This is a genomic window from Stenotrophomonas sp. KH_052, from assembly GCF_057838755.1.
On the sequence record NZ_CM174475.1, the window covers coordinates 3,291,121 to 3,519,364 of the forward strand.

At 66.4% G+C, this 228,244-nt stretch carries 203 protein-coding genes, 8 tRNA genes and 2 pseudogenes (2 of these 213 running past the window's edge); 89 read left to right on the forward strand and 124 right to left on the reverse strand.

Annotated elements, in window-relative coordinates; all coding sequences use genetic code 11:
• From AC3ITW_RS15200 to AC3ITW_RS15210, 3 genes are all read right to left on the reverse strand, one after another.
• Positions 1–1,444 carry the 5' portion of a putative bifunctional diguanylate cyclase/phosphodiesterase gene (locus AC3ITW_RS15200; RefSeq protein ID WP_489389696.1) on the reverse strand. Its footprint begins 683 nt before the window's first position, so 1,444 of the gene's 2,127 nt are visible here — the first part of the coding sequence; it begins with the start codon at positions 1,442–1,444; its stop codon lies beyond the left edge, outside the window.
• Positions 1,441–2,343, reverse strand: coding sequence for a phosphate/phosphite/phosphonate ABC transporter substrate-binding protein (locus tag AC3ITW_RS15205; protein WP_012511651.1), 903 nt, complete (start codon positions 2,341–2,343; stop codon positions 1,441–1,443). The genes AC3ITW_RS15200 and AC3ITW_RS15205 overlap by 4 nt, the downstream gene beginning before the upstream one ends.
• 76 nt (positions 2,344–2,419) lie before the next feature.
• Positions 2,420–3,190: an RNA methyltransferase gene (locus AC3ITW_RS15210; protein ID WP_012511652.1), complete on the reverse strand. Its 771-nt coding sequence runs from the start codon at positions 3,188–3,190 to the stop codon at positions 2,420–2,422.
• 120 nt (positions 3,191–3,310) lie between these two features.
• Here AC3ITW_RS15210 and AC3ITW_RS15215 point away from each other — a divergent pair, with 120 nt between their 5' ends.
• On the forward strand, positions 3,311–4,138 hold the full coding sequence (locus AC3ITW_RS15215; protein WP_012511653.1) for an inositol monophosphatase family protein: 828 nt from the start codon (positions 3,311–3,313) through the stop codon (positions 4,136–4,138).
• A gap of 684 nt (positions 4,139–4,822) precedes the next feature.
• On the opposite strand, the gene htpX is transcribed toward AC3ITW_RS15215, so the two are convergent.
• Complete coding sequence (gene htpX / locus AC3ITW_RS15220) at positions 4,823–5,689, reverse strand: protease HtpX (protein ID WP_006379846.1); 867 nt, start codon at positions 5,687–5,689, stop codon at positions 4,823–4,825.
• 93 nt (positions 5,690–5,782) lie between these two features.
• Here htpX and gluQRS point away from each other — a divergent pair, with 93 nt between their 5' ends.
• The 3 genes from gluQRS to phaR all read left to right on the forward strand — a co-directional run bounded on the left by gluQRS (position 5,783) and on the right by phaR (position 8,189).
• On the forward strand, positions 5,783–6,703 hold the full coding sequence (gluQRS, locus tag AC3ITW_RS15225) for a tRNA glutamyl-Q(34) synthetase GluQRS (RefSeq protein ID WP_100469049.1): 921 nt from the start codon (positions 5,783–5,785) through the stop codon (positions 6,701–6,703).
• Positions 6,704–6,720: 17 nt separating this feature from the next.
• Complete coding sequence (locus tag AC3ITW_RS15230; RefSeq protein WP_006379851.1) at positions 6,721–7,461, forward strand: beta-ketoacyl-ACP reductase; 741 nt, start codon at positions 6,721–6,723, stop codon at positions 7,459–7,461.
• A 182-nt stretch (positions 7,462–7,643) separates the two neighbouring features.
• Positions 7,644–8,189, forward strand: coding sequence for a polyhydroxyalkanoate synthesis repressor PhaR (gene phaR, locus AC3ITW_RS15235; RefSeq protein WP_012511655.1), 546 nt, complete (start codon positions 7,644–7,646; stop codon positions 8,187–8,189).
• A 74-nt stretch (positions 8,190–8,263) separates the two neighbouring features.
• On the opposite strand, the gene AC3ITW_RS15240 is transcribed toward phaR, so the two are convergent.
• The 6 genes from AC3ITW_RS15240 to AC3ITW_RS15265 all read right to left on the reverse strand — a co-directional run bounded on the left by AC3ITW_RS15240 (position 8,264) and on the right by AC3ITW_RS15265 (position 15,823).
• Entirely contained in the window at positions 8,264–9,220 is a 957-nt protein-coding gene (locus tag AC3ITW_RS15240; RefSeq protein ID WP_006379885.1) for a TraB/GumN family protein, read from the reverse strand.
• A gap of 1 nt (position 9,221) precedes the next feature.
• Complete coding sequence (locus tag AC3ITW_RS15245; RefSeq protein WP_489389697.1) at positions 9,222–10,151, reverse strand: DUF1684 domain-containing protein; 930 nt, start codon at positions 10,149–10,151, stop codon at positions 9,222–9,224.
• 11 nt (positions 10,152–10,162) lie between these two features.
• Positions 10,163–12,067, reverse strand: a complete 1,905-nt coding sequence (gene mutL, locus AC3ITW_RS15250) for a DNA mismatch repair endonuclease MutL (RefSeq protein WP_006379887.1) — start codon at positions 12,065–12,067, stop codon at positions 10,163–10,165.
• 144 nt (positions 12,068–12,211) lie between these two features.
• Positions 12,212–13,777 carry an N-acetylmuramoyl-L-alanine amidase gene (locus tag AC3ITW_RS15255; RefSeq protein ID WP_100435021.1) on the reverse strand — a complete coding sequence of 522 codons (1,566 nt, stop codon included), beginning with the start codon at positions 13,775–13,777 and terminating at the stop codon, positions 12,212–12,214.
• A gap of 82 nt (positions 13,778–13,859) precedes the next feature.
• Complete coding sequence (gene tsaE, locus AC3ITW_RS15260; RefSeq protein ID WP_012511659.1) at positions 13,860–14,342, reverse strand: tRNA (adenosine(37)-N6)-threonylcarbamoyltransferase complex ATPase subunit type 1 TsaE; 483 nt, start codon at positions 14,340–14,342, stop codon at positions 13,860–13,862.
• Positions 14,339–15,823, reverse strand: a complete 1,485-nt coding sequence (locus tag AC3ITW_RS15265) for an NAD(P)H-hydrate dehydratase (RefSeq protein WP_489389698.1) — start codon at positions 15,821–15,823, stop codon at positions 14,339–14,341. The genes tsaE and AC3ITW_RS15265 overlap by 4 nt, the downstream gene beginning before the upstream one ends.
• A 23-nt stretch (positions 15,824–15,846) precedes the next feature.
• Between AC3ITW_RS15265 and queG the strand changes: the two genes are divergently transcribed.
• Both queG and xseA read left to right on the forward strand, forming a co-directional pair.
• Positions 15,847–16,917, forward strand: a complete 1,071-nt coding sequence (queG, locus tag AC3ITW_RS15270; protein ID WP_489389699.1) for a tRNA epoxyqueuosine(34) reductase QueG — start codon at positions 15,847–15,849, stop codon at positions 16,915–16,917.
• A gap of 44 nt (positions 16,918–16,961) precedes the next feature.
• Entirely contained in the window at positions 16,962–18,293 is a 1,332-nt protein-coding gene (xseA, locus tag AC3ITW_RS15275; RefSeq protein ID WP_100435023.1) for an exodeoxyribonuclease VII large subunit, read from the forward strand.
• Positions 18,294–18,841: 548 nt separating this feature from the next.
• Here the strand turns inward: xseA and AC3ITW_RS15280 are convergent.
• Positions 18,842–19,738 (reverse strand): M48 family metallopeptidase, encoded by an 897-nt coding sequence (locus AC3ITW_RS15280; protein WP_065724304.1) that lies wholly within the window; start codon positions 19,736–19,738, stop codon positions 18,842–18,844.
• A gap of 88 nt (positions 19,739–19,826) precedes the next feature.
• Positions 19,827–21,713, reverse strand: a complete 1,887-nt coding sequence (locus tag AC3ITW_RS15285; protein WP_489389700.1) for a formylglycine-generating enzyme family protein — start codon at positions 21,711–21,713, stop codon at positions 19,827–19,829.
• Positions 21,714–21,797: 84 nt separating this feature from the next.
• Between AC3ITW_RS15285 and rnd the strand changes: the two genes are divergently transcribed.
• Both rnd and AC3ITW_RS15295 read left to right on the forward strand, forming a co-directional pair.
• The gene (gene rnd / locus AC3ITW_RS15290) at positions 21,798–22,877 is read left to right on the forward strand and encodes a ribonuclease D (RefSeq protein WP_100435026.1); all 1,080 of its coding nucleotides are present in this window, start codon (positions 21,798–21,800) and stop codon (positions 22,875–22,877) included.
• 90 nt (positions 22,878–22,967) lie between these two features.
• On the forward strand, positions 22,968–24,041 hold the full coding sequence (locus AC3ITW_RS15295; RefSeq protein WP_100435027.1) for a hypothetical protein: 1,074 nt from the start codon (positions 22,968–22,970) through the stop codon (positions 24,039–24,041).
• Positions 24,042–24,116: 75 nt separating this feature from the next.
• Here AC3ITW_RS15295 and AC3ITW_RS15300 read toward each other — a convergent pair whose 3' ends face one another.
• Entirely contained in the window at positions 24,117–26,447 is a 2,331-nt protein-coding gene (locus AC3ITW_RS15300; protein ID WP_032971731.1) for a TonB-dependent receptor, read from the reverse strand.
• Positions 26,448–26,646: 199 nt separating this feature from the next.
• Positions 26,647–27,249, reverse strand: coding sequence for a TetR/AcrR family transcriptional regulator (locus AC3ITW_RS15305; protein WP_448123243.1), 603 nt, complete (start codon positions 27,247–27,249; stop codon positions 26,647–26,649).
• A gap of 101 nt (positions 27,250–27,350) precedes the next feature.
• Here AC3ITW_RS15305 and AC3ITW_RS15310 point away from each other — a divergent pair, with 101 nt between their 5' ends.
• From AC3ITW_RS15310 to AC3ITW_RS15325, 4 genes are all read left to right on the forward strand, one after another.
• Positions 27,351–28,406 carry a sugar phosphate isomerase/epimerase family protein gene (locus AC3ITW_RS15310; protein WP_006380253.1) on the forward strand — a complete coding sequence of 352 codons (1,056 nt, stop codon included), beginning with the start codon at positions 27,351–27,353 and terminating at the stop codon, positions 28,404–28,406.
• 20 nt (positions 28,407–28,426) lie between these two features.
• The gene (locus tag AC3ITW_RS15315) at positions 28,427–29,320 is read left to right on the forward strand and encodes an alpha/beta fold hydrolase (RefSeq protein WP_100435030.1); all 894 of its coding nucleotides are present in this window, start codon (positions 28,427–28,429) and stop codon (positions 29,318–29,320) included.
• Positions 29,310–30,236 (forward strand): alpha/beta hydrolase, encoded by a 927-nt coding sequence (locus AC3ITW_RS15320; RefSeq protein WP_489389701.1) that lies wholly within the window; start codon positions 29,310–29,312, stop codon positions 30,234–30,236. Before AC3ITW_RS15315 ends, AC3ITW_RS15320 begins: the two co-directional genes overlap by 11 nt.
• Positions 30,237–30,325: 89 nt before the next feature.
• A tRNA-Ala gene (locus tag AC3ITW_RS15325) sits at positions 30,326–30,401 on the forward strand.
• Between the two features lie 61 nt (positions 30,402–30,462).
• Here the strand turns inward: AC3ITW_RS15325 and AC3ITW_RS15330 are convergent.
• Positions 30,463–30,636: a hypothetical protein gene (locus AC3ITW_RS15330; RefSeq protein WP_202908194.1), complete on the reverse strand. Its 174-nt coding sequence runs from the start codon at positions 30,634–30,636 to the stop codon at positions 30,463–30,465.
• A 160-nt stretch (positions 30,637–30,796) separates the two neighbouring features.
• On the opposite strand from AC3ITW_RS15330, the gene AC3ITW_RS15335 reads away from it, so the two are divergent.
• Positions 30,797–31,282 carry a hypothetical protein gene (locus AC3ITW_RS15335; protein ID WP_100435031.1) on the forward strand — a complete coding sequence of 162 codons (486 nt, stop codon included), beginning with the start codon at positions 30,797–30,799 and terminating at the stop codon, positions 31,280–31,282.
• Between the two features lie 6 nt (positions 31,283–31,288).
• Here AC3ITW_RS15335 and AC3ITW_RS15340 read toward each other — a convergent pair whose 3' ends face one another.
• The gene (locus AC3ITW_RS15340) at positions 31,289–32,050 is read right to left on the reverse strand and encodes an SDR family oxidoreductase (RefSeq protein WP_100435032.1); all 762 of its coding nucleotides are present in this window, start codon (positions 32,048–32,050) and stop codon (positions 31,289–31,291) included.
• Positions 32,051–32,182: 132 nt separating this feature from the next.
• Here AC3ITW_RS15340 and AC3ITW_RS15345 point away from each other — a divergent pair, with 132 nt between their 5' ends.
• Positions 32,183–33,022, forward strand: coding sequence for a bifunctional transcriptional activator/DNA repair enzyme AdaA (locus AC3ITW_RS15345; RefSeq protein WP_100435033.1), 840 nt, complete (start codon positions 32,183–32,185; stop codon positions 33,020–33,022).
• 45 nt (positions 33,023–33,067) lie between these two features.
• Here AC3ITW_RS15345 and AC3ITW_RS15350 read toward each other — a convergent pair whose 3' ends face one another.
• Positions 33,068–34,093 carry an NADP-dependent oxidoreductase gene (locus AC3ITW_RS15350; protein WP_489389702.1) on the reverse strand — a complete coding sequence of 342 codons (1,026 nt, stop codon included), beginning with the start codon at positions 34,091–34,093 and terminating at the stop codon, positions 33,068–33,070.
• A gap of 336 nt (positions 34,094–34,429) precedes the next feature.
• Here AC3ITW_RS15350 and AC3ITW_RS15355 point away from each other — a divergent pair.
• The 7 genes from AC3ITW_RS15355 (at position 34,430) to dxs (ending at position 40,930) form a co-directional block, all read left to right on the forward strand.
• A tRNA-Phe gene (locus AC3ITW_RS15355) sits at positions 34,430–34,505 on the forward strand.
• 73 nt (positions 34,506–34,578) lie between these two features.
• Positions 34,579–34,654: transfer RNA gene (locus AC3ITW_RS15360), tRNA-Phe, on the forward strand.
• A gap of 159 nt (positions 34,655–34,813) precedes the next feature.
• A complete protein-coding gene (locus AC3ITW_RS15365) occupies positions 34,814–35,365 on the forward strand; it encodes a lipocalin family protein (RefSeq protein WP_489389703.1) in 552 nt (183 codons plus the stop codon).
• 162 nt (positions 35,366–35,527) lie between these two features.
• Positions 35,528–36,004 carry an LEA/WHy family protein gene (locus tag AC3ITW_RS15370; RefSeq protein WP_485617151.1) on the forward strand — a complete coding sequence of 159 codons (477 nt, stop codon included), beginning with the start codon at positions 35,528–35,530 and terminating at the stop codon, positions 36,002–36,004.
• A gap of 60 nt (positions 36,005–36,064) precedes the next feature.
• Entirely contained in the window at positions 36,065–37,855 is a 1,791-nt protein-coding gene (locus tag AC3ITW_RS15375; protein WP_012511679.1) for an acyl-CoA dehydrogenase C-terminal domain-containing protein, read from the forward strand.
• A gap of 396 nt (positions 37,856–38,251) precedes the next feature.
• Entirely contained in the window at positions 38,252–38,917 is a 666-nt protein-coding gene (locus AC3ITW_RS15380; RefSeq protein WP_006380400.1) for an HNH endonuclease, read from the forward strand.
• 105 nt (positions 38,918–39,022) lie between these two features.
• Complete coding sequence (gene dxs, locus AC3ITW_RS15385) at positions 39,023–40,930, forward strand: 1-deoxy-D-xylulose-5-phosphate synthase (RefSeq protein WP_489390369.1); 1,908 nt, start codon at positions 39,023–39,025, stop codon at positions 40,928–40,930.
• A gap of 71 nt (positions 40,931–41,001) precedes the next feature.
• On the opposite strand, the gene AC3ITW_RS15390 is transcribed toward dxs, so the two are convergent.
• From AC3ITW_RS15390 to AC3ITW_RS15400, 3 genes are all read right to left on the reverse strand, one after another.
• Positions 41,002–41,205 carry a hypothetical protein gene (locus AC3ITW_RS15390; protein WP_005417823.1) on the reverse strand — a complete coding sequence of 68 codons (204 nt, stop codon included), beginning with the start codon at positions 41,203–41,205 and terminating at the stop codon, positions 41,002–41,004.
• A 166-nt stretch (positions 41,206–41,371) separates the two neighbouring features.
• A complete protein-coding gene (locus AC3ITW_RS15395; RefSeq protein WP_153675988.1) occupies positions 41,372–41,926 on the reverse strand; it encodes a DUF3011 domain-containing protein in 555 nt (184 codons plus the stop codon).
• 133 nt (positions 41,927–42,059) lie between these two features.
• Positions 42,060–42,263, reverse strand: a complete 204-nt coding sequence (locus AC3ITW_RS15400) for a hypothetical protein (protein WP_012511682.1) — start codon at positions 42,261–42,263, stop codon at positions 42,060–42,062.
• 396 nt (positions 42,264–42,659) lie between these two features.
• Here AC3ITW_RS15400 and AC3ITW_RS15405 point away from each other — a divergent pair, with 396 nt between their 5' ends.
• From AC3ITW_RS15405 to AC3ITW_RS15420, 4 genes are all read left to right on the forward strand, one after another.
• A complete protein-coding gene (locus AC3ITW_RS15405; RefSeq protein WP_100469066.1) occupies positions 42,660–42,944 on the forward strand; it encodes a hypothetical protein in 285 nt (94 codons plus the stop codon).
• A 12-nt stretch (positions 42,945–42,956) separates the two neighbouring features.
• Positions 42,957–43,190 carry a DUF1653 domain-containing protein gene (locus AC3ITW_RS15410; RefSeq protein ID WP_032971752.1) on the forward strand — a complete coding sequence of 78 codons (234 nt, stop codon included), beginning with the start codon at positions 42,957–42,959 and terminating at the stop codon, positions 43,188–43,190.
• 86 nt (positions 43,191–43,276) lie between these two features.
• Entirely contained in the window at positions 43,277–43,849 is a 573-nt protein-coding gene (locus AC3ITW_RS15415) for a TetR/AcrR family transcriptional regulator (RefSeq protein WP_100435039.1), read from the forward strand.
• Between the two features lie 13 nt (positions 43,850–43,862).
• Positions 43,863–44,195, forward strand: coding sequence for an SMR family transporter (locus tag AC3ITW_RS15420; RefSeq protein WP_012511687.1), 333 nt, complete (start codon positions 43,863–43,865; stop codon positions 44,193–44,195).
• Positions 44,196–44,217: 22 nt separating this feature from the next.
• On the opposite strand, the gene AC3ITW_RS15425 is transcribed toward AC3ITW_RS15420, so the two are convergent.
• From AC3ITW_RS15425 to AC3ITW_RS15445, 5 genes are all read right to left on the reverse strand, one after another.
• Positions 44,218–44,391 (reverse strand): DUF1328 domain-containing protein, encoded by a 174-nt coding sequence (locus tag AC3ITW_RS15425; protein ID WP_006380555.1) that lies wholly within the window; start codon positions 44,389–44,391, stop codon positions 44,218–44,220.
• Between the two features lie 94 nt (positions 44,392–44,485).
• Entirely contained in the window at positions 44,486–45,127 is a 642-nt protein-coding gene (locus AC3ITW_RS15430) for a LysE family translocator (protein ID WP_100435040.1), read from the reverse strand.
• 98 nt (positions 45,128–45,225) lie between these two features.
• Positions 45,226–45,834: an ATP-dependent Clp protease proteolytic subunit gene (locus AC3ITW_RS15435; protein ID WP_100469069.1), complete on the reverse strand. Its 609-nt coding sequence runs from the start codon at positions 45,832–45,834 to the stop codon at positions 45,226–45,228.
• A gap of 37 nt (positions 45,835–45,871) precedes the next feature.
• Entirely contained in the window at positions 45,872–46,222 is a 351-nt protein-coding gene (locus AC3ITW_RS15440) for an SRPBCC family protein (RefSeq protein ID WP_006380558.1), read from the reverse strand.
• Positions 46,222–46,533: an ArsR/SmtB family transcription factor gene (locus tag AC3ITW_RS15445; protein WP_012511690.1), complete on the reverse strand. Its 312-nt coding sequence runs from the start codon at positions 46,531–46,533 to the stop codon at positions 46,222–46,224. The genes AC3ITW_RS15440 and AC3ITW_RS15445 overlap by 1 nt, the downstream gene beginning before the upstream one ends.
• Before the next feature lie 86 nt (positions 46,534–46,619).
• Between AC3ITW_RS15445 and AC3ITW_RS15450 the strand changes: the two genes are divergently transcribed.
• Positions 46,620–47,312, forward strand: a complete 693-nt coding sequence (locus AC3ITW_RS15450) for an aspartate/glutamate racemase family protein (RefSeq protein WP_006380560.1) — start codon at positions 46,620–46,622, stop codon at positions 47,310–47,312.
• 24 nt (positions 47,313–47,336) lie between these two features.
• Here the strand turns inward: AC3ITW_RS15450 and AC3ITW_RS15455 are convergent, their stop codons facing one another.
• Positions 47,337–47,732: a hypothetical protein gene (locus AC3ITW_RS15455; protein WP_012511691.1), complete on the reverse strand. Its 396-nt coding sequence runs from the start codon at positions 47,730–47,732 to the stop codon at positions 47,337–47,339.
• Positions 47,733–47,973: 241 nt separating this feature from the next.
• Here AC3ITW_RS15455 and AC3ITW_RS15460 point away from each other — a divergent pair, with 241 nt between their 5' ends.
• From AC3ITW_RS15460 to AC3ITW_RS15470, 3 genes are all read left to right on the forward strand, one after another.
• Positions 47,974–48,483: a DUF3011 domain-containing protein gene (locus tag AC3ITW_RS15460; RefSeq protein ID WP_197584978.1), complete on the forward strand. Its 510-nt coding sequence runs from the start codon at positions 47,974–47,976 to the stop codon at positions 48,481–48,483.
• Positions 48,484–48,569: 86 nt separating this feature from the next.
• Positions 48,570–48,923 (forward strand): DUF6713 family protein, encoded by a 354-nt coding sequence (locus AC3ITW_RS15465; protein WP_006380564.1) that lies wholly within the window; start codon positions 48,570–48,572, stop codon positions 48,921–48,923.
• Positions 48,920–49,360 (forward strand): GNAT family N-acetyltransferase, encoded by a 441-nt coding sequence (locus AC3ITW_RS15470; RefSeq protein ID WP_006380566.1) that lies wholly within the window; start codon positions 48,920–48,922, stop codon positions 49,358–49,360. Before AC3ITW_RS15465 ends, AC3ITW_RS15470 begins: the two co-directional genes overlap by 4 nt.
• Before the next feature lie 65 nt (positions 49,361–49,425).
• Here AC3ITW_RS15470 and AC3ITW_RS15475 read toward each other — a convergent pair.
• The 9 genes from AC3ITW_RS15475 to thrS all read right to left on the reverse strand — a co-directional run bounded on the left by AC3ITW_RS15475 (position 49,426) and on the right by thrS (position 57,233).
• A tRNA-Pro gene (locus AC3ITW_RS15475) sits at positions 49,426–49,502 on the reverse strand.
• 68 nt (positions 49,503–49,570) lie between these two features.
• Positions 49,571–49,927: a MerR family transcriptional regulator gene (locus AC3ITW_RS15480; protein WP_005410431.1), complete on the reverse strand. Its 357-nt coding sequence runs from the start codon at positions 49,925–49,927 to the stop codon at positions 49,571–49,573.
• Positions 49,908–50,207 (reverse strand): integration host factor subunit alpha, encoded by a 300-nt coding sequence (locus tag AC3ITW_RS15485; RefSeq protein WP_005410432.1) that lies wholly within the window; start codon positions 50,205–50,207, stop codon positions 49,908–49,910. Before AC3ITW_RS15485 ends, AC3ITW_RS15480 begins: the two co-directional genes overlap by 20 nt.
• Before the next feature lie 27 nt (positions 50,208–50,234).
• A complete protein-coding gene (gene pheT / locus AC3ITW_RS15490) occupies positions 50,235–52,616 on the reverse strand; it encodes a phenylalanine--tRNA ligase subunit beta (protein WP_489389704.1) in 2,382 nt (793 codons plus the stop codon).
• Between the two features lie 83 nt (positions 52,617–52,699).
• Positions 52,700–53,695, reverse strand: a complete 996-nt coding sequence (locus tag AC3ITW_RS15495) for a phenylalanine--tRNA ligase subunit alpha (RefSeq protein WP_012511694.1) — start codon at positions 53,693–53,695, stop codon at positions 52,700–52,702.
• 192 nt (positions 53,696–53,887) lie between these two features.
• Positions 53,888–54,247, reverse strand: a complete 360-nt coding sequence (gene rplT / locus AC3ITW_RS15500) for a 50S ribosomal protein L20 (RefSeq protein ID WP_006380762.1) — start codon at positions 54,245–54,247, stop codon at positions 53,888–53,890.
• An 11-nt stretch (positions 54,248–54,258) separates the two neighbouring features.
• A complete protein-coding gene (gene rpmI, locus AC3ITW_RS15505) occupies positions 54,259–54,456 on the reverse strand; it encodes a 50S ribosomal protein L35 (RefSeq protein WP_005410436.1) in 198 nt (65 codons plus the stop codon).
• A gap of 283 nt (positions 54,457–54,739) precedes the next feature.
• Positions 54,740–55,282, reverse strand: a complete 543-nt coding sequence (gene infC, locus AC3ITW_RS15510; RefSeq protein ID WP_006380763.1) for a translation initiation factor IF-3 — start codon at positions 55,280–55,282, stop codon at positions 54,740–54,742.
• A 49-nt stretch (positions 55,283–55,331) separates the two neighbouring features.
• Positions 55,332–57,233 (reverse strand): threonine--tRNA ligase, encoded by a 1,902-nt coding sequence (gene thrS / locus AC3ITW_RS15515; RefSeq protein WP_012511695.1) that lies wholly within the window; start codon positions 57,231–57,233, stop codon positions 55,332–55,334.
• 429 nt (positions 57,234–57,662) lie between these two features.
• Between thrS and AC3ITW_RS15520 the strand changes: the two genes are divergently transcribed.
• From AC3ITW_RS15520 to AC3ITW_RS15530, 3 genes are read left to right on the forward strand one after another with little or no spacing between them, the layout of a single operon-like run.
• Entirely contained in the window at positions 57,663–57,959 is a 297-nt protein-coding gene (locus AC3ITW_RS15520; protein ID WP_005410439.1) for a hypothetical protein, read from the forward strand.
• Entirely contained in the window at positions 57,959–58,222 is a 264-nt protein-coding gene (locus AC3ITW_RS15525; protein WP_012511696.1) for a hypothetical protein, read from the forward strand. Before AC3ITW_RS15520 ends, AC3ITW_RS15525 begins: the two co-directional genes overlap by 1 nt.
• Positions 58,223–58,232: 10 nt before the next feature.
• Positions 58,233–59,792, forward strand: a complete 1,560-nt coding sequence (locus tag AC3ITW_RS15530) for a PepSY-associated TM helix domain-containing protein (protein WP_153675991.1) — start codon at positions 58,233–58,235, stop codon at positions 59,790–59,792.
• A 36-nt stretch (positions 59,793–59,828) separates the two neighbouring features.
• On the opposite strand, the gene AC3ITW_RS15535 is transcribed toward AC3ITW_RS15530, so the two are convergent.
• Positions 59,829–61,019: a glycoside hydrolase family 18 protein gene (locus tag AC3ITW_RS15535; protein WP_489389705.1), complete on the reverse strand. Its 1,191-nt coding sequence runs from the start codon at positions 61,017–61,019 to the stop codon at positions 59,829–59,831.
• A 205-nt stretch (positions 61,020–61,224) separates the two neighbouring features.
• On the opposite strand from AC3ITW_RS15535, the gene AC3ITW_RS15540 reads away from it, so the two are divergent.
• A complete protein-coding gene (locus tag AC3ITW_RS15540) occupies positions 61,225–62,208 on the forward strand; it encodes a hypothetical protein (protein ID WP_489389706.1) in 984 nt (327 codons plus the stop codon).
• 127 nt (positions 62,209–62,335) lie between these two features.
• Here AC3ITW_RS15540 and pnp read toward each other — a convergent pair whose 3' ends face one another.
• From pnp to AC3ITW_RS15675, 27 genes are all read right to left on the reverse strand, one after another.
• Positions 62,336–64,444, reverse strand: a complete 2,109-nt coding sequence (gene pnp, locus AC3ITW_RS15545) for a polyribonucleotide nucleotidyltransferase (protein WP_012511700.1) — start codon at positions 64,442–64,444, stop codon at positions 62,336–62,338.
• A 151-nt stretch (positions 64,445–64,595) separates the two neighbouring features.
• The gene (gene rpsO / locus AC3ITW_RS15550) at positions 64,596–64,856 is read right to left on the reverse strand and encodes a 30S ribosomal protein S15 (RefSeq protein WP_005410445.1); all 261 of its coding nucleotides are present in this window, start codon (positions 64,854–64,856) and stop codon (positions 64,596–64,598) included.
• A gap of 173 nt (positions 64,857–65,029) precedes the next feature.
• Positions 65,030–65,938, reverse strand: a complete 909-nt coding sequence (truB, locus tag AC3ITW_RS15555; RefSeq protein ID WP_489389707.1) for a tRNA pseudouridine(55) synthase TruB — start codon at positions 65,936–65,938, stop codon at positions 65,030–65,032.
• Between the two features lie 109 nt (positions 65,939–66,047).
• Positions 66,048–66,431 carry a 30S ribosome-binding factor RbfA gene (gene rbfA / locus AC3ITW_RS15560; RefSeq protein ID WP_012511702.1) on the reverse strand — a complete coding sequence of 128 codons (384 nt, stop codon included), beginning with the start codon at positions 66,429–66,431 and terminating at the stop codon, positions 66,048–66,050.
• A 161-nt stretch (positions 66,432–66,592) separates the two neighbouring features.
• On the reverse strand, positions 66,593–69,244 hold the full coding sequence (gene infB, locus AC3ITW_RS15565) for a translation initiation factor IF-2 (protein WP_012511703.1): 2,652 nt from the start codon (positions 69,242–69,244) through the stop codon (positions 66,593–66,595).
• A 92-nt stretch (positions 69,245–69,336) separates the two neighbouring features.
• Positions 69,337–70,848, reverse strand: coding sequence for a transcription termination factor NusA (nusA, locus tag AC3ITW_RS15570; protein ID WP_006381058.1), 1,512 nt, complete (start codon positions 70,846–70,848; stop codon positions 69,337–69,339).
• A 4-nt stretch (positions 70,849–70,852) separates the two neighbouring features.
• Positions 70,853–71,443: a ribosome maturation factor RimP gene (gene rimP / locus AC3ITW_RS15575; RefSeq protein WP_006381060.1), complete on the reverse strand. Its 591-nt coding sequence runs from the start codon at positions 71,441–71,443 to the stop codon at positions 70,853–70,855.
• Between the two features lie 401 nt (positions 71,444–71,844).
• Positions 71,845–71,921 (reverse strand) — tRNA-Met (locus tag AC3ITW_RS15580).
• Between the two features lie 82 nt (positions 71,922–72,003).
• Positions 72,004–72,080, reverse strand: a tRNA-Met gene (locus AC3ITW_RS15585).
• Positions 72,081–72,207: 127 nt separating this feature from the next.
• Positions 72,208–73,668 carry an NADH-quinone oxidoreductase subunit NuoN gene (gene nuoN, locus AC3ITW_RS15590; protein WP_012511704.1) on the reverse strand — a complete coding sequence of 487 codons (1,461 nt, stop codon included), beginning with the start codon at positions 73,666–73,668 and terminating at the stop codon, positions 72,208–72,210.
• Positions 73,669–73,683: 15 nt separating this feature from the next.
• Entirely contained in the window at positions 73,684–75,192 is a 1,509-nt protein-coding gene (locus AC3ITW_RS15595) for an NADH-quinone oxidoreductase subunit M (protein WP_006381122.1), read from the reverse strand.
• A 23-nt stretch (positions 75,193–75,215) separates the two neighbouring features.
• A complete protein-coding gene (nuoL, locus tag AC3ITW_RS15600; protein ID WP_006381124.1) occupies positions 75,216–77,390 on the reverse strand; it encodes an NADH-quinone oxidoreductase subunit L in 2,175 nt (724 codons plus the stop codon).
• A gap of 7 nt (positions 77,391–77,397) precedes the next feature.
• Positions 77,398–77,703 (reverse strand): NADH-quinone oxidoreductase subunit NuoK, encoded by a 306-nt coding sequence (gene nuoK / locus AC3ITW_RS15605; RefSeq protein ID WP_006381125.1) that lies wholly within the window; start codon positions 77,701–77,703, stop codon positions 77,398–77,400.
• Positions 77,700–78,356 carry an NADH-quinone oxidoreductase subunit J gene (locus tag AC3ITW_RS15610; protein WP_006381127.1) on the reverse strand — a complete coding sequence of 219 codons (657 nt, stop codon included), beginning with the start codon at positions 78,354–78,356 and terminating at the stop codon, positions 77,700–77,702. Before AC3ITW_RS15610 ends, nuoK begins: the two co-directional genes overlap by 4 nt.
• A 9-nt stretch (positions 78,357–78,365) precedes the next feature.
• Positions 78,366–78,854, reverse strand: coding sequence for an NADH-quinone oxidoreductase subunit NuoI (gene nuoI, locus AC3ITW_RS15615; protein WP_006381128.1), 489 nt, complete (start codon positions 78,852–78,854; stop codon positions 78,366–78,368).
• 3 nt (positions 78,855–78,857) lie between these two features.
• Positions 78,858–79,952: an NADH-quinone oxidoreductase subunit NuoH gene (nuoH, locus tag AC3ITW_RS15620; RefSeq protein WP_012511706.1), complete on the reverse strand. Its 1,095-nt coding sequence runs from the start codon at positions 79,950–79,952 to the stop codon at positions 78,858–78,860.
• Positions 79,949–82,183 (reverse strand): NADH-quinone oxidoreductase subunit NuoG, encoded by a 2,235-nt coding sequence (gene nuoG, locus AC3ITW_RS15625; RefSeq protein WP_100435049.1) that lies wholly within the window; start codon positions 82,181–82,183, stop codon positions 79,949–79,951. Before nuoG ends, nuoH begins: the two co-directional genes overlap by 4 nt.
• Positions 82,180–83,520, reverse strand: a complete 1,341-nt coding sequence (nuoF, locus tag AC3ITW_RS15630) for an NADH-quinone oxidoreductase subunit NuoF (RefSeq protein WP_012511708.1) — start codon at positions 83,518–83,520, stop codon at positions 82,180–82,182. Before nuoF ends, nuoG begins: the two co-directional genes overlap by 4 nt.
• Positions 83,521–83,524: 4 nt before the next feature.
• Positions 83,525–84,052: an NADH-quinone oxidoreductase subunit NuoE gene (nuoE, locus tag AC3ITW_RS15635; RefSeq protein ID WP_012511709.1), complete on the reverse strand. Its 528-nt coding sequence runs from the start codon at positions 84,050–84,052 to the stop codon at positions 83,525–83,527.
• 97 nt (positions 84,053–84,149) lie between these two features.
• A complete protein-coding gene (locus tag AC3ITW_RS15640) occupies positions 84,150–85,457 on the reverse strand; it encodes an NADH-quinone oxidoreductase subunit D (RefSeq protein ID WP_100435050.1) in 1,308 nt (435 codons plus the stop codon).
• Positions 85,454–86,203: an NADH-quinone oxidoreductase subunit C gene (locus tag AC3ITW_RS15645; RefSeq protein WP_005410462.1), complete on the reverse strand. Its 750-nt coding sequence runs from the start codon at positions 86,201–86,203 to the stop codon at positions 85,454–85,456. The genes AC3ITW_RS15640 and AC3ITW_RS15645 overlap by 4 nt, the downstream gene beginning before the upstream one ends.
• 33 nt (positions 86,204–86,236) lie before the next feature.
• Positions 86,237–86,791 (reverse strand): NuoB/complex I 20 kDa subunit family protein, encoded by a 555-nt coding sequence (locus tag AC3ITW_RS15650; protein WP_005410463.1) that lies wholly within the window; start codon positions 86,789–86,791, stop codon positions 86,237–86,239.
• Positions 86,782–87,138, reverse strand: a complete 357-nt coding sequence (locus AC3ITW_RS15655) for an NADH-quinone oxidoreductase subunit A (protein WP_008265012.1) — start codon at positions 87,136–87,138, stop codon at positions 86,782–86,784. Before AC3ITW_RS15655 ends, AC3ITW_RS15650 begins: the two co-directional genes overlap by 10 nt.
• A 111-nt stretch (positions 87,139–87,249) precedes the next feature.
• Positions 87,250–87,334 (reverse strand) — tRNA-Leu (locus tag AC3ITW_RS15660).
• Positions 87,335–87,385: 51 nt separating this feature from the next.
• Positions 87,386–87,823, reverse strand: a complete 438-nt coding sequence (gene secG / locus AC3ITW_RS15665) for a preprotein translocase subunit SecG (protein WP_012511711.1) — start codon at positions 87,821–87,823, stop codon at positions 87,386–87,388.
• A gap of 31 nt (positions 87,824–87,854) precedes the next feature.
• Positions 87,855–88,610 (reverse strand): triose-phosphate isomerase, encoded by a 756-nt coding sequence (gene tpiA, locus AC3ITW_RS15670; protein WP_012511712.1) that lies wholly within the window; start codon positions 88,608–88,610, stop codon positions 87,855–87,857.
• 866 nt (positions 88,611–89,476) lie between these two features.
• On the reverse strand, positions 89,477–90,412 hold the full coding sequence (locus tag AC3ITW_RS15675) for an isopenicillin N synthase family dioxygenase (protein ID WP_012511713.1): 936 nt from the start codon (positions 90,410–90,412) through the stop codon (positions 89,477–89,479).
• A gap of 202 nt (positions 90,413–90,614) precedes the next feature.
• Between AC3ITW_RS15675 and AC3ITW_RS15680 the strand changes: the two genes are divergently transcribed.
• The 4 genes from AC3ITW_RS15680 (at position 90,615) to galE (ending at position 95,597) form a co-directional block, all read left to right on the forward strand.
• Positions 90,615–92,492, forward strand: coding sequence for a DUF3413 domain-containing protein (locus AC3ITW_RS15680; protein WP_012511714.1), 1,878 nt, complete (start codon positions 90,615–90,617; stop codon positions 92,490–92,492).
• An 18-nt stretch (positions 92,493–92,510) separates the two neighbouring features.
• Positions 92,511–93,656: a glycosyltransferase family 4 protein gene (locus AC3ITW_RS15685; RefSeq protein ID WP_489389708.1), complete on the forward strand. Its 1,146-nt coding sequence runs from the start codon at positions 92,511–92,513 to the stop codon at positions 93,654–93,656.
• Positions 93,649–94,506, forward strand: coding sequence for a polysaccharide deacetylase family protein (locus AC3ITW_RS15690; RefSeq protein ID WP_006381146.1), 858 nt, complete (start codon positions 93,649–93,651; stop codon positions 94,504–94,506). Before AC3ITW_RS15685 ends, AC3ITW_RS15690 begins: the two co-directional genes overlap by 8 nt.
• A gap of 68 nt (positions 94,507–94,574) precedes the next feature.
• Positions 94,575–95,597: a UDP-glucose 4-epimerase GalE gene (galE, locus tag AC3ITW_RS15695; RefSeq protein ID WP_012511716.1), complete on the forward strand. Its 1,023-nt coding sequence runs from the start codon at positions 94,575–94,577 to the stop codon at positions 95,595–95,597.
• 220 nt (positions 95,598–95,817) lie between these two features.
• Here galE and glmM read toward each other — a convergent pair whose 3' ends face one another.
• From glmM to trpB, 5 genes are all read right to left on the reverse strand, one after another.
• On the reverse strand, positions 95,818–97,179 hold the full coding sequence (gene glmM / locus AC3ITW_RS15700) for a phosphoglucosamine mutase (protein WP_065724335.1): 1,362 nt from the start codon (positions 97,177–97,179) through the stop codon (positions 95,818–95,820).
• Complete coding sequence (gene accD, locus AC3ITW_RS15705) at positions 97,179–98,054, reverse strand: acetyl-CoA carboxylase, carboxyltransferase subunit beta (protein ID WP_100435054.1); 876 nt, start codon at positions 98,052–98,054, stop codon at positions 97,179–97,181. The genes glmM and accD overlap by 1 nt, the downstream gene beginning before the upstream one ends.
• A 219-nt stretch (positions 98,055–98,273) precedes the next feature.
• Positions 98,274–99,083, reverse strand: coding sequence for a tryptophan synthase subunit alpha (gene trpA, locus AC3ITW_RS15710; RefSeq protein ID WP_065724336.1), 810 nt, complete (start codon positions 99,081–99,083; stop codon positions 98,274–98,276).
• Position 99,084: 1 nt separating this feature from the next.
• Positions 99,085–99,765 (reverse strand): hypothetical protein, encoded by a 681-nt coding sequence (locus tag AC3ITW_RS15715; RefSeq protein WP_012511718.1) that lies wholly within the window; start codon positions 99,763–99,765, stop codon positions 99,085–99,087.
• Positions 99,762–100,979 (reverse strand): tryptophan synthase subunit beta, encoded by a 1,218-nt coding sequence (gene trpB / locus AC3ITW_RS15720; RefSeq protein ID WP_006381255.1) that lies wholly within the window; start codon positions 100,977–100,979, stop codon positions 99,762–99,764. The genes AC3ITW_RS15715 and trpB overlap by 4 nt, the downstream gene beginning before the upstream one ends.
• Before the next feature lie 97 nt (positions 100,980–101,076).
• Between trpB and AC3ITW_RS15725 the strand changes: the two genes are divergently transcribed.
• Positions 101,077–101,964 carry a LysR family transcriptional regulator gene (locus AC3ITW_RS15725; protein ID WP_100435055.1) on the forward strand — a complete coding sequence of 296 codons (888 nt, stop codon included), beginning with the start codon at positions 101,077–101,079 and terminating at the stop codon, positions 101,962–101,964.
• Positions 101,965–102,041: 77 nt separating this feature from the next.
• Here the strand turns inward: AC3ITW_RS15725 and AC3ITW_RS15730 are convergent, their stop codons facing one another.
• From AC3ITW_RS15730 to prmB, 13 genes are all read right to left on the reverse strand, one after another.
• On the reverse strand, positions 102,042–103,151 hold the full coding sequence (locus tag AC3ITW_RS15730; protein WP_012511721.1) for a toxic anion resistance protein: 1,110 nt from the start codon (positions 103,149–103,151) through the stop codon (positions 102,042–102,044).
• 43 nt (positions 103,152–103,194) lie between these two features.
• Positions 103,195–103,902, reverse strand: a complete 708-nt coding sequence (locus AC3ITW_RS15735) for a hypothetical protein (RefSeq protein ID WP_006381261.1) — start codon at positions 103,900–103,902, stop codon at positions 103,195–103,197.
• Positions 103,899–109,271 carry a DNA repair ATPase gene (locus AC3ITW_RS15740; RefSeq protein ID WP_489389709.1) on the reverse strand — a complete coding sequence of 1,791 codons (5,373 nt, stop codon included), beginning with the start codon at positions 109,269–109,271 and terminating at the stop codon, positions 103,899–103,901. The genes AC3ITW_RS15735 and AC3ITW_RS15740 overlap by 4 nt, the downstream gene beginning before the upstream one ends.
• An 85-nt stretch (positions 109,272–109,356) precedes the next feature.
• Complete coding sequence (locus tag AC3ITW_RS15745; protein WP_012511723.1) at positions 109,357–111,375, reverse strand: flotillin family protein; 2,019 nt, start codon at positions 111,373–111,375, stop codon at positions 109,357–109,359.
• Positions 111,372–112,046 (reverse strand): OB-fold-containig protein, encoded by a 675-nt coding sequence (locus AC3ITW_RS15750; RefSeq protein WP_006381308.1) that lies wholly within the window; start codon positions 112,044–112,046, stop codon positions 111,372–111,374. Before AC3ITW_RS15750 ends, AC3ITW_RS15745 begins: the two co-directional genes overlap by 4 nt.
• Before the next feature lie 167 nt (positions 112,047–112,213).
• On the reverse strand, positions 112,214–112,870 hold the full coding sequence (locus AC3ITW_RS15755) for a phosphoribosylanthranilate isomerase (protein WP_489389710.1): 657 nt from the start codon (positions 112,868–112,870) through the stop codon (positions 112,214–112,216).
• Complete coding sequence (truA, locus tag AC3ITW_RS15760; RefSeq protein ID WP_006381351.1) at positions 112,867–113,637, reverse strand: tRNA pseudouridine(38-40) synthase TruA; 771 nt, start codon at positions 113,635–113,637, stop codon at positions 112,867–112,869. Before truA ends, AC3ITW_RS15755 begins: the two co-directional genes overlap by 4 nt.
• Positions 113,638–113,669: 32 nt before the next feature.
• Positions 113,670–114,032 (reverse strand): VOC family protein, encoded by a 363-nt coding sequence (locus AC3ITW_RS15765; RefSeq protein WP_006381353.1) that lies wholly within the window; start codon positions 114,030–114,032, stop codon positions 113,670–113,672.
• A 26-nt stretch (positions 114,033–114,058) separates the two neighbouring features.
• Entirely contained in the window at positions 114,059–116,098 is a 2,040-nt protein-coding gene (locus AC3ITW_RS15770) for a FimV/HubP family polar landmark protein (protein ID WP_012511724.1), read from the reverse strand.
• Positions 116,099–116,270: 172 nt separating this feature from the next.
• Entirely contained in the window at positions 116,271–117,299 is a 1,029-nt protein-coding gene (locus tag AC3ITW_RS15775; RefSeq protein WP_012511725.1) for an aspartate-semialdehyde dehydrogenase, read from the reverse strand.
• Positions 117,300–117,391: 92 nt separating this feature from the next.
• On the reverse strand, positions 117,392–118,429 hold the full coding sequence (locus AC3ITW_RS15780) for a 2-hydroxyacid dehydrogenase (RefSeq protein ID WP_012511726.1): 1,038 nt from the start codon (positions 118,427–118,429) through the stop codon (positions 117,392–117,394).
• Positions 118,422–119,525 (reverse strand): chorismate synthase, encoded by a 1,104-nt coding sequence (aroC, locus tag AC3ITW_RS15785; RefSeq protein ID WP_032971846.1) that lies wholly within the window; start codon positions 119,523–119,525, stop codon positions 118,422–118,424. The genes AC3ITW_RS15780 and aroC overlap by 8 nt, the downstream gene beginning before the upstream one ends.
• Positions 119,522–120,451, reverse strand: coding sequence for a 50S ribosomal protein L3 N(5)-glutamine methyltransferase (prmB, locus tag AC3ITW_RS15790; protein ID WP_489389711.1), 930 nt, complete (start codon positions 120,449–120,451; stop codon positions 119,522–119,524). Before prmB ends, aroC begins: the two co-directional genes overlap by 4 nt.
• A 122-nt stretch (positions 120,452–120,573) precedes the next feature.
• On the opposite strand from prmB, the gene AC3ITW_RS15795 reads away from it, so the two are divergent.
• Both AC3ITW_RS15795 and asd read left to right on the forward strand, forming a co-directional pair.
• The gene (locus AC3ITW_RS15795; protein ID WP_012511729.1) at positions 120,574–121,224 is read left to right on the forward strand and encodes an SCO family protein; all 651 of its coding nucleotides are present in this window, start codon (positions 120,574–120,576) and stop codon (positions 121,222–121,224) included.
• Positions 121,221–122,063, forward strand: a complete 843-nt coding sequence (gene asd / locus AC3ITW_RS15800; protein ID WP_006381472.1) for an archaetidylserine decarboxylase — start codon at positions 121,221–121,223, stop codon at positions 122,061–122,063. The genes AC3ITW_RS15795 and asd overlap by 4 nt, the downstream gene beginning before the upstream one ends.
• A 111-nt stretch (positions 122,064–122,174) precedes the next feature.
• Here asd and AC3ITW_RS15805 read toward each other — a convergent pair whose 3' ends face one another.
• Positions 122,175–122,522, reverse strand: coding sequence for a ribonuclease E inhibitor RraB (locus AC3ITW_RS15805; RefSeq protein WP_006381474.1), 348 nt, complete (start codon positions 122,520–122,522; stop codon positions 122,175–122,177).
• 24 nt (positions 122,523–122,546) lie between these two features.
• On the reverse strand, positions 122,547–124,151 hold the full coding sequence (locus AC3ITW_RS15810; protein WP_006381476.1) for a transglycosylase SLT domain-containing protein: 1,605 nt from the start codon (positions 124,149–124,151) through the stop codon (positions 122,547–122,549).
• 122 nt (positions 124,152–124,273) lie between these two features.
• On the opposite strand from AC3ITW_RS15810, the gene AC3ITW_RS15815 reads away from it, so the two are divergent.
• Both AC3ITW_RS15815 and greB read left to right on the forward strand, forming a co-directional pair.
• Complete coding sequence (locus AC3ITW_RS15815; protein WP_489389712.1) at positions 124,274–125,779, forward strand: helicase HerA-like domain-containing protein; 1,506 nt, start codon at positions 124,274–124,276, stop codon at positions 125,777–125,779.
• Positions 125,780–125,867: 88 nt separating this feature from the next.
• Positions 125,868–126,374 carry a transcription elongation factor GreB gene (gene greB, locus AC3ITW_RS15820; RefSeq protein WP_012511731.1) on the forward strand — a complete coding sequence of 169 codons (507 nt, stop codon included), beginning with the start codon at positions 125,868–125,870 and terminating at the stop codon, positions 126,372–126,374.
• Between the two features lie 67 nt (positions 126,375–126,441).
• Here the strand turns inward: greB and AC3ITW_RS15825 are convergent, their stop codons facing one another.
• Positions 126,442–127,284, reverse strand: a complete 843-nt coding sequence (locus AC3ITW_RS15825; protein ID WP_065724344.1) for a DUF3025 domain-containing protein — start codon at positions 127,282–127,284, stop codon at positions 126,442–126,444.
• On the reverse strand, positions 127,281–128,642 hold the full coding sequence (gene rimO / locus AC3ITW_RS15830; protein ID WP_012511733.1) for a 30S ribosomal protein S12 methylthiotransferase RimO: 1,362 nt from the start codon (positions 128,640–128,642) through the stop codon (positions 127,281–127,283). The genes AC3ITW_RS15825 and rimO overlap by 4 nt, the downstream gene beginning before the upstream one ends.
• A gap of 203 nt (positions 128,643–128,845) precedes the next feature.
• On the opposite strand from rimO, the gene AC3ITW_RS15835 reads away from it, so the two are divergent.
• The 3 genes from AC3ITW_RS15835 to AC3ITW_RS15845 are packed head-to-tail and all read left to right on the forward strand — an operon-like array spanning position 128,846 to position 130,118.
• The gene (locus AC3ITW_RS15835; protein WP_012511734.1) at positions 128,846–129,517 is read left to right on the forward strand and encodes a dienelactone hydrolase family protein; all 672 of its coding nucleotides are present in this window, start codon (positions 128,846–128,848) and stop codon (positions 129,515–129,517) included.
• On the forward strand, positions 129,514–129,936 hold the full coding sequence (locus AC3ITW_RS15840; protein WP_006381641.1) for an HIT domain-containing protein: 423 nt from the start codon (positions 129,514–129,516) through the stop codon (positions 129,934–129,936). The genes AC3ITW_RS15835 and AC3ITW_RS15840 overlap by 4 nt, the downstream gene beginning before the upstream one ends.
• A 14-nt stretch (positions 129,937–129,950) precedes the next feature.
• Positions 129,951–130,118: a LiaI-LiaF-like domain-containing protein gene (locus AC3ITW_RS15845; RefSeq protein ID WP_005418011.1), complete on the forward strand. Its 168-nt coding sequence runs from the start codon at positions 129,951–129,953 to the stop codon at positions 130,116–130,118.
• Positions 130,119–130,216: 98 nt separating this feature from the next.
• Here the strand turns inward: AC3ITW_RS15845 and dcd are convergent, their stop codons facing one another.
• Entirely contained in the window at positions 130,217–130,789 is a 573-nt protein-coding gene (dcd, locus tag AC3ITW_RS15850) for a dCTP deaminase (RefSeq protein ID WP_012511735.1), read from the reverse strand.
• A 78-nt stretch (positions 130,790–130,867) separates the two neighbouring features.
• Positions 130,868–131,722: an iron-sulfur cluster carrier protein ApbC gene (gene apbC, locus AC3ITW_RS15855; protein WP_006381643.1), complete on the reverse strand. Its 855-nt coding sequence runs from the start codon at positions 131,720–131,722 to the stop codon at positions 130,868–130,870.
• 213 nt (positions 131,723–131,935) lie between these two features.
• On the opposite strand from apbC, the gene AC3ITW_RS15860 reads away from it, so the two are divergent.
• From AC3ITW_RS15860 to AC3ITW_RS15880, 5 genes are all read left to right on the forward strand, one after another.
• Positions 131,936–134,743 (forward strand): TonB-dependent receptor plug domain-containing protein, encoded by a 2,808-nt coding sequence (locus tag AC3ITW_RS15860; RefSeq protein WP_032971866.1) that lies wholly within the window; start codon positions 131,936–131,938, stop codon positions 134,741–134,743.
• A 395-nt stretch (positions 134,744–135,138) separates the two neighbouring features.
• Positions 135,139–138,111 (forward strand): TonB-dependent receptor plug domain-containing protein, encoded by a 2,973-nt coding sequence (locus AC3ITW_RS15865; RefSeq protein WP_100435065.1) that lies wholly within the window; start codon positions 135,139–135,141, stop codon positions 138,109–138,111.
• Between the two features lie 95 nt (positions 138,112–138,206).
• A complete protein-coding gene (locus AC3ITW_RS15870) occupies positions 138,207–140,237 on the forward strand; it encodes an alpha/beta hydrolase family protein (RefSeq protein ID WP_006381693.1) in 2,031 nt (676 codons plus the stop codon).
• A 170-nt stretch (positions 140,238–140,407) separates the two neighbouring features.
• Positions 140,408–142,510 (forward strand): M13 family metallopeptidase, encoded by a 2,103-nt coding sequence (locus AC3ITW_RS15875; RefSeq protein ID WP_100435066.1) that lies wholly within the window; start codon positions 140,408–140,410, stop codon positions 142,508–142,510.
• 203 nt (positions 142,511–142,713) lie between these two features.
• Positions 142,714–144,720, forward strand: coding sequence for a M13 family metallopeptidase (locus AC3ITW_RS15880; RefSeq protein ID WP_012511740.1), 2,007 nt, complete (start codon positions 142,714–142,716; stop codon positions 144,718–144,720).
• A gap of 139 nt (positions 144,721–144,859) precedes the next feature.
• Here the strand turns inward: AC3ITW_RS15880 and AC3ITW_RS15885 are convergent, their stop codons facing one another.
• On the reverse strand, positions 144,860–147,883 hold the full coding sequence (locus AC3ITW_RS15885; RefSeq protein ID WP_032971886.1) for a TonB-dependent receptor: 3,024 nt from the start codon (positions 147,881–147,883) through the stop codon (positions 144,860–144,862).
• Positions 147,884–148,200: 317 nt separating this feature from the next.
• Here AC3ITW_RS15885 and AC3ITW_RS15890 point away from each other — a divergent pair, with 317 nt between their 5' ends.
• Both AC3ITW_RS15890 and AC3ITW_RS15895 read left to right on the forward strand, forming a co-directional pair.
• Positions 148,201–148,695: a VOC family protein gene (locus tag AC3ITW_RS15890; RefSeq protein WP_006381700.1), complete on the forward strand. Its 495-nt coding sequence runs from the start codon at positions 148,201–148,203 to the stop codon at positions 148,693–148,695.
• Between the two features lie 76 nt (positions 148,696–148,771).
• A pseudogene (locus AC3ITW_RS15895) lies at positions 148,772–150,354 on the forward strand (phytoene desaturase family protein).
• A gap of 229 nt (positions 150,355–150,583) precedes the next feature.
• Here the strand turns inward: AC3ITW_RS15895 and AC3ITW_RS15900 are convergent.
• From AC3ITW_RS15900 to AC3ITW_RS15925, 6 genes are all read right to left on the reverse strand, one after another.
• Complete coding sequence (locus AC3ITW_RS15900; protein ID WP_005410509.1) at positions 150,584–151,258, reverse strand: rhomboid family intramembrane serine protease; 675 nt, start codon at positions 151,256–151,258, stop codon at positions 150,584–150,586.
• Between the two features lie 93 nt (positions 151,259–151,351).
• Complete coding sequence (locus AC3ITW_RS15905) at positions 151,352–151,780, reverse strand: MGMT family protein (RefSeq protein WP_428993423.1); 429 nt, start codon at positions 151,778–151,780, stop codon at positions 151,352–151,354.
• Positions 151,687–152,607 (reverse strand): DMT family transporter, encoded by a 921-nt coding sequence (locus AC3ITW_RS15910; protein WP_489389713.1) that lies wholly within the window; start codon positions 152,605–152,607, stop codon positions 151,687–151,689. Before AC3ITW_RS15910 ends, AC3ITW_RS15905 begins: the two co-directional genes overlap by 94 nt.
• A gap of 149 nt (positions 152,608–152,756) precedes the next feature.
• Positions 152,757–154,115 (reverse strand): glutathione-disulfide reductase, encoded by a 1,359-nt coding sequence (gorA, locus tag AC3ITW_RS15915; protein ID WP_012511745.1) that lies wholly within the window; start codon positions 154,113–154,115, stop codon positions 152,757–152,759.
• 215 nt (positions 154,116–154,330) lie between these two features.
• Complete coding sequence (locus AC3ITW_RS15920; protein ID WP_012511746.1) at positions 154,331–155,575, reverse strand: DUF418 domain-containing protein; 1,245 nt, start codon at positions 155,573–155,575, stop codon at positions 154,331–154,333.
• Between the two features lie 99 nt (positions 155,576–155,674).
• A complete protein-coding gene (locus AC3ITW_RS15925) occupies positions 155,675–156,157 on the reverse strand; it encodes an FKBP-type peptidyl-prolyl cis-trans isomerase (RefSeq protein ID WP_012511747.1) in 483 nt (160 codons plus the stop codon).
• Between the two features lie 111 nt (positions 156,158–156,268).
• On the opposite strand from AC3ITW_RS15925, the gene AC3ITW_RS15930 reads away from it, so the two are divergent.
• Positions 156,269–156,808, forward strand: a complete 540-nt coding sequence (locus AC3ITW_RS15930; RefSeq protein WP_012511748.1) for a C40 family peptidase — start codon at positions 156,269–156,271, stop codon at positions 156,806–156,808.
• A gap of 130 nt (positions 156,809–156,938) precedes the next feature.
• Positions 156,939–157,712: a C40 family peptidase gene (locus AC3ITW_RS15935; protein WP_041864571.1), complete on the forward strand. Its 774-nt coding sequence runs from the start codon at positions 156,939–156,941 to the stop codon at positions 157,710–157,712.
• A 259-nt stretch (positions 157,713–157,971) separates the two neighbouring features.
• Here AC3ITW_RS15935 and AC3ITW_RS15940 read toward each other — a convergent pair whose 3' ends face one another.
• Positions 157,972–159,306 (reverse strand): dicarboxylate/amino acid:cation symporter, encoded by a 1,335-nt coding sequence (locus tag AC3ITW_RS15940; RefSeq protein ID WP_006381938.1) that lies wholly within the window; start codon positions 159,304–159,306, stop codon positions 157,972–157,974.
• A 154-nt stretch (positions 159,307–159,460) separates the two neighbouring features.
• Here AC3ITW_RS15940 and AC3ITW_RS15945 point away from each other — a divergent pair, with 154 nt between their 5' ends.
• From AC3ITW_RS15945 to AC3ITW_RS15965, 5 genes are all read left to right on the forward strand, one after another.
• Positions 159,461–161,167 (forward strand): alkaline phosphatase, encoded by a 1,707-nt coding sequence (locus AC3ITW_RS15945; protein WP_100469124.1) that lies wholly within the window; start codon positions 159,461–159,463, stop codon positions 161,165–161,167.
• Positions 161,167–161,709 (forward strand): WG repeat-containing protein, encoded by a 543-nt coding sequence (locus AC3ITW_RS15950; protein ID WP_428993424.1) that lies wholly within the window; start codon positions 161,167–161,169, stop codon positions 161,707–161,709. Before AC3ITW_RS15945 ends, AC3ITW_RS15950 begins: the two co-directional genes overlap by 1 nt.
• 613 nt (positions 161,710–162,322) lie before the next feature.
• Positions 162,323–163,609: a tRNA lysidine(34) synthetase TilS gene (tilS, locus tag AC3ITW_RS15955; protein ID WP_489389714.1), complete on the forward strand. Its 1,287-nt coding sequence runs from the start codon at positions 162,323–162,325 to the stop codon at positions 163,607–163,609.
• A 36-nt stretch (positions 163,610–163,645) separates the two neighbouring features.
• Positions 163,646–163,906, forward strand: a complete 261-nt coding sequence (locus tag AC3ITW_RS15960; protein ID WP_010482975.1) for an exodeoxyribonuclease VII small subunit — start codon at positions 163,646–163,648, stop codon at positions 163,904–163,906.
• Positions 163,896–164,774, forward strand: a complete 879-nt coding sequence (locus AC3ITW_RS15965) for a polyprenyl synthetase family protein (protein ID WP_489389715.1) — start codon at positions 163,896–163,898, stop codon at positions 164,772–164,774. The genes AC3ITW_RS15960 and AC3ITW_RS15965 overlap by 11 nt, the downstream gene beginning before the upstream one ends.
• 110 nt (positions 164,775–164,884) lie before the next feature.
• Here the strand turns inward: AC3ITW_RS15965 and AC3ITW_RS15970 are convergent, their stop codons facing one another.
• Together AC3ITW_RS15970 and pmbA are read right to left on the reverse strand one after the other, a co-directional pair.
• Complete coding sequence (locus AC3ITW_RS15970; RefSeq protein WP_012511754.1) at positions 164,885–165,256, reverse strand: DUF4870 domain-containing protein; 372 nt, start codon at positions 165,254–165,256, stop codon at positions 164,885–164,887.
• A gap of 87 nt (positions 165,257–165,343) precedes the next feature.
• Positions 165,344–166,711, reverse strand: coding sequence for a metalloprotease PmbA (gene pmbA / locus AC3ITW_RS15975; protein WP_485618116.1), 1,368 nt, complete (start codon positions 166,709–166,711; stop codon positions 165,344–165,346).
• Positions 166,712–166,779: 68 nt separating this feature from the next.
• Here pmbA and yjgA point away from each other — a divergent pair, with 68 nt between their 5' ends.
• Positions 166,780–167,370, forward strand: coding sequence for a ribosome biogenesis factor YjgA (yjgA, locus tag AC3ITW_RS15980; protein WP_012511756.1), 591 nt, complete (start codon positions 166,780–166,782; stop codon positions 167,368–167,370).
• A 41-nt stretch (positions 167,371–167,411) separates the two neighbouring features.
• Here the strand turns inward: yjgA and tldD are convergent, their stop codons facing one another.
• From tldD to AC3ITW_RS16000, 4 genes are read right to left on the reverse strand one after another with little or no spacing between them, the layout of a single operon-like run.
• Positions 167,412–168,857: a metalloprotease TldD gene (gene tldD / locus AC3ITW_RS15985; RefSeq protein WP_006382111.1), complete on the reverse strand. Its 1,446-nt coding sequence runs from the start codon at positions 168,855–168,857 to the stop codon at positions 167,412–167,414.
• 59 nt (positions 168,858–168,916) lie between these two features.
• Positions 168,917–172,768 (reverse strand): YhdP family protein, encoded by a 3,852-nt coding sequence (locus AC3ITW_RS15990; RefSeq protein ID WP_489389716.1) that lies wholly within the window; start codon positions 172,766–172,768, stop codon positions 168,917–168,919.
• 30 nt (positions 172,769–172,798) lie between these two features.
• Positions 172,799–174,286, reverse strand: coding sequence for a ribonuclease G (rng, locus tag AC3ITW_RS15995; RefSeq protein WP_100435072.1), 1,488 nt, complete (start codon positions 174,284–174,286; stop codon positions 172,799–172,801).
• Positions 174,279–174,887 (reverse strand): Maf family nucleotide pyrophosphatase, encoded by a 609-nt coding sequence (locus AC3ITW_RS16000; protein ID WP_012511758.1) that lies wholly within the window; start codon positions 174,885–174,887, stop codon positions 174,279–174,281. The genes rng and AC3ITW_RS16000 overlap by 8 nt, the downstream gene beginning before the upstream one ends.
• Positions 174,888–175,016: 129 nt before the next feature.
• On the opposite strand from AC3ITW_RS16000, the gene AC3ITW_RS16005 reads away from it, so the two are divergent.
• The 4 genes and pseudogenes from AC3ITW_RS16005 (at position 175,017) to AC3ITW_RS16020 (ending at position 181,222) form a co-directional block, all read left to right on the forward strand.
• Complete coding sequence (locus AC3ITW_RS16005) at positions 175,017–175,754, forward strand: SIMPL domain-containing protein (RefSeq protein WP_046983566.1); 738 nt, start codon at positions 175,017–175,019, stop codon at positions 175,752–175,754.
• A gap of 217 nt (positions 175,755–175,971) precedes the next feature.
• Entirely contained in the window at positions 175,972–176,628 is a 657-nt protein-coding gene (locus AC3ITW_RS16010) for an energy transducer TonB (protein WP_065724414.1), read from the forward strand.
• Positions 176,629–176,828: 200 nt separating this feature from the next.
• Positions 176,829–179,662: pseudogene (locus AC3ITW_RS16015) on the forward strand (TonB-dependent receptor).
• A 138-nt stretch (positions 179,663–179,800) separates the two neighbouring features.
• Entirely contained in the window at positions 179,801–181,222 is a 1,422-nt protein-coding gene (locus AC3ITW_RS16020; protein WP_100435074.1) for a basic amino acid/polyamine antiporter, read from the forward strand.
• An 83-nt stretch (positions 181,223–181,305) separates the two neighbouring features.
• On the opposite strand, the gene AC3ITW_RS16025 is transcribed toward AC3ITW_RS16020, so the two are convergent.
• The 9 genes from AC3ITW_RS16025 to AC3ITW_RS16065 all read right to left on the reverse strand — a co-directional run bounded on the left by AC3ITW_RS16025 (position 181,306) and on the right by AC3ITW_RS16065 (position 189,249).
• Complete coding sequence (locus tag AC3ITW_RS16025) at positions 181,306–182,331, reverse strand: alpha/beta hydrolase (RefSeq protein WP_489389717.1); 1,026 nt, start codon at positions 182,329–182,331, stop codon at positions 181,306–181,308.
• Positions 182,332–182,354: 23 nt separating this feature from the next.
• Positions 182,355–182,431: transfer RNA gene (locus AC3ITW_RS16030), tRNA-Asn, on the reverse strand.
• Between the two features lie 22 nt (positions 182,432–182,453).
• Positions 182,454–182,924, reverse strand: coding sequence for a 23S rRNA (pseudouridine(1915)-N(3))-methyltransferase RlmH (gene rlmH / locus AC3ITW_RS16035; protein WP_012511763.1), 471 nt, complete (start codon positions 182,922–182,924; stop codon positions 182,454–182,456).
• A 64-nt stretch (positions 182,925–182,988) separates the two neighbouring features.
• A complete protein-coding gene (gene rsfS / locus AC3ITW_RS16040) occupies positions 182,989–183,402 on the reverse strand; it encodes a ribosome silencing factor (protein ID WP_012511764.1) in 414 nt (137 codons plus the stop codon).
• A gap of 58 nt (positions 183,403–183,460) precedes the next feature.
• On the reverse strand, positions 183,461–184,126 hold the full coding sequence (gene nadD, locus AC3ITW_RS16045) for a nicotinate-nucleotide adenylyltransferase (RefSeq protein ID WP_012511765.1): 666 nt from the start codon (positions 184,124–184,126) through the stop codon (positions 183,461–183,463).
• A 4-nt stretch (positions 184,127–184,130) separates the two neighbouring features.
• Positions 184,131–185,168: a DNA polymerase III subunit delta gene (holA, locus tag AC3ITW_RS16050; RefSeq protein WP_489389718.1), complete on the reverse strand. Its 1,038-nt coding sequence runs from the start codon at positions 185,166–185,168 to the stop codon at positions 184,131–184,133.
• Positions 185,169–185,177: 9 nt separating this feature from the next.
• Complete coding sequence (locus AC3ITW_RS16055; protein WP_012511767.1) at positions 185,178–185,762, reverse strand: LPS-assembly lipoprotein LptE; 585 nt, start codon at positions 185,760–185,762, stop codon at positions 185,178–185,180.
• A gap of 136 nt (positions 185,763–185,898) precedes the next feature.
• Complete coding sequence (leuS, locus tag AC3ITW_RS16060) at positions 185,899–188,541, reverse strand: leucine--tRNA ligase (RefSeq protein WP_012511768.1); 2,643 nt, start codon at positions 188,539–188,541, stop codon at positions 185,899–185,901.
• Positions 188,542–188,646: 105 nt separating this feature from the next.
• On the reverse strand, positions 188,647–189,249 hold the full coding sequence (locus AC3ITW_RS16065) for a DUF998 domain-containing protein (protein WP_489389719.1): 603 nt from the start codon (positions 189,247–189,249) through the stop codon (positions 188,647–188,649).
• 124 nt (positions 189,250–189,373) lie between these two features.
• Here AC3ITW_RS16065 and trxA point away from each other — a divergent pair, with 124 nt between their 5' ends.
• The 5 genes from trxA (at position 189,374) to AC3ITW_RS16090 (ending at position 194,958) form a co-directional block, all read left to right on the forward strand.
• A complete protein-coding gene (trxA, locus tag AC3ITW_RS16070; protein ID WP_012511770.1) occupies positions 189,374–190,231 on the forward strand; it encodes a thioredoxin in 858 nt (285 codons plus the stop codon).
• Positions 190,232–190,338: 107 nt separating this feature from the next.
• Positions 190,339–192,039: a FecR family protein gene (locus AC3ITW_RS16075; protein ID WP_100435077.1), complete on the forward strand. Its 1,701-nt coding sequence runs from the start codon at positions 190,339–190,341 to the stop codon at positions 192,037–192,039.
• The gene (locus AC3ITW_RS16080; protein ID WP_032971966.1) at positions 192,036–193,667 is read left to right on the forward strand and encodes a CHASE2 domain-containing protein; all 1,632 of its coding nucleotides are present in this window, start codon (positions 192,036–192,038) and stop codon (positions 193,665–193,667) included. The genes AC3ITW_RS16075 and AC3ITW_RS16080 overlap by 4 nt, the downstream gene beginning before the upstream one ends.
• A 74-nt stretch (positions 193,668–193,741) precedes the next feature.
• Positions 193,742–194,194, forward strand: a complete 453-nt coding sequence (locus AC3ITW_RS16085) for a DUF4442 domain-containing protein (protein WP_006382368.1) — start codon at positions 193,742–193,744, stop codon at positions 194,192–194,194.
• A 47-nt stretch (positions 194,195–194,241) separates the two neighbouring features.
• Positions 194,242–194,958, forward strand: a complete 717-nt coding sequence (locus AC3ITW_RS16090; protein ID WP_489389720.1) for a hypothetical protein — start codon at positions 194,242–194,244, stop codon at positions 194,956–194,958.
• An 8-nt stretch (positions 194,959–194,966) separates the two neighbouring features.
• On the opposite strand, the gene AC3ITW_RS16095 is transcribed toward AC3ITW_RS16090, so the two are convergent.
• Positions 194,967–196,280, reverse strand: a complete 1,314-nt coding sequence (locus AC3ITW_RS16095; protein WP_100435078.1) for a hypothetical protein — start codon at positions 196,278–196,280, stop codon at positions 194,967–194,969.
• Between the two features lie 76 nt (positions 196,281–196,356).
• Between AC3ITW_RS16095 and AC3ITW_RS16100 the strand changes: the two genes are divergently transcribed.
• The 9 genes from AC3ITW_RS16100 to rnfB all read left to right on the forward strand — a co-directional run bounded on the left by AC3ITW_RS16100 (position 196,357) and on the right by rnfB (position 205,469).
• Entirely contained in the window at positions 196,357–197,040 is a 684-nt protein-coding gene (locus tag AC3ITW_RS16100) for a DUF502 domain-containing protein (RefSeq protein WP_006382401.1), read from the forward strand.
• Positions 197,037–197,822: a queuosine precursor transporter gene (locus tag AC3ITW_RS16105; RefSeq protein WP_006382403.1), complete on the forward strand. Its 786-nt coding sequence runs from the start codon at positions 197,037–197,039 to the stop codon at positions 197,820–197,822. The genes AC3ITW_RS16100 and AC3ITW_RS16105 overlap by 4 nt, the downstream gene beginning before the upstream one ends.
• Before the next feature lie 95 nt (positions 197,823–197,917).
• Positions 197,918–199,858 carry a DUF885 domain-containing protein gene (locus AC3ITW_RS16110; RefSeq protein ID WP_489389721.1) on the forward strand — a complete coding sequence of 647 codons (1,941 nt, stop codon included), beginning with the start codon at positions 197,918–197,920 and terminating at the stop codon, positions 199,856–199,858.
• 13 nt (positions 199,859–199,871) lie between these two features.
• Entirely contained in the window at positions 199,872–200,942 is a 1,071-nt protein-coding gene (locus tag AC3ITW_RS16115) for a serine hydrolase domain-containing protein (RefSeq protein WP_489389722.1), read from the forward strand.
• The gene (gene gloA2 / locus AC3ITW_RS16120) at positions 200,939–201,343 is read left to right on the forward strand and encodes an SMU1112c/YaeR family gloxylase I-like metalloprotein (RefSeq protein ID WP_012511778.1); all 405 of its coding nucleotides are present in this window, start codon (positions 200,939–200,941) and stop codon (positions 201,341–201,343) included. Before AC3ITW_RS16115 ends, gloA2 begins: the two co-directional genes overlap by 4 nt.
• 389 nt (positions 201,344–201,732) lie before the next feature.
• Complete coding sequence (locus AC3ITW_RS16125) at positions 201,733–202,176, forward strand: DUF2147 domain-containing protein (RefSeq protein WP_032971981.1); 444 nt, start codon at positions 201,733–201,735, stop codon at positions 202,174–202,176.
• A 103-nt stretch (positions 202,177–202,279) separates the two neighbouring features.
• Positions 202,280–204,361: a methionine--tRNA ligase gene (gene metG / locus AC3ITW_RS16130; RefSeq protein ID WP_012511780.1), complete on the forward strand. Its 2,082-nt coding sequence runs from the start codon at positions 202,280–202,282 to the stop codon at positions 204,359–204,361.
• Between the two features lie 78 nt (positions 204,362–204,439).
• Complete coding sequence (locus AC3ITW_RS16135; protein WP_006382522.1) at positions 204,440–205,030, forward strand: HAD family hydrolase; 591 nt, start codon at positions 204,440–204,442, stop codon at positions 205,028–205,030.
• A gap of 25 nt (positions 205,031–205,055) precedes the next feature.
• On the forward strand, positions 205,056–205,469 hold the full coding sequence (gene rnfB / locus AC3ITW_RS16140) for an Rnf electron transport complex subunit RnfB (RefSeq protein ID WP_489389723.1): 414 nt from the start codon (positions 205,056–205,058) through the stop codon (positions 205,467–205,469).
• A gap of 151 nt (positions 205,470–205,620) precedes the next feature.
• On the opposite strand, the gene AC3ITW_RS16145 is transcribed toward rnfB, so the two are convergent.
• Entirely contained in the window at positions 205,621–205,968 is a 348-nt protein-coding gene (locus tag AC3ITW_RS16145; RefSeq protein WP_005418155.1) for a RidA family protein, read from the reverse strand.
• A gap of 192 nt (positions 205,969–206,160) precedes the next feature.
• Here AC3ITW_RS16145 and mprF point away from each other — a divergent pair, with 192 nt between their 5' ends.
• The gene (mprF, locus tag AC3ITW_RS16150) at positions 206,161–208,725 is read left to right on the forward strand and encodes a bifunctional lysylphosphatidylglycerol flippase/synthetase MprF (RefSeq protein ID WP_489389724.1); all 2,565 of its coding nucleotides are present in this window, start codon (positions 206,161–206,163) and stop codon (positions 208,723–208,725) included.
• 120 nt (positions 208,726–208,845) lie between these two features.
• On the opposite strand, the gene AC3ITW_RS16155 is transcribed toward mprF, so the two are convergent.
• The 4 genes from AC3ITW_RS16155 to AC3ITW_RS16170 all read right to left on the reverse strand — a co-directional run bounded on the left by AC3ITW_RS16155 (position 208,846) and on the right by AC3ITW_RS16170 (position 211,710).
• A complete protein-coding gene (locus AC3ITW_RS16155; RefSeq protein ID WP_006382568.1) occupies positions 208,846–210,192 on the reverse strand; it encodes a virulence factor family protein in 1,347 nt (448 codons plus the stop codon).
• A gap of 78 nt (positions 210,193–210,270) precedes the next feature.
• On the reverse strand, positions 210,271–210,888 hold the full coding sequence (locus AC3ITW_RS16160) for a DUF998 domain-containing protein (RefSeq protein ID WP_006382569.1): 618 nt from the start codon (positions 210,886–210,888) through the stop codon (positions 210,271–210,273).
• Entirely contained in the window at positions 210,885–211,058 is a 174-nt protein-coding gene (locus tag AC3ITW_RS16165; RefSeq protein WP_032971996.1) for an oxidoreductase-like domain-containing protein, read from the reverse strand. Before AC3ITW_RS16165 ends, AC3ITW_RS16160 begins: the two co-directional genes overlap by 4 nt.
• A gap of 49 nt (positions 211,059–211,107) precedes the next feature.
• Complete coding sequence (locus AC3ITW_RS16170) at positions 211,108–211,710, reverse strand: HD domain-containing protein (protein WP_489389725.1); 603 nt, start codon at positions 211,708–211,710, stop codon at positions 211,108–211,110.
• A 229-nt stretch (positions 211,711–211,939) separates the two neighbouring features.
• Here AC3ITW_RS16170 and AC3ITW_RS16175 point away from each other — a divergent pair, with 229 nt between their 5' ends.
• Complete coding sequence (locus AC3ITW_RS16175; protein ID WP_006382571.1) at positions 211,940–213,091, forward strand: transglutaminase-like domain-containing protein; 1,152 nt, start codon at positions 211,940–211,942, stop codon at positions 213,089–213,091.
• Between the two features lie 7 nt (positions 213,092–213,098).
• Here the strand turns inward: AC3ITW_RS16175 and AC3ITW_RS16180 are convergent, their stop codons facing one another.
• Complete coding sequence (locus tag AC3ITW_RS16180) at positions 213,099–213,434, reverse strand: zinc ribbon domain-containing protein YjdM (protein WP_006382572.1); 336 nt, start codon at positions 213,432–213,434, stop codon at positions 213,099–213,101.
• 180 nt (positions 213,435–213,614) lie between these two features.
• Here AC3ITW_RS16180 and AC3ITW_RS16185 point away from each other — a divergent pair, with 180 nt between their 5' ends.
• From AC3ITW_RS16185 to AC3ITW_RS16195, 3 genes are all read left to right on the forward strand, one after another.
• Complete coding sequence (locus tag AC3ITW_RS16185; RefSeq protein ID WP_006382573.1) at positions 213,615–214,976, forward strand: Hsp70 family protein; 1,362 nt, start codon at positions 213,615–213,617, stop codon at positions 214,974–214,976.
• Positions 214,977–215,242: 266 nt separating this feature from the next.
• Entirely contained in the window at positions 215,243–215,500 is a 258-nt protein-coding gene (locus tag AC3ITW_RS16190) for a YkgJ family cysteine cluster protein (RefSeq protein WP_032971993.1), read from the forward strand.
• A gap of 11 nt (positions 215,501–215,511) precedes the next feature.
• Entirely contained in the window at positions 215,512–215,694 is a 183-nt protein-coding gene (locus tag AC3ITW_RS16195) for a hypothetical protein (protein WP_012511788.1), read from the forward strand.
• A gap of 49 nt (positions 215,695–215,743) precedes the next feature.
• Here the strand turns inward: AC3ITW_RS16195 and AC3ITW_RS16200 are convergent, their stop codons facing one another.
• Genes AC3ITW_RS16200 through AC3ITW_RS16210 form a run of 3 tightly spaced genes read right to left on the reverse strand, consistent with a single transcriptional unit; the run spans position 215,744 to position 217,746 of the window.
• On the reverse strand, positions 215,744–216,625 hold the full coding sequence (locus tag AC3ITW_RS16200; protein ID WP_006382648.1) for a DUF4097 family beta strand repeat-containing protein: 882 nt from the start codon (positions 216,623–216,625) through the stop codon (positions 215,744–215,746).
• Between the two features lie 12 nt (positions 216,626–216,637).
• Complete coding sequence (locus tag AC3ITW_RS16205) at positions 216,638–217,171, reverse strand: hypothetical protein (protein ID WP_489389726.1); 534 nt, start codon at positions 217,169–217,171, stop codon at positions 216,638–216,640.
• Positions 217,168–217,746 (reverse strand): RNA polymerase sigma factor, encoded by a 579-nt coding sequence (locus AC3ITW_RS16210; RefSeq protein WP_012511790.1) that lies wholly within the window; start codon positions 217,744–217,746, stop codon positions 217,168–217,170. Before AC3ITW_RS16210 ends, AC3ITW_RS16205 begins: the two co-directional genes overlap by 4 nt.
• Positions 217,747–217,871: 125 nt before the next feature.
• Here AC3ITW_RS16210 and AC3ITW_RS16215 point away from each other — a divergent pair, with 125 nt between their 5' ends.
• Complete coding sequence (locus AC3ITW_RS16215; protein ID WP_006382703.1) at positions 217,872–218,051, forward strand: hypothetical protein; 180 nt, start codon at positions 217,872–217,874, stop codon at positions 218,049–218,051.
• Positions 218,052–218,086: 35 nt separating this feature from the next.
• Entirely contained in the window at positions 218,087–218,680 is a 594-nt protein-coding gene (locus AC3ITW_RS16220) for a mechanosensitive ion channel family protein (protein WP_081307622.1), read from the forward strand.
• Positions 218,681–219,212: 532 nt separating this feature from the next.
• Here the strand turns inward: AC3ITW_RS16220 and AC3ITW_RS16225 are convergent.
• Complete coding sequence (locus AC3ITW_RS16225) at positions 219,213–219,479, reverse strand: DksA/TraR family C4-type zinc finger protein (RefSeq protein ID WP_012511791.1); 267 nt, start codon at positions 219,477–219,479, stop codon at positions 219,213–219,215.
• A gap of 160 nt (positions 219,480–219,639) precedes the next feature.
• A complete protein-coding gene (locus AC3ITW_RS16230; RefSeq protein ID WP_032969603.1) occupies positions 219,640–220,197 on the reverse strand; it encodes a DUF2058 domain-containing protein in 558 nt (185 codons plus the stop codon).
• A gap of 61 nt (positions 220,198–220,258) precedes the next feature.
• Between AC3ITW_RS16230 and AC3ITW_RS16235 the strand changes: the two genes are divergently transcribed.
• The 3 genes from AC3ITW_RS16235 (at position 220,259) to AC3ITW_RS16245 (ending at position 223,243) form a co-directional block, all read left to right on the forward strand.
• Entirely contained in the window at positions 220,259–220,759 is a 501-nt protein-coding gene (locus tag AC3ITW_RS16235; protein WP_012511793.1) for a M48 family metallopeptidase, read from the forward strand.
• 47 nt (positions 220,760–220,806) lie between these two features.
• A complete protein-coding gene (locus AC3ITW_RS16240; RefSeq protein ID WP_012511794.1) occupies positions 220,807–221,505 on the forward strand; it encodes an RNA pseudouridine synthase in 699 nt (232 codons plus the stop codon).
• A gap of 148 nt (positions 221,506–221,653) precedes the next feature.
• Entirely contained in the window at positions 221,654–223,243 is a 1,590-nt protein-coding gene (locus AC3ITW_RS16245; protein WP_154354795.1) for a phospholipase D family protein, read from the forward strand.
• Between the two features lie 3 nt (positions 223,244–223,246).
• Here the strand turns inward: AC3ITW_RS16245 and AC3ITW_RS16250 are convergent, their stop codons facing one another.
• Complete coding sequence (locus AC3ITW_RS16250; RefSeq protein ID WP_489389727.1) at positions 223,247–224,323, reverse strand: HDOD domain-containing protein; 1,077 nt, start codon at positions 224,321–224,323, stop codon at positions 223,247–223,249.
• 278 nt (positions 224,324–224,601) lie between these two features.
• Between AC3ITW_RS16250 and AC3ITW_RS16255 the strand changes: the two genes are divergently transcribed.
• Positions 224,602–225,699, forward strand: coding sequence for a Glu/Leu/Phe/Val dehydrogenase dimerization domain-containing protein (locus tag AC3ITW_RS16255; protein ID WP_004153019.1), 1,098 nt, complete (start codon positions 224,602–224,604; stop codon positions 225,697–225,699).
• A 44-nt stretch (positions 225,700–225,743) separates the two neighbouring features.
• Here the strand turns inward: AC3ITW_RS16255 and AC3ITW_RS16260 are convergent, their stop codons facing one another.
• A protein-coding gene (locus AC3ITW_RS16260) for a S8 family serine peptidase (RefSeq protein WP_489389728.1) crosses the window boundary here: on the reverse strand, positions 225,744–228,244 show its 3' portion. It continues 343 nt past the right edge of the window; 2,501 of the gene's 2,844 nt are visible here — the last part of the coding sequence; its start codon lies beyond the right edge, outside the window; it ends in the stop codon at positions 225,744–225,746.

Sequence of the window (228,244 nt, forward strand, 5' to 3'; positions counted from 1 at the left end):
GGTCGCGCATGCGGAAGATCGGCTGGTAGGCCAGGCGCAGCTCGCCTCGCTCCCAGGCACCGCGCAGCTCCTGCTCCATGTGCACGCGGCGCTCGACCGCATGGTCCATCGCGCGGCTGTAGTAGCGATAGCAGTTCTTGCCGGCCATCTTCGCCTGGTACATGGCGATGTCGCCGTTCTTCAGCAGCGTGGTCGCATCGGCCGCATCGTCGGGGAACAGGGTCACGCCGATCGAGGTGCCGAGGAACAGCTCCCTGCCCTGCACCACCAGCGGCTTGCCCAGCTCGCGCACCAGCACTTCGGCCAGCAACCGCGCGTTGGCAGCCACGTCACCGTCGCCGACCAGGATCACGAATTCGTCGCCACCGAACCGCGCCAGCAGCGTCTCATCGCCACCGGCATCGGTCACTGCGCGGCCGATGCGCTGTGCGAACTGCAGCAACGCCTCGTCGCCTGCCTCGTGGCCAAGGGTATCGTTGACCCGCTTGAAGTCGTCGATGTCGGCAAACAGCAGGCCCAGCCGATGGTTGGAGGCGCGCGCGGCCATCAACCGGTGATCCAGCGCCTCGCGGAACGCCAGCCGGTTGGTCAGCCCGGTCAACGCATCGGTATAGGCCATGCGCCGCACTTCGCGATCATGGCGGGCGATCGCATCACGCATGCTGGCAAAGCCGCGCACCAGCTCACCGACCTCGTCATCGCGACTGTTCTCGGCCAGCGGTGCCTGGTAGTCCCCGGCTTCGATACGGCGTGCCGCCGCAGCCAGGTCGCGGATCGGCGCCACCAGCGTGCGCTGCACGTAGAGGATCACCACCACGCCAATCACCACCAGCAGGCCCAGCATCAGCAGCAGCCAGCCCAGATGGCGGCTGCCGACCTGCTGCAGGCGCTCTCCGAGCGTGGCGTTGGCAGCCTGTTCGCGCTGCTGTACCTCGTCCAGCGCCATGCCGACGCGAACCCCACCGATACGCTGGTTGCCGACCATGATCGGCATTGCATTGTCGAGCACCTTCGGCGATTCCTGCACCACCAGCGCCCGTGCGGCCACAGCCCTGGGCGCCAGTGGGTCGGCCATGGGCTGCCCGAAGCCAGCGACCTCGACCGTACCGTCATGTACCAGCCGGCCATGGTCATCGAACACCAGCACGTAGCGCACCACCTGCTGGCGGGCGGTATTGCGCACCAGCGCGCCGACCTGGTCCAGGTCGCGGTAGTACAGCGGGTTGGCCAGCGCATCGGACAACTCGCGCGCCATCGCCTCGCCACGGCTGCGCACGCCGCGGTCGAACAATTCATGGATGACGCTGCCACTGAGGTTGCGCACCTCGCTCTGCATTGCCGTCTGCCGCCCAAGCAGTACCGCCAGGATCGCCACGACAACGATCATCGCCCCGCCCATCGCGAGCAGGAACCGGGCCTGCATTCCCGAGCCGAGCCACTTCATTCCACTTCCATCCGCACGCGCGTCAATCCTTGTTTCAATTCATCCAGCCGCTGCTGCGCATGCGCATCGACGCGGTGGAAACCGGAAGTGCCAAAAAACCGATGCAACGCCCCCTGCGCCCGCGGATCGCTGGCCGCCTCCAGCAGCACCTGCTGCAGGCGGTCACGCACCTTCGGATCGAGGTCGGCGCGCACCATCTCCACCGCACGCGGGTACGGCTCGGTGCGCAGCAGCTCGCGGAAATCGCGCCGGAACGCCGCCGGCACCCGCCGTTCGTCACTCCAGTCCACGCTGCTCACCGCCCCCACATCGGCCATGCCCTTGTGCACATAGGTGGCGATGTTCAATTCACTGCGTACGAACATGTAACCCACGCTGTCCCGGCCCGGCATGTCCCAGGCCCCGGCCAGGATCTGTGGCGACAGCCCGTCCTGCAGCAGGGTCATCACCGGCACCAGGTAGGCACTGGTGGAGGCGGTGTTCTGCAGGGCCAGGCGATGGCCGCGCAGATCCTGCACGCGCTGGATCGGGCTGTCGTTGCGCACGAAGAACACCGTCTGGTATTCGCGCACGCCATTGCGCTCGGTCAACAGCAGCGGACGAGCGCCGCTGCGCTGGCCCAGCGCCATGGCCGTGCCCGATGTTTCGGTGACCCAGTCGACCCGTCCCCGCCGCAGATAGCTGGCCATCTGCTGGGGATCACGCGCCATCAGGATCCTCCCCTCCTTGATGCCAACGTCGTGCATGCGCGCCACCACATAGTCCAGCAAGGGCTGCAGCTGCTCGTAATGAGCCTTGGGATCATCGCTGATCCGGCCCAGCACCAGCACCGGGTCCGTTGCTGCACGCACCGTCCCGGCCAGCAGGACCATGGCCAGGCTCAGCAGTCCCCCCTGCATTGCCTTTCGAAGACCCGACACAGGCTTCATCCCCCCTGGGTATCCGGACAGACTACCCGAAAAAATGAGAACGTCGTCAGCTGTCCTTGTTGCCCGCCTGGGCCAGCCGCGCCATGCGCTGGGTGTCGGCGAGGATGCCGCGCAACAGGCGCACTTCCTGCTCGCTCGGCTCGCTGCGCAGGAACAGGCGGCGCAGCTTGCGCATCGCCGATTCGGGCGCGCGGCCCTTGTGGAAATCGATCTCGTCCAGGGTGTCGCCGAGCTGGGCGAAGAAGCTCTCCATCTGCTCATGGCTGGCCACCGGTTCGCGGACGCCGGTCCCGGACTCAACCACCGGCTGTGCGCCAAGCAGCTGCATGCGGGTTTCATAGGCCAGGACCTGTACGGCCGCCGCCAGGTTGAGCGAGCTGAACTCCGGATCGGACGGGATGTGCACCGCCGCGTGGCACAGCTGCAGCTCTTCATTGGTCAACCCGGTGCGCTCGCGACCGAATACCAGCGCCACCTCGGCGCCTTCACCGGCTTTGGCCACCGCGCGGGCAGCGGCGTCGGCGGGCAGGTATTCCTCCAGCTGGACGCGGCGGGCACGGGCAGTGCAGCCCAGCACCAGGCGGCAGTCGGCCACGGCCTCGGCCAGGGTGGCCACCACCGGGGCGTCACCGAGTACGTCTTCGGCACCGGCCGAGCGGCGGAAGGCCTCCTCGTCCAATGGCTTTTCGGGCGCGACCAGCACCAGGCGGGCCAGGCCCATGGTCTTCAGGGCACGGGCGGCGGCGCCCATGTTGCCGGGGTGCTGGGTGCCGACCAGGACGAATCGGAGGCGGGTGGCGACGGGAAACTGGGACATGAACAGGGAAAATGTCGAGCTGGACGAAGACCAATGGTAAACTGTGCGGCCGGCCACTGCGCCGGACCCGCTCTTTTCCCCCGCCAGCCCTTCTCTTCTGCCTTTCCGGGAGCCCACGCCATGCAGAAACCCGCCGTAACCGTCATGGTCAAGGCCGCCCGCCTCGCCGGCAACGTCCTGTTGCGCAACATCAACAAGCTCGAGGCGCTGAATGTGGTGCAGAAGGGCCGGATGGACTACGCCAGCGAAGTGGACGCGGACGCGGAAAAGGTCATCGTCAAGGAACTCAAGCGCGCCTATCCCGAATACGGCATCTTCGGCGAAGAAGGTGGCGTGCAGGGCGAGCGTCGCCAGATGTGGGTCATCGACCCGCTCGATGGCACCAGCAATTACCTGCGCGGCGTGCCGCACTACTGCGTGTCGATCGCCCTGGTCGAGAACGGCGAGCCGACCGATGCAGTCATCTTCGATCCGCTGCGCAATGAACTGTTCACCGCCAGCCGTGGCGCTGGTGCCGTGCTGAACGACCGCCGCATCCGCGTTGCCGACCGCAAGGACCTGGAAGGCACCATGATCCACACCGGCTTCGCCCCGCGTGAGCGCGCCCGCGCCAGCGCCCAGCTGAAGTCGGTCGACACCCTGCTGGTCCAGGCCGAGGACATCCGCCGCACCGGTTCGGCCGCGCTGGACCTGGCCTACGTGGCCTGTGGCCGCGCCGATGCCTACTTCGAAGCCGGTGTGAAGGCGTGGGACATCGCCGCTGGCCTGCTGCTGGTCCGCGAGGCCGGTGGCAAGGTCTGCGACTTCAAGGGCGCGACCCTGGGCCGCATGGACAACCGCGGCCCGGACACCCACCAGATCGTGGCCGGCAACCTGAAGGTGGCCGAGTCGCTGCAGAAGGTGCTGGTGAACACTGGCTACGCGGCGGAGTTCGACGCGAAGTTCTGAGGTTCCGTGTAAAGCGGTTCATGGAGACGGCACCTGCGAAGGTGCCGTTTTTGTTTGCGCGCCCGCGCATAGGTAGCGCCGGGATCATTTCCGCGACCGCGGAGGGGTGTCACTTTCTTTGTGCGCAAAGAAAGTAACCAAAGAAACGCTCCGCCAGCCGCGAGCCGTCGCTACGCGCCGGTACCCTGCGCTTCTCGGCGAATCAGGGGACGGCGCCGAACTCGCTGCGCTCAAACACCGGCGCCTCTTCGCCCCTGATTCCCCTGCGATGCTCGGCTCGCTCAAGGCGGACTGGAAGGTCAAGATCAACAGCAACAGCATCCACGCGTGGCGTGGATCAACCGGGTGCGGCTGTGGCATTTGACCTTGGTTCCGCCTTGAGCGAGCCGAGCACCGCAGGTCCGGCGAGGGCGAAGAGGTGCGGGTGTCTGAGCGCAGCGAGTTCCCGCACCGTCCCTCGACGGACCGAGGAGCGCAGGGTACCGATGTGCAGCATCGGCTCGCGCCCCGGCGGCGTGTTTCTTTGGTTACTTTCTTTGCACGAGCAAAGAAAGTGACACCCCTCCGCGGTCGCGGAAACGACTCTCGCCGGGTCCTGCCCGGCGTCACCAATGCGTGGGCGCGCAAACAAAAACGCCCGGCGCGAGGCCAGGCGTTCCTGCACTACCGTGGAAGTACGGAGGCTTACGCCACCGTCGACGCCCGCAGCGCGGCGATGCGCTCTTCCAGCGGCGGGTGGCTCATGAACAGCTTCTTCGCCGTCGAACCGGCAATACCGAACGCCGCGATCTGGGTCGGCAACGTGCTCTGGCCGTGGTTGAGCTGGAGGCGCTCCAGCGCGGCGATCATCTTCTGGCGGCCGGCCAGCGAGGCACCACCGGCATCGGCGCGGAATTCGCGGTGGCGCGAGAACCACATCGAGATCATGGTGGCGAACAGGCCGAACACCATCTCCAGCACGAACACGATGATGAAGTAGGCGAAGCCACGGCCGCCGCCTTCGCGATTGCCCGACAGCGCGCTGTCGATGATGCCGCCGACCACGCGGGCCAGCACGATCACGAAGGTGTTCAGCACACCCTGCAACAGCGCCATGGTGATCATGTCACCGTTGGCGACGTGGGCGATCTCATGGCCCAGCACTGCTTCGGCCTCGTCTTCACTCATGTTGTGCAGCAGGCCGGTGGACACCGCCACCAGCGCATTGTTGCGGTTGGCACCGGTGGCGAAGGCATTGATCTCCGGGCCTTCGTACACGGCCACTTCAGGCATGCCGATGCCGGCGGCCTTGGCCTGACGCTCGACGGTGGCCAGCAGCCAACGCTCGGTCTGGTTGCGCGGCTCGGTGATGACCACCGCACCGGTGGAGCGCTTGGCCATCCACTTGGACAGCAGCAGCGAGATGAAGGAGCCACCGAAACCGAAGATACCGGCCATGACCAGCAGGCCGCTCATCGAACGCGAATCCACGCCCAAGAGTGACATCACGATGCTGGCCAGGATCAGCACCGCGAGGTTGGTCGCTAGAAAGAGGGCAATACGGGTGAACATGGGAAATTCCGGCTCGGAAGGGGTCGATATCGATCAATTTGCGGTGCGGTCAGCTTGAATTCAAGCGCCAACCTGACCGACGATTCAGCCAGCATGACCTCCCCCATTCCCTGCGGCCGCTTCGCACCCTCGCCCACCGGCCTGCTCCACCCCGGATCCCTGCTCGCCGCCTTCGGCAGCTGGCTGCTTGCCCGCCATCATGGCGGCCTGTGGCGGCTGCGCATCGAAGACGTCGATCCACCACGCACCGTGCCCGGTGCGGCGGAATCACAGCTGCAGGCGCTGGCCGCGTTCGGCCTGGTCCATGATGGCCCGATCCTCTGGCAGAGCGCCCGCAGCGAGGCCTACCAGGCCGCGCTGGATGTACTGCTCGCCAGCGACCAGGCCTTTGTCTGCCACTGCAGCCGCAGCGACCTTGCCGCCAGCGGCGGCATCCATCATCGCTGCGTCGCCCGGCAACCACGACCGGACCCAGCCGTCCGCTTCCGCGTGCCGCCCGGCAGCCTCGTGCACTTCGACGATGGCCTGCGCGGCCCGCAGCAGCAGGACGTGCAGGCCGAGGTCGGCGACTTCGTGCTGCGCCGTGCCGACGGCTGCTGGGCCTACCAGCTGGCGGTGGTGGTCGATGACGCCGCGCAGGGGGTGACCGAAGTGGTGCGCGGTGCCGACCTGCTCGATTCCACCGCGCGGCAGATCCTGCTGCAGCAGGCATTGGGGCTGGCGGTACCGCGCTACTGGCACCTGCCGCTGCTGCTCGATGCGCCGGGCCACAAGCTGTCCAAGTCCCTGGCGGCGCTGCCGGTGGACAGCGCACGCCCGCTGCCGGTGCTGCGCCAGCTCTGGCAGCTGCTCGGCCAGGCCCCTGAGGCGCTGGCGCAGGCACACGACCTGGACGCGCTGCTGGCCACCGCTCGACGGGCCTTTGACCCCGCCCAACTGCCGCGCACCGACATCCTGCTGCCGGGCGGCGCACTTTCCGCGCCGATGTTGCAGAATCCCCCTTCCCCCACCTGATTCCCGGACAGCATTCCATGACATCTCGCGTCGCACTGGTCACCGGCGGAACCGGCGGCATCGGTACCGCCATCTGCCAACGCCTGGCCGACCAGGGCCACCGGGTCGCCACCAATTACCGCGATGAAGCCAAGGCCCGGGCCTGGCTGCAGGCGATGACCGAACGCGGCTACAGCGTGTCGATCTTCCCGGGTGATGTCTCTGATCCAGACAGCGCCGAGGCGATGGTGCGCGCAGTCGAGGCCGAGCTCGGTCCGGTCGAGATCCTGGTCAACAACGCCGGCATCACCCGCGACACCACCTTCCACCGCATGCGTGCGGACCAGTGGCACGATGTGATCAACACCAACCTCAATTCGGTGTTCAACGTCACCCGCCCGGTCATCGAGGGCATGCGCCGCCGCGGCTGGGGCCGGGTCATCCAGATCAGCTCGATCAACGGCCTGAAGGGCCAGTATGGCCAGGCCAACTACGCAGCGGCCAAGGCCGGCATGCACGGCTTCACCATCTCGCTGGCCCGCGAGAATGCCGGCTTCGGCATCACCGTCAACACCATTTCTCCGGGCTATGTCGCCACCGACATGGTGATGGCAGTACCGGAGGAAGTGCGCGCCAAGATCATCGCCGACATCCCCACCGGGCGCCTGGGCAAGCCGGAGGAGATCGCCTACGGCGTGTCGTTCCTGGTGGCCGACGAGGCCTCATGGATCACCGGCAGCAATCTGGACATCAACGGCGGCCACCATATGGGCTGGTAAGGCGCGCACGGGCGGTTGCAGCGCGCGTTGCCGCCCCCTGCCGAGAGTCATGCTGCGCAGCACGCAAACCCTTGTTGCGCAACATGATCGTCGCCGAAAGCCAAGCCTGGCGGGGGCTGAGGCGGTTGCAACGGCTGCTGCACTGCGCCATGCTGCGCGTCTACTGTGACGAGTACCGCTTCATGGCTGCGACCCGCATCATCAAGAAGTATCCGAACCGCCGTCTCTACGACACCGAGATCTCCAGCTACATCACCATCGAGGACGTGCGCCAGCTGATCCTGGACGGTGAAGACTTCGAAGTCCGCGACGCCAAGAGCGGCGACGACCTCACGCGATCGGTCCTGCTGCAGATCATCGCCGACCAGGAACAGGACGGCGAACCGATGCTGTCCACCCAGCTGCTGAGTCAGCTGATCCGCTTCTACGGCGATTCCCTGCAGGGCTTCATGGGCAATTACCTGGAGCGCAGCATGCAGGTCTTCCTCGACCAGCAGCAGCAGTTCCGCCAGCAGATGGGCAACCTGCTGGGCCAGACCCCGTGGGCGATGATGAACCAGCTGACCGAGCGCAACCTGGAGCTGTGGCAGGAGTTCCAGCGCAACATGGGCACCGGTTTCGGCGGCCCGCGCCCGGGTGGTACCGGAACGGGTACCGGCACCAGCACGGGTAACAAGCCGAATGAACCCGGCACCGGTACGGGTACCGGCGGCAAGACGCGCCGCTGAGCCATTGCTCCGGCTGGAACGAAAACGGCGCGCCCCTGGCGCGCCGTTCTGTTTTGCAGTCCAGCCGCGAAACGTCAGCGTTTCGCCTTGCACCCCGTGCACACGCGCTCGACCTTGTAGCCCTTCGCCTTCAGCTTCTCGACCACGCCATCGTTGCCGAGCAGATGAAGCGTGCCGACCACGACCAGCGTACCGCCCTGCCCGGCCTGCAGGTACGGCAGCAGCTTGGGCACCCAGGCATCATTGCGACCGGTGTTGATGCGCTGGTACAGCTGCGGATACTGCTGGCGCATCTCCGCCGCCATTCTGTTCCAAAGCACGCGCTCATCGCCGCGCCGCCAGGCGTCGTGCAACTGGCGGGCCTGCTCATCACCCTTGCCGGCCTGGTCCAGCGCCTCGGACAGCATCTGACGCTGCTCCTGCACCGTCATGCCGTCGAGCATGCCGATCTGGGTATCGATATCTTCCAGGCCAGCGGTCTTGCGGCCAGTCTTCTGCGCGCGCTCCATGAAGTGGCGATCCAGGCCCAGCGCCGGGTCCAGCCCCATCTTCTGCATCTGCCCGACCGAAATGCTCAGACCGACAAACCACGGCTTCATGCCCTGCATCTGCGCCAACGGCAGCTTGTTCTCGGTGGCGAACACCTGCAGTTTCTGCCAGGTGGCGGCATCAAGATCACGCTTGAGTTCGCTGCCATCGGTGCGCACCGCGGCCTGCACCATGCGGCTGGCCAGCTGTGGCGACTGCATGTCTTCGGGCGACAGCTCGAACACCACCCGCTGCGACGCCTCGAAGGCCTGTTCCACATCGGGTGACAACGGATAGTCCTGCGGCTTCAGCAGGTGGAACGAACCGAGCAGGTACACGCGTGCATCGCCGGGGCCGGTTACCTTCCACAGCAGGGGTACCGGCGGCTTGGCGGTACCGGCAGCAGTATCGTCAGCCGCGGGTGCATTGCGCGCCAGCGCCAGCGGCGCGATCGCACAGGCCGCCAGCAGCAGCGTGGCGCGGAACAGCAATCTGATGGGCATTTCAGCCTTCTCCTTCAGGCAGGTGGTAGGCCTTCTCGCCCGCTTCCACGCGCAGGTCCAGCCGGTTTTCCGGTGGCGCCAACGGGCAGGTCGCATAGGCGGTGAACGCACACGGTGGGTTGTAGGCGTGATTGAAATCGATGCGTACCGTGCCGTCGGCGCCGGGCGCATCGGTGTCCAGGTAGCGGCCGGCCGGATAACTGCCACGGCCGCTGGTGCGGTCGGCGAAGATCAGGAACAGCGGCTGCCCGGGAGCACCGATCGCCTCCAACCGCCAGGCGCGTCCATCGCGCTCGAACTCGACCGCACCGGCATTCGGCATCTCGGTGGTCAGGCCGGTGATATCGACGATCGGCAAGGTCTTGCCCGGCGGATGCGCGATGAAGCGCGCCTGCATTTGCCAGTCCGGACCACCAGGCCAGTACTCCAGGCCGGCGAAATCGCGGCGTGCCGGTGCGTCGGCGTGCTTGACCCGCAGCGCATCGCGCGGGCCGCGACGGATGATGCCGAGCTGGCCCTTGCCACCATCGAAGGCCAGCAGGGTCGGCTGCGGATCCTTGTCGGTGTCGATGCGGATGCGGCCGCGCACCGGCTGGCCGTCATGGCTGATCTCGGCGCCCGCTTCCGGGGTGAACCACCATTGGCTGCCTTCGCGACGCAGCAGGCCCAGCTTGTCCGGCCCAACCGCCAGGCGGATGCCGTTGGTGGCGCCGCTGCCGACGAAATGCGATTTGTTCGGCAGCCAATGCAGGCCAACCAGTGCTGTCCAGCCATCGGGCCGGGTCAGGTCCTGGTAACGCGCCACGCGCCACTGCTGCTGCGCGGTGGCATAGGCTGGATCTTCAGCAACGGCCGGTGCCGGCGGCGTCGCCGGGCTGCAGGCCGCCAACAACAAGGCGGCCAGCAGGCCGCCCATTCCCCGATAACGCATCGATGCTCCCCTCAACGTCCGCGCAGGAACCAGCGGTCAATCTCCGCCAGCGAAAAACGGGCCCAGGTCGGTCGGCCGTGGTTGCACTGGCCGGACCGCTCGGTGATTTCCATGTCGCGCAGCAACGCGTTCATTTCCGGCACGGTCAACCGCCGGTTGGCACGCACCGCGCCGTGGCAGGCCATGGTCGACAGCAGCTCGTCACGTGCAGTTGCCACGCGGCGGCTCTGGCCGTGCTCACGCAGGTCGGTCAGCACGTCGCGCAGCAGGCCTTCCGGTTCGGCGTGGGCCAGCAGCGCCGGAATACTGCGTACATGCAGCGAGCCGGGGCCGGCGCGGGTCACTTCGAAGCCGAGTGCGGCCAATGTATCTGCCTCGCTCTCGGCGGTATCCGCCTCGCGCTCCCCCACCGCCAGCGTGATCGGCACCAGCATCGGCTGCGACTGCAGGCCGATGCCGTCGTGCGCGTTCTTCAGCCGCTCGTAGCCGATGCGTTCGTGCGCCGCATGCATGTCGACCACGATCAGGCCCTCAGCATTCTCGGCCAGAATATAGATGCCGTGCAGCTGCGCGATCGCATAGCCCAGCGGCGGCACGCCGGCGTCGGCGCTGGTCACCGGCAGCCCGTTCTCTGTCGGCATCGGCGGTAACGCCGCCCCGCGTTCTGCACCTGAGGGTGCGGCATACAGCGCAGCATAGGCAGCCGGAGCATCGGCAACCTGCAGCCCCAGTGGCTGTTGCGGGCGCCAGCCTGAGAATCCGCCACCACCACCACCGGAGCCAGCGCCGGGTGCGGGACCGCGCACCAGTCCGAAACCGGAGGCGCCCGCGGTTGATGCCACCGGTGCAGCGGCCGCATCCACCGGATGCACGGCGCCAGCACCGATCTCCTGCGCCGACATGCCGGCGCGGGTATCGGCCAGCGCATCCTTCAGCGTGCGGTAGACGAAGTCATGGACCAGCCGCGAATCACGGAAGCGCACTTCGTGCTTGGCCGGATGCACGTTGACGTCGACGCGGGTCGGATCCAGCTCCAGGAACAGCACGTAAGCCGGCTGGCGGCCGTGGTACAGCACATCGCCGTAGGCCATCTTCACCGCGTGGGCGACGCTGCGGTCGCGTACCGAACGGCCATTGACGTACAGGTACTGCTGGTCGGCACTGGCCCGCGAATAATGCGGCTGCGCGATCCAGCCGTGCAGGCGCAGCCCGGCACCGCTATGGTCCACGCGCACCGCCTGGTTGGCGAAGTCCTCGCCCAGTGTTTCAGCCAATCGCGTATCGGAGTACAGGTCGCCCGGCTTGTAACGGCGTGACGCCTTGCCGTTGTGCGACACGCGCAGTTCGACATCCGGCCGCGCCAGCGCCAGCGAACGCAGCCACTCTTCGATATGGCCCAGTTCGGTGCGCTCGGCGCGCAGGAACTTGCGTCGTGCCGGCACGTTGTAGAACAGCTCGCGCACTTCCACGGTGGTGCCCGGCGCATGCGCGCGCGGGGTCACTTCGCCGATCTTGCCGCCTTCGATCTGCAGCGCCGAGCCATGCTCGTCATGCGCGCGGCGCGAGGACAGGGTGAAGCGGCTGACCGAAGCGATCGACGGCAGCGCTTCACCGCGGAAGCCCAGCGTGGCCACCGATTCGAGATCGTCGAGGTCGGCGATCTTGCTGGTGGCGTGGCGTGACACCGCCAGCGGCAACTGCTCCGGCGCGATGCCGCTGCCGTTGTCGCGGATGCGGATCAGGCGCACGCCGCCCTCTTCCAGGTCGATATCGACGCGGCTGGCGCCTGCATCGATCGCGTTCTCGACCAGCTCCTTGACCACCGACGCAGGACGCTCGACCACTTCGCCGGCGGCGATCTGGTTGATCAGGATGTCCGGCAACGGCCGGATCGGGCGCGGACCGGGCGCGCTCATGGGATGGAATGGGCAGCAGACTTCATGGGTTGATGATAGCGGAGCAGCCCGTCGTCCGCCGGGCATGACCCGGCGCTACCGTAACCTATTGCGCGATCCCATCCGCCGGGCGTGGCCCGGCGCTACCGTAACCCGCTGCGCGGGTTACTTGCTGCCGCCAGCCATGGTGCCGGCGGCGTCGATCTCGGCCTGGGCGCGGGCCGCGTAGAGCGTGCCCGGCGGCGGCTGCCGGCTGAAGAAGGTGTGCACGCCATCGAGCACCGCACCGGCGATCTTGCGCTGGTAGGCCGGGTCGATCAGGCGGCGCTCTTCATCCGGATTGGAGATGAACGCGGTTTCCACCAGCATCGCCGGCATGTCCGAAGTACGCAGCACCGCGAAGTTGGCGCGCTCGATGTTCGGCTTGTGGTTGTTGCCGATCCGCTTCAGCCCGCCCAGCACGTGGCCGGCCGCGTCCTCGGACGCCTTCATGTAGCCGCTCTGGGCCAGGTCCAGCAGTACGTTGGCCAGGGTGCCTTCGGTCTGCTGCAGGCGCACGCCGCCAACCAGGTCGGCGGCATTTTCCTTGTCCGCCAGCCAGCGGGCGCGCTGCGAGGAGGCGCCCTTGGTCGACAGCACGTACACCGACGAACCGGTGGCCGAACGGTTCTCGGCAGCGTCGGCGTGGATCGAGATGAAGATGTCGGCCTTGTTCGCACGCGCCTTCTGCGCACGCATCGGCAGCGGAATGAACACGTCGCTGTCGCGGGTCAGGTAAGCCTTCAGGCCCGGCGTCGCGTTGACCTGGCGGGCCAGCTCACGCGCCACGGCCAGGGTGACGTCCTTCTCGCGCTTGCCGGTCGGGCCGATCGCGCCTGGATCCTGGCCGCCATGGCCCGGATCAATGGCCACCACCAGGTGGCGCATGCCAGCCTGCATGCGGATGCGCGAGGCATCGCTGGGCATGACCGGGCGCGGCGGCACAACCGTCGTCGATACCGGCGCGGGGGCCGTAGCCGGCGGATTGGTCACTATCGCAGCGGTGCGCTGGCCGGCAAGGATCGCGGCCGGCGAGGAAGAAGGCGTGCTGCTGGCGGTGGTGCCGGCGGCGGCGACCTGGGCCGGCGCGGTGGACGGTGCCGGCGTCGGCGTAGCCGGTGCGGCAGCGGCAGCGCTGGCCTGCTGCTGCACCTGCGCGGTCAGCAGCGCCGTGGCACGCGCGGCGTCTGAACGCGACTGCGCGCTTTCGGCCGGCGTCGGCGCCGGTGCGGCAACCGGTGCCTGCTGCGGCGGCACGGTCGGCGTCGCCGCCGGACGGCTGGCGGCCACGGCGGGGCCATCACCCGGCCATTCGATCACCAGCTTGGATTCATTGCCCTCGCGCTGCATCTGCGGGCGGAACGGCGCCACCGATTCAGCGAGGTCGAAAACGACACGGAAGGTACCCGGCACCGGCTGTCCGGTACGCACCGCCGTGACCACGCCCTGCGCAGCCGGCATCTTCAGGTTGCGAATGGCGCTGGAGTCCGGGAAATCGACCACCAGCCGGTTCGGTCCCGCCAGCGACAAGGTCTTGTAGCCGCCGCTGCCAACCAGCGAGATTTCGGCGCGGGTGCCGGTGGCGCCCGTGTTCAGCAGGACCTGGCGGACTTCGCCGGCCCACGCACTGACGCTCGCCAGACTCAGTCCGACGGCGGCACAGATGGCAATGAGACGGTTCCCCGGGCGCATGGCTCAGGATTCAATCACCGCGCTGAACGGAATGCAACACCTTTTTCCTTAATAATCCGTAACCTGCCGGTGTTTGTTCTCGTCAGCCGACAGAAATGGCCTGCAAGTCGCCCCCTTGGGGGAGCCGTTTCAGCCATTCATGTCCGACGTCGCTGGCTCCAGTGAGACGGACGCGACGCCCCTGCCCCTCGATCTCCAGCGCCACAACCAGGTCAGTCGGCGGCAGCGCGCCAGCGCCACGCTCGGGCCATTCCACCAGCCACAGCACTGCACTGCCCTCGTCCAGCCCGAGAAAATCGAGCTCGCCGGCCTGGCCGATCCGGTACAGGTCCAGATGCCAGGCCTCGCCACCGCTGGCCAGCGGATAGCGCTCGACCAGGGTGTAGGTCGGGCTGCGGATCGCCCCCTGCACGCCCAGTGCGCGCAGCAGTGCGCGGGCGGTGGTGGATTTGCCGGCGCCCAGGTCGCCGCGCAGTTCGACCAGCGCCTGCGGCGGTCGGGTGGCGGCCAGCCACTGCCCGAGCAGTTCGGTGGCATCGCTGTCGGCAAGGAAGAAATCGATCATCGAGAAAGTTCCGGGTTGGCCAGTCGCCGCAGCGGCGACAGCAGATCAGTAGGAAGCAGGCCGCGCGCACCGTCGGCGGCAGCGATATCGCCGGCGAGCGCATGCAGCAGCGCGCCAGTGGCGGCGGCGTCGAAGGCGCTCAGGCCCTGCGCGCGCAGGCTGGCGATGATGCCGGTCAGCAGGTCCCCCATGCCACCCACAGCCATGCCGGGATTGCCGGCGGCAATCAGCCGTGGCCCGTGTCCAGGGGCGGCCACGATGCTGCCGGCCCCTTTCAGCACCACCACCGCGTGGAAACGTTCGGCCAGTGCCTGTGCGCTGGTGAAGCGGTCGGCCTGGATGTCAGACGTGCTGCAGCCGAGCAGACGCGCAGCCTCGCCCGGGTGCGGCGTGAGAATGGCTTCGGGCAATGCGCGCGGGTCCTGCGCCAGCAGGTTCAGGGCATCGGCATCGATCACCAGCGGCTTGCCGCATGCCAGCACCCGCGCAAACAATGCACGTGCCCACTCGTCCTGGCCCAGCCCGGGCCCGATCGCCACCACCCTGGCCTTGTCCAGCAGCGCCGGCAGTGCGTCACCATCTTCCAGTGCATGGGTCATGGCCTCGGGCAGCCGAGCCAGCAACGGGCCAACGTGGTCGCGGCGGGTGCCGAGGCTGAGCAGGCCCGCGCCTGCCCGCAGCGCCGCTTCGGCGGCCATCGCGATGGCGCCGCCGCTGCCGTGGTTGCCGCCCACGCACAGCACATGGCCGGATTCACCCTTGTGGGTATTGGCACGGCGCGGCCGCAGCAGGGCCGGCAAGCGCGGCTGCGTCCAGTGCTCCGCCGCTGGCGCCACGCCCAGCCATGCCGCCGTTGGCAGTTGCAGCGGCGCCAGCTGCTTCTGTCCGCAATGATCCAGCGCGTCACCGGTATACAGGCCGCGATGCGCCACGATGAACTGCAGGGTCAGCGCGGCCCTGACCGCCACGCCGGGTACGGCGCCGCGGTCGGCATCGACGCCACTGGGGACGTCCAGCGCCAATACCGGTGCCACCTGCGCGTTGAGCGCGACAATCATGGCCTGCGCCGCGCCCTCCGGCGCGCGGTCGAAGCCCAGCCCGAACAGGCCATCGACCCAGATGTCGGCCTCGGGCAGCGTGCCGTCGAATGCGGTAACAGTGCCCCCCGCGCGGGCGAAGTCCGATGCCGCACGCCGCGCCAGTGCGGTCGACGGCAGCTTGCCCGGCAAGCTGATCACCTTCAGCGGCCGCCCGGCCTGCAGCGCATGGCTGGCCAGCACGTAGCCATCGCCGCCGTTGTTGCCCGCGCCGGCCACCACGCCGATCCGTTGCGCCTGCGGCCAGCGCTGCAGCAGGCACTGCCAGGCCGCCTGGCCGGCCTGCGCCATCAGGTCCCAGCCGCCATCGGCAGCCAGTGCCGAGGCCTGCGCATCGAGCGCACGCGCGGCAGCGGAATCGAACAGATCGGCAAGGTTGGCCATGCAGGGATTTTATACTGGTGCACATGTCCCCCGTCCCCGCCCCTGTCGATCCGGCCCAGGCCGTGCAGCGCATCCGTGAACTGGCCCGTGCGCATGGCTTCCAGCGCTGCGGCATTGCCGGCATCGAACTGGGCGAGGATGAAGCGCATCTGGCCGACTGGCTGGGCCAGGGCCTGTACGGCACGATGGACTGGATGGCGCGCCACGGCACCCTGCGCGCACGCCCGGCCGAGCTGCTGCCCGGCACCGTGCGGGTGATCTCGCTAGGCATGGATTACAGCCACAAGGACGACACCGAAGCCTGGGCAACCCTGGCCGATCCCGGCCGCGCCTACGTGGCCCGTTACGCGCTGGGCCGCGACTACCACAAGCTGATGCGCAACCGCCTGCAGAAGCTGGCCACGCAGATCAACGATGAAGTGGCACCGCTGGGCTACCGCGTGTTCGTCGATTCGGCACCGGTGCTGGAACGCGCACTGGCGCGCAACGCCGGGCTCGGCTGGATCGGCAAGCACACCTGCCTGATCGACCGCCACGGCGGCTCCTGGTTCTTCATCGGCGAGATCTACATCGATATCCCGCTGCCGATCGATGCAGCGGCCACAGCACACTGCGGTACCTGCACGCGCTGCATCGATGTCTGCCCGACCCAGGCCATCACCGGCCCGCAGCGGCTGGACGCGCGGCGCTGTATCTCCTACCTGACCATCGAACACGATGGCGCCATCCCCAAAGACATGCGGCCGCTGATCGGCAACCGCATCTACGGCTGCGATGACTGCCAGCTGGTCTGCCCTTGGAACAAGTTCGCCAAGCGCACCGACGAAGCCGACTTCCGTGCACGCAACAACCTCGATACCGCGCGACTGGACCAGCTGTTCGCCTGGGACGAAGCAGAATTCCTGCGCCGCACCGAAGGCAGCCCGATCCGCCGCAGCGGCCATGAACGCTGGCTGCGCAACATCGCCGTGGCGCTGGGCAACGCACCGGCCTCGGCCGAGGCGTTGGCCGCGTTGCATACCCGCGTCGATGATCCCTCGCCGCTGGTGCGTGAACACGTGCAGTGGGCACTGGCCCAGCACGGCGCCCGCTGACGTGCGATCCTGAGCCCCCGTTCCACCCGCCGCACGCCGTTCCCATGCAGCCACGCAACAACGACATCCTCACCCCCAGCCAACTCAACACCCTGGCCCGCGACCTGCTGGAAGGCAGCTTCCCGGCGATCTGGGTCGAGGCCGAACTGGGCAACGTGGCGCGGCCTTCCTCCGGGCACCTGTATTTCACCCTGAAGGACGCACGTGCGCAGCTGCGCGCGGCGATGTTCCGGATGAAGGCGCAGTACCTGAAGTTCGTGCCGCGCGAAGGCATGCGCGTGCTGGTGCGCGGCAAGGTGACGCTGTACGACGCCCGTGGCGAGTACCAGATGGTGCTGGACCACATGGAAGAAGCCGGCGAAGGCGCACTGCGCCGCGCCTTCGAGGAGTTGAAGGCACGGCTTGAAGCCGAAGGCCTGTTCGATCCGGCGCGCAAGCGCCCGATGCCGGCGCACGTGCGGCGCCTGGCGGTGATCACCTCACCCACTGGCGCTGCCGTGCGCGACGTGCTGAGCGTGCTCGGCCGCCGTTTCCCGCTGCTGGAAGTGGACCTGCTGCCGACCCTGGTCCAGGGCAACAGTGCCGCGGCGCAGATCACCCGCCTGCTGCAGGCCGCCGATGCCAGCGGCCGCTACGACGTGATCCTGCTGACCCGAGGTGGTGGATCGCTGGAAGACCTGTGGGCGTTCAACGATGAAGCGCTGGCCCGTGCGATCGCCGCCAGCCGCACCCCGGTGGTGTCGGCAGTGGGCCACGAAACCGACTTCAGCCTCAGCGATTTCGCCGCCGACCTGCGCGCACCCACGCCGTCGGTCGCCGCCGAGCTGCTGGTGCCGGACCAGCGCGAACTGGCGCTGCGCCTGCGCCGCAATGCCGCGCGCATGGTGCAGCTGCAACGGCATACGATGCAGCAGGCCATGCAGCGCGCCGACCGCGCCCTGCTGCGTCTGAACGCCCAGAGCCCGCAGGCCCGGCTGGACCTGCTGCGCCGCCGCCAGGTTGACCTGGGCCGGCGCCTGCACGCTGCCTTCAACCAGCAGCAGGAGCGCCGTGCTGCGCGCCTGCGGCATGCGGCTGCGATCCTGCGCGGGCACCATCCGCAGCGCCAGCTCGACGCGATGCAGCGCCGCCTGGCTGCCCTGCGCGGGCGCCCGCAGATTGCGATGCAGCGCCTGCTGGAACGCGATGCACTGCGCCTGCGCGGGCTGGCGCGTTCGCTGGAAGCGGTCAGCCCGCTGGCGACCGTGGCCCGTGGCTACAGCATCCTGACCCGCAGCGATGACGGCACACTGGTACGGCAGGTCGACCAGGTGCAGCCGGGTGACGCCCTGCAGGCTCGCGTCGGTGACGGCGTGATCGACGTGCAGGTCAAGTAAAGGGTTGTTCGGCAGGGCTGCGCCCTGCACCTGCTGAGGCTTCAAGCCAAGGCAACGTCAACGTCAAAATCGAGCATTCCGTGGGATGGCGGGGCGGTGTCGGAGTGCGGGGACGCTGCAAGTACGTCCCTGTAAGCTTGGCAGCCGCATCCATGCGGCTGACACCCCGCACTCAGACACCGCCCCACCTCTGACAGATTCCGAAGGCTGTTGGTAGGTGTCGACCTTGGTCGACACGGTAGATCCACGCATGCGTGGATGAATCTCCATCGGAATCAAATATTTCGATATCGGAACGATTTGAGCCGAGCATGGCTCGGCTCTACAGAAGAGCGAAGAAATCGCGAGAATCTGTCGAAGGCGGGGTGGGTCCGGTTGTGGGAGTGTCCGCGGCATGGATGCCGCGGCCAAGCCCCCATGGACGGGTTTACGGCGTCTCCCGCAACCGGACCCACACCGCCATCCCACGGAATGCACGCTGTTGCAGTTGCTGTTGCTGTTGCTCTGGCTTGTAGCAGGTGCAGGGCGCAGCCCTGCCGAACAACCCCCTACTTTGCCTGCTCGCAGAACTTCTGCCGGTACTCGAGCGCCTTCGGCATCAGCGCCTGCAGGTTCTGGATGCGGGTACCCGGGTTGGGATGGGTCGAGGAGAATTCCGGTGGTGCCTGGCCACCGCTGGCCTGGCCCATGCGCTGCCACAGCGGCACCGCCTCGCGTGGATCGAAGCAGGCCGCCGCCGCCAGCATCAGCCCCACCTCGTCAGCCTGGGTCTCGTGGCTGCGCGCGTAGGGCAGCAGGTAACCGTAGCCCATCGCCGACATCATCATCTGTTGCTGCTGCGCGTCCATGCCGCTGGCAGCGCCAGCCACCTGCCCGATCTGGGTCAGCTTCTGCTGGGCCATGCGCTGTGCACCGTGGCGCAGCAGCGCATGGGCGATTTCATGGCCCATCACCACTGCCATCGCATCGCGGGTGCGTGCCACCGGCACCAGGCCGGTGTAGACCGCCATCTTGCCGCCAGGCAGGCAGAACGCATTGGCCTGCTCGGACGGGATCACGTTCACTTCCCACTGGAAATCACGCGCGAAATGCGCCGGCTGCACGCCGTGCTCCTGCGCCAGCGCGGTCTCCACCACGTCCACCTTGGCGATCAGGCGCTGGGCGATGTCGCGCACGTCGCGTGCGATCGGCGCATTCGGGTCCATCGGCCGTTCCTGCGACAGGATCTGCTGGTAGGCCTGCAGCCCCAGTGCGGTCTCCTGGCGCGCATCCAGGCTGCTGTCGATCATCACCTTCTCGCCGGTGTAGGGGTCGACCGTGCGGTTGGAGAACCAGTAGAACGCGGCGTAGCCGGCGGCCAGCAGCAGCACCCACCACCGGATGTTGCCGAACAGGCCGCGTCGCTGCGGGCCCTGCTGCGAGCGGGAGAAGGGATCGTTGCTCATCGGGAGATCTTCCAGCAGCCCCGCCGGCTGGCGGGTACGGCGCAATCTTAGTGCGCCGATGCCCGTAGCGGGTGAAGCCGGACGCCGATCAGATGCCGCGCACCAGGCGGAAGCCGATGCGCGCGTTGGTGGTGTCCGAGTCCTGTGATTGCCGCCAGGCCGCGCGGGTCTGCTCGGGCGCGTTGGCCCAGTTGCCACCACGGATCACCCGTGCCCGGCAGCCCGGGTTGAACCAGGCCGCGCCATCGGAGGGCGCACGCCGGTAGCTGGCGTGCCAGCAATCGGCCACCCACTCGCTGAGGTTGCCGCCCATGTCGTGCAGGCCGTACGCATTGGCCCGGAAGCTGGCCACCGGTGCCGGCCCCCACCAGCCGTCGCCATAACCGACGAAGGCGTTGTGCCAGTGCCGCCCGGAGGGCGACACATCCTTGCTGCCGGTGAAGTTGCCACTGCCCGGCGGCGGTATGCCGGCATCGCCCCACGGATAGCGGCCACTGCTGCCGCCACGCAGCGCGTACTCGAACTCAGCCTCACTGGGCAACCGATAGCTGCGACCGGTCTGCTCGGACAACCAGACCGCATAGTTCTCGGCGTCCCGCACGCTGACATGCATCACCGGGGCATTGCCCATCGCGCGGCCACCGTCGTAATCCGAGCGCCAGTCCACGCCGCTGCGGCGGATGAAGTTGCCGCTACGTTCGTCATAGACCACCGAATGACCGCGACGGCTCGCACGTGGCCGCGCATTGGTCGCCTTCACGTAGCGCTCGAAATCGCCAACCGTGACCTCGGTGATCGCCATCGCGAAGCCACGATCGAAACGCACGTAATGCGAGGGCCGTTCGGAATCAGTGGAGCCCGGCTCCGCATCACCAGCGCCCATCTGGAAGCCACCATGCGGCACCACCACCATCTGCGGCCCGCGTCCGCCATCGCGCATGGCGTCGCTGAACACCTGGCCCGGGCGGAAGCTACCGTAGTGCGTGGCCAGGTCGATGCGCTCTCGCAGCTGGGCGACCACCGGGTCACCCGGCAGGGCGATGCGCAGGGCTTCGCCCAGCTTCTCGCGCGCCGGCTTCAAGCCCTGCGGCGTGGCCAGGTCCCGCAGGCCGTCGTCGCGCAGCTGCAGCAATACGGTCGCCCGGATCTGCTCGATGCGCTCGAATGCATCGGCAATGGTCGGCGACGAGTCGCGGACCTTGCTGGCCTCGGCCAACCAGCTGCCGGCACTGGCGAAATCACGCGCACGCGCGGCCTCCTCGGCACGCCGGATCAGCCCGCTCTCGGCCGCTGCCAGGCCCTGGTGCGCCCGGCTGTTTTGTTCATCCAGCGCCAGCGCCTCGCGGAAATTGCCGATCGCACCGTCGCCGTCCTCGCCAATCCGGTCGGCGCGCAGGTCCTCTTCGCCGGCACGGTTGTAGGCCACCACCCGCTGCGCGTTCTCCACCCGGCCCTGCAGCGCCCGCACGGTCTCGTCCTTGGGCGCCAGGGTCAGCAGCACCAGTGCCTGTCGGCTGGCCTCGGCCAGTGCTTCGCGCTGTTTCAGCGGCCGTACCAGCAGCGCATCGGTCTGCTGCTGCAGGCGCTGGCGCGCGCGCTGCAGGCCCAGTCGCGCCTGGCGGTCATCCGGGTCTTCTTCCTGGACAGCCAGCCACAGCGGGATGGCCGCGTCGGCGTCCTCGTACAGGCGGCCATCGGCGTACGCCTGCGTTGCGGCACGGCGCAACTGGGCCAGGCTGCGGCCCTGCCGGTCCACCCGTGGCGGCGTCCACTGCTGCACGTCCTCTGCGGCATCCTCGCCGGCGATGGTCACACTGCCCAGGGCCGGCTGCGGGCTGTCATCGGCGCCCTTGCCCGCACCTGGACGCAGGTCATCGGCTGCCGTCCGGTCCGCCGTCGCGGGGGGCGACGGCGTGCAACCGGCCAGGGCCACGGCCAGGGCGGTGCACAGCACGGACGACAGCGGAAAACGCAAGCGGGATCTCCTTCGGCACGGACGCGGACCGACGTTAGGCTATTCTCCCCTGCCTGAGCAAACCCGAGTAGTAGGCCCTGACCCGTGGCAACCTGGATCACCACCCCCACCGAGCTGGATGCGTACTTCCAGCAGCGCCCCTCCCGCATCGGCCTTGACACCGAATTCATTCGTGAGCGCACCTTCTGGCCGCAGCTGGCACTGGTGCAGATGGCGGTCGGCCAGGACATCCTGCTGATCGACCCGCTGATTCCCGGCATGACCGAGGCGCTGGCGCCGTGGCTGGCCGATGAATCGATCATCAAGGTGATGCACAGCGCCAGCGAAGACCTGGTCGCCTTCAAGTGGGCCTGCGGCGTGCTGCCACGACCGCTGTTCGACACCCAGATCGGCGCGTCGCTGGCCGGCATCGGCGGCGGCATGGGCTACCAGAAGCTGGTGGCGGAGATCACCGGCGTGGCATTGGCCAAGGGCGAGACCCGCTCGGACTGGATGCGCCGGCCGCTGTCGGAGTCGCAGCTGCAGTACGCCGCCGACGACGTCGAGCATCTGTTTGCGATGCATGACGCCATCGATGCCAAGCTGCAGGCGCTCGGCCGCCAGCAGTGGCTGCATGACGACGGCGAGCGCCTGCTGGCCAGCGTCGCCAATGACGAGGACCGCTGGCCGCACTTGTCGATGCGCTCGGCGCAGTTCCTTGATGCCGCCGCGCAGCACCGCCTGCTGCGCCTGCTGCGCTGGCGCGATGTGCAGGCACGCAGCAGCGACCGCCCGCGCAGCTGGATCCTGGACAACGAACTGGCGGCGACCCTGGCGCGTACGCCACCGGCCGACGCCGACGCGCTGGCCAAGCTGTTCGAGCAGTTCCCCAAGGCACCGCGCAAGCTCGCCGCTGCGGTGTGGCAGGCGCTGGACACACCGCTCGCCGACGAAGCCGAAGCGCCGCTGGCGCTGCCGGCCAACGACAGCAACAAGCAGGCGCTGAAGAAGCTGCAGGATGCGGTGGCCGAACGCAGCCGAGAGCTGGGCCTGCCCGATGGCATCCTTGCCTCGCGCAAGCACCTCGAAAGCTATCTGGAGCGTCGCCAATGGCCCGCCGCACTGGCCGGCTGGCGCCAGCAGGAACTGGAATCGCGGCTGCAGGCACTGCTGCCGGCACGTTGATGGCACAAGGCGCCGGACCACGCCGGCGCCGTGCACCTCAGGCCTGCAGGGGCCGTGCTAGGGTTTGCCGGTACTGACAAGGAGACGTCGATGCAGACCCTCAAGATCGCGACCGCCTGCGCACTGCTGCTAACCCCGTTGGTCCTGGCATGCGCTGGGCAGGCCGCACCGCTTTCCTATGCACAGGAAAAGGAGAACACAGCCAAGCTGGTGGACATCATTGACGGTGCCACCCGCGATGGTCTGGTTGCCGTGCTGGTGCCGGCCCCGTATGTCGTGCACAACGGTGGGCCAGGCGTCGGCTCTCCGGTCCCCGGCTTTCATCTGGGCAACCGCTCGACCGACCTGCCCGGGTTCTCGACGCGGGTGTCCTTCCAGCACAAGGACATTCCCTCCCAGGGCTATGTGCAGCTGTTCAACACCAACGAACTGGAAACCGGCCCGCAGCGGACGGTGTTGATGGACGTGTTCGAGGTGCATCTGATTCCGCCGGGCACCTATCTGCTGAACGGTGCGGAGAACTACCGCCTGAACACCCGCGTGGCCAAGCTGAAGCCGCTGGGGACCATGGACGAAGTATCGAAGGACATCGGCGCCACCCGCCTTGCCGACGTCGACTACCGTTTCTATTCCTGGAAGAAGGTCTGGGTACCACCGGGCGTCCTGACCGATCAGCACTCCCAGCAGGTCTGCATCTCGGTGCACGTGGCTTCTGGCAACTGCGTGGCATGGGGCACCCAGAACTACGAAACCTCGCGCCCGACCGAAGGCTACTGGGATGACAGGATCGTCCCTGAAGACATCCCTGCCGTACGCATCCAGGCGGTCATCGCCAAGGCCCACGCGCCACTGGCCTTCACTGCCCACGAAGGGCAGATCCTGCTCAGCCCCTTCATTGTTGCCGCCGACGGCGATATCGATTTCAACGCGAACGACTGCGCACCGGTCGACAAGCTGACGGGCTGCGCCCTGCGCCGCTTCAGGGTGCACTACCAACCCGCGCCGTTGGACGCTGCACGCAAGCACATCGCAATCACCTCGCGCGGCCTCAACGGCAAGCAGCGCGAGGTACTGGAGCGGATGGAGGCGATGCAGCTGCAGGTGCTGGGCCCCAGTGCGCCGTCCGATGCAGCGCTGGGCAAGGGCGTCAGCGCCACTCCTTGAGCACGGATGATGCCTGGCCAGCAACGAAAAACGGCGCTCGATGAGCGCCGTTTCCGTTACACGACGGGGTAAGGCTTACCAGTTCATGTTCAGCGAGACACCCACGGTGCGCGGCTCGTTGTAGACCGCAGCCATGTAGTTCTCGATCACACCCTTGAGGTTCTTCTCGTTGGTGATGTTGCGCGCGAACAGCGCCACTTCGTAGGCACCGTAGTTGCCGGAGTAGCCGATCTTCAGGCCGCCTTCGAAGTCACCCTTGGAGTTGAATTCCTTGCTGTCGTACAGCACGAAGCTGGTGTAACCCTGCTTGTTCCAGTCAGTGGAGACGAACATGGTGCCTGCGTCGCTGACCGGGAAGTCGTAGCGGGCGGCCAGGTTGACGTTGTACTTCGGCGCGTTCGGCAGCGGGTTGCCATCGATCTGCGCGAAGGTGTTGGCGCCGACCTTGATGGTCGGGTCGCCGACGGTGCAGACCACCTGGCCGTTGAGGCCGCAGACCTGCGCGTACACGCGCTTGTCCTTGATCTCGCTGTGCAGCAGGCTCAGGCCGGCGCTCAGGGTCAGGTTCGGGATCGGGCGCAGCTCCATGTCCGCTTCGAAGCCGTATGCCTTGGCCTTGTCGGCGTTGAACAGCACGCCGTTGCCGTCCGAATCGTTGCCGTTGAGCTGGATGTCGTTGACGGTGTAGGTGAACGCGGTGGCGTTCAGGCGCAGGCGGTTGTCCCACAGGCTGCTCTTCACGCCCGCTTCCCAGGACAGGATCGTCTCGGAATCGGCGGTGGTGAAATCGGCATTGAACACCGCCGAACGGCCCTGGATGGTCGGGCCGCGGAAGCCGCGTGCGACCTTGGCGTAGACGCTCACGTCCGGCGTGATCTGGTACATCGCGCTCAGATCCCAGCTCGGGGTGGTGTCGGACATCTTGACGTCGGTGCGGCCCTTGTAGGTGACCACGCCGGCAGCGGTGTCCGCGGTCTTCAGCAGGCGCGTGTGCTTCTCGTCCTTGGTCTGGCGCAGGCCAGCGGTGACGGTGAACTTGTCGGTGAACGCGTAGCTGAGCTGGCCGAAACCGGCCCACGAGGTGTTCTTGTTGCGCAGGCGCACCCAGTTGTTCGGGTTGCGTGCGGCACCGTTGAGGAACCAGGCGCGCTGGTAGAAATCGGTGGTGTCGCTGCCGTTGAAGTAGAACGCACCAGCTTGCCACTGCAGGGCGCTGTCGTCATGGCTGGCCAGGCGGAATTCCTGGGTCCACTGGTCCAGATCACGGATGCGGCCCATCGACTGGCCGTAACCGTTCGGCACGCCGTTGACCGGGAAGTTCACCGCAGCGCCGCCGTCGGTGTCGCCACGGCTGTAGCCGGAGGTGGTCTCGTAGGCGGTGATCGAGGTGAAGTCGATCGCGCCGAAGTCGTAACGCGCCTTCACCGAGCCGCCGTAGGTCTTGTACGCCTGCGGGTTGTTGCCGGCTTCGTCGTAGGCGACCTTGTCGCGCGGCACGTCGGTCTTGTTCGAGCCCTTGGTCAGCGCACCGCGCAGGAACAGGGTCGAGGTGCCTTCGTAGTCACGGGCGTGGGCCGAGGCCAGGATCGAGAACTGGTCGCTCGGGGTCAGCAGCAGCTGGGCGCGCACGTTGCGGTCATCGAAGCCGCCCATGGCGTTCTTCTTCGGGCTGACCGTGCCGTCGGCGCTCGGGCCCTTGTAGGTGTTGTCGACGTAGTCGTCGCGGTGCTGGTACAGGGCCGACACGCGGAACGAGGCGATGTCGTTGATCGGGCCGCCGAAGCCGCCGTCGATCGACACGCTGTTGTAGGTCGCATAGCTGGCGCTGACACGGCCGGTGTAGTCCTGGGTCGGCTTCAGCGTGTCGAACTTGATGATGCCGGCGGTGGTGTTGCGGCCGAACAACGAGCCCTGCGGGCCGCGCAGCACTTCCACCTGGTCCACGTCATAGACCGGGTTGGACTTCAGCACCACGTGCTCCAGCACCACATCGTCCTGGATGATCGACACTGGCTGCGAAGCACCCAGGTAGAAGTCGATGTTGCCCAGGCCGCGGATGTAGAAGCGCGGGAAAATGCGGCCGGTGGTGGTTTCCGCATACAGGCTCGGCACGCGGCCGGACAGCGCCAGCAGGGTGTCGTCGCCGCCAGCGGTGAAGTCGCGCATGCGCTCGCCCTGCACCACGCCGACCGAGACCGGCACTTCCTGCAGGTTCTGCTCACGGTGTTCGGCGGTCACGGTGATGGTGTCCAGCCCGGTCGGGGTCGGCGCACTGTCCTGCGCCGAGGCGCCGAAGCTGGCAGCCAGGGCCACGCCGGCACAGGCCAGCGCCAGCGGGTGGCGGCGGAAGGAAACGAAGGAAGACGACATACCCGACAGGCGGCGGGAATCGGTATGGGAGGGCATGGAATGCTCTGAGGAGGCGTCCGTGCGGCCTGCGCGAGCCGGGCGGCAAAAAGGAGGAAAACTGCGCAAGCCGTCATTATCCCCCAAATTGTTACGATTTCGTTGCGCGGCACCCAAACCCGGCGAAACAAGCGGTTTCGGCACAGTCACCCGGCACTTCGCGGGCCCAGCGCATTACCTGGGGTCAGATCCGTTTTCCTCAGGAAAAAGGATCTGACCCCGAATTGAGAGTCATCAATGCCACGTCGACCATCGCCAGCAGCCGCTCACGGCTGATGCCGTCACGGGCCTGCACCGAAATGCCGTGCAGCACGGTGGCAAAATGGTCGCCCAGCGCCTGCACCGCGACCCCGGCAGGAAGTTCGCCGGCGGCCTGCGCCTGCTGCAGGCGCGCGATGATCGCCGCGGTGCGCTGGCGGCGATGGCTGGCCAACCAGTCCCGTACGCCCTCGCCATCGGGCGACACGCTGCTGGCCGAGGACACCACCAGGCAGCCATGCGGTCGGCCACGGCGGGTGTAGGTCAGCACCGCATCGCGCAGCATGCTGCCAATCGCCTCGCGCAACGATGCCTGTTCCAGCGCGCGTGGCGCGAAACCGCCCTCGCCGTCCTCGTACAGCGCAACGGCTTCGCGGAACAACTGCTCCTTGCTGCCGAACGCGGCATAGATGCGCGCCGATGCAATGCCCAGCGCTTCCACCAGCGCTGACATCGAGGTGCCTTCATAGCCGTGCTGCCAGAACAGCAGCATCGCCTTGCGCAATGCCTGGTCCCTGTCGAATTCGCGCGGTCGCCCTGCCATCTGCCTGCCTGCCGTTCTGAGGCGCGCAGTGTAACGCGGGTGTTGACCGCATCGATGGTCGCGCCTATTCTTTGTTGATCGACCAACAATTGGAGCAGCACATGCAGACCCTCAAGGGCCCCAGCCTGCACCTGGCGCAGTTCGCCGGCGACCAGGCCCCGTTCAACTCGCTTGCCGGCATTGCCGCGTGGGCGGCCGGCCACGGTTTCAAGGCGCTGCAGATTCCGGCCTGGGATGCACGCCTGTTCGACCTGTCCACCGCCGCCGACAGCCAGGACTACTGCGACGACATCCGCGGCACGCTGGCCGAGCACGGCCTGCAGGTCAGCGAACTGACCACCCACATCCTCGGCCAGCTGGTGGCTGTGCATCCGGCCTACGATGAACTCTGCGACGGCTTCGCCCCCGAAGCGCTGCGTGGCAATCCGCAGGCGCGTACCGAGTGGGCACAGCAGCAGCTGCACCTGGCCGCCCGCGCGTCGCGCCGCTTGGGCCTGCAGGACATGGGCACCTTCTCCGGCTCGTTCGCCTGGCCCTACCTGTTCCCGTTCCCGCAGCGTCCGCCGGGCCTGATCGATGCAGCCTTCGATGAACTGGCACGTCGCTGGCGGCCGATCCTCGATACCTGCGAGGACAACGGCATCAACCTCTGCTACGAGATCCATCCCAGCGAAGACCTGCACGATGGCACCAGCTTCGAGCGCTTCTTCGAGCGTGTCGGCCAGCATGAACGCTGCCGCATCCTGTTCGATCCCAGCCACTTCGTGCTACAGCAGCTGGACTACCTGCAGTACCTGGACATCTACCACCCACTGATCCGCATGTTCCATGTCAAGGACGCGGAATTCCGCCCCAGCGGGCGCCAGGGCATCTACGGCGGTTACGCCGACTGGACCGAGCGGGCGGGCCGTTTCCGCTCGCTGGGCGATGGCCAGGTCGACTTCAAGTCGATCTTCTCCAAGCTGGCCCAGTACGACTACCAGGGTTGGGCAACGCTGGAATGGGAGTGCTGCCTGAAGGACCAGGAAGCCGGTGCACGCGAAGGCGCCGCCTTCATCCGCGACCACATCATTCCGGTCACCGACAAGATCTTCGACGACTTCGCCGGCGCGCCGATCAGCACCGCACAGATGCAGCAGATGCTCGGCATCGCCTGAGCCCCAACGGAGCAACCCCCATGAACACCCTTTCTTCCGCTGGCACTGCCGGCGACGATGCCCTGCGCCATCACTACCTGCGTATCGACGGCCAGCGCGTGCATTGCGTGTCGGCAGGCAGCGGCCAGCCCGTACTGCTGATCCCTGGCTGGCCGCAGACCTGGTATGCCTGGCGCCATGTGCTGCATGCGCTGGCAGCCGCCGGTTTCGAGGCCATCGCGGTCGATCCGCCTGGCATTGGAGAATCCGATCGCCCCGTGCATGGCTACGACACAGGCAGTGCCGCCGCAGTACTGCACCAGACCATGCAGGCGCTGGGTCACGAACGCTACCAGGTGGTCGGCCACGACATCGGCATGTGGATCGCCTATGCGCTGGCCAGCGACCAACCGCAGGCCGTGCAGCAGCTGGCCGTCACCGAAGCGGTCATCCCCGGGCTGGCGCCGGAGCCGGGCATCTTCGCTGCGCCGGCCGACAACATCTTCCTCTGGCACTTCATGTTCAACCAGGTGACCGACCTGCCGGAAGCACTGATCACCGGACGCGAGCGCGCCTATCTGGAATTCATGTTCGACCGCTGGTCATACCGCCGTGATGCTGTTGCCGCCGATACCTACATTGCCGCTTACAGTCGGCCCGGTGCACTGCGCGCCGGCTTCGCCTGGTACCGAGCGATTCCGGAAACGATCCGCCAGAACCAGCTGCGTGCGCAACGCCGCCTGGCCATGCCGGTGCTGGCGATCGGCGCCGAGCATGCCACCGCCGATGCACCGATGCTGACCCTGCAACCACACGCCGATGACCTGCGTGGCAGCATCGTGCCGGGCTGTGGCCACTTCATCATGGAGGAAGCACCGCAGGCGTTCCTGGAACAGCTGCTGCCGTTCCTGCTGGAGGCGCGTCATGCCGCTTGAACCCACACTGCAGCAGTTCGTCGATGCGGTCGCCGCACATCCGCTACCGGAGGACCTGCGCGAACTGCGCGCGATAAGCGAGACCGCGCTGCCGCAGCTGCAGGGTGCAGTGCAGCCGGTCGCACACGTGATCGAACACAGCGTGGTCGCACGTGACGGGCAGGCGCTGGAAGTGCGCCTGTATACCCCCGAAGGGCTGCCTGACGGACCGGCGCCGGCCCTGTTGTTCGCGCATGGCGGCGGCTGGTTCCAGTGTTCGCTGGCAGTCTATGACGGTCCCTGCCGCGCGATGGCCAATGCCAGTGGTTGCGTTGTGGTGGCGGTCGGCTACCGGCTGGCCCCGGAGCATCCGTTCCCGGTGCCGCTGCATGATGTCGCTGACGCCTGGCAGTGGCTGCAGATCAACGCCGCAGGCCTGGGCCTGGACCCGCAACGACTGGCGATCGGGGGCGACAGTGCCGGTGGCAATCTCGCTGCCGCCTGCTGCCTGCTGCTGCGTGATCTCGGCCTGCCGCAGCCGCGCCACCAGTTGCTGCTGTACCCCGCGCTGGATGCCGGCATGGGCAGCGATTCCTACCGCGAGTACGCCAGCGGCTACTACCTCAGCGCCGAACTGATGCAGCGCTGCTGGCAGGCTTATCTGGGTGACATGGATCCGCCGCCTGCACTCGCTTCGCCGGCCCACGCAACGGACCTGTCCGGCCTGGCACCGGCTTCCGTGCTCAGCTGCGAGCACGACCCGCTGCGTGATGAGGCCAAGCACTACGCGGCGCGCCTGCAGTCTGCGAACGTGGCGTGCACGCTGGAGCGGTTGCCCGGGATGATCCATGCCTGCATCCATCTGCATGGAATAGCGGCCTCCGCGGACGTGGCTGTACAGCGCGCGGGGGCCCGGCTGCGTCAGGCACTGGCCTGAACAGGTGGGCCAGTGGCGGGGCCTAACACCGCCACCCTGCCCTCCGCTTGGCAAGCCCCACAGGCAGCGCTACACTGAAAGCCTGCCGTGGGGCCATAGCTCAGCTGGGAGAGCGCGTCGTTCGCAATGACGAGGTCAGGAGTTCGATCCTCCTTGGCTCCACCACTATTCGGAAGAACCCGCAGATCCTGGTGATCTGCGGGTTTTTTCTTTCCTGCATCCCGGTTCAGGCCGGCTCCTCGCCGCCGTCCTTGCGGTGCGGGCTGCGCGAGTGCGCATCGCGCAGCTGTTGATCGCGCTGCCCCGGCCGCTGCTTGGCCACGTCGTCCTGCTTCCTGTCCTGGCGGCTTTCCTGCACGCCCTGCTTCGGGTCGCCGTGATCTTTATCGTGCTCGCTCATCGAAAACTCCCTCGTCGGCAGAGGCCGACGCTGCCTCCACGCTAGAGCGGATCGGGTAAGTCGCCAGTCAGTTCGGTGCGAACGCTGTGTGCAGCCCGCGGCTTGCAGCCATCGGCAAGGTACATCCAGAATCCGACGCACTATGCATATCGGGTGCACCATGCCCTCTTCTGCCCAGCACGCAGCACACGCCGTGCCGATGATCTTCGATGCGACCGACGGCAGCCTCCGGCTCGGCAATATGTCGGCCTTGATCTGCCCCACCCTCTCACTGGATGAAGCGCGCATCGCCTTTGCCACCTTGGCAAGTGGGGAGCGTGATGTCGGCACCGGCTATCGCTGGTTGAGCCTGCACCGGCTCAGCCTGGGCGGTGCGCCCGCTGGCATCAGCCTGTGCTTCCACGGGCAACAGCTCGACATGGTGACGATGGGCGTCAGTCTGCCTGGTGCGACGTTGGAAGACGGCTGGCCGACCCAGGTGGCGATCGACGCCGAGGTCGCCTTCATGCGCCGCACGCTGGGCGCGGCGTTGGGTCGCAAGCTGAGCGGCGGCCACGCCCGGTTCGACTGGGGCGAAGCCTGGGCCCGTTTCGATCCGAAAGGCTTCATGGCCAGCAGCGGCATTCGCTACTCACCACGCACGTAACCGCGCTCAGGTACGGGTGATCGACACGCCACCCTCCACGCGCATCGCGGTACCGGTGACGAAACTGCTTTCATCGCTGGCCAGGAACAGCGCCGCATTGGCGATTTCTTCCGGTTCGGCCAGGCGCTTGAGTGCGTGCAGCGAGCGCACGAAATCACGCGCATCGCCCGTAGGCGCCGCCTGCCGCCCCATCTCGGTATCGGTGCCACCGGGCAGCAGCACGTTGCTGCGCACGCCACGCGCCCCGTATTCGGCGGCGATCACCTGGCTCAGGCCGATCAGCCCGGCCTTGCTCGACGCATAGGCCGCCATGCCCGGGAAGCCCACGGTGTGGCCGACAAAGGTGCCGACAAACACCAGCGAGCCACCGCCGCGTGCCAGCAATGCCGGCAACTGCGCGCGTGCGGCATGGAAGGCCGCATCGAGATTGGTGGCCATCACCTCGCGCCAGGCATCCACCGGGAACTCCGCTGCCGGTACACCGGGGCCGAGCATGCCGGCATTGTTGAGCGCGATGTCCAGACCACCGAAGGACTGCTGGGCCAGATCGACCAGCGCCTGCGCCGTGCCCGGATCAGCCACATCCGCCGCATGCACCACCACCTCGCCACCAGCGGCGCGGATCTGTTCGGCCAGTCCCTGCAGCGGCTCCGGCCGCCGTGCGTTGAGCACCAGCTTTGCTCCTTCGGCAGCGAAGCGCAGCGCGCTGGCGCGACCGATGCCGGCACTGGCACCGGTGATGAGAGCGATCTTGTTGTTCAGGCGCATGGTCGTGGTACCGGTTGTGAAGTGGCCGCCACGATGCCGTGCCTTCGGCCCGCCAACACTCCGTTTCCGGGCCTCACAGATGAGTGCAGGAAACGGAGTTTCCGCAGCACCGGCACGTGCCAGAATCCGGCCATGGACAGTACCGCCACCACCCTCGATGCCCGCGTCGAACGGGTCTGCCGCCACCTGCAGACCAGCCTCGACGAACCCTCGCTGCAGGAACTGGCGGACATCGCCGGCTGCAGCCCGACCCGTCTGCATCGCCTGTTCAAGCAGGCCACCGGATTGACCCCCAAGCAGTACGCCGCCGCGCTGCGCGCCGACCGCCTGCGCACCGGGCTGGAACAACAGGAACGCATCACCGACGCCTTCCACGATGCTGGCTTCGGTTCCAGTGGACGCTTCTACGAGAACGCACCGAAGTTGCTGGGCATGACGCCCAAGCAATGGCGCGCAGGGGGGCGCGGCGAAGTCATCCACTTCGCGCTTGCCGAAAGTTCACTGGGCAGCGTGCTGGTGGCCAGCAGCGGGACCGGCGTGGTCGCGATCCTGCTCGGCGACGATCCGGAGACGCTGCTGCAGTCATTGCAGCAACGCTTTCGCCAGGCCGAACTGGTCGGCGCCGACCAGGGCTACGAGCAACTAGTGGCACAGGTCGTAGGCCTGGTCGAGGATCCTTCGCGAGGCGCCACGCTGCCGCTGGATATCCGCGGCACCGCCTTCCAGCAACGGGTGTGGCAGGCGCTGCAGCAGATTCCGCGCGGGCAGACCGCGTCGTATGCGGATGTTGCCGCGCGCATCGGCGCGCCGCGCTCGAGCCGTGCGGTGGCACGCGCATGCGCAAGCAACCCGCTCGCGGTGGCAGTCCCCTGCCACCGCGTGGTCCGCCGCGATGGCGACCTGTCCGGCTACGCCTGGGGCGTGGCCCGCAAGCGTGAACTGCTGCGCCGGGAAAAGGCAGCCAACGGCTGATGCAACCGGGTAGCTGCCGACCTTGGTCGGCACACCGCCAAGTCCTCAATCCAGCTTCACCACCAGCTTGCCGAAGTTGCGCCCCTGCAACAGCCCGAAGAACGCCTCCGGTGCATTCTCCAGCCCTTCCACCACATCCTCGCGGTACTGGATGCGGCCGTCGCGCAGCCACTGCGGCATCTCGCGTTCGAAGTCCGGCCACAGGTGGTTGAAGTCGTGCACGATGAAACCACGCACGGTCAGGCGCTGGCGCAGGATCTGGCTGAACAGTGCGGGCAACCGGTCCGGGCCGGGCTGCTCGACGCCCCGCTCGTTGTAGGTCGCGATGGTGCCGCACACCGGAATGCGGGCGAAGTCGTTGAGCAGCGGCAGCACTGCATCCAGCACATGCCCGCCCACGTTCTCGAAATACACGTCGATACCCCTGGGCACCGCCGCGCGCAGCTGCGCGGCGAAATCAGCGGCGCGATGATCCAGCGCCACGTCCACGCCCAGTGTCTGCAGATAGGCACGCTTGGCTTCGCCACCGGCGATGGCGACCACGCGCGCGCCCTGCAGCTTCGCCAGCTGCGCCACAGTCGCGCCGACCGGCCCGGTCGCGGCTGCCACCACCAGCGTCTCGCCCGGCTTCAGGCGGGCGATTTCATGCAGGCTGGAATAGGCGGTGAAACCGGGCATGCCATACACGCCCAGCGCCGTACTCAACGGCAGGCCGGCCGGATCCAGCCGACGCCCCAGCGCCTTGGCCGGCAGCACCGCGTGGGTCTGCCAGCCACCCGGCGCCAGCACCAGATCACCTGCGGCTACACCCTCGGCGTGGGACTGCAGCACCTCGGCCACGGTCTGCCCTTCCATCACCGCGCCCACCGCCACCGGCGCGGCATACGAGGGGCCCTCGTCCATGCGTCCACGCATGTACGGGTCCAGCGACAGATAACGGTTGCGCAGCAGCACTTCGCCCGGCCCGGGCGCCGGCAGCGTGGCCTGCTCCAGACGGAAATTGCCGGCGGTCGGTGCGCCCTGTGGACGCGAGGCGAGCACGATGCGGGAGGTGGTCGAGGAATCGGACATGGCCAGGTCTCTGCTGTTGCCAGCATCAGGAGAAAGGAGTGCCGACACTACGCCGCAGCGATCCCCGATGGCGGCCATGAAAACAGCGTTCCATTGCCCGGACCGGCGCGGGTCCGGCACGGCCCTTGCCCTTGCAGCATTGGCGCTTGCGGCGACCTGCTGATTTCCATCGCAGACGATGATCGGTTGACCATGCCCCGCCCCACGACGGAGGATCAAGCACTTGCGAGCGCGCAGACGGCAATGTGAAGAAATCTTGGCAAAACGCTTGCCGAAGGCAGCCGACCTCCGTAATATACGCGTCCTTGGCAGCGACCTCGCTGCAACGAAACATGTGGCCGAGTAGCTCAGTTGGTAGAGCAGGGGATTGAAAATCCCCGTGTCGGCGGTTCGATTCCGTCTTCGGCCACCACTTTCGAAGGCCTGCAGAAATGCGGGTCTTTTTTTTCCGGAAACCGGGTTTGATCACGGTTGCCGCACAATTTGGCCGAGTAGCTCAGTTGGTAGAGCAGGGGATTGAAAATCCCCGTGTCGGCGGTTCGATTCCGTCTTCGGCCACCATCTTCAGAGACCTGCAGAAATGCAGGTCTTTTTTTGTCTGCGATCTGCCATCCACGCAAGGCCTGGATCCATGCCAGGCCAGCGCCGCCTGGTTGACGAAACGTTTACACCACCGCGCGCCGTGCCACCTACGCTCCAGACTCCTGCTTGGAGCCGCCCATGCATCTTCGCCCCGCCCTGCTCGCCTGCCTGCTGCTGGCCGCCTCCCCGGTGATCGCCGCCGAACCGGTACGCGCAGTCGACACGCTGGACATCGATCGCTACGCAGGCCAGTGGCACGAGATCGCGCATCTTCCGGTGTCGTTCCAGAAGCAGTGCGTTGGCGAAATCACCGCCAACTACGGGCTGCGCCGCGATAGCCGCATCAGTGTCACCAATGCCTGCCGCAACGGCGACGGAGAACGCGTGGTTGCTGAAGGCGTGGCACGCCCGGTTGCCGGCCATCCCGGCCAACTGCAGGTGCGCTTCGTGCCGGACTGGCTGAGCTGGGTGCCACTGGTCTGGGCGGACTACTGGGTCCTGGCACTGGACCCGGACTATCAGTGGGCGTTGGTCGGTGAGCCGGACCGTAAGTACCTGTGGATCCTCTCGCGCCTGCCGGAAATGGATCGCGCCCGGTTCGAACAGTTGAAAGAGAAAGCCGAGACGATGGGCTACGACCTCGGCCCACTGCGCCTGATGGCTCCGATTCGCGACACGCCCGCCGACTGAACCGCGCCGCATCCGGCGCACCACGCGCGCGCCATCCGGCGCCGCGCACGCCCGGCCGCCATCTTCACGCGCTACCCTCTGCGACGGGTCGCCACAGGCGATCCAAACGACCATACGCCGTAGTATGCTTATCCAACGCACCCCTCCAGAGGACCTGCGCCCATGCTCCACCGTTTCCGTATCGCCTTGATCGTCCTGTGCACCCTCGCCCTTGTTGCCTGCAACAACGGCATCGTCAAGCGTGTTTCGGAACCGGCGGCCAGCCTGCAGCAACTGACCGTGCGCGCCGACGGCAACTGGACCGTAGCCCTGCGCCTGCAGAACTACAGCTCGATGCCGATGACCTTCGATGATGTCTCCCTGGCCCTGACCGTCGGCGACACCGAAGCCGGCACCCTGCAGGCCAAGCCCGGCATCTCCATCGGCGGCACCTCGGCCGACGTCATCAATGTCGACCTCGTGCCCAGCTCGGCCGCACGCCTGGTGGTGGCCGACGCACTGGCCGGCAATCGCACCCTCGCTTATGGCCTGAAGGGTTCGGTGGCGGCCACGCCGCAGGAAAAGAAGCAGCGCAGCTTCGACATCATCAGCCGCAGCACCCTCAACCAGGCCCCGGGCCTGCCCGGCGTGCTGCGCTGACTCCACTTTCCGCCGCGGCGCCTGCCGCCGCTCCCCCTGTCCCTGATCGAGACGTACCTGATGAGCAGCTACACCGCCCCGCTTTCCGACCTCCGTTTCGGCCTGCACGACGTGCTCAAGGTCGAACCCCTGTTCGCCCGCCTGGGCTTCACCGACGCCACCGCCGACGTGGTCGATGCCGTGCTGGAAGAAGCCGGCCGTTTCAGCGCCACCGTGCTGGCACCGCTCAACAGCGTCGGCGATGAGATCGGCTGCGTGCTCGACCAGGCCAGCGGCGAAGTGACCACCCCGCCCGGCTTCAAGCAGGCCTATGACCAGTTCGTGGACGGCGGCTGGACCGGCCTGACCGCCGCACCGGAGCTGGGCGGCCAGGGCCTGCCGCACACTCTGGGCGTGCCGCTCAACGAAATGATCAATGCCGCCAACCTCGCCTGGGGCAACTTCCCGCTGCTCTCGCACGGCGCCATCGAAGCCCTGAAGCAGCACGGCGAAGCGTGGCAGCACGAGGCCTTCCTGAAGCCACTGATCGAGGGCCGCTGGACCGGCACCATGTGCCTGACCGAACCGCATTGCGGCACCGACCTGGGCCTGCTCAAGACCAAGGCCGAGCCGAATGCCGACGGCAGCTATTCGATCACCGGCACCAAGATCTTCATCACCGCCGGCGAGCACGACCTGACCGGCAACATCGTGCACCTGGTGCTGGCCAAGCTGCCTGACGCGCCCCCGGGTGCGAAGGGCATCTCGCTGTTCGTCACCCCGAAATTCAAGGTCGACCGCGATGGCAATGTCGGCGAGCGCAACGCGCTGCGCTGCGGCTCGATCGAGCACAAGATGGGCATCAAGGGTTCGGTCACCTGCGTGATGAACTTCGATGGTGCGCAGGGCTACCTGGTCGGCCAGCCGCACAAGGGCCTGCAGGCCATGTTCACCATGATGAACACTGCGCGCCTGGGCGTCGGCCTGCAGGGTATCGGCCTGTCCGAGCGCGCCTACCAGAACGCGCTGAAATACAGCCGCGAGCGCCTGCAGTCGCGTTCGCTCAGCGGCGCCAAATTCCCGGACAAGCCGGCCGACCCGATCCTGGTGCACCCGGACGTGCGCCGCATGCTGCTGACGATCAAGTCGCTGGTCGAAGGCAGCCGTCTGCTGGCACTGCACGCGGCCACCCTGATCGACGTCGCCCACCACGCCGACGATGCCGCCGAGCGTGAGCGCGCCGACACCCTGGTGAGCTTCCTGACCCCGATCTCCAAGGCCTGCCAGACCGAATGGGGTATCGAGAACACCTACAACGCCCTGCAGTGCTTCGGCGGCCACGGCTACATCCGCGAACACGGCATGGAGCAGTTGGCCCGCGATGCGCGCATCACCACGCTGTATGAAGGCACCACCGGCATCCAGGCGCTGGACCTGATCGGCCGCAAGACCGCCTCCAGTCAGGGCGCCGGCCTGAAGCTGATGCTGGCCGAGATCGAGGCGTTCGCCAAGGCCAACGAGGGCAACGAAGCGCTGGCCGAGTTCATCGGCCCGCTGCGCGCCAAGGCCGCCGAATGGGGCAAGCTGACCATGGATGTGCTGCAGCGCTCGGCCGCCAATCCGGACGAACTCGGCGCGGCCAGCTACGACTACCTGTTCTATTCGGGTTACGTGGTGCTGGCCTACTGGTGGGCCCGCAGCGTGGCCGCCGCCGATGCCAGCGCGCATGGCGCCGCCTTCGCCCAGGGCAAGCGCGAGACCGCACGGTTCTACTTCGCCCGCGTGTTGCCGCGCACGCTCAGCCACGCCGCCGCGATCCAGGCCGGCGCCGCCCCGCTGATGGCGATGGACGACGAGCGCTTCGGCGCCTGAGCCGGGCGGCGCCCGGCACCCGCGGTAGTGCCGGCCGCTGGCCGGCAACCGCAACAGCAACAGCTGCATCCCGGTGGATGGCGGGACGGTATGGGCTGGCAGGACACGCCGTAAACCCATCCTTGGGGGCTCGATGGCGCCATCCATGGCGCCAACGGTCCTGCCAACCCACACCGCCCCGCCTCTGACAGTCCCCCGCGATCTGCCGTAGATCCACGCCACGCGTGGATGGAAACCACCGAAATCCATCTGGAGAAAAGCCCCCCCTTTGTTAAGGGGGGCGCACCGACAGGTGCGGGGGATAGGAGGAATGCGCGGACCTGAATCTTGCGATTTGGGTATCGCCCTCCAGGCGATACCCAAATCGCAATGATTCAGGTATAAGCTGTTCTCCCGATGGAGACAGACACTACACGCTTGGGTCTGATCGAAGCCGGAGCCCCGATTTCTGCTCCGGGCGCCGAAGCATCGCCCAACGCCACGACGCTGCATCGCCCCGGTTCGGTCCGGCTGCTCTCGCTTGATGCCCACGGACGCGTACTGGACTGGATCACCTGGCAGGATGCCGCCTGCCTCTACGCCCGCGAAGCGGTGGCCTGGACACTCGGCGACCCCTGCCTGCACATCCACGGCGGCATCAACCGCTTCAGCGGCCTGCAGAGCGGGATGGACCTGCACCCGATCATCGCCGCGCGTGGCCATGCCCGCTCCCGTGCGATCGACCCCACACCGAACCTGACCAACCCGGCCCTGTTCGCCCGCGACGCCCACCTGTGCATGTATTGCGGCCAGCAGTTCGGCCGCCCCACGCTCACCCGCGACCACGTCATGCCGCTGTCCAAGGGCGGCCTGGACTGCTGGGAAAACGTGGTCACCGCCTGCTTCCACTGCAACTCGCGCAAGAGCGACCGCACGCCCCAGCAGGCCGGCATGCCACTGCTGGCGGTGCCCTACCGGCCCAGCTGGATCGAGCACCTGATCCTGTCCAACCGCAACATCCTGGCCGACCAGATGGCCTTCCTGAAGGCGCAATTGCCCAAGCGGTCAAAACTGAGCACCTGAATCGCCGAAAATGCAACCCTCACCGTCCTGTCACGGACGGCGGCGTTTGCTTGCCCCACCCCCGTTTGAGGGCGAAAATGGGCGTTCAGAACAAGTGCGAACATGATGATCGACTCTGCCCGCTATCCCCGCCTCGCGCGCATCCAGACACCGGATGACCTGCGCACGTTCGACGAATCCGAATTGACGGCGGTCGCCGATGAACTGCGCGCCTACCTGATCGAATCGGTGGGCAAGAGCGGCGGCCACTTCGCCGCCGGCCTGGGCGTGATCGAACTCACCGTGGCCCTGCACTACCTGTACCAGACCCCGGTCGATCAGCTGGTCTGGGACGTCGGTCACCAGACCTATCCGCACAAGATCCTGACCGGTCGCCGCGACGAGATCCATACCGTCAAGCAGAAGGACGGCGTCGCGCCGTTCCCGAAGCGCGAGGAAAGCGAATACGATACCTTCGGCGTTGGCCACTCTTCGACCTCGATCTCGGCCGCGCTCGGCATGGCCATCGCCCGCCAGTCCGAAGGCGACGACCGCAAGGTCGTGGCGGTGATCGGTGACGGCGCGATGACCGCCGGCATGGCGTTCGAGGCGCTGATGCACGCCGGTGGCATGGAGCCCGAGCCGAACCTGCTGGTGATCCTCAACGACAACAACATGTCGATCTCCGAAGCGGTTGGCGGCCTGACCAAGATGCTGGGCCGCGCCACCGGCAGCCGCACGCTCAACGCACTGCGCGAAGGCGGCAAGAAGATCCTGGGCGACAAGAAGAACAATCCCGCGCGCTTCGTGAAGCGCTGGGAAGAACACTGGAAGGGCATGTTCGTGCCGTCCACGATGTTCGAGGAAATGGGCTTCCACTACACCGGCCCGATCGACGGCCATGACCTGCCGGCGCTGCTGTCCGCGCTGAAGACGCTGCGCGCCTCCAAGGGCCCGAAGCTGCTGCACGTGATGACCACCAAGGGCAAGGGCTACGAGCCGGCCGAAGGCGACCAGATCGGTTACCACGCGGTGGGCCCGTTCGATCCGGACAAGGGGCTGGTAGCCAAGGCCGGTGCCAAGAAGCCGACCTACACCGATGTATTCAGCGACTGGCTGTGCGATGCCGCCGCCGTCGAGCCGCACCTGTACGGCATCACCCCGGCGATGCGCGAAGGCTCCGGCCTGGTGCGTTTCAGCAAGGAATACCCGCAGCGCTATTTCGACGTGGCGATCGCCGAGCAGCACGCGGTTACCCTCGCCGCCGGCATGGCTACCCAGGGTGGCAAGCCGGTGGTGGCGATCTATTCCACCTTCCTGCAGCGCGCGTACGACCAGCTGGTGCACGACGTGGCGATCCAGGACCTGGACGTGCTGTTTGCGATCGATCGCGCCGGCGTGGTCGGCCCGGACGGCGCAACCCACGCCGGCAACCTCGACCTGAGCTTCCTGCGCTGCGTGCCGAACCTGGTGGTGATGGCACCGTCCAATGAAGCCGAGTGCCGGCAGATGCTCAGCACCGGCCTGCAGCACCCGGGCCCGGCCGCCGTGCGCTACCCGCGTGGTACCGGCACCGGCGTGGCCGCCGGCAGCGACCTGTCCACGCTGCCGATCGGCAAGGGCGAGCTGCGCCTGCAGGGCAGCCGTATTGCCCTGCTGGCCTTCGGCAGCACCGTCGCCGCGGCCGAACAGGTCGGCCGCGAACTGGGCCTGAGCGTGGTCAACATGCGCTTCATCAAGCCGCTTGACCGCGAGCTGGTGCTGGCTGTCGCCGCCGAGCACGAGGGCCTGGTGACGATCGAAGACAACGTGGTGGCCGGTGGTGCCGGTTCCGGTGTCGGCGAGCTGCTCAATGCCGAGGGCGTGCTGCGCCCGATCCTGCACCTGGGCCTGCCCGACAGCTACCAGCACCACGCCAGCCGCGAGGACCTGCTGGCTGAAGCCGGTATTGATGCCGCCGGCATCCGCGCGGCAGTGCTCAAGCGCTGGCCGCAACTGGCAACCGGCACCCCGCCGCTGAGCGCGGCCGGCTGAGGCCGGTCAGCACCACCCAGTGGATCCACGCCATGCGTGGATGGCGGAACCCCGAAAACGCGCCCCGGCCGTCAGCCGTAGCTGACCGCCTCCACGAAGGCACCACTGGCCTCCACGCGCACCGCCGCACGCTGCCCGGTATCGACAAAGTGCAGGCGTGCGAGGGTTTCGGCGAAATCGTAGGCACGGGCGCCATCGCGGAACTCGATAGGCTCCGGCCTGTCCGGGTGCAGCACGCGCCATTGGCGCTGTTCGCATTGCAGGCGGATCAACATGCGGCTCACTCCTTGAGGCAGCGTATCGACGTTGGCGTACGACCGAGCCGATACCGGCACGGACTGTCGTTGCAGATCAGGGACACCCGAGGGCGCCCTGATCGCAGAAGATACGTTGTTCAAAATGTGAGCTGTATCAGATTATTCTGATTTTCGAGGGGGACGCTCAGTTCACCTGGAACTGCGCCCGGCAGCCGTTGCTGACCCAGATGCCCCGACGGTCCCAACCCCAGGTCTGGCCTTCGATGCAGGCGCTGCGCGAATCCTGGCGGACCATGCGCACGCCACGGCGGATGCGGGCTTCGCAGTACTCCTGGCGGTGGCCGTTGGAATGACAGGTGACGACCTCGCCACCACCCCAACCGTTGCCGTTGCCCCAACCGCCCCCATTGCCCCAGCCACCACCGCGGCGGTATTCACCGACAAACTCGGCACGGCAGCCCTGGGTGACCCAGACCCCGTAGCGCGACTGCCCCCAGGTTTCGCCCTCGACGCACGGCGAACCCGACAACTGGCGGATCATCCGCGCCCGGCCTTCCAGGCGGCACTCATTGCTGCGGTTCTTGATCGACTCGCAGCGCACGATGCCGCTGCCTTCACGACCGCCATAGCGATCATCGTCATAACCGTAGCCATAGCTCTGTGCCTGTGCGCCACCGGCGGCTGCCAGCATCGGCAACAGGGTGCAGGCCAGGGTGCGCCAGGGGAGTGCCTTGCCCATCGATATCTCCAGATGAATACGATGGCGCAAGCATCAGTGATTCCCGACGCGGCGCACAGGGGGCGTGCAACGACGGTTCTTTCCCCATTCAAACAACCCAACCGTGGCTGACCGCGCCACCGTCGGCAGCGCGTCACCCGACGATGAGCGCGTCCACGGCATTTCCGAGCGCCTCAACCCGTACCCGGCTGGGCTGGCCGGTACGACGGTGGTGCTCCAGCGCCAGTGCGGCGGCGGCGTCGAACGCGTCGGCACCGCGCGCATAGCGGGCGGCATCATCCGCGTGCGGGTCCAGCACGGACCAGTGCTGGGTGTTGCATCGGACAGTAAAGACCATGGAAGGCTCCTGTGGGTTCGAAGATTCGTCGGCGGGTTCCGCCGCCAGTACCCCGTCAGGCTAGCCAGCGCCTCAGGAGAGGCCTATCAGATTTGTACGAAAATGCCTCGTCATTCGGTCGGCCACCCCCTGCCCTCACATCGCTGAGTCCGTTTACCGAATTCATTTCGTGATCCTTGTCACGGAGTCAGCACGGCTTCACACTACTGTCACCAACAGGGGCCCCCTCCACATGCGCACCTTCTTTTTCCAGCAGCGTTCAACGCTTCTGAAGTTCTACTTCGTGGCTTGCTATCTGGTGCTGATCGAGGAACTGATCCGCGCCGTCGTGTAGAGAGCGCTTGCTGAAGGGTTATTTGCGACAGACACTGTCGCTTTAGGCACGGAGCCGGCCCGATGAAAGCGTTTCTCCTGATTCCCCTCCTGATGCTCCTGACCGCCTGCGCGAGCCAGGACAAGGCAGCTGCGCGCGCTGACGCGGCAGCGGCTGCGCCGGCCACACCGATGGTCGGCGGTGACCGCGACGCCCACGGCTGCATCGGCTCGGCCGGCTACCAGTGGTGCGAACACAGCCAGCGCTGCGAGCGTCCGTGGGAACTGGCACAAGCCCAGGGCCTGGCCAATACCGCCGAGGCCATTGATGCGTACTGCGCGAAGCCGGCCAGCCCGGCACGAAAGTGAGGCGCGCACACCATGGCTGAGCTGAGCCCGCTACCCACCCTGGGCCCGGGTCGCTACCGCCACTTCAAGGGCGGCGAGTACGAAGTGCTCGATATCGTCCGCAGCAGCGAGACGCTGGAGCCACTGGTGCTGTATCGCGCGCTCTATGGCGAAGGTGGCCTGTGGGTGCGCCCGTACGCCATGTTCGTCGAACAGGTACCGGGCGAACACGGACCGCAGCCGCGTTTTGCCCGCATCGACGCATGACGGTTCCGCTGCCGGCCCTGGCCGGCAGCGCGGTACCGCCACGGGCCTGCGTTACAATCGTACCGTCCAGTCGGTTTCTTCCCGCCATGTCCGCATCCCCCTCCCGTTCGCGCCGCAAGGCGCCCGACAGCGTGCGCCAGTCATTGCTGCAGGCAACCATTGAAGTGATCGGCCGTCATGGCCTGGCCGCGCTGACCGTGCAGGACGTCGCGCAGGCCGCCGGTGTCAGCAAGGGTGCGCTGTTCCATCATTTCAGCAGCAAGCAGGCACTGGTGGATGAAGCCATCGGCGCACTTATTGGCGAATTCGAAGCACGCGTGCGCGCCCTGCTGCTGCAGAACGCACCTGGCCATGGCTGCTTCAGCCGTGCCTATGTGCAGGCCAACTTCGAGCACTTGCTGCAGCAGGAAGAAGACAACGACATCGGCCTGACCCTCGGCAATCTGATGGAACCGGCCCTACTGGCGCACTGGCGCACCTGGAAGCGCGCGATGCTGGCCGAATTCCCTGACGAAGCCAACGACGCACGGTTGTATGCCGCGCGCTGTGCCGCCGACGGCTACTGGGCCACCGCCTATGGCCGGCCGCTGGATGAAGAGGAGCGCCTCAACGCCCTGGCCATGGCCGAGCAGGCCCTGAAGCTGTGCGACCCGTTGTGAGCCGGAGCCTGTAATGAACCCCTACGCCTATCTCGCCGCTGCGATCGTGCTGGAAGTGATCGCCACCTCGCTGCTGAAGGCGTCCGATGGCATGAGCCGTCTGGCACCGACACTGGGCGCATTGGTCGGTTACGGCCTGTGCTTCTACCTGCTGTCAGTGACGATGAAGTCGATCCCGACCGGCATCGCCTATGCGATCTGGTCCGGTGTCGGCATCGTGCTGATCTCGCTGATCGGGCTGGTAGTCTTCAAGCAGCGCCTGGATGCACCGGCGCTGATCGGCATCGGGCTGATCTGTGCCGGCGTGCTGGTGATCAACCTTTTCTCGCACAGCAGCGCACACTGAGCACACTGCTGCGCGGTCAACGCTAGCTGACCTTCTTCGCTACGGTCATGCCGAGCAGGAACAGCACCACGGCGATGATGATGCCGGCCCAGAACAGGAACTTGGCGATGCCGACCGCGGCGCCAGCAATGCCGCCGAAGCCGAGCACGCCCGCAATGACGCCGATGATGGCGAAGATGATGGCCCACTTGATCATGTCAAACCTTTCCCCGTGGGGACTGCGTACTGGATGATCAGGCTAGGGCGTAGCCGATGCGGCAGTCGTGAACAGGCCGCGTGCACGGCGTGAATCAGCGCGGGCGGAAACGCAGAAGGGCCACCGCAAAGGCCAGGAACACGCTGCCCACCAGCCGCTCGAACCAGCGCCGCGCGAAGGGTTTGGCCAACCATCGGCGCAGGCCATGGCCACCGGCGGCATACATCACGTACCAGAACAACTCGCAGGCAGCGAAGGTGGCAACCAGCACGCTGTACTGCAGCGCCTGGCCACGCGACGGGTCGACGAACTGCGGCAGGAACGCCGCAGCGAACAGCAGCAGCTTGGGATTGCTCAGGCCCACCAGAAGGCCACCACGGAACACCTTCCACGCGCCCAGCGACGCCGCAATCGGCAGCGCGGCATCGACCGTCACCGGTGGTGCCGGCCGGCAACTGTCACGCCATGCCTTCAGGCCCAGCCAGGCCAGATAGGCCACGCCAAGATAGCGCAGCACCTCAAACAGCATCGGCGAGGAATGCAGCAGCGCACTCAGGCCTGCTGCGGAGGCCGCCAGCACCAGCAGCATCGCCAGCAGGCAGCCAGCCATCGCCGGCACGCTGCCGCGAAAGCCGAGCCCGACGCTGCGACCGAGGATATGCAGCATGTTCGGCCCCGGCGTACCACACAGAACGAACACCGTGGCGAGGAACCACCACCAGGTATGCAGGGCCATATCGGACATCCACTTCAGAAGATCCCACCAGCATAGAGTGCGCCGGCCTGGCGCGGCACACACAGCGCAGCATGGATGCGGTGGTTACAGAGGCAGGCTCAGGCCGCGAGCGCGTCGCGCCGTAACAGTACCTGGTCGATCAAGCCCCATTCGCATGCCTGCTCGGCACTCATGAAACGATCGCGGTCCAGGGTCTGCTCGACCTCCTCGACACTGCGTCCGCAATGCTGCGCATACAGCCGGGTGATGCGCTGCTTGGTGCGCTGCATTTCCTCGGCGTGGATGAAGATGTCCGACGCCTGGCCCTGCACCCCGCCCAGCGGCTGGTGCACATGCAGACTGGCATTGGCCAACGCCGCGCGGTGACCGGGCTCGCCGGCCATCAACAGGAACGAACCCATCGACCGCGCGGTGCCCATGCACAGCGTATGCACCGGGGCCGCGATGTATTGCATGGTGTCGTACATCGCCAGGCCGCTGGAGATCACCCCACCCGGCGAGTTGATGTACAGATGGATCGGCTTCTCCGGGTTTTCCGATTCCAGGAACAGCAGCTGCGCGCAGACCAGCGCCGACACAGTGTCATCGACTTCGCCGTTGAGAAAGATGATGCGCTCACGCAGGAGCCGCGAGTAGATGTCATAGGAGCGCTCACCGCGCTCGCTGCGTTCCACCACCATCGGTATCAGCTGCATTCTGTCCCGCATGTGCCTGCTCCCTGTAGCGTTCGATCCAGGCGCCGCCTCAGGCCGCGCGCATCATGGTGCGATGATCGTCGTTGGCGGCCAACGGCAGCAGCGCGCGCAGGTCGGTGAGCCGATGCACGATGGTCAGCACCGTCCCTCCACCGTCATCCGCGCGCAGCCGGAAACACACCAGGCTGTGCAGATGCGGGGGCTGCGCATCGCGCAGGTGGAACCCCAGCTCCCGCCCCTCCTCGCACAGGCAAGGCTGCGGATCGGCAAGATCGGCCGCCGGCAACCAGCGCTCACGCAGCGCCGGATCGAACAGTGCGCGCCAGACCCGTTCCGGTGGCGCTGGCAGCCACTGCTCCATCACCAACGCGGGAGCCGCTTCGTGCAGAACATCGTCCATCAGTCCATCTCCTTCAGCAGATCCTGCAAGGCATCCATCCGCGCGGGCCAGTAGGCCCGGTAGCGCTGCAGCCAGTTGCCGATGTGCGCCAGCCCGCGCGGATCGACCTCGTAGTGGACGAAGCGGCCCTGGCGCTGTTCGCTCACCAGCCCGGCATCGCGCAGCACCGCCAGGTGCTGGGACATCGCAGACTGACTGATCGCCATGCCCTCGCGCAGCGCGCTGGCATGCTGCCCGCCCCCGGCCAGCTTTTCGAAGATGTGGCGGCGGGTGGGGTCGGCCAGCGCCTTGAACAGAGCGTTCTCGATCATGACCAACACATTAGCAACTACTAATGTGTAGTGCAACTCCCGCATCGGCTGTGCTGCAATGACGGCTCCCCGGCATGGAGCTGTGCATGAAGACCCTTGGCCTGATCGGCGGCATGAGCTGGGAAAGCTCGGCTCAGTATTACCGGCTCATCAACGAGGACGTGCGGCAGCGCCTCGGTGGCGCACATTCGGCGCAGCTGCTGCTGTGGTCGGTGGACTTCGCCGACATCAAGCAGCTGCAGCATGAAGGCGACTGGAATGCGCTGGGCGACCATATGGCCGACGCTGCACGGCGCCTGCAGGCCGGTGGCGCCGATCTGCTGTTGATCTGCACCAACACCATGCACAAGCTGGCCGACCGCATCGAGGCGGTCTGCCCACTGCCGCTGCTGCATATCGCCGACCCCACCGCTCAGGCCATCGTGCAGTCGGGCATGCGCAGGGTGGGCCTGCTCGGCACCGCCTTCACCATGGAACAGGACTTCTACCGCGGCCGGCTGCAGGATCGCTTCGGCCTGGAGGTACTGGTCCCAGATGCCGATGATCGTCGCAGCGTGCACGACATCATCTACCAGGAACTGATCGCCGGCGTGGTCAGTGATCGCTCGCGACAGGTCTATGTCGACGTGATCGCACGCCTGGTCGAACGCGGTGCCGAAGCGATCATCCTCGGCTGCACCGAGATCATGCTGCTGGTGCGCGACGAGGACAGCGCAGTGCCGCTGTTCGACACCACCACCCTGCATGCGCGGGCCGCGGTGGACGCGGCACTGGCCTGATCCTGCCTGCGATGCAGCGCGGAATCAGTCCGCGCCCTGCACTTCCAGCGCGGTGATCAGCCACTCGACCACCGCCTGTGAATCGCACAGGAAGAAGATGGCATCGCCGGAGCGCGCCTCGGTAAGCAGGCGATAGACCGTGATCGCCACCGCTGACTGGTTGGCGATGAACACTTCCGGGCTGCGCGGCCCCTCGCTGTGGCCGGCAACCGCGTGCAGCGCCTTGCGTGCGGCCACGGTGGCAGCCGGGTCCGCGCTGCGGGTCAGTTCCGGCCCGCGCAGGCCCCAGGCAATGAACACATGCTTGCCCTTGAACGTGGTGTCCAGGACTCGCACCTCGGCGCCACCTGCGTCGGCCGAGCGATGAATGACGGTACTGCTGATCAACGCAACCCCCTGTGGTCGTCGTGGTCCGCGCATCGTCCTCCACGCGCCGGCCGCATGCCAGTGACAACAGCCACAGGCTGTGCCGACCGGCGTGGGAGACATGTAAGAGGGTGTAAACCGATGCGATCGGATGTGCAGCGATGATACGGGATGTAAGCCCCTGCATGGGCTCGTGCGCACTACTAAATCCCCACTGAGCCATCGCCGGAACGATCCGTTCCGGCAGCCCCGGCCTGGGCCATTCTTGCCGCCCGTTCCCCACCCGAGACTCCCCATGACCCATCGCCTGCTGCTGCCGATCGCCGGTACCGCCCTTGCCCTGTTGTTGGCCGCTACTGCCGTGGCCGCCCAGGACTACGACGCCGATCACATTCCCGTGCTGCGCTGCGAATCCCAGTTCAACAAGACCCAGCAGTGCCCGATCGAGGGCCGCATGCGCCTGGCAAAGCAGCTCTCGGTCACCCGCTGCGTCGAGGACAGGAACTGGGGCCAGAGCCGTCGCATGCTGTGGGTGACCGACGGCTGCCGCGCCGAGTTCGTCGCCGACGGCTATGGGCGCGGACGCTGGCCGGGCCGCGGCCGGAACCGTGACGATGATGGTGAGCGCCTGGTCTGCGAGTCCTACGAAAAGAAGGACAAGGAATGCCGTATCCGTGTGCGCCACGAGGTGCGCCTGGTCAAGCAGAAATCGGTAACGGCCTGCATCGAGGACCGCAACTGGGGCTGGGACCGCCGCGGTGTGTGGGTCAGCGACGGCTGCCGGGCCGAGTTCCGGGTGTATTGACTGCCGAACACGCTCTGGCTGCAACGAGTAGGCGTGCGTGCAAGGCGGAGCCGATAGACTATGGCCCGCATGGCAGGGAGCACGACATGGAACGATGGTATCTGGCGACACTGCTGGCGTTGATCCTGCATCAGATCGACGCTGCGTTCTGGCAGGAATGGGCCATGTTCCATGTCCCCGGTGGCATCCAGGGCTTCCTGCTGTTCAACCTGTTCGCTGTCGGCGCTGTGCTTTGGGGTTATCGCCAGATCCTGCTGGGCACATCCACGGCACGCGGCTATGCACTGGTGTGTGGCGCGCTCGGCATTGGCACGGCACTGGTCCACCTGGCGTTTGCCCTGCTCGGCCGCAATGAATTCGATCTGCCGCTGTCGATCGCCATCCTGCTCGCCTGCTTTATGTCGGGTGGCGGCCTGTTGCTGAAGCTGCGCCCGCGATGAACCGGACTTCCCACTTCCCACACCTGCGTGACGGCAGCATCCAGGACGCCAATGCCTTGATCGCGCTCGACAGCGTGGCGGCCATCGATCCAGGCCGGGCCCTGCAGATCGGCGACTGGCTGGCACGCGGCGGCGTGCAGGTTGCCGAGCAGAACGGCAGGGCCGTCGGCTACCTGGTCATTCATCACCACTTCTTCGGCGAAGCCTTCATCGAAATGCTGATGGTGGCGCACGCACAGCGCGGCCAAGGCATCGGTACCGCACTGCTGCGCCAGGCCATCGCACTGCATGGCCGGCGCAAACTGTTCACCTCGACCAATGCCTCCAACATCGGCATGCAGCGCCTGCTGGATGCCAGTGGCTTCATCGACAGCGGCATCGTGCACGGATTGGACGAAGGCGACCCGGAACTGATCTATCGCTTCGCAGGCGCATGAGCCGGACACATCGCACGCACAAAAAAGCCCACGCATCGCTGCGCAGGCTTCTTGATTCATCACAGTGGTCGGGACGGCCGGATTCGAACCGACGACCCTCTGCCCCCCAGGCAGATGCGCTACCAGGCTGCGCTACGCCCCGACTGATGCTGCGATGTGCCCGCCAGTGCGGCGGGCCGTGAAGTATAGCGGATTACAAGGGAAATGGGGTCAGCGACGCAGCAACTGCAGCACTTCTTCCAGCTCCATGCGCACCTGCTTGATGATCTGGTTGCTCAGCGCCGATTCCTCGCGGGCATCGGGGCCATCCAGACGCAGGCGTGCACCACCGATGGTGTAGCCCTGTTCGTACAGCAGGCTGCGGATCTGCCGCACCATCAGCACGTCGTGGCGCTGGTAGTAGCGGCGGTTGCCTCGGCGCTTGGCCGGCTCAAGGCTGGGAAACTCGGTTTCCCAGTAGCGCAGGACGTGCGGCTTGACGTCGCACAGCTCGCTGACCTCACCGATGGTGAAGTAGCGCTTGGCCGGGATCGGCGGTAGTTCGCGGTTACTGCCCGGATCCAGCATAAGCTTCCACCCTCTCCTTGAGCTTCTGGCCCGGACGGAAGGTGACCACCGTACGGGCGGAAATCGGAATTTCCTCGCCGGTCTTGGGGTTGCGACCCGGGCGCTGGTTCTTGCGCCGCAGATCGAAATTGCCGAAGCCCGACAGCTTCACCTGACGTCCCTGTTCCAATGCTTCACGCAGCACATCGAAAAACGCGTCGACGAATTCCTTGGCTTCCCGCTTGTTCAGACCGACTTCGTCGAACAGCTTTTCCGCCATCTCCGCCTTGGTCAATGCCATTGCCTGCTACCCCCGAGTGCTGCCCGCTCAGCCGCGGATCCGGGCGTGGTGTTCACGCTCGATGGCAGTGACCGCCTCGGCCACTACCGCATCCACGTCGCGGTCCGTCAGAGTGCGCGACTTGTCCTGCAAAATCAAGCCCATAGCGAGACTCTTGAATCCCGGCTCGACGCCCTGCCCGACATAGCGGTCGAACAGGTTCAGGTCGCGCAGCAGTGGACCGGCAGCCTGGCGGACAGTCGCCGCCAGCTCGGCCCAGGCCACCTGCTCAGGCACCAGGAACGCCAGGTCGCGGCGCACTGCGGGGAAGCGCGACAGCTCGCCGGCACGCGGCAGGCGGCGGGCGGACAGCGGCTCCAGGTCCAGTTCAAAGGCATAGACGTCGGCTTCGATGTCCATCGCCTTGGCCAGGCGCGGGTGGATCTGGCCGATCCAGCCGATCGCCACGCCGTCGCGGAACACCTCGGCCGAACGCGCCGGGTGACCGTAGGCACGGTCCGAGGGGCGGAACTCCAGGACCGCGCCACTGGCGGCGGCCAGCGATTCCAGGTCGCCCTTCAGGTCATGGAAATCGGCCTTGCGGGTCGGCAGGCCCCACTGCACCGCCTGCGCTTCACCGCAGACCGCAGCGGCCACGCGCGGGGTTTCCAACGGTGCCGGCTGGCCATCACCAACCTGCTGGGCGAACACGCGGCCGATCTCGAACAGGCGCACGCGACCCAGCTGGCGGGCTGCGTTGCGACCGAGCGTGGCGACCAGGCCCGGCAGCAGCGACGGACGCATCACCGCCAGTTCGGCCGACAGCGGGTTGGCCAGCGGCACCAGGTTGTCGCGCAGCTGCCACTGGGTCAGCAGCGCATCGTCGACGAAGGCGAAGTTGACGGTTTCCTGCTGGTCACGGGCGACCAGCTGGCGACGCACGCTCAGCGTGTCCAGCTGGGTCTCGCTCGGCATCGCCACGCGCGAGGCACCGCCCGGCAGCGTGGTCGGAATCTGCTCGTAGCCGTGGATGCGGGCCAACTCTTCGATCAGGTCTTCTTCGATGGCGATGTCGAAGCGGCGGCTCGGCGCCGTGACCTGCCAGCCGTCGGCGGTGGCAACCACGTCCATGCCCAGCGCGCGCAGGATGCGTTCGACTTCGGCATCTTCGATGGTGATGCCGAGCACGCGGGTGATGCGGGCGCGGCGCAGCACGATGGTTGCCGGCTGCGGCAAGTCAGCCTCACGCACGGCCTCGGTGACCGGCGCCGGGGTACCGCCGGCCAGGTCCAGCACCAGGCGGGTGGCGTACTCGATGGCGGTACGCGGCAGTGCCGGGTCGACACCGCGCTCGAAGCGGTGGCCGGCATCGGTGTGCAGGCCCAGCTTGCGGCCACGGCCCATGATCGCGGCCGGCGCGAAGTGCGCGGCCTCCAGGAACACAGCGGTGGTGGTATCGGTGACTCGAGTGTCGAAGCCGCCCATCAGGCCGGCCAGACCGACCGCACGATCGGCGTCGGTGATCACCAGGAAGCTGTCGTCCAGCGCAGCATCGCGGCCGTCCAGCAACTTCAGGGTCTCGCCGGCGCGCGAACGGCGCACGGCGATGCTGCCCTGCAGAGTACCGAGGTCATAGGCGTGCATCGGCTGGCCCAGCTCCAGCATCACGTACTGGGTGATGTCGACCAGCAGCGAGACCGGGCGCACACCACTGCGGCGCAGGCGCTCGGCCATCCACAGCGGCGTCTTGGCGGCGGCGTTGACGCCCTCGATGACACGACCGAGGTAGCGCGGCGCCTCAGCGCCGGCATCGAGCTGGATCGCCAGCTCTCGGCTGCCGACGGCGGGAATCGCCTCGGCGGTGAAATCCAGCACGTCGCTGCGGGTGGCTGCGGCGACGTCGTAGGCGATACCGCGCAGGCTGAAGCAGTCGGCGCGGTTCGGGGTCAGCTTGATCTCGATGCTGGCGTCCGGCAGGCCCAGGTACTCGACCAGGGTCTGGCCGACCGGGGCGTCGTCCGGCAGCTCCAGCAAGCCGGAGGCATCGTTGTCCAGGCCCAGCTCCTTGGCCGAGCACAGCATGCCATTGGACTCCACGCCGCGCAGCTTGGCCGGCTTGATCTTCAGCTCACCGATCTGCGCACCGACCATCGCCAACGGCGCGACCAGGCCCGGGCGTGCGTTCGGTGCACCGCAGACGATCTGCAGCAGCTCGCCCTGCCCGGCATCGACCCTGCACACCTGCAGGCGGTCGGCTTCCGGGTGGCGCACCGCTTCGACGATGCGTGCAACGACCACGTGATCAAGGCCTTCGCCCAGCGCGGTCACTTCTTCCACTTCCAGGCCGATGGCCGTCAGCACCGCGCTCAGTTCTTCGCGCGATGCAGTGGTCGGGACGTGGCTGCGCAGCCAGTTTTCGGAGAATTTCATGGTGTCACCCTGGTGGGCCCGGCGCATGCGCCTGGGCCTGCGTTGTTGAGTCCGCCGGGCATGGCCCGGCGCTACCTGGTGGTTTACGCGAACTGTTTCAGGAAGCGCACGTCGTTCTCGAAGAACGCGCGCAGGTCGTTGACGCCATAGCGCAGCATCGCGAAGCGCTCCACGCCCATGCCGAAGGCAAAGCCGGTGTAGCGCTCCGGATCGATGCCGACGTTACGCAGCACGTTCGGATGGACCATGCCGCAGCCGAGCACTTCCAGCCAGCGGGTGCTGCCATCGGGCTGCTGCCAGGCGATGTCCACTTCCGCGCCGGGTTCAACGAACGGGAAGTAGCTGGGGCGGAAACGCATTTCGAAATCGCGCTCGAAGAACGCGCGCACGAACTCGGCCAGCGTGCCCTTCAGGTCGGCGAAGGTCGAATGCTCATCGACCAGCAGGCCTTCCACCTGGTGGAACATCGGCGAATGGGTCTGGTCGCTGTCGCTGCGGTACACCTTGCCGGCGGCAATCATGCGCAGCGGCGGCGCGTGGTCGCCCATGTAGCGCACCTGCACACCGGAGGTGTGCGTGCGCAGCAGACGGCCGTCGCCGAAGTAGAAGGTGTCGTGCATGGCGCGCGCCGGGTGGTGCGGCGGGAAGTTCAGCGCCTCGAAGTTGTGCCAGTCATCCTCAATCTCCGGCCCTTCCGACAGCTCGTAGCCCAGCCGGCCGAAGATGCCGGTGATGCGCTCAAGGGTGCGGGTGATCGGATGCAGGCCAGCGCGCTCGGCGCTGCGGCCCGGCAGGGTGATGTCGATCGATTCGGCGGCCAGGCGCGCGTCCAGTGCGGCGTCTTCCAATACCGCCTTACGCTCGCCCAGCGCGTGACTCAGCGCGTCGCGGGCCTGGTTGATGGCTTCACCGGCAGCCTTGCGCTCGTCAGCCGGCAACGCGCCGAGCTGCTTGAGCTGCGAAGTGATGCTGCCGCTCTTGCCAAGCAGGGCCACGCGCAGCTGTTCCAGCACGTCGGGGCTCTGTGCGGCGGCCACATCGGCCAGCGCCTGGGTGGTGAGGGATTGGATGTCGCTCATGGGGGGCCGGAACTCCAGTCGATCTGCCATCGCGATGCGCGAAGGGCCGACCCCTGTCGCCACCGCCGTCCCCGCGCTGCCGCTGTGGCCACGCCGGGACCCAAAAAAGAATGGGGAAGGACTTGCGCCCTTCCCCATGCATTGCCTTGACCTGACACCGTTCCGAGGAACGGTTACGGCATCGGGAAGGACTTATGCCGCCAGCGCGCCCTTGGCCTTTTCGGCCAGTGCGGTAAAGCCGGCTGCGTCGTGCACGGCGATGTCAGCCAGGACCTTGCGATCCAGGGTGATGCCGGCCTTCAGCAGACCGTTCATGAAGCGGCTGTAGCTCAGGCCATTGATGCGGGCAGCCGCATTGATGCGGGTGATCCACAGCGAACGGAAGTTGCGCTTCTTCTGCTTACGGCCGATGTAGGCGTACTGCTGTGCCTTGATGACCGCCTGCTTGGCAACGCGGAAGACCTTGCGACGGGCGTTGTAATAGCCCTTGGCGAGATCCAGAATTTTCTTGTGGCGGCGACGCGCCTGTACGCCACGCTTAACTCGTGCCATTTTTCAGTTCCTCAGAGGTAAGGGAGCATGCGGTCCAGACGGCCGGCGTCTTCTGCACGGACATGGCCCGTCTGACGCAGATTACGCTTACGCTTGGTCGCTTTCTTCGTGAGGATGTGGCTACGGTTGGCGTGGCCGCACTTGTACTTGCCCGAGGCGGTCTTGCGGAAACGCTTGGCCGCTGCCCGGTTGGTCTTGATCTTGGGCATTGCAATGTCCTTGATGGGATATGACCCTGGTTTCTGACTGATCTGGCGGCGGCCTGGGCCGCTCTTTCCATCCTGCCATGATCGGCGTACGACCCGTCCTGGGTGGGTCGAGCCGGGCATGATACAGGCAAATCGGGACCATCACCAGCCCCTGCTGCCCTTTTCACGCCCGTCTTCACATCGCCGGCGGCCGTGCCGCCCGCACAAAGGCAAAGGACGCCAGCGGCGTCCTTTCACCTTTCCATTCAGCCGCCAGGCGCCCCGGAAGGCAGCCCGTCAGGCCTCAGGTCTTCTTCTTCGGCGCGATCATCATCACCATCTGACGCCCTTCCAGGCGCGGACGGGATTCAATGACGATGTCCTCGCCCAGATCGGTCTCGATCCGGTTGGCCATTTCGCGACCCAGTTCCTGGTGGCTCATTTCACGGCCACGGAAACGGATGTTGACCTTGATCTTGTCGCCTTCTTCAAGGAAACCGCGCATCTTGCGCAGCTTGATCTGGTAGTCGCCCTCGTCCGTGACCGGACGGAACTTCACTTCCTTGATCTCGACCTGCTTGGTCTTCTTCTTGGCCTCGCTGGCCTTCTTCTGCGCTTCGAACTTGAACTTGCCGAAGTCCATGATCTTGCAGACCGGCGGGTCGGCCTGCGGCTGGATCTCGACCAGGTCCAGGCCTTCATCTTCGGCCATGGACAACGCTTCGTCACGCGTCAACACGCCGATCATTTCTCCGTCGCTGCCGATCACGCGGACGCGCGGCACACGGATTTCCTGATTCTTGCGGTTCTGTTTGTTGTCAGGGGTACTGATATTGCGATCTCCCAAGGGTGTCGAACCCGGCCCGGGCGCCAATGCGCACGGGCCGGACCTTTGCTTACGCGCCCTCGGCCTGGAGCCGCTCGATGAAGGCCTGGAGGCTCATGCTGCCGAGATCTTCGCCAGAACGCGTACGCACCGCCACAGCGCCGTTTTCCTTCTCGCGGTCACCAATGACCAGCAGGTACGGCACGCGCTGCAGCGTGTGCTCGCGAATCTTATAGCCGATCTTCTCGTTACGCAAATCCGCGCTGACGCGGAAGCCTTGATCCGCAAGGGTTTTGGTCACGTCCGAGACGTATTCAGCCTGGGCGTCGGTGATATTGGCCACCACCACCTGGGTCGGAGCCAGCCAGGCCGGGAACTGGCCGGCATGGTGCTCGATCAGGATGCCCAGGAAGCGCTCCATCGAGCCGACGATGGCCCGGTGCAGCATGACCGGGTGCTTCTTCTGGCTGTTCTCGTCCACGTACTCGGCGCCGAGGCGGCCCGGCATCATGAAGTCGACCTGCATCGTGCCCAGCTGCCAGGTACGGCCGATGGCGTCCTTCAGGTGGTACTCGATCTTCGGGCCATAGAAAGCGCCCTCGCCCGGCAGCTCCTGCCACTCCACGCCGTTGCTGGACAGGGCCGAGCGCAGCGCGCCCTCGGCCTTGTCCCAGGTTGCGTCATCGCCCAGGCGCGATTCCGGGCGCAGCGCGATCTTGACCTGGATCTCATCGAAGCCGAAGTGCTGGTAAACCGCCAGCGCCTGCTGGTGGAACGCGGTCACTTCCGCCTCGACCTGGTTCTCGGTGCAGAACACGTGGCCGTCGTCCTGGGTGAAGCCACGCACGCGCAGGATGCCGTGCAGCGCGCCGGACGGCTCGTTGCGGTGGCAGGCACCGAACTCACCGTAACGGATCGGCAGATCGCGGTAGCTGTGCAGGCCCTGATTGAACACCTGCACGTGGCCGGGGCAGTTCATCGGCTTGAGCGCATAGGTACGCTTCTCCGATTCGGTGAAGAACATCGCGTCCTGGTAGTTGTCCCAGTGACCGGATTTCTGCCACAGGCTCACGTCCAGGATCTGCGGGCAGCGCACTTCGCCGTAGCCGGTCTTGCGGTAGACCTTGCGCATGTACTGCTCGACCACCTGCCACAGCGCCCAGCCCTTCGGGTGCCAGAACACCAGGCCCGGTGCCTCTTCCTGCAGGTGGAACAGGTCCTGCTGCTTGCCGATGCGGCGGTGATCGCGCATTTCCGCTTCTTCGATGCGCTTGATGTACGCCTCGAGCTGCTTCTTGTCGGCCCAGGCAGTGCCGTAGATGCGCTGCAGCTGTTCGTTCTGCGCGTCACCACGCCAGTAGGCACCAGAGATGCGGGTCAGCTTGAAGGCCTTCAGGAAGCGCGTGTTCGGCACGTGCGGGCCACGGCACATGTCCACGTACTCCTGGTGGTAGTACATGCCCATGGCCTGGATGTCGTCGGACATGTCCTCGATCAGGCGCAGCTTGTAGTCCTCGCCACGGGCCTTGAAGATCTCGATCACTTCGGCGCGCGGCGTCACCTTCTTGATGACGTCGTAGTCCTGGGCGATCAGCTCGCCCATGCGCTTCTCGATCGCCGCCATGTCTTCCGGGGTGAACGGGCGCTCGGAGTAGATGTCGTAGTAGAAGCCCTCGGCAATCACCGGGCCGATCACCATCTTCACGTCCGGGTACAGCTGCTTGACCGCATGGCCAACCAGATGGGCGCTGGAGTGGCGGATGATCTCCACGCCCTCCTCGTCCTTGGCAGTGATGATGCGCAGGCTGGCATCGTGGTCGATGACGTCGCTGGCATCGACCAGCACGCCATCGACCGAACCGGCGATGGTGGCCTTGGCCAGGCCGGCACCGATCGACTGGGCAACGTCCATGACGCTGACGGGGTTTTCGAATTCGCGGCGGCTGCCGTCGGGAAGAGTAATGTTGATCATCGCAGTGGCTTCGTGCGGGGCCCGCGCGGGCGGGCTGGAAAGCGGTTCCGGGCCAGCGCCCGGGCAATAAAAAAGCGCCGCGAGGGCGCCGGGAACTCGGGCCTTCGGGGGCAGGTCAACAGTGGGCGGTGGTAGTGCTCATGTCGCACGCTCGGCCGGCGCTGGGCGCGGGCCACCTTGTTCCAGTGAGGATTCAACAATGATTTTAAACCAGCGCACGGGAAAGCCCAAGGGCTACCGTACGGCCCGCTGAATGGGCTTCGCTGGCGGCGTCAAATTGCAATGATTACCATGTCGGCGCAGGTCGCCCCGTGCCAGCCTGCCCGCTTTCCCCCAGGACCCTGTGATGCGCCACCCGCTCCGACCGGCTCCCGCCGGCCCCGCCCGTGCCCCGCGTTCGCCAGCCTGCAGCCGCGCAGGTCGCGCGCAATGATCACCGTCGGCCTTTCCACGCTCGGCTTCTGCAGCCTGGGCATGCTGGCGGCGATGTTCTCGGCGCTGGCGTTCTATGCCGCCTCGCCGCACTGCCGCTGGCCGCGCCTGCGCCGTGCCGGCCGCCTCGGGCGGCAGATCGGCCTGGTCGCCGCCGCTGCCGCGCTGTGGCTGTGGATGGCCGAGCTCGGTTTTGCCGCCGGCCTGGTGGCGATGCTGTGCACCTGGATGCTGGCGGCGATGCTGCTGCCGGCACTGGCCGCCTGGCATCGCCCCGGCACGGAGTCGCCGTGATGTGGCCGCGCGCCTTCGCCGGCATCGTGGCCGGCTTCCTCCTGGCCGCCGCCGCGACCGGACTGGTGACCTGGTTGCCGCCCGGGCCATGGCAGAACGCGCTGGTGCCCAGCCTGATCACCTTCATCCCGCTGTGGATGCTGGCCGCCCTGTGGGCGTTCAGTTTCCGCAGCGCGCTGCGCGCCTGGCTGGTGCTGGCGGGCAGTGGCGCCGCCGGCTTCGCCGTGCTCGCGCTGCTGCGCCTCACCGGCGCGGTGCAATGAGACCCGCCGCATGAAGTTCAGTTCGCAGACCCTGCGCACATTCACCACCCTGCACACCTGGGTCGGCCTGGTCGCCGGCTTCGGCCTGTTCGTAGCCTTCTATGCCGGTGCACTGACCCTGTTCCACCACGACCTGCCGCTATGGCAGACCCCGGGTGCAGCCAGCGCATTGCCGGCCGGCCTGGACGACGCACAGTACCTGCTGGAAGACGTTCTGGCCGCGCATCCGGAGGCGCGCCGCCACATCGGCATGACCTTCCCCGGCACCGAACACCCGCAACCGCTGGCGTACTGGCAAGCCGACGACGGCAGCTGGCGCTACGCCTGGCCAGGGCAGATCGCCGGCAGCCCGACGCCGCCGCAGATCGGGCTGGCCGAACTGGTCAACGAACTGCATTACAGCCTCGGCCTGCCGGTGGCCGGCATCTACGTGATGGGCATCGTCAGCCTGCTGTATGGCATGGCCCTGCTCAGCGGCCTGGTGATCCACCTGCCGAAGCTGTTCGGTGACCTGTTCGCACTGCGCCCCGGCCGCAATCTCAAGCAGTTGTGGCAGGACGCGCACAACGTGATCGGCGTGCTCAGCCTGCCCTTCCACCTGATGTTTGCGGTGACCGGCGCCCTGCTCTGCCTGGTGTTCGTACAAATGGCCCTGCTCAATCCGTTGATCTACGACGGCAAGGCGCTGCAGGCGGTGCCGACGGCGATGGACACCGCGCCGGTGCGCGACGCCAGTGGCATTCCCGCGGCGCCGGGCAGCCTGCGCGTGCTGCATGCACGTGCGCTTGAAGTCGCCCGTGCACAAGGCGTGGCCAACTTCGAGCCGGCCTACCTGAAGCTGGCCAACGCCGGCGATGCCAATGCCACCATCGAGATCACCGGCGAATCCACCGGCACGCTCGGCCCACTTGGCGCGGTGGCGCTGGACGTGACCACCGGCAACGTTCTGGCCTCGCAGCTGCCAGGCCAGCGCGACGCCAACCACGCCACGCTCAGCGCCGCCTACGCGCTGCACTTCGGCGAATTCGGCAACGGCGTGGTGGTCTGGCTGTACTTCCTGCTCGGCCTCGGCGGTGCCTTCCTGTTCTACTCCGGCAACCTGTTGTGGATCGAGTCGCGGCGCAAGCGCCGCCAGCCGCAGCAGCCGCGTGCCGGTGTGAACATGGCGCGGGCCACGGTCGGCGTCTGCATCGGCCTCTGCGTAGCGATCTCGGTCGCCTTCGTCACCGCTTTGGTGCTGGAGCGGTGGGCACCGTCCGCGGTCGACCAGGGCATCCGCTGGGCCTGCTTCGGCAGCTGGGTGTTGTGCGCGTTGTGGGCGGCGCTGCGACGCCCGGCACAGGCCGCACGCGAGCTGCTGTGGGCCGCAGCGATCAGTACCGCGCTGGTGCCGGTCGTGCACGGCGCGCTCAATGGTGACTGGCTGTGGCGCGCGGCCGCACGCGGCCACTGGCCGCTGTTCTGGGTCGATGCGATCGCGCTGGCCATGGCCTTCGGCTTCGCCCGCCTGGCGGTGGCCAGCCAGCGCCGTGCCCGCCACGGCGATCCGAACAGCGTCTGGGCCGATTGAGCCAACGCCGGGCACGGCCCGGCGCTACCGAAGCGGTCAATCGCCGATGCGCGCCTTCTGCCAGGGGCCCAGCATGGCGTTGAGCAGGCTGGCCTGCTCGTCGTCGCCGGTCAGCTCCCACATGAACACCCCGGCCAGGCCCTGCTCACGGGCGAACTGCGCACGCAGCCCGATCGAACGCGGGTCTTCGTAGCTGATGAAGACCTTCTGCTCCGCGTTGTACAGCCAGGGGCTCTGCGCCTGCGGCTGCCAGTGCTTCGTCCAGCCGGGCTGGTCGAGATAGCGCGCCTTGATCACCCGCCAGTCACCGGCATCGGACGGGGCGCTGTAGGCCTGGTACAACCCGTCGGCAGCCTCGCCGGTGACCTTGAAGCCGCGTCCGTAGAACGGCACGCCCAGCACCAGCTTGTCGGCCGGTACGCCGTGCTCACGGTAGTACTGCACCGCGCCGGCCACGTTGTTCCAGCGCCGCAGTTCCGGCGCCAGCGGATCGGCTGGCACCTCATGCAGCGGCGCGTTGAAGGTCGACACCGCCGAGAAGCCGGTGCCCATGTCGTAGCTCATCAGGTTGATGAAATCGAACAGCCTGGCCAGCGCCGGCAGGTCGTAGCTCGCCGCGGGATCGTAGGGGCCGTCGGTCTGCAGGCGGCCGGCGGCCAGCGCAGCAGTCAGCAGCATCGGCTGGCCCGCCTTGCGGCCGCGCGCATCAAGGGCCACGCGGAAGGCCTGCGCAAGCCGGGTCAGGTTGGCGCGATCCTGCGGGCGGTGTGCCAGCTCCTTCGGCCCGCCACTGACCGGGAACTCCCAGTCGATGTCGACACCGTCGAAGCTTCCAGCATGGCGCTCGAAGAACAGCGCCATGCACGAGTCGACCAGGCGCTTGCGGCTGGCCTCGTTCAACGCTGCATCGGAGAATCCGCCGGCGCCCCAGCCACCGATCGAAATCAGCGTGCGCAGGTGCGGGTGCGCCTTTTTCAGCTCAGCCAGTGCAGCGAAATTCTTCGGCGCTTCCGCACCGATCGTGCAGCGCCCGTCCTCGATGGTGGAGAACGCATAGAACAGATGGGTCAGGCGCTCGGCCGGAATGCTCGACACCGGGTAGCGCTCGGCCGAACCACCGGGGTAGTAGGCACCGAAGATCGGCGGCTGCGCCGGCGCGGCGTGCGCGGCGATGGGCAAGGCACCGGCAATCAGCACGGCAAGAACGGCCACGGTCTGGCGGAACATGGGAACTCCCGGGTCAAAGGCGCAGCCACGTTAGCAAACAGAAGCGGCAGCGGCATGGATGTCCGCGCATGTCGTCCCGTGGACAGGCACCGGCCGTTGCAAGCTGCCATGGGCCTGGCCAACCCATGTCGAAAGCAGGTCGCTGCAAGACAACATGCGGCCTGCCTGGGCTATGGTGTCGCTGGATTTTTACCGGCACACGGACATGACCACAGACCACGACACAGATGGCGAACTGCTTGACGACGAGACCCTGGAAAAGCTGCAGGCTCTGGAGGCGCGCGCCTATGCGGCATTCGACGAGGGCGATCTGGTCGATGCAGCCGATCTGTTCGGCGAGCTGGTCGAACTGACCCCTTGCATCCCCCACCTGCACTACATGCGCGGATTGGCACACAAGTACCTGCGTGACTGGCCCGCTTCACTGCAGGACAACCTGCGCTCGGAACAGCTGCGCAACGAATTCGACGTCGCTACCGCGTGGAATGCCGGCATTGCCGCCACCGGCGCGGGTGACTGGGTGGAAGCACGCAGGCAGTGGAACCGATGCGGCATCGCCGTGCCGGGAGGTGAAGGCCCGATCGAAGGCAATTTCGGCGTCGCCTGTATACGCCTGAATCCGTGGTCAAGTGGCGAAACCGTCTACATGCGCCGGCTGGACCCGGTGCGTGCACGGGTAGAGAACGTGCCGTTGCCCGAGAGCGGATTCCGCTTCGGCGACATCGTGCTGCACGACGGTGCCTCCACTGGGCAACGCCTCTACGGTGAGCGCCAGGTACCGGTGTTCAATGCCATGCAACGCCTGCAGCAATCGGACATGGCCACCTATGCGGTATTCGTGCAATGCGATGCGGCCGAGGACATCACCGCGCTGCGGGCGCTGAGCCTGCCCGGCATCGGCCTGGTCGAGGACTGGACCCATTCGGTGCGCCACCTCTGCCTGCGCTGCAGCTATGGCACGCCGCACCAGGATGATGATGGCGACGCAGATGACGACGAAGGCTGGGTACGCGATCGCAACCTCGGTATTGCCGCACAAGGCCGGGCTGCGGTGGAGAAGTTGATGGCGGTGTGGACGGCGGCCGGCGCTGGCCGGGTGCTGGAGGCCATCGAACAGCGCGAGCACCCGTTGAGCGACCCGAAGCCAGGCCAGGTCTGGTGGCTGGGGGAAGAGGAAGAAAGCGCGTAAGTGCAAGGACCAACGGTCCTCACCCACAGGATTCCAGGCAAAGAAAAAGCGGGCCGAAGCCCGCTTTTTCATCTGCGAAAGCGTGAGGACCAACGGTCCTCACCCACCGCACAATCGGCAATGCCGATTATTCGGCGCTGGCGCCTTCGCCTTCTTCAACGGCCTTCATCGACAGGCGGATACGGCCCTGCTTGTCGACTTCCAGCACCTTGACCTTGACCACATCGCCTTCCTTCAGCACGTCGCCGACCTTCTCGACGCGGTCGCTGGAGATCTGCGACACGTGCACCAGGCCATCCTTGCCCGGCAGGATGGTGACGAACGCACCGAAGTCCATGATCTTGGCGACCTTGCCTTCGTAGATGCGGCCCGGCTCGACGTCCGAGGTGATCTGCTCGATGCGGGCCTTGGCGGCCTGCGCAGCGATGGCATTGACCGAAGCGATGACGATGGTGCCGTCATCCTGGATGTCGATCTGGGTGCCGGTTTCCTTGGTGATGGCCTGGATGGTCGAACCACCCTTGCCGATCACTTCGCGGATCTTGTCCGGGTGGATCTTGATGGTCAGCAGACGCGGCGCGTAGTCCGACAGCTCTTCGCGCGGAGCGGTCAGGCCGTGGGCCATTTCGCCCAGGATGTGCAGACGGCCAGCCTTGGCCTGCTGCAGTGCCTGCTTCATGATCTCTTCGGTGATGCCTTCGATCTTGATGTCCATCTGCAGGGCGGAGATGCCCTCAGCGGTACCGGCCACCTTGAAGTCCATGTCGCCCAGGTGATCTTCGTCACCCAGGATGTCGGACAGGACGACGAAGCGATCGCCTTCCTTGACCAGGCCCATGGCGATACCGGCAACCGGCGCCTTCACCGGCACGCCGGCGTCCATCAGGGCCAGCGACGAACCGCAGACCGAGGCCATCGACGAGGAACCGTTCGACTCGGTGATTTCCGAGACAACGCGGATGGTGTACGGGAACGACTCCAGCGACGGCATCACTGCCAGCACGCCGCGCTTGGCCAGACGGCCGTGACCGATCTCGCGACGCTTCGGGCCCATCATGCGGCCGGTCTCACCCACCGAGTACGGGGGGAAGTTGTAGTGGAACAGGAAGTTTTCCTTGTACTCACCGGAGACGGCATCGATGACCTGGCCATCACGGGCGGTGCCCAGGGTGATGGTCACGATGGCCTGGGTCTCACCACGGGTGAACAGCGAGGAACCGTGGGTACGCGGCAGCACGCTGGTCTTCACCGCGATCGGGCGGACGGTGTCCAGCGCACGGCCGTCGATGCGGACCTTGGTGTCCAGCACCGAGTTGCGCATGGTGCTGTATTCCAGCTCGCCGAATTCCTTCGACAGTTCGGCCGGGTTCCAACCTTCGGCGGCAACGCGGCCGGCCAGCGACTCGACCACGTCCTTCTTGATCGCCGAGATGGCGTCACGGCGCTGCAGCTTGTCACGCACCTGGAAGGCTTCGCCCAGGCGCGGGCCGACCGCTTCCTGCACGGCGCTGATCAGCGCGGTGTTCTTGGCCGGGGCTTCCCAGGTCGACGGCTTGGTGCCGGCTTCGACGGTCAGCTCGTTGATGGCGTTGATGACCTTCTGCATTTCGCGGTGACCGAAGGTCACGGCGCCCAGCATCACGTCTTCGGACAGCAGCGCGGCTTCGGATTCCACCATCAGCACGGCGTTGGCGGTACCGGCAACGACCAGCTCCAGCTGCGATTCCTTCAGCTCGGATACGGTCGGGTTGAGGATGTACTCACCGTCCTTGTAACCGACCTTGGCGGCAGCGATCGGGCCCTTGAACGGGGTACCGGCCAGCGACAGCGCGGCCGAAGCACCGATCAGCGCCGGGATGTCACCGTCGATCTCCGGGTTCAGCGACATCACCGTGGCGATGATCTGGACTTCGTTCTTGTAGTCTTCCGGGAACAGCGGACGGATCGGACGATCGATCAGGCGCGAGATCAGGGTTTCCTTCTCGGTCGCGCGGCCTTCGCGCTTGAAGAAGCCACCCGGGATGCGGCCACCGGCGTAGAACTTCTCCTGATAGTCGCAGGTCAGCGGGAAGAAGTCCTGGCCCTCACGCGCGCTCTTGGCGGCAACGGCGGAGACCAGCAGCACGGTGTCGTCGAACTTGACGATGACGGCGCCACCGGCCTGGCGGGCGATTTCGCCAGTCTCAAGCGTGACGGTGTGCTTGCCGTACTGGAAGGTTTTGGTGATTTTTGCCACGGATGGATGTCCTTGGGGATGCTGTCTGCGAATTGGACCGTCGGCGACCCTTGCCGCCAGCGGGTGACCGGATCGTTCCGGCCTGAATCGGGGATTGCGGTGCTACAAAACAAAACCGCGGCGCATCGCTGCGCCGCGGGGGATTCGTTGCTTAGCGACGCAGGCCAAGCTTCTCGATCAGGGCCTTGTAACGCTCGACGTCCTTCTTCTTCAGGTAGTCGAGCAGGCTGCGACGGCGGTTGACCATCTGCAGCAGGCCGCGGCGGCTGTGGTGGTCCTTCTTGTGGGTCTTGAAGTGGCCGGTCAGCAGTTCGATGCGGGCGGTCAGCAGTGCAACCTGGACTTCCGGGGAGCCGGTGTCAGCCGAGCTGCGCTTGTTGTCTTCAATGACCTTCTGGGTGTCGATCGACATTTCTTTTTTCTCAGTGATGCGTGGCCGGCAGGAACGCGCTTCGCGCACCGCCAGGCTCGCCGTGGACTACGAGGATGAAACCTGCGCAAGGCAGGCTGCCGGAAAACGGCCGCGAAATTGTAACGGGCAGGGGCCTCCGGGACAAGGTCCGGGGCTGAACCGACCTGCCCGGGTCAGAGGTTGAAACGACGCTGCGGCGCCAGCAGCCCGCTGTCATCGACCTGGCCCAGCCCCTGGACAACCGCGTCCGGACCAAACACGGCAACCAGCCCGCGTGGCCAGGACGGATCGCGCTGGCGCTGGCCGACACAGAAGCGGTGGACCTGGTCGGCATCCAGCTCGACCCGTGGGTATTCAGCCAGGCCGGCCGCCAGCGGCAGCAGCAGCGCGTCCATGCCGGCCTCATCGCCCGCCTCGACCATCGCCCGCAGCTGGTCCAGGGTGACCATGGCCGGCTGGTGGAAGGGCTCGACCCAGAGCCGGCGCAGCGCACTGATATGGGCACCGCAGCCCAGGCTTTCACCGAGGTCACGGGCCAGGCTGCGGATGTAGGTGCCCGAGCCGCAGGTCACGCGCAGGCGCAACTGCTCCGGCTGCTGCTCCAGCACCTCGATGGCATGGACCCGGACCTCGCGCTCGGGTGCCTCGATGGCATCCCCACGGCGGGCCTTCATATACAGCGGTTCACCGCCCTGCTTCAGCGCCGAATAGATCGGGGCACGCTGGCGGATGCTGCCGGTCAGCGGCGCCAGCGCGGCCTGCAGCGCCTCGGCACTGATCTGCGGCACCGGGCGCTGCAGCAGCACCTGGCCCTCAGCATCGTCGGTGTCGGTGGTCTGGCCGAGCACGATCTCGGCGTCATAAGCCTTGGCCGAGCCCAACAGCAGGCCGGCGATCTTGGTCGCCTCGCCGAAGCACAGCGGCAACAGGCCGGTGGCCAACGGATCGAGGCTGCCGGTGTGGCCGCCCTTCTCGGCACGGAACAGGCGGCGGGCCACCTGCAGTGCGGCGTTGGAGCTCATGCCGGCGGACTTGTCGAGCAGCAGGATGCCATCCAGGCGGCGGAACTGAATTCGGGTCATGACAGGTACGGGTAGCGCCGGGCCATGCCCGGCGAGCGCGCAGCGCGGTCTGCATCAGACATCACGTTGCCGGAATGCAACAACGCCGGGCATGCCCGGCGTCGCGCGGTTATTCGTCGTCGCCTTCGCGACGCTTCTCCGCGGCCAGCGTATCGGGCAGGTCGCGCAGGATGTTGTCGATATGCTCACCGCGATCGACCGAGTCGTCGTAGTGGAAATGCAGCTCCGGCACGTGGCGCAGCTTCATCGCCCGGGCCAGGTCCATGCGCAGGCGATAGCCCAGCTCCTTCAGGCCGGCGACGGCTTCGGCCGAACGCTCGGGCATCAGTGCGGTGACGAACACCTTGGCATGGGCCATGTCGCGGGTGATTTCCACGTCGGACACGCTCACCGAGGGCAACCCATGCTCGCGCACGGCGTTGTGCACCAGGGTGCCGAGTTCACGGCGCAGCTGGGCGGAGACACGGTCGGTTCGGTGGAAAGTCTTGGGCACGAGGGACTCTTGGTTCAGTTGTCGCCCGACCAACGGTCGGGCGCTACTCTTGATTCAATGGTCGCCCGACCAACGGTCGGGCGCTACTACATGGTACCCGACCGTTGGTCGGGTTCTACATCATGGTAGGGCCCGACCGTTGGTCGGGCCACTGCACAGCATTACAGGGTGCGCGGCACTTCAATACGCTCGAAGCACTCGATCTGGTCACCCGGCTTGACGTCGTTGTAGGCCTTCACCGCGATACCGCATTCGGTACCGTTGCGGACTTCCTCGACGTTTTCCTTGAAGCGGCGCAACGATTCCAGCTCGCCTTCGAAGATCACCACGCTGTCGCGCAGGACGCGGATCGGCTTGTTGCGCTTGACCACGCCCTCGATGACCATGCTGCCGGCCACGGCGCCCAGCTTGGAGCTGCGGAACACGTCACGGACCTCGGCGATACCGATGATCTCTTCGCGGATCTCGACGCCCAGCAGACCGGAGGCCACCTGCTTCACCTGATCGATCACGTCATAGATGATCGAGAAGTAACGCAGGTCCACGCCGTTGGATTCGATGATGCGGCGGGCCGAAGCATCCGCACGCACATTGAAGCCGATGACGGTGGCCTTCGAAGCGGCCGCCGAATTGGCGTCCGACTCGGTGATGCCGCCCACGCCGGAGTGGATCACGTTGATGCGGATGTCTTCGTTGGACAGCGCGACCAGTGCCTGGCTCAGTGCCTGCACCGAACCCTGCACGTCGGCCTTGATGACCAGGTTGAGGACCTGCTGGCCCTCGCCCTTGCCCAGGGTCGCCATGATGTCTTCCATGCGGCTGCCAGCGGTGGCGACCAGGCGCGATTCACGGCGCTTGGTTTCACGCTGCTGGGCAACGTCCTTGGCCAGGCGCTCGTCGTCGACGACGACGAAGTCGTCACCGGCTTCCGGCACGCCGGACAGGCCCAGGACCTGTACCGGGATGGACGGCCCGGCGAACTCCGGCTGCTTGCCGGTTTCGTCGAACAGGGCACGCACGCGGCCGTACTGGATGCCGCACACCAGGTAGTCGCCCTTCTTCAGGCGGCCCTGCTGCACCAGCACCGTCGCGACCGGGCCGCGGCCCTTGTCCAGCGAGGATTCGATGACCACACCATTGGCGCGACCTTCGTCGACCGCCTTCAGTTCCAGCAGTTCGGCCTGCACCGACACCGCGTCCAGCAGGTCGTCGATGCCCAGGCCGGTCTTGGCCGAGATCTCCACCATCTGGATGTCACCACCGAAGTCTTCGGCCACGACCTGCTCGGAGAGCAGTTCGTTCTTGACCCGCATCGGGTCGGCACCGGACTTGTCGATCTTGTTGATGGCCACGATCAGCGGCACACCCGCCGAACGGGCGTGCTGGATCGCTTCCTTGGTCTGCGGCATGACGCCGTCGTCGGCTGCAACCACCAGCACCACGATGTCGGTCAGCTTGGCACCGCGGGCACGCATCGAGGTGAACGCGGCGTGGCCCGGGGTATCCAGGAAGCTGATGACGCCCTTCGGCGTATCGACGTGGTAGGCACCGATGTGCTGGGTGATGCCGCCGGCTTCGCCGGTGGCGACCTTGGTACGGCGGATGTAATCCAGCAGCGAGGTCTTGCCGTGGTCGACGTGGCCCATGATGGTGACCACCGGCGGACGCTGCACGGCTTCGCCCTGGTTCTCGCCAGCGGAGGCGAGCAGTGCGTCTTCGGCATCGTTGTCGTTGGCACGGATGGCCTTGTGCCCCAGCTCTTCGGTGACCAGCGCGGCGGTGTCATGGTCGATGGACTGGGTGATGGTGGCCATCACGCCCATCTTGAACAGCGCCTTCACCACCTCGCCACCCTTCAGCGCGAGCTTCTGCGCCAGGTCGGCCACGGTGATGGTCTCGCCGATCGCCACTTCACGCACCACCGGCGCGGTCGGACGTTCGAAGGCGTGCGGACCAGCGTTGTTGCCACCACGCGACATGTCGCGACGGCCACCGCTCTGGTTGCGGCCACCCGGACGACCACGGTTGTTGCTGTTGTTGCTGTTGCCACGACGCGCACGGTCGGCAGCCGACAGATGCATCTGGCCGGCGAAACGGTCGCCCGGGCCACGCTCGTTGCGCGGCGCGCTGCGGTTGTTGCGGTCGTCGCTGCGCGGCGGCGGCGGCGGAGCACCACGCGGCGCAGCCGGGGCGGCAGCCGGGGCGCGCGGCGGGCGCGGCGCGGTTTCGTCGATCGGAGCGCGTACCTTGGGCTTGCTGGCAGCCAGCGCCTCGGCAGCCTTGGCAGCAGCCGCAGCCTCCTCGGCAGCCTTCTTCTCGGCTTCAGCACGCTCCTTGGCGGCAACCTCTTCCTCACGGGCACGGACGATGGCCTCGTCGCGCAGACGATCCTTCTCGGCCAGGGCCTGCTGTTCGGCAAGGTTGCGGGCACGCGACTCTTCCAGCTTGCGCAGGATGTCGGCGCGCTCTTCGTCCGGAGTCATGGCGCGAGCACCATCCTTGACGTAGGTACGCTTCTGGCGCACCTCGACATTCACGGTCGTCTTGCTACGACCGGAATTGACCGTCACTTCCTGCTGCTTCCGGCGGTTGAGCGTGATCTTCTTTGCAGACTGATCGGTCTCTTCCGGGGCCTGCTCGGGCTTGCCGTGCGAACGACGAAGGAAGCCCAGGAGCTTTACCTTCTCGGAGCTGGTCACGACCTGGTCGGGACCGCTGAACTTCATGCCGGCACCGGCCAGCTGTTCCAGCAGTTTTTCGACCGGCGTGTTGACCAGTTCGGCAAGCTTGCGGATGGTGGTTTGCTGCGACATTCGGATCCTATGATCTTGTGGGCGCCCCCCCGCATGTGGAGGTGGCGCGGATTCTACGCCCTGAGCGGCTCAGGGCCCTGTTCATTGCCGGCTCATTCGCCGCGTTCCAGTCGGGCGATCTCCTCGGCACGGGCGGCCAGGATCAGCGCAGCGGCGCGCGCCTGATCCAGTCCTTCGATGCCGAAGTCCATGACCTCGTCGGCGGCCAGGTCGGACAACTCCTCGCTGGTGCGCACGCCGTGGCCGGCCAGCGCATACGCGGTGGCTTCGTCCATGCCCTTCAGGGACAGCAGGTCCTGCGCCGGCTGGCCGTCTTCAAGGCCTTCCTCGACTGCCAGGGCCTCATTGAGCAGCGCATCGCGGGCACGAGCGCGCAGCTCTTCGACGATGTCTTCGTCGAAACCTTCCACGGCCAGCAGTTCGCCGACCGGTACATATGCGATTTCCTCGACGGTGCCGAAGCCTTCGCTGACCAGGATGCCGGCGATTTCCTCGTCCACTTCCAGCTTGTCCATGAACAGCTGGCGGGCCGAAGCCTGCTCGGCCTCCGACTTGGCGGTGACCTGGTCCTGGGTCATCACGTTGAGCTGCCAGCCGGTCAGGCGGCTGGCCAGGCGCACGTTCTGGCCGCCCTTGCCGATCGCCTGGGCCAGGCGGTCTTCGGCAACGGCCAGGTCCATCGAATGCTTGTCTTCATCGACGATGATCGACTGCACTTCGGCCGGCGCCATCGCATTGATGACGAAGTTGGCCGGGTTGTCGTTCCACAGCACGATGTCCACGCGCTCGCCATTGAGCTCGTTGGACACGGCCTGCACGCGCGAACCGCGCATGCCGATGCAGGCGCCGATCGGATCGGTGCGCTGGTCGTGGGCGAGCACGGCGATCTTGGCGCGGTCACCCGGATCACGGGCACAGGCCTTGATTTCCACCAGGCCCTGGCCGACTTCCGGCACTTCCAGCTTGAACAGCTCGATCATGAATTCCGGGGCGGCGCGGCTGATGAACAGCTGCGGGCCACGCGGCTCCGAGCGCACTTCGGCCAGGTAGCCGCGCACGCGGTCACCCGCGCGCAGCACGTCGCGCGGAATGCCCTTGTCCTTCGGAATGAAGCCTTCGGCGTTGCCGCCCAGGTCGACATAGATGTTGCCGCGCTCGGCGCGCTTGACCACACCGGTGATCAGCTCGCCAACGCGGTCCTTCCATGCATCCACGACCTGCTGGCGCTCGGCTTCGCGCACGCGCTGCACGATCACCTGCTTGGCAGCCTGGGCGGCGATGCGGCCGAAATCCGGGTTTTCGATCTGCTCTTCGATGTAGTCGCCGACATCCACGCCTTCGGCTTCGTCGACGGCATCCATCAGGCGGATCTGACGGTCCGGCGATTCCATGACCACGTCATCGGCCACCACTTCCCAGCGGCGGAAGGTTTCGTAGCTGCCATCCTTGTGGTCGATGACCACGCGGGTCAGCACTTCCTCGTCGGGATAGCGCTTCTTCGCTGCCGAGGCCAGGGCGGCCTCGATGGCATCGAAGATCACTTCACGCGGCACGCCCTTCTCGTTGGCGACTGCGTCGACTACCAGCAACAGTTCCTTGCTCATTGGCTCACTCCGCGCGCGGCTTCTTTGCCGCCGGCTCGTTGGAAGAAGAATTCGTTTTCGGCTTCGGACGCTTCGGTGCCGGACCGGTCGGCTTGCTCGGGGCGAGCCCCAGCGCGACCCAGTCGGGCATGATCCGTGCCTTGTCGATGTTGTCCGCCGACACGACCACTTCGGCCTTGTCGACGATGAAGGTGATGGCGCCTGCGGCTTCGTCGATCGCCTCGATGCGGCCCTGCAGGCGACGACGGTTGTCCTGCGGCAGCTTCAGCGTGACCTTGGCCGACTCGCCGAGGTGACGGCCGAACTGCTCCAGGTTGAACAGCGGACGATCGACACCCGGCGAAGACACTTCCAGCGTGTAGTTGCCGCTGATCGGGTCTTCGACGTCCATCTGTGCCGACACTTCGCGGCTGACCCGCTCGCAGTCGTCGACATTGATGATGCGCTCCGGCTGCTCAGCCAGCGGCACGTCGATGTAAAGGCGCAGGGTCGCACCGCCGGGGGCCGGCAGATACTCAACGCCCAGCAGCTCCAGGCCCAGCGACACAACGGTCGGGGCGAGCAGATTCGCGATGTCGGTTGCCTTGTCGCTCACAGCCTGCCTTGATCTCTTGGTTGGGTGCCGGCCTTGGCCGGCGTGGAAACATGACGCCCCGGAAACGACAAAGGGCCCGCTGGGCCCCTTTTCCGGAAAGACTCCGGTGACTGGATTCCGGTTGCAACCTGCATTGCCTGCCGGTTGCGGCCCTCCTTCCGGGTGTGGACTCCCGCTGGGAGGCCGCCTTCAGGGGTACTGCTAGGCCGCTGATGATAGCGACTGCACCGCGCTGGTGCAAGGCTTGGACCACCCTTGAACCTGCCGCTGCGCTCGCCGGGCATGGCCCGGCGCTACCGGCACGCCGCGCGGTGGTAGCGCCGGGCCATGCCCTGCGGATCGAGCGGAAGCGCAAAAGAAAAACGCCCTCGAAGCAGGACTTCGAAGGCGCATTCTTTACTTGGTAGCGGGGGCAGGATTTGAACCTGCGACCTTCGGGTTATGAGCCCGACGAGCTGCCAGACTGCTCCACCCCGCATCAGAAGCGGAATTATGAGGCATGGCTTCAAAACATGCAAGCTTTTCCTCATACATCAAACCGGTTGGCGCCGATATGAAGTTGGTAGCGGGGGCAGGATTTGAACCTGCGACCTTCGGGTTATGAGCCCGACGAGCTGCCAGACTGCTCCACCCCGCACCGGAAGTGTTTGAACTGCTGCCCCACTCTTTCGAGGAGGGCTACCGCAACGATGTTCTGGCTGAACCGCTGCAGTGACAACTCAGGCTGCGCATATTACACGAATCGCGCAGCTTTGTGTCAACTTTTATGCAATATGCGCAAATGCCTGCTGGCACCAGACCATGATCGGGTTCCAGGCCAGGCCCAGCGCCAGCAGCGCCAGTGCATTCACGCCCAGCACCAGGCCCAGCACGCGGTCGTTGCTGCGCGGCATGGCCTCGCCCACCGGCTCATCGAAGTACATGACCTTGATGACGCGCAGGTAGTAGAAGCAGCCGACCACGGCACACAGCACGCCCAGGATGGCCAGCCACAGCAGGCCACCGTTGATGGCTGCGCCCAGCACCGCCAGCTTGGTCCAGAAGCCCAGGAACGGCGGAATGCCAGCCAGCGACGCCATGATGCACAGCACCAGGCCGGCCATCCACGGGTTGCGGGCATTCAGACCCTTGAAGTCTTCGATGTTCTCGGCTTCGAAGCCGGCACGCGACAACGCGATGATCGCGCCGAAGGCCGCGGTCGACATGATCGCGTACGCCAGTGCATAGAACAGCGCGGCGGCATAGCCCTGCGAACCGCCACCGGCGATGCCCATCAGCAGGAAGCCGATGTGCGAGACCGTGGAGAACGCCAGCATGCGCTTGAGGTTGCTCTGCGCGATGGCCATCAGGTTGCCGATCACCAGCGAGACCGCGGCCAGGCCGGCAATCAGCAGCTGCAGCTCGGTCGACAGCGGGCCCACGCCCATCTCCAGCAGCCGGTAGGCCATGCCGAACGCGGCCAGCTTCGGTGCCGAGCTGATGAACAGCGCGATCGGTGCCGGGGCCCCCTGGTAGACGTCGGGCAGCCACATGTGGAACGGCGCGGCACCCAGCTTGAAGGCGACGCCGGCAATCATGAACACCGCACCGGTGATCAGCAGCACGCGCTCTTCCGAGTGCGGGATGGCCTCGCGGATGACGTCCAGGTGCAGGCTGCCGGTGGCGCCGTAGATCAGCGACATACCGTACAGCAGCAGGCCCGAGGCCAGCGAACCCAGCACGATGTACTTCATCGCCGCTTCCGAGGCCAGGCCGTTCTCACGGTTGCTGGCAACCAGCGCGTACGAGCACAGCGCCAGCAGTTCCAGGCCCAGGTAGACCATCAGCAGGCTGCCGGCCGAGACCAGGATCATCATGCCGGCGGTGCCGAACAGGATCAGCACCGGGATCTCGCCCTGGAACAGGTTGCGGTCACGCAGGTAGCGCCAGCCATAGACCAGGGTCAGGCCGCTGAGCAGCACGATCCCGGTCTTCATCACGTCCGCGGCGGTATCGCGCACGAACATGCCATGGAAGACCTCCCCCTGCCCGCCCACGCCGGTGGCCAGCATGAACAGCACCACGGCCAGCGCAGCGAGCGAGAACAGGTGGGTGACGAGCTTGTTCCGGTTGCTGACGAACAGGTCGAGGATCATCAGGGCGAAGGCGCTGCCGATCAGCACCAGCTCGGGGGCGAGCGGTGGCAGGTCAGCGGCGGTCAATGGCAGCAGCGGCGAGGTGGTCATCATCAAATCCTGGAATTACAGCAGCTTGCTGGATGCGATCTGCATCGCCAGCTTCGCGATCGAGGGCTCCATCAGGTCGGTCAGCGGCTTGGGGTAGATGCCCAGGGCCAGCACGCCGATGGCGAACACGCCCAGCACCAGCCATTCGCGGCCGTTGATGTCCTTCAGTTCGGCGACATGGCTGTTGGCCACTTCGCCGAAGAAGATGCGCTTGTACAGCCAAAGGGTGTAAGCGGCGCCGATGATCAGGGTGGTGGCCGCGCCCAGCGCGATCCACGGATTACGCTGGAAGGCCGCGAGGATGACCATGAACTCGCCGACGAAACCGCTGGTGCCCGGCAGGCCTGCGTTGGCCATGAAGAACAGCATGGCGAAGGTGGCAAACCAGGGCATCACGTTGACCACGCCGCCGTAATCGGCGATGCGGCGGCTGTGCATGCGGTCGTACAGCACGCCGACGCTGGAGAACATCGCGCCGGACACGAAGCCGTGCGAGATCATCTGCACCATCGCGCCCTGTAGGCCCAGACGGGCCGCATCGGCGTTGCCGGCTTCGCGCACCAGCCACAGGGCGATGAAGGTACCCAGGGTGACAAAGCCCATGTGCGCGATCGACGAATAGGCGATCAGCTTCTTCATGTCGTCCTGCACCAGCGCGACCAGGCCGACGTAGATCACCGCGATCAGCGACAGCGCGATCACCAGCCAGGCCCATTCCTGCGACGCGTCCGGGACGATCGGCAGGTTGAAGCGCAGGAAGCCGTAGCCACCGATCTTCAGGGCGATGGCAGCCAGGATCACCGAACCGGCGGTCGGCGCTTCCACGTGGGCGTCAGGCAGCCAGGTGTGGACCGGGAACATCGGCACCTTGACCGCGAAGGCGATCAGGAAGGCGAAGAAGATCCAGGTCTGTTCCTTGGCCGACAGCGGCAGCGCGTACAGGTCGGCCAGCTGGAAGCTGCCGCCCTTCATGTACAGGTAGATCAGCGCCACCAGCATCAGCACCGAGCCGAGGAAGGTGTACAGGAAGAACTTCAGCGCGGCGTAGATGCGGCGCGGGCCGCCCCAGACACCGATGATCAGGAACATCGGGATCAGCATCGCTTCGAAGAACACGTAGAACAGCATCGCGTCCGTTGCGGCGAAGATACCGACGGTGACACCTTCCAGAATCAGGAAGGCGGCCACGTACTGGTTGACGCGCTTGTCGATCGCGCTCCAGGCACCGATCAGGGCAAGCACGCTGACCAGTGTGGTCAGCAGGATCAGCGCCACGGCAATGCCGTCCACGCCCAGGTTGTAGCCGATCTTGTACGCCGGGATCCAGGCATGGGTCTCGACGAACTGCATGCCGTCGACACCCGCGTTGTAGCCGCTCAGCAGCGAGAGGCTCGCCACGAAGGTCAGCACGGCGACGCCCAGGGACGCCCAGCGGGCGGTCTGCGCATCACGGATCGCAAGGATCAGGGCACCACCGATGATCGGCAGCCAGATGAGGACACTGAGTAGAGGCCAGTTCGACACGTCTTCTTATTCCGTACAGGTCATCAACGCAGGTAATGCATCAGCACGCCCAGAAGGGCAATCAGGCCGATGATCATCGCGAAGGCGTAGTGATAGAGGAAACCGGATTGGGTACGACGCAGCACGCCGGCTGCAACGTCCACAACACGTGCCGAAAGATTGACCACGCCGTCGACGATGTTGCTGTCGATCCAGCGCGAGACCTTGCCCAGCTTGACACCGCCACCGGCAAAGCCATCGATCCACAGCTTGTCGAAGCCGTACTTGTTTTCCAGCACCGACACCAGCGGAGCAAAGGTCTTGCGCGCCTTGCCCGACAGGTCCGGCTTCCACAGGTAGAACAACGCGGCCAGCAGGAAGCCTGCCAGGGTCAGCCAGAACGGCGGCAGCATCATGCCGTGCAGGGCGAACGCGACCGGGCCATGGAACTCCTCACCGAGGAAGGCAACGGTGTTCTTGGCCGGATCGTAGAAGTCCACGACACCGGTGAAGAACGTCTGCGCCTGGCCCTTGATTGCCGCGTGAGCGTGATTACCCGCCCAGTCGGTACCGTGCAGCATCGGACCGATGCTGAAGAAACCGATGGCGATCGACGGGATGGCCAGCAGGATCAGCGGCAGGGTCACCACCCACGGGGTTTCGTGCGGCTCATGCGGACCGTGGCCATGGCCGTGGTCATCATGGGCATCGCCGTGGTGGGCATCAGCATGGTGGGCGTCGGCGGCGTGGTGATCGTCATGGCCATGGCCGTGATCATCGTGCGCGTCGCGGAAGCGTTCCTTGCCATGGAAGGTCAGGAACAGCAGGCGGAAGCTGTAGAAGCTGGTGATCAGAACGCCACCCAGCACGGCCCAGTAGCCATAGGTGGCCACCCAGCTGTTCTGCATGTGGGCGTGGATCTCGGCCGCCTCGATGATGGTGTCCTTCGAGTAGAAGCCGGAGAAGAACGGCGTACCGACCAGGGCCAGGGTACCGATCCACATGGTGACGAAGGTGATCGGCATGTACTTGCGCAGGCCGCCCATCTTGCGCATGTCCTGCTCGTGGTGCATCGCGATGATGACCGAACCGGCACCCAGGAACAGCAGCGCCTTGAAGAAGGCATGGGTCATCAGGTGGAACACGGCCGCCGAGTAAGCCGACACACCCAGTGCGACGGTCATGTAGCCCAGCTGGGACAGCGTGGAGTACGCGACGACACGCTTGATGTCGTTCTGCACGATGCCGATCAGGCCGGTGAAGAAGGCCGTGGTGGCACCGATGAACAGGATGAAGTTCAACGCGGTCTGCGACAGCTCGAACAGCGGCGACATGCGGGTGACCATGAAGATACCGGCGGTCACCATCGTCGCGGCGTGGATCAGTGCCGAGATCGGGGTCGGGCCTTCCATCGAGTCCGGCAGCCACACGTGCAGCGGAACCTGGGCCGACTTGCCCATCGCACCGATGAACAGGCAGATGCAGATGACGGTGGCGATCGACCAGATCACCGGCTCGTTCAGCAGCTGCATGCCGAACATGGTGCCGTCCCAGATCTGCAACTGGGCGCGCGGGTCGGCCAGCATGCCGGCCTGCGAGAACACCTGCGAGTAATCCAGGGTGCCGAACACCCACAGCACGCCGGCGATACCGAGCAGGAAGCCGAAGTCACCGACGCGGTTGACCAGGAACGCCTTCATGTTGGCGAAGATCGCGGTCGGGCGCTTGAACCAGAAGCCGATCAGCAGGTACGACACCAGGCCCACCGCTTCCCAGCCGAAGAACAGCTGCAGGAAGTTGTTGCTCATCACCAGGGTGAGCATCGAGAAGGTGAACAGCGAGATGTAGCTGAAGAACCGCTGGTAGCCCGGATCGTCCTGCATGTAGCCGATCGTGTAGATGTGGACCAGCAGCGACACGAAGGTCACCACCACCATCATCATCGCGGTCAGCTTGTCGACCATGAAGCCGACATGGGCCGAGTACTGGCCGACTTCGAAGAACGTGTAGATGTTCTGGTTGAACGGCTGCGCACCGCCCCACAGCAGCTGGTAGAGCGTGTACATCGACAGGCCGCAGGCCACCGCGACGCCGAGGATGGTGATGGTCTGCGCGCCGAAGCGCTTGACCTGGCGACCGAACAGGCCGGCGATGATGCTGCCGAACAGCGGTGCAAGCACCACTGCGATCAACAGACTCTTGGAGAGAGTGATTTCCATCTGTGGATCAGCCCTTCAACGAATCGACTTCGCCGACATTGATCGTGCGTCGGGTACGGAACAGGGTCACCAGGATCGCCAGGCCGATGGCGGCTTCCGCGGCGGCGACGGTCAGGATGAAGAACACGAACAGCTGGCCGGACGGATCGCCCAACTGACGCGAGAACGCGACGAAATTGACGTTCACCGACAACAGCATCAGCTCGATCGACATCAACAGGACGATGACGTTCTTCCGGTTGAGGAAGATGCCGGCCAGGCTGATGGCGAACAGCACCGCGCCAAGCGCAAGCATGTGGCCAAGGGTAATCACGGCTGGGTCTCCTCGCCGGTGGCCGGCTTGCTGTTGCTGTGCACGACCGGCGCTTCGGCGCCCATCTTGACCATGCGCAGGCGCTGGTCGGCCTTGACCATGGTCTGCTCACCCGGGTTCTGGCTCTTCACGCCGGTACGGCGACGCAGGGTCAGCATCACGGCGGCAACCACGGCCACGGTCAGGATGACTGCAGCGAACTCGAACGGCAGCAGGTACTCGGTGAACAGCGTACGCGCCAGCCAGGTGACGTTGGAGCTGTCGGCGGCGAGCGCAGCGGCGTTGTCGGCCGGGAACGGGGTGACCGCCCTGCCCTTCACGCCAATCAGGATCAGCATCTGCACCAGCATCGCCACAGCCACGATGAGGCCGACCGGCAGGTAGCGCACCCAACCCTCACGCAACTTGGTGGGATCGATGTCGAGCATCATCACCACGAACAGGAACAGCACCATCACCGCGCCGACATACACCAGCACCAGTGCCACGCCGAGGAACTCGGCGCCGACCAGCAGCCACACGCAGGCGATGGAGAAGAAGGTCAGCACCAGGCAGAGCACGGCGTGAACCGGGTTGCGCACGCTGATCACCGCACCGGCCGAAACCGTTGCCGCGATGGCGAACACCCAGAAAGCGATATTTACCCAATCCATCTCTCGACCTCAGCGGTAAGCGGCATCGGCGGCGCGACGCTCGGCGATCTCGGACTCGAGACGGTCGCCCAGGGCCAGCAGCTGCGGCTTGGTAACGATGTTTTCGCCACGATTCTCGAAGTGATACTCGAGGATGTGGGTTTCGACGATCGAGTCCACCGGGCAGCTTTCTTCGCAGAAGCCGCAGAAGATGCACTTGAACAGATCGATGTCATAGCGCGTGGTACGGCGGGTGCCGTCTTCGCGCTTGGCCGAGTCGATGGTGATGGCCAATGCAGGGCACACCGCTTCGCACAGCTTGCAGGCGATGCAGCGCTCTTCGCCGTTGGGGTAACGGCGCAGGGCGTGCAGGCCACGGAAGCGCGGCGACTGCGGGAACTTCTCCATCGGGTACATCATCGTGTACTTGGGCTTGAAGCTGTACTTCAGCGTCAGCCAAAGGCCGCCCAGCAGTTCGAGCAGCAGCAGGCTCTTGAAGTAATGGGTAATCCTGTTCATCACTTAGACGCCCTTTTGAATCACGCCGAAGAACACCATGACGGCGGTAACCGCGATCCACAGAATGGCCAGCGGGATGAAGACCTTCCAGCCCAGGCGCATGATCTGGTCATAGCGGAAGCGCGGGAAGCTGGCACGGAACCAGATGTAGGCACTGGCGAAGAAGAACACCTTGACGAACAGCCACGGTGCACCGCCCTTCCAGATCCAGTCGACCAGCGGCGAGATATCGCCCGGGTTGACCCAGCCCTGGATCGGGCTCAGCCAGCCGCCGAGGAAGAAGATCGAGATCAGGAAGCTGATCAGGATCATGTTGGCGTATTCGGCCAGGAAGAACAGCGCGAACGCACCGCCCGAGTATTCGACCATGTGACCGGCGACGATTTCCGATTCACCTTCCACCACGTCGAACGGCGCGCGGTTGGTTTCGGCAACGCCCGACACCCAGTAGATGACGAACAGCGGGAACAGCGGCAGCAGGAACCAGTCGAAGAAACCGGAATTGCCGGCCTGCGCCATCACGATGTTGCTCAGGTTCAGGCTGCCCGACGCGATCATCACGCCGACCAGAGCGAAGCCCATGGCGATTTCGTAGCTGATCATCTGCGCCGAGGCGCGCATCGCACCCAGGAACGCATACTTCGAGTTGGATGCCCAACCGGCCAGGATGATGCCGTAGATGCCCAGCGAGGTCATCGCCAGCAGGTACAGCAGGCCGGCGTTGGCGTTGGACAGCACGATCTGCGAATCGAAGGGGACCACCGACCAGGCCGCGAAGGCCGGAGCCAGGGTGATCAGCGGCGCCAGCAGGTAGATCGCCTTGTTGGCGCTGCTCGGCTGGACCACTTCCTTGAACAGCAGTTTGAAGACGTCGGCGAAGGCCTGGAAGATGCCCATGCCTACGTACATCGGGCCGTGGCGGACGTGCATCCAGCCGATCAGCTTGCGTTCCCAGACCACGTAGAAAGCCACCGAGACGATCACCGGAACGGTGATCACCAGGATCTTCAGGATGATCCAGATCAGCGCGCCGATGTCACCAAGGCCGAGCAGCCACTGGTGCAGCGGGTCGACCGCGTTCAACAGCAATTCGTTCATGCAGCCACCACCGTTACGCGAGCGGCACCCAGCGGCGCGGTCGCGCCGTGGCCCGATTCAATCCAGACCGAACCCGCAGCGACGCGGGCGTCGATCACCACCGGCAGGGTGGCCTTGCCGGCATCGGTGCCGACCTTGGCCATCTGCCCTTCCTGCAGCTGCAGGCGAGCGGCATCTTCAGCGTTCAGCACGATGCGCGGGGCGTTGTTGAGCGGATGCGACTGCAGCGCCGGGGCGCGACGGACCACCGCATCGGTGCGGTAGATCGCGGCGGTCGAAGCCACTTCCAGGCCTTCGCCAGCAACCACCGGCTGCGCCGAAGCGGCAACGGTGACCGACACCGGGGCCAGGCTGGCGCGCAGGCCGGCCAGGTCGGTGAAGTCGAAACCGGCTACCGCCAGCTCGCCGCCCAGGGCGCGCAGCACGCGCCAGCCCTCACGGGCCTCGCCCGGCAGCTTGCCGCCGGCACGGGCCGACTGCTCGCGACCATCGAGGTTGGTCAGGGTGGCGTCGATTTCCGGCAGCGCACCGATCGGCAGGATCACGTCGGCAACGTCGCGGGTGGAGACGCAGGCGAACTGGCTGAAGGCCACCACCTGGGCACCGACCAGCGCCTTGCGCGCGGCGGGAGCGTCGGCGAAGTCCAGACCCGGCTCCAGGCCGTACACCACGTAGGCCTGGCGCGGCTGCGCCAGCATTGCGGCGACGTCCTTGCCGGCCGGCAGCACGCCTGCGCGGGTCAGGCCAACGGCGTTGGCACCCTGCGGGATGCGGCACAGCTTGGCACCGGTCGCAGCGGCGAAGTCACGCGCGGCGGCGCGGATCGCGGCAGCCTGCGGGTGGTTTTCGGCGATGCCACCGACGATCAGCACGGTGTTGTTGCCGCCCTGCACCGCCGAACGCAGCTCGGCGTTGGCCAGCGCGTCGACGAACTTCGACGGCGCGACGATCTGCTTGCCGGCGATGCTGAAGGCGAAGTCGAAGTCCACCGGGTTGACGACGTGGATCTTCGCGCCGTTGGTGGTCTGCGCCTTGCGCAGGCGGGCGTGCAGCAACGGCAGCTCGTGGCGGATGTTGCTGCCCAGAACCACGATGCGGTCGGCGCCTTCGATCTCGGCCAGCGGCAGGCCGAACACTTCGGCGGTTGCAGCGTCGGAGAAATCGCGGTTGTTGACGCGGTGGTCGATGTTGCTCGAGCCCAGGCCCTTGGCCAGGCGGGCCAGCAGCGCGCCTTCCTCGTTCGAGGTCGACGGGTGCACCAGCACGCCCAGGTTGTCGCCCTGGTTGGCCTTGAGGATCTCGGCAGCGGCGGCCAGGCCTTCGGCCCAGCTCACTTCCTTCCATTCGCCATTGACCTTGCGCAGCGGCTTGACCGCACGGTCTTCGCTGTACAGGCCCTGGTGCGAGTAGCGGTCACGGTCGGACAGCCAGCACTCGTTCACCGCTTCGTTGTCGCGCGGCACGGTGCGCAGCACTTCGCCGCGACGCACGTGCAGGAACAGGTTCGAACCCATGGCGTCGTGGTAGCCCAGCGATTCGCGCGCGGTCAGCTCCCACGGGCGGGCGCGGAACTGGAACACCTTGTTGGTCAGTGCACCGACCGGGCAGACGTCGACGACGTTGCCGGACAGCTCGGTGGTCAGCGGCTTGCCGTCGAAGGTACCGATCTGCAGGTTCTCACCGCGGTACATGCCACCCAGTTCATAGGTACCGGCAACGTCGGCGGTGAAGCGGACGCAGCGGGTGCACTGGATGCAGCGGGTCATCTCGGTGGCGACCAGCGGGCCCATGTCCTCGTCCGGCACCACGCGCTTGCGCTCGTTGAAGCGGCTGACCGAACGGCCATAGCCCAGCGACACGTCCTGCAGCTCGCACTCGCCGCCCTGATCACAGATCGGGCAGTCCAGCGGGTGGTTGATGAGCAGGAACTCCATCACCGAGCGCTGGAACTTCAGTGCCTTCTCGCTGCGGGTGGCGACCTTCATGCCGTCCATCACAGGGGTGGCGCAGGCCGGCGCCGGCTTCGGCGACTTCTCCACGTCCACCAGGCACATGCGGCAGTTGGCAGCGATCGGCAGCTTCTCGTGGTAGCAGAAGCGCGGAATCGAAATGCCGGCCTTGTCGGCGGCCTGGATGATCATCGAACCCTTGGGCACGACCAGCGACTTGCCATCGATCTCGATGGTCACGTGATCCGGTGGCACGCTCGGGTTTACGGGTTGCGCGCTCATGCGGCGGCTGCCTCCACCTTCTTGCCGTCAACCATCGAATGACCGTTGACGATGTAGTACTCGAATTCGTCCCAGAACTGGCGCAGGAAGCCCTGGATGGGCCATGCAGCCGCTTCACCGAACGCACAGATGGTGTGGCCTTCGATCTGGCCGGCCACCGCCTTCAGCTGGTGCAGGTCTTCCATCGTGGCCTTGCCGGCGACGATGCGCTCCAGCACGCGGTGCATCCAGCCGGTACCTTCACGGCACGGGGTGCACTGGCCACAGGATTCCTTGTGGAAGAACTGGCTGATGCGGCAGGCGAACTTGACGCAGCAGACGCTGTCGTCAAGCACCACGATCGCACCCGAACCCAGGCCGGAGCCCAGCGCACGGATGGTGTCGTAGTCCATCGGCAGGTCCTTCAGCTCGGCCGCGGTCAGCACCGGCATCGACACGCCGCCCGGAATCGCGCCCTTCAGGGTGCGGCCCGGACGCAGGCCACCGGCCATCTGCAGCAGATCGTGGAACGTGGTGCCCAGCGGCACTTCGAAGTTGCCGCCGTTCTGCACGCAGCCGGATACCGAGAAGCACTTCGGACCGCCGTTGGCGGTCAGGCTCAGGCCCTTGAACCACTCCGGACCGTTGCGGATGATCGCCGGCACCGAACCATAGGTTTCGGTGTTGTTGATCGTCGACGGCTTGCCGTACAGGCCGAAGTTGGCCGGGAACGGCGGCTTGTAGCGCGGCTGGCCCTTCTTGCCTTCCAGCGATTCCATCAGCGCGGTTTCTTCGCCGCAGATGTACGCGCCGGCGCCCAGCGCACCGTAGATGTCGATGTCCACGCCCGAGCCCATCACGTTCTTGCCCAGCCAGCCGTTCGCATAGGCGTCGGCCAGGGCCTGCTCGAAGTGCTCGAACGGCTCGTGGTGGAACTCACCGCGCAGGTAGTTGTAACCCACGGTCGAACCGGTGGCGTAGCAGGCGATCGCCATGCCTTCCACCACCGAATGCGGGTTGTAGCGCAGGATGTCGCGGTCCTTGCAGGTGCCCGGCTCGGATTCATCCGAGTTGCAGAGGATGTACTTCTGCATGTTGCCCTTGGGCATGAAGGACCACTTCAGGCCGGTCGGGAAGCCTGCGCCACCGCGGCCGCGCAGGCCCGAGGCCTTGACCATCTCGATGACCTGCTCCGGCGGGATCTTCTCTTCGAGGATCTTGCGCAGGGCGGCATAGCCACCAGTCTTCAGGTAGCTTTCGTACGACCACGGGGTGTCGTAATGCAGGGTGGTGTAGACCACCTGGTGCGGCAGCGGCGCGGGGCCGACCGGACCCTTGGATTCGTGGTGATGTGCCATGCCCTTACTCCAGCCCGTCCAGCAGCTCGTCGACCTTTTCCAGGGTCAGACGCTCATGGTAGTGACCGTTGATGACCATCATCGGTGCGCCACCGCAGCCAGCGAGGCACTCTTCCTCGCGCTTGAGGTAGACGCGGCCGTCCGCGGTCGATTCACCGTGCTTGATACCCAGCTTCTTCTCGCAATGGCGGACGATGTCCTCGGCGCCATTGAGCCAGCAGCTGATGTTGGTGCAGATGGCCACGTTGTTGCGGCCCACCTTCTCTGTCTCGAACATCGAGTAGAAGCTGGCGACCTCGTAGGCCCACACCGGCGGCAGGTCGAGATACTTGGCCACGCCGGCGATCAGCTCGTCGGTCAACCAGCCCTCGTTCTGCTCCTGGGCCGCGTGCAGGCCCTGCAGCACGGCAGAGCGCTTGCGGTCCGGCGGGAACTTGGACAGCCAGTGATCGATGTGAGCGCGGGTCTTGTCGCTCAGCACCACCATCGGGTCGACGTCGCGCGCCGCCTCGAAATTACCTGTCGCCTTCATCGGCCGACCTCAGCGAAATGCATAACGTGGGAGTGCAGGAACTGCGGCGCCGGCTTGCGCCGGCTGCCTGCAGCGGGCGTTGGCGTGGCGGACGGCATTACCGGTCAACCTCGCCGAACACCAGATCGTAGGTACCGATCATCGCCACCACGTCGGCCAGCATGTGGCCGCGCACGATCGAATCGATCGAGGACAGGTGGGCGAAGCCCGGCGCGCGAAGGTGCACGCGGAACGGCTTGTTGGCGCCATCGGAGACCAGGTAGCAGCCGAACTCGCCCTTCGGCGCTTCAACGGCGGCGTAGGTTTCACCGGCAGGCACGCAATAGCCTTCGCTGAACAGCTTGAAGTGGTGGATCAGCGCTTCCATGTCGTCCTTCATGTCCTCGCGCTTGGGCGGAGCGACCTTGAAGTTCTTGACCATGACCAGGCCGGGGTTGGCCTTCAGCCATGCCACGCACTGCTTGATGATGCGGTTGGATTCGCGCATTTCGGCGATGCGGACCAGGTAACGGTCGTAGCAGTCGCCTTCCTTGCCCAGCGGGATGTCGAAATCGACGGCATCGTACTTGGCGTACGGACGCTTCTTGCGCAGGTCCCAGGCAATGCCCGAGCCACGCAGCATCACGCCGGTCATGCCCCACTGGTGGGCCAGTTCCGGGGTCACCACGCCGATTCCGACGGTACGCTGCTTCCAGATACGGTTGTCGGTCAGCAGGGTCTCGTACTCGTCGACACGACCCGGGAATTCGTTGGTGAAGTTCTCCAGGAAGTCCAGCAGCGAACCTTCGCGCGCGGCGTTGAGGTTCTTCAGGGCCTTGCCCTTGTGCCAGCGCGATTCCTTGTACTTCGGCATGTGGTCCGGCAGGTCGCGGTAGACACCGCCCGGACGGTAGTACGCCGCGTGCATGCGCGCGCCGGAGACCGCTTCATAGCAGTCCATCAGCTCTTCGCGCTCGCGGAAGGCGTACAGCATCACCGCCATCGCACCCAGATCGAGGGCGTTGGAACCCAGCCACATCAGGTGGTTGAGGATGCGGGTGATTTCATCGAACAGGGTGCGGATGTACTGCGCACGCTCCGGCGCCTCGATGCCCATCAGGGTCTCGATCGAGCGCACGTAGGCGTGCTCGTTGCACATCATCGACACGTAATCCAGGCGATCCATGTAGCCGATCGACTGGTTGAAGGGCTTGGACTCGGCCAGCTTTTCGGTACCACGGTGCAGCAGACCCACGTGCGGGTCGGCGCGCATGATGGTTTCGCCGTCCATTTCCAGGATCAGGCGCAACACACCGTGAGCGGCCGGATGCTGCGGGCCGAAGTTCATGGTGTAGTTGCGGATTTCCTGCCGGCTCTCGGCCGGGCTGCTGGCGAATGCTTCGCCGGCCTGGTGTACGTGGCTCACTTCACTGCCTCCTGCGCGCGCTCACCTTCTGCGGTCTGCAGGCGGGCGTCGTCGCGGATCACGCGCGGCACGCCGACACGCGGCTCCACCGAGGTGACCGGTTCGTAGATCACGCGCTTCTTTTCTTCGTCGTAGCGGACTTCGACATTGCCGATCAGCGGGAAGTCCTTGCGGAACGGATGACCGACGAAACCGTAGTCGGTCAGGATCCGGCGCAGGTCCGGGTGGCCTTCGAAGATCACGCCGTACAGGTCGAACGCTTCGCGCTCGAACCAGTTCAGGCCCGGCCAGATGCCGGTCAGCGAGGACACCACCGGCAGCGCTTCGTCAGGGGCGAAGCAGCGCAGGTGCATCATCAGGTTGTGCTGGTACGAACGCAGCTGGGCGACCACGGCGAACCGCTGGGTCGGCATGTGCTGCGGGCGGGCGCCGTCGGCACCGTTTTCCTCGGTGGGGAACTCGCCCCACGCGAAACGGCCCTGGGCCTTGCCTTCGACACCACGGCTGAAGCCCTGCGAGGACACATCGGCGGTGTCCCACTCGTCGGAGCCATAACCGAGATAGTCGACGCCGCAGAGATCCACGGCCTGTTCGAAACCAAACTCGTCACGCAGCGCCAGGGCGGTGGCGTGCCACTCGGCGGCAGGCACTTCCAGCGTCACTTCGCCGCGGGGTTCGACCACGATGACCTTCGCACCTGCGAAACGTGCGGAGAGTCGGTCGATGAAGGATGCTTGCTCTGCCATGGGGGCTTGGCGCGCTCTTGTCAGGTGAAGGGGTCAGCGGGCGATGGTCTGTGTACGCCAGATCTTCTTCTGCAGCTGCAGGATCCCGTACACCAGCGCCTCGGCGGTCGGCGGGCAGCCTGGGACATAGACGTCCACCGGCACCACGCGATCACAGCCGCGCACCACAGAATAGGAATAGTGGTAGTAACCACCGCCGTTGGCGCAGCTGCCCATCGAGATGACCCACTTCGGGTCCGGCATCTGGTCATAGACCTTGCGCAGCGCCGGGGCCATCTTGTTGACCAGGGTACCGGCCACGATCATCACGTCGGACTGACGCGGCGACGGGCGGAACACCACGCCGTAGCGGTCAAGGTCCAGGCGCGCGGCACCGGCATGCATCATCTCGACCGCACAGCAGGCCAGGCCGAAGGTCATCGGCCACATCGAGCCGGTACGCGCCCAGTTCAGCAGTGCGTCGACGCTGGTGGTGACGAAGCCCTTTTCCAGCAGCGGGTTGTCGCCTTCCGGCCGCAGGATGTCATCAACCCGGCCTTCCGGCGTCGGATTGTTCATGAGGCCATCGAGAGTCTGAATCACTCCCATTCCAGCGCTCCCTTCTTCCAGACGTAAATGAAACCGAGGAACAGCATGCCGACAAACAGGCCCATGGTGATGAGCGAACGCGCGCCCAGCTCCATGAAGACCTGGGTCCACGGCACGATGAAGATGATTTCCAGGTCGAAGACGATGAACTGGATCGCGATCAGGTAGTAGCGCACGTCGAACTTCATGCGCGCGTCTTCGAAGGCTTCGAAGCCGCACTCGTACGGCGACAGCTTTTCCAGATCGGGGCGGCGGGGACCGAGGAATCGGCCAACCAGCATCAGCGTAATGCCGATACCGGTGGCAACGATCAGAAACAGCAGAGACGGCAAATATTCGGCCAGCACAGCGATTCTCTCTTGCCTCTGCCGCTGCGCCTGCAGGCGCTTTGGCATGGGGGAGTGGACGGAAATCTGCCTGGCGCCTTGCGCGCCAGACGAACCCGCTTTACTTACAAATGGTGCCCAAGAGGGGACTCGAACCCCTACGACCTAAGTCGCTACCACCTCAAGGTAGTGCGTCTACCAATTCCGCCACCTGGGCAAACGATCACATCAGACTATCTTCCCGATGCGCCGCGTATTGTAACCGGCTTCAGTGTTTCTGGGAGCCTTCCGAAGCCTTTTCTTCACCAGAAACCGAAGATTCCGCCTGAGCCGGCACAGTTGCGGCCGGAACCGGGGCGGCCGGGACCGCATCGGCCTTCGGAACGGCCGGCAATTCGCCCGCAGGGGCCGCCGGAGCGGTCACCGCCGGGGCGGACATCAGGCCCAGATCCTGCTCGGCCGCCGGGCGGGTGCCGTGACCGGCATACCAGGCCATGAAGAGGCTGATGCCGAAGAACACGACTGCCAGCCACTTGGTCGACTTGGACAGGAAGTTCGAAGCGCCGCGCGCACCGAACACCGTACCCGAGGCACCGGCGCCAAAGCCCGAACCCGCCGCCGCACCCGAACCACGCTGCATCAGGATCAGCGCGATCATGGCCACAGCGACCAGCACGTAGACGACATTGAGGATCAACATCAGCATTGAAAACCGCCCTCGGACAATACTTCTAGGATTAGTTCGCGGCCGCCGCCCGTGCGATGGCCAGGAAGTCCGCGGCCACCAGGGAGGCGCCACCGACCAGCCCACCATCGACATCCGGCTGCGCGAACAGTTCCCCGGCATTGTCGGGCTTCACGCTACCGCCGTAAACAATGGGCAGTGAATCAGCAATTCTAGCATCGATACGCGCGACTTCGCCACGAATGAACGCGTGCACCTGCTGTGCCTGCTCCTTGGTCGCGGTGCGGCCGGTACCGATGGCCCAGACCGGCTCGTAGGCAACCACGGCCTTGGCGAAACCGGCCGCACCGACCAGCTCCAGCACCGGCGCCAGCTGGCTGGCGATGACCACATTGGTCTGCCCGGCCTCGCGCTGCTCCAGGGTCTCGCCCACGCACAGCACCGGCACCAGGCCGGCATGCTGGGCGGCGGCGAACTTGCGGGCGACCAGCTCGCTGCTTTCATGATGGTACTGGCGGCGCTCGGAATGACCGACCAGGCCGTAGCGGGCACCGACCTCGACCAGCATCGCCGCGCAGACCTCGCCGGTATAGGCCCCCTTCTCGTTGCTGCTCACGTCCTGCGCGCCAAAAGCAAGGCCGGTGTCGCCGAAGTCCTCGACCAGCTCCCCCAGGTACGGCAGCGGCGGCAGGATCACCACGTCCACCCCCTCCAGCGGCAGCCCGGCGGCCACCTGCCCCAGCAGTTCATTGGCGAATTGACGGCTGCCATGCAGCTTCCAGTTTCCGGCGACGATCTTGCGGCGCATGAGCGGGTGGCTCCTGTGTGAAATCAGCCGGTCATGATACCCGCTGCGGCAAAAATTCGTTTCTTTGTAAGCGGTTACATGGAGTTTCAGCCAACGGCGCAGCCCCTCGTGGCGGGGGTTGGGTTGGTCGCGGAGAGCCCGGTTGGATTTGGGGCTTGGCCGGGCGGGTGGGACTGCGCAGGGGTCGCTGCAAGTCCCCCTCCGGGGCCCGGCCCAGCCGCTGGCGGCTGTGCGTTCGGGCGCTTGCGAAGCAGTGCTTCGCAAGCAAAGCGCCCTCACCCATGTAAGCTCGGTCGCCGCTTGCTCGTGTGCGCTGTCCTGCGCACACGGCAAGACCGGGGTTGGGCGTCCTGCCCAACCCGCCCGAGGCATGCCTCGGGCCCATGCGGCTCACGCCCCTGCGCAGCCCCACCCGCCCGGCCTCTGACACATTCCGGCGGTTCCGCCCGCCACGGAAAGAAAAAGAAGAGCAAGAGCAAAGGCAAAAGCTGCATTCCGGTTGCTGCCGGTTGCCCCCCCTACCCCACTTCGATCTGACAGATGTGTCGACCAAGGTCGACACCTACCAGGAGCCACCCGCACCCACCGTCACCGGGAATCTGTCGAAGGCAGGGAGGTGTCGGATGGCGGGGTGTCCGCGGCATGGATGCCGCGGCCAAGCCCCCAGGGATGGGTTTACGGCGTCCCCGCCATCCGACACCGCCCCGCCTCCCCACGCAGAAACCCAGAGCCGCTTTTGGCTTTGGCTTTGGCCTTTGGCCTCTGCGGGTGCAGGGCGCAGCCCTGCCGAACACCCTCCGCTGCGCTCGCCGGGCATGGCCCGGCGCTACCCGTAATGAAAAAGCCGCCTTTCGGCGGCTTCTTCATTACTTCAGCTTGATCTCGCGCAGGCGTTCTTCAAGGAAGCCGTGGGCGGTGATCGCTTCCGGGTACCGGCTCGGATTGTCCGGGGTGATGCACGACGGCAGCACGTCGATCAGGAAGTCCGGGTTCGGGTGCAGGAAGAACGGCACCGAGTAACGCGGCTGGCGCGCCAGCTCACCCGGGGGGTTGACCACGCGGTGAATGGTCGACGGATACACATGGTTGGTCAGGCGCTGCAGCATGTCGCCGATGTTGACCACGATGGTGTCCGCGTCCGAGGTGAACGGCACCCACTCGCCATCGTGCGACTGCACTTCGAGGCCGGCGGCGCTGGCGCCGACCAGCAGGGTGATGAAGTTGATGTCGCCATGAGCGCCCGCACGCACGTTCGGGATATCGTCGGTGGTGATCGGCGGGTAATGGATCGGACGCAGGATCGAGTTGCCGAAGTTGGTCTTGTCGGCAAAGAAATTCTCCGGCAAGCCGATGTGCAGGGCCAGCGCCGAAAGCACGCGCGAACCCAGGTTATCCAGCGCCTGGTACAGGCCGTAGCCACGCTCACGGAAGCCCTCGACCTCGGTCGGCCACAGGTTCGGCGCCATCACGTCGCGGTACTTGGAGTCGTCGGCGATCTCGCGGCCGATGTGCCAGAACTCCTTCAGGTCGAAGTGCTTGGAACCCTTGGCGGTTTCAACACCGAACGGGGTGTAGCCGCGGGCGCCGCCGCTGCCGGCCACGTGGTACTTGCGCTTGACCTCATCCGGCAGGGCGAAGAAGGCCTTGAAGGCACCGTAGGCCGCGTCGATGTCGGCCTGCGGGATGCCGTGGTTGCGGATGCCCGCGAATCCCCATTGGCGGTAGGCCGCGCCCAGCTCGGCCACGAAGGCTTCGCGGTCGCTGTCGAAACGGGTGATGTCGAGGGTGGGGATCTGGCTCACAGCGGTTCCTGGCTTGTCGTTGGGTCTGGAGGGGCCTGCGCATTCATGCCCCGCCTGAACATTGTGACAGATCGCCCGGCGAACGCGACTCGATACACTCGATACAAGGAAACAAACCGATACAATGCGCGGCCCGCGCGTATTTAACGATTCCGTCACGTTGGTGTCGCGCGCGGCCCGCCCACCTGAACACGTCCGCACGATGCCCACTGCTCCAGCCAAAACCACCCGCCCTGTAGACACCGCCCGCCGCTGGCGTGGGCTGGCCTGGTGGTCGCTGTTCGTCACCGGCAATGCGATCCTGGCGGCAGTCATCACGCTCGGCAACGTGCCGCTACGCGGGAATCCCGGCGGAGGCCAGGGCCTGGCCTACCTTGCGATCGCCCTGCCCGGCCATCTGCTGGCCTTCGGCGCCCTCGCCGGCCTGCTGCCACTGCTGCTGGGCCTGTGGACGCGCAGTGCACGCACGTTGAGCATCAGCGCAGTGCTGCTGCAGGGCCTGTGGCTGTGCCTGCTGCTGGTCGATGCCAAGGTATTCACGCTGTATCGCTTCCACCTCAATGCCATGGTGGTGAACATGGTATTCGGGGGAGCACTGCAGGACCAGGTCGCATTGTCCTGGAAGACCTGGCTGCAGATCGGCCTGTTGGTGTCGGCGATCTTTACCGCTGAGGGCCTGCTGGCCTGGGCGTGCTGGAAGCTGCTGCCAGCGGCGCCGCGTCGGCGCCGGGTGCTGCAGGCCTGGGCGGTGGTCGTCCTGCTGATGGCCGGCGGCCAGGTCGCCACTGCCTACTACGATGCACGTGGCGACCGTGACGTGATCGCCCAGTGGAATTACCTGCCCTGGGCCCAGCCCATCACGGCCAAGAGCTTCATGCGCAGGCTGGGCGTGGTCAGCGAACCGCAGGTTGGGCTGCCCGATCCGCGCCATGCCCAGTTGCTGTATCCGCTGCAGCCGTTGCGCTGCCAGAATCCGCACCGCCCCAACGTGCTGATGGTGGTGCTGGAATCGCTGCGCCACGATGCACTGACGGCGGAGGTCATGCCGAATACCTCGGCGCTGGCTCAGTCCGCGCGCGTGTATGACCGCCACTTCAGCACCGGCAACGCCACCCGTTACGGTCTGTTCGGCCTGTTGTACGGCCTCCCTGGTGGTTACTGGCAGAGCATGCTGGACGAGCAGCGCGGCTCGCAGTTGTTCCAGGTGCTGGGGCAGCAGGGCTACGACCTGCACCTGTATGGCAGCGCGCCGCTGTACAGCCCCGAATTCGACCGCACCGCGTTCGCCGACGTACGCAACCAACTGCATCAGGGGCCCTCCGAGCTGGGTTCGGAGGGACGCGACCGTGCCATCGTCGCCTCGCTGCAGCAGGACATCCGCACCAGCCAGGCCGCGCACAAGCCGTGGTTCGGCTTCGTATTCCTCGATTCCACCCACGCGCCGTACCACATGCCTGCCGGGTACCCGGCTCTGGCCACGCCAATGGCCGGCGAAATCGACTTCCTCAAGTTCGGCCCCGAGCATGACCCGACCCCCGAGCTGAACCGCTACCGCACCGCCGTGCACTACGCCGACAGCCTGGTGGGCACGTTGCTGGACGACTTGCGCGCACAGGGCCTGGATCAGGACACCATCGTGCTGGTCACCGGCGACCACGCCGAGGAATTCAACGACCTCGCACTGAATTACTGGGGCCACAACGGCAACTTCTCGGATTACCAGTTGCAGGTGCCGTTCGTGCTGCACTGGCCGGGCCGGGGCAGCGCGCGCGAATCCCGCACCAGTTCGCATGAGGACTGGGTCCCGACGTTGATGCGCCACGCGCTGGGCTGCGAGAACGCGCTGACCGACTTCAGCACCGGCCAGGATCTGTTGGCCGAGCCCAGCGGCGAACGTGCACTGGTGGTGGAAAGCTGGTCGCAACGCGCTGTCCGCCATGGCAACGCCATCTATGTGTTCGACAAGTTCGGCAACGCAACCGCTCTGGATCTGCAGTACCGCGCGCTGCCGCAGCAGGCCCCGGATGCCACCGCCGTCCGTACCGCATGGGAAGCGCTGACCCGCTTCCGCAACCGCTGACCACAGAGGATGGTTTCCATGAAACGCCCGCTGCGCATCCTGCATACCGAGGCCGCCAAGGGCATGGGTGGGCAGGAAATCTACATCTTCCGCCACATGCAGGTGATGCGTGCGCGCGGCCATGAGGTATCCCTGCTGTGTCAGCCCGATGCACGCCTGGCCCAGCTGGCACGTGATGATGGATTCACCGTACACACCCTGCGCATGGGTGGCCTGGCCCGACTGCTGCGTGGCATCTGGTCGGTATCACGACTGGTGCGCCGCGAGCGCTACGACGTGGTCAATACCACCAGCCGCCGCGATGCACTGATCGCCGCCGCCGGCGCACGCCTGGGTGGAACCCCGCTCGTGGTGCGCTCGCGCCATCTGATGAGCCCGGTCAACTCGCTGCTGACGTATACCAGGCTTCCCCACCGGATCATCACCGTCAGCGACTTCGTCAAGCGGTTGCTGGTCGACCGCGGCATCGCTGCCGAGCATATTGGCATCGTGCCGCCGATGGCGACGCCGCCACGCTGGGACGCCTCCGAGCAGAGCGATCCCTGGACGAGACTGCAGGAGACCCGCGCGCACGTGCGTGCTGAACTCGGTTTCGCCGAGCATGACATCGTGATTGGCTGCGTGGCCGTGCTGCGCGAACCCAAGGGCCATGCCGAACTGCTGCGCGCCATTGCGCCTTTGTGCAAGGCCAACCCCGATCTGCACCTGGCCGTGGTCGGAGACGGAGAGCCAGTAATGGGCCGGCTGCTGGCCCTGCGCAGCGAACTCGGCCTGGAGCAGCAGGTGCATCTGCTCGGCTTCCGCAGCGAGGCTCATCGACTGATGGCGGGCTTCGACATCTTCGCCCTGGCGACCCACAAGGAAGCTTCGGGAACAGTTTTCCTGGAAGCCGCGCAGGCAGCACTGCCAATCGTCTCGCACCGCGTTGGCGGCGTGCCTGAAATGCTGGTGGAAGGCAGCAATGCCATCCTCACCCGGCTGGGCGATGAAGCGGCCCTCACCGGCGCGTTGCGGTTGCTGGTGGAGGATCAGGAGCGTCGACGACAGATGGGCCGTGCCGGCTGGGACTGGATCCGCACCACCTCGCGCTTCAGCACGGCCGGTCATGGCGAGGCGACCGAGAATTATTACCTGCAATGGTTGAAGGAGCTGGGTCATGGCTAACGCCCGAACCGTACCGGTGCTGATGCACCACCATGTCAGCAACTCACCTGGCATGATCACCGTATCCCCGGAGAACTTCGAGAGCCAGATCGCGTGGCTTGCACGTACCGGCTGGACGTCATTGACGCTGGACCAGTACGCCGGCTTCCTCGCCGGCAAACCGGTACCGCGCAAGTCGATCGTGATCACGTTCGACGACGGCTATCTGGACAACTGGGTCTATGCCCATCCGATCCTGCAGAAGTACGGCATGCATGCGGTGGTATTCGTGGTCACCGGCTGGATGCATGAAGGTCCGGCGCGCCCGCACGCAGGCATCGAAGGCGCCCAGCTGCCGGCTACGCCGGAGCATCGTGCCTGCGAAGACCTGATCTACAAGCAGGGCCGCAGCGACGAAGTGATGATGCGCTGGAGCGAAGCACGCGCCGCGATCGAGGCCGGCACGTTCGAGGTCCACTGCCATACCCACAGCCACACCCGCTGGCTGAAGCGTGATGATCTGGATCGCGCACAACGCCGGGAAGGCATCAGTGGCGATCTGGCGATGGCCAAGCAAACGCTGCTCGAGAAGCTCGGCGAGGTCTCCGACACGCTGTGCTGGCCTTATGGCGACTTCGACGATGACTACATCGAGGTGGCGCGCGAACAGGGCTTCCGCTATCTGCACACCACCCATCCATTTGGCCGCAACGTGGTTGGTGGAGATCCAGAGCGCATCTACCGCTTTGCGATCCGCAACCGCCCGGCCAGCTGGCTGCGCAAGCGCATCGCCTGGAGTTACAACCCGCTGATTGCACCGATCTTCAACAGTTTCAAGGCGCGGCAGAAGAAGATGGTGCCGGGCCCGTAAACGGCGGTTCCATCCCGGTGTTCATCAGCACCCGATTCTCGAATGGATTCCAAGGAACAGTGAAGGCAATGAACATTCTGGTGACCGGCGGCGCTGGCTACATCGGCTCACATGCATGCGTCGAGCTGCAGCAGCAGGGGCATCGCGTGGTCATCGTGGATTCGCTGTGCAACAGCGACGCCAGCGTCGTCGAGCGTATCGGACAGATCACCGGTACGGCGCCGGTGTTCGTGCAGACGGACATCCGTGATCGACCGCGTATGGCCACCCTGATGCGGCAGCATGCGATCGATGCTGTGCTGCATTTTGCGGCGCTCAAATCCGTGGGCGAATCGCAGAAGGTGCCCCTGCAGTACTTCGACAGCAACATCAGCGGCACCATTGCCCTGCTCGGTGCAATGCAGGATTCGGGGGTGGCGTTGCTGGTCTTCAGCTCCTCCGCCACTGTGTACGGCAACCAGGAGCACTGCCCGGTGGCCGAATCCGCTTCAACCTGTGCAATGACGCCCTATGGGCGTACCAAGCTGGTGGTGGAGCAGCTGCTTGCCGACCTGATCGCCACGGGCCCGGACCTGCACGTGGCGACGCTTCGCTACTTCAACCCGGTCGGCGCCCATGACACTGCATTGATCGGCGAGCTGCCGCACGGCACGCCGAGCAACCTGATGCCCTACATCGCGCAGGTTGCCGCCGGGCTGCTGCCGGAAGTCCAGGTCTTCGGTGATGACTATCCGACCCACGACGGCACCGGTGTACGCGACTACATCCACGTCCAGGATGTAGCCAACGCCCATGTACTGGCCCTGCAGTTCCTGCGCGACGAACGGCGCAGCATCACACTCAACCTCGGTACCGGCCAGGGTCACAGCGTGCTGGAGCTGATCCAGGCCTTCGAGCACACCACCGGAATTCGGATTCCGTTCCGCATCGTTCCGCGACGCAATGGTGACATCGCCGTCAGCTTCGCCGACGCCTCGCTGGCACTGCGCGAGCTGGGCTGGAAGGCCCGGCACACGTTGGCCGATATGTGTCGTGACACATGGAAGTGGCAGAGAGAAATGCCGGCCCAAGCGCCAACGACATCCCGATGAACGAACCGCTGTGCCTGCCTGCGCCGTGACGCAGGCAGGTACCACCGGTCAAAAGAGACGCCTGGGCCCGCTCTGCACGATCTCACCGCGGGTATTGCCGCTACTCGTCACGGGAGGCCGGCCGCGCATTGCCCGGATCGCTTGGACGCTACATCCGCGGGTGATCCCAATACGCGCACTTCGGCTCCTATCGAGGTTCCAGGTTACCCCGTCACCAGACTCAGGCGGCGGCTTCGCGCACCGCGGCAGACAGGCGATCGAGCGTCTCCTGCATCAGTGTCGCGTCATCGGCCTCGACCGTGACCCGCACCACCGGTTCGGTACCGGACGGACGCAGGAACGCACGACCACGACCGGCCACCGCATGCTGCGCGTCGGCAAGCGCGGACTGCACACTTTCAGCCTGCACCGTGGCCTTGGCCGAGACATTGCCCAGCCGCACGTTGACCGTCTTCTGCGGCACCCGCACCAGCCCCTTCAGCGCCTGGCGCAGGGTCTGGCCGTTGTTGCGCAGCGCTACCAGCACCTGCAGGGCACTGACGATGCCATCGCCGGTGGTGGCCCGATCCAGGCACAGCAGGTGCCCCGACGCTTCACCGCCGAGCACGCCACCACCTTCGGTCAGCGCCTGGTGCACGTAGCGGTCACCGACGTTGCTGCGCAGGAACGGAATCTGCAGATCGGCGAAGGCCTTCTCCACACCGTAGTTGCTCATCAGCGTACCGACCACCGGACCGCGCAGGCGACCTTCGTCCTTCCACGCACGCGCCAGGATGTACAGCAGATCATCACCGTCGACTGGATTGCCCTGGTCGTCGGCCATCAGCACGCGGTCGCCATCGCCATCGAAGGCGATGCCGAGATCGGCGCGGGTCTCGCGGACCTTGGCTGCCAGGTTGTCGATGTGGGTGGAACCGACGCCGGCGTTGATGTTGACGCCGTTGGGTTCAGCACCGATACCGATCACTTCCGCACCCAGCTCACGGAACAGCAGCGGTGCGATCTGGTAGGTGGCCCCATGCGCACAGTCCAGGACCAGGCGCACGCCACGCAGGTCGAATGCACGCGGCACGCTGGCCTTGCAGAATTCGATGTAGCGGCCAACCGCCTCACGTGCGCGCGAGGCCTTGCCCAGCTTCTCCGATTCAGCAGTGGTGAACGGCACATCCAGTGCCGCTTCCAGCGCCAGTTCGGTGGCATCGTCGAGCTTCTCGCCCTGGGCGGAGAAGAACTTGATGCCGTTGTCGTAGTGCGGATTGTGCGAAGCACTGATGACGATGCCGGCATCCACGCCCAGCGTGCGGGTCAGGAAGGCCACGGCCGGGGTCGGCATCGGGCCCAGCAACTGCACGTCTGCGCCGGCAGCGACCAGTCCGGCCTCCAGCGCCGCTTCGAACATGTAGCCGGAAATGCGGGTGTCCTTGCCGATGATCACGATCGGCCGGCGCCCATCCTGGCCACGCTGGGCCACCAGCACCCGGCCCAGGGCGTTGCCCAGACGCAACACGAAGTCGGCCGAGATCACGCCCTGGCCGACCCGCCCACGGATGCCATCAGTACCGAAGTACTTGCGGCCTCCCATCAGGCCACCTCCGGCGCCGGCTGACGGCCCAGCATCGCCAGCAGGTCGGCGAGACGGTCACGCATTTCACGGCGGTCGCAGATCTGGTCGATGGCGCCGTGCTCGAGCAGGAACTCCGAACGCTGGAAGCCTTCCGGCAGCTTTTCACGCACGGTCTGTTCGATCACGCGCGGGCCGGCGAAACCGATCAGTGCCTGCGGCTCGGCGATGTTGATATCGCCCAGCATCGCAAACGATGCCGACACGCCACCGGTGGTCGGGTGGGTCAGCACCGAAATGAACGGCAGGCCGGCTTCACGCAGCTTGCCCAGCGCCGCCGAGGTCTTGGCCATCTGCATCAGCGAGAACAGGCCTTCCTGCATACGCGCCCCGCCACTCTGCGAGAAGCACACATAAGGAGCGCCGATCTCGACTGCGGTTTCGGCAGCCAGCGAGAAACGCTCACCCACCACCGAACCCATCGAGCCGCCCATGAAGGCGAAGTCGAACGACGAGGCCACCAGCGCACGGCCCTTGAGCAGGCCGCGCATGGCGATCAGCGCGTCGTACTCACCGGTGTTCTTCTGCGCGATCTTGATGCGCTCGCTGTACTTCTTCTGGTCCTTGAACTTGAGCAGGTCGGTCGGGCCCAGGCGCGCAGCGATCTCGGTGGTGCTGTCGGCGTCGAACAACGTCGCCAGGCGCGCACGTGCACGGATCGCCATGTGGTGGCCGCACTTCGGGCAGACCTCCAGGTTCTCTTCCAGTTCCGGCCGGTACAACGCGCTGCCGCAGTTGCTGCACTTTTCCCACAGGCCCTCGGGGACACTGCGCTTCTTGCTGGGGGTGTTGTCGGTGCGGATGCCGGACGGCATCAACTTGCTGAGCCAACTCATGCGGGAGGACACTTCCGTTCAGGGCGGCCCAAGGGCCGCAAAGGCGGACAGTCTAGCTCCGCTTTCCCTGCCCGTGCACCCCCTGTGCGACCGGCGGAAGGCCGGAAAAAACCATGCTGGGACGTACGTTTAGCGCGGCAACGCCGTGCGGGTAGCGCCGGGCCATGCCCGGCGGATACCCTTGCGCCCCGCACCGCCGGGCATGGCCCGGCGCTACCGCTACTGGTCCAGCGCCTGCCGCAGCGGGGCCAGGAAGGCAGCGGCACGCTGCGCGGCCTGTTCTACCGAGCCCGCCTCAGCCAGGGCAGCGACCAGCGCGCTGCCGACCACCACGCCATCGGCCTGGCGGGCCATGGCCGCGGCACTGGCTGCATCCTTGATGCCGAAGCCTGCCACCACCGGCACCGTGGCGCGCGCGCGGAGGGCCTGCAGCCGAGCGCTTGCGGCATCGCTGTCCAGTCGCTCGGAGGCACCGGTGACGCCGGCGAAGCTGACGTAGTAAAGGTAACCACGCGCCAATGCCAACAGCTTGTCGGCACGTGCCTCGCTGGTGGTCGGCGAGGCCAGCAGCACCAGCGCCAGGCCGGCTGCATCGAAGGCCTGCTGCGCCTCACCGGCTTCTTCCGGCGGCAGGTCGACCAGCAGCACGCCATCGACGCCAGCGTCCACGGCGGCGCTGGCAAATGCTGCGTAGCCATGGATCTCCACCGGGTTCAGGTAGCCCATCAGTACCACCGGGGTCTGCGCGTCGCGCTCGCGGAACTGCGCCACCGCCTGCAGCACGTAACGGCTGCCAGCACCGCGTGCCAGCGCGCGCTCGGAGCTGCGCTGGATGGTTGGGCCGTCGGCCATCGGGTCGGAGAACGGCACGCCCAGCTCAATCACATCGGCACCGGCGCCGACCAGTGCATGCATCACCGGCACGGTCGCCTCCAGCGAGGGATCGCCGGCGGTGATGAAAGGGATCAGCGCCTTGCGCTGCTGCGCGCGCAGGCGCTGGAAACAGGCATCGAGTCGGGAAACAGGCATCTCAGGCACATCCTTCAATCAGTTCAATCGCATCGCTGGTCCCCCAGTACATCTGGATGACCCTCCCTTCAAACAGTTCCACGCGGATGCCAAGGGCCGAGCCCGGGTCCTGCCAGGTCAGGTATTCGCCCTGCTCGCCATCGTAGGCATGCGGGCTGGACACAGGCGGCTTCGGAAACCGGGCAACCGCCTGGGCACGGGTCATGCCGACACGCAGGCCGAACGGGCCCGGCTGCTGGGTCGGCGCCCCGCTCTCCGGATCCAGGCCGAGGTCGAAGCGGACCACACGATCTTCGTCGGTCATCATCGACACGCCGGGCGGCAGCCCCTTGCCGTCGTAGTACTCGCAGCTTCCGCCAATGGCCTCGACCGCCCCTTGTGCCGTCCACGGCCCGAATGCCTTCAGATCGGTCATGTGCTGCCCGATCAGCACCTCGCCGGCATGGTCCAGCGCCACCGAGACCACCGCCGGCGCGTCATCGCTGTTGGTCTCTTCCGTGGAGGGCGGATCGTCGATCGGCGTGCGCGCCATCGGGTCGAGGTCATCATTGGCCGCCGGTTGCTGCACCGGTTGCGTGGTGGCCTTGGCCGCCGGTGCCAGCACCGGCGGTTCCGGCGGCTGGCATGCCGCCAGGCCCAAGGCCAGCAGAAGCACACCGCTGCTTCGCAGCCGCGCGCTCACAGCACCAGGCCTTCGCGCGCGGCGATGGTATGCACGTCCTTGTCGCCACGGCCGGACAGATTGCACAGCACGATCTGGTCACGCGGTCGCTCACGCGCCAGCTTCATCGCCTGCGCCAGCGCGTGGCTGGATTCCAGCGCCGGCAGGATGCCCTCGGTGTGCGCCAGCAGATGGAAGGCCTGCAGGGCCTCCTCATCGGTGATGCCGAGGTAACGCGCGCGGCCGCTGTCGGCCAGGAACGCGTGCTCCGGGCCGACGCCCGGGTAGTCCAGGCCGGCCGACACCGAATGAGTCTCGATGATCTGGCCATCGTCATCGCACAGCACGTAGGTGCGGTTGCCATGCAGTACGCCCGGGCGACCGGCAGCAATCGAGGCCGCATGGCGGCCGGTATGGATGCCATCACCGGCGGCTTCGGCACCGACGATCTCGACCTGACGATCGTTGAGGAAGGCATGGAACAGGCCGATCGCATTGCTGCCGCCGCCAACGCAGGCGGTGATCGCATCGGGCAGGCGACCGTATTCGGCCAGCATCTGCTCACGCGCTTCGCGGCCGACGATGGCGTTGAAGTCACGCACCATGCGCGGGTACGGATCCGGGCCGGCCACCGTACCGATGATGTAGAAGGTGTCCTGCACGTTGGTCACCCAGTCGCGCATCGCTTCGTTGAGCGCGTCCTTCAGGGTGGCCGAGCCGGAGGTGACCGGCACCACCGTCGCGCCCAGCAGCTTCATGCGGTAGACGTTGATCTTCTGCCGCTCGATGTCGGTGGCGCCCATGTACACCACGCATTCCAGGCCCAGGCGTGCGGCGACGGTGGCACTGGCCACGCCATGCTGGCCGGCGCCTGTCTCGGCGATGATGCGCTTCTTGCCCATCCGCGCGGCCAGCAGGGCCTGGCCGATGGTGTTGTTGATCTTATGCGCGCCGGTGTGGTTCAGGTCCTCGCGCTTGAGCAGGATCTGCGCACCGCCGACATGGTCGCTCAGGCGCTGGGCGTGGTAGATCGGGCTCGGCCGGCCCACGTAATGGGCCAGGTCGCGGTCATAGGCCAGCTGGAATTCGGGGTCCTGGCGGGCCTGGTCATAGGCCTGCGCCAGTTCCTGCAGCGGGCCGACCAGGGTTTCGGCGACGAAGCTGCCGCCGTAGCGGCCGAAGTGGCCCTGGGCATCCGGGAAGGCGTGGTAGTCGGCAATGGGGGAGGCAGACATGGAAGCGACCGCTGGTTCGAGACAGGTGGATACTCTAGCGCACGGGTCGTGACCGGAAAATGGATATTATCTGGCGCATATCGTCAGGAAATCTCACATGAACCGCTCCCTGCTGCCGCCCCTCAATGCGCTGCGTGCGTTCGAAGCCACTGCCCGGCTTGGCGGCGTTGGGCGCGCCGCACAGGACCTGCATGTCACCCACGGCGCGGTCAGCCGGCAGCTGAAGCTGCTCGAGGACCATCTGGGCCTGGCCCTGTTCCAGCGGGCCGGTCGTGGCCTGCGCCTGACCGCCGCGGGCACTCGCCTGCAGGCTGCGTGCAGTGACGCCTTCACTGGCATCGAGGATTGCGTGCGCGAGCTGCGACGGCCGGCAGCTTCTCCGGCGCTGGTGCTGGGTTGCAGTGGCAGCGTGCTCGCGCGCTGGATGATCCCGCGCCTGCCCACGCTGCAGGCCGCCCTGCCCGGCGTGCGCCTGCAATGGTCGGCGCTGGACGGCAGCTTCACCGATGCGCAGGCGGCACTGGATGCGGTGCTGCTGCTTGCGCAGGGACCGTGGCCACGCGGTTGGCAGGTGCGCGAACTGGCACCGGAACGGGTCGGCGTGGTGGTGGCCCCCTCGCATCCTGCGGCACTGCGCCTGCGCCACGTGCCGCCGTCTGCACTACTGCAGGAGACACTGCTGCACACCAGCTCACGGCCACAAGCGTGGCCAGCCTGGGCGCAGGCGCATGGTCTGGAGACGTCCAGACTGCAGCTGGGCACCGCCTTCGAGCACCTGTACTACCTGCTTGAGGCGGCCGTAGCCGGGCTGGGCCCTGCGATCGCGCCCGAGCCGTTGGTCGCGGAGGATCTGGCGGCGGGCCGGCTGGTCGCGCCGTGGGGGTTTGCCGCCACCGGTGGCTTCTGGGTGCTGGCGCGACCGGATGGCCCGGCCGATGCGCGCGTGGATGCGCTGGCCGACTGGCTGGGTCAGCAACTTCGTTGACAACGAGAAAGGGGACGGAGGAAATCAAGTCGTATGTGGCGTATACGACTTAATCCCCTCCGTCCCCTTTTTCCACTTCAGGGTGCGGTGGGAGCGGCCAGCCGCTGCTGCAGGTCCTCGCGCAGGCGCGACAGCTCCACTTCCGCCTGCTGCCGCTGCTGCATCCCCTCACGATGGATGCTGCGTACTTCTTCCACTGTCGCGATCAGCTGATCATGCACATGGCGCAGCGTGGCCACGTCGATCACCCCACGCTGGTTGCTGCGTGCGGTATCCACCGAGGCCTGGCGCAACAGGTCGGCATTGCGGCGCATCAGTTCGTTGGTCGCATCGTCGATGGCGTTGGCCAGCTCGGCGGCATTCTTCTGCTCGCCCAGCGACAACTGGATCGCGAACTGGCGCTTCCACGAGGGGATGGTGATGTCGCGGACGGTGTTGAATTTCTCGATCAGCTGCAGTGCGTTGGCCTGGATCAGGCGGATCATCGGCAACGATTGGTCGGCCGCGTGCTGCATCAGCTGCAGGTCGGACACGCGCTTCTCGATCAGGCGGATCGCATTGTCGATCTCACTCTGGCGAATACGTTGCTGCGGATCTTCGCTGCCCTGCCCCAGCAACTGCTCGGACTGCAGCTGGGCCAGGCGCTGCTTGCCGGCGGCGGCATACAGTCCCAGCGCATGACGTTCTTCGCGGACGATGTCGTGCATGCGGTCGAAATCAGTGACCCGCTTGCCCATCAGCGCCTGCTGCGCGCCGACGTCGCCGAGCAGCTGCTCGATCTGCGCATTGGTATCGCTGAACTTCTGCACCAGCTCGCCCTTGGACGAACGCAGGCGATCGATCAGGCCACCGATCAGCGGCACTTTCGAGCGCTGGGAGAAGCCATCAAGTTTCAGTTCACGGGCGATGCGCACTACTTCACCCAGCTTTTCGCCGTTGGCATCCAGGTCACGATTGCGCACCTGATCCAACAGCTGACTGGAGAACGCCGTGGTCCGGGCAGCCGCCTCGCGCCCGAACACCTGCAGGTTGCCTGGGCGCAGGTCCTCCAGTTCGCGGCCGATCTCGGCGATGCGCGGCAGGTCGTCGCGCACCAGGCCCAGGGCCTTCAGGGTGCTGTCGTCAATCTCGGCGGCGGTCGTCGTGGCAGGCACGAGGGTTCCGGGGGTCTGGCTGTCCTGGGTCATCGGGCGGTGTCCTTGCAGTGGAAAAGCGGCAGCGGCGGCCGGCTCAGCGCAGTCTAGCCTGAGCGGCAGCCACTTCGTCATGGATCTGTACCTGCAGCGCAGCCGCCGTCGCCACCTGTGCCGACTGCGCCTGGAGCTGTCGGTTCAACGTGGCCTGTCGCCACGCCGGCAGCAGCACATCGTGGATGCGTGCGAACCGTTCCAGCAACGCCTCGTCCTGGGCCTGCAGCAACCGCCACTGCCCGGCGTCGATACGGTGCAGCGCGGCCAACCGCTGCAGGTGGTCGATGCGCGAGGCCAATGCCGCCTGTGCACCGACAGGCAGCTGTGGCAGCAGCGCGCCTGCATGCTCGCCCCAGGCCTGCAGGGCCAGCGCCGCAGCATCCGCGTCGATGATCGCTTCACGCCGCTGCTCGCCCTGCACGCGCACTGCCTGCGCCTGTTCCCGGGCCTGCAGCGCCAACACGCCCAGCTGCGCCTGCAACGCCTGCGCTTCGGCCTGGCGGACAACGTCGCGGCCCAGCAGGCGCCCCCACCAGCCTTCGCGTCGGCGCAGGGCGCGCGGGTCGGTTGCCTGCAACGCCAATGCGATACGCGCCAGCGCATCGACCAGGCCCTGCCCTGCCGTCTGTGCCTCGGCGGCGTGATGCACGCCGATCGCCTGCAGCAATGGTGCACCGTAGCTCGACAGCGTTGCGATGTCCGCCGATGGCGGCAGCACGGGCGCAGGCAGGGGGCGTGACGCGGTCATGGCAGCGGAGGCGGCCGCGGCATATCGCCGTCGGTGGTTTCCGGTGGCAATGACTCACCATAGAAGTGGCGCATCAAGGCTTCATCGAGCGCACGCTCTTCCGGTGTGGCAGCACGCCGCACGCGCGGACGCGGGCGCACGTCGGCCGTGGCCACGCCGGATGCCAGCTGCTGCCGCGCCCAGCCGGCAAACGCCGCCAATGTCTGCGAAACCTGCGCCTGCTGTTCCTGCGAGGCAACCAGCAACTGCAGCAGCGGGGCCAGCCCGGCCTGCAGGTCCTCGGCCAACGGCGTTGCAACAGGCGCTGGCGTTGCCAACACCGGCTGGCGGGCCTGCTGCGCCTGCGCCAACTGCTGCAGCGCCGCCAGCAATGCCGGCCAAGGCGCCGGCTCTGGCGCTGCGACAACCTCGGGCACCGGCGGCGGCAGCTGCAGGGCACTGGCAATGTCGGCAAGCTGGGCCACGACACGGCCGCCAACATCACCGTCGCCCGCGCCCATCGCCTTGTTGCGCAGGAAATCGCGCTTGATCTGCGCCCAGCGCTGGGCCTGTTCCGCGCTCAGTACATCACGCAGTTCCGCCAGCTTGAGCAGGTTCTCTTCGGCACCGGTGGTCAGCAGCTGCGCTTCGCCCAGGTAGTGGTCGGAAATCAGCTGCTGCAGCTCGTCCTCGTTCATCACCGGCGAGATCTTCTCGGCCAGCTTGTTCATGTTGCGGTAGCTGCCCTGCAGGCGGAACGGTGGTTCGGTGCGGTAGCGGTCGTCCTGCGCGGCACTCACGATGTATTGCTGGTTGACCCGGTACACCACGTCGCGCACGCGCAGCATGCGCTGCAGGGTGGCGGTGATCTCGTTGATCTCGGCACTGCTGTAGGCGTGACTGAGGCCATTGGTGGAGACGTCCTTGCCCATCGCCCGGTCGACCAGCAGGTACAGATCGGACATCTCCCGCGTGGCCAGTGGTGCCAGCACCGGGTTGGAGGTCAGGCTGTTCTCGATGTAGCTGAGGGTAAATGCCGCTTCCATGCCGCCGAGCACATCGCCAAGGTTGTAGATGTCGGCGCGGTTGGCCAGCATGTCCGGAATCTTGAACACTTCACCGGACTCGGTGTACGGATTGCCGGCCATCACCACGCAGAATTTCTTGCCGCGCATGTCGTAGGTACGTGTCTTCCCGCGCCACACGCCTTCGATGCGACGGGTGCCATCGCACAGCGAAATGAATTTCTGCAGGAACTCTGGATGGGTGTGCTGGATGTCGTCGACATACAGCATGGTGTTGTTGCCCATCTCCAGCGCCAGGTTGAGCTTCTGCAGCTCCTGCCGCGAGGTGGCATCAGGGGCCTGTTCCGGATCCAGCGAACGCACCTCATGGCCTAGCGCCGGGCCATTGATCTTCATGAAAACCAGGCCGAGGCGATGCGCGACGTACTCCATCAGCGTGGTTTTGCCGTAGCCCGGCGGCGAGATCATCATCAGCAGGCCCATCAGGTCACTGCGCTTGTTCTCGCCGACAGTACCCATCTGCTTGGCCAGGTTGTCGCCGATCACGCCGAGATAGACATCGTTGATCAGCTTGTTGCGCACGAACGAGGACAACGGCCGCGCCTTGAACTCGGACAGGCGCAGGGTCTCACGCTCGCGGCCGATGATGCCCTGGCGCACGGCCTGGTAGGCATGGAAGGCGGGCACGAACTTGCGCAGATGCTGCTGCAGGCGTGCCAGGAAATCATCCAGCGACAACGCAAGCGTGCCATTGCCGATGCGCGCGTGCTCGCCGAGAAGTCCGTTGACCTCCACCCGCAACGCGGCGTCGCTGGCGCGGGTGCGCAGCTGTCGCTGCACCAGCAGCAGTGCCGCCGCCTCATCGACATAGCCGGCGTGCATGGCGTACGCCGGAGTACCCGCCAGTGCACGCAGCCACTGCCCGGCCAACGCCCAGCGCGTAGCCAATGGATCCTGGCTGCGTTGCAGCGCGCGCTCGACCACCTCGCGTTGCCCGGCCTGCTCCAGCTGCTGTGCAAGCCCCTCCAGCAAAGCCAACGCGTGGCGGCTGCTGTTGAACACCGGATCGCCGCCAGCCAGCTCCTCGCCGAGGTAGGCCGCTGACGCATCGGCAGCAGCGGCATCGAACGGCAACGCGTGGGAGTGCGCGTAGGCCACAATCGCCTCGGCCATCTCCGCCCGCAATGCCTGCCGCCCTTCATCGGAACCAAACAGGCGTGCCAGCGCTTCGGCACCGGCCTGGCGCGCCGGCCACTGCGCCACGCCCTCACTGCGTTGCTCGGCCGCCCAGAACAGCAGCGCCAGCGCGCGCACCTGCGGCGCGTGTCTCAGGCTGCCCGCGGCCTGCTGCAATGGCAGCAGCGCGCGCAGGATCAGCGCGGCATCGTGATCATGGATGCCACGCTCGTAGCCTGCGCGGTAGCGCGGCGCGGCAAATCCACGCACACGCTGGTCCAGCAGTTCGGGGTTGGCAACCTCGTGCTGCAGCGTGGCCAGATCGAGGCCGTCGCGACCTTCCTGCGCGGCCAGCAACAGGCACCCGGCCAGATACTCGCCGCGATACAACGTGGCCGATTCAGAATCCAGGGTCACCGGCCAGAACGGCTTCAGTGCATCAAGCTCCGGATCGTGCAGGGTCTCCAGGAAGTCGGTACCGGTCAGGTGAATGGCCAGAGTGTCACCGCGCGGCAACAGGGTCAGATCCAGTGCCTGGGTGTTGACACTGAATCGATGCCGTGGCCCCAGCCGCACCACATTGCCACCGGCTTCGTACAGATCACTGCGATCACGCAGCTGGCGCACGGCCTGGTCGCGTACGCCCTTCAGGCGCGCCTCGATATCGTCAGCCTTGACGTTGTCGTGCAGGGCACGCAGGCGCTCGGCCAGTTCACGCAGTTTGAGGATCAACGGATCGCCGGCAAAGAAGGCATTGAGCTCATCGGCGGTGGCGAAGCGCTCCGTTCGCTTGGCCAGGCCGTCAAGGATGCGGTTGGCCGCATCCAGAACCGAGCGCGCCTTGCGCTGGCGGTCATCAAGCAGCGCCTGCTTGTGCGTATCGAAGGCCTCGACCAGCTCCTCGCGCTTGCTGAGAATGTCGCCGAGGAACTGTTCGTGCTCACCGAACTGGCTTTCCAGCTCCTCCAGCTGTACCAGCAGGCGCGACAGCTGTTCGTCGGCACGCTCCGGGTCCGTGGCCAGGGCCAGCGCACTGGTGATCGACTGCGAGAACAGCGCGAACTGCGCGGCGAACTGTGCCACGGCCTCGGCTGAACCGAGCGACCTGCGGCGTTGATCAGCACGCGCGCGGGCCTGGTTGAGGCGGCCATACAGCACGGAGATCGACTCGACCACGCGGGTACGGGCGGTAGCGTCGTCCACCTTCAAGCCGGCCATCAGCTCGGACAGCATGTCCAGGTCGGTGGCCATGCCGCGCAGTCCATCCAGCTGCTCATCCAGCTGGCGCGCACTCTGTGCCTGCTGCGCCGCTTCATCCAGGACCTGCAGGCGCTCGACCAGCGGTGCCAGTGCAGCTTCGCCGGCGAGGAAGCCACCGGTGGCGGCACCCACATGGTCCTGCGCATCCACCAGCTCGGCCGTCATTGCGTCGATGCGAACGGTGTCGATGTAACGCAGCTCGCGGATGGTCAGCAACCGTCCGCGCAGTGCGGTGACCGCATTGAGCGCCTCGACGAACGCCTGCACCTCGTTCCAGTTCTGCGGCTGCAAACGGCCCAGCAGGGCCTTGTGCGCAGCCTCCGCCTCGACCATCGCCTGCGACGACTGCTGGCGGATCGACTGCACTTTCTCGTATTCGTCCAGAACCGATTCGCCGGTGGCGCTGATCTGTCGCAGCAGCGTCTCGGCACCATCGCAGGCCTGGTCACCCAGCCAGTGGTGGGCATCGAACAGGCGCCGGGTATCGGCCACCAGGCGCTGGTAGCGCTGTACCGACACATCCTGGCCATCAATCTCGCGCGCGAGGTTGAACAGGTTGGAGATGCCGCGCACCAGTTCGGCGTTGCCGATGCGGCCCATGAAGGTATTGCCGGATGGGCGGCTGGCAGCGAACTCGTCGCTGCTGAACGGGGTCTGCCAGACCTGCATCGGATGGATGCGGGTCGGTTCGTTGCCTTCTGCATGGAACAGCACCATGCGCCCGTCCTGCAGGAAGGCGTAGCCATGGCCGAACACCGGATTCTGCAGCACGCGCTGGATGGTGTTGTAGACAAACAGTGCGGAGCGACCGCCTTCACGCTCGTAGAAGATGTAGAGCACATCTTCGCCATTGGGGGAGCGGATGCTTCGCTTGAACTGCATGCCGGCCATCGAGGCGTCGAACGCCTTGTGCTCGCCGCCCTGCAGGTAATACCCACCCGGGAAGATCACGCCATGGTCTTCAGGCAGCTGCACGCAGGCCTGCACGATTGCATCGTTGCGCACGATGTCGCCGGTCAGCGTGTTGTAGATCAGGCCGCGCCACTCCGTCTCGCGGTACGGCAGCACCTTCAACAACACCAGCGAGCCGACCCGGGCGAACTCGAACTGGGCGTCATCCAGCGACTGCGTGCTGTCTTCCACCGGTTCGCTGTAGATGCCCTGCCCGGTCTCGGTGTTGTTCTCGACCTTGATCGTAAGGTCACCACCGGTGGTCTCGACGAACAGGGTGTCGAGGATGTTCAGGTGCGAATGGCGGCCACTGACCGCAAGGTCGCGGGTGGCCTTGGTCCATTCGAAATCAAATGGTGGCGGTAGCGCGATGTCACGCTCACCGCGTGCGTCCAGATAGGTCAGTTCTCCATCGCGCGACAGCGCCCAGCGGAACACGCGCACATCGCTGCTGCGCTCGCCGATCTGGAACGAAGCCAGCAGCTTGTCACCGACCACGATCAGCTGCAGCAGGCGTGCATGTTTGTAGTAGGCGTAAAGCTCGTTGAAGTCGTGCACGAAACCCGGCTGATCGAGGAAGCTGCCCTTCAGCTCCAGCGCGGCGACGTCGTAGCCGTCACTGCCCTGCACCAGGCGGTACAGGCCGAACACATCCTCGATGCGGGTCTGGGTCTTCAGCCCGATGAACACGTTGTAGCCGAACAGCAGGCGGTCCGGTCCAACCTGGACGATGTCGCGGCCGACACAGTTGTTCTCGCTGCGGATGCGGAAGCGCCCGGCCACTTCCAGGCGGCTGTCGCCGAACTCGGCCAGGCGCTGGCGGTTCAGTGTTTCAGCCAGGGTCTGCAGGCGCTGGCCCTGTTCGGCCAGGCGGCGGCGCAGGACTTCATAGGCACCGCCCTGGGCGACGGCCTGGTCGACGGTGCTGCCGCCGGCCTCCGGCGCGGTGGTTTCGGCGGACGGGTGGGTTTCAGACATCAGCAGGCTTCCAGCTCACGGGCGAATGGCCGCATGTGCGGCCGGCACGGGCGGGCGATGGCCAGACCGGCCATCGCCCGGTGCATCAACGGGCGCTGTCGAGCACGGTGGCCGACACGGTCGGCACCGCTTCGGCGTCCTCGGCGATCTGCCGCGGTGCCGGTTCGGCCACGGACACGCCCAGGTAGCGCTGCATCAGTTCCTGCACGATCGGGCTCTTGCCAGCGAAGCCTTCGATCGACTTGCCCAGCGAGACGGCCTTGACCAGGTTCTCGAACATGCCGCCATCGCCACCCACCAGATCGATGTCGGCGTTGCGCAGCGCACTGGCGATGACGTTGGCATTCTCGCGCGACACTTCCTTGCCTGCTTCGATCGAGGCCAGCGCCTGCTTCAGGCTGTTGTCCAGCATCATGCGGAACTCTTCGTGGCCGCGCGCCTGGTCGCTCAGCGAGGCGATGGCCTCGAACTTGCGCACCAGGCCTTCGGCCTCGGCCAGCAGCTTCTTCTGCACCACGCCCGCTTCGGCGTTGCCCAGCGATTCGGTGGCGGTGGCACGGGCCAGGCCCATCTTCTCTTCACCCTGGGCCTGCGCCTGCAGGGTCTCGGCCAGCACGCGGGCTTCATTGCTGCCCTGCTTCAGGCTGGCTTCGGCCTTGGCTTCGATCACGCGGGCCTCGGCAATGCCGACCTTCTCGATGGCCAGCGCCGATGCTTCACGCACCTGCGCTTCGGCCAGGCCCGGTGCGGCCTGTTCGGCACGATAGGCGTCGGCCAGCAGGCGCTTGGCTTCGGCCTGCTTGCCGGCGGCCTCGTGCTCGGCCTGGGCCAGCGTGGTGAGTTCCACCGCGCGGTGCTTGGAGGCGGTTTCACGCGCCTGTGCTTCTTTCACTTCGCGCACCAGTGATTCCTGCGCCTTGGCTTCGGCTTCGAGGATCAGCACCTGCTTCTGGCGGTCGGCCTCGGAGACCTCGCGCACTTCCTTGATGCGCTCTTCTTCCTGCGCCACGGTCTTGTCGATGGAGATGCGTTCGCGGGTGATGTTGGCCACATCCATCTTGCCCTGCTCGACCACCTTGTCGCGCTCCACGCCCTGCAGCTGCACTTCGCGGTCGGTGGTGACCTGCTCCAGCTGGCGCGCACGCTCCACACGCTCGGCCTCGATGGCCACCGCGCGCTGGCGGTTCTGCTCGGCCACTTCCACTTCGCGCAGACGGTTCTGGTCGCGGATGTCGATCAGCTGCTGGGCTTCGATGCGTGCATTCTCCGACAGCTGGCGCTGTTCTTCCTGGACCTTGGCGGTCTCGGCCTCCTCGCGCGCGCGGATCGTCTCGATCTCGCGCTTCTGGCGCGCCTCGGCTTCGGCCTGCTGGCGTTCCAGCGCCAGCAGCGCTTCGCGGGCTTCCACGTTCTTCTTGGTGATGGCGAGCTTCTCGTTCTGCTCCAGCTCGTTGGTCACCACGTTCTGTGCGGCGGTCAGCTCGGTGATCTTGCGGATGCCCTGCGCGTCGAGGATGTTGAACTGGTCCAGCAACGACTTCGGGGTCTGCTCCAGGTAATCGATCGCCACGTCTTCCAGCACGTAGCCGTTCAGATCGTTGCCGATCACCGCGATGATCTCGTCGCGGAACTCCTGGCGTTTCTCGAACAGCTCGGTGAAGTCGAACTTCTTGCCAACCGTCTTCAGCGCTTCGGAGAACTTGGCGTTGAACAGCTCATCGACGGCATGCTTGTCCGACGCACGGTCGGCACCGATGGCCTTGGCCACGCGCAGCACGTCGGCCTGGGTCTCGTTGACCCGCAGGTAGAAAGCCACGGCGATATCGGCGCGCATGTTGTCGCGGCAGATCAGGCCTTCCTTGCCACGACGGTCGATCTGCAGGGTGATCAGGCTGATCCGCATCAGCTCGGCGCGGTACAGCACCGGGATGATCAGCGCACCGGTGAAGTGCACCTTCGGCGTGGAGCTCATGTCGTTGACGATCAGGGCCACGCCCTGGTCGACCTTGCGGTAGAAGGCCTTGAACAGGCCGGCCACGCCCAGCAGCAGGACCAGCAGGCCGCCGGCGACGGCCAGGATCGGTAAGAGGGACGCCAACGTCATTGATGATTCTCCTTGTTGCCCGGAAGCAGGTTGTCCTGGAAATCGAGGGCGATCGCATCAGCGCGGACCACCCGGTAATAGTGTTGTTCGGCCATGTGCTCGACCAGCACGATGCGCTCGCCACGCTGCAGTTCGATGTCGCTGCGGATCTGCAGCACCAGCCCGGCGCCGCCATCATCGACATTGGCATGACCGCTGCGTGCGTCCGCCTTCGGCGATGCGACCACGCCGATCCGACCCAGCAGCGATGCCTGCGGCACCGGCCGCAGGCGCAGCAGGAAGCGACGGACCGGGCGCAGGATCAGCGCGGTGAGCGGTACCGCAGGCAGCGGTGCCAGCATCGCCACGAGCGTACCCAGGCCCCAGCGCAGCAGGTCCGGCAGCGGCAGCAGTACGAACAGATGGATGAAATAGGTGATGAGCCAGCCGAACAGGCCCAGCAGGGTGACCACCACCATGATCGGGACACCGCCCAGCCCCCAACGCGCCAGCACGGCCGACAGGCCACTGAGGTCGGTCCCGGCCTCGAGTGCGCCATCGGCGCCGAGATCGCCGAAACCGTCATCGACCAGGCCGAACGCCGCAACCGCCCAATACATCACCGACACCATCAGCAGAATGCTGTACGGCAGAGTCGGGTAACCGAGCACGACGGTGAGAAACTCCTGCATCGCTTGCCTTCCTGGGCTGTGGGCGGCGGCCGCCCGTTCGGGGCGCACAGTACACGCCCCGTCGATCCCGCGCCGGCCTTCATGGCTGGCGCGCCTGGGTCCATCCTATGTGAAGAATGCGTGCAGGCTCAAATCTGCGTGCAGATCGCCGTGAATGGTGACGCCATTCACTCGAGAACCGTGCAATCCGCGCGGCGCACTTCCTCGACGAAGGTGCGCATCCTGTAACCGTCCTTGATGCCCGGTTCCAGCTCGATGCCGCTGGAGACGTCCACACCCCATGGCAAGGTAGCCAGCACGGCGTCGTAGACGTTTTCCGGGTTCAGGCCGCCGGCGAGCAGGAACGGACGGTGCAGTCCGGTCGGGACGCGGCTCCAGTCGAAGGCCACGCCGGTACCGCCACCGCCGCCCAGCGCATGGCTGTCGAACAGGAAGCCAGCCGCACTGGGGTAGCGCAGCTGCAGGGTACGGGCGTTGACCTCTTCCCGCCCCCCCATCGCGATCGCCTTCAGGTACGGCATGTTGAAACTGCGGCAGAAGCTCTCGTCTTCTTCGCCATGGAACTGCAGCAGGGTCGGCCGCACCGTGCGCAGCACCTCACGCACCTCTTCCTTGCTGTTGTTGCGGAACAGCGCCACCACGTCGACCATCGGCGCGATCGCCTGGCGCATCGCGCGCGCTTCGGCCGGAGCGACCCGGCGACTGCTTTCACGGGCAAAGATGAAACCCACTGCGTCCACGCCCAGCTCACCGGCCAGGCGGACGTCGCCAGCCCGGGTCATGCCACAGAACTTGATGCGCGTGCGGTAGTAGGAGCGGCTCATAGCGTGACCTCGGCGGGCAGATGCCAGTTGTCGGGGTACAGGGGCCCAAGGAACACCAGGCCCTGCGGCGGTGCGGTGGGACCGGCTACGGTGCGGTCGCGCCCGGCCAGCAGTTCAGCGATCCATTCCACCGGTTTCTCGCCGCTGCCCACCAGGATCAACGAACCGACAATATTGCGGACCATGTGATGAAGGAATGCATTGCCCTGTACTGAGACCTCGATCACCTCGCCGTGGCGGCTGACCTGCAGCGACTGCAGTTCACGCCGTGCATGCAGCGCCTGGCACTGCACGGAGCGGAATGCATTGAAGTCGTTCTCGCCGAGCAGGGCCTGCCCGGCGATGTGCATGCGTGTTTCGTCCAGCGCACGCCGCTCCCAGCTCAGGGTCTGCCGCTCCAGCGCCGGCCGCACCTCGCGGTTGAGCAGTCGGTAGCGGTAGCGGCGCGCGCGCGCCGAGAAGCGGGCATGGAAATCGTCAGCGACCGGAACGCACCAGCGCACCGCGATCGAACGCGGCAGACGGGTGGTGGTGCCCAGCATCCAGGCGCGCGGATCGCGCACCACGTCGGTATCGAAATGCACGACCTGGCATTGGCCGTGCACACCGGCATCGGTACGACCGGCACAGACCACCTGCAGCGGCGTGTCCGCCACCGACGACAGGGCCTGTTCAAGACTGGCCTGCACGCTGGGACCACCCTCGCCCAGGTTCTGCCAGCCCCTGAAATCGCTGCCGTCGTACTCGACGCCAAGCGCGTAACGCATGTGCTACCTCGAAGTTGCGGAGGGGGTGACGCTCAGGCCGGGTCGCGCTCGGACCAGACCGCCAGTTCGTTGCCACCGGGCTCGACGAACTGGAAGCGGCTACCGCCGGGAAAAGAGAACACCGGGCGCACGATCGCGCCGCCGGCATCACGCACGGCCGCTTCGACCGGCGCCAGCTGATCGGCATACAGCACCAGCAGCGGTGCGCCACCGTCCGTGGCCCGCTGTGGCTGGCCGCGGAAGAAACCGCCCTGCAGGCGGCCGTCGTCGAAGGCGGTGTAATCGCTGCCGTAGTCGACGAATGACCAGCCAAACACTTTCTCGAAGAATGCACGGCTGGCCGCCGGATCGCTGGAAGCGAATTCAACGTAATCGATGCGGCGCTCGCGGCTCATGGCACAGTCCTTGTCGGCAGGTTCGGTCACGGCAGGCGGGCCAGCAGTTCCCGGGCCTGTGCCTGGCTGTGCAGGTCGCCGCCTTCGGCGACTTCCAGCAGCAGGGTACGCGCAGTCTGTGCGTCACCCAGGTCAAGATAGGCGATGGCCAGCTCCAGGCGCTCCTGGCCGGCACGCGGCGACCAGCCAGCATCGCCGACGGACGCAGCCTCCGTCGGCCCGACATCATCAGGGTGCGCGTTGTCGATGCGGTCATGGTGGACGGGGTCGACCACGGCCTCGACCTCATGCGACTCTGCCGGCAGGTCAAATACGCCACGGAACTGCGGCTGTTGTTCGGCGTGCAGCGCATAGTCCGGCACACCGACGTCGGCAGCGGCGTCCTGTACCACCGGTTCGTCAGGGTGCTGTTCGACGACAAGCCCATCGTCACGTCCGGACATCGGCTCGTCCCAGCGCGGCTGCTCGGTCACTGCCGCAGGCAGCTCCACCACATCCTCGGCGCGCAGCGTCCCGGCCTGCCAATCGGCCTGCACTGCGTGATCGGCCGTCGGCTCGGCATGCGCCGGGTCCTGCGTTTCGGTTTCGGTGGCCCAGGCTGGCATCGCCGGCTCCTGGCGGCCGCCTTCGGCAACCACCGACGACCATGAAGACTGCTCGGCCAGGGCATCCAGCGCGGCTCCGGCCGGGACTGCGGCGGCAAGCCCGGCGGCATCGTCTTCTTCACGCAATGGAGGCAACGGCGACGGCTTGCGACGGCGCAGCAGCCAGGTCGCAGCGGCGGCCAGCAGCAACACCGGCAGCCCCAGCCAGTACCACGGTGTTGCCGCGTCGCGGGCGCCCGGGGCCTGCGCGAGGCGTTGCTGCGCGGCGGCCAGATCGTTGTCCTTCATGGCGATCAGCGACTGCTGCTGTTGCTTCAGCGCTTCCAGGTCGGCCACGCGTTGCTTCAGCTCGCCGATCTCGGCATCGCGGGTGGCGATGTCCTCACGCGCCTGGCGCAGTTGTTCGTTGCCCAGCATGTCACCCTCACTGCCGGCAGCGGTGCCGGTGGTTGTGCCCGCATGCGCGGCGTCGGACGCCAGCGCCGGAGCGATCTCAAGTCGTGCCCCGTTGGCCGCAGCCGGGGAGGAATCGGTGGCCGCGTCCACCTTGGCGACCGGGGCGACCGTGCCCGCCGGTTGCGGCACGGTACGCGCCTGCCGCCATTGCGCCGCGTGCTCGCGCACCAGCGCAGCGGCCTCGGCGGCATCGACGGCTGCCAGCGCATCACTACCCGGCATGCGCAGCACCGCGCCCTGCTTGAGCAGGTTCACGTTGCCCCGGATGAAGGCTTCGGGATTGGCGCGCAGCAGGGCGATCATCGCGCGGTCGCGGCTGATCTGGTTGCCACGGGCAACCGCACCGGCGATCTGCGACAGGGTCTGTCCACGCTGCACGGTGACGCTGCCATCGGCTGACGGCACGGAAACCGGCGTGGCCGCTGTACGTGGGCGCGCCGGCACCGGCGCAGCGGTGGATGCATGCACGGGCGCGGGCACGCTTGCCGTTTCGGCTGCCGCAGGCTCAGGCGCCACGTCACGGGTGATGGTGTTGGACAGGGTGCCTGCAGGAGCAACGATCTCCGGTTCGGCCACGGCCAGCGCACTGGGGGGTGCATCGACCAGCGCCGAGTACTCGCGCACCAGCCGGCCCTGGCCCCAGTCGGCCTCGATCAGGAAGCTCAGCGACGGGGTCTCGACCGGTGCCTGCGAGGTCACCCGCACCACCGCTCTGCCCTGTGCATTGCGGGTCAGTTCGAACTGCAGCTCGCTGACCAGCCCGGTCGGCCGTTGCAGGCCTACGCGTTCGAAGGTGACCGGTGAGGCCAGCGCCACGCGCAGGTTTTCCAGCTCGGACGGGTCGGCCGAGACCACCGGGATTTCTGCCAGCAGCGGCTGGCCCGGCTTGGACAGGACACGGATGTCACCCAAGCCCAGGGCAAGCGCCGAACTGCTGGCCAGGGCCAGCAGCGCGGCGGAAAGATAGCTGAGCGGGCGCTTTGCGCCCTTGGCCCGTTTATTCATGGGCGACACTATAAAGCGTGCGGACCGGGGTCCGCACCCACCGGAAAGACCCTTGAGGTAGTGCCGGCCGCTGGCCGGCAATCCCTTCAGCCGGTGGATCAGGGCAATGCCGGCCAGCGGCCGGCACTACCGACAAGCAGTCGAGCATGGCTCGACTCTACATAACCGGAGATCAGCGCTGCTCGGCGGCGACCAGCTCGGCCAGCTGCACGGCGTTCAGTGCCGCGCCCTTGCGCACGTTGTCCGACACGATCCACAGGTTCAGGCCGCGCGGGTGCGACAGGTCCTCGCGGATGCGGCCGACGTACACCGCGTCGGTGCCCGACGCATGCGTGACCGGGGTCGGGTAGCCGCCAGCCTCATGGCGATCCACCACTTCGATGCCCGGCGACTGCTCCAGCAGCGCGCGCGCTTCGGCGACGGTCACCTTGTCGCGGGTCTCGATCGCCACCGACTCGGAGTGGCCGTAGAACACTGGCACACGCACTGCAGTCGGATTCACCAGGATGCTGTCGTCACCGAGGATCTTGCGGGTCTCCCAGATCAGCTTCATCTCTTCCTTGGTGAAGCCGTTGTCCTGGAAGTCGTCGATGTGCGGGATCAGGTTGAAGGCGATCTGCACCGGGAAGCGCTGCGGATCGATTTCCTGGAAGCTCAGCAGCTGGCCGGTCTGCTTGCCCAGTTCCTCGGTGGCCGAACGGCCACCGCCGGACACCGACTGGTAGGTGGAGACGTTGATGCGCTCGATGCCGTACTTGCGGTGCAGCGGTGCCAACGCCACCAGCATCTGCATGGTCGAGCAGTTCGGGTTGGCGATGATGCCGCGCGGACGGTTGGCGACCTGCTCCGGGTTGACCTCGGACACCACCAGCGGCACGTCATCGTCGTAGCGGAAGGCCGAGGAGTTGTCGATCACCACCGCACCGGCGGCGGCGAACTTCGGAGCGTATTCCTTGGACACGCTGCCGCCGGCCGAGAACAGCGCGATCTCGACGCCGCTCGGATCGAAGGTGGCCAGGTCCTGGACCTTGACCTTCTGGCCATTGAACTCGATCTCGCCGCCGGCCGAACGCTCGGAGGCCAGGACGCTCAGGGTGCCGACCGGGAAATCACGCTCGGCCAGGATCGACAACATGGTCTCGCCGACGGCACCGGTGGCACCGACGACGGCGACGTGAAAACTGCGCTGTGCATTGCTCATGGGGGAAACTCTCACGAAAACAGGGATGGGGGAAAATCACGCACGACAGCTGGGTTCGGGGAACCTCCTCAAGCGGCACGCACGGAGGCTCCCTATCGTTTCCCGGTTTTTTTGCCCAGGGTCACGCGCGCGGCCATTGCCGCGTCAGCGTTGATCGCGCTTGGCATGCGCGATGGGGCGCCGTCCAGGCCAAGCCCGGCAAGCAGATTATCCACCGCCAGCTGTACCATCGCCGTGCGCGTGGCCAGCGAGGCACTGCCGATATGCGGGGTCAGCACCACGTTGCTCAGCGCCAGCAGTTCCGGACGCACCGTCGGCTCGCCTTCGTACACATCCAGGCCGGCCGCGGCGAGGCGGCCGTTGGCCAGTGCGTCGACCAGTGCCAGTTCGTCGACGATGCCGCCGCGGGCGATGTTCACCAGCGTGGCCGTCGGCTTCATCTTCGCCAGTGCAGCTGCATCGATGATGTGATGCGAGGACGGCGAATACGGCAGCACCGTGATCAGGTGATCGGCCTGCGCCAGCAGCGTATCCAGATCCACATACGAAGCGCCGACAGCGGCCTCGGTGTCGGCCGGCAGGCGCGAACGGTTGTGGTAAAGCACTTTCATGCCAAAACCGTGCGCACCGCGGCGGGCGATCCCCTGGCCGATGCGGCCCATGCCCAGGATGCCCAGCGTGCTGCCATGGATGTCGGCGCCGAGCATGGTCTGGAACGACCACTGCTGCCACTGGCCCTCGCGCAGCCAGCGCTCGGACTCGGTGATGCGGCGCGCGGTGGCCATCAGCAGTGCGAAGCCGAGATCGGCGGTGGTTTCGGTCAGGACGTCCGGCGTGTTGCTGGCCAGGATGCCGGCCGCACTGAGCGCGTCGACATCCAGGTTGTTGTAGCCGACACCGACATTGGCGATCACCTGCAGCTGCGCGGCATCGGCCAGCTGGGCCGCGCCGATGCGCTCGTTGAGGGTGATGATCGCGCCGTCGGCGCTGGCCAGTTGTTCGGCGATCTGGTCCGGCGACCAGGCGGTGACGGTGTCGGTGCTGCGCAGCTGCACGCGATCGCGCAGCGGCGCGATGGCCGCGTCGATCAGCGGCTGGCTCACCCACACGGTCGGCCGCGTGTCAGCCATCGAGCTGACCAGGAATACGCGGCGTGATGGTGCCGACGTCGCCGCACTGCGCACGGTGGCGCAGGGCCTGGTCCATCAGCACCATCGCCACCATCGCCTCGGCGATCGGCGTGGCGCGGATGCCAACACAGGGATCATGGCGACCGGTGGTGACCACCTCAACCACGTTGCCGGATGTATCCAGCGACGGGCCGGGCAGACGCAGGCTGGAGGTCGGCTTGAGCACGATCGAGGCGACCACCGGCTGGCCGGTGGAAATGCCGCCGAGGATGCCGCCGGCGTGGTTGCTGGCGAAACCCTGCGGGGTCAGCAGGTCACGGTGTTCGGTGCCCTTCTGCACGGCGCTGGCGAAACCGTCGCCGATCTCCACGCCCTTGACCGCGTTGATGCTCATCAACGCAGCGGCCAGGTCGCCATCGAGCTTGCCATAGATCGGCTCGCCCCAGCCGGGCGGCACGTTGTCGGCGACCACGTCCACGCACGCGCCGACCGAATCACCGGACTTGCGCAACGCATCCATGTACGCCTCCAGCTCCGGCACCTGCGCGGCGTGCGGCCAGAAGAACGGGTTGTCTTCCACCGCCGACCAGTCGAAACCGGCCGGGGTGATCTCGCCCAGCTGCGACAGGTAGCCGCGCACGGTGACGCCGAAGCGCTCGGCCAGCCACTTCTTGGCGACCACGCCGGCGGCCACGCGCATGGTGGTCTCGCGTGCCGAAGACCGGCCGCCGCCACGCGGGTCACGGATGCCGTACTTGTGCCAGTAGCTGTAGTCGGCATGGCCCGGGCGGAACTGCTGGCCGATATTGGCGTAATCCTTGCTGCGCTGGTCGGTGTTGCGGATCAGCAGCGCGATCGGAGTGCCAGTGGTCAGGCCCTCGTACACGCCGGACAGGATCTCGACCTCATCGGCCTCGCGGCGCGCCGAGGTGTGCCGGCTCTTGCCGGTGGCGCGGCGCTGCAGGTCGTGGGCGAATTCGGCCGCGTCCAGCGCCAGCCCCGGCGGGCAGCCATCGATCACGCAGCCGATGGCCGGCCCGTGCGATTCGCCGAACGTGGTGACGGTGAACAGCTTGCCGAACGAATTGGAGCTCACGGGCGCTGCGCCGCCAGTTCGGTGATGCGCGCGCTGTGGGCGATCAGCTCACGGCATTCGACCGCGAAGATGCCCATCTGGCCGACCTTGAACTCGATCCAGGCGAAGTCGACTTCCGGCAGCAGCTTGATCAGATGCTGTTCGGACTCGCCTACTTCACAGATCAGCAGGCCGTCTTCGCTCAGGTGCAGCGGCGCGTCGCGCAGGATCTTCAGCACCAGGTCCAGGCCGTCGTCGCCGGCACGCAGGCCCATGTCCGGCTCGTAGGAGTACTCCTGCGGCAGCGCATCGGTCTCGTCGTTGGTGACGTACGGCGGGTTGGTGACGATCAGGTCGTAGTGGCGGCCGGTCAGGCCGTTGAACAGGTCCGACTTGAGCAGGGTGACGTTGTGCGCCTGCAGGCGCTCCTTGTTCTCGGTGGCCAGCGACAGCGCGTCATCGCTGAGGTCCACGCCATCCACTTCCCAGTTCGGGTAGTAGTGACCCATGGCGATGGCGATGCAGCCCGAACCGGTGCACAGGTCCAGCGCGCGGCTGACATCGCGGCCGGCCAGCCACGGCTCGAAGCCGCATTCGATCAGTTCGGCGATCGGCGAGCGCGGCACCAGGGCGCGCGTATCGCTCTTGAAGCTCAGACCGGCGAACCAGGCTTCACCGGTCAGATAGGCGGCCGGCATGCGCTCGTCGATACGGCGCTGGAACAGTTCCAGCACGCGCACCTTCTCTTCCTGCAGCAGGCGCGCCTGGCCGTAGGCCGGGCCCAGATCGTGCGGCAGGTGCAGGCTGTGCAGCACCAGCTGGGTCGCTTCATCCAGCGCGTTGTCGTAGCTGTGGCCGAAGGTCAGCCCGGCAGCGTTGAAACGGCTGGTGCCGTAGCGGATCAGATCGATGATCGTGTGGAGTTCGGCGGCCGTTTCAGCGGTCATGGCGGTACTGCGGGCAAAGTGGCCCCCGATTATAGGGGCTGGCGCCCGTGGCGGCATCCGTTGCGGCGGAAACGATCGGGCCACAGCCGGTATGATGGAACCCACTTCGCGCGGGGGCTCCCATGTTCAATCGCAACGCCGGCATCATCCTGCTGATCGCCCTGGCGGCGGGTCTCGGCCTGCTGGCAGCCCAGCAGGTGTTCGCGCCGAAGCCGCCGGCCAATGCCCCGGCCACCGAAGCGATCACCCTGTACCCGCAGGCACGCGAACTTCCGGACTTCAACCTGGCCCAGTCCGACGGCACCCGCCTGATCCCGGGCGAACTGAAGGGTCACTGGACTCTGGTGTTCCTGGGCTTCACCTTCTGCCCCGACGTCTGCCCGACCACCCTGGCCGAGCTGGCCGGCGCGCAGAACCAGTGGGAAGCCCTGCCCGACAGCCTGCGCCCGCGCGTGCTGTTCATCTCGGTCGACCCGGACCGTGACAGCGCCACCCGCCTCGGCGAGTACGTGCACGGCTTCCACAAGGACACCCTGGCCGCCACCGCCGACGTTCCCTCGCTGGAGCGCTTCGCCACCTCGCTGGGCTTCGTGTTCCAGAAGGTGCCGGGCAAGCATTTCGACGAGAACCCCGAGGATTACACCGTCGAGCATTCGGCCAGCCTGGCCGTGCTCGACCCGCAGGGCCGCCTTGCCGGCCTGGTGCGGCCCCCGTTCAACGCGCCGGCCATTGCCCGCGACCTGCAGAAGCTGACCGAGAAAACCGCCCCATGAGCCTCACCACCGCCCTGACGTACGCCCTGCCCCACCGCCTGCTGTCCTCGATGGCGCGTTCGCTGGCGTACTCGGACGATCCGCGCGTGTCGCGCTGGCTGATCGACACGGTCACCCGCAAGTTCAACGTCAACCTGGACGAAGCGGCCAACCCGGACCCGCGCAGCTATGCGACCTTCAACCAGTTCTTCACCCGTGCGCTGAAGCCGGGCGCGCGCGTGGCCGATGCCGATCCGCGCAGCCTGGTGATGCCGGCCGACGGCCGCATCAGCCAGCTTGGCAGGATCGAGGCAGGCCGCATCTTCCAGGCCAAGGGCCAGTCGTTCACCGCCGCCGAACTGCTTGGCAGTGACGAGGATGCCAAGCCGTACAACGACGGCCTGTACGCCACCGTGTACCTGTCGCCGCGCGATTACCATCGCGTGCACATGCCGTGGACCGGCACCCTGCGCGAAACCGTGCACGTGCCCGGCCGCCTGTTCAGCGTCGGCCCGGCCGCCGTCAACGGCGTGCCGCGCCTGTTCGCGCGCAACGAACGCCTGGTCTGCCATTTCGACACCAGCTTCGGCCCGATGGTCAGCGTGATGGTCGGTGCGCTGCTGGTGTCCGGCGTGGAAACCGTGTGGAGCGGCGAAGAAATTCCGGCCTACGGTGACCGCATCACCCGCAAGGATTACCGCGGCCAGGGCATCCAGCTGGAGCGCTTCGCCGAGATGGCGCGCTTCAACTACGGTTCGACCGTGATCGTGCTGCTGCCGCCGGGCGTGGCCGAATTCGCCCCGCAGCTGGGTGCCGAAAGCCCGGTGCAGCTGGGCCAGGCGCTGGCGAAGCTGCGCTGACAAAAAGGGGACGGAGGGGATTAAGTCGTTTATGCATAAACGACTTAATCCCCTCCGTCCCCTTTTTCCACAACGGAATGCCGGCCAGCGGCCGGCACTACCGTACGCGCGCTACTGCAGGGCCGGGGCGGGGCCGACGTCCATGCCGTCGTAGTCTTCCACGCCCTTCTCCGCGGCCAGCGCCGCGAACGCCTGGTTGCGGCGGTCCAGCGAGGCTTCGTCGTGGATCTCCACGCGCTCCACGTGCAGCACGTGGAACGGCGCACCGCCTTCTTCCGGCTCCTGCTCGAACAGTTCGACGAAGCTGTAGCCCTGCGCCTGCAGATGATCCGCCAGTGCCTGCAGCGGCTCGGCGCTGGAATGGACGAAGAAATACCCCCACAACAACGGGCCGTTGATGTCCCAGTCGGTGTTTTCGCGGAGGTTGGCGAACAGGTTGCGGGTGTCTTCGAGGTCCATGCGGGTTCCAGGGGTCGTGGGGGATTACTTGTCGCAGCCCTGCAGCTTCAGCGTCTGGCCGTGGCGCAGGCTGTAGGCCGGGGCTTTCAGGCCGTTGGCGCGGGCCAGGGTCGGCACATCGCACTGGAATTTCGCGGCGATGGCGCCGAGGGTTTCGCCCTTGCCCACCTTGTGGCTGCGCACCGGCTTCGGCCGCGCAGCCGGACGTGGCGTGGCCACCGGCGCCACCGGTGTGGTCGGCACGCTGGTGGATGCGGCCGCATCAGCCACCGGCACCACGCCGCCCACGGCCACGCTGCCGGTGTAGCTGGCAGCGGTCGGGCGCACGATCGCGGCATTCAGATCGGCGGTGATCAGGGTGCGGGCGAGGTCGGCACGCGGGCCGCTGACGCAGTTGCGCTGGTACAGGCCGGCAATGCGGGTAGTGGCGTTGATCAGCGTGCCGGCCGGAATCCAGCCATCAGCTTCATAGCGCGGGTTGAGATTGCGCAGCGCGCGCATGTAGCCATCGCGGGTGCCATGGCTGCCCAGGCAGATGGTCAGTTCATAGATCGTGGTGGATCGCGCCAGGCGGATGGTGGCCGGCTGCGCGCTGATCTTCGGGAACTCCACGCCGTACTGCTGCGGGTGCAGGAAGATCCACGCCGCGGCGATCACCATCGGCACGTAGTCCTTGGTTTCGCCGGGAAACTGGTTGTAGACGCTGTCCACCCAGAAGCTCTGCCCCGGGTACTGCTTGTAGACGCGCGCTGCGCGGCCTTCGCCGCCGTTGTAGCCAGCCAGCGACAGTTCAACGTTGTTGTTGAGCTCGCGCATGCGCTCGTTGAGGTAGGTGGCACTGGCTTCTGCAGCACTGCGTGCATCGAAGCGGGTGTCGAAACCGGTGCCATCCGGGCCCAGGCCGAAGCGGCGGCCAGTGGCCGGCATGAACTGCATCAGGCCGGCGGCACCGGCACGCGAAGATGCGTGTACGCGACCATTGGATTCCTTGGCCATGATGCCGAACAGCAATGCCTCGGGCAGGCCGCGCTTTTCCCACTCCGGCCACATCACCGCGCGCAGGTTCTGGTAGTTCTCGTAGGTGGTCATCAGCGCCGGGCGCATGTCGGTCAGCCAGCGGCGGATACCGGCCTGTACCGCCGGGTTGTACTCCACCATGCTGTCGAAGGCGTGCCGCTTGTCGTTCAGCAGCGCAGCGGCGCGGGCCGCCTCGGGCACGTCGGCGGTGAGCGGGCCGATATGGTCGGGGTCGGCTTCCAGGCGGTCGCCACCTTCATCGGCCACGTCATCGCTGGCAGCCGCATCGGCATCATGCTTGAGCAGGCGCTTGTAGCTGGCCAGCAGGGTGCCCATCTGGCAGCCCTTCTGCTTCACGCAGTCGTTGAGGACATCTTCCATGTCCTCCAGCGCAGCATCGGCCTCGTTGCTGCCCTTGGGGTCGGCATTGGCGACCAGCAGCAGGGCATCGCTGTAGCGCTTCTCGGCGGCGGTCATGCGCTGCTGCAGCGCATCCACCTTCACCTTGTCCCGGGCCGAGACCCGCTGTGCATGGGCATCGGGTGCCAGGGAAACCAGGCCGGCCAAGGCCAGCAGCGGCCAACCGCGGGAAATCAGGACAGGAACGGGCATTGATGGCACTGTGTGCGAAACAGGCAGGCAGAGTAGCGGCGCCGCCAAGGTCCGGGCAAGCGGACCTTCGGACCGTCACCGCCGGCGGTTAACATTGGGCTATTCACCACAAGGGCTGGACCATGGATCCGATTCTGCTCGGCAAAGGCATCACCGACGATGTTGCCGTCACCCTGCTGCCGAAACTGGGCAACCGTCACGGCCTGGTGGCCGGCGCCACCGGTACCGGCAAGACCGTGACCCTGATGACCCTGGCCGAGGGCTTCTCGCGGCTGGGCGTGCCCGTGTTCCTGGCCGATGTGAAGGGCGATGTGTCCGGCCTGGCCGTGCCCGGCACCGGCGCCGAGAACCTGCTCGCGCGCGCCGCCGAGATCGGCGTGGCCGATTATGCGCCGGCCGCAAGCCCGGCCATTTTCTGGGACCTGTACGGCAAACTCGGCCACCCGGTGCGCACCACGGTCAGCGAAATGGGCCCGACCCTGCTGTCGCGCATCCTCGAGTTGAACGACACCCAGGCCGGCGTGCTCGACATCGTGTTCAAGCTGGCCGACGACCGTGGCCTGCTGCTGCTGGACATGGACGATCTGCGCGCCCTGCTCGGCCTGGTTGCCGAGGAACGCAAGGACATCTCCACCGAGTACGGCCTGGTCAGCGCACAGTCGATCGCTGCCATCCAGCGTTCGGTGCTGCGCCTGGCGCAGGACGGCGGCGAGAACTTCTTCGGCGAACCCGCGCTGGAACTGGCCGACATCATGCGGGTCAATCACGACGGCCGCGGTGTGATCGGCATCCTGGCCGCCGACCAGCTGGTGCTCAAGCCCAAGCTGTATTCCACTTTCCTGCTGTGGCTGCTGTCGGAGCTGTTCGAGCAGTTGCCGGAAGTGGGCGACCTGGACAAGCCGAAGCTGGTCTTCATCTTCGACGAGGCACACCTCCTGTTCGACGATGCACCCGCCTCGCTGGTGCAGCGCATCGAGCAGGTGGTGCGGTTGATCCGCTCCAAGGGCGTGGGCGTGTACTTCTGCTCGCAGTTCCCGGACGACGTGCCGGGCAACATCCTCGGCCAGCTGGGCAACCGCGTGCAGCATGCACTGCGCGCGTTCACCCCGCGCGACCAGAAGGCGGTCAAGACCGCCGCCGAAACCTTCGTGCCCAATCCGAAACTGGATGTGGTGAAGGTACTGAGCCAGCTCGGCACCGGCGAAGCGCTGGTTTCCACGCTGCAGGACAAGGGCGTGCCGATGCCGGTACAGCAGACGATGATCGCACCGCCGCGCTGCCGGATGGGGCCGATCACCGAGGCCGAGCGCGCCCAGGTGCGTGCCGGCAGCCCGGTCGGTACCCGTTACGACGCGGCGATCAACCGCGAATCGGCTGCCGAACTGCTGGCACAACGTGCGCAGAAGGCGGTTGAGAAAGCAGAGGCCCCCGCTGCCCGCAGCCGTGAGCAGGACGAGGCGCAGGAAGGTGGTTTCGGCCAGTCGATCAAGGACGCGATCTTCGGCACCAAGCGCCGCCAGGGCATGATCGAGACCATGGCCAAGCAGACCACGCGCACCGTCGGCACCAAGCTGGGCAACCAGATCGTGCGCGGCATCCTGGGTGGCATTTTCGGCGGCAAACGCTAGCTGCCCCTGCTGGGGTCAGAGCCCTTTCCTGCGGAAAGGGATCCGACCCCACGCCCCCCACCGCTCCCCTGAAAAGAAATCGCACCACATGTCGCGTTGGCGTCCCCCTGCAGAAAAGAGCACCGCACTGATCACCGCCTCCGGCCATGCACGGCTGAAGGCTGAACTGGATGAGCTATGGCGTGTGCGGCGCCCCGAAGTGGTGAAAGCACTGGCTGCGGCGGCTGCGGAAGGCGACCGTTCGGAAAACGCTGAGTACACCTACCGCAAGAAGCAGTTGGGCGAGATCGACCGCCGCGTGCGCTACCTGACCAAGCGGCTGGAGTCGCTGCGCGTGGTCGATACCACGCCTACCGACCCGCAGGCGGTGTTCTTCGGTGCCTGGGTGGAACTGGAGAACGTGGACAGCGGGCAGACCAGCCGCTACCGCATCGTCGGCCCGGATGAGACCGATGCGGGATTGGGCTGGATCAGCATCGACTCACCGCTGGCACGGGCACTGCTGAAGAAACGGCTGGATGATGAATTCTCAGTGGAGCTGCCGAGCGGGCCGCACACCTTTGCGGTGATCGGGGTGGAATACGAGCCCCTGTAGAGTCGACTGTCAGTCGACTATCGCGCGCAGCGCGGGGTTTTCGCGGTGCTGCAGGAAGAGCAGTCGACTAACAGTCGACTCTACCGCCAGGCAATGGCGGCGGGTACTGGCGGCCGGCACGCAGCGGGCGGAAGTAGCCGGTATCTGCGTAGAAGGCTGCATCCTGCACCTCGTACCAGCCCGGAATACCAGCCAGCGGCAGGGGCCGCAGTTGCAAGGGATCCGTCAGTACCCCGCCCTCGTTGATGGCCCTCGCGACGGCATCGACACACTCCGCATCGGCATCGCCGTGCACCACCACGCACTTGCCCACCAGCCGGCGCCCGGGCAGCAGCGCCTGCTCCATCAATGCATGGCCGAATACCGCAGCGATGGCGATGTCACCGCTTTGCCAGTACGCCGGTTCGAACAACGCGCGCCAGTCATGCGCATCCCACCCGGCCAGCAATGTCTCATCGCGCATACGCACGATCACGCCGGTCTCGTCGAACTGGGTCAGCGCGGCCTGCGCGCGGTTGCGCTGGCCTGGCGGCATGGACTCGATATGCAGGCACTGCCGCGCATTGAGTGCGTGTTTGAGTTGCCGATGGCGTGCCCACACCAGCGCATTGAACAGGTCGTGCCAGTTGTCGGCGCGGGTGGCGATGCGCCCCTGTGCGATGCGGGCTTCGTAGTGCAGGCCGTCGGCCAGCAGCGTGGCATCCTGCTCGACCAGGCGCAGTCCCGACAGCCCCAGCCGCGCATCCAGATCGGCAATGGCAGGCCACTCGCGGCCAGCCAGCAGGTCATGGAAGTCCTTCAACCCGGCAAACAGCGGGTGCTCGAAAACAGTAGCGTCGACCGCCGCACGCGGCGGCGGCATGAAGCGGCGCAGGCCGCCCGCTGTGGCAGCGGCCTGCGCGAAGGTCACAGCACCTTGAGGTCGAGTGCCGGGCGGGCCGCAGCCGGCAACGCATCGCCGTACAGATCGTGGTCGTCACTCTCGGTGATTTCCACGTCGACGAACTCACCGACGCGCAACGCCACCTGGTCGGCATTCTGGATGTGCACCAGGCCATCGATCTCCGGGGCATCGGCCTTGGAACGGGCCACCGCGATATCGCCTTCGATGGCGTCGACCAGGCACTGCTGCACGGTGCCAATTTTGGCTTCCAGGCGTGCGGCGGAAATCTGCGCCTGCTTCTCCATGAAACGGGCCAAGCGCTCCTGCTTCACCTCTTCCGGCACCGCATCGGGCAGGTCGTTGGCGGTGGCACCCTCGACCGGCGAATAGGCGAACGCGCCGACGCGGTCCAGCTGCGCTTCGTCCAGGAACGACAGCAGCTCCTCGAACTCGGCCTCGGTCTCGCCGGGGAAGCCAACGATGAAGGTCGAACGCACGGTGATGTCCGGGGCGATACGGCGCCAGTTCTGCACGCGCTCCAGGGTTTTCTCGACCGCACCGGGGCGCTTCATCAGGCGCAGGATGCGCGGGCTGGCGTGCTGGAACGGAATGTCCAGGTACGGCAGGATGCGGTTCTCGGCCATCAGCGGTACCACCTCGTCCACGTGCGGGTACGGGTAGACGTAGTGCATGCGCACCCACGCATCCAGCTCGGACAGGCCTTCGCACAATGCCTTCAGACGGGTCTGGTAGGCCTTGTCGCGCCACATCTTCTCGGCGTACTTCACGTCCACGCCATAGGCCGAGGTGTCCTGCGACACCACCAGCAACTCACGCACGCCGCCTCGCACCAGGCGCTCGGCTTCACGCAGCACCTCATCGACCGGGCGCGAGACCAGCTTGCCGCGCATCGATGGAATGATGCAGAAGCTGCACTTGTGATTGCAGCCTTCGGAAATCTTCAGGTAGGCGTAGTGGCGCGGGGTCAGCTTGATGCCGTAGTCAGGCACCAGATCCACGAACGGGTCGTGCTTGGGCGGCAGCGCTTCGTGCACCGCCTCCATCACGCTCTGGTAGTCCTGCGGGCCGGACACCGCCAGCACGTTCGGGTAGGCCTCGCGGATCTGTTCCGGGCGCTTGCCCAGGCAGCCGGTGACGATGACCTTGCCGTTCTGGTTCATCGCCTCGCCGATCGCGTCCAGCGACTCGGTCACCGCCGAATCGATGAAGCCACAGGTGTTGACCACCACCACGTCGGCCGAATCGTAGGACGGGACGATGTCGTATCCCTCGGACCGCAACTGGGTGAGGATGCGCTCGGAATCGACAAGGGCCTTCGGGCAGCCAAGGCTGACGAAGCCGACTTTGGGGTTCAGCTGGGACATGGAATCGCGGGACTCTGGGGGCCTGGGCCCCTGCCGGCATGGCAGGGGGACCTGGGGGCCGGGGCCTGAAAGGGCGCCAGTATACCGGGGTTGGCGGCCGCGCTCTGAACCCCCAGCCGCCTGATCGGGCACAGCCGCTGACACCGCGCTAACCCGCGCAGCATCGACAATGCAGCCCTGTTCCCCGCAACGAGGTAGAAACGATGGCCGAGTGGATCACCCTGGATACGCATCACGGCCCGGTACGCGCCTGGCAGGCCCTGCCCGAGGGCACCCCGCGCGGCGGGCTGGTGGTGGTGCAGGAAATCTTCGGCGCCAACCCGCACATCCGGGGCGTGGCCGAGCGCTTTGCCGCCGAAGGCTATGCGGTGCTGGCGCCGTCGTTCTTCGACCTGGTCGATGGCACCGATGCCGATCCGGACGCCCTGCCCTACGACGCCGACGGCGTGAAGCAGGGCCTGGAACGGGTGACCGCACTGGGCATGGAGAAGGCATTGGAGGTGGTCCGTGCCGCAGCGACCCGGCTGGCTCCCTACGGCAAAGTCGGCACGATCGGTTACTGCTGGGGCGGCAGTGTCGCCCTGCTGTCCGCGCTGCGCCTGGGACTGCCGTCGGTCAGCTACTACGGTGCGCGCAACGTCCAGTTCCTGGATGAGACGCCAAAGGCCCCGGTGATCTTCCACTTCGGCGCCCAGGACAAGAGCATCCCGCCGGAAGCCATCCAGGCCCATCGCCAGAAGCTGCCGCAGATGGCCACCTACGTCTATCCGGCCGATCACGCCTTCAACCGGGAGGTCGGACATGCGTATGATCCAGACAGCGCCACCCTGGCGCTGCAACGCACCCTGGACTTCTTCTCGGAGCATCTTGGATGAGCGATTTCGAACTCGATTCACGCCTGGCCACCGATAGCGTGCTGGTGGCGGAAGGACCGTTGTCGCAAGTGCGGCTGATGAACGACGAACGATTCCCCTGGCTGGTGCTGGTACCGCGCCTGGCCGGGGTGACCGAGTGGATCGAGCTGGACGGCGAGCAGCAGGACAAGCTGCGCACCGAGCTCAACCGCGCCTGCAAGGCCCTGCACGGTTCCGACGGGGTGGAGAAGATCAACATCGGCGCGCTGGGCAACATCGTGCGCCAGCTGCACTTCCACGTGATCGGCCGCCATGACGGCGATCCGGCCTGGCCGGGACCGGTCTGGGGCAGCGGCCCGGCGCACCGCTACGAGCCGGCCGCGCTGGACCAGCATGTCGCCTACTGGAAGGAACGGCTAGGATATCCGGCCCAGTCCTGAGCCGTTGCCGACCGATGCGATTCAACCTCGTTGCCGCCGTCCTGCTGATCCTGATCGGGCTGTTCATGCTCGCCAGCAACCTGGGCTGGACCCACCTGAACCTGTCCAAGCTGCTGCTGACCTGGTGGCCGGTGGCGCTGGTCGGCGTCGGCATCGCGATGCTGTTCGGTCGCGGCAAGTAAGGTAGCGCCGGGCCAAGCCCGGCGAGCGCAGCGCGCGGCCCCACAAACGGAAACGCCGGGCATGGCCCGGCGCTACCGATACGCGTTGACGCAGGCAGTCAGGTACGCGGCAGGGTCACGCCGGTCTGGCCCTGGTACTTGCCACCGCGATCGCGGTACGACGTCTCGCAGACGTCATCGGCTGCGGCCTGGAAGAACAGCATCTGCGCCACGCCTTCGTTGGCGTAGATGCGCGCCGGCAGCGGCGTGGTGTTGCTGAATTCCAGGGTCACGTGACCTTCCCATTCCGGCTCCAGCGGCGTCACGTTGACGATGATGCCGCAGCGCGCGTAGGTGCTCTTGCCCAGGCACACCACCAGGGTGTCGCGCGGAATGCGGAAGTACTCGACGGTACGCGCCAGCGCGAAGCTGTTCGGCGGAATGATGCACTCGTCACCGACGATGTCGACGAAGCTGCCCGGATCGAAGTGCTTTGGGTCGACGATCGTCGAGTTGATGTTGGTGAATACCTTGAACTCGCGCGAGCAGCGCACGTCATAGCCATAGCTGGAGGTGCCGTAGCTGACGATGCGTTCGCCGTTGGCCTGCTTGACCTGCCCAGCCTCGAACGGCTCGATCATGCCGTGCTGCTCGGACATGCGGCGGATCCAACGGTCACTCTTGATGCTCATGCTCTGTCCTGGGGAATACGGGGGGCGCGAGGATTCTAGCAGGGGCCCGGGCATCGCCGCCGGCCCCTGCCCCAGCGCTTACAGCAGCGACGACAGGATCGGGATCGAGGCGCGCGGGCGCTTGCCCACTTCCTCGATCAGGCGCTGCGCAGCATGGCGATAGGCCTGCGCCGGCGCCGAATCCGGCTGGGCCACGGTGATCGGGGTGCCTGCATCGCCCTGCTCACGGATGCCGATCTGCAGCGGCAGCGAGCCCAGCAGCGGCACGCCGTACTGCGCGGCCATGCGCTCGCCGCCACCCTCGCCGAACAGGTGCTCGACGTGCCCGCAGCTGCTGCAGGTATGCACCGCCATGTTCTCGACGATGCCCAGCACCGGCACCTCCACCTTCTCGAACATCTTCAGTGCCTTCTTCGCATCCAGCGTGGCGATGTCCTGCGGCGTGGTGACGATCACCGCGCCGGCCAGCGGAATTTTCTGGGTCAGGGTCAACTGGATGTCACCGGTACCCGGCGGCAGGTCGATCAGCAGGAAGTCCAGATCGTCCCACAGGGTATCGTTGAACAGCTGGGTCATCGCCGAGGTGGCCATCGGACCGCGCCAGATCATCGGCGTGTCCTCTTCGATCAGGTAGCCGATCGACATGGTGTCCACGCCGAATGCGCGCAGTGGCTCAATGCTTTTGTTGTCGGGGCTTTCCGGGCGACCGGACAGGCCCAGCATGGCCGGCACGCTAGGGCCGTAGATGTCCGCATCGAGCACGCCGACGCGCGCGCCCAACTGCTGCAGGGCCACTGCAAGATTGACTGCAGTGGTCGACTTGCCAACCCCCCCCTTGCCCGAGCCGACCGCGATCACGTTGCGGATGCGGGCATGCGGCGTCAATCCCTTCTGGACCTGGCTGGCATGGGGACGGCGAGGAGAACTGTTCACAACGGGCACCGGCAGATCAGGAGTGAGAACCCAACATCATACAAGCTGGACCTAACCTGACTGAAATTCAGGATTGCTACAGATTCGTGCACAGATTGTTAAGTTCATGTTACGTTCGTAGAGCACTGTTTTGGGCTGCGGGGCTGGCTTTCCAGCGCGCACGATGGCGCATGCGCAGTGCCGTTTTTGTTATTTGCTCTTTATTGGAACTACATGAACTACGTAAGCAACACCGCACGTCGCAACACGCTCGCCGTCGCCCTGATTTCCGCCCTGATGGCCGCCGCCCCGGCAATGGCCCAGGACAAGGCGACCAACCTGGACAAGATCACCGTCACCGGTTCGCTGATCCCGCAGACCCAGGTTGAAACCCAGACCCCGGTGATGTCCATCACCGCCGAAGACATCCAGACCCGCGGCTTCAGCAGTGTTGCTGAAGTGCTGCAGCAGTCGTCGCTGACCACCGGCGGCCTGCAGGGCGGCCAGACCTCGGGTTCATTCACCCAGGGCGCCGAAGCCGCCGGCATGTTCGGCCTGAATCCGGGCTACACCAAGTACCTGATCAACGGCCGCCCGATGCTCTCGTATCCGGCGCTGTACAACGGCAGCGAAACCTTCAACAACATCAGCGGCATTCCGATCGACATCGTCGAGCGCATCGAAGTGCTGCCGGGCGGCCAGTCCTCGCTGTACGGCTCGGACGCGATCGCCGGCGTGGTCAACATCATCCTGAAGGAGCGCATGGACGGCGGCACGATGACCGTCCGTGGTGGCACCTACACCGAAGGTGGCGGCAGCAACATCCGCTTCAGCGCCGCCAAGGGCTTCAACGCGTTTGACGACCGCTTCCACGCGCTGGTCAACGTGCAGATCGAAAACGGCAGCCCGATCTGGGGCTACCAGCGTGACATCACCAAGCAGACCAACCCGGTCGGCTACACCGCCCAGGTGCCGTCGAACGACTTCGCCGTCATCACCAACGCTGACAACAAGCTGTTGATGATGGACCCGACCCGCTGCGCCAATGTCGCGGGCCTGTACGACGGCACCACCGTGGTCGGCCAGCGCCCGTCGGGCGAATCCTGCGGCTCGGTGTACAGCGCCGGCTACAAGACCCTGAAGAACGGCAAGAACAGCGGCCAGTTCTACTCGTCGATGACCTTCGACGTGAACGACAACTTCCAGCTGTTCGCCGACGTGCTGTACAGCAAGGAAAAGACCGAGTTCACCTCCGGCTCCAGCGCCCTGTGGTGGGGCACCAAGTCGGTCATGGGCGGTTTCTACGACCAGGGCCTGGGCAAGGTCGTGAACCTGCAGCGCGCCTTCGCGCCGGAAGAAATCGGTACGGGCGACTACAACAACATCCTGAACTCAGATGAGAGCCGCGCCTACCAGGTCACCCTGGGCGGCAAGGGCATGGTCGGCGATTGGGATTACAGCGCCAGCTTCACCCGCGGCGAGTACCGCCTGGACCAGAACCGCTTCGTGCGCTGGAAGGACAAGATCGAAGACTTCTTCGGCCAGACCGTGCTGGGCCCGCGCCTGGGCACCTACACCGACCCGAAGGATCCGACCGCCCAGTTCGGCATCTACAGCCCGAACTACGCTGCCTTCTACTCGCCGATCACCCCGGACCAGTTTGCCAGCTTCACCGGCTACGGCACCCACCGCAGCAAGACCTGGCAGAACCTGGGTCGCGTGCAGGTGACCAACGGTTCGCTGTTCAGCCTGCCGGGCGGTGACGCTGGCCTGGCCGTTGTGCTGGAAGGTGGCAGCGAAGGCTGGGACTATTCGCCGGATCAGGCGTTCGTCGACGGCAACGTGTGGGGCACCACTGCCGTCGCCGGCGCCGGTCACCGCAGCAACTATGCGGTCACCAGCGAACTGCGCATGCCGCTGCACGACAAGCTGACTGTCAGCGCGTCGGGCCGCTATGACGCCTTCAAGATCGCCGACAAGACCGTCGACAAGGCCACCTACAGCATTGGCCTGGAATTCCGTCCGATCGAGAGCCTGCTGCTTCGCGGCAAGTACGGTACCGCCTTCCGCGCACCGACCCTGTCCGATGCCTTCCAGGGCATGAGCGGCTCGTACGCCTCCAGCCAGAACGACTACTACCGCTGCAGCCAGCTGGGCTACGGCCTGCGTGACGAGGCCTGCTCCTTCTACAAGGGCACCTCGGTGTACAGCGAAAAGTCCGGCAACCCGGACCTGAAGCCGATCACCGCCGATGTGTGGAGCGCAGGCGTGGTGTGGGCCCCGGTCAGCAACTTCTCGCTGTCGGCCGACTACTACAACTGGAAGATCAAGAACGAGGTCAAGACCCTCAGCAGCGACCAGCTGCTGCTGGCCGAATACCAGTGCCGCAACGGCCTGCCGAACAACACCTCGGCCAGCTGCGGGAACGTGACCGACTGGGTGTCCCGCGATGCCGGCGGCAACCTGACCCGCGTGTACACGCCGAAGCTCAACGTTGCCAGCCAGAACCTGGAAGCGGTGACCGTGGCGGCCAAGTACCAGCAGGATATCGGCCGCTTCGGCTCGCTGATGTTCTCCGGCAACTACACCAACATGCTGAAGCGTGAAGTTCAGCCGATGCCGGGTGCCGCCAAGCTCGACCTGCTGAGCGATCCGTACAACATGTGGTACTACGACAACTTCGCCAAGGTTCGCGGCGATCTGTCGGTGGCCTGGAACATCGCCAAGTTCACCACCACTGTGTACGCCAACTACGTCGGCAGCACCCCGAACTACCTGGCCTACACCGGCCGCAGCTACGGCTATGTCCACTCTTCCGGCGCCAAGGCCGGCAAGTGGGGTTCGTACACCACGTACAACCTGAGCATGAACTACCAGGCGCAGGACGATCTGGTCCTGTCGCTGATGGTCAACAACGTGTTCAACAAGCTGCCGGAAGGCCAGCGCTACAACTACCCGGGCAACGAATCGACCCCGTTCAACGATGGCTTCTACAGCGTCTACGGCCGCCAGATCTCGGCCCAGGTCAAGTACAACTTCTGATCCCGTCGTTTTCCGGACCTTGTGTCTGGACCAGGCCCCGCTTCGGCGGGGCTTTTTTTTTGGGGGCGGAGCGGTCACCCAAGTGACTACTCGTCCGAATTCAGCATTCAGACACATTGGAGCGATCGCAAAAAACTCATTAAAATTCAATGAGATGAAACCCAAAAGCGGAAAAAAAAGCGGAAGCGGACAGCATTTCCGCAACAATTTGATGACTCCTCAATGAACGTTTGACAGCATCGGTTAATGTCGTGTTAATCTCGAGTTACCGGCTTGTGAAGCCGGTGCAGACCGGGGGCAGCACGCTGCCGACACCGGGTCAGGGGCACACGGAGACGCCCGCAAGGCAATGTCCCCGGTGTACGACGCAATCATTGGATTCAAGGGGATTTCAGATGATCAATCGCAAGTCGCTCGGCAGGCATCCGCTGAGCTTTGCCCTCGCTTCGGCCGTGCTGCTCGTCGCAGCCGCTCCAGCGCTCGCCCAGGACGCGGGTTCCACGCAGACGGCCGAGGAGGCCGCCAAGTCGAAGGCCACCAACCTGGACACGGTGACCGTTACCGGCTCGCGCATCAGCCGCGACGTGTTCAACTCGGTATCCCCGGTCCAGGTCGTGACGCGTGAGGAAACCACGCTGGCCGGCTTCAACTCGACCACCGCTGCACTGCAGAGCACTGCCGTAACGGCCGGCTCCTCGCAGATCAACAACGCCTACGGCGGCTACGTCACCGATGGCGGCCCAGGTGCCAACACCGTTGGCCTGCGCGGCCTGGGGCCCACCCGCACCCTGATTCTGCTCAACGGCCGCCGCGTCGCTCCGGCAGGCTCACGTGGTTCGGTTGGCTCGGCCGATCTGAACGTGCTGCCGAACTCGATTGTCGACCGCATTGAAATCCTGAAGGATGGTGCGTCTTCGATCTACGGCTCCGACGCGGTTGCCGGCGTGATCAACATCATCACCAAGAAGAAGGTAGACGGTGTCACCTTCGAGGCCCAGCACAACGCCACTGATGGCGGCGGTGGCGACGAGCGTCGCTACTCGATCATCTTCGGCTCCACCGGCGCACGCTCACACTTCTCCGGTTCGTACGAGTACTACACCCGCAACGAGCTGACCCTGGGCGACCGTGACTGGACCCGTTGCGCCACGGACAACTACCGTGATCAGTCCAAGGGCGACTATTTTGGCAGCGGCGACTACATCGATCCGCTGACCGGCAAGTCCAAGTGCTACTCGCTGGACGCAGGCGGCGTCACCATCAACACCATTGGCACCAACACCCGTGCAGGTGTTCCCGCCCAAGGTGGCAGTGGTACCCGCTTCAACCGCTGGCGTCCGAATGCCGCAGTCACTACCGGCCTGGCCGGCTACGAAGGCGTCGACCTGAACACCCGCGACACCTATGACCCGGCGATGCTGAACAAGTCGCTGATCTCGCCGGCGAAGACCCACACCCTGTACTTCCAAGGCGGCTTCGATCTGGAAGCTCTGGGTGACGCCGAGCTCTACTACGAGTTCCTGGGCAACAAGCGCAAGTCGAGCCAGACCGGCTACCGCCAGCTCTCGCTGGACTACGCAGTCGGCAGCCCGCTGATCCCGGCCAACCTGCGCGACAGCGTGGCTGGCCTGCCCACCGAGACCACCGGCGGCAAGAATCTGGGCGTGCGAGCCTTCATCGGCGCTGGCAACGACCAAAGCAAGCAGAACATCGACTTCTTCCGCTTCAACGCGGGCCTGCGCGGCCGCCTCGGCTCGGAATGGAACTATGACTTCAATGTCATGCACTCGCGCAGCGATGCCGATTACACCTTCCAGAGCTTCATCACCGACCGCCTGACGCAGAGCCTGGACGTCGTCTCCAACGGTGCGGGCGGCTTCGTCTGCCGCGACCAGTCCAACGGCTGCGTGGCGGCACCGGCACTGAACACCAACACCATTGGTGGCAAGCTGCCGCAGGATTGGAAGGACTTCGTGTTCATTCCGGTCACCGGCAACACGCTGTACAAGGAAACGACGGTCAACTTCAACGTCAACGGCCCGCTTTTTGACATGCCCTACGGCTCGGCCGGCGGTGCGTTCGGTGTGGAGTACCGCAAGGCCCGCATCGACGACAGTCCGTCGATCTACTCGACCAACAGCCAGCTGTACAGCCTGACCTCTTCGACGCCGACCCGCGGCAGCGACTCGGTCTTCGAGGCCTATGGCGAACTGGAACTGCCGCTGCTGGCCGGCGTTACCGCTGCCGAAGAGCTGACGGTCAACCTGTCTGGCCGTTACACCGACTACAAGTCCTACGGTTCCGACCAGACCTACAAGATCGGCGGCCTGTGGACTCCGGTGAAGTGGGTGTCGTTCCGCGCATCCTATGGCACCTCCTATCGCGCCCCGGCGCTGTTTGAGCAGTTCCTGGGTGCAACCTCCGGATTCCTGAACAGCTCCAGTGACCCCTGCAACGAGTACGGCCTGCGTCAGCCGTCCTCGCTGCGCTACCAGAACTGCGCCTCGCTGGGCCTGGATCCGGCCTTCCAGCAGTTGCAGAGCGTCACGGTCATCACCCAGGGTGGCGCCGAGTCCGGCCTGAAGGCTGAAACCTCGAAGGCAAAGACCTTCGGCATGGTGCTGCAGCCGGACTTCGGCAGCAACTTCGGCAACCTCTCCTTCGCCGTTGACTATTTCGACATCAAGGTTGAAAACGGCGTGCAGGATGCCGGTGGCGCCGCCATCCTCAGCAACTGCTATGCAAGCTCCACTGCCGACTTCACCGCCAAGAATGGTGTGTGCCGCTTGGTCAACCGCGATCCGGCAACCAACCGCCTCGTGGTCACCAACGGCTTCATCAACCTGTCGACGGAAAAGGTGCGCGGCATCGATTTCACTGCACGTTACGTGCGTGACATCGGCCCGGGCGAGTTCCGCAGCACCCTGCAGTACACGCACTACTATGAGCAGACCACCGGTCTGTTCCCGTCAGATCCAGAAGTCGACTACAACGGCATGATCCGCAACCCGGCCAACACCGCGTCGCTGGATCTCAACTACAAGTGGAAGAACTGGCGCGTCCGCTACGGCATCGACTGGGTCGACAAGATGGACAGCTATGCCTACTACGAGCAGCGCAACCCGGGTCTGTTCGACCCCGCGACCTCGGAGTACAAGCTGTACACACCGAACTACTTCCTGCAGGCCCTCTCGCTGCAGTACGAAGCAGACAAATGGTCGGTCACCGGTGGCGTGCGCAACCTCGCCAACCGCAAGCCGCCGACCATTTCCCAGGGTGTCTACAACACGGTGGGCAATGCACCGCTGTACAGTGGCTATGACTACTTCGGTCGCAGCTACTTCGTGAACATCACCAAGTCGTTCTGATAATGCTGGAGACAACCGCCGCCCCTCGGGGCGGCGGTTGCCGTTTGGGCCCAGCTCAACGAGCCCGCAACCACACGAACATCGTGAGAACCCGCATGAAGCACTTCTTACTGCTCGCGGCCCTGGCCGCGGTCACACCGCTGCAAGTCAACGCCAAACCGGCCGTTCCCAGCATCGAACAACTGGCTGCATTCCCAGCCGTTTCCAGCCTTTCCATTTCTCCAGACGGCAGCCAGATCGCCGGCCTGCAGGCCAACGGCGAAGAGCGTGTCATCCTTGTATGGAAAACAGACGCTCTTGATGCCAAGCCGACCGTCATCGGTGCGGGCCGCATGAAGTTCCAGAGCGTGAGCTTCATCAAGAATGGCCTGCTGGCCGTCACCCTGTGGCAGCCTTACGATCTGCGTACCGACCGGGTCAACAAGACCTTCATCAGCAAGTTCTTCATCACCGATACCGAAGGCAAGCAGTGGAAGGAACCGATCACCCCGCCACGCGCCAGCAGCCGTAGCGAGGAGTTGGAACAGGCCCTGTCCAATGCGACGGTGCTGGATGTGCTGCCCAACGACCCCGACCACATCCTGGTGATCAGCGGCTCTGGCAGCAACTCCGGCGACGTCTACAAGATCAATGTTCGCAACTTCAGCTCACAGCGCATCCAGAAGACTGAAGAACGCGTAGCTGGCTATGTCACCGATCTGAACAGCGAGCTGCGTGCGCGTCTTCGCCAGGACGTCGACGGCAAGGGCGCCTATGTCGCCACCGAGTTCCGTACCACCGCCAGCGGCGCCTGGGAAGAACACTTCCGTTCCTACGTGAAGAACCGTGACGTCAACCAGGTGATCGGCTTTGCCGATGATCCGAACATCGCCTTCGTGCTCAGCAATGTTGGCCGCGACAAGGCCATCGTCTACGAGTACGACATCGCCGCGCGCAAGCAGAAGGAAGTGCTTTACGAGCACAAGCTGTTCAATGCCAGTTCGATGAGCATCAACCGCTACCGTAACGGTGCGGTTCCGTTCGGCGAGATCCTCGGCATCCGCTATGCGGGCCCGCGCGGTGATGACCTTCAGTGGACGTCACCGCGGATGAAGGCGCTGGACCAAGGCCTTCGCCAGGCCCTGGGCATCCAGCAGCAACCGCTGGAAATGGTCGACACCGCCAGCGGACAGCGCTTCACCACAAACTACGACACAGGCCGCAGCTACCAGTTGGTCGACTACACCCCGGATCTGTCCACGGTGCTGGTGGCCACGTCGGGCCCGTCCAACCCGCCCGAGTACCACCTGCTGCGCAACGGCAAGCTGACTCTGCTGGCCAAGACCTATCCGGACATCCAACCTGCGGCCCTTGGCGAGACGAAGCTGGTCTACTACAAGGCCCGCGACGGCCTGGACATCCCGGCCTTCCTCACCACCCCCAGCACCGAGCTGTGTGGCGCCGGTCCCTGGAAGGCGGTCGTGCACCCGCATGGTGGCCCCTGGGCCCGCGATGGCATGGACTTCGACGGCTCGATGTGGGTACCGCTGATGGCATCGCGCTGCATGGCCGTACTGCGCCCGCAGTTCCGCGGCTCGGCTGACTGGGGCCGCAAGCTGTGGATGGCCGGTGATGCCGAATGGGGCCAGAAGATGCAGGACGACAAGGACGATGGCGCGCAGTGGATGATCGATCAGAAGATCGCCCTGCCCGGCCACATCGCCATGTTCGGCTTCTCCTATGGCGGCTATTCGGCGTTTGCTGCCTCGGTTCGCCCGAGCGGCCTGTACAAGTGCGCGATTGCCGGTGCCGGCGTCTCGGACATCAAGAAGATCTGGTCGCGCTTCTATACCAACCCATTCTTCCGCCAGGCACAGGCACCGACCGTGGCCGGCCTGAACCCGCTGGACAAGGCCGGTGAAATGAAGATCCCGTTGATGGTCTACCACGGTGACCGCGATCGCACGGTCCCCATCGAGCAATCGGAGTGGTTCGTGAACAAGGCCAAGGGCTCGGGCCAGCCGGTCGAGTTCCACGCCATCGCCGACTATGCGCATGGGCCGGCCTGGACCCGCGCGATCATGGGCGACCAGCTCAGGTTGATCGACGACTATCTTGGCAAGGGCTGCGGCGGCGGCGGTCTGTAACCAGAACAATGTCCATGCAAGGGCGCCCGACCGGGCGCCCTTGCACGTTCTGGCCCTTGCGCCCGGCCATGACCTTCGACACCCTTGCAGGACAGGCCGGCGGCGTATCGTTCGGCCCACGGCCGTCCCCGCGGCCCTTCCCTGACTCACTCGGCCTGGAGGCCATTCAAGTGACCCGTACTCCCAAGATCGTGCTGCTGACCCTGGCCGTTTCGGCCGCGCTGGTCGGCTGCGGCAAGAACGAAACCCCGGCCAAGGACGCCACCGCCTCCACGCCGGCCACCACCGAAGCCACCAACTACACGCTGGACGAAAGCAAGCTGCCGGCCTACAACGCCTTCCAGCCGAGCGATCTGGACACCACCAAGGATGCCTGCGGCGCCTTCGGCGACTACGTCAACAGCAAGTGGCTGGCCGCCAATGAAATCCCGGGCGACCGCACCAGCTGGGGCGCCTTCACCATCCTCGACGAGCGTTCGGTCGCCGTGCAGCACCAGCTGGCTGAACAGGTGGCGCAGGTCAAGAACCCGAACCATATCGAGAAGATCGTCGGCGACCTGTGGGCCACCGGCATGGACGAAGCCAAGATCAATGCGCAGGGCATCGAGCCGCTGAAGGCCGACCTGACCGCGATCGACGGCCTGCAGGACAAGGCAGCCATCGCCAACTACCTGCGCACCAGCGCCGCCAAGGGTGACAACATCCTGTTCGGCTTCGGCGCCGAAGCCGACTTCAAGAACTCGGCCGTGAACATGGCCTACGCCAGCCAGGGCGGCCTGGGCCTGCCGGACACCACCTACTACACCGATGCCAAGAACGCGGACAAGCTGAAGGCCTACCAGGCGCACGTCGCCAAGGTGCTGGAACTGTCCGGCGTCGCCGCGGCCGACGCCGCCAAGCAGGCCGAAGAAGTGGTCAAGTTCGAAACCCGCCTGGCCAAGGCCTCCAAGTCGCGCGTCGAGCTGTCGCGCAACGTCGAGCTGTTCTACAACCCGGTCACCCTGGCAGACGCCGACAAGCTGACCCCGAACTTCAGCTGGACCGAGTTCTTCAAGTCGCAGGGCGTGGCTGCGCCGGAGAAGTTCTCGCTGGCCATGCCGGCCTTCCATGAAGAAGTGAGCAAGGCACTGGGCGACGCCGATCCGGCGGTGTGGCGCGCCTACCTGCGCTTCCACACCGTGGACAGCGCTTCGCCGTACCTGGCCGACGCGTTCGTGCAGGAGAACTACGAGTTCTACGGCAAGACCCTCAATGGCCAGAAAGAACAGAAGCCGCGCTGGAAGCGCGTGCTGGGCACCATCGAAAACGATGCCGGCGAAGCCTTCGGCCAGCTGTACGTGAAGGTGGCCTTCTCGCCGGAAGCCAAGGCGAAGATGGAAGAGCTGGTGAAGAACCTGGCGGCTTCGCTGAAGGAACGCATCCAGGGCCTGAGCTGGATGAGCGAGGAAACCAAGACCAAGGCCATCGCCAAGTGGGAAACCTTCACCCCGAAGATCGGTTACCCGGACAAGTGGCGTGACTGGGCGGGCCTGCAGACCCAGCGCGACAGCTTCCTGGGCAATGTGCGCGCCGCCAGCGAGTTCAACTACAAGTTCAACCTGTCCAAGATCGGCAAGCCGGTGGACAAGACCGAGTGGGGCATGACCCCGCAGACGGTCAATGCCTACTACAACCCGCTGCAGAACGAGATCGTGTTCCCGGCCGCCATCCTGCAGCCGCCGTTCTTCGATCCGAAGGCCGACGACGCGCTGAACTACGGCGGCATCGGTGCGGTGATCGGCCATGAAATGACCCACGGCTACGACGACCAGGGTGCGCGCTTCGGGCCGACCGGCAACATGGAAGACTGGTGGACCCCGGCCGACAAGAAGAACTTCGAAGGCCTGACCGGCAAGCTGGTCAAGCAGTTCGACCAGTACAAGGTCGACGGCCAGGCGGTGAACGGCCACCTGACCCTGGGTGAGAACATCGCCGATCTGGGCGGCCTTGCCACCGCCTACGACGCCCTGCAGAAGGCCACCGCCGGCAAGGAAGATGCGAAGGTCGACGGTTTCACCCGCGACCAGCGCTTCTTCTTCAACTGGGCCACCGTGTGGCGCACCAAGTACACCCCGGAAAACGCCAAGGTCCGCCTGGCCACCGATCCGCACGCCCCGGCGCAGTTCCGCGCCATGGGTGCGCCGTCGAACCTGCCGACCTTCGCCGCTGCGTTCCAGTGCAAGGCCGGTTCGCCGATGGTCCGCGCCGGCGAACAGCAGGTGGTGATCTGGTAAGCCCTGGCTGATGCCAAGGTAGACCTGCAGAGGCCCGGGAATTCCCGGGCCTTTGCTTTTGGCGGCGCATTGCATGTCATCCACGAATGGCCTGGATCTACTGATGCCGGTGCCCCGCGAACACGGCGTGACGCCTGCATGCCGCGTCGATGCACGGCTTGCTATAGTGCGCGCGCCCTCAATCCATCACGGATTCGTTCCACATGCCCAATTTCCGTCCGCTTGCCATCGCCCTGGGCATCAGCCTGGCGACCCTGGTCCCGACCCACGATGCCTTCGCCGCCAAGAAAAAGGCCGCGCGCGCCCCGGCTGTCAGCGCCCAGTGCAGCGACTTCTATGACGCCACCAATGCAGGCTGGCTGAAGGCCAACCCGGTGCCACAGACCGGCGCCATCACCGCACTGGGCCAGCTGGTCGACCGCAGCCGCCAGCAGCAGCGCGAACTGCTCGACGCGGCGATGAAGTCGCCGCAGGGCAACGTGCAGAAGCTGCTGGGTGATTTCTGGGCCAGTGGCCTGGACGAAGCGGCCGTGGAAGCAGACGGCTCCAACCCGATCGCACCGCTGTTGACCCGCATCAACGCCATCAAGAAGGCCAAGGATGTGCCGGCCTCGATCGCCGCACTGCACCAGGTCGGCATCCCGGTGGCATTCAACTTCGGCCCGGACGTCGACCTGAAAGCACTGGACCGCCACATCGGCTACTTCATGCAGGGCGGCATGGGCCTGCCGGATCCGGCGTTCTATACCCGCACCGACGCCGACACCGTGGCCCTGATGGGGCGCTACCGCAACTACGTCAAGCAGATCCTGGCGCTGACCGGTACCCCGGCCGCCAAGCTGGATGCCGAGTCGCAGGCGGTGATCGCACTGGAAACCGAACTGGCACGCAATGCGCAGTCGCTGGCCGGCATCAACAACCCGTTCAACAACTACGCACCGATCTCCACCAAGGAGCTCAACAGCCGCTACCGCAACCTGCAGCTGGACGCCTTCCTGAAGGCACAGGGCGTGGATGACGACCTGGTCTCGCTGGCCGACCCGGGCCTGTTCAAGCAGCTCGACGGCATGGTCACCAAGCTCAAGCCGGACCAGTGGAAGGCTTACCTGCGCTGGCGCGTGGGCGACTCGATGGCGCCGTACCTGTCCAAGGCCTACCGCGACGCCGAGTTCGAATTCCGCGGCCGCGTGCTGCGTGGCGAGACCCTGCCGCCGCAGCGTTGGGAAGACGTGCTCGATGCGATCAACGTGGCCGCTGGCCCGATGGTCGGTCGCGAGTACGCCGCGCGTTACCTGTCGGCCGAAGACCGTCGCCAGGCGGCGTGGATCGTCGACAAGGTGCGCGAAGTGCAGATCGAAGCGGTCAAGAACAGCAGCTGGATGAGCGCCGAGGCCAAGACCGAAGCACAGGCCAAGCTGGCCGCGCTGAAGATCGAGATCGGCACCCCGCTGCGCGACCTCGACTACAGCGTGCAGCCGATGGGCCGTGGCTCGTTCGGCGGCAACATGCTGATTGCTTCGACCTGGCGCCATCGCGAGGAAATGAAGCGCATCGGCAAGGGCAACGCCGACCGCCGCTGGGACGTGCTGCCGCAGCAGCCGTCGCTGGCCTACGACCTGGCACAGAACCGCCTGATCGTCACCGCCGCGATCCTGCAGGGCCCGGTGTTCAACGCCAAGGCCGACGCCGCCGACAAGTTCGGCAGCTTCGGTGGCCTGGTCGGCCACGAGCTGACCCGCGCGATCGATGCAAAGGGCGCTCTGGTCGACGCCAAGGGTGAACTGCGCAGCTGGTGGACTCCGGCCGACAAGACCGCCTGGACCCTGCTCGGCAACCGCGTGGCCGCGCAGTACGGCAGCTATGATTTCCCGGGCGTGAAGGGTGCCAAGGTCAACGGCACGCTCACCCAGGAAGAGAACCTGGCCGACATCGCCGGCCTGGAGCTGGCCTGGGCGGCTTATCTCGCACAGGAGCCGAAGGCCAAGCAGGCACAGCAGCAGGGCTTCTTCCGCGCCTGGTCGGCGCTGTGGGCACAGCAGCTGTCGCCGAACGAAGCCGTGCGTCGCCTGACCGCCGACATCCGTGCACCGGGCCTGTGGCGCAGCAACGGCACGCTGGCCAACCTGCCGGCGTTCGGTGCCACCTTCAGCTGCAAGGCCGGCCAGCCGATGCAGCGCAGCGAGGCCGAGCAGATCAAGGTCTGGCGCTGATCAATAGGCAACAGCAGTAGCGGGAAGGGGCGCCCCCAGGGCGCCCTTTTCTTTGCTTGCTGCCCTGGGAGAAAAAAAGGACCCCGGCATTGCCGGGGTCCAATTCACATCTCATGGAGAGGTAGATCAGAAGCTGCGATCAGAAGTCATAGGACGCACTGATCCGGACCGAACGCGGTGCACTGAAGTAGGTGCCCATACCGTAGGTGTTGGAGACCGTGTACGGACCATCCTCATAGACCGCGTCGGTCTGCACCGCACGGCGCTGGTTCAGCACGTTGAACACATCAAGGCCGATGGCCAGCTTGTGGTCGGCAAACGCCGGACGGTACATCACGCCCAGATCCACGCGCGTGGTCCACGGCTGGCGGCCAGCATCACCCGGGCGCGACGGCGAGCCAGCACAATAGTGGTAGGCCGCGCCATAACGCTCCGGATCGCTTTCGTTGGTGCCGTAGTAGCCGAGGCAGCTCTTGGGCATGCCGGACATGATGCGCAGCGTTGCCGAAGCGGACCACTCGTCGTTGAACATGTACGCGCCGTAGCCCTTCAGCTGGTGACGACGATCATTGGCCAGGTAACCACCGGCATACTCCATCAGCGTGCCGGCATCCCAGTCCTGGGTCTTGGAAACGTCGTCTTGGCCGATGTCCGATTTCACCTGGCCTTCGGTGTTGCCGAAGCTGCGCGACCAGGTGTAGTCCAGGCGGCCATACCACTTGTTGCTCAACGGGTGCTCGATGAACAGGTCAATCGCGACGTAGTCACGCTTGGCCTTCTTGTTGCCGAAGCCCCAGTCACTGGAACTCATGCGTACCGGGGTGTAGCCCGAACCATCGGCGTGCTTGACCATGATGGTATTGGTCTTGCCCGGGTTGAAGATCACGCACCCCGGAATTTCCATGTTGCTGCTATCCACACCCATTGCATCGAGCTTGTCGACGATGCGATCGGATGCACACGTATCATCGATAGCCGACTGCAACCGGCGGTAGGTGAACTTAGCACCTGAGTTCCAGCTTTCACCCAGGGTCTTCTCGAAGCCCAGGATCAGCTCATCCTGGTACTGCGATTTCAGGTCGGTCGGCGCCACCGACAGCGGGTCCGGCGTCTGGCCGTACTCGTCGTTGGAGGAAACCGGACCCGGGCCAAGTGCGGTCAGGCCGGTCGGCACGCCATTGGCATCGATACCACTGTACGCGAAGTACTCGCGGGTGTAGGTGGACGCCGAAGCACCACGGATGGCGACACTGTTGGGCAGTGCCAGATAGTAGCGGCCCAGGTTGGCGAATACCTTCAGCGACGAGTCGCCGAACACATCCCAGCTCGCGCCCAGGCGCGGGGCCCACTGGTCACCGCTTTCCACGTAGGCGACGGCCGCACTGTTGTAATTGGTGAACTTGTCGTTGCGCACACCGATGGTCAGCAGCCAGTTCGGGGTGACCTGCCAGCGGTCTTCCACGTAATAGGCTTTCTGCTTCACCGACATGCTGGTGGTGGTGGAGAAGATGTACTTCTGCACGAAGTAGCCGTCACCGGGCGGCGGGGTGATGTCGAAGCCCGGGCTGGGCGACTCGCCCGGCTCCACACGGCCATAGATCCAGGCATAACCAGGACCGGTCATCGACTGCCCTTCGTTGTGCCCCTGGTAGTACATGTTGTCGATACCGGCAGTCAGCTCGTGATCGCCAAGGCGATACTGCAGATCGATCCGGAGGCCGCGCGTCTTGCTGCCGGCGTCGTCGGCCTTCTGGTAGAGCTCCGGCTGGTCATTGCGGATGGGGCGACCACCCGTGATGGACGGATCCTGGGTACCCGGGCTGCTCAGATAGGGATTGAGGGAGTTGGCCGGATTGGACTCCAGATTGCTCTGCTTGCTGCGACCCCAGACTGCACTCAGGGTCAGATCGTTGGTCAGGTAGCCGGTGTACTTGAAGATGTCGTAGTCGTCCTTGACCTTCGTGGTGTTCGGGAAGGTTCCGGTGCGATCACCCTCGCTCAGGTCGTCGTAATCGAACGAACGGTAGTAGCCCCCGTCACGGTCGGTATTCTGCACACGGGTGTATTCCAGCGTATTGCTGTCGTTGATGTTCCAGTCGATCTTGCCGTAGAACTTCGGCGAATCGATGGTGTAGTGGTTGCGGACCTGCTGCGAGGCAGCCTCACTGTTGGTCGACACACCCTCAACGCGATCCTTCTCCGCAGCCAGGTGGATGAACAAGCGATCTTCGATCAACGGGCCACTGGCATAGCCGCTGTAGGTGGTACGGGTCGCCACATCATCCTTGCGGTAGCGGTACAGCTTGCCGGCCAGCGCGTCATCCGTATAGGAATAGCGGTCGGGCAGCTGGCGGTTCGGATACATCACAGTAGCGGCCGACGCGGCCAGCGAGTCCGGCGACCAGGTCGTCTGCACGCCGAAGTGCCATTCATTGGTGCCGCGCTTGCCGAGCTGGTTGATGACGCCACCGGTGGATCGGCCATAGCTGGCGCTGTAGCCACCCATGTAGGTTTCCTGCTGGTCGATCGAGCCGTACGGCAGGCTGACGCCGCCCAGGTTGTTGAGCGGGTTGGACGCATTGAAACCGTTGAGGTAGTACGCATTCTCCGTGACGCTGGAGCCGCCGAATGACAGTACCGAACGCGAGCCGTTGGTGAAGGCGCCACTGCCCTGGACCACGCCTGGCGCCAACAACGCGATCGCTTCGGCGCTGCGGCCCAGCGGCAATACATCCAGTTGCTCGGAGGTGACCACCGACTTGGACACCGTATTGCTGACGTCGATCTTCGGTACATTGGCAGCGACTACGTTCACCGTACCCAGCGTGGTGGCTCCGGACGCGCCGCCGCCAAACGACACTTCAGTACCGCCACCCACCCTCAGCAACACGTTCTCGCGGCGCTCGACGGTCTGGCCATCGCGCTGCTGGGTAATCGTGTACTTGCCTACCGGCAACGAGCCGAGGTTGTAGCGGCCATTGCTGTCGACGGTCGCCGAGCGCGTCAGGCCGGAGTCGCTCTGCACGACAATGGTGGCGCCGGCGGGGGCGTTGCCGAACAGCGAGCCGGTGGTGCTCTGCGCAGCAGCGGCGCCGATGAATGAGGTCAGAACGACTGCGAGGGCGGTGCGCTTCAACCGTGCGACGTTGGTGCGGCTGGTCATGAAGTTTCCTTGATTCAGTGAGATCAGGCGTCTGTGGCAATTGCGCTGCAGCGAGGCGAAGGCTTCACGACAGCTGAACCCGATCTTAATTTCATCAATCAAACATATGCAATGGCAGATGAACGAACGTAACCATTTGATCCTGAAAGACAAATTTCGACACAATAGTGAAAATTTCTCATATTTCATTTACCTTTCAGTCACTTGCGGTCACTTCTGTCCTATTTGACTCGCCCGCACGCGCCCTGTGTCAGGAGATGCCGGATTAACGGTAGACGTGTTATCGCTGGTACTTCACCCGCTGCGGAGCGCCGCTCATGGCACACAAGAACACGATCTGTGTCTGGTACGACAACGGCGCGCTCGAGGCCGCCACCTTCTACTCCGGCCTCCTGCCCGACAGCGCGGTGACCGCCGTGCATCACGCCCCGGGCGACTACCCGGACGGCAAGGAAGGCAACGTGCTGACCGTCGAATTCACCGTCTGCGGCATCCCCTGCGTCGGCCTCAACGGCGGCACCGCGTTCACGCACAGCGAAGCGTTCTCCTTCCAGATCCAGACCGAGGACCAGGCCGAGACCGACCGCCTGTGGAATGCGATCGTCGGCAACGGCGGACAGGAGAGCCAATGTGGCTGGTGCAAGGACCGTTGGGGCATCTCCTGGCAGATCAGCCCACGCATGCTGATCGAAGCGGTGACCAGCCAGGACAAGGCACTGGCCAAGCGCGCCTTCAACGCAATGATGCCGATGAAGAAGATCGACATCGCCACCATCGAAGCGGCAATCAAAAAAGGGGACGGAGGGGATTAAGTCGTTTCCCCCCATGCCCTGTGCTCAGATGCAGATTGCGACTTAATCCCCTCCGTCCCCTTTTTCCGAGGTGCTGATGACCTGGGATGCGATCGTCGTTGGTGGTGGCCACAACGGCCTGGTCTGCGCGGCCTATCTGGCGCGCGGCGGAAAGAAGGTGCTGGTGCTGGAACGTCGTGGCGTACTCGGCGGCGCGGCAGTCACCGAGGAATTCCATCCCGGCTTCCGCAATTCGGTGGCGTCATACACGGTCTCGCTGCTGCAGCCGCAGGTGATCGATGACCTGCAGCTGCATGCACATGGGCTGCGCATCGTCGCGCGTCCCGCTAACAACTTCCTGCCGTTGCCTGATGACCGCTACCTGCTGTCGGCACCAGGCCGCACCCAGGCCGAAGTAGCGAAGTTCTCCGAACGGGATGCGCAGCGCTTGCCAGCGTACGATGCGCGCCTGGAGGTCTTCGCCGACGTACTGCGCGCATGGGCCCTGCGTGCGCCACCGGACCTGGGTGTGACGGGCGGTTGGCGTGCCCTGCCCGCCCTGTGGCAGATGGGCCGCCTCGGTCGTGAACTGGCAACGCTGGATGCCTCGCTGCGGCAGGAACTGCTGGACCTGTTCACGCTCTCGGCCGCGGAGTACCTGGATCGCTGGTTCGAGAGCGAGCCGATCAAGGCGTTGTTCGGTTTCGATGGCATCGTCGGCAACTACGCCAGTCCATACACGCCCGGCAGCGCCTACGTGCTGCTGCACCACGTATTCGGCCAGTGCAATGGCGTGAAGGGTGCGTGGGGCCACGCGATCGGCGGCATGGGCGCGATCAGCCAGGCGATTGCGGCCTCGGCACGCGAGGCCGGTGCGCAGCTTCGCGTGGATGCAGGTGTGCGGCGCGTGCTGGTCGAACAAGGCCGCGCGGTGGGCGTGGAACTGAGCAACGGCGAAATCCTGCGTGCACGCGTGGTGATCGCCAACGTCAATCCGAAGCTGCTGTACGAGCAGCTTCTGGAGCCGGCGCAGTTACCCGCGGCTACGCGCGAGCGGATGGTGAACTGGCGCTGCGGTTCGGGCACCTTCCGGATGAACGTGGCGCTGTCACGGTTGCCGGACTTCCGTGCCCTGCCCGGCCCGGGCGAGCATCTCAGTGCGGGCATCATCATGGCACCGAGTCTGGATTACATGGACCGCGCATGGCTGGACGCGCGCCGCGAGGGCTGGTCGCGCGAGCCGATCGTGGAGATGTTGATTCCGAGCACGCTGGACGATTCGCTGGCGCCGCCCAGCCATCATGTGGCCAGCCTGTTCTGCCAGCACGTGGCGCCGGTGTTGCCCGACGGGCGTCACTGGGATGATCACCGCGAGACTGTGGCCACCTGATGATCGCCACCGTCGAACGGTATGCGCCCGGCTTCGCTGACAGCGTGCTCGGTCGACAGGTACTGTCACCGCTGGATCTGGAACGCACCTTCGGCCTGATCGGCGGCGACATTTTCCACGGCGCGCTCAGTGCCAACCAGTTGTTCTCGGCACGGCCGATGGTCGGCCAGGCCGGTTATCGCGGTGCTCTGCCGGGACTGTACCTGTGCGGCTCGGGAACCCATCCCGGTGGGGGTGTTACCGGCGCACCGGGGCACAATGCCGCGCAGGTGGTATTGCAGGACCTGTAGAGCCGCGCCATCGTGGAGGCGCGAGTACCCCGTCGCCTGCATGAATCTGCTGTTGGTAGGTGCCAACCTTGGTTGGCACGAGGCAGCAGAAGCGATTGCCAACCAAGGTTGGCACCTACCGGGCAATGCGTGCCGACCAACGGTCGGCACCTACCGCGTCAAATGATCCCGTTCAAAGCGTGCCAACCAAGGTTGGCACCTACCCGCGTGAAGCGAGGCGCATCGCGCCTCACTTCACGCTGCGCAGATGGTTCGGGCGCTTCGGTGGGCCAGGCGGGCGACGCTTGTTGAACGGCGGCTGCCCGCGCCAGTAGCGGATCAGCAACCAGCCGAACAGCATGCCGCCGAGGTGCGCGAAGTGGGCCACGCCCGGCTGCCAGCCGGTCATGCCCAGCACCAGTTCGCCCACGCCGAAGAGGATCACGAAGGTGCGTGCCTTCATCGGAATCGGGGGGAACAGCAGCATCACCCGCTGGTTCGGGAACAGCATGCCGTAGGCCAGCAGCAGGCCGAACACGCCACCGGAGGCACCCAGCACCGTGGCCGGGTTTTCCAGCAGCGTACCCACCAGCAGCTGGCAGACGCCGGCACCGGCCACGCACACCAGGTAATAGAGCAGGAAGCGCTTCTCGCCCCAGGTCTGTTCCAGTGGCGCGCCAAACATGAAAACCGCCAGCATGTTGAAGAACAGGTGGCCGAAACTGCCATGCAGGAAGCCATAGGTCAGCAGCTGCCACGGCTGGAAGTTGCCGCCCGGCGAGAACGCATCGAAGCCCTGCTGCAACGGTTGCAGCATGAACGGTTCGAAGGTCTGCATGCCGAGCAGGAACGGCTGCTGCAGCAGGAACAGGATCGCGTTGGCGATCAGCAGGGCCTTGGTAACGGTAGGCAGTCGCGGGAACATGGGAGCACCGGCATGGAACGGCCTCCATCATAGCCGCAGCACCGTGTCTTGTTGGCGACCGGCAGGCGTAGCCTGTTCAGTCGCCAGCGGTGCTCAGCCCGGGCCCCACACGGCCGCATCCAGCGCTGCCGCCGGATCGGTCGCGGGTATCCGCACCCGGCCATTCTCGACCACCACGCCCTCGGCACGCAGCCGCTGCGACTGCTCGCGCCAGCCGGCCGAACCCTCTTCCATGGCAATGCGCCCGTCCGAGCGCAGCACGCGGTGCCAGGGCAGGTCTGGATCGTCGTTCTGGCCGAGGATGCGTGCGGTCAACCGCGCGCGCCCGGGCAGGCCGGCACGCATCGCCACCTGGCCGTAGCCCATCACCTTGCCAGGCGGAATCGCACGGATCACCGCCAGGATGCGCGCACGCGCCTGCTCCGGCGTCAGTGCCGCAGGCGGGTCACCAGCAGTACGCCGATCAGTACCAGCACGGTGCCGGCGATCTGTGCCGGCCCCATCGGTTCGTCGAGCAGCCATAGGCTCATCACGATGGTGGAAACAGGGCCCAGCATACCGACCTGCGCGGCCAGCGACGAACCCACGCGCTGCACCGCCAGCATGATCGCCAGCACCGGCAGTACGGTACACACGGTGGCGTTGACCAGCGACAGCCACTGCACCGGGGCCGGTGCCTGCCACAGCAGCGGCAGCGGATGGGTGATGGCGAAGTGCAGCAGCACCAGCACGCTGGCCACGCAACTGGCATAGGCAGTCAAACGCACCGCGCCGATGCGCGCGACCACCTGGCCGCTGCCGAACAGGTACAGCGCGTAGCTGAGCGCACTGCCCAGCACCAGCAGGCTGCCGAGGATGATCTGCCCGCCCTCACGCTGCAGGTCGTGGCCGAAGGCGATCAGCACGCCAAGGTAGCTCAGCAGCAGCGCGGCGACCTGCCAGCGGCCCGGCCGCTGCCGTGCCAGCAGCACGTTGATCAGCAGCACCAGCGTCGGGTTCAAGTACAGGATCAATCGTTCCAGGGTCACGCTGATGTACTGCAGCCCCTGGAAGTCGAGCAGGCTGGACAGGTAGTAGCCGGTGAAGCCCAGCCACAGCACGCGTGCACGGTCGCGCCAGGACAGCGGTGCGGCACGGCGCGCGGCCCACACCGCCATCAATGCGAACAGCGGCAGTGCCATCAGCATGCGCAGGGCAAGCAAGGTGGTGGCGTCAACGCCGTGGCGCAGGCCAAGCTTGACGATGATCGCTTTGCCGGATGCGGCAATGGCGCCGATCGCGGCCAGACCAATGCCACCCAGCGCGATGCGCGGGGAAGCGGTGGCGATACGGGAAGCAGGGTTGGACATCAGGACGACGGCGGGCCGCGCGGAGCGGCTGGGGAAAGCGTGGGGGCGGCCATTGTCGCATGGAGGCGGCTACCGCCTTCTGTAGAGTCGAGCCATGCTCGACTGCTTTCGCACGGCAGTCGAGCATGGCTCGACTCTACAATCGCAGGTCAGCGCATCAGCACCACTTCCTCGGCCGAGGTCGGGTGGATCGCCACGGTGTCGTCGAACTGGGCCTTGGTCGCGCCCATCTTCACCGCCACCGCGAAGCCCTGCAGGATCTCATCCGCGGCCTCGCCCAGCAGATGGATGCCGACCACGCGTTCTTCCGGGCCGGCGCAGACCATCTTGAACAGGCTGCGCTGGGTGCCATTGGCCAGCGCCTGCAGCATCGGGCGGAAACGGCTGTGGTAAACGCTCACCTGGTCGAAGCCTGCGCGTGCGTCTTCTTCGCTCATGCCCACCGCGCCCAGCGGCGGGTGCGAGAACACCACGCTGGCCACGTTCTCGTAATCCATCTTCGACTGCGGGCGGCCACCGAACAGGCGGTCCATCAGCCGCCGCGATGCGGCCACCGCCACCGGGGTCAGGCCAACCTTGCCGGCGATGTCACCCACCGCGTGCACGCTCGGCACGCTGGTGGTCTGCCATTCGTCCACCTGCACCTGCTGGTGTTCGCCAATGCCGATGCCGAGCGCTTCCAGGCCCAGATCACGGCTGTTGCCGCGACGCCCGGTGGCAAAGAACACCGCATCGAACACGTTGTCGAGCGGACCGTCATGGCCGAACGCACGCACCCGTTCGCCATCGCGCTGCAGTTCGCGCAGGCGGTAGTTGAAATGGATGCGCACGCCCTGCTGTTTCAGGTTCTCGGCCAACTGATCGGTCAGCTCGTAGTCGAAGCGCTCCAGCAATCGCTTGCCGCGCACCAGCAGGCTCACGCGGCTGCCCAGCGCCTGCAGCAGGCCGGCCAGTTCCACCGCGATGTAACCACCCCCGATGATCGCGACCTCGGCAGGTGCCGCGCGCAGATCGAAGAAATCGTCGGAGACCAGGCCCAGTTCGGCACCCGGAATGTCGGGCCGCAACGGGTGCGCACCGGTGGCGATCAGGATGTGCTCGGCGCTGTAGCGCACACCGTCGCTGCAGGCCACGGTGTGCGCATCCAGCAGATGGCCACGCGCCGGAATACGCACCACGCCGGTCTCATCCAGGCGTTTGTGGTAGCTGGTGTGAATGTTGCTGATGTAGGCCTGGCGATGGATCACCAGTTCCTTCCAGGAAAGCGCCGGGCGCGCTTTTACATCGAAGCCCATCGCACTGGCCAGGCCGATGCGCTCGTGCAGGTCGGCTGCCAGCCACATCGCCTTCTTCGGCACGCAGCCGACATTGACGCAGGTCCCGCCCAGTTCGCCCGGCTCCAGCATCGCCACACGCTTGCCGTGCTGTGCGGCGCGGATCGCGCCAGCCAGGCCGGCGGAGCCGCCGCCAAGGACGATCAGGTCGTAATCATAGGGTGCAGTGCTCATCGGAATCGCTCGGGTCGGTAGGGGGCAGGATCGATCGCGGGTGGACGGTCGCAGACAGGATCGGCGATCAGCCGGCCGGTGCCGGCACTCATGCTGATATCGAGCATGGCACGGCCCACTGCAGGCCAGACGTGAACTGACGCCACCGATGACCTGCGGCAGCTGCGCAGATGGCGGCGGCGATCACGGTCAACGGCGTGTGTGGCAGGCATCGATCAGCCCTGCCCGGCATCGCGTCGCATCGCCGGCCATTGCCGGTAGGTCATCGCTCGCCACAGCCATTCCATCGGACCAAAACGGAACCGACGTAACCAGAGATGGCTGATCACCACCTGGCTGGCGAACAGCAGCAATGCCGACAGCAGCTGCACGCTGCGAGGCATCACCTCGAACCATCCCAGGCCGTAGTGATAGAACAGGAGCGTGCAGACCAGCGACTGCGCCAGGTAATGGGTCAGCGCCATGCGCCCGACCGGTGCCAGCCAACCCAGCTGCGTGCGCCAGCGCACGATCCACGCCAGGTAGCCCAGGCACATCAGCAGACCGCCGACCGTCACCAGTGCCATCGCGGCTGTCACCGGCAGGTCGTAGGCACCCGGCACCAGGTACGGCTTCCAGGCAACGCCCAGTACCGTGACCAGCAGGCCCAGCGGCAGCGCAATCCAGCGCAGCACCGCGTACAGCCGCGGGAAGCGCTCCGGCGCCGCCAGCGCACCGCTGCCGGCGAACCAGCTGCCGATCAGGAACATGCCCAGCACTTCGGGGCCGGTGATCAGCAGCGCACCCATCGACGTGCCGAACTCGCTCAACCGCTGCACGTTGGCCTGCATCCAGCTGCCGTGCCCGTACACCTGCCGCTGCAGATTGATGCTCTGCTGCGCCTCAGCCAGCATTTTCTGCACATCCTCGGCCGAGGCCATCGATACCATCGCGCCGACCAGCAGCATCATCGCCACACCGCCCAGATAGAGCATCACGCCCATCCATGGCAGCCAGCTGCGCGGCGCCTCGCGGCAGGCCAGCAACGGCAGCGACACCAATGCGTACATCACCAGGATGTCGCCGGACCAGACCAGCAGCGCATGGCACAGGCCGATCAACAGCAGTCCGGCGCTGCGGCGCAGGTAGAACGGAGTGAACCCACGCCCGGCCACTTCAGCGCGCCGTGACATCACCGCGAAGCCGGCGCCGAACAGCAGCGAGAACAGAGTGAAGAACTTGCCCTGCACGAACACGTAGACGAAGGCATCGGCCCAGTAGTCGATGCCCTGCCAATGCGTGTCGATGCCGGTGAAAGCCAGGTCCAGCGGGCCGCTGAAGGCCTCGATGTTCATCAGCAGGATGCCCAGCAGCGCGGCACCGCGCAGCATGTCCAGCACCGCGATGCGTTCGCCGGAAGCCACCGGCTGCAGGGAAGGAGAAGCGGCGTTCACGGGGGATCCGTCGGGCAGGTCCGCCATTATGCCGCCGGCCTGCGCGCCATGGATGGCCGCGCCGTGTTCCACAAACGCAACGGCCCGCCGTAGCGGGCCGTTGCAGCCATCACGATCGCGCTGCGATCAGTGCTGGTGACCACCGTCGCCGTGGACGTGGCCGTGGTCGAGCTCTTCCTTGCCGGCTTCGCGCACGTCGACGATCTCGACGTCGAAATGCAGGTCCTTGCCGGCCATCGGGTGGTTCAGGTCAACGTCGACCACGCTCATGCCGACCTTCTGCACGGTCACCGCACGCGGGCCGAAGTTGGTCTGCAGCACAACCTGCTGGCCCGGGACCAGCTTGGTGTTGCCGAAGTGCTTCTTCGGCACGCGCTGGGACAGGCCGTCACGGCGCTCGCCGTAGGCGTCGGCCGCCTTGACGTCGACATTGAAGGTTGCGCCGGCTTCCTTGTCCATCATGGCGTTTTCCAGGCCCGGGATGATGTTGCCGTGGCCGATCAGGATCGCCAGCGGCTCGCCGCGGTCCTTGGACGATTCGATCGGCTCCTGGCCGGCTTCGGAAACGGTGTAGTGGAAGCGGACAACGCGGTCTTTTTCGATCTTCATGCGCAACTCTGTATGGATCTGCCGGAGGCAGGCGGGTTGGGGCGGGTTGTCGCCCGGCGGGGACGCCGCCATCATGACGGCCAATCCAAGGTGGCGCATTATCCGGAGATCATGCAGATCACGCCAGTTTCGTCCGGCCCGCGCCGGCTCCTCGCCCCGGCCCTGCTGCTGGCCCTGCCCCTGTTGATGACCGCTTGTGGCGGCGGCAAGGCCACGCGCCCGGCCCCACCACCGCCCTCGGCGAACTGGCCGAAGACGGTGCCGGACAATCCCGAGGCCGCCAACTCGGTGCTGATGCGCGCCATCAGCCTGGTCGGCACGCCTTACCGCTATGGCGGCAACACGCCTGATTCGGGCTTCGACTGCAGCGGACTGGTCGCCTACGTCTATCGCGAGATGCTGGACCTGAAGCTGCCGCGGACCTCGCGCGACCTGGCCGCGGTACAGGGCCCGAAGATCGATCCGCAGCGCCTGGCCACGGGTGACCTGGTGTTCTTCGGCAGCCGCGGCAGCGTCACCCATGTCGGCATTTATGTAGGTGAAGGACGCTTCGTGCACGCACCGAGCACCGGCGGTACGGTTCGTCTCGATTCGCTCAGCGGGCCCTACTGGAAAGACCACTACACCGGCGCGAAACGTGTTCTTCGCTAAACTGAACAGGCGATATGTTCAAAACTGTGACGTCCATCACCGTCAAAATAACGATTTTATAACGGAATTTTTAACTTTTAGAGGCGTTCGCAGGGCATGATGCCCCATCGTTTTTTCCTGTGACCGACGCGTGACGACTGAAGACCAGACGTGCCAAGGCCAGACCGCCGCATTTTCGCGTAGTGCCCGCCCTCTGCTGATGGGCCTGGCGCTGTGTCTGACCAGCCTTCCGGCCTGGTCGCAGACTGTTCCCTCCCGCTCCGATGTGACCCCGGCCCCCGCGGCCGAGAGCACCGCCCGCCCGGCCGCCAAGGCCGAGGCTGCCGCTCCTCAGCGCAGCCGCGTCGATGCCGCCGCCAGTGCCACGCTGGCCGCCCTGCTGCCGCACCTGGCCGCCAATGACACCATTCCGCTGATGGACCGTTCGGCCGTGGTGGCCGGCGACCTCAGCCGCCTGCTCGCCAACTACGACACCAGCAGCGCCGCCAATGGCAGCGTTGTCGGCACCGCCGCCGACAACGGCAAGGTGCAGTCGCTGCTGCGCCGCGCGATGACCCTGCTGGGCACCCCGTACCGTTGGGGTGGCAGCAACCCGGACAGCGGTTTCGACTGCAGCGGTCTGGTCGGCTACGTGTTCCGCTCGGCCCTGGGCATCGAGCTGCCGCGCGTATCGCGCGAGATGGCCCACGATGACAACGCCGAACTGATCAACGACCGCACCGCGCTGGCCGCTGGTGACCTGGTGTTCTTCGGCCGCAAGGGCCGCGTCGACCACGTCGGCATCTACGTCGGTGATGGCCGCTTCCTGCACGCCCCGAGCTCCGGCAAGGATGTGCGCGTGGATACCCTGCTCAGTGGCTACTGGGGCAACAAGTTCATGCAGGCCCGCCGGGTCGATCTCTGATCTGACCTCGCTGGCGCCACGGCGCCGCCTGAGAGACAAGAAGCCGCTGCCCTGCAGCGGCTTTTTTGTTGGGCCCGCAATGACGGGTAGGCAGATGCCGGTCGACCCTCTGTCAGATGGGTGCCGACCTTGGTCGGCACTGCCTTCATCCACGCTTGGCGTGGATCTACCGGGGGCCGCCTTGGTCGGCAACGCGTCCGCCATCCCCCCCAAACGAAAGGCCCGCCGGTCAGGGCGGGCCTTTCATCTCAACGCAACCTCAGGCGCGTGGCGGTGTTGGATCAGGATCGTCCACACCCACATTGCTGGACGGGTTGTCATACACCGCCTGGTCGAGCAGCCCGGTTTCCTTGGCCACGATCACCGGCACCAGCATCTGGCCCGTCACATTGGTCATCGTGCGCATCATGTCGAGGATGCGGTCGATGGCATACAGGTAGCCGATGGTCTCCAGCGGCAGGTTGGCTGCGCTCAGCACCACCGTGGCCATGATCACTGCCGTGCCGGGTACACCGGCGGTGCCGAAGCTGCCCAGCACCGAGGCGATCAGCACCACCACGTACTGTTCCGGGGTCAGCGGCACACCGCTGTACTGCGCGATGAACACCGCGCACAGCGCTGGGTAGATCGCGCCGCAGCCATCCATCTTGATGCTGGCTCCCAGCGGTACCGCGAACGAACCGTAGTCCTTGTTCACGCCCAGGTTGTGGGTGATCGAACGCAGCGCCACTGGCATCGCAGCGAAGCTGGACGAACTGACGAAGGCCACCTGCATGCCCGGCGCCGCCCCACGGAAGAACTTCAGCGGGTTCAGGCCGTGCGCCAGCAGCAGTGCACTGTAGACCACCACGATGTGCAGCGCGCAGGCCACGTACAGCGCCAGCACGAAATGACCCAGTGGCAGCAGCTTCTCGAAGCCATAGCTGCCGACCAGGCCGGCGATCAGGCCGAAGGTACCGATCGGGGTGACTTCCAGCACGAAGCGGGTCACCTGGATCATGATGTCGCTCATCTGCCCGACCAGCTTGCGCGCCTCGGTCACCTTCTCGCCCAGCTTGACGATGGCAAAGCCGACCAGGCCGGCGAAGAAGATCACCGGCAGGATCGAGCCGCGACCGGCAGCCAGCACGGTCTCACCGGCCGCATTGACCTTGGTGCCGATGCCGGACAGCGCATAGAAGACATTGGCCGGCACCACGTCCAGCAGTACCTGCACCACGCTGGGCACTTCGCGCGGCACGTAGTTGCTGGCCATCGACAGCTGCAGGCCACCGGCGCCGGGCTGCAGCACGGTACCCACGCCCAGGCCGACGCAGACCGCCAGCGCGGCGGTGATCACGAACCACAGGAAGGTGCGGCCACTGAGTGCGGCGACCGACTTCTGGCCGTGCAGCGACGAGATCGCGTTGATGACCGCGAAGAACACCAGCGGCACCGCGATCATCTTGATCAGGGTGACGTACAGCTCGCCCAGCGGGCCGAACCAGGTTTCAGCAGCCGGGCCGAGCGCCCAGCCGGCCAGCGCGCCAAGCACGAAGCCACCGACCACGCGCTGCCAGAATGGAATCCGCAGCCAGGCAGAGACCAGCTTCATAGGCAATCCAGAGGGGAAGGAAGGGATGCTGGCACGATAGCCCAAGGCGGCCCGCAGAACGACCGCCGGGCGGGCAAATCAGTGTGTCATCGGCGTGCCTTGCGAGGGCGGGCATAATGAACGTCCCGTTACAGTTTGTGAGATCCCAGCGTCCATGCGCCGTTCCGTCTCCCTGTTGGCCGCCTGCGCCACCACCCTGCTGCTGGGCGCCTGCGCCAGCACCACCCCCGCGTCCGCCCCGGCCGGCCTGAAGGTCGCCGTCGATCCTGTCGCCCATCCGGCCGGCGAGACCCCGCAGTGGTGGTACCGCAGCGGCGCCGCCCAGGCGGCAGCCAACGGCGCGATGTCCGGCAAGGCCAAAAACGTCATCCTGTTCCTCGGCGACGGCATGAGCCTGACCACCGTAGCCGCCTCGCGCATCTACGAAGGCCAGCAGAAGGGCGGCTCGGGCGAGGAGAACCTGCTGTCCTGGGAGCGCTTCCCGGCCACGGCCTTCAGCAAGACCTACAACACCGATTCGCAGACCCCGGATTCGGCCGGCACCATGACCGCCATCACCACCGGCGTGAAGACCCACATGGGCGCGATCGGCGTCAGCGCCGGCACCCGCACCGACTGCGCCGACAGCCTGTCCAAGGGACTGCTGACCTGGCTGCAGCTGGCCGACAGCGCCGGCCTGGCCACCGGCGTGGTGTCCACCGCGCGCCTGACCCATGCCACTCCGGCCGCCACCTACGCGCACTCGCCCGAGCGCAACTGGGAAAACGACACCGACCTGACCGAAGCGGCCAAGGCGGCCGGCTGCAAGGACATCGCCCAGCAGCTGCTGTCGACCTCGCGCTATGGCCGTGGCCCGCTGGTCGCCCTTGGCGGTGGCCGTGGTGAGTTCACCACCGTGGAAGAGCGCGATCCGGAATACGACGACAAGGTCGGCCAGCGCCTGGATGGCCGCAGCCTTGTGCAGGAATGGCAGCAGGCGCACCCGCAGGGTGCCTACGTGTGGAACAGCAAGCAGCTGGCCGCCGCCGCCAACGCGCCGGCCATCCTTGGCCTGTTCGAGCCGGACCACATGCGCTACGAGTACGAGCGCCCGCAGGATCCGGGCGGTGAGCCGAGCCTGGCCGAACTGACGGCGGCAGCCATCAAGAACCTGGCCAAGCACCAGGAAGGCTACGTGCTGATGATCGAAGGCGCGCGCATCGACCACGCCAACCACAGCGGCAACGCCTACCGGGCGCTGACCGAGACCGTGGCGCTGTCCGACGCCGTGCGCGTGGCCAACGAACTGACTTCGGCCGATGACACCCTGATCATTGTCACCGCCGACCACTCGCACACCCTGAGCTTCGTCGGCTACCCGGCGCGCGGCAACCCGATCCTGGGCAAGGTGAAGGACAAGGGCGGCGAAGACGGCGCCGGCAAGCTGGACTACGCGCTGGACGGCACCGGCCAGCCCTACACCACGCTGAGCTACGCCAACGGCCCGGGCCACACCGGCAGCAGCAACCAGCAGCCGGCTGGCACCAAACGCTATCCGCACAATCCCAGCACGTTCGAGCCGGCCAATGGCCGCCCGAACCTGCGCGAGGTCGATACCGAGCACCCCGATTACATGCAGGAAGCGCTGGTACCGATGAAGTCCGAATCGCACGGTGGCGAGGACGTCGGCATCTGGGCCCGCGGCCCCGGCAGCAAGGCGATCCGCGGCACGCTGGAACAGAACGCGATCTACCACATGATCGTGCAGGCCACCCCGGCCCTGCGCGAGCGCCTGTGCCAGGCCGGCACCTGCGATGACAAGGGCGTGCCGGTGCAGTTGCCGGCGCCGACCGTCTTCGAGCGCAAGGCCGAGGCCAAGTGATGATGTGGCCGGCACGCCCTGCCCCCTCCAGCGGCCGCCTCGCGCGGTCGCTGGTCCTGCTCGGCGTGCTGGCCAGCGGCAGCGCGCTGGCGCAGGAACCGGCCTGCAAGGTCATGACCGAAGAGCATGGTCTCTGGATGCTGCCGGGCTGCGAGGTCGCCAACGGCCGGCCGCAGATCAGCCGGGACATCCTGGCGCAACTGCCGTACGACGATCATGGCCTGGCCGTGGTGTACGCAGGCGAAGGCTTCCACTACGTCAACCGCAAGGGTCGCAGCCTGCCGGTGATCACCTGGGACAACGGCCCGGAGACACCGCAGGAAGGCCTGTTGCGCGGGCGCGTTGGCAATCGCGTGGCCTACTTCGATCTGAAGTTCCAGCAGACGGTACCAGGCACTTTCGATTTTGCGTGGCCATTCCAGGATGGCGTGGCTGAAGTCTGCAATGGCTGCCGTCGTGGCACGCCGGATGGCGATGGCCACACGCCGATGGAAGGCGGCGACTGGTTCCGCATCGACCGCAAGGGTCGTCGAGTGAAGTAGGTTTTCGGCAGGGCTGCGCCCTGCACCTGCAGACGCAACGGCAACAGCCGAAGCAACAGCGTGCATTCCGTGGGATGGCGGGGCACTGTGGGTTTGCGGGGACGGCGCAAGTACGTCCATGTAGCCTTGATCGCCGCATCCATGCGGCTCACACCCCGCAAACCCACAGTGCCCCGCCTTCGACAGTTTTCCGGCGGCCGGTAGATCCACGCCATGCGTGGATCAGATCTGTCAGATATCGAATTGAATCCGGGGTCAGATCCGTTTTCCTGCGGAAAACGGATCTGACCCCATCAGCATGCCCAACAGATCGCAGGACACTGTCGAAGGCGGGGTGGGTCCGGTTGCGGGGGCGTGAGCCGCATGGGCCCGAGGCATGCCTCGGGCGGGTTGGGCAGGACGCCCAACCCCGGTCTTGCCGTGTGCGCAGGACTGCGCACACAAGCAAGCGGCGACCGAGCTTACATGGACGTACTTGCAGCGTCCCCCGCAACCGGACCCACCCCGCCTACCCTCAGGAAACCCGCTTCTACTGTTGCTTCGGCCGTTGCCGTCGCTTGCGCGTCTGCGGGTGCAGGGCGCAGCCCTGCCGACCAACCCTATACTTGCCGCCGTGAGTGAATTCCCTGCCCTTGTTCCGCTGGATGCGCCCGTGCTGGTGGGCTACAGCGGCGGTGTCGACTCGACCGTGCTGCTGCACTGGCTGTGGCGCTGCGCACAGGCCTCCGGTACCCCGCTGCGCGCGGTGCACATCCACCATGGCCTGCAAGCTGCAGCTGACGAGTGGGTACTGCACTGCCAACAACAGTGCATAGCACTGGGCATCGAACTGGCCGTGCACCGCGTACAGGTCGAAAGCGATACAGGCCTGGGACCCGAAGGTGCGGCACGGCAGGCACGACGGGCGGCGTTCGCGGCCGAACTGCGCGAGGGCGAAACGCTGGCGCTGGCGCAGCACCAGGACGATCAGGCCGAAACGTTCCTGCTGCGCGCCTTGCGTGGCTCCGGCATCGACGGCCTTGCGGCGATGTCAGCCGATAGCCTGCTCGACGGTCACCGTCTGTGGCGACCACTGCTGCAGGTGCCCCGCAGCACCCTGCTCGACCATGCCCGCCAGCACGCACTGCGCTGGATCGAGGACCCCAGCAATGGCGATGACCACGCCGATCGCAATTTCCTGCGCCTGCAGGTGCTGCCGCTGCTGCGCCAGCGCTGGCCACATGCGGCCGCTGCATTGGCGGGCAGCGCGTTGCATTACAGGCAGACGCGGGACCTGCTGGATGAAGAAGACGCCGAACTGATCACGCATCTGGAAGTGGCACCGCGCGTGCTGTCGCTGCAGCTGCTGCGCCAGGTCTCGCCGGGCCGCGCCGCGCGCGTGCTGCGTGCCTGGGTGGTAGGCCACGGTGCCGCGCCGCTTCCGGCCACGGTGCTGCAGCAGGCACTGGACGAACTGCTGCCGGCCGATAACGATCGCCAGGCACGCGTGCGCTGGCGCGATCACGCGATCCAGCAATGGCGCGACCATGCCTACCTGCTGCCCGCGCAGCTTCCCGTGCTGCCGAACGACTGGCAGGCCGAATGGGACGGGCGAGCACCGCTGCCCCTGCCCGACGGTGGCCAGCTGCGCCTGCAGGGCATCGCTGCCTTCGAACGCCCGCTGCAGGTCCGTGCACGCGTGGGCGGCGAGCGCATCCAGCTTCCGGGTCGCCAGCATTCGCATGCGCTGAAGGACTGCCTGCAACGCGAACATCTTGCGCCGTGGCGACGCGCGCAGCTGCCGTTGATCTTCGATGGCCCGCAGTTGCTGGCCGCCGCCGACGTGGTCATCGGCGCATCGCTGCAGGCCTGGTTGCAGGCCCACGACGCGCAGCTGCAGTGGCGGCCGGGCGGTTGGTGAATTGACCCCCGCGCGCGGCCCGTCCACACTTGCCGCATGGCCAAGAAGTCCCCCGAAAACGCCTCCCCAGTCGCCCAGTTCGAGCAGTCGCTCGAATCGCTGGAGCAGCTGGTGGAGCAGATGGAAACCGGCGAGCTGAGCCTGGAAGCTTCGCTCAGTGCTTACGAACGCGGCGTGGGCCTGTACCGCCAGTGCCAGCAGGCGCTGGAGCAGGCTGAACTGCGCGTGCGCCTGCTCAGCGACCCCGCCCAGCCGGAAGCCGCCGAACCTTTCGACCCGCCCAGCCATGACGGCTGAGGCATTGTTCGCGCGCTGGCGCGACCGTATCGAAAGCCAGCTCGACGCCGCCCTGCCCTCGCCGGCCGAGGCGCCACAGCGCCTGCACCAGGCCATGCGCTATTCGGTACTCGGCGGCGGCAAGCGCATGCGCCCGCTGCTGGTGTATGCCAGCGGCCAGCTGTTCGGCGCGCAGCCGGAAAGCCTGGACGCGGCGGCGATGGCGGTCGAACTGATCCACGCCTATTCGTTGGTGCATGACGACCTGCCGGCCATGGACGACGACGCCCTGCGCCGCGGCAAGCCGACCACCCACATCGCCTTCGACGAAGCCACCGCGATCCTCGCCGGCGATGCGCTGCAGACTCGTGCCTTTGGTCTGCTGGCCGATGCACCGCTGCCGGCAACGCTGCGCGTGGCCTGCCTGCAGACTCTGGCGCATGCCTCCGGTGCCTCCGGCATGTGCGGCGGCCAGGCGCTGGATATCGATGCCACCGGCCAGCAGCAGACGTTGGCGGCACTGACCCGCATGCACGCACTGAAGACCGGCGCGCTGATCCGTGCAGCGGTGCGCATGGGCGCGCTGTGCGGCCAGGCCCACGAACCACAGCTCGCCCAGCTCGACAGCTTCGCCGATGCGCTCGGCCTGGCTTTCCAGGTGCGTGACGACATCCTTGATGTTGAAGCCAGTTCCGAGCAGCTGGGCAAGACCGCCGGCAAGGACCAGGCGCAGGACAAGAGTACCTTCCCCGCCCTGCTCGGCATGGACAGTGCGAAGGCGCAGCTGCGCGAACTCGCGGCCCGCATGCAGTCCACTCTGGCCGGATACGGCGATGAGGCCGACGCGCTGCGTGCGCTGGCGACGCTGGCGGTGGAGCGCGATCACTGATCGCTGGCGGTGATGCTGCCGCTGCGCGCTCGCCGGGCATGGCCCGGCGCTACCGCCAAGCAAAAACGCCCGGCAGTGCCGGGCGTTTTCGTTTCAGCATGAAGCCGGTCTTACTTGATCAGGCGCAGGGTGAACGGGTAGCGGTACGCTTCACCGTTGTTGGCCTTGACCGCTGCAATGATGCAGAACACCAGGTTGATGATGCCGACGATCGGGGCCAGGATGCCGCCGATGATCACGATCATCAGGATGATGCTGATGACCATGGCGATGGTCACGGTGATCTGGAAGTTCAGGGCTTCCTTGGCCTGGTCGGTGACGAACGACTTGGCAGCATCGTCCTTGTTGATCAGCCAGATGATCAACGCGCCGATGAAGCCGGTGAAGATGCCCAGCAGGTGGGCAGCCAGGGCCATGGTGCGCTGGTCGGCCGGCACATCGGTGGTGACCGGCGGCGGCGGGACGTTATCGAATTCGCTCACGACAAAACTCCTTTTCATTGGGTGGTCTTGACCCACCAGCACCAAGCTGGTTGCGTCAGGCGGGCATAGCTTACGCCATCGACGCCATCAATCATTACCGGCGATGGTCATCCGCCCCAACAGGATCGAGCCGGTGCGGATGTGCGAGCGCGGGTCGACGTCGCTGCCGACCGCTTCGATCGAACGGAACATCTCGCGCAGGTTGCCAGCAATGGTGATGCCGTCCACCGGGAACTGGATCTCGCCGTTCTCGACACGGAAGCCGCCAGCCCCCCGCGAGTAGTCGCCGGTCACCCCGTTCACCCCCTGCCCCATCAGCTCGGTCACCAGCAGGCCGTCGCCCATCTGCCGGGCAATCTCCTGCAGGGAACCGGCGTTGGCGGCCAGCTGCAGGTTGTGCACGCCGCCGGCATTGGCGGTGGTCTGCAGGCCCAGCTTGCGCGCCGAGTAGCTGCCCAGCACATAACGCTGCAGCACGCCGTCGCGGACCAGAGCCGAGGCACGGGTAGCCACACCATCACCGTCGAAGGCGGCCGAGCGCAGGCCACGGCGCAGGTGCGGCAGTTCCTCGATCTGCATCCAGTCCGGGAACAGCTGCTGGCCGACGCTGTCCAGCAGGAAGCTGGCCTGGCGGTACAGCGCACCGCCGGACACGGCAGAGAGCAGATGGCCGACCAGGCTGCGCGCCACTTCCGGGGCGAACAGCACCGGCATGCTGCCGGTGGAAAGCGACCGTGGCTGCAGGCGGGCGACGGTGCGTTCGGCGGCACGGCGTCCGACCAGGCCCACATCCTCCAGATCTTCACGGGCCAGCGCACCGGTGTACCAGCCGTCGCGCTGCATGCCATCACCCTGGCCAGCGATCAGCGCACATCCGATCGAATGGTGGGTGCCGCGCTCACGGCCGATGAACCCATGCGAATTGGCATACACCGACAGGCTCTGCATGCTCGACACCGAGGCGCCGTCGGAATTGCGGATCTGCGCGTCAGCATCGCGGCCGGCGGTTTCACAGGCCAGGGCCAGGTCCACGGCCTCATCGGCCTGCAGCGCCCACGGATGCCAGGCATCCAGATCCGGGAAGTCGGTGGCCATCAGCACAGCCTCGGCCAGCCCGGCGGCCGGGTCGTCCTCGGTATGCCGGGCAATCGCGCAGGCCTGCTCGACGGTGGCCGCCAGGCTGGCCTCGTTCAGGTCGCCGGTGCTGGCACTGCCCTTACGCTGGCCGAAATAGACGGTCACGGCGATACCGCGGTCACGCGTGGACTGCACGGTCTCCACGTCACCGAGGCGCACATTGACCTCCAGGCCACGGTCCTCGCTGCAACTGACCTCGGCCTGGCTGGCGCCGAGCGCGCGGGCACGGTCGAGCAGCTGCTGGGAGAGGTCGGCCAGCCGTTCCAGCCGGGCCGGGCTGTCGTCACCGACGGCGACTTCAGGGGCGATCACGTTCAATGCTTTATCCTGTACAGGTTGGGCCCGGCATCACGCCGGGCGACTTTTTTTGAAATCAGGTATGGACGATGCGCGGACGCGACGAAGAAACCGGTGAATTCCATGACAAGAGCCGCAGCCAGAACCGGCGCGACGCGCTCGACGTTCTGGCCCTGGGCGAGAAGCTGGTGTCGCTGACCCCGGCCCAGCTGGCGCGCCTGCCGGTTCCGGAAGACCTGCTGCCGCACATCGCCGAGTGCAAGCGGATCACCGCCCACATCGCCCACAAGCGCCAGCTGGCGTTCCTGGCCAAACACATGCGCCGCGAAGAAGATGCCACCCTGGATGCGATCCGCGATGCGCTGGATGCCAACAGTGAGACCGGCCGCCGCGAAGTGGCGATGATGCACCGTGCCGAAGACTGGCGCGAACGCCTGCTTGCCGAGGGCGACAAGGCGCTGGCCGCCCTGCTCGATGACTACCCGCAGGCCGACCGCCAGCAGCTGCGCACGCTGGTACGCAACGCCCAGGCCGAAAAGGCCAAGAACAAGCCGCCGCGCGCCTACCGCGAGATCTTCCAGGTGCTGCGTACGCTGATGCTGCCGGCCGCGCTGGGCCTGAAGGCCAGCGACGACGAGGTCGAGGCCGACGACACGGCCGACGCCAGCGACGAGGACTGAGTCCCCGCCGGGCCTGGCGGTGGCGCTGGCCATCGCCCGGCTCAGGCCTGGGTACCGCCGACGGTGATGCCTTCGATCAGCAACGACGGCTGGCCGACGCCCACCGGCACGCTCTGGCCGTCCTTGCCACAGATGCCCACACCCTCGTCGAGGGCCAGGTCGTTGCCGACCATGCGCACCTTCTGCATGGTTTCCGGGCCGTTGCCGATCAGGGTCGCGCCCTTCACCGGCGCGGTGATCCGGCCATCCTCGATCAGGTAGGCCTCGGTGGCCGAGAACACGTACTTGCCGCTGGTGATATCGACCTGGCCGCCGCCGAAGTTCACCGCGTACAGGCCCTTCTTCACCGAACGGATCATCTCCTGCGGATCGTGCTGGCCGGCACGCATGTAGGTATTGGTCATGCGCGGCATGGTCAGGTGCGCGAACGATTCGCGGCGACCGTTGCCGGTCGGCGCCATGCCCATCAGCCGTGCGTTGAGGCTGTCCTGCATGTAGCCGACCAGGATGCCGTCCTCGATCAGCGTGGTGCACTGGGTCGGGTGGCCTTCATCGTCGATGTTCAACGAGCCACGGCGGCCATCCAGCGTGCCGTCGTCGACGATGGTCACGCCCGGGGCGGCCACGCGCTCGCCGATGCGACCGGCGTAGACGCTGGTGCCCTTGCGGTTGAAGTCACCTTCCAGACCGTGGCCGACCGCTTCGTGCAGCAGCACGCCGGGCCAACCTGGGCCGAGCACCACCGGCATCACACCGGCCGGCGCCGGCACCGCGTCCAGGTTCACCAGCGCCTGGCGCAGTGCCTCGCGGGCGAACGCTTCCGGACGTCCCTCGGCGAACAGTTCTTCATAACCATAGCGGCCACCGCCACCGGCATAGCCCGATTCACGGCGGCCGTTCTGCTCGACGATCACCTGCACGTTCAGGCGCACCAGCGGGCGCACGTCTGCGCCCAGCACACCGTCGCTGCGGGCGATCAGCACCGTATCGACACCGCCGGACAGGCTGACCATCACCTGCTTCACGCGCGGGTCGGCGGCACGCAGGTAGCCGTCCAGGCGCTTGAGTACCTCGACCTTGGCTTCATTGCCGATGCCGTCGATCGGGTCCAGCGCCGGGTACAGCGCGCGCGCGTTGCCGCGCAGCAGCGAACGCCCGGACTGGGCACCGCCTTCACGCGAGATAGCACGCGCCGACTGCGCCGCCGCCAGCAGCGCGTCGGCATGGATGTCATCGGAGTAGGCGAAGCCGGTCTTCTCCCCGGCAATCGCACGCACGCCCACGCCCTGCTCGATGGAATGGGCACCGTCCTTGACGATGCCGTCCTCCACGCTCCAGCTCTCGCGGCGGGCGTGCTGGAAGTAGAGGTCGCCGAAGTCGACACCGGGGCCGAGCAACTGGCCGAAGGTGCGCTCCAGGCCAGCGGTATCCAGGCCACCGGGGCGCAACAGGCGGTCTTGGGCAAGCGTCAGGGCGGTATCAGTCATGGTCTCGATCTGGGGATGCGGGGGCGCTCAGGCAAGCCCCGTGAACAGGAGGGCCACGCTCAGCGCGAGCGCGGCAGGTCGGTGACGGTCGGCGGAATGGCCGGTGCCGGCTTCGGCGCGGGCGGCGGAGTCTTGTCGCGGCTGCGCTCGATCACTTCCACTTTCGGCTCCTTCCATGGACCGGTCACCTTGTACGTGCGGGCGCCGATTTCGCCCAGTGGCTTGGACAATACCGCATTGGTGGCGGCACCGAGCGCAGCGCCCACCGGCCCGCCGGCCACCGCACCGACCACGGTCAGCAGGTTGCCGGCACGCGGGTTGACGTCGATGGTCTGGTCGAACTGCTGGTTGCGGAGGTCGGCCTGGCCGCGAATGGTGATGTTCGCCGCGGGGCCCTCGATCAACACCTTGTCGGTACGTGCCATGCCCTGGCCGAACTGCATGCTGCCGTCGATCTGGTTGAACGCGAAGCCCTTGGAGAAGAAGTCGCGGAAATCGAACATCAGGCGCCGCGGCAACTGGGTGACACTGAGCAGGCCCAGCACGCGGCCGGCACCCGGCTCCAGCTCCAGCAGCTGGCCATTGCGTGCATGCAGATCGAGGGTGCCCTGCAGGTTGCCCAGCTGGAAGTCTGACGGACCGCCGCTCCATGACGCCTGCAACTGCGCCCGGCCCGAGCCGCCGCGCAGCTGGCCGCCGTAGTCGAGGTTCTGCATGAGTCCACCGAGGTCTTCGCTGCGCACCTGCGCGGTCAGTTCAGTGCGCGCGCCACCACTGCGGCCCAGCCAACGGCCGCTGATGTCGATTTCCTGGTCCGGCGCGCGGAAGCGCAGCTCATCCACGTTCAGTCCGTTGCCCAGCGGTCGCGTACGCAGCACCGTCTGGCCGAGCACGACCTTGCCGAACTTGAGGTCGGCGATGTCCAGCGCGAACGGCGGCAGCTTGGCCGGGTCCATGTCATTGGCACCGGCCTGTACCCGCGCCGGCGCGGCAGCACCGGGGGACGGCGGCAGCGACTGCCAGTGCACGCGGTCGAGCTGGCCACTGATGGTGCCGCCCTCGGCGTTGGGTACCGTCAAACGGCCTGCCAGCGTAGGTCCATCCAGGCGCACGTCCAGTGCCTGCGGGCCGGGCTGCAGCTGCAGCCGGGTCTGTTCGAAGACGCCGCCGATCAGCATCAGCTTGCCGACCTGCACATCCACCGCACGCAGCGGCATTGCATCATCGTCGTCACCACCGCGGGCCAGGCTGATCCACTCCAGCGCATCCAGGGTCGGGCTGCGACCGTTGACGGTCAGCCCGCTCGGCGGGGGCTCCCGGTCAACATGATCGCTGCCCAGGGTGACCTGCACGCCGGTGCGGTTGTTGTGGCTGCGCGCGGCCAGGGCCAGACGCTGGCCGAAGGCCACGTCGATACGGCCGGCGCCCATCGGCAGCTGCGCAGCCACCGTGGTCGCCAGCGGCTCGCCGGCGGGCTTGTCCAGCGGTGCCGGCAGGTCAAGACGGGTGCCGACCAGGTCCGAGCTCAGCCGCAGTTCGCTGGGCGGGGCCGGTGCACCAGGCGCGACCTTCGGCAGGTTGACCGCGATGGTCCACGGCGAGACACCGCTGATGTAGGGCTTGAGCCAGGCCATCTCCGGCGCGCGGTCGATCAGCACGCCGGCGTCGAGGTTGGCCGATAGCTGCGATTCAAAAGCCAGTTTGCTGTCGTGCACATAGCTGCCGGCCCGCAGGCTCAGGCGACCGTCCTGACCGAGATGGCGCACCGCCAGTTCCTCGGCGCCGAAACCACCGTTGCCGTAGCGCGCCTGCCCCTGCATGTTGTCGAAGGTCAACTGGAAGCGCTTGTCGACCAGCTTCACTCCCGCCAGATCTACCGTGCCCTGCAGGTGGCCGCCACCTTCATCGTGATGCAGCGGCTGCAGCAGGTCGAAGGTCACATGCGCCGGACCCGCTGCGGTCAGGTTGTCCAGGGTGTCGCCATAATCCTTGTGCAGCGGGCTCTGCCGCAGCATCGCCAGCAGCTTGCCTGCCTCGCTCTGCGTGTCGGCGCGCACATACAGCGGCTGCTGGCCGAAGTCGGGAATACCCGCCTCGAATTTCTGCACCGCCACGCCGGCCAGGTCACCGCGCCCGCGCATGTCGAAGCCCGGCCCGATGAAGGCGATATCGGCGTCAACCTGGCGCATCAGCGGCCAGTCGTGCTGGAAGCGGATGTCGCCGTTGGTGATGTGGCCAGTGGCTTCAAAGCGACCGTCGTTGTTATCGAACGGCCAGTCGTCCAGGTCACCACTGACCAGACCGATACCGCCACGCACCTGGCCACCGGCCAGCGCCATGTCCAGCCAGTCGGTGGCGCCCTTGCTCATCCTGGAGTGGATCCAGAAGCGCTTGGCCGCGGTCATCGGCACATCGTCCAGCTTGGCGGCCAACTGCAGCCACGGCCGGGTGCCGTCACCCTGGAACCAGACCCCGCCACGCACGTCAGCGGCGTAATCGGTGCCTTCCACGCGCATCGCCGCGGTGCCGATACGCCAGCCGCCGCCCTCGTCACGCCAACCCACCACCTGGCCGGCCAGATGCAGGTCGTGGCGCACGCCAAAGCCGGTCGGCCAGTCGAACTGCAACTGGCGCTGCGGCTGCAGCTGCAGGCTGAAGCCATTGGCATCGCCCTCGAAGCGTCCGCCAAGGCCACGTAGGCCAGGCGAATGACCGACGCTGGCAAAGCCCAGCGACTGCAGCTCGCCCTCTGCCCACAACGGGCCATCGCGCTCGCCGGACAGCTGCAGCTCTGCGACATCCAGCTGCGGTTTGGACAGGAACAGCCAGCGGCGCAGCCCGGGGTCAAGGCGGTCACTCAGCGCCAGTGCGCGCAGCGCGGTGCCGGCCTGTACTTCACCGGAGCTCATCCGCAGCTGCTTGCCGACCTGCAGCTGCAGGCCATCGAGCTGCTGCTCGCCCTCTTCCGTTTTCAAGCGCAGGCGCGGTACCTGCAGTGCCCAGCCATCGGCCTGGCGTTGCCAGCGCAGGCGTGCCTGCAGGCGCTGCAGCTGCAGCTGCGGTGCAGCCAGCTCCGGCATCGGCGCGCCGTCGATGCGTACGTCGCGCAGGTCCGAATCGGTGGTCAACGCCACCGGCGCGAAATCACGCAGGGTCAGCCACAGGTTCAGTTCGCCCTTGCCCTCGCGCAGGCGAACGCCGCCGGCCGCCAGCAGTGGCGACCAGGCATGGAAATCGACCGGGTCGGCACCCAGCCAGGCCTGGCCGTTGCCGCCTGCGCGGTCCACGTCCAGTACCGCGGCCAGCGGCAGCGCATCGGTCTGGGCCCAGGCCCGCACGCCCACCCGCAGGCGCTCGCCGTTGACGCGCAGGCGCAGGTCGATGCGTGGCAGCGTGGTGTCGATGCCGAGGCCAGGGGCATGCACGCCCAGACGGCCACCGATCACCTGCAGCTCGCCCAACCGGCGCAGTGCGTCCAATGGGTCGCCACCGCTGTCGGATCGGGGCAGGCCGCGTACCGACCAGCGCCCGTCCTCACCCTGCTGCAGGTCCAGCGCCAGCCCGCGCAGGCGCAGCTCGGTCAGCGAGCGGCCCGGAAGCAGGCCGCTGTACAGCGATACCAGTACTTCGGCCTCGCCGATGGCCAGGCCCTGCCCTGCGCCGATGCGCAGGCCCTTCAGCTGCAGCAGCGGACCACGCCGGGTCCAGGCGGTCTGCAGCTGATCGAAACGGACCGGCTGGCCGGCACGCTCGCTCAGCCACGCAGCAATCTTTTCAGGATGGCGCTCGGCCAGTGGCAGCAGCTGGCTGAGCGTTCCCACCAGCAGTGCAAGCCCGACCAGGCCAACCGCGCAGGCGGCGATGAAATGACGGCGGATCCTTCGCAGTCGCAGGCGCGGCGGCGCGCTCATCGGCCACCGGAAGAAGACAGTCGGCCTGGATCAGAGCAGCACAACATCGAACTGCTCCTGCAGGTACTGCTCGTCCGCCTGGAAGCGGATGCTCTTGCCGAGGAACTCCTCAAGCTCGGCCACCGCCGAAGACTCCTCGTCGGTGATGCGCGCGACCACCTTGGTCGAGGCAATCACCAGCAGGCGCGCGGCATCGAACTGGCGCACCGCTCGGGTGATCTCGCGGAAGATCTCGTAGGTCACCGTTTCGGTGGTCTTGATGGTGCCGCGGCCACTGCACTGCGGGCAGGTTTCCGACAGCTGCCGCTCCAGGCTTTCCACCGTGCGCTTGCGGGTCATCTCCACCAGGCCCAGCGGCGAGAAGTCGTACACCGTGGTCTTGGCATGGTCGCGCGCCAGCGCCTTTTCCAGCGTGCGCAGCACCTGGCGGCGATGCTCGGCATCGTCCATGTCGATGAAGTCGATGATGATGATGCCGCCGAGGTTGCGCAGCCGCAGCTGCCTGGCCACCGCCTGCGCGGCCTCCAGGTTGGTACGGAACACCGTCTCTTCCAGGTTGCGCTGGCCAAGGAACGAGCCGGTGTTGACGTCGATGGTGGTCATCGCCTCGGTCTGGTCGATCACCAGGTAGCCGCCGGACTTCAACGGCACCTGCTTGTCCAGCGCGCGGCCGATCTCGTCCTCCACCCCGAACATGTCGAAGATCGGACGATCACCGCCGTACAGCTCGATCTTCTCGGCCAGCACCGGCATGTACTTGGCCACGAAGGCCTGCAGCTGGGCGAAGGTCTCCTTGGAGTCCACCTTCACCTTGTCCACATCCTTGCGGATCAGGTCGCGCACCGAACGCAGCGGCAGGCTCAGGTCTTCATAGATGTTGCTGCACGAGGCCGCTTCACGGCCACGACGCTCGACCACGTTCCAGACCCGCGACAGGTAGGCGACGTCCTCGGCGATGGCCTCGGCCGGCTGGCCCTCGGCATTGGTACGCACGATGTAGCCGTAGCCGCCATGCTGGGCCGACAGCTCGGTCACCAGCGTCTTCAGCCGCGCACGCTCGCCTTCATCCTCGATGCGCGCCGACACCCCCACCACCTTGGACTGCGGCAGCAGCACCATGTAACGCGAGGGAATGCTGATCTGGGTGGTCAGGCGCGCGCCCTTGGTCCCGATCGGATCCTTCACCACCTGCACCACGATGTCCTGGCCGTCGCGCAGCAGTTCGACGATCGGCACGCTGGACGGCGGTGGCAGCGTGGTGTTTTCGGTGTCGGCGCTGGCCACCGGCGCCGGCCGTACCACGTCGTTGGCGTGCAGGAACGCGGCGCGCTCCAGCCCGACCTCGACGAAGGCCGCCTGCATGCCCGGCATGACCCGCTGCACCTTGCCCTTGTAGATGTTGCCGACCACACCCCGGCGCCAACCGCGCTCGATGTGCAGTTCCTGCAGCATGCCGTTCTCGATCACCGCGACCCGGGTTTCGCGCGGGGTCACATTGACCAGGATTTCCTCAGACATCGGCAGCCTCCCTGGCGGCATCAGCAGTTGTGGCCGGCACGCCGCAGCGCGACAGCAGACGATCGGTATGCAGCAGTGGCAGCCCCATGACACCGGAGTAGCTGCCGGAAAGATGTTCGATCCAGCGCTCGGCACCGCCCTGGATGGCGTAGGCGCCGGCCTTGTCCAGCGGCTCGCCGGTGGCCACGTAGTCGGCGATGTCGGCGCTGTCGATCGGGGCAAAGGTCACCTCGGAAACGACCAGCTCGCTGTCCAGGCCTTCCGCGCCGACCACCACCACGGCGGTCATCACCTGGTGGGTACGCCCGGCAAGCCGCGCCAGCATCGCCCGCGCGTCGGTAGCATCGGCCGGCTTGCCGAACACCTCGCCGTCCAGCACCACCTCGGTGTCCGAGCCGAGCACCCGCGCCTGCGGGTCATCGGCCAGCACCCGGGCCAGGCCGGCACGTGCCTTGTCGGCTGCGACCCGGCAGACATACTGTTCGGCGCTTTCAGCGGGCGCGCGCTGCTCGACGACCTCCAGGTCCAGGGCCTGGAAGGGGCGTCCGAGTCGGGCCAGCAGCTGGTTGCGTCGGGGGGAGCGGGAAGCAAGATAGAGCATCGGCACAGCATAACCTGAGGCCGCCACCTGAATCGTCGGCAACCCCTCGCGGTACGCTTCCAACCCCGAACAGGCTCACAGCGCGTTCATCGCTACGACACCACCCTCACCGCACAACAAGGAGATCCCATGCGCCTGACCGCCACCCCGCTGCTGCTCGCCCTGTCCCTCGCCCTTGGAACCTCGATGACCGCCCATGCTGCCCCGTCGTCGCCGTCGATCGCCGCCCCGGCCGAAGGCACCCTGCTGAACATCTCGTCCAACGCCGAAGCCACCCGCGTGCCGGACGTGGCCACCTTGTCGGCCGGCGTGGTCACCCAGGCCGCCGATGGCAACAGCGCGATGCGCCAGAACGCCCAGCAGATGGATAAGGTGCTGGCCGCGATCAAGGCGGCCGGCATTGCCGAGCGTGACGTGCAGACCAGCGGCGTCAGCCTCAACCCGCAGTACCGCTATGCCGACAACGAGGCGCCGAAGATCACCGGCTACCAGGCCAGCAACACGGTCAGCCTGAAGGTCCGCGACATCGCCAAGCTCGGCAAGGTGCTGGACGCACTGGCCGCGCAGGGCGCCAACCAGATCAACGGCCCCAGCTTCGAGATCGACCAGCCGGAACCGGTCTATGACGAAGCCCGCCTGGCTGCACTGAAGAAGGCCCAGGCCCGCGCCCAGACCTATGCCAAGTCGCTGGGCCTGCAGGTCCGTCGCATCGTCAGCATTTCCGAGAACGCCGGCGGCGGCTACCGCCCGATGCCGATGATGCGGGCAATGTCGGCCGGCGCCGCAATGGACAAGGCCACCCCGGTCGCGCCGGGCGAGTCGACCGTCTCGGTCAACCTGGATGTGGTGTTCGAACTGGGTCGCTGATCCCGTTAGTCATTGCCGACAAAGGCGGATCCCGCAGGGGATCCGCCTTTTTTCATGCCCGCGGCCGGCACTGGCTGAAGGCCAGCCCAACGATCGCCCCCCTGCCTCTAGGCAGTAGCCGCCGCGCCGCGCTACTGATGCACTGCCAGCCGCGTGCGGCAACCCCGTCATCGGCCCTGGTGCGTTGAGGACTTCGTCACTGGCATGGAGGTGGACCATGGTTCGTACGTATCCCGTTGCATCCCCGCACTTCGACCCCGCCCGCGTTGCCGCCTGGAGCGCGGCCATCGCCCTGCATCTGATCGCGCTGCTGATGTTGCTGATCCCGGCGACCTACCAGGCCGTCACCGCACTGCCCCGCGACAACACCACGGTGCGCCTGATCCCGAAGGAACAGCCCAGACCACCGGAGCCGCCCAAGCTGCCCACTGACCCGGAACAGGTACAGGTCAAGGCCGAACCACGGCAGCAGACCGTGCCCACGCCATTGCCCGCCCCCACCGCCACCGTCGAGGAGGCACAGGGCATCGTCCTGCCTGCTGCTGATCCTGCGCCGGTGCAGGCGGCCCCTAGCATCGATAGCTCGACGCCGCTGGCCGGTGCCCAACTGCAGTATCGCAGCGCCCCGCCGCCGACCTACCCGGTTCCGGCGCTGCGCAACCACGAGCAGGGCACGGTGCTGCTGCGGGTGGAAGTGGACAACAGCGGTCAACCGGTGGTGGTCAGCATCGAGCGCAGCAGCGGTTCGCGCAGCCTGGACCAGGCCGCACGCCAGCAGGTACTGAAGCACTGGCGCTTCGAACCCGCCCAGCGTGAAGGCGTGGCAGTGCCGGCCATCGGCCTGGTGCCGGTGCAGTTCTCGCTGCCGGACTGAGCCTCTCCGAGCGCCGGCCCGGCACGCGCCGGGTCGGCCTGGAAGGTCGAAATGCCAGATTCAGCAAAGTCCGTCCTTAAGCGTTACGGATTAAGCAAAATTTCACGACTTCGTCACCCGTTGGAAACCTAGATTGGCCCGTCCCGGAACCTTCCGGAGACAGCCCTCAACGCTAAGGTTTTCCAGTTAGGAGAGAAGCTGTGAAACACCCGATCCAACGGCCCGCCAGCCGCCGCCGCTGCACCCTGGCATCGTCCATCACCCATATCCTTACCGGCGGCACCCTGCTGCTGGTTGGCGCCGTGGCTTCCACCTCCGCCTTCGCGCAGGAAAAGGCCACCAACCTGGACCGGATCACGGTCACCGGCTCGAACATTCCGCGCACCAACACCGAAACACCGTCCCCGGTGCAGGTGGTGACCCGCCAGGAAATCGACCGTACCGGCAAGACCACGGTTGCTGAATACCTGCAGACATTGACTGCCGATGGTTCCGGCTCCATTCCCAAGACCTTCGGCAACGGCTTCGCCGGCGGTGGCGCCGGCATTTCGTTGCGTGGTCTGGGCGCGGGTTCGACCCTTGTCCTGCTGAATGGCCGCCGCATGGCCACCTATGGCCTGGCCGATGACGGCCAGAAGGTCTTCACCGACCTGAGCACCATCCCGCTCGACGCCGTTGAACGCGTCGAAGTGCTGAAGGACGGCGCCTCGGCGATCTATGGCTCCGACGCCATCGCCGGCGTGGTCAACATCATCCTGCGCAGCGATTTCCAGGGTGCGATCCTTCGCGGCTCCTACGGCGTTTCCGGCGACGGCGATGGCGACGCGAAGAAGGCGACCCTGACCGCCGGTACCGGCGACCTCGCCACCGATGGCTGGAATGCATTCTTCAGCCTGGATGTGGCAAAGACCGATGCGATCAAGATCAGCGACCGCAAGAACCGCAAGTGGATCGGCACCGGTGATACCCGCCCGTGGGGTTATGGCAACAACGCCCAGTTCCTGGGTGGTGCCTTCCTCAGCGGCAAGACCCGCGGCGTGTTGGTCCGAACGGTTCGGTGTATGACGATCGCAATGTAACCAAGGAAAACCCCGCCTTCCTGGTCGCACTGCCGGGCTGTGCTGGCCTGACCACGATTCCGGGCCAGACCGAAGCCTCGGCACAGGCGCAGGGCTGCCTGTGGGATCCGAACCAGCTGTATCGCGACCTGACCCCCGAAGAGAAGTACATCAACGTGTTCGGTCGCGCCAGCTTCGCCTTTGGTGAAGGGGGTGAGATCTACACCGAAATCGGCTACTCGAAGAAGGAAACGACCTTCAGCAATACACCTTCCGGCGTATCCGGCAGCTGGGGTTTCCCAGAGGGTCCCGTCAACGGCAACAGCGGCCCGGGCGCGGTCGTGCTCGGCCCCAACCACCCGGACAATCCGATCCCGGGCCAGGCCTCGCGCCTGCGCTATTCGGCATGGGATGTCGGTCCGCGCGTGACCAACAACACCAACGAGTTCACTCGCTTCCTGGTCGGCGTCAAGGGCAACTGGGGTGACTGGAGCTACGACACCGCATACCTGCACTCCGGCACCGACCTGGTCAACAAGCGCACCGGTTTCCTCAACTACGACAACGTACGTTGCGCACTGGCCAACCCGAACTGCGCCGGTGGTGTTTGGCGCATCGGTGACAACGCGGGCATGAACTCGCAGGCGTTGTACGACTTCATCTCGCCGGATATCAGCGCCCGCGCCAAGTCGAGCCTGGACATGTTCGACTTCACCGTGTCGCGCAGCCTGATGGACCTCAAGGGCGGCCCGCTGGGCCTGGCACTGGGTACTGAATGGCGCAAGACCAGCAACAGCCTGACCCCGCAGACCTACACCGACAAGGGCCAGATCATTGGCCTGGGCTATTCGGCCTATGACGGCACGCAGAACGTGTACGCCGGCTACGTCGAACTGTCGGCCCCCGTACTGGAAAGCCTGGAACTGTCCGGTGCTGTGCGCTACGACAAGTATGAAAGCGGCGAAGGCAAGGCCACGCCGAAGATCGGCATCAAGTGGACCCCGGCCGACTGGATCGCACTGCGCGGCAGCTATGCCGAAGGCTTCCGTGCACCGAACCCGGCCGAGAACGGCGATGGCGGCCTGGCAGCGTTCTCCAATGCATCCGATCCGGTGCGCTGCCCGGGCGGCAACCCGGCACCGGGTGCCACTGGGGATGACTGCGGTGCCCTGCCGGTCGCCATCATCACCCGACCGAACAAGGACCTGAAGCCGGAAGAGTCGAAGAGCTACTCGGTGGGTATCGTCCTGCAGCCGACGTCCACGACTTCGCTGACCATCGATGCCTGGCAGATCAAGCGCACCAACGAAATCGCCCAGGGCAGCACCGCCGAAGCAATTGCTGCCGGCAACGTACTGCGTGACACCAACCTGCTCAATGGCGTACCCGGCACCGGCAGCATCCTGGCGGTCAACACGCAGTACATCAACGCCGCATCGACCCGGGTACGGGGTATCGATACCGATATCCGCCAGACCTTCGACATCGGTCCGGGTCAGCTGGAGATGGATCTGCAGTGGAGCCATGTGCTCAAGTTCGAGCGCACCGATGCCGACGTGACGGTTGACTACGCGGGTACTCACGGCAACTGCGACGTGACCAACTGCATCGGCACGCCGAAGGACCGCATCAACTTCGGCACCACCTGGCGGCAGGGCCCGTGGAGCGTCAGCGGTGTCGCCAACTACATCTCGAAGATGGACAACAAGGACTTCCGTGGTCCGGACGGCTCGTATCTGTTCGCGTATGCGGACGGCACCGACGTCAAGAAGATCTCCTCGTTCACCACGTTCGACCTGTCGGGCCGCTGGAACATCACTGACGCGTTCGAGTTGAATGCCTCGGTGCAGAACGTGTTCGATCGGATTGCGCCGCTGGATCCGTCCACCTACGGCGGCGTGAACTACAACCCGTTGCACTTCAGCGGTGCCATCGGTCGTTACTTCACCGTCGGTGCCAAGTACACCTTCAAGTAATACAGGCACCATCCGTCAACGCAGTACCTTCGAAGGCCCGGGCATCTGCCCGGGCCTTCGTCGTTCTGCCCCTTGCAGGCATGTTCACAAGCACATGGCTACCGTGTGCACGCGGCATCACCGCCGCAGGGGATTTCCATGGCCGCGACATCGCAACGCCTGGGCCTGCCCGCGTTGATCGCACTGGTGGTCGGCTCGATGGTGGGCGCGGGAATATTTTCATTGCCGCAGAACGTGGCACGCAGCGCCGGCCCGGCCGCTGCGCTGATCGGCTGGGCGCTGAGCGGCGCCGGCATGCTGATGCTGGCCTTCGTGTTCCAGGCCCTGGCCAACCGCCGTCCGGACCTGGACACCGGCATCTATGCCTATGCGCGCGAAGGTTTCGGCAACTACATCGGTTTTTCCGCAGCGTGGGGCTACTGGGTCGCTTCGGTACTGGGCAATGCCAGCTTCTTCGTACTGATCTTCAGCGGGCTTGGCCACTTCATGCCCGTCTTCGGTGAAGGCAATACCCCCGCCGCAGTGGCGGCCTCGTCGCTGCTGCTGTGGGCCGTACACCTGCTGGTGCTGCGCGGCCTGCGTACTGCCGCCATCGTCAACGGACTGGTGACGGTGGCCAAGCTGTTGCCGATCGCACTGTTCCTGGTGCTTGCTGCCGGTGCGTTCCGTCTCGACGTGTTCCGTGCCGATTTCTTCGGCACGCCTGCACTCGGCGATCTCGGCCAGCAGCTGCGCGGCATGATGCTGGTCACCGTCTGGGTGTTCATCGGCATCGAAGGCGCCAGCATCTACTCACGTCGCGCCGCCCGCCGCGCCGATGTCGGCCGCGCTACGGTGATCGGCTTCGTGGGTGTGTGGCTGCTGCTGGTGCTGGTCAGCCTGCTGTCGATGGGCGTGCTGTCACAGGCGGAACTGGCAGGCCTGCCCAATCCTTCGATGGCCTATGTGCTGCGCGCCATCGTCGGCGAATGGGGCGCGACGGTGATCATCGTCGGCTCGATCATTTCCGTGCTGGGTGCGCTGCTGGCCTGGGTGCTGCTGTGCGCCGAAGTGCTGTACGCCGCCGCAGGCGATGGCACGATGCCCGCATTCCTCGGCCGCGAAAACGCGCGCGGTGTGCCGGCCAATGCACTCTGGTTGAGCAACGGGCTGATCCAGTTGTTCCTGCTGCTGGTGCTGGTCAATTCCGGCAGCTACACCGGACTGGTGCTGCTGGCCGCATCGATGAGCCTGGTGCCATATTTCCTGTCCACCGCGTTCGGTGTGCAGCTGGCCTGGCGCGGTCACGCCTACGCCGGTGAGCCGGGTGTGCGCTGGCGCGATTTCGCGGTTGCGCTGCTGGCCAGCGCGTATGCACTGTGGCTGGTATATGCCGGCGGCCTCGACAACCTGCTGCTGTCGGTGCTGCTGTATGTGCCGGGCGTGGTGCTGTTCGCGCTGACCCGGCACCAGCGCGGCGATCAGGTATTCACGCGCTGGGAATGGGTGCTGTTCGCTGCGATCCTGGTTGTGGCGGTTGCTACGCTGGCGGCGTTCTGGCGAGGAGCACTGACACTGTAGAGCCGAGCCCGCGCTCGGCTGCTGCTGGGTAGAGTCGAGCTTGCTCGACGCTACGAAGCAGAGCGGCTCCATATGGTTCGACTCTACAAGACCCTGGGCAGCATGCCGATATCGCGCATCCAGCGTTCGGCCAGATGCGGCCACTCCGCCACCGGCGCGTCCTTCACACGCAGGCCGAAGGCATGGCCGCCACGCGCAAACAGATGCATTTCCACCGGTACGCCCGCGCCGATCAGCGCACGGTAATAGGTCAATGATTCGCGCACGTCATCGGTTGGGTCATCGGTCGCCTGCACGATGAAGGTCGGCGGCACCGCATCATCCACGACAATGTCGCCGGCCAGCGACAGCCCGTGCTTCGCACCGGTCCACAGATGCCCGGAGTACATCACCATCGCGAAATCCGGGCGGCTCGGCTGCGCATCTGCGGCATCGACCGCAACGTAGCTGCGCGCGTCATGCGTGCTCAATCCAGCCACCACGTGGCCACCGGCGGAAAAGCCGATGACCCCCACCCGCTTCGGATCAATCTTCCAGCGCTCTGCCTGCGCACGCAGCAGGCCCATCGCACGCTGTGCATCCTGCAGCGCCATCGGCACCGCTGGAATGTCCCGGCAGTTGCAGTCGCTATCCCAGTTCGGCCCCGATGCCGGCACACGGTACTTCAGCAGCGCGCAGGTGATGCCCTGGCCGGTCAACCAGTCGCAGATCTCGCTGCCTTCCAGATCCATCGCCAACACACGGTAGCCTCCGCCGGGCACCACCAACACCGCCGTCCCGTTGCCACCACCCTTGGCGGGAAACACAGTCAGCGTCGGCACGGCCACGTTCGCAGCATCGCCCAGCGTTCGCCGCTGGCTTTCGAGATGGTATCCCTGAGCTCTTCGGGCCCTTTCAGTTTCGGTGGTGCCGTTACCTTGCCCGCCGGCCACAGCGGCATCTCGGTGCTGCCCGGTGGTGGCTGCCAGGTCGGCGTTACCGCCATCGCCGCGCAGGGCGACAATGCAAGCAGCACTGCAATGGCAATGACAGACGCACGCATATCCGACTTCCCTATGGATGAAGAAGGATTGTAGGGCCGGACAATCGACGCAAAAAAAAACCTGCATCTCGCGATGCAGGTTTCTCAAGGTGGCGCCCGAAGTTGGACTCGAACCAACGACCCCCTGATTAACAGTCAAGTGCTCTAACCGGCTGAGCTATTCGGGCAGACGACTAGTATAACCACTCTTCACGCGCGATGGTAGGGGTGATTTGCCAACATCGCCGCAGCGCGATACAGCTGTTCGGCCACCACCAGCCGTACCAGCATGTGTGGCAGGGTCAGCGGGCCGATCGACCACTTCTCATCGGCCAGCGCCGAGACCTCCGGCGAATGTCCTTCCGGCCCACCGATCAGGAATGCGAGATCCCTGCCCTGCCCGCGCCAATGTTCCAAGCGCTGTGCAAGCTGCTCGGAACTGAGCTGGCGACCCGGTACATCCAGCGCCACCACGTAGGCATTCTTCGGCAGCGCAGCGATCACCCGCTTGCCTTCATCCTCGGTGGCGCGGCGCGGATCACGGCCCTTGCCACGCAGGCCCGGCTCGATTTCCACCAGTTCGAAGGGCAGCCAGTGCGAAAGACGCTTCTGGTACTCGGCGAAACCCTGCGCGACCCAGCTGGGTGCGCGTTCGCCGGTAGCGATCAGTCGGGCTTTCATCAACGGTCCTCCAAAACGTCGACGGCGCCATCGGCGCCGTCGAAGGGGTGCATCAACGTGTGGCTCAGGCCACTTCGTCGTCGTCGCGGGACGGCGGCTGGTCGCCGACGGTCCACAGGCGCTCGAGCGCATAGAACTCGCGCACGCGCGGCAGCATCACGTGGACGATCACGTCGCCCAGGTCCACCAGCACCCACTCGGCCTCGCGCTCGCCTTCCACACCCAGCGGCATGACATCGATCTTCTTGGCAAAACGCACGACTTCATCGGCAATCGACTTGACGTGGCGGGTCGACGTACCCGACACGACCACCATGTAGTCGGCAACGCTGGAGCGGCCACGCACGTCGATCTCGACCGGGTCCTTGGCCTTCAGGTCTTCAGTGGCTTGGCGGACGCTGGCCAGCAGTTCCGGCACGGACGGCGGCGGGCTGGGCAGATCGACCTTGATGGTCTGGGGCTGGGTCTGGTTGCTCAAAGTGGATCGACTCGATAAACGTAGGGGCGATTATACGGGGATGCTGCGGCCGCGCCATTCACGGCGTGGCCGGGCGGTACAGGCCGTGTGCAGCGACATAGTCGGCCACGGCCGGTGGCAACAGCGCCCGCCAGGGGCCGGAGCCGGCAATCTGCGCACGCACGGCACTGGCCGATTCCGCGCGCAGGGGGTGGTGCAGGCGCAGGATACGCCCGGCCGGGCTGGCAAACAGGGCCTGCTCGCTGTCGGTCCAGCGCCCCTCCAGTGCCCGGCCCAGCTCGCCGTCCACCGAAGCCTGCAACGGGCTGCCGGGGCGCTCTGCCACCACGAAATGGGCCAACCCGAACAGGGCTTCCCACTCGTGCCAGCTGGGCAGGCCAAGCAGGCTGTCGGCCCCCACCAGCCAGGCGAGCGGTCTGCTGGGACCGAGTTCCCCGCGCAGGTCGCGCAGGGTATCGACGGTATAGGACGGGCGGCCGGGAAAGCGCGCAGCGCGATCCAGTTCGCGGCGGTCCAACAGCAGGCCCGGCTCGTCGCCAATGGCCAGCGACAGCATGGTGCAGCGCTGTTCGGCGGTGGCACCGGGCAGCGCACGGTGTGGCGGGTCGGCAGCGGGCAGCATGCGCACCGCCACCTGCAGTTCGTCTCGCGCGGCGCGTGCGATCGCCAGGTGGCCGAGGTGCACCGGATCAAAGGTGCCCCCGTAATAGATCCGCAGGCTCATTGACTCAGGCCCGCGCCAGCAGGCGCACGGCACGCGGTTCGGCCACGGCCACCAGCAGGCGCTCCAGCGCCAGCCAGCCATCGCCGTCGGCGCGGCCCTTGGCGATGCGGTCGACCAGCCCGGCCTCCGCCACGAAGCGTTCCCAGCGCTTGCCTTCCGGGTGCCGCTGCAGCGCGCGCTTGTACGGCGCCTGCCGCGACTCCCATATGCCACGGGACTTCATTTCGGCGGCCAGGTTGCCGCCACGCGCCTGCACCCGTGCCAGGCCGGCACCGGCCAGCAGTTCACGGATCACGATCGGCATCAGTGCAGCCACGGCTTCGCCTTCACCACGCAGGCCGGCCAGCATGCGCAGCACCGCCGGCGCCTGCCCGGAGAAGGTGGCTTCCACCAGCCGGAACACGTCGTAGCGGGCCGCATCGGCCACCAGCGACTCCATCCGTTCCACATCCAGCGGCTGGCCATCGGCCAGCAGCGCCAGTTTGTCGATTTCCTGCACGGCAGCCAGCAGGTTGCCTTCCACCCGTTCGGCCAGCCGCTGCACCGCGGCCGGATCGGCGCGCAGGCCTTTGCCACGCAGGCGGCGCTCGATCCAGTCCGGCAGTTCGTGCGGCTTGATCGCCCACGCCACCGACAGCACGCCGATGCGGTTGACCGCCTCGGCCCACTTGCCCTGATGGGCCTTGCTCCATTCGTTGGCGGTGATCATCAGCACCACGTCCGGCGCCGGGTTGGCACAGAACTGGCTGATCACCTCCGCCCCGTCCTTGCCCGGCTTGCCGCTGGGCAGGCGCACCTCGACCAGGCGGCGGGCGCTGAACAGGCTGGGCGCGTTGAACGTTGCGTCAAGCTGGTTCCAGTCGAAATCGCGACCGTCCGCGTCGAACACCTCGCGCTCGCCGATGCCGGCGGCACGTGCACGCGCGCGGACGGCATCCGCCGCCTCCAGTACGCGCAGGGTTTCCGGCCCGGCAATCAGATAGACCGGCGCCAGCGGGGTGTCAGCGCCCTGGCTGGCCAGCTGCTCCGGACGCAGTTCCATCGTCGCGGCTCAGTGCTTCACTGCAGGGGCCGGAGCGGCCGGGACCGCATCCTCGACCGGCGGGGTCTTCGGTGCAGACAGGCTGCCACCCTTCTCGATCTCGGCGCGGACCACGCTGTCGATGCGGCGGATGATCGAAGCGGACATTTCCCGGCGCAGCTCGGTGGCCAGGATTTCGCGTTCGGTGGTGGTACCGGTGGCGTCGGTCGGCGGCGACACGTAGTCGCGCGACAGCTCGATCACCTGCTGCGGCACCAGATCGCTGCCATCCTCGCGGCGGAAGATGAAGATCACCGCATAGCGCAGGCTGTATTCCTGTGCACGGCCCTGCGAGTCGATGGCAATCGGCAGATCGCCCCAGCGTTCGGACAGCACCTGCAACTGGGTGCTGGGCTCCTTGCTGTCCTCATCGGCCAGCCTGGCGCCGGACGCCAGCAGGTTGCGGTTGAGCAGCTTGACCAGTTCGCTGTACGGCGCAGTGGAAACCACCTTCACCGGTGCCGTATCGGTCGGCAGCATCAGCTTGTTGCGCAGATGGAAACCGCAGCCGGCAAGGCCGAGGGCAAGAACGAGGGCAAGCAGGATTCGGGTCATGGAGACAGTCTGGCGGAGCCGGGCGATCACGGCAACACACAGCCTGCCCGAAGCCGCGTGAATGCAGGGCCATCAAGTGCCTGGCCCTGCACCGGAAAGAGCACCGGCCCCCCGTGGGCGGCCGGTACGGGAAGCATCAGGCGACGACGATGTTCACGATCTTGCCCGGGACAATGATGATCTTGCGCACCGTCAGGCCTTCCATGAACTTGGCCGCGTTGGGCTCGGCCAGCGCCAACGCCTCGACCTGTTCGCGCGGGGCGTCGGCCGCCACCTCGATGGTGCCACGCAGCTTGCCGTTGACCTGCACGGCCAGGGTCAGCGCATCGCGCACCAGCGCGGCGGCGTCGGCCTGCGGGAATGGCTGGTCTTCCAGCAGCGTCTCGCCGTGGCCCAGCACCTGCCACAGCGTGTGGCTGGCGTGCGGGGTAATCGGGTTGAGCAGCAGTACGATGGCCTGCAGCGCTTCCTGGCGTACCGCACGGCCCTGGTCGCTGCCATCGTCGAACTTGGCCAGCGCGTTCATCAGCTCCATCACTGCAGCGATGGCGGTGTTGAAGCTGTGACGGCGGCCGTAGTCGTCGCCGACCTTGCCGATGGTTTCATGGGTCTTGCGGCGCAGCGCCTTCTGGCTGGCATCCAGCACGGCCACGTCCAGCGCCGGTGCGGCACCGTCGGCAGCGTGCTTCTGTACCTGCGCCCACAAGCGACGCAGGAATCGGGCCATGCCATCCACGCCCGCTTCGTTCCACTCCAGCGACTGTTCCGGCGGCGCAGCGAACATCGAGAACAGGCGCACGGTGTCGGCGCCGTACTTGCCGACCATCGCCTGCGGGTCCACGCCGTTGTTCTTCGACTTGGACATCTTCTCGGTGCCACCGACCACCACCGGCTGGCCGTCGGCGATCAGGGTGGCACCGGTGATGCGGCCGCGCTCGTCACGCTGCACGTCCACATCGGCCGGGTTGATCCAGTCCCTGGAACCATCCGGGTTCGGGCGGTAATAGGTTTCGGCGATCACCATGCCCTGGCACAGCAGGTTGCGTGCCGGTTCATTGCTGTCCACCATCCGCGCGTCGCGCAGCAGCTTGTGGTAGAAGCGGAAATACATCAGGTGCAGGATCGCGTGCTCGATGCCGCCGATGTACTGGTCGACCGGCAGCCAGTAGTTGCCGCGCTTGTCCACCGCATCGCGCGCACCCGGCGAGGTGTAACGGGCGTAGTACCAGCTCGACTCCATGAAGGTGTCGAAGGTATCGGTCTCGCGCTCGGCCGCGCCGCCGCACTCCGGGCAGGTGGTCTTGCGCCATTCGGGATCGGTCTTGATCGGCGAGCCGGTACCGGCGAACGCCACATCCTCCGGCAGCACCACCGGCAGCTGTTCTTCCGGCACCGGCACCGCACCGCACTTGGCGCAGTAGATCACCGGAATCGGGCAGCCCCAGTAGCGCTGGCGGCTCACGCCCCAGTCGCGCAGGCGGTAGTTGACGCGACGCTGGCCCTGCGCCTTGCGCTCGAAACGCTCGGCCAGGGCTTCGAAGGCGCCCTGGAAGTCCAGGCCGTCGAACTCGGCTGAGTTCACCAGCTCGAAGGCACGGCTCTTGTCGCTGTACCAGTCCTGCCAGCGGGTGGCGTCCCAGCTGCGCTCTTCTTCGCTGCGCGGATCCTTCAGCGCGATGACCTGCACGATCGGCAGGCCATACTTGTTGGCCACTTCGTTGTCACGCTGGTCATGGCCGGGAACGGCCATCACCGCACCGGTGCCGTAACCCATCAGCACAAAGTTGGCGACCCACACCGGCACCTGCTCGCCGGTGACCGGATGGATGGCGCGCAGGCCGGTATCCATGCCGCGCTTTTCCTGGGTTTCCAGCTCGGCCTCGGACACGCCGCCCTGCTTCAGGTCGGCCAGCAGTGCCGCCAGTTCAGGGTTGTTCTTCGCTGCGTGCAGCGCCAGCGGATGCTCGGCGGCGATCGACACGAAGGTCACGCCCATCACGGTGTCCGGACGGGTGGTGAACACGCGCAGCGGATCCAGCACGCCACCGTCGACATCACGCACGTCGAACTGGATTTCCAGGCCCTCGGAACGGCCGATCCAGTTGCGCTGCATGGTCTTGACCGATTCCGGCCAGCCGTCCAGCTCGTCCAGGCCGTCCAGCAGCTCCTGGGCGTAGTCGGTGATGCGCAGGAACCACTGCGGGATCTCGCGCTTCTCGACCAGCGCACCGGAGCGCCAGCCGCGGCCATCAATGACCTGCTCGTTGGCCAGCACGGTCTGGTCGACCGGGTCCCAGTTCACCACCGCGTTGCGGCGGTAGGCCAGGCCCTTGCGCATCAGGCGGGTGAACATGCGCTGCTCGTGGACGTAGTAATCCGGGCGGCAGGTGGCGAATTCGCGCGACCAGTCGATGGCGTAGCCCAGCGACTTCAGCTGGGTCCGCATGTGGTCGATGTTCTTGTAGGTCCACGCCGCCGGCGCGGTCTTGTTCTTGATCGCAGCGTTTTCCGCCGGCAGGCCGAATGCGTCCCAGCCCATTGGCTGCAGCACGTTATGGCCGGTCATGCGCTTGTAGCGGCTGATCACGTCGCCGATCGTGTAGTTGCGCACATGGCCCATGTGCAGCGCGCCGGACGGGTACGGAAGCATCGACAGGCAGTAGTACTTCGGCTTGTCCGAGGCTTCATCGACCTCGAAGGCACGGGTGGCATCCCAGTACTGCTGGGCGGCGGATTCAACCTGCTGCGGATCGTAAACGTTGGGTTCGACGCTGGTCATGTAACACGCGGTTGCGGCGGCAAAGCGGTACAGCGTACCGCAGTGCGGCAAATGGCTCCAATCCCGCCCGCCCGATGCAGGCGCCGGCAGCGCCCGGAACCTGTCTCAGCGTGGCCGCGACAGCGGCAGGGCCAGCGCCAGCCAGACCGCCCAGCAGGCAAAAGCGACCCGCTGCGCCAGTGGTGCCGGCAGTACGCCCTGCAGGGCGAAGGCGGCCAGCGCCGCCAGCACGCCGCAGGCAACCGCCACCCCGCCCAACGCGCGGCCGTGCGTCTGGCGCAGCTGGGAGATGCCCAGCAACAGGGTGCCGGCGACGAAGCCCAGCACCCAGACCATCCAGGCGCTGGCGTGCAGCTGGCTGGCCGGCCCGTGCAGATCGTCCACGTCCAGCGGCAGCAGGCCCATCGCGACGAAGGCCAGCCCGGCCAGCAGCAGCATCTGGCTGCCGACCCGCGGCGCCCAACCGGCCGTGGCCGGCAGGCGCCGGCGCAGGCACTCAGCCACCACCACCGCCAGCAGGCCCGGCAGCACGAGGCCCAACAGGCTGAAGGCCAGCGCGTGCGGCACGCCCTGCGCCCCCAGCAACGCCACCGGGTGGCGTGCCTGCGCGTAGCCGTCCAGGCCGGCGCCGAAGCCCAGCACCGCCACTACGAACAACAGCGCGGCAGCCAGACCGGACAGGCGCAGCAACGGTGACAGGGGCGACATGCAGGCTCCGGGAACGACGTTTATGGGAAAGCCGCATTGTCAGGTATTTGCCGCAACCCGGGTTGAGACCGGCATCGATCGTCACCATAGAATCGGTCTCCAGACGCCAAACGATGCCTCCCCCATGACCGAGACGACCTACGTATTCGACGCCACCACTGCGACTTTCGAGGCCGAAGTCCTGCAGAAGTCGCTGCAGACCCCGGTGCTGGTGGACTTCTGGGCGACCTGGTGCGGGCCGTGCAAGACCCTGGGGCCGATGCTGGAAAAGCTGGCCGCTGAGTACAACGGCGCCTTCGAGCTGGCCAAGGTCGATGTCGACGCCGAACAGCAGATCGCCGCCGCTTTCCAGATCCGCTCGGTGCCCACCGTGTTCCTGGTCAAGGGCGGCCAACTGGTGGATGGCTTCCCCGGCGCCATTCCCGAAGGCCAGCTGCGTGAGTTCCTGGCCCAGCACGGCGTGGTGCCGGCCGACGTTGGCAACACCATCACCGAGGACGAAGCGCCGCTGGACCCGCAGGCACAGGTGGACGTGCTGCGTGCGCAGATCGCCGCCGAGCCGGACAAGGACGAGCTGAGGTTGGACCTGGCCCTGGCCCTGCTGCAGATCGGCGGCGTGGACGAAGCCGCCACGCTGATCGATGGCCTGCCGGCCAACCTGGCCACCGACGACCGCGCCGTGCGTGGCCGCGCCCGCCTGGCCTTCGCCGCTGCGCTGAAGGATGCCCCGGCCGCCGAAGTGCTCGAAGCGCGTATCGCCGCCGACGGCAAGGACCTCAAGGCCCGCCACCTGCGTGGTGTGCAGCTGCTGCTTGGTGGCCACGACGAGGCCGCGCTGGAACAGTTCCTGGAAATGCTGCGGATCGATCGCAGTTTCGAGGAAGGGCTGCCGCGCAAAGCGCTGATCGACGCCTTCAATGTGATCTCCGACGAGGACCTGGTCGGGCGGTACCGGCGCCGGATGGCGTCCCTGCTGTTCTGAACGGGAGCCCGCTTCGTTCAGAATCCCTGCACTGAACGCGGGCAATAATGCGCGGGATGGCGGCCGTACGGTCGCCACGATCCGTTCGGGGGGATGAGGTCGGGGCCATGGGGTCTTGCAGCTGCGCCCCCGCATTGCCGGGATTGCCAACTGTGACCTTCGTCCGCTCGCTGTCGTTTGCCATGCGCTTCCAGGGTGCGCTGCTCTGCGCCCTCCTCCTGCTGCCGGCCATGGCCGCAGCCCAGGACTGGAACTACCGGGTCCGCCCCGGCGATACCCTGTGGGACCTGGGTGGCGTGTACCTGAAGCCTTCGGTGCGCTGGCAGCAGCTGCAGCAGCACAACCGCATCGACAACCCCTACCAGCTGCCGCCCGGCCAGCTGCTGCGTTTCCCGATCAGCTGGCTGCGCACCGAACCGGCGCCGGCCCGCGTGCTGTCGGTGCGAGGCAAGGTCGAGCTGTCCGGCGCCGATGGCAGGGCTACACGCGCCATTCTGGCTGGCGAGCAGCTGCACATCGGTGACACCATCGAGACCGAAGGCGATTCCAGCGTCACCCTCGAATTCGCCGACGCCTCGCGCCTGCAGTTGCGCGAATATTCCCGCCTGCGCCTGGATCAGCTCAGCCGCTACGGCCACACCGGCATGGTCGATACCCGCCTGCGCCTGCAACAGGGCCGTGCCAGCAACCGCGTGACGCCGGCCCGCGGCCCTGCATCGCGATACATCATTGACGCACCCACCGCTACCAGCAGCGTGCGCGGCACTGTGTTCCGGGTCAGTGCCGGCGACACCCACCATGTTGCCGCCACTGAAGTCCTGCAGGGCAAGGTACAGGTCGGCAACAACCATGGCCGGCAGCTGGTCAAGCCCGGCCAGGCCAGCCGCAGCAGCAGCGCCAACAGCGCGCCCGATGCGGTCTCCGCCCTGCTGCCGGCGCCGCAGCTGCGCAATGACGAGCTGCGCCTGGCGCCGCTGCCGACCCGGCTGGCCTGGGAGCCGGTCGACGGCGCCGCGCAGTACCGCATTGAAGTGGTGCAGGCGGCGACACCGGAGATCCTGCTGTTCGCCGCCACCACCACCGACACCCGCCTGTCGATCGGCGACCTGCCACCTGGCCAGCTGCGCATCCTGCTGCGCGCCGTCGATGCCCAGGGCGTGGAAGGCCTCGATGCCAGTGCCGACTTCGAACTCAGCGACCAGCCGCCACCGCCGTTGACGGTCGCACCGCTGCACGGCCAGACGATCAACAGTGACCGCCCGCGTTTCCGCTGGAGCCAGGCCCCCGGCGCACACAGCAGCGTGCTGCAGATCGCCGCCGAACCGACCTTCCAGCAGCCGTTGCAGGAACAGACCACTCAGAGCACCGACCTGCGCCTGGCACAGCCACTGCCGCCGGGCCAGTACTTCTGGCGGGTGGCTTCGCGCGATGGCAACGAGCACCAGGGCCGCTACGGCCAGGCACTGCCGCTGCAACTGAGCAATGAACCGGTCGACCCCGCCCTGCAACCACCCGAAGCCGCGCATGGTGAGCTGACCCTGCGCTGGCAGGCCGGTAGCGAGGGCCAGCGCTACCGGGTGCAGGTGGATCGCCATGGCGACTTCAAGGCGCCGCTCGTCGACGAAACCGTGACCGAGCCGCAGGTCAGCTTCAAGCGGCCGTGGAGCGGCACCCTGCACGTGCGCGTGCAGTACATCGACGACGACGGCCACGCTGGCGAGTATTCCCCTGCCCAGCAGATCAAGCTGCCCTGCCGCCTGTGCTACGGCGCCGGTGGTGGCGCCCTGCTGCTGTGGTTGTTGTTGTGAGGCGGTCGCCGCTTCCATGGTCGAAGCGGATCGTGCTGGCACTGCTGGCAGGGATACTGACGATCGTGGCCAGCCATGGCCAATGGTTGTGGCGGCAGGACGAAGCCGCCTACGACGCGATGGTCGGCAACTGGGACTATCGCCCTGATCCCAGCGTGCTGATCGTGGCCATCGACGAGGGCAGCCTGCAGCGCATCGGCCAGTGGCCGTGGCCGCGCTCGATCCACGCACGGTTGCTAGATCGCCTGACCGATGCCGGTGCCGAGCGCGTGGCGCTGGACCTGATGCTGTCCGAACCTGACCGCCGCGACAGCCGCCAGGATGAACAGCTGGCGGCGGCCATCCGGCGCAACGGCCGGGTGGTGCTGCCGGTCCTGGCGGCGCCCGCAGCCGGCGATCGCATGGCCGAGGAAATGCTGCCGATTCCACGGATCGCAGCCAGCGCGGCGGCGATCGGCCATACCGACGTCGAAGTGGATGGCGATGGCGTTGCCCGCGGCGTGTACCTGCACGCAGGCATCGGCCGTGCGCACTGGCCTGCACTCGGGCTGGCCCTGGCCGATCTGCCGCCAGGCGCAGTACGTGGGCTGCCCGATCCGGATCCGGGCGTGAACTCGCCCTACCAATGGCGGCGCGACGACTACGTGCGGGTGCGCTATGCCGGCCCGCCCGAACGCCTGCCCCAGGTTTCCTACGCCGACGTGCTCGATGGCCACGTGGACATGGCCATGCTGCACGGCCGTCGCATCGTGGTGGGCATGACCGCCAGCGGCGTCGCGCCGCGGCTGCTGACCCCGACCACCCGCGAATTCTGGATGAGTGGCAGCGAGTACCAGGCCAACATCGCTTCGATGCTGCTGCAGCACAAGCAGATCGACCTGCTGCCCCGCCTCTGGCAGCACGCCATCAGCGGCGTGCTGGTGGCACTGTGCGTGCTCCTGCTCGGCCTGCGCCTGCCGTGGCTGGCCGCGCTGTGCTCGCTGCCGCTGGCGCCGCTGCTGAGCTGGCTGCTGCTGCGCGCCTGCGACCTATGGTGGGCCCCGGCCAGCGCCATGCTGGGCATTACCCTGGTGCTGCTGGCCTGGGCGACCTGGCGGATTTCGGCCTGGCACCGCCAGGCCAACCGCGATGCGCTGACCGGCCTCGGCAACCGCCTGCGCTTCGAGCAGTCGCTGCAGCAGGAATGCGATGCCGCGCGGCGCAGTGGCAAGCCTCTGAGCCTGGCGCTGATCGACGTCGACCATTTCAAGCGCCACAACGACCGCCACGGCCATCAGGTCGGCGACCGCGTGCTGCGCGATGTCGCGCGCCTGATCGGTGCGCATGCACGGCGCCCGCGCGACATGGCCGCACGCTATGGCGGCGACGAATTCGCGCTGGTGCTGCCGGATACGCCAGCCGAAGGCGCGCGCCTGGTGATCGAAGACCTGATCGCCTGCGTGCGGGCGTTGCCGGCGCCCGGTGAAAGCAGCGACGCCGACGCCGGCGTCACCCTCACCATCGGCGTGTTCACCCGCGTGCCGGACGGCGAACTGCAACCGCACGACTTCGTCGAAGGTGCCGATACCGCCCTGTACCAGGCCAAGGCCAACGGCCGCGACGGTTATGTGATCGACAGTGCGTCCTGAACACCGGCCCGGGCTACAACATACGCATGCGAATGGTTAAACTGTAAACCTCGCCCCGCGCCCCCCGGACCCGCATGAACGCCCGCCTGTTCCGCTTCGGCATCAACCTCTGGCCGCCGTTCCTGTTCACCGGCATCCACGTCACCCGGGTCTCGCCGGACTACCGGCAGATCGACGTCGAACTGCGCATGCGGCCCTGGAACCGCAACTACGTCGGCACGCATTTCGGCGGCAGCCTGTTTGCGATGACCGATCCGTTCTGGATGCTTGGCCTGCTGCACATCCTCGGCCGCGACTACTACGTGTGGGACCGCGCCGGTGCGATCGATTTCCTCAAGCCCGGCCGCGGCACCGTACGTACGTCGTTCCGCATCGATGACGCACTGCTGGACGAACTGCGCGCCGAAGCGGCCAACGGCGACAAAGTGCTGCGCTGGTTCAGCAACGACGTGGTCGATGAAAGCGGCGAAGTGGTCGCACAGGTGCGCAAGCAGGTCTACCTGCGGCTGAAACCACACGCACGCTGATCGGCAGCATCGGCGCTATTCTCTGCCTCCCCGCCATGGAGGCTCCGATGCGCCCGTTCGCCCTTGCTGCACTGCTGACCCCACTATCCTTCGCCGCCCACGCACTGGATGTGCCACCGGTGCAGTACCCGATGCTGCCGGCGCAGGCGGCCGATGCGGCCGACTTCGTGCCCAAGGGCTGGACGCTGGAAACCCGACTGGAAGGTGACCTCGACCAGGATGGTCGCGCCGACCTGGTGCTGGTGTTGCGCCAGCAGGATCCGCGCAACGTCATCGAGCACGATGGCTTCGGTCCCTCTCCGTATGACAGCAATCCGCGCATCCTCGCCATCGCCTGGTCGCGCCCGTCCGGCTACGTGCTCGCGGCGCAGGACCACAGGCTGATTCCGCGCCCGGAAAGTCCCGTGCTCAGCGATCCGCTCGAAGACGGCGGGGTCAGCATCCAGCGCGGCACGCTGAGGGTGGCGTTGTTTTCGTTCGCCAGCGCAGGCAGCTGGTCGATGGGCACGACCGCGTTCACCTTCCGCTGGCAGAACGGCGCCTTCGCCCTCATCGGCTATGACCGCGATTCGGTGATGCGCAACTCCGGGCAGACCGAGTCGTTGAGCGTCAACTTTTCCACCGGCAAGGTGAAACAGGTTGAAGGCAGCATCGAGACCGATACCGACAGTGTGCGCTGGAAACCGCTGCGCAGCAGCCGGCGCTGGACGCTTGAAACGGTCGGCGATGGCTGGGGATTCGATCCGTTGGCCGGCGGCGGCTGAGCCGTCCCTCAGTCGCGTGCGGCGGCTGAAGGCGCACCTGCGCTCAGTGGTACCGACAGCCAGGCGCTTTCATCATTGCTGCGCGGCGGCGAACGGCGAGGCACCTGCAGGCGGCTGCCATCGGCCGACAGCTGCGGCACGCGCACCGGCGAGCGGAACTGCGCGGGCAACCGCTGCAGCGCCTCCGTCGGGTCTTCTGCCTGCTGCCGCAGCCAGCGCTGCGCCCCCAGCAGGCGCAGCATCGCCGCAGCATCCTGGGTCCGGGACGAATACGCGGGATAGACCGGCGCCGCAATGTCGGTCAATACGCACCCCATGACGTTGGACAGGCAACCGAAATCCCGCTGCGGCGGCGCCTGCACCGGCAACGGTCGATCTGCTTCCAGCGCCGCCTTGGCGGTGGCGCCACAGGCCCAGCCGAGATTGCCGGCCACGCGTGCCAAGGTGCTGCTGCGGTCCAGCACCAGTACGCCGCCGAATTCGCTCGCCGAGGTTTCAATCGCTGCCCGGCTCATTGCGTACTCACCCTGCATCGCGCGGCACAGGCTCTGTTCGTCGGCCAGCATCGGCTGCATCGCCTGCTCGCACTCGACCGGCAAGGGATGGTCGGGGGGCAGTTCTGCCAGCATGTCGGCCAGCAGCTGGGCGTTGGCCTGGACCAGGTTGGCACCGATGATGCTTTCGACCAGGTAACTGCCCCCGGGTACCAGCCGACGGCCCAGCTGCAGGCCACGGCAACTGCCGCGCAACGCACCCTCGACGTCGCCCTGCACATAGGCCAGCGCGCGGGCGCTGGTGGCGTCCACCACCAGGCCATAGGTCGGCAACGGGACGAGAATGCCCTCGCCCTTCGGCAGGAACGGCGACACGAAGTGGTCCGCTTCAGCCAGTTGGTCCAAGCGTGTGTGCAACTGCTGGTGCCCGGCATGGGCGTCCACGAAGCGTTGCGGATCGGCGCGCACCTGGGCCAGGCAGTCCCTGGCGGTCGGCCCGCAACTGGCACCCGGCCGTGAGTGCAGCTCGGCGTGGCTGGCCGCCAGATGGGTCTGGCCAACGCCGCCGCCCCTCGGGTCGGCCGCCCAGCGCCGCGCGTCCTCGGCCAGCGCCTGCTCGCGCTGGCGGGCATCCAGCCCGTCAAACGGAAGCGTCCACAGCAGCGCATAGCCATTGCGCCCGGCCGCTGGCAGGCGTGCCTCCAGTCGATGCTGCGCCTGCACCCTCGATTCGGGCACGGGCCACATGCGCGAGGCGCACCACACCACGATCGCCAGCACCAGCAGGCCACCCAGGGTCCAGCCCAGTCCGCGCAGAATCTTCAACACAGCTTCCCTTCCATGTGCCGTTGCCGCAGTTGATCGCCCAGCGTAATCGACCGGCAGTGACCGCTACAATGCGCGCATGTCGCTCGAAGCCCCCGCCCTGGTCCCCCGCCCCTCCCTGCAGCGCCTGTTCCTGACCGGCCTGCTGACCCTGCTGCCGATCTGGCTGACCTGGGTCGTGGTCAAATTCGTGTTCGTGCTGCTGTCGGGCATTTCCAGCCCGCTGGTAGTGCCGTTGTCCGAGCAGATCGCGACAAACTTCCCGCATTACCTCGGCTGGGTCCGTGCCGAGTGGATCCAGGACACCATCGCCCTGCTCGCCACCCTGCTGGTGATCCTGGCGGTGGGCGTGGCCAGCCGCCGCGTGCTCGGCCAGCGCCTGCTGCGCTGGGTCGGCGCGGTCATCAAGCGCATTCCACTGGCCAGCATCATCTACGACAGCGCCAAGAAGCTGCTGGACATGCTGCAGACCGAGCCGGGCAGCACCCAGCGCGTGGTGCTGATCGACTTCCCGCACCGCGACATGAAGTCGGTCGGCCTGGTGACCCGGGTCATCAAGGAACACGGCACCGATCGTGAGCTGGCCGCGGTGTATGTGCCGACCACGCCGAACCCGACCTCGGGCTATCTGGAGATCGTGCCGGTCGAGCTGCTGACCCCCACCGACTGGACCGTGGACCAGGCGATGAGCTTCATCATCTCCGGCGGCGCGGTTGCCCCGCCCACCGTGCCGTTCACCCGTGCCGGCGATCGCGCCGAATGACCGCGGCGCCGATCGAGCGCCCGCTGCAGGACCGTGCGGTCCTGCTGTTCATCGTGCTGGCCGCGTTCTTCTGCGGCAACGCGGTGCTGGCCGAGCTGATCGGGGTGAAGATCTTCGCCCTCGAAGACACGCTCGGCATCGATCCGCTGAACTGGAACCTGTTCGGCCAGACCGGCTCGCTCAGCTTCACCGCAGGCACTCTGTTGTGGCCGGTGGTGTTCATCATGACCGACACCATCAACGAGTTCTTCGGCAAGCGCGGCGTGCGCTTCATCTCGTGGCTGGCGGTGGTGCTGATCGGCTACGGTTTCCTGTTCGCCTTCGCAGCGATCTCGCTGGCACCGGCCAGCTGGTGGGTCACGTCGATGAACGGCCACGGCGTGCCCGACTACCAGGCTGCATTCGCGGCGGTGTTCGGCCAGGGCATGTGGACCATTGCCGGTTCGCTGGTGGCGTTCCTGCTTGGCCAGCTGATCGATGTGGCGGTGTTCCACCGCATCCGCCAGGCCACCGGCGAGCGCCATGTGTGGCTGCGTGCGACCGGCTCGACCGCAATCTCGCAGGTGGTGGACAGCTTCGTGGTGATCTGGATCGCCTTCGTGCTCGGCCCGCAGCACTGGCCGACCTCGTTATTCCTGGCGGTCAGCAGTGTCAACTACGTCTACAAGATGGGCTTTGCAATCGCGCTGATTCCCTTGCTGTACCTGATGCGGCGCGCGATCACCCGCTACCTGGGCAGCGAACGTGCCGCCGCATTGCGTGCCGCCGCCGCGGCTGACTGAAGCCCCAGCGCCGGCAAGCTGACTGCGCCTTCACGCTGGCCGTACGCGGTCGGATCGTGCAAGCTCCACGGTCTGTGTTCCACGGAAGCTTCTTGATGCCGCATCCCACCCGCGTCCTGGCCGCCGCCATCGCCGCGTTGTTCCTGTTCAGTGCCGTTCCGTCGGCCGAAGCAGCGAAGAAGAAGGCCAGCCGTCCTGCCGCCGCGCAGACCCGCCAGGCCGCCAAGCCCAAGGCCAGGCCCACCCGCGCCACCGCGCCGGCCCGTGGCAGTTCGGCGCGTCGCGCTGCGGCACGTCCGGTCGCACCGGCCCGCGCCGTGCCCAAGCAGGTGCAGCTGGAGCGCCTTTACGACGAATACTGGGATGCCTCGATGCGGTTGAATCCGCTGCAGGCCACCTTCCAGGGCGAAACCCGCTACAACGACCAGCTGCCCAACATCCTGTCCCCCACCTGGCGCCAGCAGTCGCACGACTTCACTACCGAATGGCTGGGCAAGGTCGAGAAACTGGGCAATGACGGCCTGCAGGGCCAGGACCTGCTCAGCTACGAGATCTTCGTGCGCGATGCGCGCGCCTCGCTGGCCGCCGAGCGTTACCCGAGCTGGATGATGCCGATCAGCCAGTACTACAACGTCGGCAGCATCATGGCGATCCTCGGTTCCGGTGCCGGCGCACAGCCGTTCAATACCGTGCAGGACTACGACACCTGGTCGCGCCGCTCGCTGGGCATTCCCGAGCTGTTCGACCAGGCCATCGACAACATGCGGCAGGGCGTGAAAGCCGGTGTTGTGCAGCCGCGCGACCTGATGGAGAAGGTTATCCCGCAGTTGGATGCAGTGATCAAGCCGACCGCTGAGGAGAGCATCTTCTGGTCGCCGATCCGCACCATGCCGAACACCATCGCGGCCGAGGACAAGGCGCGTATCAGTGCCGAGTACAAGCGCATGATCGAACTGCGCATCATGCCGGCCTACCGTGCCCTGCGCGGCTTCATCGCCACCGAATACCTGCCGGCCACCCGCGCCAGCAGCGGGCTGGGCGCACTGCCCGATGGCCAGGCCTGGTATGCCAACCTGATCGTGCAGACCACCGCCAGCGACCAGACCGCCACGCAGCTGCATGCACTGGGCGAACAGCGCGTGCAGGAGCTGCAGGCACAGATCGCCACGGTGATGAAGGACGCCAAGCTGCGCGGCACGCCGTCCAAGCTGCTGCGCAGCATGCGCAACGACCGCCAGTTCCAGTACGGCGACGCCAATGCGTTGATCAACCGCTACCGCCAGGTGCAGCAGCAGGTCAACGCGCGCCTGCCGCAGGTGCTGGATACCCTGCCCAAGTCCACGCTGGAAATACGCGCGGTGGAGCCCGAGCGTGCACTCACCTCCGCTGCGGCGGCCTACCAGCCGTCGCCGGCCGGGCAGCCGGGCCTGCTGTACGTCAACACCCGCGACCTGCCCAGCCGCAAGCGCTGGAGCGTGCCGGTGCAGTACCTGCATGAAGCCATTCCCGGCCACCACGTACAGCTGGGCCTGCAGCAGGAACTGGCCAAGCTGCCGCGCTTCCGCCGCCTGGGCGGCGACCTTGCCTTCGTCGAAGGCTGGGGCCTGTACGCGGAAACCCTGGGCGAGGATCTCGGCATCTACACCGACCCTTATGACCGCATCGGTTATCTGTACTCGCGCCTGCTGCGCGCCGCGCGCGTGGTGGCCGACACCGGCGTGAACGCGCAGGGTTGGAGCAAGCAACAGGCCGTGGCCTATCTGCAGAAGACCGTGGACATTAGCAGCGATGATGCCAACGCCGAAGTCGAGCGGATCATGGCCCAGCCTGGCCAGGCGCTGTCCAACGTGGCCGGCCTGACCACCATCGTGGCCCTGCGCGACAAGGCCAAGGCACGGCAGGGCGCAGCCTTCGACCTGCGACGCTTCCACGCCGAACTGCTGAAGGACGGCTCGATGCCATTGGACGTACTGAGCCGCAAGATGGAACGCTGGATGGCGCAGCCGGCCAGCACCACGCCCACGCCTTCGCCCTGAGTCCGGAGCCGCCATGCGCCCTGCCGTCGTCCTGTTCGCCGCCGTGCTGGGCCTGCTGCCTCTGGCGGGCGCCGCCGCACCGGTGCTGACCCCACCGGATACGGGCATCGACGGCCTGATGCAGGCCTACGACGGCCAGGTGCCCGGCGCCGCCGTGCTGGTGCTGCACGACGGCAAACCGGTGTTCCGCCGCGGCTATGGTCTGGCGGTGGTGGAAGACCGCACCGCAGTCACTCCGGCCAGCAACTTCCGGCTGGCCTCGGTCAGCAAGCAGTTCACCGCCGCCGCGGTGCTGCTGCTGGTGGAGGATGGCCGGCTGGGGCTCGACCAGCCTGCCCGGTGTTGGCTGCCGGAGCTGCCCCCGGTGGCGGCGGACATCACGATCCGCCAACTGCTCTCGCACACCAGTGGTCTGCTCGATTACGAAGACCTGATGGACCCGGCCGACACCCGCCAGGTGCACGATGCCGATGTACTGGCCCTGCTGTCGCGCGCGGACCGCTTGAACTTCGCACCCGGCACGCAATACCGCTACAGCAACAGCGGCTACGCGCTGCTGGCGCTGATCGTCGGCCGCGCCTCCGGCCAGGATTTCGCGGGCTTCCTGCAGCAGCGGATCTTCCGCCCGCTGGGCATGGCCCATACCGTGGCCCACCAGGACGGCGTCGATGTGGTGGCGCAGCGTGCCTACGGCTACAGCGAGATGGACGGCCACTGGCAGCGCGCCGACCAGAGCACCACCAGCGCCGTGCTGGGTGATGGCGGCATCTATTCCTCGCTGGACGACCTCGCCCGCTGGGATGCCGCGCTGTATGACGACCGCCTGCTGTCGAAGGACTCGCGCCGCGCGATGTTCAGCCCGGCCACGTCGACGCCCGAAGCCGACGTGCCGCACTACGGCTTCGGCTGGCGCCTGAACGGGCCGGTGCAGTGGCACAGCGGCGAGAGCATCGGTTTCCGCAACGTGATCGTGCGCCATCCAGAAAAGCACCTGACCGTGATCGTGCTGAGCAACCGCAACGACCCCGAACCCTATCCGCTGGCGCAGCAGATTGCCCAGCGCTGGCTGGACACCCTGCAATGAGCGATGACGCCTGCGCCCTGCTGGGCATCCACCACGCCGCACTGATCTGCAGCGACTACGCGCGCTCGAAAGACTTCTACGTGCGCATCCTCGGCCTGCAGGTGCTGGCCGAAAACCACCGTCCCGCGCGCGACTCCTGGAAGCTGGACCTGGCACTGCCCGACGGCAGCCAGCTGGAACTGTTCTCCTTCCCCTCGCCCCCGCCGCGCCCCAGCCGGCCCGAAGCCCAGGGCCTGCGCCACCTCGCATTCCGCGTCGCCATGCTGGAACCCTTCATCCAGCGCCTGGCCGCGCATGGCATAGCCTGCGAACCGATCCGCGTGGACGAATACACCGGCCGCCGGTTCACCTTCTTCGCCGACCCCGACGACCTGCCATTGGAGTTGTACGAAATCGGTTGAGCCGGTGCCTCGGGGTCAGATCCCTTTTCCATCGGAAAAGGGATCTGACCCCGTCATCGAAGCACCGGTAACGCCAGCCGGTACCCACAGATCGCTGAGAACTGTCGAAGGCGGGGTGGGTCCGGTTGCGGGGGTGTCCGCGGCATGGATGCCGCGGCCAAGCCCCCAGGGACGGGTTTACGGCGTCCCCCGCAACCGGACCCACCCCGCCATCCCACGGAATGCACGCTGTTGCTTCGGCTGTTGCTTCTGAGGTTGCCGGCCAGCGGCCGGCACTACCGCGGGTGCAGGGCGCAGCCCGGCCGAAGCCCCCTTCCCCATACCCCGCCGAATGGGTATACAGTCGACCCATACCGGCACCGTGCCGGAATGAACCCTGGGAGGGGACCATGCGCAAGACCTTCAAGACCCTGCTGCTGGCGCTGCCACTGTGCCTGGCCGCGCTCTCGGCGCAGGCCGCCGACAGCGCTGCCGGCCGCTGGAAGACCATCGACGACAAGACCGGCAAGGTGAAGTCGATCGTCGAGATCACCCAGGCCGCCAATGGCACGCTGACCGGCAAGGTGGTCGACATCCTGCACTCGGACAAGGGGCCGAACCCGGTCTGCGACGGCTGTGAAGGTGCCAACAAGAACAAGCCGGTGAAGGGCATGACCATCCTCTGGAACCTGAAGGCCGACGGCGCCAACAAGTGGTCCGGCGGCACCATCCTCGACCCGGCCAACGGCAAGACTTACAAGTCGAAGATGGAACTGCAAACCGGCGGCACCAAGCTGGACGTAGCCGGCTGCATCGCCTTCATCTGCCGTACCCAGACCTGGGTGCGCGAGTAAACGGCGCGGCCCGCGCAGAACCCCCGTGACCCGGCCCCGGCCGGGTCACCTCGTTGCGGGCGTGCGATACTCTGCGGTTCCCCTCGGATTCCACCCCGCGACCATGACCCGTACCGCGCTCGTCACCACCGCCCTGCCCTACGCCAACGGCCCGCTGCACCTGGGCCACCTGGTCGGCTACATCCAGGCCGACATCTGGGTGCGTGCGCGGCGAATGAGCGGCGGCAAGGCCTGGTTCGTCTGCGCCGACGACACCCACGGCACGCCGATCATGCTGGCCGCGGAAAAGGCCGGGGTCACGCCGGAAACCTTCATCGCCAACATCCAGGCCAGTCACGAACGTGACTTCGCCGCCTTCGGCGTGGCCTTCGACCACTACGACTCGACCAATTCGGCAGCCAACAAGGCGCTGACCGAGCAGTTCTACCTGAAGCTGGAAGCGGCCGGACACATCAGCCGCCGTTCGGTGGCGCAGTTCTACGACCCCGCCAAGGGCATGTTCCTGCCCGACCGCTACGTCAAGGGCATCTGCCCGAACTGCGGCAGCGCCGACCAGTACGGCGACAACTGCGAAGTCTGTGGCGCCACCTATGCGCCGACCGACCTGAAGGAGCCGCGCTCGGTCGTCTCCGGCGCCACGCCGGAAATGCGCGATTCGGAGCATTTCTTCTTCGAGGTCGGCCACTTCGATGGCTTCCTGCGCGACTGGCTGGCCGGCGATGTCGCCCTGCCGGGCGTGAAGGCCAAGTTGGGTGAGTGGCTCAATGCCGAAGGTGGCCTGCGCGCCTGGGACATCTCGCGCGATGCACCCTACTTCGGCTTCGAGATTCCCGGCCAGCCGGGCAAGTACTTCTACGTCTGGCTGGACGCGCCGATCGGCTACCTGTCCAGCTTCCAGACCCTGTGCAGCAGGATCGGCGAAGACTTCGAGGCGCACCTGCGCGCCGGCACCAGCACCGAGCTGCACCACTTCCTCGGCAAGGACATCGTCAACTTCCACGGCCTGTTCTGGCCGGCGGTGCTGCATGGCACCGGCCACCGCGCACCGACCCGCCTGCACGTCAACGGCTACCTGACCGTGGACGGTGCCAAGATGAGCAAATCGCGCGGCACCTTCGTGATGGCGCGTACGTTCCTCGATGCCGGCCTGGAACCGGAAGCGCTGCGTTATTACTTCGCGGCGAAGTCTGGTGGCGGCGTCGACGACCTCGACCTGAACCTGGGTGACTTCATCGCGCGCGTCAATGCGGATCTGGTCGGCAAGTTCGTCAACCTCGCCAGCCGCTGTGCCGGTTTCATCAGCAAGCGCTTCGACGGCCTGCTGGCTGCGCAGCTGCCCGACGCGGCCCAGTACCAGCGCTTCGTCGATGGCCTGGCACCGATCCGAGAAGCCTACGAGCGCAACGACCCGGCCGCCGCCATCCGCCTGACCATGACCCTGGCCGATGAAGCCAACCGCTACATCGATGATGTGAAGCCATGGGTGATCGCCAAGCAGGAAGGCGCCGACGCGCAGCTGCAGGCCGTGTGCAGCCAGGGCCTGAACCTGTTCCGCGTGCTGGTCACCGCACTGAAGCCGGTGCTCCCCGCCACCGCCGCACAGGCCGAAGCCTTCCTGGCCGCACCGGTGAACGACTGGACCGAACTGGCGCAGCCGCTGCTGGGCCATCGCATCACCGATTACACCCCGCTGTTCACCCGTATCGACCCGAAGAAGATTGACGCCATGATCGACGCCTCCAAGGACACCCTGCAGACCACCGCCGCTGCAGCCCCCACCGCCAAGAACGAAGCTGCCAAGCCCGCCGCGCCGGCCGCCGCCAAAACCGAAGCGAACAACGCCGATGCACCGGCCACGATCGGCATCGATGACTTCGCCAAGCTCGATCTGCGCATCGGCAAGGTGCTGGTGTGCGAGTTCGTGGAAGGCTCGGACAAGCTGCTGCGCTTCGAACTGGACGCGGGCGAACTGGGCAAGCGCCAGATCTTCTCCGGCATCCGCGGCAGCTATGGCGAGCCGGAAAAGCTGGTCGGCCGCAGCGTGGTGTTCATCGCCAACCTGGCCCCGCGCAAGATGCGCTTCGGCCTGAGCGAAGGCATGATCCTGTCGGCCGGTTTCGACGGCGGCGCGCTGGCGCTGCTGGACGCCGACAGCGGCGCACAGCCGGGCATGCCGGTCCGCTGATGCCTGCAGCGGGCGTGGCCACCGCCGCGCCCGCCGGCAGCACCGGCCACCGGAAGCAACGCGATGGGAGGCAACGGAATGGAACTGGCGCTGTTCGACTTCGACCACACCGTGACCACCTGCGATACCTATGGCCGCTTCCTGCGCCGCGTCGCCACGGCCGAACAGCTGGCACAGGCATGGTGGAAGATCGGCCCGTGGCTGGCTGCGTACAAGCTGAAGCTGATCTCGGCAGAACGCATCCGCGCACGCGTCACCCGCCTGGCCTTCAGCGACCGCCACAGCGATGACATCACTACGCTAGCAGCCGGTTTCTCGCGTGATGTGCTGCCCGACGTGGTGCGGCCTGAGATGCTGGAGCAGATCCGCTGGCACAAGGAACAGCAGCACACGGTGGTGATCGTGTCCGGTTCGCTGGACCTGTACCTGAAGCCGTGGTGCGAGCAGTTGGGCCTGCAGTTGATCTGCAACCGGCTGGAAAGCCAGGACGGCCGCCTGACCGGCCGTTATGCGGGCGGCGACTGTGGCCCGCGCAAGGTCGAGCATATCCGCCGCCAGTTCGATCTGTCGCGTTACGTGCGCATCCACGCCTACGGCGACAGTTCCGAAGACAAACCGATGCTGGCGCTGGCGCACGAGCGCTGGTTCCGTGGCAAACCCCTGAAGTAACCCCAACGCGCAGCCTTCGCCACGCATGAGCCTGATCCCGCCCCTGACCGAACGCCTGGACCGCTTGCTGCCGCAGACCCAATGCGGGCAATGCGGCTACGACGGCTGTCGCCCGTATGCGCAGGCAATGGCTCGTGGCGAAGCGAACGTGGACCGCTGCCCACCCGGTGGCGACGCAGGCGCACGGGCGTTGGCACAGGTGCTGGGCGTGCCTGCGGTTGCGTTCGACCGCGCGCGCGGCGAACACAAGGCGCCGCAGGTGGCATTGATCGTGGAAGCCGACTGCATCGGCTGCACCAAGTGCATCCAGGCCTGTCCGGTGGATGCCATTGTCGGCGGTGCCAAGTACATGCACACGGTGATCGCCGATCTGTGCACCGGCTGTGAGCTGTGCATCCCGCCGTGTCCGGTGGACTGCATCGAGATGGTGCCAACGTAGCCACCAGACCAACCGGCAGTGGAGCGGCGGGGTAGAGTCGACTGTCAGTCGACTGCTCGTCGTTCCGGCGGCGCAAAACCCCGCGCTGCGCGCGATAGTCGACTAACAGTCGACTCTACCCTCCGCTGGTGGGACCTGACCTTGCCTGCCGTTACGGCACCGCCGCCGTCACCACGATTTCAACCTTCCACTCGGCGTGGGCCAGCTTGGCTTCGAACGTTGCGCGGGCCGGGGTCGCGCCCTCGACCACCCACTCGTCCCACGCCTTGTTCATGCCATCGAAATCGGCGATGTCGGCGAGGAAGACTTCCGCACGCAGCACGTGCTGGCGATCACTGGCCACCAGCGCCAGCAGCTTGTCGATCTCGGCCAGCACCTGCCGGGTCTGTCCGGTGATGTCCTGGCTGGTGTCTTCGGGAATCTGGCCTGAGAGATAGGCGACCTTGTTGTACACGGTCATTTCGGACATGCGCGGTCCGACGTCGTAACGCTCCATCATGGGCGTGGCTCCTGCGGGTGATCAGGCCTGCATTGTCCTCCAAACCGACCAACGGTGGGTGCATGGACGCCCTGTACGCAATGCCACTACCGGCCTCCGACAGTTCTGCTGGTCAAATGCCCGCGACAGGCGCACGATGCGCCACGCCCGCGTTGACACCGCCCTCGCCCCTGCTGCCGCACCCTTGCGCCGATGACCGCCCCCTCCGATTCCATCGCTCCCCCTTCCACGCCCACCTGGAAGCGGGTCGCCACCATCGTCATCCCGCTGCTGATCCTGGCACTGGCCCTGCATGGCCTGGCCGGTGAATTCGACGAGCATGGCTACCGTGCCATCCGCCAGGCCTTCCGCCAGCTCAGCGGCACCCAGATCGCGCTTACCGTGGTACTCGGCCTGGCCAGCTATGCCTGCCTGATCGGCTTCGACGCCATCGGTCTGCGCCGCAGCGGCATCCGCGTGCATCCAGCGCGCATCGGCATCACCGCTTTCCTCGCGCATACCCTCGGCCAGACCGTGGGCTTTGCCGCGCTGACCGGCGGCGCGGTACGCCTGCGCGGCTACCGCAGCGCCGGCCTCGACCTGGCGCAGATCGGGCAGGTGGTGCTGATGAGCACGCTCGGTTTCGTGTTCGGTGCGTGGCTGTTGATCAGCGTGGCGCTGTGCATGGAGCCGGCAGCCGCGGCATTGGCTTTGCCGTTGAATCCAGACGCGGTGCGCGTGGTCGGCGTGGCCACCCTGCTCGCATTTGTGGGCACCGTGCTGCTGGTCGGCCGCGAGGGACGGCAGTTCAGCGTGTTCGGCCATGCACTGTGGTTGCCCGACCGCCGCACCATGCTGGGTGTCACCGTACTCAGCGTCATCGAGCTGGTGCTGGCCAGTGCTGCGTTCTATGTGCTGCTGCCCGACTCCACGCCCACCGGCCTGCCCGGCTTCGTCGGCCTGTACCTGGTGGCGGTGCTGGCCGGCCTGGTCTCGACCGTGCCGGCGGGCCTGGGCGTGTTCGAGTGGAGCCTGCTGAAGCTGCTGCCGCAGGTAGCCCCGGCAGCGGTGCTGGCCGCAGCGCTGATCTACCGCGTCACCTACTACGTGCTGCCGCTGCTGCTGGCCACCCTGCTTGCCCTTGCGCCCGCGCTGCGGCAACCACTGCAGGCCAGTGCCGGAGCAACCCGTGCCGGCTGGAACGCGCTGCGCCCGTGGCTGCCGCAGATCATCGCGCTGGCCGTGTTCAGCATCGGCGCCGCGCTGGTCATCGATGGCACGCTGCCAACGCCACGCCGCCATCTGGTCGGCGCTTCGCTGCCGATCCTGGAAACCTCGCACCTGATCGGCAGTCTCAGCGGTGTCGCCCTGCTGCTGATCGGACAGGGTCTGGCGAGGCGCAGCCATGCCGCGTGGATGCTGGCGATGGCGGTGTGCGTGATCACCCCGCTGCCGTTGTGGCTGCGCGGTGGCCAACTGCTGATCGCCGTTTCTGCGCTGCTGGTGGCGATGGCGCTGTGGGCCGCACGCCGCGAGTTCTACCGCCAGGGTGCACTGCTCGATGAAGCCTGGTCATGGCCATGGCTGCGCAACCTCGGCCTGGTGCTGGTGGCGGTCACCTGGCTGCTGTTCTTCACCTACAGCCACGTCGAGTACCAGAACGAGCTGTGGTGGCAGTTCGCGGTGTCGGGCAATGCACCGCGCGCACTGCGTGCGTTGCTGGTGGTCGCGATCGCGCTGGTGATGTTCGGCCTGGCGCGATTGCTGCACAGCACGCGCAGCCCACTGCGACCCGCCGACGAGGCTACGTTGCAGTCACTGGCACCCGTGCTGGCTGGCGCCACTGATACCCAGGCCTGCCTGGTGCTGACTGCCGACAAGGCAGTGCTGCGCGATGAGGCCAAGCAAGGCTTTGTGATGATGCAGCGCTATGGCGGTTCGCTGATCGCCATGGGCGATCCGGTCGGTCCACCGGATGTGGCGCGCGCCTTGATCTGGCGCTTCCGCGAGGAAGCCGACCGGCTCGGGCTGCGGCCGGTGTTCTACCAAGTCGGTGAAACCTATTGGCAGACCTATCTCGACCTCGGCCTGGGCCTGCTCAAGCTGGGCGAAGAAGCGATGGTACCGCTGCATGATTTCGGGCTGGAGGGACGCGAGCGTGCCGACCTGCGCCAGGCCTGGAACCGCGGCAAGCGCAGCGGCCTGTCCTTCCGCGTGGCATCGGTGGAAGAGATCCCAAGCCTGCTGCCGCGCCTGCACGCGATCTCCAACGCATGGCTGGAAGACAAGGCCGGCGACGAGAAGGGCTTCTCGCTCGGCAGTTACGACCCGGATTACCTGGTGCGCTTCCCGGTGGCACTGGTCGAGGCCGAGGGCCAGATCGTGGCGTTCGCCAACCTGTGGCAGGCACCGGCCGGTGCCGAGCTGTCGGTGGACCTGATGCGCCACGTCAACGAGGCTCCGAAGGGCACGATGGACTTCCTCTTCATCGAGCTGTTCCTGTGGGGCCGCGCACAGGGCTATGCGCGTTTCTCGCTGGGCATGGCGCCGTTGTCCGGGCTGGCCCAGCATCGACTGGCCGGGCGCTGGAACCGGCTGGCCGGCCTGCTGGCACGGCACGGCGAGCGCTTCTACGGGTTCAGTGGCCTGCGCCGCTTCAAGTCCAAGTTCGACCCGCAATGGCGGCCGCGTTATCTGGCCGCCCCCGGTGGCATGCACCTGCCGGCCGCGCTGCTCGATGCCACGCGGCTGATCTCGCTGGATCCGCGGCGGAATTGAGCGCACCGGTGCCGCCGGGCATGGCCCGGCGCTACCAGGTCAACGGCACACCCTGGCATCGTCACCAGGCCGATGCAGCACGCGGGTAGCGCCGGGCCATGCCCGGCGGATTGCCGCAGGTCATGCGCCGCCCTTGAGAATCACTTCGGCGAGGCGGTCATAATCGCCACCGAAATGGTGATCGCCGGGCAGCTTCACTTTCTTCACGCCGTCATTGGCCGGCAGATCCGGGCACAGCGCATCTTCGTCCTTGTCGCCATACACGCACATGGTCTTTGCTGCCGGCAGCCTGGCCACTTCCGGTGCGATCGGCAGGCCGTCGCCACCTCCGCCCAGCCAGTTGCTGACGTGGAATTCGAAGTCGGCCTTCTTTCCTACCGACAGCAGCACGATACGATCCAGTGAGTCGCGCGTACCGGCATCGAGCTGGTTGATGGTGGCCGGCAGTACATCGGCGCCCTGCGAGAAGCCGATCAGCATCACCTTGCTGCGATGCCACTGGGTGCGGTAGTGGTCGATGATCTTCTGCAGGTCACCGGCAAAGCCCTTCGGCGTGCGCTCGCTCCAGAAGTAGCGCAGCGAATCAATGCCGACCACTGCCACGCCCTGCTCGTTGAGCGCAGACGCCACGTCCTTGTCCAGGCCGGCCCAACCGCCGTCACCGGAGACGAACACTGCCAGCGTGTCACCGTTGCCGGAGGCCGGCACTTCCACCACCGGCAGCCCCTTCAGCACGGCTGGTGGCGGGGCCAGGCTGATGCCCGCCTGTGCGCCGATCACCCGCGCCGCAGCCACCAGCCCGGGTGATGCATCACCACGCGTGGTGCGCTTGAACTCGCGCGCCATCGCGACCTGCTGCACGAACGCGCTGGCCTGGCCGACCTTGCAGCCGCGGTCACCGGCCGCGCTCAGCCACGGGAAATTCAGTTCGGCCGGTTGCAGCGCGTTGTGCTTGACCCCATCGCCGCAGACCATGCGCTGATGGTTGTGGCCGGGGCAGAAGCCGGTGGTCAGCAGGCCGGCGAACACCTGGGTGTCGGCCTGGGCCGCCAGCGTGTAGGCCATCTCGGCACCTTCGCCATCACCGCCGACCAGCGGCAGGTGGTAGCCGGGCAGATGCAGGGAGGCCTGCAGCCAGCGCGAGAAATTCTCCACGTCGCCGGAGCCGAACGAACAGGTCGGATCACCTTCGCGCTTGAGCACCCCGCGCAGGTGCGCGATGTCCACCGCCGCGACCAGCGCGCCGTCTGCCCGCAGGGCCTCGATCGGCAGGCGGCTGGTGTCGCCACCGGCGGCGGGCTCATGGAACCAGATCACCACACGCTGCGGCGTGCCGGCCGGCATGTGCACCGGGATCTGCTCGAAGCGCCCATGACTGAACTGCTGTGTGGTGACCGCCGCTGTCGCCGGCAGTGCAGCCAGCGCCAGTACCACTCCCATTGCCCTGCCCAGCCCTGCATGCTTCATGTCGCAACCCCGGTGGAATGCGCACACGATACGCCGCTGCCACGTGCACGGCATGTACCGGCGCAGTCCGTTGGGGATTCAGTCGGCTGCGGCCTGGCGGCTGCGGCGGTACAGCGCCAGGGCCAGGTACAGCAGCCAGCCCACGATCACCGCGATCACCACCTTCTGCCCCAGCCCGCGCGGCGGCCCGGCGCGCCACAGCACATGCAGCCACAGCAGCACGAAAGCCAGCCACGCCCAGCCCCAGAGCAGGCCGGCAGCGGTCTTCCAGCCCGGTTCGCGGCGCAGGTACCAGGCCTGCAGCAGCATGCCGACGCTGGCACACAGGAACGCGGTGTTGGCCGCCAGCCCATGGATGAACGGTGCCAGCAGCGGTGTTGCCTCGGGCAACCAGCTGTCGCCGATGGCGACCGTGGCCAGGCCCAGCGCCGACACCGTGAACAACAACGGCGCCGCCGAACTGCGTCGTGGGCCGACGCTGCCGCGATACAGCGCGATGCCCAGCACGGCGATCGCCAACGCCAGCAGGCAGTACGCACTCCGCAGCAGCAGCCCCCACGGTCCGTGCAGGTAGAGGCTGAGCGTTGCCCGCACCCAGTCCAGGTCGGTGCGTGCGAACTGGGTCCACAACGCTGTGGCCACGAACAGCAGCAATGCCACCATCGCCAGCAGCGCCGCAGGCCGCATGCGGCTCATGGCGTTGCCTCCGGATGCCGCGTCTTCCATTCGGCCAGCGCCTTGCGATAGCGCTGCAGCTCGTCGGCATACAGGTCGAGTACGCACAGCGGGCAGCCACTGCCACAGCATTCGTTGGGACCGGGCTCTTCCGGCGGCACGGGGCGGGGATCGGGATCAGGGACGGACACGGTGGCAAACGGCAATCGGTGGAAACAGGCCCCAGTGTAACGGGCCGGCTCAGGCGCCCAACTGGCGGCGCAGGTTTTCGCGAGCCGCGGCGTCCAGGCGCTGGTGGAAGAATTCGCCGAGGAAGATCCGCGGCGCGCGCAGCAGGCCCTGCAGGAATCGACGCCGGCCGGCACGATACAGGAAGCCCGGCACCACGCCCTTGTACTCCTCGGCCACACCGCGGTCGTAGGCCGTGAACACCGGTTCCGGCGCGGCCAGGATCGCCATGTCGCAGTCCAGGAACAAGGCCGCCTCGGCGTCGACATCGTCCGGCCCCAGCGCGCCATGGCGTGCGGTCAGCAGGATCAGCTGCTCCACCCGGGCGGCATCGACACCGGCCAGTTCCGGCGCCTGCGCGATGGCCTGCACCGCCAGCTGTGCCGAACGTGCCTCGTTGTCCTTGCGCCCGGCCTGGTAGACCGCATCGTGGTAGAGCACGGCCAGATAGACCTCGGCCGGTTGCTGCCAGCCCGGGCCCTCGGCTACCTCCTGGCAGTGCTGCAGCACCGCGCGCACATGGCCGAAGTGGTGGTAGGCCCGTGGCGGCGTTGCATAGCTGTCCTGCAGCGCCTGCCACTGCGCCGGTGCAAGCGTCAGCGGAGAGAAGTCCATGCCCGGATCATCATGCCTGGACCGACGCCGGGCAAGCTGGCGGTTTTTTCACCACACGCTCACGACGCTGGCCGGGCGCGGCCTGGAGGCGGTTGTCCACAGCTTTGTCGAGCGCTGGTCCACACCGCTTGTGGATGGATGGCGCTGCCGACCAACGGTGACGCCGACGCCCCCGTCGCAGGCCTACACTCGTCTCAGGCGGGAGCGCCCGCCGCTGCCGGGAGTCGTCATGTACCGTCCTGCCGCCCGCCTTCTCGCACTGGTCCTGGCCGTTTCCGTATCAGCACCTGCCCTTGCCCAAGGTCACGCCGGAACCGACGCACCGGGCAGCCCCCGCATCGCTTCCAGCACCAGCATTCCCTCGCCCGATCAGGTCTTCGCGATTCCCCCGGAAATGCGCGCGATGCTGCAGAAGCAGGTGATCGATCGCAGTTCTTCGCGCGAGCAACGCCTGCAGGCGCTGGTGGAGATGATCTTCGACCGCCAGGGCCTGGACCTGCAGTACGACGCCAACGCGACCTACACCGTGGATGAAGTCTGGCAGCAGCGCCGTGCCAACTGCCTGGCCTTCACCCTGATGTTCGTTGCGCTGGCACGCGAGGCCGGCATCCAGGCACGTGTGCAGGAAGTCGGCCAGGTGGTGTCCTGGTACCAGGACCAGGAAAACGGCGTGGTCTACAGCGTTGGTCATGTCAATGCAGGTGTCGAGATGTCCGGGCGCTACGGCACGGTCGACCTGGACCGCAATGTGCTTTACGACCGGCACGGTCCGCAGCCGGTCAGCAAAGCGCGTGCATTGGCGCACTTCTACAACAACCGGGGCGCAGAGCAGATGGCCGAAGGTGATCTCGCCGGGGCGCGAGCCTTCTTTGACGCCTCGGTGGCACAGGACCGCGCGTTTCCTTCGGTCTGGAACAATCTCGGCGTACTGGACAACCGCGAGGGTGATATCGACGCCGCGAAGCGGGCGCTGGACAAGGCCCTGCAACTGGACGGCCGCCAGGACGCCGCACTGAACAACGCCAGTGCGCTGTACCGCAGGCTGGGGCTGGTCGCGCAGGCCGAGGCGTTGGAACGACGGCTGAAGTCGGTGCAACGCGAGGACCCCTTCGCGCAGTACATGCTGGGCACGCAAGCCGAGCGTGCCGGAAAGCTGGAGGAGGCGATCCGCTATTACCGGCAGGCAGTACGCCTGTACGACACCGCGCACCAGTTCCACTTCGGGCTGGCGCGGGCGTACTTCCTGACCGGCCAGTTCAAGCGCGCGGACCGTGAACTGACCCGCGCACAACTGCTGGGCGGTGCGCCGGAACAGGCGCGTTACCAGGCCAAGCTGGACAGCCTGGCCCGTTGGCGCGCGCAGCAGCAGGCCCGGCGCTGAACGCCGGTCAGGCCTTCTTGAGGAAGCAGGTCTTCAGCACCAGGCCCTTGATCTTGTCCGAGTTGCCTTCGATGTGCTCGGCATCGTCCTCGACCAGGCGGATGTTGCGGATCACAGTGCCCTGCTTGAGCGGGATCGAGGAGCCCTTCACCTTCAGGTCCTTGATCACGGTGACGGTGTCGCCGGCCTGCAGGGTGTTGCCGTTGCTGTCACGCACGACCAGGGTCGAACCGGAACCTTCATCGGCGGTCCACTCGAAGCCACAGTCGGCGCAGATCCACAGCGCGCCATCGGCATAGGTGTTTTCCAGGGTGCACTGCGGGCAGGCGGGAACAGAAGACATCGGCAAGTACCTCGAAATGAATCAACAGCCGCCATTGTAACCGTCCGGCCCTTTTCCCCATTTCCACAGGTGGTGCGTGGGGGCGCCCCGGCCCTGTCCGGCCGGGGAAGACGCAGGAACTTGCAGTCGGCCGCGAACTGCAGCAGAGTGCGCGGCCCCTGATCGTCCCCGGAACTCCCCATGCGCCTCGGCATCGACTTCGGTACCAGCAACTCCGCCGCCGCCATCGTGCATGAGGGGAAACTGCTGCCGATCCGCTTCGGTGACGCCGAGCAGTTCCGCACCAGCGTGTACTTCCCCGGCGTGGTCCCCGACCCGGACGACTTCCAGCTCGACGACGGCCAGGAACACCAGCTGCAGCAGATGATCGACAGCGCCGCGCGCGCGGCCCGCGCCGCCGGCCAGGAACGCACGCCGCAGGCGCTGCGCCGGGAAGCCCTGCGCGCGTTGCGCCGCGAGTGGATGGAAGCCCGTGCCGGCCAGGAACGCAGTGCCAGCGACCTGCTGCAGAACGCGGTCTACGGCGATGAGGCACTGGAAGCGTACTTCGAGGAACACGAGGGCAACCTGGTGCAGAGCCCGAAGTCGATGCTCGGCTACAACCTGCACCCGCGCGCCAGGCAGACCATCACCGGCATCGCCGCGCATATCCTCGAACACATCCGCCTGACCGCCGGCGCCCAGCTCGGCCGTCCGCTGCGTGCCGCCCTGCTCGGCCGCCCGGTGCAGTTCCGCAGCTCGATCGGCGCTGCAGGCAACGACCAGGCGCTGGACATCCTGCGCGAGGCCGCCGCCCAGGCCGGCTTCGACCAGATCGATTTCCTTGAAGAACCCGCCGCTGCGGCCATGCATTACCACGCCGAAAGCCGCGAGCGGCATCAGGCCGTGATCGTCGACATCGGCGGCGGTACCACTGACATTGCACATGCCGAAGTCGGCGGCGACGACGCACCGCGCATCCACCGCGCCTGGGGTATCGCCCGCGGCGGTACCGACATCGACCTGGCGCTGAGCCTGTCCAGCTACATGCCGCTGTTCGGCCGCGGCATCACCCGCGTGCCCACCCACCACTACGTGGAGGCGGCCACCGTGCAGGACATGACCCGGCAGCGTGATTTCCGCCAGCACAGCTACGACCACGTTGACGCCCCCTGGGGTGCACGCCTGCAGGCCCTGCAGGACACCGGCAACACCGCGCGCCTGTACCGCGATGTCGAACGCGCCAAGATCGCCCTCAGCGCCGCCAGTGAACACCGCAGCACGCTGGATTACATCGCCCGCGACCTGCATGCCGACAGCAGCGCCGATGGCCTGGCCGCCGCCGCGCATGGCTACCTGGAGCAGATCCGGGAACTGCTGGCCCAGGTCCGCAATGACATTGGCGGCGACCCGGATGCGGTGTTCCTGACCGGCGGCATGTCCCGCGCCGGCTACCTCCGCAAGGCAGTGGCCGAGGCCTTCCCGGGTGCCGACATGGTCCATGGCGAGCCCTCGCTGGGCGTGGTCCAGGGCTTGGCGCTGGCGGCAGCCAGCCGGGATTAACAAAACGTTACGCGGTCTGCGCTACCCTTGGCCGGCTAGAAAACCGCTGCACCGTCCACTGGCCTCGCCGGTGTGTGTACCCATGGTGCAGCCTGGCCCGCCCAGCGGGTCTGGCGACCATGCCCTCTGGCTCGATCATGGTCCGCGGACTACCCGAGCCGCCATCGAGACCCGCTTTGGGCACCCGCCAGGCCCCTGTGGCCGTACAACCTGACGCTGAACCAGCACCCATCGACTGCCGCCGTTGTGACGCGGTCTGTTGCCGGTTGCCGGTCCTGCTGCAGCCCGGCGACCACGTGCCCGGCCAGTTCCTGTCACGCGACACCCACGGCCGTGCCGTGATGGCGCGCAACGAGGAAGGCTGGTGTGCGGCAATCGATCCGTATCACCTGCGCTGCACGATCTATTCGCAGCGCCCGGCGATCTGCCGCCAGTTCTCGATGGGCGGCGACGACTGCCGCCGCGAGCGGCAGGACTACCTGCGCCAGGCCGAGTCCTGCGCGCTTTCCTCCCCTTCCACCTGACAGGAGCCACCATGCCCCGCAAGGCAAAGACCCCCGCGAAGGCCAGCAACAGCATCCGCAGTGAACGCAAGGGCGCATCCGCCAGCACCGTGGTCAGCAGCGACTCGATCGCTTCGGACCTGGCCGCGTTCCGCAAGAGCGGTGGCAAGATCGAAGTTCTCGGTACCACCTGGGCGCTGAAGAAAGCCAGCTGACCCTCCCCCGACCGCGGCGGCGCTGCCGCCGCGGCCTGCCGGACCGCGCTCAGCGGTCCAGGCGTACCCGTACGCTGCCCGAATGCGATTCGATGCGGATGTCACCGTCACCGCCGCCCAGTCGTGTGTCCAGTCGGCTGCCCGGCCCATAACGCGGCCGCTCGACGTCACCGGCGTCACTGTTGATCGAACCACTGAAGCTGTTCACCGACAGCTGTGCCGACACAGTGCGCGGCAAGCGCAGGTTGACCGATGCACTCACCGACTCGACATTGATGCGGCCACCCGGTGCCAGTCCGGTCGCCGCCAGGTCAATGCCACCGGATACCGTCTCCACCGCCAGCCGCTGGATGCGTCCAGCATCGACATCGACCCGGCCCGATACGGTCTGCGCACCGATATCACCTGACACTCCCCCGCCCGCCTCGATGCGGCCACTGACCGTGTTCACGTCCAGCTGGGGCGTCTGCAGGCGCGCAGTGACATCGCCGCTGACCGTGTTGAGCTTGCTGTCACCACTGCGGCCGGAGGCGACGAGGTTGCCGCTGACCGAGTCGGCCTGCAGGCGGCGCACATCGATGCCGCTGATGTCCTGGTTGGCACTGATGGTGCTCAACCGCAGTTCGACCGCACGAGGCACGTTCAATACCAGCGTGGCGCCGCCATTGTTGTTGCGGTTCGGATACTCGATCTCCCAGCGCACGCGGTTGGCACTCTTCTCCTGCCGCAGCTGCAGGCCATCGCTGAGCGTGCCGGTCAGCTGTACATCGTTGCGGTCCCAGCCGCGCACGGTCACCTTGCCAGCCACGTTGCTCAGCTCGATGCGGCCGCCGGAGGCCACATTGTGGCGCTCATTGATCTGGGTATCGGCCAGCGCCACGGCCGGCACCAGCAACAGGGCCACGCAGCAGGAAATCAAGGGTCGGATCATGGGGGTTCTCCTTCAGGTCGTCAGGCCAGCAGCGGCGGCTTGTGCCGCCTGCCGGGTCAGTTCCAGCCGCAGCGAATAGGTCCGCTTCAGCTGGCCAAGCAGGTGCGGGGCGCGCGGATCCTGCGCCATCGCCGCACGGATCTGGGCCGCACTTTCATCAAGTTCGAGCAGTGCCGGCTGCCACTCCGCCGCACGCCCATCGGGCAACGAGGCTACGGCCTGCCGGTACTGCTCGGTCATTGCCGCCGCCTGCAACTGCAGCGGAGACAACGGCGGTGCATCCGGTGGTGCATGCCGCCACGGCGCCACCGCGTACAGCGCAAGACTGGCGGCCAGTGCAGCACCCACCGGCAACCACCAGCGGCGACGTGGGCGCAGCGGCAGGGCCACCACGTTGTCCGCCGGCGCGGAGTCCGCGGGCGCTTCGCGCGGCGGCAGCTGCGCCGACAGGCGTGCCCAGCCATCGGTGGGTACGCTGCGTTCGGCCGGCAACGCGCGCAGGCGTGCCAGCAGATCGTGGTCGGAATCGTGGTCGTGTGTACTCATGTCATGTCTCCCAGCCGTGCGCGCAACAAGCCGCGCGCACGATGCAACTGTGCCTTGGAACTGCCGACGGCCATCTGCAACTGCTCGGCGATTTCCTGGTGTTTCCAGCCTTCGATGTCGTGCAGTACCAGTACTGCACGTGCCCGTGGTGGCAGCGTCGACAGCGCCCGTTCGAGGTCGCGTTCGGTGCCGGCGCAGCGGTCGTGCACCGCCAGTTCCTGCAACCCTCCGTCCACTTCGTCGAGGCTGTCGTGATCCTGCCCGGCAGCACGCCCACGCAGTTCCATCAGCGCGGCGTTGACGCCCAGGCGATGCAGCCAGGTCGACAGGCTGCTCTCGAAACGGAACCCCGGCAGCGCCTTCCACGCCTGCAGGAACGCTTCCTGCAATGCGTCTTCTGCACGTGCCTGCTGGCCGCCGCACAGCCGCCACAACACGGCGAACACGCGCGGTGCATGGCGCCGGTACAGCAGTTCATAGGCAGCGGTGTCGCCAGCGGCCGCCGCCCGCACCAGAGCGGGTTCGTCGACGGCGTCGTTGGCGGCAGGCGGCGCGGGCATGGTGGTGTCGAGCATATCGCTTGGATGCGGCGACCCTGCAAAAGGTTTAAGGCGGTCGACCGCCAACGTGATGCAACCTTTTCGGCGGCTGCTGCATCCATGGTAGGTCTTTCATGAAAATGCCGTCCGGGAGCCCTGCCATGTCCAGCCCATCCTGCGCCGCCCTGCTGGTGATCGCCGCCTGCGTCGTGCTGCAGGCACTGGGCCTGTCACTGCAGCTGCGTCCCGACAACGGCCGCGCCTGCCTGCAGCAGCATCGCCAGGAACTGGTCTGCCTGGCCTGGACACCCACGGTCGAATCGCCGGCACGCGCCGGGTAACATCAGGGGTTGTTACCGCCACCTGTTTTCGTCCCATGATGTTGTCGCTGAAGGATCACCTGCCGCCCTGGACCCACCCGTGGCTGCATGACGTGGGTATCGCCGTGAAGATCCTGCTGACCCTGCTCGCCGCCTGGCTGGTCAGGGTGCTGGCACGGCGCCTGATCCGCCGCTTCGCCGAGCACTACACACTGCCGCCGGAGATGGCGATGGGCGCGCGCCGGATCAGCAGCTTCGTGGTCTATTTCAGCGCGCTGCTTTACATCCTCAGCCTGCTGGGCGCGTCACCTTCGGTGCTGTGGACTGCGTTCACCGGTTTCGCCGCCGTGGGCGCGGTGGCCTTCTTCGCGGCCTGGAGCGTGCTGTCCAACATTTTCTGCACGCTGCTGATCTTCACCACCCGCCCGTTCCGCCTGCACGATTACATCGAAGTACTGGAGAACGGTGAGAAGCCGGGCCTGAAGGGCCGGGTGATCGACGTGAACCTGATCTACACCACGCTGCAGGAAACCGGCGACGGCCACGAGGGCACGGTGCTGCAGCTGCCGAACAACCTGTTCTTCCAGCGCACGGTGCGCCGCTGGCGTGACCCGGCGCAGGCCCCTGGCGGCATCCAGGGCGACGGCTGAGGGTGGTTTTCGGCAGGGCTGCGCCCTGCACCCGCTACGAGCTGGAGCAACAGCACCAGCAACAGCCGAAGCAACGCCAAAAGCTGGCTTCCTGTGGGATGGCGGGGTGAGTCCGGTGGCGGGAGACGCCGTAAACCCGTCCATGGGGGCTTGGCCGCGGCATCCATGCCGCGGACACTCCCGCCACCGGACCCACCCCGCCTTCGACAGATTTCCGCGATCTGCCGGAACGGCACGGGGTCGGATCCCGTTGCTACGCAACGGGCTCTGATCCCAATTTGACTATCGATATCTGACAGATTTCATCCATGCATGGCGTGGATCTACCAGATCGCGGGAATCTGTCAGAGGTGGGGCGGTGTCGGAGTGCGGGGTGTCCGCGGCATGGATGCCGCGGCCAAGCCCCCATGGACGGGTTCACGGCGTCCCCGCACTCCGACACCGCCCCGCCATCCCACGTAATGCCCGCTTTTGACGTTGAAGTTGACGTTGCTTCGGCAGGTGCAGGGCTGCAAGCCCTGCCGAACAACCTTTACCTCAACTGGCTGTCCTTGCTGCCACGGCGGTTGTAGCCGGCATGCGCCTGCTCTTCGTCGTCATGCACCTGCTGGCACGCCACGCACAGCCGCGCACCCGGCACGGCCTGACGCCGCGCCAACGGGATCGGCGCGTCGCATTCCTCACAATGTTCCAGACCAGGACCCTCGCGCAGCTGGCGCCGCGCGCGGGCGATCGCATCGTCGACGGTGGCGTCGATCTGGTCCTGGACCGCGCCGTCTCCCGCCCAACCGGTGGCCATGGCCATCCTCCGCAGGTGTGTCGCCTGATATGGGGACGATACACCGCAGAGTGAACGGTAGCGCCGGGCAATGACCGGCGGGCCTTCAGCAAGCTGAGCAGAAGGCAGACGGGCCGGATCAGGCCGATTGCGGCTTAATCCCCTCCGTCCCCTTTTTTGCTTACCAGACCAGGTCGTCCGGCACCTGGAACTGGGCGTAGTAGGCGTCGTCTTCGGCGTTGCCGGTGGAGATCTCGGCGGTCGAGCCTGGCTGGCCGTGGTCGACGATGATCGCTTCCGGGGCACGTTCGCGCACCTTTTCGGCGGCAGCGCGCGGCAGCAACGCGTAGCTCTCGCCGTGGGCGACGATGACCAGCACGCCCACCGACAGCGCCTTGCGCAGCTTGGGGTCGATCAGCAGGGTGCGGATCGCCGCGCCATCGCTGAAACGGTACTCGTCGTCGCCCTTGTGGGGCACGGCATGGGCGCTGATGATCTGCTTGGCCTGGGCCTTCTGTTCAGCCTGCTTGGCCTGGGCGTTGCGCTCGGCGGCCAGCGCGCGGTCGCGCTCGATCTTCTCCGCGCGGGTACGTTCAGCCTCACGCTGGACCTCGGCCGAGGTCGATTCGGCCTTGCCCTGGCGGGCCTTGGCCTGCGCGCTGGCGGCAGCGCTGGCCTGCGACTTCTTGGCCAGGCCGGCCTTGAGCAATTGTTCCTGCAGCGCGTTGGGCTTTGCCATGGTCGATGCGTACCGCGTGTAATCTGGAGGCCCCATTCTACCGACGCCCCGCCGCCCCTGCATGGCAGTCCTGAAGTACCTCACCGGCTACCCCGAACCCCTGGTCGCCCAGGTCAGCGAACTGCTGGCGCAGGGCAAGCTCGGCCCCTGGCTGCAGCAGCGCTACCCCGACCCGCATGAAGTGCGCAGCGACCGCCAGCTGTACGACTACACGCAGGATATGAAGGACCGCTACCTGCGCAAATCGGTGCCGCTCAACAAGGTCTGCTACGACAATACGCTGGAAGTCATCAAGCACGCACTGGGCACCCACACCGCCATTTCCCGCGTACATGGTGGCCGCCTCAAGGCCAGTCGTGAAATCCGCATCGCCACCGTGTTCCGGCAGGCGCCGGCCGCGTTCCTGCGCATGATCGTGGTGCACGAGCTGGCGCACCTGAAGGAGGCCGACCACAACAAGGCCTTCTACCAGCTGTGCCAGCACATGGAGCCGGATTACCTGCAGCTGGAGTTCGATACCCGCCTGTACCTGACCGAGCTGGCCAACCGTGGCCAGCGCTGAACCGGCGTTGCGGCTACACTGCGCGCCCCCTGCCTGACCTTTCCGCCATGGAACCGACCCGTCTCGACAAACGCCTGTCCGCCCTGCTCGGCATCCCGCGCGGTGAAGCCCGGCGCTACATCGAAGGCGGCTGGGTCAGCGTCAATGGCGAGGTGGTCGAGCAGCCGCAACGCCCGGTCGACGAGAGTGCGGTGATCGTGGTGGCCGAACAGGCCAGCGATGACAAGGCCGAGCGGGTCACCATGCTGCTGCACAAGCCCGCTGGCGTCGCGGCCGAAGCGCTGTGTGCGTTGATCAGCAGCGACAGCCGCAGCGAACTTGATGCCAGCGGCACCCGCCCGTTGCAGCGCCATTTCCATGGACTGCAGCTGGCTGCCGCGCTTCCGGCCAGCGACAGCGGCCTGGTGGTGGTCAGCCAGGACCCGGCGACGCTCGCCCACCTGCAGCGTAATCTCGGCCGCACCGAGCAGGAATACCTGATCGAAGTGGCTGAAGGCGGACCCGAACGCGGTCCCTGGTTGATGGCGCGGCTGCAGCACGAATCCGGCGGAGCCAAGGTCAGCTGGCAGAGCGAGCAGCGCCTGCGCTTCGCTGGCAAAGGCCTGACCGCCAAGGGCCTGCGCGTGGCGGTCGGCGCCGCGGGGCTGCAGGTTGCCGCAGTGCGCCGCCTGCGCATCGGCCGCGTGGCGCTGGGGCCGCTGCCGCCGGGGCAGTGGCGCTACCTCGGCAGCGACGAGCGGTTCTGACCCCGTCCAGGGTCAGAGCCCTTCCCTGCGACAAGGGGTCTGACCTTTCAACCCTCGGGGTCGGATCCCTTTCCGCGGGAAAGGGCTCTGACCCCATCCACGCATGGCGTGGATCTACGGCGACAGGTCTGTTGGCTTTCATCCACGCATGACGTGGCTCTACCATCGGGGCATGAGCCTGCCCAAGCCCCTGTGGCGACGCCTGCTGCGCGTCACTGCGATCATCATCGCCATCCTGTTGCTGCTGGTCCTGTCCGGCCTGCTGCTGGCCGACCACCTCACCCCGCAGGCGCGTGGCGCGCCCTCGCAGGTGCTGCCACTGCAGCCGGCGCAGACCCGTATCGACCAGCAGATCGTGCCGCTGCAGGCAGCCCATCCCGGGCAATCCGGCGTGGCCTTCCTCAGCGATGGCATGGACGCCTTCGCCGCGCGCGCGATGATCACCTCGCATGCGGGACGCAGCCTCGACCTGCAGTACTACATCTGGCACGACGACCTGATCGGCCATCTGATGGCCAAGGCGCTGTACGACGCCGCCGAGCGCGGCGTGCGCGTGCGGATCCTGCTTGACGACATGAACGCCAAGGACAAGGACGCGTTGATGATGGCGCTCGATGCACACCCGAACATCGAGCTTCGCCTTTACAACCCGTTCCGCAACCGCACGGGCATCGCACGCATGCTGGAGCTGGTGCAACGCGCCTTCAGCGTGAACCACCGCATGCACAACAAGAGCTGGATCGCCGATGGCCGCATCGCGATCGTCGGTGGTCGCAACATCGGCGAGGAATATTTCAGCGCGCGCGACGACGTGAACTTCCAGGACCTGGACCTGGTGGTAGCGGGGCCGGCAGTGCAGCAGGCCAACCAGATCTTCGACGACTACTGGAACAGCAGCGCGGCCATCCCGATTTCCGCGCTGGCGTCATACAACGATGAACAGCTGCGGCAGCTGGTACGGCAGTCGGACCTGGATGCGATGCATGCCAAGGCGCAACCCTATCTGCAGCGCGTGGCCGACTCCCGCCGCCTGCAGCGGCCCAGCCCTGAGCCACTGCACTGGAGCGCGAACGTACGCATCGCTTCCGATCCGCCGATGAAGCACCGCGACGATGATCGCCATGCCTGGCTGGTCAGCACGCTCAGTGACGAGCTGCGCAGCACTCGCCGCAGTGCCTTGCTGATCTCGCCGTATTTCGTGCCTGGCGTGGAAGGCGTGGAGGGATTGGCGGCAATGGCCGCGCGCGGCGCGCAGGTCGGCGTGGTCACCAACTCACTGGCCGCCAACGACGTGGCGGCGGTACACGGCGGCTACATGGGCTATCGCGTGCCGTTGCTGAAGGCCGGCGTGCAGCTGTACGAGCTGAAGGCACACGGCCAGCTGGATGCCAGCCTGTTCGGCAGCAGCGGCGCCAGCCTGCACACCAAGGCGTTCGTGGTCGATGACCGCCGGGGCTTCGTCGGCTCGTTCAACCTCGACCCGCGCTCGGCCTATCTCAATACCGAAATGGGCGTGCTGTTCGATGATCCGGTGCTGGGGGCGCAGCTGCGCGATGAATACCTGCGCCTGGCCGGCCCGGAGCACAGCTGGTGGCTGGCGCTGGGGCGCGATAATGACCTGCGCTGGCTGCAACGGCAGCCGCCACCGCACTGGGTGGAAGCCGAACCCGGTGCCAGCCTCGGCAAGCGCTGGACCGCGCGGGTGATCAGCTGGCTGCCGGTGGAATCGCAGCTGTAGCGCTCAAGGTGCCGTTCCGGCCTCGTCCTGTGCGGCGTCATCCCGCGTCTCCACGCTGCGCCCATGCAGGCGCCGCCAGATCCAGCGCAGCGCATGCGGCGGTGCCGACGGCAGTTGTTCAAGCAGGGCCAGCATGCGGCCCTGGCTGGCATGGCCATGCCGGCACAACAGGCTGGCCGCAGCCGCCGCGCTGGCCAGGCGGAGACTGTCGGCCAGTGGTCCGTCCGCCTCCGGCGCCAGCGCTTGGTGCACCGGCTCAGGCAGTTCCCATGCCGCTGCCACGCGCTGTGCCAACGGCAGCGACCACTGCTGCAGCAGCTGCAGGGCCAGCGCCGGCTCCACAGCTTCTCCGCGTGCCTGGGCTTCCTGCAGCAGCTGGCGCATCACCAGCGCCGCGCCCAGGCCCTGCACCAGACCCAGCCACTGTGCAGCGAAGGCATCACCGAAGGTGACCGTGCGCGCGTGGTCGGCGGCCGCGCGCGAAGCCAGCAGCGCGTGCTCCCAGATGATCGTGCTGAACTGCGGGAACGCATCGCACTGCATCTGCATCACCGGCTGTACCAGCACCGCACTGATGATCTGCCGCACGCCTTCGGTACCGACCAGGGTCACCGCCCGCTGCAGGCTTTCCACCGGTCGCTCGTGCACTTTATAGGCCGGGCTGTTGGCGATGCGCAGCAAATTGCCGGTCAGCACCGGGTCCTGGCCGATGATCGCGGCCATTACCCGTGCCGAGGCGGCATCGTCGTTCACGGTCTGGATCAGCTGCGGCAGCAGTTGCGGACGGCGTGGCAGCTGCCGGGTGGCCCAGTCGCGGTCCTGCAGCGCGCGTGCCACCGCTTCCCCCAACGCCGGATCCTGTACCGGCGCCGGCTCACCGGCCAGCCGCGGGTACAACGCCAACGCGTGCAGGCCGCGCTGCAGATGTGCGGCAATCTCCGCAGACGGCAGGGCTTCACCCTGCAGGCTGGCCGCTGCAGCCGCCACGGCCTGTCGCGATGCCGCTGCAAGGCGGGACGGTGCAGCCCCGGTCGAGCGCGCCAGCCAGCCGCGCAGCGATCGCCACCAGGCCGGCGTCATCGCCGCCCGCCTTGTCGTTGTGGTGCCCGTGCCGTCACTGACTGCCCTGCCTCTTCACACGAATCCGGCGACCCGCCGTCGTCGCAGCATCGGCCGCACTTTCATCTTCTTTAACCGGAAGGCTGCCGATGTCGACGGCACCGGCCGGGGGAATGGACTAGAATGGCGCCGCGCGACCCGTCCCCCTGCACCGACGACGTCGCTTTTTTTGTTTTGGGACCCTACCGTTCACTGGCCGTTCGCTGCAGTTCGCCGCTGTTCGCGCCATCGGAGACGCCATGCTATTCGAAACCCTCGCCACCACCGGCCACGAACAGGTGGTGTTCTGCCACAACCACGACGCCGGCCTGCAGGCGATCATCGCCATCCACAACACCACCCTGGGCCCGGCCCTGGGCGGCGTGCGCATGCGTCCCTACGCCAGCACCGACGAGGCACTGGCTGACGTGCTGCGGCTGAGCCGGACGATGACCTACAAGAATGCGCTGGCCGGCCTCAACGTGGGTGGCGGCAAGGCCGTGATCATCGGCGACCCGAAGGTGGACAAGACAGAAGTTCTGTTCCGTGCCTTCGGCCGCTATGTCGATTCGCTCGGTGGGCGCTACATCACTGCCGAGGACGTCGGCACCGACGTCAACGACATGGAGAACATCTACCTGGAGAGCCAGTTCGTGACCGGCGTGCACCAGGTCCATGGCGGCTCCGGCGATCCGGCGCCCTTCACCGCCTACGGTGCGCTGCAGGCGCTGATGGCGGCGATGCGCTTCAAGTTCGGCCATGAGGAAGTGGGCAAGACCAGCATCGCGGTGCAGGGCCTGGGCCACATCGGCATGGAACTGGTGAAGCTGCTTCGCGATCGCGGTGCCAAGCTGTATGTCACCGATCTGGACAGCGCGCTGGTTGATCGCGCGGTCAGCGATTTCGGCGCCGAAGCAGTCAAGCCGGACGAGATCCACGAGGTGAACGCCGATGTGTTCGCACCGTGCGCCCTGGAAGGTGCGATCAATGCCGACACCCTGCCGCGGATCAAGGCGAAGATCATCTGTGGCACCGCCAACAACCAGCTGTCGAGCCTGGAGATCGGCGACGAGCTGCATGCGCGCGGCATCCTGTATGCGCCGGACTATGCGGTCAACGCCGGCGGCGTGATGAACGTGTCGCTGGAGATCGATGGCTACAACCGCGAACGCGCGATGCGCCTGATCCGCAGCATCTACCACAACCTCACCCGCATCTTCGAACTGTCGCAGCGCGAGAACATCGCGCCGCAGCGGGCGGCCGACCGCATCGCCGAGAGCCGCATCCTGTCGATCGGCAAGCTGAAGATGCCGCTGGGCCGCAGCACCCCGCGTCTGGGCAACCTGCGCGGCGGCTGAGCCTGCCGTGGTCGCGCCGGGCCTGACCCGGCGCGACCCGTCCTTCAGAAGCCGGTGCTGTAGCGCAATGCTGCCTGCCGCGCGCCTTCGCCACCGATGCGCTGGTCGAAGCCCAGGCTCAGACGGCCATTGCGGCCCCACCACGATTCCAGCGCCACACCGAACAGCGCACTGCCGCGTGGCGCATCCCAGCCGGCCAGCGGCGCCCAGGCATCGACGCCGACGAAACTGGCCTGCCAGTCCGCGTCGCGTGCATCCAAGCGCTGTTGCCATTCGGCATGACCACGCACGGTCCAGCGTCCCCACCCACGTTCACCACGCAGGCCGGCCAGCACCTGACTGCGTTGCACACGGTTGGCATCACCGCGCAGGCCGAAGCCGAACCCGCCCAATTCGTTGAACGCATCGGTATCGACGCGGGTGCTGCTGGCCCCCAGATACGGCGTCAACGATGCCCCTGCGCGACCGAAGCGATAACCGCCTTCGACGCTGGCACTGCTGAAACGGCCACCGTAGCGTGCAGACACGCCATACGCGCCAGCGCCCAGCAGCAGCTGGCGGTCCAGCGCGCGGGTGAACTGACCGCTGCCGAACTGGGCCAGTGCATAACCACGCCCAAGGTTCCAGCCGGCATACAGCTGCGCCTGTGCCTGCCGGTCGCGGCCACGATCACCACCGAAGCTGCTGCCACCGTTGCTGCGGGTCTCGCCGAAGGCCACGCCCATCAATCCGTTGCTGCCCAGCGGCAGATCCTGGCCCGCCATCCAGCCGTGGCTGTCGGCGGTGTTGCCGGCGAAGCTGCCCTGCCCGGCCTCGCCCAGCGCGCTCTGCCAGGTGCCGCGCAGCCGCGGTGCAGCCTGCACGCGATCGAAGCGCTCGGCGATCGCGCGCCGCGACATGTCGATGCTGTCGAAGGTGGCCGACTCGGCCCTCGCGTGCGCTTGCCCGGACAGGCTCTGCAGGCTGGCGGCCAAACCTTCGCTGCCGCCGCCGGTCCTCTGCAGCGCACCGGCCGCCGTGCCAAACGCCGATCCCTGCAGGCCAGCATTGCGGTCGAGTGCAGCGAACGCCCCTTCCAGGCGCTGCGCCGCAGCCTGCGCAGAGACACCCAGGCCAGTGGCCGCTGCACTCACGCTCACCTGTGTCAGGTTCAACCAGGCGTTGTTGCTGTCATAGCCATAGCTGCTCTGCAGCAGGCTGACACCGTCCAGGCCGCTTGATGTCGCCGGGGTGCTGAAAGTGCCGCTCAGGCTGCCCACCGCATGGATCAGATCCTGGCGGGCACCGTTCTGCGGCACGTAGCCGGTGACAACGCCGTGCACGCGCACTCCGCCGTCGATCTTCGCATTGCCGGTGACCTGCAGGGCCTTGGCACCGAGTGCGATCATCAGCTGCGCGCCGGCTTGCTGGGTATAGTCACCCTCGATGGTGCCAGTGGTGTTGCCGGTGGTCAGGAACACGCTGCTGCCATTGATCACATTGCCGATCACGCGGGGCGTGCCGCCATTGAACTGCAGGCCGGTCGAATCCGGATCGGACTGGCCGAGGATGGTCACGTTGGAACGGATCACGCCACCGTTCTGCAGCGACAGGATGCCGCGTTCGATGCGGGTGGCACCGGTGTAGCTGTTGTTGCCGGCCAGCACCAGGGTGCCCCCGCCCTGCTTGACCAGCCCGCCGCTGCCGACGATATCGTTGCTCCACAGCGAACCGGTCGAGGCAACATCCACATTGGCTACAACGTCACCCCAGTCGAAGCGACCTGGGCCCTTGATCGCACGACCGATGTCGAGCAGGCCGTAGCCGAACACCGCATCCACGCCGGGCGCGCCGATGTCCTTGGCGGTGCCTAGCAGGGTCTGCCGCACCAGGTTGTTGTCGAAGTACGGGTAGCGCTGCCAGACCAGGGCGGCCGCGCCGGAAATCAATGGCGCCGCGAACGAGGTGCCGTAGTTCCAGTAGTAGCTGCCGCCATTGGCATCGGGATAGACCGCGCTGCCCGGTGCCGCCAGGCAGTAGCGCGCTGCCTGGCCGCAGGCGTTGGCGTAGCTGGCACGTGCGCCGGGCGTGTACGGATCGACCGCGGTCGCCACCAGCCAGCCGCGCTCCAGATCGGCCGCAGGCAGTGAGCCGGCCACGCCCTTCTGGCTGGGCAGGGCGGCCAGGCTGCTCGGTTCGCTGCGGCCATCATTGCCGGCAGCGAACACCACCAGGCCACCGTGGCTGATCACGAACGGCCGGTACTCGGCAGCGACCTGCGCGGTGGTCGGCAGGTCGGTCCAGTACAGGCCGCCCCATGAGTTGTTCATCACCTTCACGTTGTAGCTGATCAGGTCCTGGTGGACCTGGGCCACGCCCAGCGGGCCGCTGAAGGCATTGCCCTGGCCACTGCCGTCATCGGTCGGCGGCTTGTCGGAAATGATCCGTGCCGAGACGATCTGCGCACCCGGCGCGATGCCGCCCGGCCAGGAGCCCACCGCTGCGCCGGCGGCCAGGCTGGCCACCGCGGTGCCATGGCCGACCACGTCGTCAACGCCCAGATTGT

Coding starts and splice junctions, on each gene's coding strand:
- AC3ITW_RS15205 (WP_012511651.1), bottom strand. CDS start 2,343: ATGCAGGGGGGACTGCTGAGCCTGGCCATGGTCCTGCTGGCCGGGACG.
- AC3ITW_RS15210 (WP_012511652.1), bottom strand. CDS start 3,190: ATGTCCCAGTTTCCCGTCGCCACCCGCCTCCGATTCGTCCTGGTCGGC.
- AC3ITW_RS15215 (WP_012511653.1), top strand. CDS start 3,311: ATGCAGAAACCCGCCGTAACCGTCATGGTCAAGGCCGCCCGCCTCGCC.
- htpX (WP_006379846.1), bottom strand. CDS start 5,689: ATGTTCACCCGTATTGCCCTCTTTCTAGCGACCAACCTCGCGGTGCTG.
- gluQRS (WP_100469049.1), top strand. CDS start 5,783: ATGACCTCCCCCATTCCCTGCGGCCGCTTCGCACCCTCGCCCACCGGC.
- AC3ITW_RS15230 (WP_006379851.1), top strand. CDS start 6,721: ATGACATCTCGCGTCGCACTGGTCACCGGCGGAACCGGCGGCATCGGT.
- phaR (WP_012511655.1), top strand. CDS start 7,644: ATGGCTGCGACCCGCATCATCAAGAAGTATCCGAACCGCCGTCTCTAC.
- AC3ITW_RS15240 (WP_006379885.1), bottom strand. CDS start 9,220: ATGCCCATCAGATTGCTGTTCCGCGCCACGCTGCTGCTGGCGGCCTGT.
- AC3ITW_RS15245 (WP_489389697.1), bottom strand. CDS start 10,151: ATGCGTTATCGGGGAATGGGCGGCCTGCTGGCCGCCTTGTTGTTGGCG.
- mutL (WP_006379887.1), bottom strand. CDS start 12,067: ATGAGCGCGCCCGGTCCGCGCCCGATCCGGCCGTTGCCGGACATCCTG.
- AC3ITW_RS15255 (WP_100435021.1), bottom strand. CDS start 13,777: ATGCGCCCGGGGAACCGTCTCATTGCCATCTGTGCCGCCGTCGGACTG.
- tsaE (WP_012511659.1), bottom strand. CDS start 14,342: ATGATCGATTTCTTCCTTGCCGACAGCGATGCCACCGAACTGCTCGGG.
- AC3ITW_RS15265 (WP_489389698.1), bottom strand. CDS start 15,823: ATGGCCAACCTTGCCGATCTGTTCGATTCCGCTGCCGCGCGTGCGCTC.
- queG (WP_489389699.1), top strand. CDS start 15,847: ATGTCCCCCGTCCCCGCCCCTGTCGATCCGGCCCAGGCCGTGCAGCGC.
- xseA (WP_100435023.1), top strand. CDS start 16,962: ATGCAGCCACGCAACAACGACATCCTCACCCCCAGCCAACTCAACACC.
- AC3ITW_RS15280 (WP_065724304.1), bottom strand. CDS start 19,738: ATGAGCAACGATCCCTTCTCCCGCTCGCAGCAGGGCCCGCAGCGACGC.
- AC3ITW_RS15295 (WP_100435027.1), top strand. CDS start 22,968: ATGCAGACCCTCAAGATCGCGACCGCCTGCGCACTGCTGCTAACCCCG.
- AC3ITW_RS15300 (WP_032971731.1), bottom strand. CDS start 26,447: ATGCCCTCCCATACCGATTCCCGCCGCCTGTCGGGTATGTCGTCTTCC.
- AC3ITW_RS15305 (WP_448123243.1), bottom strand. CDS start 27,249: ATGGCAGGGCGACCGCGCGAATTCGACAGGGACCAGGCATTGCGCAAG.
- AC3ITW_RS15310 (WP_006380253.1), top strand. CDS start 27,351: ATGCAGACCCTCAAGGGCCCCAGCCTGCACCTGGCGCAGTTCGCCGGC.
- AC3ITW_RS15315 (WP_100435030.1), top strand. CDS start 28,427: ATGAACACCCTTTCTTCCGCTGGCACTGCCGGCGACGATGCCCTGCGC.
- AC3ITW_RS15320 (WP_489389701.1), top strand. CDS start 29,310: ATGCCGCTTGAACCCACACTGCAGCAGTTCGTCGATGCGGTCGCCGCA.
- AC3ITW_RS15330 (WP_202908194.1), bottom strand. CDS start 30,636: ATGAGCGAGCACGATAAAGATCACGGCGACCCGAAGCAGGGCGTGCAG.
- AC3ITW_RS15335 (WP_100435031.1), top strand. CDS start 30,797: ATGCCCTCTTCTGCCCAGCACGCAGCACACGCCGTGCCGATGATCTTC.
- AC3ITW_RS15340 (WP_100435032.1), bottom strand. CDS start 32,050: ATGCGCCTGAACAACAAGATCGCTCTCATCACCGGTGCCAGTGCCGGC.
- AC3ITW_RS15345 (WP_100435033.1), top strand. CDS start 32,183: ATGGACAGTACCGCCACCACCCTCGATGCCCGCGTCGAACGGGTCTGC.
- AC3ITW_RS15350 (WP_489389702.1), bottom strand. CDS start 34,093: ATGTCCGATTCCTCGACCACCTCCCGCATCGTGCTCGCCTCGCGTCCA.
- AC3ITW_RS15365 (WP_489389703.1), top strand. CDS start 34,814: ATGCATCTTCGCCCCGCCCTGCTCGCCTGCCTGCTGCTGGCCGCCTCC.
- AC3ITW_RS15370 (WP_485617151.1), top strand. CDS start 35,528: ATGCTCCACCGTTTCCGTATCGCCTTGATCGTCCTGTGCACCCTCGCC.
- AC3ITW_RS15375 (WP_012511679.1), top strand. CDS start 36,065: ATGAGCAGCTACACCGCCCCGCTTTCCGACCTCCGTTTCGGCCTGCAC.
- AC3ITW_RS15380 (WP_006380400.1), top strand. CDS start 38,252: ATGGAGACAGACACTACACGCTTGGGTCTGATCGAAGCCGGAGCCCCG.
- dxs (WP_489390369.1), top strand. CDS start 39,023: ATGATCGACTCTGCCCGCTATCCCCGCCTCGCGCGCATCCAGACACCG.
- AC3ITW_RS15390 (WP_005417823.1), bottom strand. CDS start 41,205: ATGTTGATCCGCCTGCAATGCGAACAGCGCCAATGGCGCGTGCTGCAC.
- AC3ITW_RS15395 (WP_153675988.1), bottom strand. CDS start 41,926: ATGGGCAAGGCACTCCCCTGGCGCACCCTGGCCTGCACCCTGTTGCCG.
- AC3ITW_RS15400 (WP_012511682.1), bottom strand. CDS start 42,263: ATGGTCTTTACTGTCCGATGCAACACCCAGCACTGGTCCGTGCTGGAC.
- AC3ITW_RS15405 (WP_100469066.1), top strand. CDS start 42,660: ATGAAAGCGTTTCTCCTGATTCCCCTCCTGATGCTCCTGACCGCCTGC.
- AC3ITW_RS15410 (WP_032971752.1), top strand. CDS start 42,957: ATGGCTGAGCTGAGCCCGCTACCCACCCTGGGCCCGGGTCGCTACCGC.
- AC3ITW_RS15415 (WP_100435039.1), top strand. CDS start 43,277: ATGTCCGCATCCCCCTCCCGTTCGCGCCGCAAGGCGCCCGACAGCGTG.
- AC3ITW_RS15420 (WP_012511687.1), top strand. CDS start 43,863: ATGAACCCCTACGCCTATCTCGCCGCTGCGATCGTGCTGGAAGTGATC.
- AC3ITW_RS15425 (WP_006380555.1), bottom strand. CDS start 44,391: ATGATCAAGTGGGCCATCATCTTCGCCATCATCGGCGTCATTGCGGGC.
- AC3ITW_RS15430 (WP_100435040.1), bottom strand. CDS start 45,127: ATGGCCCTGCATACCTGGTGGTGGTTCCTCGCCACGGTGTTCGTTCTG.
- AC3ITW_RS15435 (WP_100469069.1), bottom strand. CDS start 45,834: ATGCGGGACAGAATGCAGCTGATACCGATGGTGGTGGAACGCAGCGAG.
- AC3ITW_RS15440 (WP_006380558.1), bottom strand. CDS start 46,222: ATGGACGATGTTCTGCACGAAGCGGCTCCCGCGTTGGTGATGGAGCAG.
- AC3ITW_RS15445 (WP_012511690.1), bottom strand. CDS start 46,533: ATGATCGAGAACGCTCTGTTCAAGGCGCTGGCCGACCCCACCCGCCGC.
- AC3ITW_RS15450 (WP_006380560.1), top strand. CDS start 46,620: ATGAAGACCCTTGGCCTGATCGGCGGCATGAGCTGGGAAAGCTCGGCT.
- AC3ITW_RS15455 (WP_012511691.1), bottom strand. CDS start 47,732: ATGCGCGGACCACGACGACCACAGGGGGTTGCGTTGATCAGCAGTACC.
- AC3ITW_RS15460 (WP_197584978.1), top strand. CDS start 47,974: ATGACCCATCGCCTGCTGCTGCCGATCGCCGGTACCGCCCTTGCCCTG.
- AC3ITW_RS15465 (WP_006380564.1), top strand. CDS start 48,570: ATGGAACGATGGTATCTGGCGACACTGCTGGCGTTGATCCTGCATCAG.
- AC3ITW_RS15470 (WP_006380566.1), top strand. CDS start 48,920: ATGAACCGGACTTCCCACTTCCCACACCTGCGTGACGGCAGCATCCAG.
- AC3ITW_RS15480 (WP_005410431.1), bottom strand. CDS start 49,927: ATGCTGGATCCGGGCAGTAACCGCGAACTACCGCCGATCCCGGCCAAG.
- AC3ITW_RS15485 (WP_005410432.1), bottom strand. CDS start 50,207: ATGGCATTGACCAAGGCGGAGATGGCGGAAAAGCTGTTCGACGAAGTC.
- pheT (WP_489389704.1), bottom strand. CDS start 52,616: ATGAAATTCTCCGAAAACTGGCTGCGCAGCCACGTCCCGACCACTGCA.
- AC3ITW_RS15495 (WP_012511694.1), bottom strand. CDS start 53,695: ATGAGCGACATCCAATCCCTCACCACCCAGGCGCTGGCCGATGTGGCC.
- rplT (WP_006380762.1), bottom strand. CDS start 54,247: ATGGCACGAGTTAAGCGTGGCGTACAGGCGCGTCGCCGCCACAAGAAA.
- rpmI (WP_005410436.1), bottom strand. CDS start 54,456: ATGCCCAAGATCAAGACCAACCGGGCAGCGGCCAAGCGTTTCCGCAAG.
- thrS (WP_012511695.1), bottom strand. CDS start 57,233: ATGATCAACATTACTCTTCCCGACGGCAGCCGCCGCGAATTCGAAAAC.
- AC3ITW_RS15520 (WP_005410439.1), top strand. CDS start 57,663: ATGATCACCGTCGGCCTTTCCACGCTCGGCTTCTGCAGCCTGGGCATG.
- AC3ITW_RS15525 (WP_012511696.1), top strand. CDS start 57,959: ATGTGGCCGCGCGCCTTCGCCGGCATCGTGGCCGGCTTCCTCCTGGCC.
- AC3ITW_RS15530 (WP_153675991.1), top strand. CDS start 58,233: ATGAAGTTCAGTTCGCAGACCCTGCGCACATTCACCACCCTGCACACC.
- AC3ITW_RS15535 (WP_489389705.1), bottom strand. CDS start 61,019: ATGTTCCGCCAGACCGTGGCCGTTCTTGCCGTGCTGATTGCCGGTGCC.
- AC3ITW_RS15540 (WP_489389706.1), top strand. CDS start 61,225: ATGACCACAGACCACGACACAGATGGCGAACTGCTTGACGACGAGACC.
- rpsO (WP_005410445.1), bottom strand. CDS start 64,856: ATGTCGATCGACACCCAGAAGGTCATTGAAGACAACAAGCGCAGCTCG.
- truB (WP_489389707.1), bottom strand. CDS start 65,938: ATGACCCGAATTCAGTTCCGCCGCCTGGATGGCATCCTGCTGCTCGAC.
- infB (WP_012511703.1), bottom strand. CDS start 69,244: ATGTCGCAGCAAACCACCATCCGCAAGCTTGCCGAACTGGTCAACACG.
- nusA (WP_006381058.1), bottom strand. CDS start 70,848: ATGAGCAAGGAACTGTTGCTGGTAGTCGACGCAGTCGCCAACGAGAAG.
- nuoN (WP_012511704.1), bottom strand. CDS start 73,668: ATGACCACCTCGCCGCTGCTGCCATTGACCGCCGCTGACCTGCCACCG.
- nuoL (WP_006381124.1), bottom strand. CDS start 77,390: ATGGAAATCACTCTCTCCAAGAGTCTGTTGATCGCAGTGGTGCTTGCA.
- AC3ITW_RS15610 (WP_006381127.1), bottom strand. CDS start 78,356: ATGGATTGGGTAAATATCGCTTTCTGGGTGTTCGCCATCGCGGCAACG.
- nuoI (WP_006381128.1), bottom strand. CDS start 78,854: ATGAACAGGATTACCCATTACTTCAAGAGCCTGCTGCTGCTCGAACTG.
- nuoH (WP_012511706.1), bottom strand. CDS start 79,952: ATGAACGAATTGCTGTTGAACGCGGTCGACCCGCTGCACCAGTGGCTG.
- nuoG (WP_100435049.1), bottom strand. CDS start 82,183: ATGAGCGCGCAACCCGTAAACCCGAGCGTGCCACCGGATCACGTGACC.
- nuoF (WP_012511708.1), bottom strand. CDS start 83,520: ATGGCACATCACCACGAATCCAAGGGTCCGGTCGGCCCCGCGCCGCTG.
- nuoE (WP_012511709.1), bottom strand. CDS start 84,052: ATGAAGGCGACAGGTAATTTCGAGGCGGCGCGCGACGTCGACCCGATG.
- AC3ITW_RS15645 (WP_005410462.1), bottom strand. CDS start 86,203: ATGGCAGAGCAAGCATCCTTCATCGACCGACTCTCCGCACGTTTCGCA.
- AC3ITW_RS15650 (WP_005410463.1), bottom strand. CDS start 86,791: ATGGGAGTGATTCAGACTCTCGATGGCCTCATGAACAATCCGACGCCG.
- secG (WP_012511711.1), bottom strand. CDS start 87,823: ATGCTGATGTTGATCCTCAATGTCGTCTACGTGCTGGTCGCTGTGGCC.
- tpiA (WP_012511712.1), bottom strand. CDS start 88,610: ATGCGCCGCAAGATCGTCGCCGGAAACTGGAAGCTGCATGGCAGCCGT.
- AC3ITW_RS15680 (WP_012511714.1), top strand. CDS start 90,615: ATGCCCACTGCTCCAGCCAAAACCACCCGCCCTGTAGACACCGCCCGC.
- AC3ITW_RS15685 (WP_489389708.1), top strand. CDS start 92,511: ATGAAACGCCCGCTGCGCATCCTGCATACCGAGGCCGCCAAGGGCATG.
- AC3ITW_RS15690 (WP_006381146.1), top strand. CDS start 93,649: ATGGCTAACGCCCGAACCGTACCGGTGCTGATGCACCACCATGTCAGC.
- galE (WP_012511716.1), top strand. CDS start 94,575: ATGAACATTCTGGTGACCGGCGGCGCTGGCTACATCGGCTCACATGCA.
- glmM (WP_065724335.1), bottom strand. CDS start 97,179: ATGGGAGGCCGCAAGTACTTCGGTACTGATGGCATCCGTGGGCGGGTC.
- accD (WP_100435054.1), bottom strand. CDS start 98,054: ATGAGTTGGCTCAGCAAGTTGATGCCGTCCGGCATCCGCACCGACAAC.
- trpA (WP_065724336.1), bottom strand. CDS start 99,083: ATGCCTGTTTCCCGACTCGATGCCTGTTTCCAGCGCCTGCGCGCGCAG.
- trpB (WP_006381255.1), bottom strand. CDS start 100,979: ATGTCTGCCTCCCCCATTGCCGACTACCACGCCTTCCCGGATGCCCAG.
- AC3ITW_RS15725 (WP_100435055.1), top strand. CDS start 101,077: ATGAACCGCTCCCTGCTGCCGCCCCTCAATGCGCTGCGTGCGTTCGAA.
- AC3ITW_RS15730 (WP_012511721.1), bottom strand. CDS start 103,151: ATGACCCAGGACAGCCAGACCCCCGGAACCCTCGTGCCTGCCACGACG.
- AC3ITW_RS15735 (WP_006381261.1), bottom strand. CDS start 103,902: ATGACCGCGTCACGCCCCCTGCCTGCGCCCGTGCTGCCGCCATCGGCG.
- AC3ITW_RS15740 (WP_489389709.1), bottom strand. CDS start 109,271: ATGTCTGAAACCCACCCGTCCGCCGAAACCACCGCGCCGGAGGCCGGC.
- AC3ITW_RS15745 (WP_012511723.1), bottom strand. CDS start 111,375: ATGACGTTGGCGTCCCTCTTACCGATCCTGGCCGTCGCCGGCGGCCTG.
- AC3ITW_RS15750 (WP_006381308.1), bottom strand. CDS start 112,046: ATGCAGGAGTTTCTCACCGTCGTGCTCGGTTACCCGACTCTGCCGTAC.
- AC3ITW_RS15755 (WP_489389710.1), bottom strand. CDS start 112,870: ATGAGCCGCTCCTACTACCGCACGCGCATCAAGTTCTGTGGCATGACC.
- truA (WP_006381351.1), bottom strand. CDS start 113,637: ATGCGTTACGCGCTTGGCGTCGAGTACGACGGCAGCGATTTCAGGGGC.
- AC3ITW_RS15765 (WP_006381353.1), bottom strand. CDS start 114,032: ATGAGCCGCGAGCGCCGCATCGATTACGTTGAATTCGCTTCCAGCGAT.
- AC3ITW_RS15770 (WP_012511724.1), bottom strand. CDS start 116,098: ATGAATAAACGGGCCAAGGGCGCAAAGCGCCCGCTCAGCTATCTTTCC.
- AC3ITW_RS15775 (WP_012511725.1), bottom strand. CDS start 117,299: ATGAGCAATGCACAGCGCAGTTTTCACGTCGCCGTCGTCGGTGCCACC.
- AC3ITW_RS15780 (WP_012511726.1), bottom strand. CDS start 118,429: ATGGCTGACACGCGGCCGACCGTGTGGGTGAGCCAGCCGCTGATCGAC.
- prmB (WP_489389711.1), bottom strand. CDS start 120,451: ATGACCGCTGAAACGGCCGCCGAACTCCACACGATCATCGATCTGATC.
- AC3ITW_RS15795 (WP_012511729.1), top strand. CDS start 120,574: ATGTTCAATCGCAACGCCGGCATCATCCTGCTGATCGCCCTGGCGGCG.
- asd (WP_006381472.1), top strand. CDS start 121,221: ATGAGCCTCACCACCGCCCTGACGTACGCCCTGCCCCACCGCCTGCTG.
- AC3ITW_RS15805 (WP_006381474.1), bottom strand. CDS start 122,522: ATGGACCTCGAAGACACCCGCAACCTGTTCGCCAACCTCCGCGAAAAC.
- AC3ITW_RS15810 (WP_006381476.1), bottom strand. CDS start 124,151: ATGCCCGTTCCTGTCCTGATTTCCCGCGGTTGGCCGCTGCTGGCCTTG.
- AC3ITW_RS15815 (WP_489389712.1), top strand. CDS start 124,274: ATGGATCCGATTCTGCTCGGCAAAGGCATCACCGACGATGTTGCCGTC.
- greB (WP_012511731.1), top strand. CDS start 125,868: ATGTCGCGTTGGCGTCCCCCTGCAGAAAAGAGCACCGCACTGATCACC.
- rimO (WP_012511733.1), bottom strand. CDS start 128,642: ATGTCCCAGCTGAACCCCAAAGTCGGCTTCGTCAGCCTTGGCTGCCCG.
- AC3ITW_RS15835 (WP_012511734.1), top strand. CDS start 128,846: ATGGCCGAGTGGATCACCCTGGATACGCATCACGGCCCGGTACGCGCC.
- AC3ITW_RS15840 (WP_006381641.1), top strand. CDS start 129,514: ATGAGCGATTTCGAACTCGATTCACGCCTGGCCACCGATAGCGTGCTG.
- AC3ITW_RS15845 (WP_005418011.1), top strand. CDS start 129,951: ATGCGATTCAACCTCGTTGCCGCCGTCCTGCTGATCCTGATCGGGCTG.
- dcd (WP_012511735.1), bottom strand. CDS start 130,789: ATGAGCATCAAGAGTGACCGTTGGATCCGCCGCATGTCCGAGCAGCAC.
- AC3ITW_RS15860 (WP_032971866.1), top strand. CDS start 131,936: ATGAACTACGTAAGCAACACCGCACGTCGCAACACGCTCGCCGTCGCC.
- AC3ITW_RS15865 (WP_100435065.1), top strand. CDS start 135,139: ATGATCAATCGCAAGTCGCTCGGCAGGCATCCGCTGAGCTTTGCCCTC.
- AC3ITW_RS15870 (WP_006381693.1), top strand. CDS start 138,207: ATGAAGCACTTCTTACTGCTCGCGGCCCTGGCCGCGGTCACACCGCTG.
- AC3ITW_RS15880 (WP_012511740.1), top strand. CDS start 142,714: ATGCCCAATTTCCGTCCGCTTGCCATCGCCCTGGGCATCAGCCTGGCG.
- AC3ITW_RS15885 (WP_032971886.1), bottom strand. CDS start 147,883: ATGACCAGCCGCACCAACGTCGCACGGTTGAAGCGCACCGCCCTCGCA.
- AC3ITW_RS15890 (WP_006381700.1), top strand. CDS start 148,201: ATGGCACACAAGAACACGATCTGTGTCTGGTACGACAACGGCGCGCTC.
- AC3ITW_RS15900 (WP_005410509.1), bottom strand. CDS start 151,258: ATGTTCCCGCGACTGCCTACCGTTACCAAGGCCCTGCTGATCGCCAAC.
- AC3ITW_RS15905 (WP_428993423.1), bottom strand. CDS start 151,780: ATGGCTGCTCGACGAACCGATGGGGCCGGCACAGATCGCCGGCACCGT.
- AC3ITW_RS15910 (WP_489389713.1), bottom strand. CDS start 152,607: ATGTCCAACCCTGCTTCCCGTATCGCCACCGCTTCCCCGCGCATCGCG.
- gorA (WP_012511745.1), bottom strand. CDS start 154,115: ATGAGCACTGCACCCTATGATTACGACCTGATCGTCCTTGGCGGCGGC.
- AC3ITW_RS15920 (WP_012511746.1), bottom strand. CDS start 155,575: ATGGCGGACCTGCCCGACGGATCCCCCGTGAACGCCGCTTCTCCTTCC.
- AC3ITW_RS15925 (WP_012511747.1), bottom strand. CDS start 156,157: ATGAAGATCGAAAAAGACCGCGTTGTCCGCTTCCACTACACCGTTTCC.
- AC3ITW_RS15930 (WP_012511748.1), top strand. CDS start 156,269: ATGCAGATCACGCCAGTTTCGTCCGGCCCGCGCCGGCTCCTCGCCCCG.
- AC3ITW_RS15940 (WP_006381938.1), bottom strand. CDS start 159,306: ATGAAGCTGGTCTCTGCCTGGCTGCGGATTCCATTCTGGCAGCGCGTG.
- AC3ITW_RS15945 (WP_100469124.1), top strand. CDS start 159,461: ATGCGCCGTTCCGTCTCCCTGTTGGCCGCCTGCGCCACCACCCTGCTG.
- AC3ITW_RS15950 (WP_428993424.1), top strand. CDS start 161,167: ATGATGTGGCCGGCACGCCCTGCCCCCTCCAGCGGCCGCCTCGCGCGG.
- AC3ITW_RS15960 (WP_010482975.1), top strand. CDS start 163,646: ATGGCCAAGAAGTCCCCCGAAAACGCCTCCCCAGTCGCCCAGTTCGAG.
- AC3ITW_RS15965 (WP_489389715.1), top strand. CDS start 163,896: ATGACGGCTGAGGCATTGTTCGCGCGCTGGCGCGACCGTATCGAAAGC.
- yjgA (WP_012511756.1), top strand. CDS start 166,780: ATGCGCGGACGCGACGAAGAAACCGGTGAATTCCATGACAAGAGCCGC.
- tldD (WP_006382111.1), bottom strand. CDS start 168,857: ATGACTGATACCGCCCTGACGCTTGCCCAAGACCGCCTGTTGCGCCCC.
- AC3ITW_RS15990 (WP_489389716.1), bottom strand. CDS start 172,768: ATGAGCGCGCCGCCGCGCCTGCGACTGCGAAGGATCCGCCGTCATTTC.
- rng (WP_100435072.1), bottom strand. CDS start 174,286: ATGTCTGAGGAAATCCTGGTCAATGTGACCCCGCGCGAAACCCGGGTC.
- AC3ITW_RS16000 (WP_012511758.1), bottom strand. CDS start 174,887: ATGCTCTATCTTGCTTCCCGCTCCCCCCGACGCAACCAGCTGCTGGCC.
- AC3ITW_RS16005 (WP_046983566.1), top strand. CDS start 175,017: ATGCGCCTGACCGCCACCCCGCTGCTGCTCGCCCTGTCCCTCGCCCTT.
- AC3ITW_RS16010 (WP_065724414.1), top strand. CDS start 175,972: ATGGTTCGTACGTATCCCGTTGCATCCCCGCACTTCGACCCCGCCCGC.
- AC3ITW_RS16020 (WP_100435074.1), top strand. CDS start 179,801: ATGGCCGCGACATCGCAACGCCTGGGCCTGCCCGCGTTGATCGCACTG.
- AC3ITW_RS16025 (WP_489389717.1), bottom strand. CDS start 182,331: ATGCAGGTTTTTTTTTGCGTCGATTGTCCGGCCCTACAATCCTTCTTC.
- rlmH (WP_012511763.1), bottom strand. CDS start 182,924: ATGAAAGCCCGACTGATCGCTACCGGCGAACGCGCACCCAGCTGGGTC.
- nadD (WP_012511765.1), bottom strand. CDS start 184,126: ATGAGCCTGCGGATCTATTACGGGGGCACCTTTGATCCGGTGCACCTC.
- holA (WP_489389718.1), bottom strand. CDS start 185,168: ATGGAACTGCGTCCGGAGCAGCTGGCCAGCCAGGGCGCTGACACCCCG.
- AC3ITW_RS16055 (WP_012511767.1), bottom strand. CDS start 185,762: ATGACCCGAATCCTGCTTGCCCTCGTTCTTGCCCTCGGCCTTGCCGGC.
- leuS (WP_012511768.1), bottom strand. CDS start 188,541: ATGACCAGCGTCGAACCCAACGTTTACGATCCGCAGCAGGTTGAATCC.
- AC3ITW_RS16065 (WP_489389719.1), bottom strand. CDS start 189,249: ATGTCGCCCCTGTCACCGTTGCTGCGCCTGTCCGGTCTGGCTGCCGCG.
- trxA (WP_012511770.1), top strand. CDS start 189,374: ATGACCGAGACGACCTACGTATTCGACGCCACCACTGCGACTTTCGAG.
- AC3ITW_RS16075 (WP_100435077.1), top strand. CDS start 190,339: ATGGGGTCTTGCAGCTGCGCCCCCGCATTGCCGGGATTGCCAACTGTG.
- AC3ITW_RS16085 (WP_006382368.1), top strand. CDS start 193,742: ATGAACGCCCGCCTGTTCCGCTTCGGCATCAACCTCTGGCCGCCGTTC.
- AC3ITW_RS16090 (WP_489389720.1), top strand. CDS start 194,242: ATGCGCCCGTTCGCCCTTGCTGCACTGCTGACCCCACTATCCTTCGCC.
- AC3ITW_RS16100 (WP_006382401.1), top strand. CDS start 196,357: ATGTCGCTCGAAGCCCCCGCCCTGGTCCCCCGCCCCTCCCTGCAGCGC.
- AC3ITW_RS16105 (WP_006382403.1), top strand. CDS start 197,037: ATGACCGCGGCGCCGATCGAGCGCCCGCTGCAGGACCGTGCGGTCCTG.
- AC3ITW_RS16110 (WP_489389721.1), top strand. CDS start 197,918: ATGCCGCATCCCACCCGCGTCCTGGCCGCCGCCATCGCCGCGTTGTTC.
- AC3ITW_RS16115 (WP_489389722.1), top strand. CDS start 199,872: ATGCGCCCTGCCGTCGTCCTGTTCGCCGCCGTGCTGGGCCTGCTGCCT.
- gloA2 (WP_012511778.1), top strand. CDS start 200,939: ATGAGCGATGACGCCTGCGCCCTGCTGGGCATCCACCACGCCGCACTG.
- AC3ITW_RS16125 (WP_032971981.1), top strand. CDS start 201,733: ATGCGCAAGACCTTCAAGACCCTGCTGCTGGCGCTGCCACTGTGCCTG.
- metG (WP_012511780.1), top strand. CDS start 202,280: ATGACCCGTACCGCGCTCGTCACCACCGCCCTGCCCTACGCCAACGGC.
- AC3ITW_RS16135 (WP_006382522.1), top strand. CDS start 204,440: ATGGAACTGGCGCTGTTCGACTTCGACCACACCGTGACCACCTGCGAT.
- rnfB (WP_489389723.1), top strand. CDS start 205,056: ATGAGCCTGATCCCGCCCCTGACCGAACGCCTGGACCGCTTGCTGCCG.
- AC3ITW_RS16145 (WP_005418155.1), bottom strand. CDS start 205,968: ATGATGGAGCGTTACGACGTCGGACCGCGCATGTCCGAAATGACCGTG.
- mprF (WP_489389724.1), top strand. CDS start 206,161: ATGACCGCCCCCTCCGATTCCATCGCTCCCCCTTCCACGCCCACCTGG.
- AC3ITW_RS16155 (WP_006382568.1), bottom strand. CDS start 210,192: ATGAAGCATGCAGGGCTGGGCAGGGCAATGGGAGTGGTACTGGCGCTG.
- AC3ITW_RS16160 (WP_006382569.1), bottom strand. CDS start 210,888: ATGAGCCGCATGCGGCCTGCGGCGCTGCTGGCGATGGTGGCATTGCTG.
- AC3ITW_RS16170 (WP_489389725.1), bottom strand. CDS start 211,710: ATGGACTTCTCTCCGCTGACGCTTGCACCGGCGCAGTGGCAGGCGCTG.
- AC3ITW_RS16175 (WP_006382571.1), top strand. CDS start 211,940: ATGTACCGTCCTGCCGCCCGCCTTCTCGCACTGGTCCTGGCCGTTTCC.
- AC3ITW_RS16180 (WP_006382572.1), bottom strand. CDS start 213,434: ATGTCTTCTGTTCCCGCCTGCCCGCAGTGCACCCTGGAAAACACCTAT.
- AC3ITW_RS16185 (WP_006382573.1), top strand. CDS start 213,615: ATGCGCCTCGGCATCGACTTCGGTACCAGCAACTCCGCCGCCGCCATC.
- AC3ITW_RS16195 (WP_012511788.1), top strand. CDS start 215,512: ATGCCCCGCAAGGCAAAGACCCCCGCGAAGGCCAGCAACAGCATCCGC.
- AC3ITW_RS16200 (WP_006382648.1), bottom strand. CDS start 216,625: ATGATCCGACCCTTGATTTCCTGCTGCGTGGCCCTGTTGCTGGTGCCG.
- AC3ITW_RS16205 (WP_489389726.1), bottom strand. CDS start 217,171: ATGAGTACACACGACCACGATTCCGACCACGATCTGCTGGCACGCCTG.
- AC3ITW_RS16210 (WP_012511790.1), bottom strand. CDS start 217,746: ATGCTCGACACCACCATGCCCGCGCCGCCTGCCGCCAACGACGCCGTC.
- AC3ITW_RS16215 (WP_006382703.1), top strand. CDS start 217,872: ATGTCCAGCCCATCCTGCGCCGCCCTGCTGGTGATCGCCGCCTGCGTC.
- AC3ITW_RS16220 (WP_081307622.1), top strand. CDS start 218,087: ATGATGTTGTCGCTGAAGGATCACCTGCCGCCCTGGACCCACCCGTGG.
- AC3ITW_RS16225 (WP_012511791.1), bottom strand. CDS start 219,479: ATGGCCACCGGTTGGGCGGGAGACGGCGCGGTCCAGGACCAGATCGAC.
- AC3ITW_RS16230 (WP_032969603.1), bottom strand. CDS start 220,197: ATGGCAAAGCCCAACGCGCTGCAGGAACAATTGCTCAAGGCCGGCCTG.
- AC3ITW_RS16235 (WP_012511793.1), top strand. CDS start 220,259: ATGGCAGTCCTGAAGTACCTCACCGGCTACCCCGAACCCCTGGTCGCC.
- AC3ITW_RS16240 (WP_012511794.1), top strand. CDS start 220,807: ATGGAACCGACCCGTCTCGACAAACGCCTGTCCGCCCTGCTCGGCATC.
- AC3ITW_RS16245 (WP_154354795.1), top strand. CDS start 221,654: ATGACGTGGCTCTACCATCGGGGCATGAGCCTGCCCAAGCCCCTGTGG.
- AC3ITW_RS16250 (WP_489389727.1), bottom strand. CDS start 224,323: ATGACGCCGGCCTGGTGGCGATCGCTGCGCGGCTGGCTGGCGCGCTCG.
- AC3ITW_RS16255 (WP_004153019.1), top strand. CDS start 224,602: ATGCTATTCGAAACCCTCGCCACCACCGGCCACGAACAGGTGGTGTTC.